This window comes from Mycolicibacter virginiensis, from assembly GCF_022374935.2.
Taxonomy (GTDB): Bacteria; Actinomycetota; Actinomycetes; order Mycobacteriales; family Mycobacteriaceae; genus Mycobacterium; species Mycobacterium virginiense.
On sequence record NZ_CP092430.2, the window covers coordinates 3531356 to 3759542 of the forward strand.

The following is a 228187-nucleotide window of genomic DNA, read 5'->3' on the forward strand; positions in this document are numbered from 1 at the left end:
GCGGTCAACGCCGCCGGCCTGTTGATCGGCGCCGGCGGAGCACTGTCACCGGTGCTCGCCGCGATCCTGCACAACGCGTCGTCGGTGGCCGTCGTCGCCAACAGCTCGCGGTTGATTCGCTACCGGCTGGGCGTCGAGGCGGCGACGCCGATGGCGTCCGTGCCGTCCGTGCCGTAATCTGTCGACGTCCCGACTGTTCCTGTCGAGCACCACCACCAGCTCCAGGGCAGTCGGGACTTAGCGTCGGTAGGCGCAACAGCCCCTTAGCAGCCGTTAACAGCCACAGCCCTCGCCGCGCCAGGAGCGGAAGCCCTGCCACACCGAAACGGCGGCCACTCCCAGACCTATCAGCGGGTCGAGCCACCAGCCGCCGGACCACCCGGTGGTGAGAGTAAGACCGACCAGCACCGCGGCGGCCTGGATCGCACACAGATAGTTCTGCACTCCCTCACCGACGGTCGCCGCCGAGCCGAGCCGCGTGCCGAGCCGTCGCTGGGCCCGGCCCAGCATCGGCATCACCAGCACGGCCGCGGCGGTGACCGCGATGCCGATGGCGCTGCCTTCGCTGCGGTGGTCGCCGACAAAGTGGCGTATCGATTCCGCGGCGATATAGGGGGCGTTGATCCAGAACGAGATCGCCACGCCGATCTGAGCGCGCCGCTCCGCCGTCTCGGACAATGTGCGGGCACCGGTGAATCGCCAGATCACCACGGCCCCGGCCAGCGCCTCGGGAATGGCACCCAGCGCCCAGCCGGTCAACGCGATCGAACCGGCGGCCAGGCCCTGCCACAGGCCCACCACACCTTCGATTCCCACCAGGACCAGGCTGACCCAGGCAAGCCGGCGAGCCCAGGTCGCTGCGCGGTGCCAACCCGCATCGCGAACGACGGGAACGCCGTGGGCATGCCCAGCGTGGTCGTGGTCGTGCTCGTGGTGCCCGATGATCGTGCCCGGGGCGTCCATCACCGGATCGGCGATGCCCGCTGCGGGGCCCACGACGCTACTGTCCACGCAAAAAATGTTACCTGGCGTTTCGGTGAGGCAGCCGTCACAGCGCCGGCGCCTCAGGCGGCGCTCAGCTGTTGGAGACCACCTTGACGACGCGGTCGTTGCCGCGGTCGGCGACGTAGACATTGCCGCGTTTGTCCACGGCGACGTCCAACGGGGCGTTGAGTCCGGTGAACGGCAGCACCACCGGGATCGCGGCACCGGCAGCCAGTTTCACGACCTTGTTGCGGTTGTGCTCGGTGACGTAGACGTCGCCGGCTTCGTCCACCGCGATGCCCCACGGGGCGACGATCCCCGCGAAGGGCAGCACCACCTGTTCGCCTGAGGCGGCCACCAGCTTGAGCACCCGGTTGTTGGCGGTGTCGGTGACGTAGACATTGCCGGCGGAGTCGACTGCCACCCCGTCTGGCTTGTTGAGGCCGACGAACGGCACCGTGGTCTGGGTGTTGGTGACGGTGTCCAGGCGCAGCACGACGTCGTTGCCGCGATCGGCGACATAGACATTGCCGCCGTCGGAGTCCACTGCCACCCCGTCGGGGTCGTCCAGGCCGGCGAACGGAAGCACCGTGTGAGTCTCGGAGTCCGCGCTGAGCTTGACCACCCGATTGTTGACATCGGAGAAGTACACGTTGCCGATGCCGTCGACCGCCACGCCCCGCGGCTGGTATTGGTCGCTGAAGGGCACCACCGTCGAGGCGGCCGAGTCCGCGGCCAGGCGCACCACCCGGCCGTGGATGCCCTCACTGCTGACGTAGACGTTGCCGTCGCCGTCCAGCGCCACCCCACCCGGTGAGAGCCGGAAGTCCAGGTCGGTGAACGGCAGCACGTCCTGCGGCGGTGCCGCCACCGGCGTCGCCGACGAGGGCTCCGACACCACGTGCCCGATGCCGGCGACGACGGTGACCGCGGCAACCGCCGCGGCCGCCACCAGCACCGGCTTGCGGGGCAGCCGCCACCGTCGAGACGGGGTGGGGATGACCGTGGCCGGAGTCTGCAGGTCGTTGCGCAGCAGGGGTGACATCGGGAACGGCGCCGGGGGCGGCCCACCCAGACCGGTGCCCAAGGCGGTACCGAATCCGATGTCGGTCGGCGCCCATCCGGCCCGGCTCACGCCGGCCGACGCTGCGCCGCCACCTCGGCCCTCGGATCGGGGCTCGGGTTCCAGGCCGCCTGGCAGGTGCAGTGCGGGCTCGCCACGCCGCAGGATCCGGGACACCTGGTGGCGTTCGGGCTCGGTCAGCGCCTGGTAGGCCGCGGCGGCGAGTTCCCCGGCGCTGCTGTAGCGCTCCTCGGGTTTGCGAGCCAGCCCGCGGGCCAGCACCGCGTCGATGGCCGCCGGAACGCGCCCCGGGCGCAGCTTGCTCGGTTGTGGAGGCTCAGCGGTGCGGCGTTCTTCGATCGCCTCGTCGAGGGTGTCGGCGGAGAACGGGCACACCCCGCTGAGCGCCTCGGCCAACACCGCGGCCAGCGAGTAGATGTCGGCGAGGTGCGTGACCTGCTCGCCGGTCAGACGCTCGGGCGCCATATAGCTCAGGGTGCCGACCGCCGGCTTGGCCCGCACGCCCGGCTCGGCGATGGCCGCGGCCACCCCGAAGTCCATCAGATAGGCCAGGTCGTCCTCGGTGAGCAGGATGTTGTCGGGTTTGACGTCGCGGTGGACGACATAGGCGTTGTGGGCTGCGTCCAGGGCCGCGGCCACCTGCCGCACGATGGCCACCGCCCGCGGCGGGCTCAGTGGGCCTCCGTCGGCCAAGGCGGTGGCCAGGTCGGTGCCGTCGATCAGGCCGGTCTCGAGGTAGAGCACCTCGTCGATCTCGCCATAGGCGCGGATCGGCACCACATGAGGCTCGGTCAACTGCCCGGCGGCTTCTGCCTCGTCCTCCAGTCGGCCGCGGAACGCCTCGTCGGCGGAGAGCGACTCGGAGATCAGCTTGAGCGCCACCGTCTCGTCGTTGCGGGTGTCCTCGGCCCGGTAGACCTCACCCACGACGCCGTGGCCGAGCAACCGCCCCAATTGATAGGGGCCGAATCGCGATCCGGTCCGCAAACCCGGCTCGGGATTGTTCACCGACGACGCTCCCTTCGACCACAGTGCCGCGCACTGCGGCGAAAGATTGGCTACCAGACTAACCGGCGCCGACGCCGCAAATGGTCACGAGATCGCGTTGACCGCCGTCTGGAGCCTGGTTTTGAAGGACGCCGGCAGTGGGATGAAGCCGTACTGGTCGAGCCGGTCCTGGCCTGGACCGATCGCAGCCTGCAGGAACGCCTTGACGGCCGTGCCGGTGGCGGCGTCGGGGTATTTCGAGCAGACCATCTGGTAGGTCGCCGACACGATCGGGTAGGCGCCGTGTTCGGCCGGCCGGTAGAGGGACGCCGTGTCCAGCACCAGGTCGTTGTCGGGGTTGGCGTCGGACACGAATTTCGCCCCGGCGATCGTCTTGCCGACCGATTCGGCGGAAATCGCCACCGGTGCCGAGCCGGCCGCGGTGACGATCTGAGCCATGGGCAGCTGTTTGCCGACCGCGAACGACCATTCGTTGTAGGTGATGGATCCGTCGGTGGCCTGCAGCACCGCCGCGGCACCGTTATTGCCGGTGGCGCCTTCACCGATGCCGCCGTTGAACATGTCGCCGCCGCCGGCGTACCAGGCTCCGTCGGAGGCAACGTCGAGGTACTTCTGGAACATGGCGGTGCTCGGTGACCGGTCGCTGCGGTACACCACATGGATGGGCAGTGCGGGCAGCGCGACGCCGGCGTTGAGCGCCTTGATCGCGGGGTTGTCCCAGCTGCCGATGCTGCCGTTGAAGATCTTCGCCAGGGTGGGGCCGTCCAGGTTGAGGCTGTTCACCCCGTTGATGTGATAGGTGACGGCGATCGGACCGAACACCAACGGCAGGTCCCAGGCCGGCGAGCCGCATCGCTCCGCGGCCCGTTCCGGCTGCGACTTGGTGGCGTCCATGGCCACCTCGGAGCCGGCCAAGTCGATCTCGTTGGCGATGAAGTCATCGACTCCGGTGGCGGAGCCGTTGGCGTTGTAGACCAGCGCCTTCCCGGGACAGGCCCGGGAATAGGCGTAGGCGAACTGCTCGATCGCGTTGGCCTGGGCGGTCGACCCGCCGGCATGCAGTTCCTGCTTGCCCCCGCAGTCCACGCCTGCCGCCGGGTCCTCGGCGGACACCAATTGATCGGAGCCGCCGCCACAGGCCGAAACCGTCAGTGCGCCAACAGCCAGCAGGGCCGGCAGCACGGTCGATCGGCCGAATTTCACAGGACGACACTGTACCGCGACCCGCCGCGAGCGGGCCTGGTACGGCCGGATGCGGTGCGACCGGGACTCCCGCGCCGCCGAGTCAGGACCGCGACGGGGTGTGCGATGACGGCGCGCCGGCCCCCGAGACCAGCAGCCGTGCACTGATCAGCGCGACCAGCATGACCGCGACACAGATCAGCCCGTCGTCTTTGAGACCCCATTTGATCGCGACCAGCGTTGCCGTTCCGGCCGTCATGAGCAGCAGACCTGCGGCGGTGCCTCGGCCCGGTGCCGCCGAAACCGGAGCGTCCCAACCGGGCAGCGGATTGTTCTCCAACGGCCGCAGCACCATGAACAACAGCGCTACGCCGGCGGCCACGATGATCAACTGCGCGACGCTGATGGCGACGAAATGCGGCTGCCCCGGGTAGCGTGCCCAGCCCAGGTGGTCGAAGACCAGGTGCACACCCAGCAGCACCGGGATATGCCACAGGTACAGCGTCATGGCCCCGGAGTTCCCGACCGCGGTCAGCCACCAGACCCGGGGCCGTTGCGCCCATCGGGTGATCGCCGGCGCAGCGCAGATCGCCAGCGCGCTCATCGCGATCGCATGTCCGGCCAGCAGCAGCGACGGCGGGCTGGTGTTGGACAACTGGTGGTCACCGGTGCCGACCATGCTCAGTTGATAAGGCCCGAACCGCACCAGCGCGACGTCGATCGCCACCATGAGCACCGCGATCGCCAGCGCCTTATGCCGCGGCACCAGGGCGCGCCGGTAGGCAACACCGAACATGGCTGGGATGAGCCAGACGGCGAGGTTGAGATAGCCGATCGGCGCCAGCGCCGGGTGCTGCAGTCGTAGAGTGTCGACCACCCCGATCACTGCGTAGACCGCGGCGACACCGGCGAAAAGCGTTCCGGCGGTGGCGATCCGGTACAGCAACGGCATCGCGGCCAGCACCAGCACGTAAGCGCCGAGGAACCACAGCAGTTGAATGCTGACGCCGGCGACCGGTTCGTAGACGTGCTGGGGCAGTAGCTGGCGCAGCACCGCCAGGGTGGCGGCCCAAAACCCCAGGTAGTAGAAGACGGGCCGGAACAAACGGATGCAGCGTTTCATCAGCCAGCCGCCCCACTGCCCGCCCGGGCGCCAGGTGGTCAGGCAAGCGGCGGCGCCGGCGAAGAAGAACAGCGGCATGACCTGGAAGGCCCAGGTCAGCCACGCCAGCGCGGGTGTGGCCGTCAGGAGGTTGTCCCAAATCAGGACACGATCGCGGATGACGCTGGTGGCCATCACGGTGTGGCCGACGACGACGCCGAGCAGCGCGGTAATGCGCATGACGTCCAGGGCGCGATCGCGTCCGGCCGGTGTGGCCGCGGCCAGCTCGGTGGGGTTGGGGAAGCCCAGCAGGGTGGTCATCGTCGGTTACCTCCCGTCCTGCTGCGCCAGGCTGCGGGCGTAGCCGGTGCCCATCCCCAGCAGTAGCAGCCCCGCGACGATGAATGCCGCGACCCGGAACATGCCGTCAAGCGTGCCCAGATCGAACAGGAACAGCTTCGCGGTGGCGGCGGTCGTGAGGGCCAGGCCGGCGGTGATCGCCCAGGTGCGGGCGCCGCGGTCGTCGAGTCGCAGCGCGTAGCGCAACAGGACCCCTGCCATCACGATCCAGCAGAGGGTGGCCGCCATGTGGCCGGCCAAGAACCCGCCTCCGGTTCCGCCGATCGCGACGCCCGCGGTCACGGTGAAGGCGGTGACGGCGTAACCGATCAGCGCCCCGCCGCCCGCGGCCAGCACCGGCGTATTCGAGGGGTTCGTGTTGGGAGCGGCGACGTATGCGCGTGCCATCACGACCACCAGCGCAATCACCAGCAGGCTGGCGATCAGCGTGGACACCGTGTCCGCGCTCGACATCGTCGCCGCGCTGATCAGGTTGTCCGGCGATGCGTAGCGCAGGTAGACGACCGCCCCTGCGAATCCGAATCCTGCTGCGACCCAACGGGCCACGCCACCAGTCCGGCCGGCGACCCCGACGACGACAGCCATAGCCAGTAGCACCGGTGCCAGCACCGAGCCGCGCAGAGCCGTGGTCACCGCAACCAGTGCGGCGACCGCGGACAGTGCCGAGAAGACCTGGACGACGACCGGCTGCAATGCCCGATGGGCTCCGACGATCGCGAGCATGACGACCGACAGTGTCGCGGCCAACACGGTGGCCGGCACGGGGCCCACCGCGGCTCCGGCCGCCACCACTGGGAGGGTTCCGGCGGCGGTCAGCAGCGCGATCGCACCCGGCCTGGTGGTGGTCGGCAGCACCACCAGCCCGCTGATGACGGCCAGCACGGCACCCACGGCGCAGGCCCCGCCGACCAGCCAGACATCGCCGCCGACGGCGACCAGCGCCAACAGCAGGGGCAGCGTGGCGGCCGCGATGCGGGCCGCGAACATCGCTGTCCAGTCCTTGCCCAGCTGCACCGGCAGCGCCGTCGCCGACAGTGCCAGCAGGAATCCGATCAGCAGCAGGTCGACGTCGCCGGTGAGGATCGGGGCCAGACCGATCAGCGGAACCAGCACCAGCACCGCGAGGTGTTCGGAGTTCCAGCGCCGCGCCAATGCCAGACCGGCGCCGCCGGCCGAGGCCGCGACCACCAGTCCGACGGCTGCCGGCACCCACTGGTAGTAAGCGGTGATCGCGATGATGTCCAGGTAGGCCGCGGCGATCCCGGTGGCTGCCAACGCAATGGCCCCGGTGCGTCCGCCCGGCCGGTTGTGCAGTCGGCATGCCACGCCGACCAGCACGGCCGAGAGCATGAAACCACCGGCCACCCGGATCTGGGGGCGCAGGATGCCGGCTTGGGCAGCCAGCACCAGCAGCAGCACCACGCCTACCAGCGTCACCGCGACTCCCGCGACGGCCAGCACTTTGCCGATCCAACCCGAGTCGCCGGCCGCGGTAACAGGTTTCGGTCCCATGGCGGTCGGCGGCGCCGGCTGCACCGGCAGAGCCGACGGCGCCATCGGCACAGTTGGGACGATCTGGGGTGCCGGAGTGTGCAGCGCCCGGTCCAGTTCGGCGAGTTCAGTCGAGACCCGGTAGAGCTGCCACGACAAGGCGTGGCATTCCGCAGTAAGCCGGTGCAGTACGGCATGTGGTTCGGTCACGCGAGCAACGATGCCGCAAGCGGGCACGAATCGGATGAGTAGGACTACTCGATTTCGCCGGTCAGCTGTCCAGCCCGTGTTCGATGGCGTAGCGGGTCAGCTCCACCCGGTTGGCGACCTGCAACTTGCGGAATGTCGCCTGGACATGGTTTTCCACGGTGCGATGGCTCAGACCGAGCCGTTCGGCAATCTGCTTGGCGGACAGGCCCTTGGCCACGTGACGCAGTACTTCGGTCTCCCGCTCGGTCAGTGCGGGGGTGGCGGGCCCGGCGTCCGGGCTGCGCTCCAGGCGCCGGTATTCGCCCAGCACCAGCCCGGCCAGTCCCGGAGTGAACACTGCGCGACCGGCTGCGGTGGCGTGCACCGCATCGGTCAACTCTTCCCGTGAAGCACTTTTGACCAGATAACCGATCGCGCCCGCTTTGACCGCCTGCAGCACGTCGTCACGTTCGTCGGAGGCCGACAGCACCAGCACCCGCGATGCCGGGGAGACCTCGAGCACCGCGGTGGTCGCGGCCACCCCGTCGCCGTCTGCCAATCGCATGTCCATCAGCACCACGTCGGGTTTCACCGCTGCGGCCCGGCGGCGCGCCGCGCTCACCCCTTCGGCGGTGGCGACCACACTGAAGCCGGAATCGGCCAAGTCGCGGGCGACGGCGTCCCGCCAGATCGGATGGTCGTCGACCACCATCACCGTCGGATGGACAGTTCCCATTCGGTTCCCTCCCCCGCCTCGGTGTGCAACACGGCGCTGCCGCCCAGTGCCGTCAGCCGGCCGACAATCGACTTCGACACCCCGACATGACCTTGGCGCACAGCCTCTTCCAGCCGCCCGGCGGCGATGCCCACCCCGTCATCGCGCACGCTGACGGTCACCGTCTCACCCAGGTCTTCACAGAGCACAAAGGCTCGGGCGTGCGCACCGGCGTGTGCCCACACATTGTCCAGGGCATTGCCGACGGCGGCGTCGAGCTCGGCGGCAGTGCGCTGTTCCAGCAGCACCGGAGTGCCGGGCAGGCTCAGCGACACCCGATCGTCCGCGCGGCGGCTAAGCAGTGCCCGAAGATCGGTGGCGCCGACGTCCGTGGTGAAGTCCGCGGAACTCACCAGCCGGCGCAGCGCGCGTTCCTGCTCGCCGGCCAGTGCAGCCAACTCGGCTGCAGCTCCGCCGATTTCGCGCCCCTTTCGGGTGACCAGCGCCAACACCTGGATGACACCGTCGTGGACGTGCCGCGACAGCCGCTCGCGTTCCTCGGTGGCGGCGGCCAGTCGGGTCGCCCGCTGCAGGTCGTCGTGGGCCCGCCGCGCCGTCTGCGCAGCCATGCCGACCGCCAGGCCAAGCGCCAGCTCGACGATCATGGTGGCGTTGCGGCCGAAGTTCAGGCTGACGTAACCCTTGACGAAAGCGCTGGCTGCGGTCACCACGGTCGCGGTCGCCATGCCGCCGGTCGAACCGAACTGCAGGGCAGCCGAGATGGTGGCGTTGCTGGCCCACAGTGTCGTCGGCCAGGTCTGGTTCTCGAGTTCCCACTGCCGGGACGCGACCATCTCGGTGGAGAGCATCAGGGCTACCACCACAACGATCTCGGCGATCACCCATCCCGGGCGACGGGCGAAGCCGCGCAGATAGCCGACCGCGCAGAGGCCACTGAAACCGATCAGCACCGCGAACAGTGCCCAGGCCAGCCCCGGCCGCCGCAGGTCGTCGTTGATCGCAAGTTGAAATCCCAGCGCGTACAGGCAACTCAGCAGCCGAAACACCTGCGCGGCCCGCCACAGCGGGGTCACCGGATTCAGATCGCGGGCGACGCTCACACGAACTGCCAGGCAGCCCGTGCGATCGCCAACTCTTCATTGGTGGGAACCACCAAGACAGTGGTGCGCGATCCGTCGGCCGAGATGACTCGGGCACCCTTGCCCGTGCGGTTGCGTTCGGGGTCCACGACGATGCCCAGCCCGTCCAGGCCGGCCAGCGAATCCTCGCGCACGCTGGGCGCGTTCTCCCCCACCCCGGCCGTAAAGGCGATGGCGTCGACGCGACCCAGCACGGCCAGGTAGGCGCCGACGTACTTGCGCAGCCGGTGAATGTAGACGTCGTAGGCCAGCCCGGCGGCCTCACCCAGCGCGCCGCCGGCTTCCCGCTGCTCCAGCAGCTCCCGAAAGTCGTTGACCCCGGACAGCCCTTTGAGCCCGGAGCGGCGGTTCAGCAGCTCGTCGAGCTCATCGACCCCCATCTGAGCGGTGCGGTTGAGGTGGAACAGCACGCCCGGGTCGATATCACCGCTGCGGGTGCCCATCACCAGGCCCTCCAGCGGGGTCAGACCCATCGAGGTCTCGACGGCCACCCCGCCTTGCACCGCCGAAGCCGAGGCACCGTTGCCCAGGTGCAGCACGATAATGTTCAGCTCGCCGGGGTCACGGCCCAGCACCGCGGCGACCTCACCAGAGACGTATTCGTGTGAGGTGCCGTGGAATCCGTAGCGGCGGATGCCGTATCGGGTCGCGACGTCGTGGTCGACGGCATAGCTGGCCGCGGCCGCCGGCAGGGAGTGGAAGAACCCGGTGTCGAACACCGCCACGTGTGGGACGTCGGGAAAGTCGGTGCGGGCCACTTCGATCCCGATCACGTTAGCCGGATTGTGCAGCGGCGCGAGCTCGGCCAGCCGTGCCACCTCGGCCACCACCGCATCGGTGATCAGTGTAGGTGCGTGGAACAGGTTGCCGCCGTGCACCACCCGATGTCCCACGGCACGGACGGCGGCCAGGTCAATGCCGGAGTCGACGAGCTGCTGGTGGATCAGCCGCAGCCCGGCGGCGTGGTCGGCCACCGGGCTGTCGGCCTCGCCGATCTGCTCGACCAGTCCGGACAGCAGCGCGGTCCCGGCCACCGGGTCGACCAGTTGGTATTTGATCGATGACGAGCCGGAGTTGAGCACCAGCACCAGACCGGACGCGGCTTTGGTCACGGGGTCACTCCCTGCGCCTGGATCGCAGTGATGGCCACGGTGTAGACGATGTCGTCGACCAGCGCACCGCGGGACAGGTCGTTGACGGGCTTGGCCAGTCCCTGCAGCACCGGACCGATCGCGATCGCACCGGCACTGCGCTGCACCGCCTTATAGGTGTTGTTGCCGGTGTTGAGGTCGGGGAACACCAGCACGGTGGCCCGCCCCGCCACCGGCGAGTCCGGCATCTTGGCCGCTGCGACTCCCGCGTCGACCGCGGCGTCGTATTGGATCGGACCGTCGGCGAGCAGATCGGGGCGACGCTCGTGCACCAATTGCGTTGCGGCGCGCACCTTGTCCACGCCGGCGCCGGAGCCGGATTCACCGGTCGAGTAGGACAGCAGCGCGACTCGGGGGTCGATGCCGAAGGCGGCCGCGGTGGCCGCCGAGGAGATGGCGATGTCGGCGAGTTGCTCGACGGTCGGGTCGGGCACCACCGCGCAGTCGCCGTAGGCCAGCACCCGGTCGGACAGGCACATCAGGAACACACTGGACACCGTGGACACCCCGGGCGCGGTGCGGATGATTTCGAACGCCGGCCGGATGGTGTGCGCGGTGGTGTGCACCGCACCCGACACCATTCCGTCGGCGCTCCCCAGGTGCACCATCATGGTGCCGAAATAGGAGATGTCGCGCATGATCTCGCGGGCACGGTCCTCGGTGACGCCCTTGTGCGCGCGCAGCCGGGCGTATTCGGCGCCGAAGGTGTCCCGCAGGTCGCTGGTCTCGGGGTCGATCACCCGCGCGGCGTCCAGGTCCACGCCCAGCTCGGCGCCGCGCTGACGCACCGCGCCTTCCACCCCGAGCAGGGTCAGGTCGACGATGCCGCGGGACAGTAGCCGCCCGGCTGCCAACAGGATCCGGTCGTCGGTCGCTTCCGGTAGCACGATGTGGCGACGGTCGGCCCGGGCTCGTTCCAGCAGTCGGTACTCGAACATCTGCGGGGTGATCACGCTCGACGCCGGCACCCGGATCCGCTCGGCCAGCTCGGCGCCGTCGATGTGCTCGGCGACCAGGGCAAGCGCGGTGTCGATCTTGCGTAAGGCACCGACGGTGATCCGCGAGCCGGTGTGCGACACCTTTTCGGCGGTGTCGTAGGTGCGGTGGCTCGTGGCGATCAGCGGCAGCGTGGGCCGCAGACCCTTCACCAATTTGTCGATGGCCGGATGCGGCAGCAGGCCCCCATTGAGGATGATTCCCGCCAGCGACGGGAAGCCCTGCGCCTCATGGGCATTCACCAAGGCCAGCAGTACGTCGGAGCGGTCCGCCGGCACGATCACGACCTGCCCCTCGGACAGTCGATCGAGAATGTTCTCGGCTGTCATTCCGCCGACCATGACGCTGAGGGCTTCGCGGCGCAGCAACTCCGGGTCGCCGCTGTAGACGGTGCCCTGAAGCGCGGTGCAGAGTTCGGCCATGGTCGGCGCCGACAGCAGCGCTACCTCCGGAACCGCGAACGCCGGAACGTCGGCGTCGGCCAGACGCACCGAGATCGCCTGGGTGACTTCGGCCAGCCGGTCCGGGTCGCAACGGTTGGCGATCACCGCAGCCGGATGGGCGTGTACTGCGGCCACTTCGGTCAGGCAGCGCTCGGTGATCTCCGCGACGGCCTGCGCGTCGCGGTTGTGACCGTTGACCGCCAGCACCAGTGGCGCCCCCAGGTTGACCGCGACGCGGGCGTTGAAACTCAACTCGCTCGGGTTGACGACGTCGGTGTAGTCGCTGCCGACCACCAGGACGGTGTCGCAGTGCCGGGCGACTTCGTGGAACCGCGCGACGATCTCGCCCAGCGCCGCCTCGCGGTCGGCGAAGACCTGTTGGTAGGTCACGCCACGGCAGGCACTGTGGTCGTCGATGGTGGCGGTGGCATGGGCGAGCAGCAGTTCGAGTTGCCCATCGGGCTCGTCCAGCGATCGTACGACCGGCCGGAAGACGCCGACCCGAGTGGACGAGGCGGCCAGAAGGTGCAGCAGACCCAGCGCGAGCACGGACTTGCCGGAGCCGCCCTCGGCGGCGGCGAGGTAGATGCTCGACGTGCCGGCGTTACCTTCTGACATCGGCTCAGGCCAAGGCGATCCGGTCGATCGCGGAGCTCAGTCGCGCCACTGTTCCCTCGATATCGGCCAACTTGTCCAGGCCGAACAGCCCAATCCGGAAGGTGCTGAACGTCGCCGGCTCGTCGCATTGCAGCGGCACTCCCGCCGCGGTCTGAAGCCCCTGGGCCAGAAACTTTCGCCCGGTGCGGATGTCGGGGTCGGTGGTGTAGCTGACCACCACGCCGGGTGCTTCGAAGCCCGGTGCGGCCACGCTGGGGAAGCCGCGTTCGGCCAGCAGCGCACGCACCTTGCGTCCCAGCGCGAACTGCTGCTCTCGCACGGCGTCGAAGCCACGGTCGCGGGTCTCGGCCATGGCATCGCGAAGGCTGCTGATCACGCCGGTCGGCATGGTCGCGTGGTAGGCGTGGCCACCGTTTTCGTAGGCCACCATGATCTCGCGCCACTTCTTCAGGTCCAGCGCGAAGCTGGTGCTCTGAGTGCGCTCCATGACCTCCAGGGCGCGGTTGGACAGGCCGACCATGGCACAGCCCGGCTCGGCGCTCCAGTCCTTCTGTGGCGCGGTCACTAGGACGTCCACCCCGAGGGTCGCCATGTCCGCCCAGACCACGCCGGAGGCGATGCAGTCCAGGACGAACAAGCCGCCGACCGTAGCCGTCGCGGTGCCGATCCGCGTCAGGTAGTCGTCGGGTAGCAGGATTCCGCTGGCGGTTTCCACATGCGGAACGCACACCACCGCCGGCCGGATCCGCGCGATCGCCTCCTCGACCTCCTCGATGGGCGCGGGAGCGAAGGGCGCCTGGTCGCCGTCGCCGGTCGGACGGGCTTTGAGCACGGTGACTCGGTCGGTGATGCGGCCGGTCGCAAGGATCTGACTCCACCGGTAGCTGAAGAACCCGTTCCGGACGACGAGCACATCAGCGTCGTTGGCGAACTGGCGTGCGACCGCTTCCATGCCACACGTTCCGTTGCCGGGCACGACGACCGCCGCGTCGGCGTGGTACACCTCGCGCAGCATCGCCGAGACGTCGTTCATGACGTCCTGGAAGCGCGCGGACATGTGGTTGATGGCCCGGTCGGTGTAGACGACGGAGTACTCCAGCAATCCGTCGGGGTCGACCTCGGGAAGAAGTCCTGGCATGAAGCCTCTCCTAGGTGGGGCGGACAGCGCCGATTGCCAATCTTAGGGCTGTCGCATTCGTGCGTTCACCGATGCGCGCGAACGGCTTCAGCCGATCTCGACATCGGATATGTTGCGGCCGCCGAGCCACAGGCCCAGCGCTTCTGCGGTGCCGCGGACAACGGTGCCGCGGCCGCGGGGCCGGCCGATCCCGTTGGTGGGTTCGACCCGATACCGAAGCAGGGTCGGCTGCAGCTTCTGCACGGTCAGGCTCACCCCCTCGGACAGGATCGCGGCCTCTTCAACCGGCGGGATCTCGCGGCTACGCCCTAGTCCGCGCAACACATCCTGGTGATGCATCGCCAAGTCGCCCAGCAGTAGCCCGGCCACCGCGCGATCGGGTACCTGCGCCCAGCGCCGGGCGTCGGCGATCAACTCGGCTCGGTCGCGACCACGTCCTTCCATGACGACCTCGGCGTTGATCTTGTGCAACCGCCACGGTGCACGCAGGTATCTGCCGATCTCGGAGGTACCGATCAGATGGGCCAGCACGTCGCGCGGCGTCCATTGGGTACACAGGGTGGTGCCGTGATCGAATTCAGCGTCCGTGAGCCCGTCGACTGTGTCGACGAACGCATGCCGCGCTGCGCGAACGATGTCGATCCGGTTTGTCATCGCCTGGGGTCAGCGCAGGAGGTGTCGGCTCATGACGACGCGCTGGATCTGGTTGGTGCCCTCATAGATCTGGGTGATCTTGGCGTCACGCATCATCCGCTCCACCGGGAAGTCCGTGGTGTAGCCCGCCCCACCGAACAACTGCACCGCATCGGTAGTGACCTCCATGGCCACATCCGAGGCAAAACACTTACTGGCCGCCGAGATGAAACCCAACCCGGTCTCACCACGCTCGGCCCGCGCCGCCGCCGAATACACCATCAAGCGAGCCGCCTCGAGCTTCATCGCCATATCGGCCAACATGAACTGCACACCCTGAAACGTGCTGATGTTCTTACCGAACTGCTTGCGATCCTTGGTGTACTCGATCGCCGCATCCAACGCACCCTGGGCAATACCGACCGCCTGCGCACCAATCGTCGGACGCGTGTGATCCAACGTCCGCAACGCCGTCTTGAACCCCGTCCCGGGCTCACCGATGATCCGATCCCCCGGAATACGGCAGTTCTCGAAATACAACTCCGTAGTCGGCGAACCCTTGATACCGAGCTTGTGCTCCTTGGGCCCGATCGAAAAACCCTCATCGTCGATGTGGACCATGAACGCCGAAATGCCGTTGGCATCCAGATCCGGATCCGTCACCGCCATCACCGTGTACCAACTCGACTTACCACCATTGGTGATCCAGCACTTGGAGCCATTGAGGATCCAGTCATCCCCATCAGCCTTGGCCCGAGTCCGCATCGCCGCAGCGTCACTGCCGGCCTCACGCTCACTCAACGCATACGAAGCCATCACCTCACCGGCAGCCAGCCCCGGCAGCACCTGTTGTTTGAGCTCCTCCGAACCCGACAAGATCAAACCCATCGTGCCCAGCTTGTTCACCGCCGGAATCAACGACGACGACGCACACACCCGCGCGACCTCTTCGATCACAATGCACGCCGCCACCGAATCAGCACCCTGACCGCCGTACTCCTCCGGGACATGCACCGCGTTGAAACCCGATGCGTTCAACGCCGCCAACGCCTCTTCGGGGAACCGGGCCTGCTCATCAACATCCTTGGCGTACGGAGCGATCTCCTTCTCCGCCAACGCCCGAATCGCCGCCCGCAACTCATCATGCTCCTCGGGCAACTTGAACAGATCAAACGAGGGATTCCCGGCCCACCCAGCCATCACAGCCTCCTAAGCTACTCGCCGGTAACTTTACCTTGAAGCATCGCGTCCTTCGCAAGCACGCTCTGGGCCAGCTGGTCTTGAAATGCTTCCATGCGGGCCCGCAGCGCGGCGTCGGATGAGCCCAGAATACGCACTGCGAGCAAACCTGCGTTGCGTGCGCCGCCGATAGAAACGGTGGCCACAGGCACGCCGGCTGGCATCTGCACGATTGACAGCAAAGAATCCATGCCGTCCAGGCGGGCCAGCGGCACCGGCACCCCGATCACCGGCAGCGGTGTGGCCGAAGCCACCATCCCGGGCAGGTGCGCGGCACCGCCCGCCCCGGCGATGATCACCTCGATACCGCGGCCGGCGGCGTCGCGGGCGTAGTCGAACATCCGCTGCGGGGTGCGGTGCGCCGAGACCACCCCGACCTCGAACGGGATCTCGAACTCAGCCAGCGCCAGGGCCGCTTCTTCCATCACCGACCAGTCGCTGTCACTGCCCATGATCACGCCGACCCGGGGCCCGGGCTTGTGCTCACTCATGCGGATCCCATCCATCGCTCCATTCCCCGTGCGACAACCAGTGTGCCGCGCTTTCAGCCCGCTCGCGCAGGTTCGCCAAGTCCTTGGTGTCCTCACCCAGGAGGTTGATGTGGCCGATCTTGCGGCCGGGTCGTTCGTCCTTGCCGTAGAGGTGGACTCGGGCATCTGGGTAGCGCGCGAACAGGTGGTGCAGCCGCTCGTCCATCGTCATCGTCGGCGTTTGCGGGGCTCCTAGGACATTGGCCATCACGGTCACCGCCGCCACCGGTGTGGTGGCGCCGAGCGGATAGTCCAGCACCGCACGTAGATGCTGTTCGAACTGGCTGGTGGCCGCACCGTCCATGGTCCAGTGCCCCGAGTTGTGCGGTCGCATTGCCAGCTCGTTGACCAGCACCCGCCCGTCCGTGGTTTCGAAAAGCTCGACCGCCAGCACCCCGACCACGCCCAGCTCATCGGCCAACCGCAGTGCCAATTGTTGTGCAGCAGAGGCGGATTCGTCCGACAGGTCCGGTGCGGGCGCGATCACCGTCACGCAGATTCCCCTCTCCTGCACGGTCTCGACCACCGGCCAGGCCGCGCCCTGGCCGAACGGTGACCGGGCCACCAGCGCCGAGAGTTCGCGGCGCATCGCGACCCGTTCTTCGGCCAGTACCGGTACGCCTGCGGCCAGATAGTCGGTGACGGCCGCCCTTGCCTGGGCCACGTCATCGACGATCGACACCCCACGCCCGTCGTAACCGCCGCGGGCCGCCTTCACCACCATCGGGCCGCCGGTCAGCGCGGCGAAGTCATCGAGGTCCTCAAGCGTCTCGATCGCGGCGAACCGCGGCACCGGCGCTCCCAGCTCCGCCAGCTTGCGGCGCATCACCAACTTGTCCTGGGCGTGCAGCAACGCCGCCGGCGGAGGGGCGACGTTGACGCCCTCGGCGATCAGCTGGTCCAGCAGCTCACCCGGGACGTGCTCGTGGTCGAAGGTGAGCACGGTGGCGCCGGCGGCCGCCCGGCGCAGGTCATCGAGGTCGGTGTGCGATCCGATCACCACGTCCGGGGTGACCTGGGCGGCCGGCTCGTCAGCCGCCGCGGCCAGCACTCGCAGCCGCTGTCCTAGCGCGATCGCGGCCTGATGAGTCATCCGCGCCAGCTGGCCGCCGCCCACCATGGTGACCAGCGGGCTGCGTCCGCCCGCGGGCGGCGTAGGGGTTGGGGGGTTCGACACGGCCAATATCGTGTCACGTCGGCACCGCGGCGATCGCAAGTACGGCGCCATGGGGCCAGCGAGGTCGTTATGCAGTCGTTAGGCGCGGATGGGGCCGAGTCCGTACACTGGCAACTTGTGTCTTTTACCGACGCCACGATCGCCCGCCTGCCGCGGGTGATCCGTCCGCTGGCCGAACGCCATCATGAGCTGATCAAGTTCGCCATCGTCGGCGCGACCACATTCCTGATCGACTCCGCGCTGTTCTACACGCTCAAGCTCACGATCCTGTCGCCCAAGCCCGTCACGGCCAAGGTCATCTCGGGGATCGTCGCGGTGATCGCCTCCTACATCCTCAACCGGGAGTGGAGCTTCAAGGACCGGGGCGGCCGGGAGCGTCACCACGAGGCGCTGCTGTTCTTCGGGGTCAGCGGCGTCGGCGTGGTGTTGTCCATGGCGCCGTTGTGGTTCTCCAGCTACGTGCTTGGGCTGCGGGCGCCCATGGTGTCACTGACCATCGAGAACCTCTCGGACTTCGTCTCGGCCTACATCATCGGCAACCTGCTGCAGATGGCGTTCCGGTTCTGGGCGTTCCGCCGCTGGGTCTTTCCCGACGAGTTCGCCCGCAGCACCGACGCCGCACTCGATGCGACGATCGAGACCGGCGCGCTCACCGAGGCGATCGAAGACGCTCTGGAGGGCGGCCCGGACACCGGCGTGGTGACGCTGTTCCGGCGTCCGGCCCGTCATCAACCGCCGGCGGACGGTCTGTCGAAAACCTCGTGATAGAGGAGCGTGTGGACCTGTTCCACTCGCGGAATGTCGTAGAACTCCAAGGGTTCCTGTGACGCCGACTCGATGATCAGCGTCCCGGTTCGCAAGATCCGGTCGATGAACCCATGCACGAACTCCACACTGTTGATCCGCGCCAAGCCGATGTCGATTCCGCTGCGGGTCAGCAACCCGTGGCGATACATCACGCGTCGGTCGGTGACCACAAAATGCGTGGTCAGCCAACTCAGGAACGGCCAGAGTGTCAGCCAGCCGAATACCACCAGCCAGATCGCCCAGATCACCCCGAAGACGACGTTCTTGGCAGTCGGATCCCAGGCCCGCGTGTTGACGAACCCAGCGGCGAACGCGGCGCAGGCGGTGACCACCAACAGCGCCAGCACCGGCAGAATCAGGCGTTTGACATGCGGGTGGCGGTGCAACACCACCTGCTCGTCCTCGGCCAGCACGTTCTCCGGGTAACCCACGGCCGGGTCCTAGCCGGCGGGCCGGAGTCGGGTGATGTCGCCGGCCGACACCGCGACGGTGCCGTCCCCGGTGTTGATCACCAGGCGGCCGGTGTCGTCGATGGCCTCGGCGACTCCCTCCACGCGTTGGCCGCCGGGTATGTCGGCGCGCACCTGGGCCCCCAGGGTGCAGCTGTGCCGCCGGTAGTCCGTCACCAGTGCGTCGTCGGCTCCGCCCGCCGCCCGCCAGGCCGCGACCCTAGTTGCGAGGTGACGAAGAACCTTGTCGGCCCAGAGGTTTCGGTCAACCACCGCAGCGCCGAGCATGGCCAGTGAGACCGCCGCCGGATCCGGGGCCTCCTCGGCGGTCATGGTCACGTTGAGCCCGAGCCCTACCACGATCACCTGCTTGGGCGCGGCCACCTCGGCCAGAATGCCCGCCAGCTTGCTTTGCTTGTCTGGCTTGTCTGGCTTGTCTGGGCCCGCGATGACGTCGTTGGGCCACTTCAGGCCGACCTGCAGGCCCGAAACTTCGGCGATCGCATCGGCGACCGCGACACCGGTGGCCAGAGTCAGCCAACCCCAACCCGAGGTCGGCACCGTGCCTGCGGCGACCCCCACCGACAGTGAGAGCTGACTGCGCGCTGGGGCACTCCAATGTCGACCGTGACGCCCGCGACCGGCGGTCTGGTGCTCGGCCAGCAGCACCGCGCCGGCGATGTCTTCTCCCGCTGCGGCGCGGGCCAGCAGATCGGCGTTGGTGGAACCGGTGGTCTCGACGACATCTACGACGCGCCACGGCCCGTTCGGCCCGGTCAGACCGTCCCGCAGAGCGGTCACATCCAGCGGCGGCCGTGGCACAAGACTCATTTCGCCAGCTTACTCACCGGCGCGGCAACCACACCGGTTGAAACGCCCGACGCGCGGGTAATCGGACTGATGGAGGAGGTGATCGACATGGCTACCAGTGGATCGTTGACGAGGCGAATTCACCGCCGCCACAGCGCACAATCGGTCGCCGTGTCGTTGGCCAGCCGATTCGTCGTCAAGAACCTGGTGCGCGCGTGGGCAATCCGGCCGGACTTGGCGTGGCCGCTCGCATCGGTCGATCGGCTGGCCGGCATGGTGCCGCACCGGCAGATAGCGCGCGTCGAGCGCTTCCGTCTGGGTTACTGTGTCGCCGAACAGATTCAGGCGGCAGGCGTCTCGACGGAGCGGGCCATCCTATATCTGCACGGCGGAGCCTTTCTAACCTGCGGACTCAATACCCATCGCTCACTGGTAACTCGACTGTCCCGAGCGGCCGACGCCAGCGTCCTCAACATCGACTACCGGATGTTGCCCGCGCACCGGATCGCGGACGCCGTCGACGACGGCCTGAGCGGGCTGCGCTGGCTGCTTCGCCGTGGCTACCACCCGGAGCAGATCGTGATTGCCGGTGACTCCGCGGGCGGATACCTCGCCTTCATGACCGCGTTGGCAGCCGCGCAATCCGATCTGATGAAACCTGCTGGAATAGCGACAGTTTCACCGTTCACCGATGCAGACCCCACCGCAAAGCTTCAGCACCGCAACGCCCGGCGTTGTGCGATGTTCCCATGCGAGGCACTGATGGCCTTCACCCGATACCTGCTCCGTGCCCGCGCCGCGTCGCCGATGGATGCCGACCTGTCGTTGCTGCCGCCGGTCGCCATCCACGCAAGCACCGACGAGCTGCTGCTGCCCGACGCCGAAGCCATGGCGCAGCGGCTGGACGCTGCCGGTGTGCGTTGCGATCTGCATTTGTGGGAGGGCCAGGTCCACGACTTCCCGCTAGCGGCCGATGTGCTGCCCGAGGGACGGCGGGCGATCCGCTACCTCGGCGACTTCGTCAAAGACATCACCGCGCCGCCTAAGCCCGGTACCGCAGCCGCCTGACTCCGCCCGGCTCGTCACTGCATTCACTTGTGTCACAGCAGTTTTAGCCGTGGACAGTTTCTGCCGCTTGTCGGACCCCGCGGCTACTATTAGCACATGCGTTCGAATGGTCGGGAAGCGGTCGTTGAGGTCTTCGACGCGCTGTCCGCTGATCTGGATCGGGCGCTGGAGCTGGACTTCGACGCCCTGACCCCGCGGGAATGTCTGGCCCTGTTACGGCGCTGCGAGAAGCTGCGGCGACGACTTCCGGCGGTAGAGCATCCGATGGTCAACGCACTCGCCGCCGCCGATCCCGCTGAACTGGGCGGCAAGGCGCGTTGGGTGCTCGCCGACGCGTTGCATCTGACCCGCGGTGAGGCCGGCCGCCGCATCGCTGAGGCTGCCGAACTCGGGGCCCGCCGCACCCTGACCGGCGAACCACTACAACCGCTGCTGCCCACGGTGGCCGCCGCCCAACAAGACGGAAAGATCGGGGCAGCGCACATCGCGGTCATCCGCTCCTTCTTCCACTACCTACCCGACGGTATTGACGCGGGAACCCTGGCCCAGGCCGAGCACCAGCTGGCCGCTTTGGCCGGACAGTGCCGCCCCGACGAACTGAGCAAACTCGCCCAACGTCTCGCCGACCACCTACACCCCGACGGCAACTACACCGAAGACGACCGGGCCAAACGCCGCGGCGTCGTACTCGGCCCCCAGGACCGTGACGGCATGACGCCGATCAAGGGCTACCTCGATCCGCAAGCGCGGGCCACCCTCGATGCGGTGCTGGCCCGCTGGGCCGCCCCCGGAACGTGCAACCCCAACGACGACAACCCCTGCACCAGCGGCACACCGACTCAAACCCAGATCGACACCGACACCCGCAGTGCGCCCCAACGCAACCACGACGCCCTGACCGCCATGAGCCGCGCCCTGCTCGCCTCCGGAAAATTAGGCCACCACAACGGATTACCCGCCACCATCATCGTCTCAACCACCCTGGCCGACCTGGAAGCCGGCACCGGCAAAGCCCACACCGGCGGCGGCACCTGGCTACCCATGCGCGACGTCATCGCCATGGCCAGCCACGCCCACCACTACCTGCGGATCTACGACGGCGCCAAAGAATTGGCGCTGTTCCACACCAAACGGCTCGCCTCGCCGGGGCAGCGAATCGTGCTCTACGCCAAGGAACGCGGGTGCAGCCACCCCAACTGCCCGGTCGCCGGCTATTACTGCGAGGTCCACCATGACGACGACTACGCGAAAACCAAGCGCACCGACGTCACCGACCTCAGCCTGCGCTGCGGCCCCCACCATGAACTCATGACCTCAGGCGGCTGGAAAACGCGCAAACGCCACGACGGCACCACCCAAACCCTGCCCCCACCCCACCTGGACCGCGGTCAGCCCCGCACCAACCACTACCACCACCCCGAGCGGCTGCTGCGGGAAAGCGACGACGATGTTCCCTAGCCGGTCCGGTCGGGCGATCCGATGGCCCACACTTTAAGATCATTTCTTATGACCAGTGTTACTGAGCACTCCGGTGAGGCCCACGTAGAGGCGCAAGCCGAGCATGTCGTCGACATCCACACCACTGCGGGCAAGCTCGCCGACCTCAAGCGTCGGACCGAGGAGACCCTGCACCCGGTCGGTGAGGCCGCGGTCGAGAAGGTGCATGCCAAGGGCAAGCTGACCGCTCGGGAACGGGTCTACGCCCTGCTTGACGAGGGCTCTTTCGTCGAGCTCGACGCGCTGGCCAAGCACCGCAGCACCAACTTCGGCCTGGCCGACAAGCGTCCGCTGGGCGACGGTGTGGTGACCGGCTACGGCACCATCGACGGCCGTGAGGTCTGCATCTTCAGCCAGGACGCCACCGTGTTCGGCGGCAGCCTCGGCGAGGTCTACGGCGAGAAGATCGTCAAGGTCCAGGAGCTGGCCATGAAGACCGGCCGGCCGCTGATCGGGATCAACGACGGCGCCGGCGCCCGCATCCAGGAGGGTGTGGTCTCGCTGGGCCTCTACAGCAAGATCTTCCACAACAACATCCTGGCCTCGGGTGTGATCCCGCAGATCTCGCTGATCATGGGCGCGGCGGCCGGCGGTCACGTCTACTCCCCCGCGCTGACCGACTTCATCGTGATGGTCGACCAGACCTCCCAGATGTTCATCACCGGCCCCGACGTGATCAAGACCGTCACCGGCGAGGAGGTCACCCAGGAGGAACTGGGTGGCGCACACACCCACATGGGCAAGTCCGGCACCGCGCACTACGTCGCCTCCGGCGAACAGGACGCGCTGGACTACGTCCGCGACCTGCTGAGCTACCTGCCCCCGAACAACTACGCCGACCCGCCGCACTTCCCGGTTCCGGCAGCCGAGGGCGCTATCGAGGACAACCTCACCGCCGAGGACCTCGAACTCGACACGCTGATCCCGGACTCGCCGAACCAGCCCTACGACATGCACGAGGTCATTACCCGGATCCTCGACGACGACGAGTTCCTGGAAGTCCAGTCGGGTTACGCGCAGAACATCATCGTCGGCTTCGGCCGGATCGAGGGCCGCACCGTCGGCATCGTGGCCAACCAGCCGACCCAGTTCGCCGGCTGCTTGGACATCAACGCCTCGGAGAAGGCCGCCCGGTTCATCCGGACCTGCGACTGCTTCAACATTCCGATCGTGCTGCTGGTCGACGTACCCGGCTTCCTGCCCGGTACCGAGCAGGAATACAACGGCATCATCCGGCGCGGCGCCAAGCTGCTCTACGCCTACGGTGAGGCCACCGTCGCCAAGATCACCGTCATCACCCGCAAGGCCTACGGCGGCGCGTACTGCGTCATGGGGTCCAAGGAGATGGGCGCTGACGTGAACGTGGCCTGGCCGACAGCCCAGATCGCGGTGATGGGCGCCTCCGGCGCAGTCGGGTTCGTCTACCGCCAGCAGCTCAACGAGGCCTCGAAGAACGGCGACGACGTCGACGCACTGCGCCTGCAACTCCAGCAGGAGTACGAGGACACGCTGGTGAACCCGTACGTCGCCGCCGAGCGCGGCTATGTCGACGCGGTGATCCCGCCGTCGCACACCCGCGGCTACATCGCGACGTCGCTGCGGCTGCTGGAACGCAAGATCGTTCAGCCGCTGCCCAAGAAGCACGGAAACATTCCGCTGTGAGCCAAGAGAGCGGAGCGAGCTTGTGAGCGAAGAGAACGAAGCGACCACGGCGGTCGAGGAGACTCCGGTGGCGGCCGAGCCGCTCATCAAGGTGTTGCGGGGCAACCCCACCGACGCCGAGATCGCGGCGCTGGTCGCGGTGCTCGGGACGGCGGGCGGCGCGGGAGCCGAAGCCGGTCCGCAGGACCGCAATCTGTGGGGTCACCCGGTGGACAAGCTGCGGCTTCCGCTGTTCAGCTGGCAGCGGATCACGTTGCTGGAACGCACCCACATGCGCCGGTGACAAACGCGTGACGCGGCTGGTCCTCGGCTCGGCCTCCTCAGGCCGACTGGCCGTCCTGCGTGGCGCCGGGATCGACCCATTGGTGGTGGTCTCCGGTGTCGACGAGGACGCCGTGATGGCCGGTCTGCCCGCTTCCGCGTCCCCGGATGCCGTGACCGGCGCCCTGGCCGCCGCTAAAGCGGAGCATGTTGCCTCCACCTTGCAGCCTCCGGTGAGCACCGATTGCATTGTGATCGGCTGCGATTCGATGCTCTACATCGACGGCAAGCTGTGCGGCAAGCCCCCGACGGTCGATGAGGCCCGCATCCGCTGGCGCGAGATGGCCGGAAGTTCCGGACAACTTCACACCGGCCACAGTCTGATCCGGTTGCGTGACAACAGGATCACCCATCAGATCACCGAAACCTCCGTAACCACAGTGCGGTTCGGCCGACCGGATGACGACGATCTGGAGGCCTATCTGGCCAGCGGCGAGCCGCTGCGGGTCGCCGGCGGATTCACCCTGGATGGCTTGGGGGGCTGGTTCGTCGACGGCGTCGACGGTGATCCCTCCAGTGTCATCGGTATCAGCCTGCCCATGCTGCGTCGGCTGCTGCGCTCAGCCGGACTCTCGGTCGCTGCGCTGTGGGCGGCCAACCCGGTCGCCTGACCCAGGTCACGCGTATCTGCTGTCAGAGGATTTCCGGCCATGGGAGTGGCACAACGGTTACCGACCGGTAGGCTCGGTTTCGTGCCAGTGCCTGCCGACCCCAGCCCCGCCCTGCAGTCCTACGCTCACCCGGAACGGTTGGTGACAGCCGACTGGCTCGCGGGAAATCTGGGCACACCCGGCCTCGTCGTGGTGGAGTCCGACGAGGATGTCTTGCTCTACGACATCGGCCACATTCCCACCGCGGTCAAGATCGACTGGGTCACCGATCTCAACGACTCCCCGGTCCGCGACTACATCACCGGCGAGCAGTTCGCCGACCTGATGAACCGCAAGGGCATCTCCCGCGACGACACCGTGGTGATCTACGGCGACAAGTCCAACTGGTGGGCCGCCTACGCACTGTGGGTGTTCACCCTGTTCGGGCACGAAGACGTGCGACTGCTCGACGGCGGGCGCGACCTGTGGGTGTCCTCGGGCCGCGAAACCACCTTGGACGTGCCGTCGAAGACCACGACCGGCTACCCCGTCGTCAAGCGCAATGACGCCCCCATCCGGGCCTACAAGGACGACGTGCTGACCAACATCGGCCAGGTGCCGCTGATCGACGTGCGCTCGCCACAGGAGTACACCGGCGAGCGCACCCACATGCCGGAATACCCGGAGGAGGGTGTGCTGCGCGGCGGCCACATCCCGACTGCGGTCTCAGTGCCGTGGAGCAAGGCGGCCGACGACGCCGGCCGGTTCCGCAAGCGCGAGGAATTGGAACGGCTCTACGACTTTCTGAAGCCCGGGGACAAGCCGATCGCCTACTGCCGCATCGGAGAACGCTCCAGCCACACCTGGTTCGTTCTGACCCACCTGCTGGGCCTCGACGACGTCCGCAACTACGACGGTTCCTGGACCGAGTGGGGCAACACCGTGCGCGTGCCCATCGTCGACGGCCCCGAGCCCGGACAGGTGCGAGGAGTCCCGGAGAACCCAGCCAGCTGATGAGCTTGCCGGAGGGATTGGCACAGGTGGTCTCCGACTTCGCCGAAGTCGAAGGCCAGGACAAGCTCAAGCTGCTGCTTGAATTCGCCGACGAACTGCCCGAGCTGCCCGATGAGCTGACCGAATCCGCCATGGAACCGGTACCCGAGTGCCAGTCGCCCTTGTTCATGCATGTCGATGCCGCCGACCCGCAGCGGGTCCGCCTGTATTTCAGCGCGCCCCCCGAGGCGCCGACGACGCGCGGCTTCGCATCGATCTGGGCCACCGGGCTCGACGGCGAACCGGCCGACGTCATCCTGGGCGTGCCGGAGGATTTCGCGTCTCGGCTCGGGTTGGCCACACTGATCAGCCCGCTGCGACTACGGGGTATGTCGGCCATGTTGACCCGCATCAAGCGGCATTTACGCGCCGCGTAAGGGGCACTGGAACAGGTTCAGCGGTCGCGCTTTACACTGCCTGAAGCTAGATTCTTAAAGACATTTCTTAAACATGCCATCAGGAGGGCCAGTGGCGAACCATGCCAGCTCGAAGATCTCCAAGGTGCTCGTCGCCAACCGCGGGGAGATCGCAGTCCGGGTGATCCGCGCCGCGCGCGACGCCGGATTGGCCAGCGTGGCCGTGTACGCCGAACCCGACGCCGACGCACCGCACGTCCGGCTCGCCGATGAGGCGTTCGCCCTGGGTGGGCAGACCTCGGCCGAGTCGTACCTGGTGTTCGAGAAGATCCTCGACGCCGCGGCCCAGTCGGGCGCCAACGCGATTCACCCCGGGTACGGCTTCCTCTCCGAGAACGCCGACTTCGCCCAGGCCGTGATCGACGCCGGGCTGATCTGGATCGGGCCGAGTCCGCAGTCGATCCGCGACCTCGGCGACAAGGTCACCGCGCGCCACATCGCTGCGCGCGCCAAGGCTCCCCTGGTGCCCGGCACCCCGGACCCGGTCAAAGACGCCGACGAGGTGGTGGCGTTCGCCAAGGAGCACGGTGTGCCGGTGGCGATCAAGGCCGCGTTCGGCGGTGGCGGTCGCGGCATGAAGGTGGCGCGCACGCTCGAAGAGATTCCCGAGCTGTTCGAGTCGGCAACCCGTGAGGCGATCGCGGCCTTCGGTCGCGGCGAGTGCTTCGTGGAGCGTTATCTGGACAAGCCGCGCCACGTCGAGGCCCAGGTCATCGCCGACCAGCACGGCAACGTCGTCGTCGCGGGCACCCGCGACTGCTCGCTGCAGCGCCGCTTCCAGAAGCTGGTCGAGGAGGCCCCGGCGCCGTTCCTGACCGACGCACAGCGCAAGGAGATCCACGAGTCCGCCAAGCGGATCTGCAAGGAGGCCGGTTACTACGGCGCCGGCACCGTGGAGTACCTGGTCGGCCAGGACGGCCTGATCAGCTTCCTGGAGGTCAACACCCGTCTGCAGGTGGAACACCCGGTCACCGAGGAGACCTCGGGCATCGACCTGGTGCGTGAGCAGTTCCGGATCGCCAACGGCGAGACGCTGGACCTCACCGAGGACCCCGAGCCGCGCGGCCACTCGATCGAGTTCCGTATTAACGGCGAGGACGCCGGCCGCGGCTTCCTGCCGGCCCCCGGCCCGGTCACCCGCTTCGACCCGCCGACCGGCCCCGGCATCCGGATGGACTCCGGCGTGGAGACCGGTTCGGTGATCGGCGGACAGTTCGACTCGATGCTGGCCAAGCTGATCGTCACCGGCGCGACGCGCACCGAGGCCCTCGAACGCGCCCGGCGCGCCCTCGACGAGTTCCACGTGGAGGGGCTGGCCACGGTCATCCCGTTCGACCGCGTGGTGGTCCGCGACCCGGCCTTCGTCGGCGACGAGAACGGCTTCACGGTCCACACCCGCTGGATCGAGACCGAGTTCGAGAACAACATCGAGCCCTTCACCGGCGGTGAGCCTCTCGACGAGGACGACGCCCAGCCGCGGCAGAAGGTGGTCGTCGAGGTCGGCGGCCGGCGCCTGGAGGTGTCGCTGCCGGGTGACCTGGCGCTGGGCGGCGGTGCGGGCGGCGGTGCCGCTGGAGCCATCCGCAAGAAGCCGAAGGCACGCAAGCGTGGCGCGCACGGCGGCGCGGCGGCCTCAGGTGACGCTGTCACCGCGCCGATGCAGGGCACCGTGGTGAAGGTGGCCGTCGAGGAGGGCCAGGAGGTCGCCGCCGGTGACCTGGTCGTCGTCCTGGAGGCCATGAAGATGGAGAACCCGGTCACCGCGCACAAGGACGGTGTCATCACCGGCCTGTCGGCCGAGGCCGGATCGGCCATCACGCAGGGCACCGTGCTCTGCGAGATCAAGTAACCGACATCGAGCGTCCGACGACGATGCAGAGCGCCAGCGATGAGGAGGAGTCGGACTCATAGAAGCTGTCGAGATCAACGCCGGCCCGTGGTATCTGCGGATACCACGGGCCGACGATCGTATAGACGACCGTGTGCCCCTGGCCGACCTCGGTGAGACCGACCCGGACTACGTCGCGAAGGCGGAATCAGGCTGGGCCGACGACTCGCGCTATCTCTGGGCAGTCTGCGAGCCGACGACGGGCGAACTGTTGGCCGAGGTGACGCTGGATCCCGCCTCGGGCGAGATCGCCCGTCGGCACCGGCCAGGTTATAGCGAAGCAGCAGTTACCGGGGCACAGGCGGTGTCCCGGTTCGCTGCGGGCGCGTTAGGTCTGACGCCGGTGATGACCGGCGTGGGTGGTGCGGCTTCGCCCGACGAAAACCCAGGTCAAGCCGCCGATCGCCAACGCTAGGACCGCGATGCCGAAGCCCAGCGTCCACCCGGCGTCGTGCTGCGCGGCGGCGCTCATGAAGCCCACCAATGCCAGTGCCGCCATCAGCAGCATGGCCAATCCCGGCAACTCACGGCGGTCCTTGAACACCAGTCCGGCCCGCGGCTGGGTCGTACGCCTCTGATCGATTCCCTCATCGGTGTCGCTGATGTCGCTCATGAGGCCCTTGTACCCTCGGCGCCGCGCCCCGAAACCCGCTGGGCTGATGGCGGCGACCTGCTTCGCCCGGCTCCGCCGCGCTTGCAGTCGCCGGGCTGATGGCGGCGACCTGCCTCACCCGGCTCCGCCGCGCTCGCAGTCGCCGGGCTACGGGGCGTCGCGCAGCGCCGCCAGCAGCGGCTCTGCGGCCTCCTTGAGGAAGGCCTCCTGCGTCTCCCCGCCGATCTGAATCAACGCGATGTCGGTGAAGCCGGCGTCTCGGTAGGCGCCGACGGCGTCGACGATTGGGTCCAGTTCCGGCCCGCAGGGAATGGCCCCGGCGACGTCGCGCGGCTGCACGTAGCGGGTGGCGGCCGCGAACGCCGCCGGTGTCGGCAGCTCAGAATTGACCGACCAGCCGCCGCCGAACCAGCGGAACTGCCGGTGGGCACGCTGTATTGCCTGATCCCGGTCCGGATCCCAGCACACCGGTAGCTGCCCAATGATTCGCCCGCCCGCCAATCCGGCCGCCTGCCGTGCGGTGTGCCAGGAGTGGACCAGATCACGGTCGGGCTGCACCGCGATCAGATGATCGGCAGCCGCGGCGAATCTGTCGACGCCCTTGGGCCCCGACATGGCCACGGCCAACGCGACCGGGATGTCCGGCAGGTCCCACAGCCGCGCCTGGTCGACTTGGAAATAGTCGCCCTCGTGGTCGACCGTCTCCCCCATCAGCAGCTCGCGGATGATCTTGATGGCTTCACCGAGCATGGCCTGCCTACGCGCCACGTTCGGCCACCCCGCTCCGGTCACGATGTGTTCGTTGAGGTTCTCCCCGCTGCCCAAGCCCAGGGTGAATCGGCCCTCGGCAAGAATCTGCACGGTGGCCGCCTGCTGGGCCACGATCGCCGGGTGATAGCGCATCGTCGGGCAGGTGACGTAGCTGTACAGACCTATCTCTTGGGTGGCGTGCGCGACCGCGCCCAGCAGCGCCCACGCGTTGGGAGCGTGGCCCTGCGACACCAGCCACGGCGAGAAATGATCGCTGCACACCGCGAAGTCGAAACCGCGTTCCTCGGCGGCAACGGCATAGCCGACCAACTCTGCGGGCCCGCTCTGCTCGGTCATCAGGGTGTAGCCGAAGCGTGTCATGCTGCCGGAATACCCAACAGCCGACCACCGAAACGGCACGGCGCCGTTTGGCGCGGACCGGGTGGCGGGTATCCGCGAGCGTGCCCACCGCAACGATCCACACCGAACCTCGCCTGCCCGCCGCATGCGGGCCGTTGTCTGCAACGGTGTGCGATCTCTTGCGTCGGCCTGCCGGCGCGGCCCCCGAGCCCATCCCCCCGATCACCGACACCGACCCGTACGGCCGTGACCTGCAACTGGCGCTCTACGTCTGTTACGAGTTGCATTACCGCGGGTTCGCCGATGTTGACCCCGGCTGGGAGTGGGACGTCACCCTGTTGGGGCTACGCACGCAACTCGAACACGCGTTCCTTGACGGTGTGCGTCGCGATGTCGGAGTGATACCGCCACACGCGATAGCCGATGCCGAAATGGATGCCGCGGCAACCGAGCCCGTGCACGGCACCGGCCCCTCGTGGTACCTGCGCGATCATGGCACCTGGGAGCAGGCCCGCGAGTACTTCGTCCACCGATCGCTGTACCACCTCAAGGAGGGCGATCCGCACGCCTGGATCATCCCGCGCCTGACCGGCCAGGCCAAGGCGTCGTTTGTCGCGGTCGAGTTCGACGAGTACGGCGCCGGGCGGGGTCCGCGGCTGCACCAGCAGCTCTTCGCCGACCTGCTCTCCGCGGCCGGGCTGGATGCCGGTTACCTCGCCTACCTCGATGTTGTCCCTGCCGAGTCGCTGGCGGTGGTGAATCTGATGTCGCTGTTCGGGTTGCACCGCCGCTGGCGGGGTGCGGCCGCCGGTCACTTCGCGGCCACCGAGATCACCTCACCTCCGGGTTCGAGCCGCCTGGTCGCGGCGCTACGGCGGATGAGTGCGCCGGAGCCGTGCGTGGCGTTCTACGCCGAGCACGTCGAGGCCGACGCGGTACACGAACAGGTGGTCCGCAACGACGTGATCGGTGACCTGTTGGACGGCAATCCGCATTTGGAGACTGATGTCGTATTCGGTATCCGAGCTCTCGGCGCCGTGGAAAATCGGCTCTCCGACGTCATGCTCTCGGCCTGGTCGGCGGGACGTTCGTCGCTGCTCACAACGTGAAAATTAAGGTTTCACTGGGATTTACCAGAAATTGTCGGGCACCTCTTTGCCAATCGAAGCGGTTCTAGGTAACGTCTGGTTCCTCCGGTTGAGTTCACAGCCGCAGTGAAACGTCACCGCGTAACGCAGCCCCGGAAGTGATTACGTTGACGTGATCCAACAGCACGATTCGTCGACTGATGGAGCCACAACATGACGATCAGCAAGGTTACTCAGAACGCATTCGCCACTCCCGCAACGGAAGCCACCCAAGTTTGGCGCAATCACACCGCCAAGTTCACAGTTCATTGGGGTCGCACCGGAGCCGTCGTTGCCGTCAATGGCGAGATCGACGCGGCGAACGCCAGCCCATTCGCGGACTACGCCAAGCGCTGCGCCGAGTGCTGCGAGTGGCTGGTGGTGGATCTCTCTGAACTGACATTCATTGGGACCAGCGGGTTTTCAGCTCTTCAGTCGATCACCGCGCAGTGTTCCAGCGCGCAGACAAAACTGAAGGTGGTCCCGAGTCCCGCGTTGTCGACCTTGCTGCGGATCTGCGATCCGCACTCGCGACTTCCGCTGGTGGACTCGCTGACGGATGCGTTGGCCGAGGTGCAGCGGTCCGGCCGGCCGCTGCGCCTGGTGCCGTGATCTAGGAATCTAGGCAGGAACCGCGTCGGCAGAGCGGTTCCAGGCCCGGTGCCCGGCGAGTGCAGCGGCGAACGCGTCGAAGAACTCGTCATTCAAGTCGTCAGCCGCGGCCGTCGTCGTCACCACACCGGAGGCGACGACGACCGCGGTGTCTTCGGCCGGTGACTCGGACACCCCGGCCTTGGGCAACAACTTGACACCGGCCCCGAACGCCCCGATCACTTTGAGGTGCTTGTAGGCCTCCGTGACGAAGTGCACCGCATACCCGTCTCCGGACAGTGCCTGCACCGCGTCTGGCCCGCACGGCACCACCACTGCGTCGTAGAGCACCGAGGCCATCGTCGTGAAGGCTCGGTCGACACTCAACCGTCCACCGGAACCCCCGGCCAGTTCACCGCCGGCGATAGGCGCCAGCACTTCGGCGATCGCGCCGCGTTCCCGCATCGCCGCGACGAACCGTTCCACGCCCACCACGTCCACCCCGTCGGCGGCCAGCACGGCGATCCTGCGGCTTTCGATGCCAGGCGCATCTACGCCGGCCGGGGTACCGGCATCACTCAACTGCGAGAGCGCCGGTGACAGCACCACCTCGTCGACGGACTGCTCCTCAGGTGCGGCCAGGCCCAGCTTCTCGGCCACCTGGCGCGCCAGATCGTGGTCAACCAGGTTCAGCTGTTCGACGGCGCGCTGCCGGATCTCGACGTGTTCGCATTTCCCCAGTTCAAACGCGTAAGCGGCGACGATGTGCTTCGCCTCGGGCTCGGTCATGCTTCGGTAGAACATCCGTGCTTGGCTGTAGTGGTTCTCGAAGCTCGCGGCACGCTGGCGGATCTTAGCGCCGTCCACCTTCTCGGTGTAGTGCCGGAACACGCCCTCGTCCGCCAAGGCTGGGCAGCCACCACCCAACGAGTTCTTGAAGTAGCTGGACTTCCCCTGCGGAATCGCGTGTTGGCTGTAGCCGTCGTGCTGGTTGTTGCGCACCTGCGCCACCGGCCGGTTGACCGGCAGCTGAGCGAAGTTCGGTCCACCGAGCCGGATCAACTGCGTGTCCAGGTAGGAGAAGTTGCGGAACTGCAGCAGCGGGTCGTTGGTGAAGTCGATTCCCGGTACGACGTTGGCCGTGTGGAATGCCACCTGCTCGGTTTCGGCGAAGAAGTTCTCCGGGTTGCGATTGAGCACCATCTTGCCGACCGGGCGCACCGGAACCTGTTCTTCGGGAATGATTTTGGTGGCGTCCAGCAAGTCGAAGTCGAACTTGAACTCGTCGGCTTCGGTGACCAGCTGGACCCCGAGTTCCCATTCCGGGAACTGACCGGCCTCGATGGCGTCCCACAGATCGCGTCGGTTGAAGTCGGGGTCCTTGCCGGCGATCTTCTGGCATTCGTCCCAGATCAGCGAATGCACGCCCAGCTTCGGCTTCCAGTGGAACTTCACGAACGTCCCCTCGCCGCTGGTGTTCACGAAGCGGAAGGTGTGCACGCCGAAGCCTTGCATCATCCGGTAGCTGCGTGGCAGAGCGCGGTCCGACATCAGCCACATGATGGCGTGCAGCGTCTCGGGCTGCAGCGAGACGAAGTCCCACAGCGTGTCGTGCGCGGACTGGGCCTGGGGAATCTCGTTGTCCGGCTCGGGTTTCACCGCATGCACGAAGTCAGGGAACTTGATGCCGTCCTGGATGAAGAACACCGGAAAGTTGTTGCCCACCAGATCGTAGTTGCCCGCCTCGGTGTAGAACTTGGTGGCGAATCCGCGTACGTCACGCACGGTGTCGGCCGAGCCGCGCGAGCCGGCCACGGTGGAGAACCGCACGAACACCGGCGTCCTGGTGCCAGGAGTGGTCAGGAAACGCGCCGCGGTGTACTGCGCGAGCGAGTCGTCGTAGGGCTCGAAGTAGCCGTAGGCTCCCGCCCCGCGGGCATGCACCACGCGTTCGGGAATCCGCTCGTGGTCGAAGTGGGTGATCTTCTCCCGGGCGTGGAAGTCCTCCAGCAGTGTCGGCCCACGCTCACCGACGGTCAGCGCGTCGTCGGTGTGGTCGACGCGCACCCCCTGCTGAGTTGTGAGGTATCCGGACTGCCGGTCGACCCGGTAATCGTCGAGTTGTCGCTGCTTGCCGTCACGGTCCTCGGTAGCCACCGCTTTTCCTCTCGTCGGTATTCGGAAAGTCCCTGGGTGGGTATCCCAGGCGGGTCATCCGCAAACGGCCAGGACCATCCGCGAACGAGAGGGGACGAGCGTGAGCGCCCAATCGGCTGTGTTGTTCGACGTCGACGGCACCCTGGTCGATTCGAACTACCTGCACGTGCACGCCTGGCGGCGTGCGTTCGCCGACCTACACCTCGAGGTGGAGTCGTGGCGGATCCATCGCGCCATCGGAATGGACGGATCCGAGTTGGTCCGCCTGCTGTCCGACGACGCACCAGATGACGTCCGCCGACGCCTGAAAGACCTGCACTCGCACTACTACCTGCAGTCATCGGGCTTGCTGTCGCCGCTACCGGGCGCCCGCAACCTGTTGGAACACATAGCCGCTCTTGATCTTCCGGTGGTGCTGGCCACCTCGGCACCCGAGGACGAGTTGGCGGTGCTGCGCAAGGTGCTCGGCTGCGACGACCTTGTCGCGGCGGTCACCTCTTCAGCCGATGTCGACGTCGCGAAGCCCAATCCGGACATCATCGGGATTGCACTGGACCGGGTCGGCGCCACGGCGGAGCATGCCGTCTTCGTGGGCGACGCGGTCTGGGATGCCCAGGCGTGCGTGCGCGCCGGGGTGGCCAGCATCGGTCTGCTCAGCGGCGGCGTCTCGCGCGCCGAATTGGAAACGGCCGGTGCGGCGGTCGTTTTCGACAACGCCGAAGAACTGCTGGAGCACCTGGATCAGACTCCGATCGCCGGCCTGGCCAACGAGCGGGGCGAGCATGGATGAGTCCACGTTCCTGAGCACCCTGACTCGGACGGTCGGCGCGCTGCATCGCGCCGGCGTGCCGTTCGCCCTGGCCGGCGGGGCGGCGGTCTATGCCCGCGGCGGTCCGCATTCCCACCACGACATCGACCTGCTGGTCGAGCCGTCCGAAGCCGAGCGGGCGGCGATAGTGCTCGCCGAGGCCGGCATGTCACGTGTGCAGCCGCCGGAAGACTGGCTGCTCAAGGTCTTCGACGGCGCGGTGCTGGTGGACCTGATCCATCACCTCGGCGAGATCCCGATCAGCGCCGACACCATCTCCAACGCCCCGCCGATCCAAGTCGGTTCGGTGATCGTCCGGGTCATCACCGCCACCGATCTGATGGTGCAGAAGCTTGCGGTGCTGGACTGTCACCGTTGCGATTTCGCCGAGCTTCTCATCGTCGCGCGAATCCTGCGTGAACAGGTGGATTGGCCGCAGGTGCGCCGGCGACTGCGGAATTCCCCTTTCGCCGAGGCCTTCTGGCACCTGCTGTGTGGGCTGTCCATCGTCGACGATGACCACACCGCGCAACCCCAGCCTCCCGCCCATCTGGTCGCCGTCGTACGCCGCAGGCTCGCCGAAGACCCGGAGATCGGCGAGCTGGGAATCGGGATCGAGATCGACGACGACTCGGTATGGCTGACCGGATCGGTCAACGGCCCGCAACGCCGGGCGACGATCGAATCGGCTGTGCGACGCATCGTCGGTGCGCGCAACGTGATCAACGAGATCGAAGTGGTGCAGCTGTTCGAACCCGCAGAGCAGGTGACCGGGTGATTCGGGTTGCGGCCGTCGGTGACATTCATCTGGGCGAAGACTCACGCGGCACTATGCACTGGCACGATATCGATGCCCGGGCCGACATGCTGGTGGTCGCCGGCGACCTCACCCGGCACGGGACCGCCGCCGAGGGCCAAGTGGTCGCCGATGAGCTCAGCGACTGCCCGGTACCGGTGGTGTGCGTGCTCGGCAACCACGACTACCACCAGAATCAGCAGCACGAGATCACCGCGGCGCTGCGCGACGCCGGGATCGCTGTGCTGGAGGGCGAGACCCACACCGTCGACGTGCAACAGCAGCGGGTCGGCGTCGCCGGCGTGAAGGGATTCGGCGGCGGCTTCGCCGGCAGATGCGCGACGGCCTTCGGCGAACCGGAGATGAAAGCGTTTGTCGGCGCCACGCAGACTGCGTCCGACCAGCTGCGTGATGGCCTGCGCGCGCTGCGCACGGACTATCGGATCGCGCTGCTGCACTACTCCCCCGTCGCCGACACGCTGTACGGCGAGCCGCCGGAGATCTATCCGTTTCTGGGCTCATGTCTGCTGGCCGAGGCTATCGACGACGCCGGAGCCGACCTGGCTGTGCACGGCCACGCCCACGCCGGAACCGAGAAGGGCCGCACCGCCGGTGGCGTGGCGGTACGCAATGTGGCCCGGCCGTTGATCCGCGCGCCTTACACCGTGTATCAGGTCAGCGGTAATCCGATAGCGGCAGCAAGTACGGCAAGCGCGGCGAACATCCACGCGACGTAGTCCCCGATGTGCCCGGAGTGCGCGGCGCGCAGCGCACTGAGCAGTGGCGCGGCGACAGCGGTGGCAACCCGATGCACCGTTGGAGTCCAGCGGAGTAGTCCGGCGGCCGCCACTGCCGCCGCAGCGAATGCGCCGGCGGCGCTCATAGCGGCCCCGGCCACCGACCAACCCGGCACAGACGCGCCGGCCACAGCGCCGGCTTCGACGAAACGTGCTGCGGCGCTCTGCGCCCCGCGCGCGACCCCGGGCAGTAGGCCGGCAGCCAGACAACCGGCCAGCAGCAACCCGATCGCCAAGTACATGCTGGCGGGCGTCCGCCGCAGCCAGGTGTCGGGTTCCTCGTCACCTCGGGTCCGGCGCCCGGAGGCCACGTCGTCGGACGGCTCGGTTCGTCCGCCCACGCCGGTGAAACAACGGACGCCGGCCCGCAGCACGGCACCGCCGGTGAGTGCCGAAACCGCTAGGAACAGTGCCGATCCCCACGCGCTGCCGACCGCCTCCTCGCACAGGGACTTGCCGAGCGCGGTGCCGAACGGCGGCAGGCCGGCCAGGGCGACGGCCGCGATGCCGAAGCAAGCCGCCAGCAGTGGCTGACCCCGGCCGCGTCCTGCCAACTCCCATTCGTCGACGCTGCGATGACGATCCAGCAGGATCCCCACGATCAGGAACAGCGCCGACTTGGCCCCGGCGTGGCCGATCAGGTAGACCGTCGCACCGGTTACCCCGTGGGAGGTCAGTGTCGCGGTGGCCAGCAGCGACAAACCCATGTGGCCGATGGTGGAGTAGGCGAGCAGCCGCTTGAGGTGGCGCTGCAGTAGGCACATCACCGCGCCGACGGCCGCGGTCAGCGCGCCCGTCACGACGAAGACCCGGCTGACCACCGGTGAGGGCAGCGCACCCGCGAATACCTCCCAATACACCCGCCACAGCCCGTAGAGGCCGAGCTCGACCATGACACCGGAGAACAACACGCACACACCGGCCGGAGCGACGGCGTGCGCGTCGGCCAGCCAGAAGTGCAACGGCACGATGGCGGCCTTCACCAGCAGCGCCGCCGACACCAGCACGAAGGCTGCCACCACCAGAGCGTCGGGCCGCCCGCCACGTAGCGCCGCCCCCAGCTGGGCCATCCCCAACTGGCCGACACGGGCGTAGAGCATGGTGATGCCGATGAGGGTCAGACACGCGCTGAGCGACTGAATGATCCCAAAGTTGAGCGCCCCCTGGATCGCCGAGCGGTCCTCGATCTTGATGCCGGTCAGTGCGTAGCCGACCGCACCCATCAGCTCGAGGAATACGAACAGGTTGAACAGGTCCGCAGCCAGCACGAAGCCGTTCATCGCCGCCAGGAAGATCAACAGCAGCACGTCGAAGCGCGTGCCCGCCTCGTCGAGGCCGCGGCGACTGTAGAGCGCCGCGCACACGGTCAGGGAGCCGACGAGCACTGCCAGTCCCGCCGAGAGGGGATCCGCGGCCAAAGCGATACCGACGGCCAGGCCGGAATGTGGGCGCCAGTCGCCGATCCAGACCACCACCGTGCGGCCCGATGCCACGGCCAACACGCAGCCGGCGGCCGCAGCGCTGGCCGCCGCGACGGCCAGCACCAACACATTGGCTACCGACCGAGTCATCCTGCCGTTCAGTGCCAGCAACAGACATGCCGTCAGGATCGGCATCGCGACCAGCAGCGGCAACAGAGCGGCGTTGGTGGCCCCCACGGTGTTTCAGCCCCGCAGTGCCGACAGCTGATCCGGATCCAGGGTGTGGTGGCGCTTGTGGACCTGGATGGCCAGCGCCAGTAGCAGTGCGGTGACGGTGGCCTGAATGACGATGTCGGTAAGTGTCATCGCCTGCACCACGGGGTCGACCACAGCAGTCGGCCCGGGAGAATCGACGAATATCGGCGGCGCCGCGCCATGCTGGTAACCGACGGTCAACAGCAGAAGGTAGGTGCCCGCCTGCGCCACCGATAGGCAGACCACCGCATGAATCAGGTTGCGGCTACGGACGATTCCGAACGACCCGGCCAATACCAGCCACCCCGCCACGCCGTAGATGTAGCTGCTCACGATCTCTCCCGTCGCGGCGCGACCGTGATCTCCTGAGCCAGGAACTGCGCCAGCAGTACGGTCATGCCGCACGCCACCGCGATACCGACCGCCGCGTTGAGCAGCGGTACGACCCCTGACGAAAGCAGCTGCCCCCGGGTGCCGGTCGGCAGCACGTTGAGCAAGAACGCTCCGCCGGTGATCAAGGCGGTGACGCCGATGGCGGCGAATGCCGCTGCGCCCAGCGCCTCGCCGACGTCGAAGACGTTGACCGGACGCAACCGATCGAGCGCCCCGAAGCTTCCGGTGACATAGAGCAGGTGCAGGCCGGCGGCCAGTAGTACGCCGCCCTGGAAACCCCCGCCCGGGGTCAGGTGCCCGTGCACCACCACATCGACGCCCACCGCCAGTGTCACCGGCAGCAGTAGATATCCGACGAACCGGGTGGCGTCCAGGGCGGTTCGGCGACCTGAGTTGTGATACTCACGCTCCTCGACGGCCGGCCGGAGCAGGGCCATCACCCCGGTCACCGAGGCGACCAGGATGGTCTCCTCGCCGAGCGTGTCCAGGGCGCGCAGGTCGAAGTTCACCGATGCCACCACATTGGCGGTGTCGTGCGAAAGCCCGGCCCGCACCGCAAGGTCCCGATACAGGTGATGTGCCTGACCGAACACCGGAAGCTCGGCGAACCCCAGCCAGAGCAGGACGCCCAGTCCGGCCGCGCCGGCAAGAAACAGCGCCGTGCGCCCGGCGCGGCTCACCGACCGATCTCCCGGTGTCGACGCTGCACTGTCCGGAGCGTCAGCATCACCATCAGGGGCACTACCACCCCACCGATCAGCAATTGGGACAACGCCACGTCTGGTGCCTGCAGCAGCACGAACAGCACCGTTAGCGCCAGGCCGAAGACCGACAGCATGATCGCCTGCCGCGCCGGGTCGCCGGTCAGGGCGACAATGGTTCCGCTGATGCCGACCGTGGCGAGCGAGACCAGGACCAGGACGGTCATGGTGGCGAATCTGCTTCCGCCACACCGGCTTCCTGGGCGGTCAGCCGGGCCGTGGCAGCCGACATCACCGGCGCCGTCAGCAACACCAGCGCAGCGATGAGCACGACCATCGCCGACGCCTCAGAGACGCCGCGTTGCACTATCAGGCCCAGCGCTGCCAGCGGGAAGCCGACAGACGTGGTCACGCCGAGCAGGTGCAGCCGATCCACCACGCCGCCGACCGCCGCGGCCGCAACCGCGCAGCAGGCCATCACTGATACGCCGCCGAGGACCAACAGCCAGGCGATCATGGCTTGCTCGCCAGCAGCCGGGTGTAGACCAGGGTTCCGGGAAATGTGATCAGCACCAACACCAGTGGCACGATCAAGGTCCAGTCCTGGTGCCATGAGACGGCCAGCACCATCAAGGTGGCCACGGCGCCGACACCGGCGAATTCCAGACCCACCAAGCGCCGCCGGGGCGCACCTCGCGACGCCATCCACACTCCCGGCGCGAACACCCCGGCCTGCAGCGCCAGCGCAGCCAGCTCGCCGGGGCTCATCGCTGCACCGCCTCCTCCAGCCTCCCCGGACGTTGCCCCACCCGGTGTACCCGCACCGAGTGCGCGGCCGCGTCGAGCACGACGGTGCCGGGGGTGGTGGCCAACGCCATGGTTGCGGCGGTACTGCGGGCGGCCGCCACCGCCGCCGGTTCCCCGGGCAACGTCACCGAGTCGACCGCCGACCGGGCACGCCGTGACGGAATCAGGAGGTAAGCCCACACCTGGACGGGTTGGGCCAGCAATTCACCGGTGACTGCCGCCCCCCAACGCAGCCATCCCAGCCGAAACCGCCACGTGCCGCCGTTGGCCCGCCGCGCCGCACGAGCAACCGCGGCACACGGCAGGGTGCACAGGGCCCCGGCAAGCAGCTCGTGGGTGGTCCGCGCAGGCAGCGTCACCACCCACACCGCTCCGGTGGCCAACCACCACAACAGCGTTTCGGCGAATGCCCCCGTGAGCCGGCTATTTGCCGCGGACACGGCGGTTGTGCTTCTTGATCGCCGTGACCAGTTCGGATTTCCGCATCGTCGAGCGTCCATGAATGTCCAGCCGGCGGGCGACGTCCAGCAGATGCTGCTTGCTGGCGTTGGCATCGACGCCCTCCGCGGACGGTCCGGAGTTGTTCGGACCGCCGCCGGCCGCGCGCTTATCCGACGGGCCGCGCTTCTTTTTGGGCTCCCAGTGGTCCCCGACCTTCTCGAAACTGTGCTTGAGCGCGGCATAGGCAACCCGGTGCGCACGTTGCTCGCTGCCGTATTCCTTGGCGGCAGCATCGTGCGCTTTGGCGAAGGTGCGTTGCGCCTTGGCGCCGGAGCGCTGCAGCGTGCTGGGCAACTCGCCGCGTTTGGCGGTGCCGCTCTTCGTCGTCTTGGGCATGAGACCTCCAATCAGCGACTGCGATCGGGGTTGGTTACCCCATGAAACGGCTGAGCAACCATTTCTGTGGCGTCCACGTTTGTCGTTCCTCAGATCGGGCAACCCGGATACTCGTGAATGCCGAACGTTTCCGTCAATTGCTCACCGCCAGTGCCCCATTCACCTCGGTGTACTTCGAGGATTCACACGACACCGAGGACGCGGCCACCAAACTCGAACTGACCTGGCGCAAGATCAGCGAAGACCTCGCTCGTCAAGGCGTCGGCAAGCAGATCATCGGCGATGTCGAACGCGCGGTCATGGACTTGCGCCCCCCGGTCGGCAAGAGTGGTCGTGCGGTGATCGCCTGTCCTGACGGCGTGCTGCTCAACGAACATCTGCAGGCTCCCACCGCCACAACGGTTCGGGTGTCGCAGCTTCCCTACCTCATCCCGGTCTTCGAGCACGGCTTTGAGTACCCGGACTACGTGTTGGCCGAGGTTGACCAAACCGGAGCCGACATCACTGTCCATACCGGTGGAACGCTGCGCATGGAAACCGTTGACGGCGGGGGCTATCCGGTCCACAAGGCCGCCGGTGCCGAAACCCCGGGATACGGCGATCCGCAGCCGCACGCGCAGGAGGCCGCCCGCAAGAATGTCCGGGCCGTCGCCGCCCGGGTAGCCGAACTCGCCGAGGGGCCCGAACTCGTGTTCGTGGTCGGCGAGGTGCAAGCTCGCTCGGCGCTGTTGGAGGCTATGCCGAAGCGGATCGCAGGCCTGACCACAGAGTTGGCGATCGGGGCCCGACACAGTGGGCATGACCCGAGCGAGGTCCAAGACGCCATCGAAGCCGAATGCCTGCGGCGCCAACTCGCCGGCATCCAGGCCGCGGTAGAACGGTTCACCGCCGAATCGGGCCGAGGATCCGGCCTGGCAGCGCAAGGACTCCCGGCGATATGCGCCGGGCTGAGCCAAGGTGCGGTGGAGACGCTGATCCTCGGCGACATCGGCGATGCCACAGTGGTCGCCGACGCGGGGCTGACCGTCACCGCAGCGAACCCGGACATGCTCTCCGACTACGGTGCCGCACCGGCACATACGCTGCGTGCCGACGAGGCACTGCCCTGGGGGGCGATCGCGATCGGTGCGGATGTCGTGACGGCTGAGGTGGCGGTGGACCCGGCCGACGGCGTTGCGGCGGTGCTGCGCTACCCGCAGCCGGCGGCACCGGCCTGAGCGGTGCCGGTCACCATCCCGTCGGGTCGCTCTGTGCCGGGGCGTCCGAGACCGCTAAGGGCTGCTGTGTCGCCAGGTCGTCCTCGCTCAGGACAGCCAGTGGGCAGTGGCAGCGCGGCGTCAGCTCCGAGCCGACCGAGCCGAACAACAGATGCCGCAATCGCCAACGGCCGCTCGATCCGACGACAACCAGCTCGGCTTGCCGGGACAACTCCTCCAGCGCGTCAACCGGATCGGCAAACTCCACTTTGGTGTTCAGCTGCGCGGGCGCACCATCCGAAGCGCTGTGGGTGGCGACTCCCACGGCGTCATCGACGATCCGTTGGACACGCCGGTGCGGTAATTCATGTTGACCGAACACGATCCATCGGGCCATCAGAGGAGACAACTGGGTTGACGCCGCGTGCACCAGGGTCAGCGGTAGCGCCCGGCGTTCGGCCTCCTGGGCTCCCCACCGCACCGCGGCCCGCGATGCCGACGACCCATCGACACCGACAACGATCCCGGCACCCGCTGTATCCGAAGCCATGATGGGCGGAGGTTAGCCATCGTGCGCTGGTATCAAACCCCTCGGTGTGGTCAGGTGTCGTCGCTTCTGGCTTCGGCGCCGGTTTCGCCGACATCGAAGGCATCATCGGGGCTGGTACGCCCCACATAGGTACCGTCTTCGCCCTTGCCGGCCCGCGACCACGCCTGGTGGGCATCGGGTTCGACGTCCGCCTCGGCCTTCGGGCCTTTTCTTCCAGCCATCACCGGCATCCTTTCGTCGTCTTCGACGGGCTCAACGCGGCCGTCGCGCGGCCAGTACGCCGGCTCCGGCCACCCCCAGCGCGGTCGCGGCCCCGGCGACCAGCCCAGCGTGCCGGGCCGCCCAGATCTGCGGGCTGTGCGCGTGCGAGGAGTCGTCGAACGCCCCGCGCGCTCCGTGATCGCTGCCCGGCCGTTCGTCGAGCGGTTCCCACAGGTTGTACGGCTTGTCGCCGTCGACGCGCTCGCCGGTCTGCTGCGAGTCGTAGCCGGTGCGGGACAAGTAGCGATCGAGCAACGGTGCCGCGAACCGCTGAGCCAGCAGGGTGGCTACGGTGCTCTCGCCCACCCAGTACTGCTTGCGTCGGGGATGATCTGCGGCCCGTAGCACCGCCTTGGCCACCAACTGCGGCTGATAGATCGGCGGCACCGGCTGCGGGTGGCGGGGAAGCCGCGACAGCACCCAGGAGAACTGCGGCGTATTGACCGCCGGCATCTGAACGAGCGTGATGTTGACCTTCGAACCGTCATGCATCAGCTCACAACGCACCGATTCGGTGAAGCCGTTGACGGCGTGCTTCGCACCGCAGTACGCCGACTGCAACGGGATCGACCGCTCCCCCAGGGCCGAACCCACCTGCACAATCGTGCCGTGCTCGCGGGGCTTCATCCGGGCCAATGCCGCCATGGTGCCGTAGACGAAGCCGAGGTAGCAGACCTCGGTCACGCGTTTGAACTCCGCGGGACCGATCTCGGTGAACGGCGCGAAGACCGATGCGAAGGCGACGTTGATCCAGGTATCGATCGGCCCGAGTTCGGCCTCGACGCGATCGGCGGCGGCCGCCACCGCGTCGGGGTCGGCGACGTCGGTAGGAATCGGCAGGGCGGTGCCTCCGGCCTCTTCGACATCACGCGCCGCGCCGCGCAGGCCTGCTTCACCGCGCGCTAGCAGGGCGACATTGGCGCCGCGTTTGCCGTACAACTGTGCAACGGCCCGGCCGATCCCGGCGCTGGCTCCGGTGACGACGACGGTCTGGGTCATGTCTGGGCTCCCTTCTACGAGACGCTCTTGCCGGCAAGACGTTCGGCGAGCCGAGAAGCCAGCGCCATGATGGTCAGCGCCGGGTTGGCGGATCCCTGCGTCGGGCAGACCGAGCCGTCGGCGATGAACAGGTTGGGTACCCCCCACACCCGGTGGTCAGCATCAACGACCGAGTTCTCCGGCGCCGTGCCCATCCGGGCGCCGCCGATCAGATGGGCGTAACGCTGGATGGTCAATACGTCCTGGGCGCCGGCCGCGTGCAGGATGTCGGTGATCACCCGCGTCGAGTAGGCCATGTTCGCCTTGTCGTTGTCACAGCGGCTGTAGTCCATTCGGGCCACCGGGATCCCGTAGCCGTCGACTTCGTCGGCCAGGGTGATCCTGTTATCCGGGAGGGGAAGCAGTTCGTTGAGCACGCCGATCGTGCTCCAGTGGTTGTAGTCGCGCATATATTCGCGCATCGCTCGGCCCCAGTGCCCGTCGGCGAGTACGTGCTCGGACCAGCCGATCGGCAGCGGTGACACGGTCTGGATGGAGAACCCGCGGGCGAATCCCCGGGCGGTGTCGGTTTCGTAGAACTGCTCGCTGGTCACCTGCGGCGGCGGGGCCTTGTACATCCGCAGCTCCTCCGGCCATCGGCCCGCGGTCTGCGCAGCGCCTTGGACCATGACGTAGCGGCCGACCTGATCGGAGTTGTTCCCCAACCCATTCGGGAACCGCGTGCTGGTCGAGTTCAACAGCAGCCGTGGGGTTTCGATCGAGTAACCCGCGACCGCCACGACCTTTGCGCGCTGCAGGTGCTCGGCACCGTTGTTGTCGTAGTAGACGACGCCACGCGCCGCTCCGGTGCCATCGAGTTCTATGCGCGAGGCCATGCAGTCCGCACGGATCTCCACACCGTGTGCCAGCGCGTCGGGCAGGTGGGTGACGTACGGGCTGGCCTTGGCGTTGACCTTGCAGCCCTGCAGGCAGTAACCGCGGTAGATACAATGCGGGCGGTTTCCGAAGGTGCCGTTGACGATTCCGACCGGACCCACCCGCATCTCGATACCCAGATTGAGGGCGCCCTCCCACAGCTTGGACGCGGCACCGGAGATCGGGTGCGGCGACCATGGATAGCGGTGCGGATACCCCCATGGCCAGTTCTGTCCCGCGACCGGCAATTCCGCCTCGAGTACTTCGTAGTGACGACGGATGTCCTCGTAGACGATCGGCCAGTCCACCCCGACCCCGTCAAGGCTGAATGTCCGCAGATCGCTGGGATGAAAGCGTGGACAGTAACCGGCGTAGTGCACCATGGAACCACCGACGCCCCGGCCGGAGTTGTTCTTGCCCAACTCGATCGGATCGTCCCCGCCGATGATGCGCTTCTGCGTCCAGTACAGCGGATGCGATCCGGCTTCGTCGGAGACCCAGTCGGTGTCGGGATGCCAGAACGGTCCCGCCTCAATGATCACGGTGCGCCAGCCAGCCCGTGCCAGACGCTGCGCCAGCACTGATCCCCCGGCACCGGCCCCGATGACCACCAGGTCGACCTCGTCATCGATTGCATACCGGCGCATCGTCCTCTCGCCGGGCAGCTCCCGCGACTGCACATCCAGCAGGAACCGCGAGTCGTTGGCGGGTGGGCCCAGCGATCCCTTGAGCAGGCCGCGCCAGAAGTCGCCCACTACGAATCCTCTTCTTGCACCAGTTCCACCGGATCCTTGTCGATGGCACCGCGGGTTTCGAACGGCTCACGCACCGCCGCCGGACCGCTCGGACCGCCCAGTCGCATGAAACCGCGCGGGTAGGCCGGGCCGCCGAAGCCGATCTCGTTCCACGCCCAGGGATGGGAGTAGAACGCCGACAGGGTCATCCGCATACACACCGACCACGCCCGGGTCTCGTTGAGCTGTGACCAGGCACCGCCCTGCAATCGGCCGCGGGAGAACTGATCGACCAGAGCCAACTGGGTGGGAATCTCGGCTTGGGCGAACGACGCCTTGCCGTACCGCTGCCCGGCGGCCTCGTCCAAGCCACGCAACACCAGACGCCAGGTGTCGCGATCGTCGGGCATATCGGCGTACTGGTAGCCGTCGAGCTGACCGTCGGCCAGTTTGGCATCGACGAATTCGGCTACCGGAACCCGCGGTTCGGCGTCTTGTGCCAGCACGATGTCACAGAATGCCCGCAGGGTGGGCTCCTCGGCCGCGGTGAAGAACCGCAGCGGCCCGGGCGGCTCCAGCCGGACGAGCACCACCTGTCTGGTGGCCTCGTCCCAGCGGTCCCTGGACGCGAGCACGTCGAAGTCCGGGTAGCGCCCGATCATCTGCGGTGTGACGCCGCGGCGTTGCCGGGGCAGCCAGGACGGATGCGGTGGTTGACGATCGGCCCGTAGGTTCGGCAGGTGGTCGGGACGGGAGGTGTCGGCCATGGCTGCCGGCCCCTCAGTGTTCGCGGCGCAGCACCGCGGCCAGCAAGCCCATCCCGCCGACCATTGCCATCAGGCCGGGCGCTGCGATCGGCGGCCCCATCGGAACGTTGTAGGACGCCATCTTCCAGCCGCCGGGCTTACGAGACACCCCGCGAGCGTGCAGGTACTCCCCCAGCAGGCCGTTGGCGGCATACACCCCCGCGGTCAACGGCAGCCAGCGCTTGGCCCAACGGCGCGAGAACACCCCGCCGATCCCGGCGACCACCACCGGCGGCGTGACGAGGACCGGGCTCCACATCCACTTGTTGCCGAAGCCGGCCTTGTAGTGCTCGAGATAGATTTCGGCGGTCGTGACAATCGCGGCGAACGCCGTCATCGCCGATAGAGATCTTTCGAAGCGGCCATGCGCGACATTGCGGAACATCCGATCGACAATGTCACCGGCTTCACCGATCCACTCCGCGTGACTGCCCAGCCGCACACCGGATTCGCCGGTTTCCAGCAACATCATCTGCGCACCCCCGTTCGTTCGCCGATGTTCCGCCGAATCCCGGCAGTACCCCTCCGCCGCCGCGGTCAAACATGGCCCGGCTCCCGTGAGGATTGTCAGGTTTCGACCGCGGTCGAATGGGGAACTGATCGGGGTACAGATGAATGGAGGACGGATGCGATTCGGTGGATTGGCCGGGACCTTTGTGCTGATCTGGCTGCTGATCGGCGTCTTTGCGGCATGGCAGCGTGACTATTTCCACGGCAGTCAAACGAGTTGCGCAAATGCCGGGACCATCGCTGTCACCACATTGGCGGGCCCATTGAACTACCTCGGGTTCAACCCGGTTGTGTCCGATTGTCATTTACCGCAACCTTCTTCACTGGGTGCGGTCGGTTTGATTGTCTGAGAAGGGATTGGTGATGATTGCCCTCGGAGTGATCCTGCTTATTCTGGCGCTCATTTTCAAGATCAATATCCTCTGGACGATTGGCGTCATTCTGCTGGTCGTCGGTGCTGCGCTGTGGATTCTGGGCGCGGTCGGTCGTCCGGTCGCGGGTCGGCGTTACTGGTATTGATGCCAACCTGCGGGAAGCGCAAACAGTCGGACCGTGCCTCGCACAGTCGGGTTTGAGGTAGCACTGCGGCCGGTCCACGTTGGATGACAGGGGCACACTCGATGACTGTCGCCGCCGGCGCAGATCGCGGCTCCTTCAGGCATATTGCGCTGTTCTACCGCTCACCGCAGGAGTATGTCGATTACCTGGTGCCCTACGTCGCCGACGCCGTGGCCGCGGGCCTCCCGACCTTGGTGGCGGTACCAGAACCAAACCTCTCGCTACTCCGCAATGCGCTGCCCGCGGGCGCAGCCGGTTCGGCCAGCCTTTCCGATATGACCCAGGTCGGGCGCAACCCCGCACACATTCTGGGCGGAGTGCTGGGGGCTTTCGCCGCCCGACACCCGTCGGGACCGGTACGGATGATCGGCGAGCCGGTCTGGAGCGGCCGGTCCGAACTGGAGTATCCGGCATGCGTGCAGCATGAGGCTCTGGTCAATGAGGCGTTTATCGGCAGGGATATCACGATGCTGTGCCCTTATGACGCAACACATCTGAACTCCGAGATGCTCGTCGACGCCGAGATCACGCACCCCAGCCTGGGCCATTGCGGGCACCCGGAGCGGACCAGTTCCGGCTTCGCTCCCGACGTCGCTTGGGAGCGCTACAACGAGCCGCTGCCGCGCAGCACTTCGGCGGCAAGCTACACCCTGCACCGACTTACCGATCTGGCCGGCGCGCGTCAGTTCTCCGCCAAGTACGCCCGCTGGTTCGGCTTCACCGCGGCCGACGTCGCCGATCTGCAGTTGATCGTCAACGAGCTGGCATCCAACAGCCTGCAGCATGGCCGGGGCCCGTGCACTCTGCTGCTGTGGGCGGCGGATGATCAATTGATCTGTCAGGTGCGCGATGCCGGCCGCTTGACCGATCGGCTGGCCGGGCGGCGGCCGCTTATCAGCGACTACGACCACGGATGCGGACTGTTCGTGGTCAACGCAACCGCGGACCTGGTACGCATGCACACCGCGGCGAGCGGAACCACGGTGCAGGCGCATCTGCGGATGAGAAAGTCGGCGTGATGAGGGCGTATCGGGCGGACCGGTCTGGCGAATTCGGCCACATCGGTTGGGAATACCGCGATCCCGGGGAGTTCCTGTTTCGTGCTGCGGCATACGTCGCGGATGGACTGAACCTCGACCAACGCGTCGGCTATGTCGGCGCGGACGATCCCGCCACAATGCGGGCGGCCTTAGCTGCGGCCGGCCTCGGAAAGGACGCCCGCGAGGTACATGTCAAGACCGTGACGGAGCACTTCCTGTTCCAAGGTGAGGTCGTCGACGCCGAGCGTATGACCGAGCGCTACGCGGCGGCTGCGGTCGCTGCGGTCGCTGACGGGTACAGCGGATTACGTATCGTCATCGATGTCACGCCGGTGGTGCGCACGCCCGCACAGCGCGACGCGCAGGCGGCTCTGGAATTCCTCGGCGACCGCCGAATCGCCACCCTGCCGGTTGCGGTGATGTGCGGCTACAACGCCGCCGAACTCGGTGACGCCGCGGCCGGCTTGTTGTGCCTGCACCCGGCGGCCGGACCTAGTTCGGTGCCGTTTCAGCTGTATGCCCAGCCCGCCGGGCGCAACGCCATCGCACTGGCCGGCACACTCGACGCCGCTAGCGAGCCGCTGTTCCTGACCACCCTGCAGCGGGTCCTGCCGCTGCTGTCGCACGACACCCTCGAGATCGACGCGCGGGAACTGGAATTCGTCGGTCACCGGCAACTCTGCCTGCTCGACCGTTACTGCGCCGCCCACGGCCGAACCGCCTTATTGCGCAGCGACCGAGCAATCGTGCACCGGCTGGTCGACCTGCTGGAGTTCGGCAACGTTCGCATCGAGGAGACGGCGTGAGGCGTGCTGATCGGTTTCTGTCAGGCCGGCGAGGCCCGCTGCCGGAGAGAGCGGTGACGGCAGCGCGGCCCCGTCGACCCTGCGGTCACATCGTGCGCGGCTCAACGTATTTCGCTGCCACCTAAGTGGCGATGCGCGCGGCAGTCCCCGGTCTGCGTCGAACGCGCTCACGATGGCCGGATAGCTGTGAGCGACGCACGACTCACCGCCCGGCGGCGTCACGGAGGGGACCGCTGCGTCGGCCATACCCTCGTGGTACGCAGCCGCGTGGCCGACCGATGTCGGCGGCCGGACGGCAGCGAGACATCATGCGGTTCACAAGCGACGCCGCGCAAGGCGAGCTTCGGAGGGCGAGGCCGGGCGACGGGCATGTCGGTGGATACCGCGGTCCAGCACCCAGGCACTGCGGCGGTCAACAGGCGCAGCCATTCGGCGCGCACAACGCTCTCCGCCTCGTCGAGCACCTCCGCGGTCAAAGTGTCGGTGGTCATCGCGCACACCTCCTTCACCGGTTAGCAGGCCGCCGCCCGGCCTCTCGCAATCAGGCGTTAATGGCCCGTTCGCCGTGACTGCTGGCGATCTTGATCCGCCGGGGCTTCGCCTTCTCGGCGACCGGAATTGTCAGCCTCAGCACGCCGTCTTGATAACTGGCCTGGATCTGGCTCGCGTCCAGATTGTCGCCAAGGAACAGCTGGCGGCTGAACACACCGCGGGGCCGTTCCGCCGACACCATCTCGCGACTTTGATCCAGCCCCGGACGTTCGGCATGCACCGTCAGCACATTGCGTTCGACATCGAGATCCAGGGAATCCTCTGCCACCCCGGGCAGGTCGAACTCGACGATGAACTGGTCACCGTCACGCCAGGCATCCATCGGCATGACCGCCGGCCGCGCCGCGGTGCCCAGCACCTGCTGGGTCCAGCGGTCGAGATCACGGAACGGGTCGGTACGCATCAACATCATCTCCACCTCCTCGGTCTGCGGCAGATCATCTATGTCTGCCGACATAGATTTTTATATAGCACTGGTGGTAGGTTCACGCAAGAGGAGCACGAGGATTTTCCGACGAGTGGAAGCGACGCGCAGTGACCGACGAGATGAATGCCCGATCCGGGCTTGGGGTATACGGCATCTCGGTGGCAGCTGAGTTGTCCGGTATCGGTCCGCAGACCTTGCGGCTCTACGAGAGCCGCGGCCTGCTGACCCCGGCGCGCACCGCAGGCGGGACACGTCGCTACAGCGATGACGATCTTGCTCGGCTGCGACGGATCACCGAGCTGGTAAGCATCGGCATCAACGTCGCAGGCATCGGGCAGATCCTCGGCCTGGAAGCGCGCAACGCCCGATTGGAGTCCGACAACTGCAGACTGGAATCCGACAACACCCGGTTGCGATCGGACAACTCCCAACTGAAAACGGACTATGCACTGCTTGCCGCCCAACGCGCCGACCCGCCCTCAACGCGGAAACGAAAGGGGTCATGATGACCAACCCTGAACGGCTCCCGGCGACCGAAGCTGTTTCGGAGGCAGATCTCGCCGAACAACGGATCCCCGCAGACGAGAGCGCCGACGACGGGCTGGATCCGGCCGCCCTGGAAAACGCCGACGCCACCGAAGCCAACCCGGCCGACCTGATCGATCAGGCCATCAGCGTTCCGCTCCCCGACGACGACTACGACGGCGACCGATAAGGCAGCCGCCGGCAGCTACTCGGCTTTGACGACCTCCGCATCGGCCCGATGGTCCGACGTGCTCCGGCGTCGATGGCTGGTGTCGCACAGTGGATAGTTGCGACTGCGCCCACAGGTACAGATGGCCACCATGAAGCGATCCGATTCGACGACCCCCTCGGGCGTCTCGATCCGCACCGGGCCGGCGACCAGGACCGGGCCGTTACGAACCGGCTGAACCACCCTCTTGTCCGGAGTCGTCATGGCTTGTCCGCCCGGATCACCACCAGTTGTTCCACGCGACAGCCGGGCGACACCCGGCCGGTGGATTCCAGCCAGTCGGCGCGCGCCGAGAGCACCGGGCCGAACGGAATGCTTCGGACAGTGGCGATCTCGGCTGACAGTCCCGAGTCCCGCAGGCTCTGCAATGAGTACGCGACGTCGGCCAGGGCGGACTGCACCAGCAGCAGGGAACCGCCGCGACGCAACAGCGCCGCGGCCGATTCGCAGAGCGGGTTCAACACGACCCGCCCGTCCACACCGCCGTTCCACGACCATTCCGGACCGCCCGCTGACGCAATGGGCCCGCCGTTACGCGGCGAGGGCACATAGGGCGGATTGGCCACCACCAGATCGAACGGGGCGCAGCGCAACGCGCCACTCCACGGTCCCTGCCGAATCGCGACGTCGACGCCGGCGGCGCGCGCGTTGTCGCGGGCACACCGCACCGCGCGCGGGCAGATGTCGAACGCGGTGACGCTGTCCGCACCCAGCTCGGCCGCCGCGATGGCAGCCACCCCGCTGCCGGTGCACAGGTCCAGAACCCTGGCCCGGCGGGCCAATCCCGTGCGTTCCATGGTCTCGATGAGAAGATGCGAATCCTCTTGCGGTACATAGACCCCGTCTAGGTACGGCGGGCGGCGACGCAGGGCGCCGGGCACCCCCATAGTGGTCATCGGGGATTACCCGCCGTTCTTGCTGCGGATGTCGCGCACCGACTGCTTGGCCGACTCGGTGAACTCGTGCATCTTCTGCTTGGCGCCCTTGGTGACGACGCTCACGCGATCCGGGTCCTTGATGATCGCTTTGGCGGTGTTCTTGGCGATCATCTTCTCGATATGCGGTGGCACCGGCGGGATGTCGGGGTCCACCACGACTTCGAGCACCACCGGACCGGGCGCGGACAACGCCTGGTCCCAGGCCTGGCCGATCGTGTCCGGGCTGTCACAGCGAATTCCGGTCAAGCCGAGAAGTTTGGCGAATTCGGCGTACGGCACGTCCGGGATCATCTGCGAGTCTTCGAACTTGGGCTCGCCGCCCATGGCCCGCTGCTCCCAGGTCACCTGGTTGAGGTCCTGGTTGTTGAATACGCAGAAGATCAGCGGCCCATCAGACAGCCGGTCCAGATAGCGCTTCACAGTGATCATCTCGGCCATCCCATTCATCTGGAAGACGCCATCGCCGACGACGGCGATCACCGGTCGGTCCGGGTGAGCGAGCTTGGCGCTGATCGCATAGGGGGTGCCGGGCCCCATGGTCGCGAGGTTCCCGGCCAGTGAGGCCGCCATGCCGCGCCGCAGCCGCAGGTGCCGCGCCCACCAATTGGCGACCGACCCCGCGTCAGTGGTGACGACCGCGTTGTCGGGCAGGCGCTTGGAGAGCTCGTGGACCACCAGCTCGGGATTGAGCGGGCTGGCCTTGTCGTGGGCCCGGTCGTCGAGTACCCGCCACCAGGTCTCCACTTCGCTTTCGATCTTGCGCCGCCAAGACCGGTCCTTCTTGCGGTTCAACAGCGGAATCAGCTCGGCCAGAGTGTCTTTGGAGTCGCCGATCAGATTGGCCTGGACCGGGTAGCGCACCCCGATCATCCGGCCGTCGTGGTTGATCTCCACCCCACGGGCTTGTCCTTCTTTGGGCAGCCACTCGGCGTAGGGGAAGCTGGTCCCGATCATGAGCAAGGTGTCGGCACCCGACATCATGGCCTCGCTGGCCGTGGAACCCAGTAGTCCGATCGGCCCGGTCACATACGGCAGTTCGTCGGGCAGCGCGGCGCGTCCCAACGATGTCTTGGCAACACCGGCGCCGAGCAGGTCGGCGGCCTCCACCACTTCATCGGCGGCGTCCGCGGCTCCTGCGCCCACCAGGATCGCCACCTTCTCGCCCTCGTTGAGGATCTCGGCGGCTTTGCGCAGCTCGCTCTGCGGCGGGATCATCCGCGGTTTGGTCCACCCGACACTGCTGAAGACGGCCCCATGCTGGCGTGGTGGCGACGGGACCGCCTCTTCCTCGGCGACGTCCTCGGGCAGGATGATGGTCGCCACGGTCCGATTGGTCAGCGCCACCTTGCAGGCCCGGTCCACCAGGTGGCGAGCCTGGACCGGCGCCATGCAGGTCTGAACGAAGTCCGAAGAGACGTCCTTGTACAGCGAGTTCGGGTCGATCTCCTGCTGGAAGGCCGCGCCCAGCGACATCCGCTTCTGCTGACCGATGATCGCGACCACCGGCTGGTGGTCAAGCTTGGCATCGTAGAGCCCGTTGAGCAGGTGGATCGCCCCCCCGCCGGATGTGGCCAGGCAACACCCGAGCTCGCCGGTGAATTTGGCGTGGCCGGTGGCCATGAACGCCGCCATCTCCTCGTGGCGCGGCTGGATGAGTTCCGGGTCCCCACCGGCCCGGTCCAAGGCGCCGACCATCGACAGAATGCCGTCACCGGGGTAGCCGAAGATCCGGTGCACCCCCCACTGTCGGAGCCTGTCGAGGATGAAGTCCGCGGTTTTCGGCATTGTCTGCTCCCTTCAACACGCACACGGTTACCCGCCACCGGCTTTGTCAAACGGCTGGGTGCACCAGCGGTGCGGTACCACCGGTCACAGCGTTGTGGGCTATCCGCAGGTCGTCGACGAATGCGTCGTAGGCCTGCGCATGCTGCTCGCTGCGGTCCCGCAGCACCGCCGAGGGATGAACCGTGGCCAGGACCCTCGGCCGGCCGTTGGACCCGGCCAGGCCAGGCAGGCACAGCAGCTCACCGCGCCCGGTGGAGATACGAAACGAGGGCCCGAGCAGCGACTGTGCAGCCGTGGCACCCAGGCAGATCACCACTTCCGGCCGCACCGAGTCGATCTCGGCGATCAACCACGGCCGGCACGCCACCACCTCGGTGCGGCCCGGCTTCTGGTGGATCCGGCGTTTGCCCTCGCGGCGGGTGAACTTGAAATGTTTGACCGCGTTGGTCACGTACGTCAGCGCCGGATCTATGCCGGCGTCACGCACCGCACGGTCCAACAACCGCCCGGCCGGGCCGACAAACGGGTGGCCCTCGAGATCCTCGTGATCGCCGGGTTGCTCACCGACCAGCATCAGTGGCGCGCCCCGGCGCCCCTCGCCGAACACGGTCTGCGTCGCATCGCGGTACAGCGTGCAACCTCGGCACTGCGCAGCCGCCTCACGCAGCGCGCCCAGCGTCCGTCGTTCCGGCAGATAGCGCTGCGCCCCTGGCTCTTTCGTCGCTACCATTACGTCGACGCCGCCAGCTCGGGCGCAATCTCGGACTCCCAGAAAGCAAAGAAGCTCTCCTGGTCTGCTCCGATCTGCTGAACGTATACCTCGTCGAAGCCGGCGTCGGCGAACTCGTGGATCCGGTCCAGATACGGCCTGGCGTCCGGCCCAGCAGGCACTGATCGTTCCACGGCCTCGGGGCTCACCAAACTCGATGCCTGCTCGAAATGCACCGGCGTGGAGAGGTTCTGGCCCAGCTCGCCGGGTAGCTGCTCAATGGGCCACGTAGCGTGCGCGGTACGCACCGCATCCTCTTTCGACGGCCCGTAACACACTTTGAACCCCGCTTGGGCGGGCTTGCCGATGCCGCCGGCGTGATGGAACTCCGACACCAGCTCTGCCGCCGGCATGCTGCACTGGTAGCCGTCGCCGATCCGGCCCGCCAGTCGCGCCGAGTGAGGACCGTATCCCGAGACATAGATGGGGGTCGGCTGCGGCGGCAGGGTATAGAGCCGGGCGTTCTCCACCGTGTAGTAGCGCCCGTGGTGGTTTACCAGTGCGCCGGTGAACAGTTCACGGATCACCGCGACCGCCTCGTCGAGCATGCCGCGCCGGATTGCTGCCGTGGGCCAGCGTCGGCCGGTGATGTGTTCGTTCAGCGCCTCTCCGGTACCGACTCCCAACGTGAAGCGGCCCCCGAGTAGCGCGGCACTGGTCGCGGCCGCTTGGGCGATGACCGCCGGATGGGTGCGCACGATGGGGCAGGTGACCGCGGTGGTGATCGGCAGTTCGCAGGCCTGCGACAGCGCACCGATGACCGACCACACAAACGGGCTGTTGCCCTGCCGATCGTTCCACGGGTGAAAGTGATCGGAGATCCACAGTGCCTCGAAGCCCGCCTGCTGTGCCCGGACCGCTTGGCGAACCAGCTCGCCCGGTTGGAACTCCTCGCAGGACAACGCATAACCCAGGGTCGTCATGAGTCATGAGATACCCGCGGTGGCGGTGGCTAATCGTGGTTAGCGGTTTGGACTGTTGGGTAGCCGACCGGTGAATCGCCGCAAGCTGAACTAGGAGACGCCATGACTGTTCCCCGGACGGTAGAAACCGGGACACGTGACCGGCGCCCGACCTCTACATCTCCGATGCGGATCGCACCGGCGACCGCGAGCTGGCCGAGTTGTTTCGGCGCGCCCAGACTGCGAGCCGCAAGGGCGCCGAGGAGGGCAAGTCGCTGCTGCGGCAACGATTGCAAGCCTGACCCGCAAGGGCGATGCTGTTCAGTTCCCGGTTGCCGGGGCACTGGCAGATGTGGTTCCCGAGATCGTGGTGGTCGCCGAGCTCGTGGTGGAAGACGTCGACGTGCCCGACGTGGTCGTGGCGGCCGAGTCCAAGTCCGGATCCGCATTCGCCGGACCAGCCGAACCCGGCCCCGCCACCACCACGACCGCTGCCCCCGCCGCAGCTGCGATCGCTGCCATCGAACCTAGCGTCTTGCCCGTTACTCCCCGCACGCCCATGATGTCCTCCTGGTCGGTCTATCGCTGACGCGTCGTCGGTGGCGCGTGCTGAGGACGTTTACCCCGGCGGCCTGGGCGTAAACATTGTGGACGAACTTCCCGCATTCAGTACCCGCCCGGCGTTCCGTTGCCCACGCACGCCATCCCGGCGTCGCTGACGGCGCGGCGGTCCACGATGTTGCGGGTGTCGACGACCACCGCTTCGCCGGCCGCGCACCGGGCCACGGCTCGCCAATCCAACTCCGCGAAGTCCGGCCACTCGGTCAGCACCACGATCGCGTCGGCGTCCTTGGCTGCGACGTACGGGTCGTCGGCGACCGCAGTCGGCAGCCTCTCCGCCGTGATCGCCGCCAGCCGCGGGTCATAGGCGGTGACCTGCGCACCGACCCGCAGCAGCTCGGCACACACCTCAATTGCCGGCGAGTCACGGATGTCGCTGGTGCCGGCTTTGAACGTCAACCCCAGCACCGCCACTTTCAACTCGGGCAGCGGCCGACCCGACTGCCGCTTCAGCAGCGAGACGATCCGGTATATCTGCGCGGCGTTGGTGCGTCGGGCCGATGCGATCTCGCGCAGCTCGACGCCCTGCGCCCGGCCGGTGCAGACCAGCGCCGCGCTGTCCTTCGGTAAGCACGAACCGCCCCAGCCTGGCCCCGGCCGCAGAAAGTGCGGGCCGATCCGCGGGTCAGCACCCATACATCGAGCGATGTCGGTGATGTCGGCTCCGACCCTGCTGGAGAGCTGGGCCAGCGAATTGACGAACGACAGCTTGACCGCCAGAAAGGAGTTGCTGGCGTACTTAGCCAGCTCCGCGCTCTCCAGGCTCATTCGCAAGATGGTGCCGCCGCACTGGCCGTCGTAGAGCCCGGCCACTCGATCGCCTGCGGCAGCCTGCTCGGCGTCCACACCGATCACCACCCGATCGGGATGCTGGAAATCCTCGACAGCGAAACCCTCACGCAGAAACTCGGGATTGGCCACGATGTGGATGCCCCGGGCGGCCAGCGTCTCGCCGATCCGGCGACAGGTACCTGCCGGGACAGTGGATTTCACCGCCACCGCAGACCCCGGCGACAGCGTGTCGGCCAGCCGGGCCACGGCGCGTTCGACGGCACACAGGTCCGCGCTGCCGTCGACGCCCGTCGGCGTCGGCACGCACACAAAGACGATCTCGCGGTCGGCCAGCATGCCGTAGTCGTCGGTGACACGCAGGGTTCCATCTTCCAGGCCGGCACGCAGCAGGTCGTCGACATCGGGCTCGTCGATCGCCGCGTAGCCCCTGCGCAGTTCGGCGACGCGGCACCGATCGGTGTCGATGCAGACCGTGTCGACGCCCTTGGCGGCCAGACACACCGCGCTGGTCAAGCCGACATAGCCTGCGCCGACGACACCGACGGTCACACCAGGGGCGCTCACGCGCACTCCGCCAACAACTCTCGAGCCGCGGCGATCACCCGTGCCACCGTGATCAGCATCAGGCCCGGGTCCGGCCGGTCGGCGTGCGGGTCGCCGCGGTCGCCGGTCCACAGGGCGATGTGCCGGCCGGTGCCGCGCGGTCCCCACTGCGCCGGCGGCGTCGGACCGAACAGCAGTACCGACGGAGTGCCGGTGGCGGTGGCGATGTGTCCGACGCCAGTGTCTCCACACACCAGCAGCCTGGCATCGCTGATCAGCGCGACCATTCCGAGCAGGTCCAGTTCACCGGCCAGCACCGATGTCGACCTCAAGCCGGCATAGGCGGCGACGATCTCGGTCAGCGATCGCTCCGCGGCGGACCCGGTGACCACCACTCGATAGCCGGCCCGCGTGAGCGCTGCCGCGACGGCGGCGAACCTGTCTGGGGGCCAGCGCCGCGCCGCCGAGGCAGCGCCGGGATGAATCACCACGACGCCATCCCGTCGCGGGTACCCCGGTGGCCGGTCGATTCCGAGTTCTTCTCCACGGCAGCTGATTCCCGCTGATTCGAGTAGCGCACACCACCGGTCCACGTCATGGACGTCATCGCGCCAGAGTGGCCCGATCACATCCGGCGTATCGCAATTACTGTGGCTGATAATCATTTTCGCCCCAGTAGACATCAGATCGGCAATGCTCTCCGGGCCACGCCCGTGCAGATTGACCGCCACGTCCGGCACCGGCCCGGCCCAGCACAGCTCCCCTAGCCTGGCGGTCGGCGCCACTTCGTCCACGCCGGTGCACCACAACGCCAACGGCTCCAATACCGCGGGAGTGGCCAGCACGATCCGAGCCGACGGATAAGCCCGCCGCAGCCCCCGCAGCGCCGGCACCCCGGTCAGCAGGTCCCCCAGCCCCAGCGCACGCAGCACCAGGACGCTGGTGTCGCCGGTCACGGCCATGATGATTCCTCGCTGGAACACACCACCATTTCCCGGATTTCGCAGCCAGGCGGCTGGCGCAGCGCGAACAACACCGCTTCGGCCACCCGGTCGGGGTCGTTGAGCTTGGCGTCCGGCGGCGGCTTGTACTGCGCGGCACGGCCGTCGAAGAACGGAGTGGTCATCCCGCCGGGGATCAGCAGAGTCACACCGACTTCACCGGCAAGCTCGGCAGCCAGCGCCCGGGTGAAGCCGACCACCCCGAATTTCGAGGCGCAGTAGGCGGTGGCGTCGCTGACCGCCTTGATCCCGAGCGTCGACGCGCAAGTGACTATGCGGGCATCCGCGGCGTCGAGATAGGGCAGCGCAGCCCGGATGACCGCGGCCGTGCCCAGCAGGTTGACATGCAACACCCTTTCCCAGTCTTTGGCCGGAACCCGATCCAGTCGCCCGCAGCTGTCGATGCCCGCGGGGGTGAACACCCCGCGCAGCGGCTGGTCGACGGTGCCGGCCAGCTCAGCCACGGCATCGTGAACCGCGGCGGTGTCGGCGAGGTCAGCCCTGCGGTAGACGACATCTACTGCCGGTTCAGCGATGTCGATCACCAGCGGTGTTCCGCCGGCACGCTGAACCGCTCGCACTGTGGCGGCGCCCAGGCCCGAGGCACCGCCGGCGATCAGAATATTGCCCACATCGTTCATCAGCGCGCTCCTTCTCCTCGCTAGCGCACGGCTGCGATCAACTTCGATGACGAGTAGCCCGGGATGGTGGGCAGCACCATCACCTGACCGCCGTTGCGCCGCACGGTGTCCGCCTCGGGCAGTTCCGCTCCGCGGTAGTCACCGCCTTTGACCCAGATGTCGGGGCGCAGTCGCTCCAGCACCGCGGTCGGCGAGGTCTCATGAAAGATCGCCACGCCGTCCACGCAGGCCAAAGCGGCCAGCACCCGGGCACGGTCCTCGGCGGCCACCACTGGGCGTCCGGCGCCCTTGAGCGCCCGCACCGAATCGTCGGAGTTGATCAACACCACCAACGCATCACCTAGATCGCGCGCTCGCCGAAGCAGCCGCACGTGTCCGGTGTGCAGCAGATCGAAGCATCCGCCGGTCGCCACCAGCGTCCCGCCGCGGTGACGGACCCGCTGGGCCAGCGCGCTCACCGCTGCCATCCCGGTCACCGCCCCGCCCGGCGTCATCAGGTCGATCCCGCCGGGGATCGGCATGGCGCTGGAGACTCCTGCCGCACCCCCGGCCACCACGAAGCGAGACGCCGCGGCCACCGCCGCGGTCGCCGCCGCCAGCGCATCGGCGCCGTCAGCCAGCGTAAGTGCGGCGGCCACCGCGAAACGGTCGCCGGCACCGCAGGTATCGCTGTGGCCACCGGTTGGGGCTGTCGAGCGGATGTGCTGTGCGACGTGCCCGGCGTCGGCGAACATCGCACCGCCGGCACCCAAGGTGATGCTGACCGCGTCGGCGTTCCACTCCCGCCGCAGTGCGTCGGCCCGCTGCCCGCCGCCACAGGACGGCGCAAAGGTCTTCGCCTCGCCGTCGTTCGGTGTGACCAGTGAGCACCGCGGGATCGGCACCGAGCCTCGCGGGTGCGGATCCCAGACCACGGGCGTACGCCCTGCCGCGGCCGTCAGCGCCGAACGCAGTTCCTCGTGGCCGGCGACTCCGTGACCGTAATCGGCGACGCAGACCGCGGCCGCCTCACCGAGCAGCTCCACGATCTCGGCCGGTAAGCGCTTGTCGGCCGCGTAGCCGTCGCCGTGATCGACGCGCACCACCGACTGTCCGCCGGCTCGGATCCGGATCTTGCTGAGCGTGCCGCCGCACAACGGCAGCCCGATCACCCGAATACCCGGGTAGTCCTCGGCGAAGATCCGCGCCAGGCTGCGGCCGGTGGCGTCGTCAGTGGTCGCGGTAACGAGAACGACGTCGGGATACTCGCGGGCAGCCAGCACCGCCGCCAGTCCGGCTCCCCCGGGCCGCTGCCAGATCCGCTCTGGATCGACCACCGGAACCGGCGCCTCCGGGGACAGCCGGCTGGCCATGCCGTCGACGTCAATGTCGAGCATCGTGTCACCCACCACCACAAGAGGTTTCATGTACGTGTCCGCTCCGCGCCGAGCAGGACCGCATCGACGGCCATGCACAGGCTGTGCAGCAGCAGCAGATGCACTTCCTGCACGGTGGCCGTCGAGTCGGCCTCTACGCCGATGCCGTCGTCGCTCATCGTCAGCAGCGGGTTGGGCGCCGGCCCGGTCAACGACCACGTCGTCACGCCGATCTCCTGCGCCGCCTTGACCGCCGCCAGCACGTTGCGGCTCGTGCCACTGGTAGACAGCGAGACCAACACGTCTCCGCGCCGCCCGTGGGCACGTACTCCTCGGGCGAACATCTCCTCGGCGCCGTAGTCGTTGACGATCGCCGTGCCGGCGGAAGTGTCGGCGTGTAATGCGATGGCCGACAGCGGCTCTCGTTCGTGATGGAAACGGCCGACAAGTTCGGCGGTCAGGTGCTGGGCTTCAGCGGCACTGCCGCCGTTGCCGCAGGCCAGCAATCGTCCACCGCCGGCCAACACCTCGGCGAGCCGTGCCCCCCACTCCGACAGCTGGACGGCCGCCGGTCGCACCCGGACGATCGCTCGCTGCAGCTCTGCCATATGCCGTGCGATCATGCCGCACCTCGACTTTCGATTTGGGCCACGGCCGCCACCACGTCGTCGGCGGCGATGCCGTCGAGACAGGGATGGCCGGCAACGGGGCAGGTTCGCGCCCGGCTGCCGCGGCAGGGCGCCGTCTGATCGCCGCACAGCACCACCGGAACGCCATAGGGACTCCACCGACCGGCCGGTACCACCGGCGCGAACAGCGAGACCACCGGCGCGCCGACCGCCGCAGCCAGGTGCGCGGGCCCGGTGTTGGGAGCCACCACCGCCCGGGCACCGGCGAACACCGCGCCGAGTTCGGCCAACGTGGTACGACCGCCCAAATCGGTTGCGGCGCCACCGGAGACCCGCGAGGTGAGTTCCCGATCGGCGGCGGTGCCGGTGACCACGACGTGATGACCGGCCCGCGCCAACGCGTACACCAGCTCTGCCGATTTGGCAGCCGAGGGCCGCCGGGCCGGTACCGCGGCTCCAGGGTGAAATGCCACGTAGTCGCCGCCGCGCAGCGCCGCTCGCAGCGGCCCGGCGGGCCCCGGCAGCGGCTTGACCCGCAGCCGCCCCTCGTCGCCGGAGGGCAGCTGCCAGCCGGCGGCTTGCGCCAGCGACAGTGCCCGAAGCGGCTCTGGCACGTCGCCGGGGTCGGGGTGACGCAGGTCCAGCAGACGGCCGGGATAGTCGGTGCAGATCGCCCCGATCCAGCCCACGCCCGCCATCCGGCCGATCAGCGCCAACGGCAACGGGGACTGGTGAAACGAGGTGAAGATCAGCAGCGCCTCGGCCCGTTCGGCTGCCAGCACGCCGATCAATTCGGACACCGCCTCGGCTGTGACCGGTCCCGCGTCGAAATCCACCCAACCGGCGCTCCATCGCACCACGCGGTCCACCCCGGGCAGCAGCTCGGCGGCCGCACTGCCGCGCGGGCCGGCCAGAAACACCACGCGGTCGTGCGCTGCGGAGACAGCCCGAACGGCGGGGCCGGTGATCAACACGTCACCGAGGCTGTCGAGCCGCGCCACCACCGCGGTGCTCATCGAATACCCTTGAGTACCAACGTCACCGCTGCGTTCAGGGACCGGGCCACGGCGGCGTTGGCATAGGCGTCGGCGATCTCGGCGCGGCGAGTGCGTCGGGTGGGCACCAATATCGCGTCGGCGTCGGCGGCCCGAGCGGCGGCCATGTCACCACCGGTGTCGCCGATCATCACGCAACGGCCCGGGTGCACATCGAGTGCGTCGGCCGCCGCCGAAACCAGCCCCGGTGCCGGTTTGCGGCACGCGCAGCCGTCGCCGTCGTCGTGCGGACAGACCTGCCAGCTGTCGAACGGCCCGAGCAGTTCTTCGACCCGGGAATTGACCGCCGCCAGCTGTTCTGGGCTGATCAGACCTTTCGCCACTCCGGATTGATTGCTGACGACCGCGAGGCGCAAGCCATGTCGACGCAGCCGCCGCACCGCTCGGCGGGCGTGCGGCAGTGGCCGCACGCGGTCCGGGTCGGCCAGATAGGGACCGTCGTGAATCAAGGTGTCGTCGCGGTCCAGCAGCACCGCCAGCGGTGGTTCGGCCAGCGCCTTGCGGAAGCGCAGTGCGCCCCGGATGCGCTGCGCCACCGCGACCGGCGGGATGAGCGCACTGGAAATCACCATCGCGGCGACCTCGCGGCGGCTCCTCGGCCCGGCGGCGATGCGGCGCAACGCGAATTCGGCGGTCAGCCCGAGCCAGCTCAGCCATCCCAAGCTCAGCAACTGACGCCTGCGGATGATCATGCCCAGCACGCCCAGCAGTCCGGCGCCGCAGATCACCAGGTGCAGCGGCAGTCGTCCGCGCCCCTCGCCGATAGCCTTGCGCCACCCGCGGCCGTGCTTACGGCGCATCAGCGCGTCGTCGCGGTTGCCGCGCTGGGCGGCCACACTGCTCATGACAGTGCTCTGCGCCGGCGTCCTGCCCGGGATCGGATGCACCGACTCACGGGAACCGAAGGCGATACGGCCACCGGCTCGGGTCAGGCGCAGCGCAAGGTCGGCATCCTCGCGATACGCACGCGGGAAACGTTCATCGAAGCCGCCACAGGCCACCAGCGCATCACGACGGTAGGCCATGTCGGCGGTGATCCACCGGGCATCGGCAAGCCGCAGCGTGCGCCGTTCGTCGTCGAGCGGCCGGCGGTCCGTCGGCTCCGGCACCACGATCTTGGCCTGTGATCCCACCACGTCCGGGCCGGCACCGGACAGGTCTGCTTCCAAACGCGCACACCAGTTCTGGCCAGCGACCACGTCGTCGTCCAGAAAGCAGATCCAGTCCGCCCGCGCGGCGCGCCAGCCGAGGTTGCGCGCGGCGGCCGGGCCGCGCCCGCCGGAGCGCAACACGGTGACCGACAGAAAACCGGTCGCCGGCCACAGCGGCGCAGGCCGGCCCGGCCGATCATCGACGATGATCACCTCACCGGCCGGCAGCCGATCGCCCTCGCCCAGCGCCTCCAGCAGTCGATTCAGTGACGGGCGTCCGATCGTCGGGATCACCAGCGCATAGGTGGGGGTCATTGGGCATGCCTCCGAATCAGGAAGGGCCCCAGGGCCAGGGCGTCGATCGGGGCGCTGCCAAAGCACTCCAGCGCGTCGCGCGGGCTGTCCACCATCGGTCGTCCAGCGGTGTTGAAGCTGGTGTTGACGACCACCGGCACCCCGGTGCGCTCGGCGAACACGCTGATCATCCGGTGCAGCAGCGGATCATCAGCGCCAACCGTCTGGATGCGGGCGGTGCCGTCGACGTGGGTGGCGGCCGGGATTCGGTCGCGCCACATGTCGGTGACGTCGTGCACGAACAGCATGTAGGGGCTCGGCAGCGGGCCGCGGGTGAAGATCTCCCCGGCACGTTCGGCAAGCACCATGGGCGCGACCGGACGGAACTGTTCGCGGCCCTTGACCCGGTTGAGCCGCTCGAGGTTGTCCGCCTGGCGCGGGTCGGCCAGCAGTGATCGGTTCCCCAGGGCGCGGGGGCCGAATTCCGAACGCCCCTGGAACCAGCCGACGACACCGTCGCCGCCCAGGATCTCGGCGACCGCAACGGCGATGTCGTCGGGGCGTTCGTAGCGGATGTCGGCTTCGGCGAGCTCGGCGGCGATCTCGTCGTCGGTGAAAGATCGGCCCAACGACGCCGACGCCATCGGCGAGATCGTCTCGCCGTGTTCGGCTGCCACGGCCAGCGCCGCACCCAAGGCAGTACCGGAATCTCCGGCGGCGGGCTGAACCCAGATCGCCGAGAAATCGCCCCGGTCGAACAGGGCGGTGTTGGCCACGCAGTTGAGCGCCACTCCCCCTGCCAGGCACAGGTTGTCAGATTTGGTGTGGCGCGCCAGCCAGGCCACCGTGTCGGCCAGCACCTCTTCGAGCACCGTCTGCACGCTGCACGCCAGGTCCGCGTGCGCCGGATTCAGCACCTGCTCACCACGGCCGCGCGGCCGCGTGAAGGCGCACCAGTCGACGCCCGACGTGCGAAACGTGCCGTCCGGGCAGGCGTATACCAGCTCGCGCAGTCGCTCGGCGTAGACCGGCTTGCCGTAGGAGGCCATCGCCATCACCTTGTATTCGTCGCCCGACCGGGTGAAACCGAGGTGTTCGGTGAGTTCCTCGTACAACAGGCCCAGCGAGTGCGGTAATGCTTGGGAAGCAAGGACATCCAGCTTCTGGTCCCGGTACTCACCGGCCAGCATCGAGGTGGCCTCGCCGCGACCGTCCACGACCAGGACGGCGCTGTCGTCGAACGGAGAGGCCAGCCCCGCCGATGCCGCGTGCGCGACGTGGTGCCGCACATGGCGCACCACGCCCGGGTCCAGGCCAGGCAGCGCGGCGGCCAGAAACAGTGGAGCTCGGCGGGCGTACAGGGTCCGCAGATACTCCCAGTCCCGGTCCTGGCCCTCGATCACATCGCTGCTGTGTTCATGCGGCGGTCCCAGCTTCGCCTCTCCTACGTCGAGCCTCGCTGAACCACCGGCTAGCGCGGGGTCGTAGGAGTAGCCCACCGCATCGAGGTCGGCGGGCCCGATGCCGCCCTGCGCCAAACACCACCGGGCGGCCTGGATCGGCAGTTCCCAGGTGGAGAACGCCACCGCCTGCTTGCCGTGTTTGCGCCGGCTGAATCGCTCCTCCTCTGCGGCCGCGACAATTCGGCCGTCGATGACAAGGGCGGCTGCGGGGTCGTGAAAGACCGCGTTGATGCCAAGGACTCGCACCCGACCTCCCCCCGACCGTGCGAACCGCTTCGATCTGGCAGTGGAGATACCCACCAAAACCGCCGCTAAACGGAAGATGGAGCGGATTCGCTAAACCGTTGCGGTGAAGTCGATCTGGCTTCGGAACCAGGCGATCGTGGCCTCAAGCCCGTCGGGGACGTTGACCTTTGGCTCCCAGTCCAGGAATTCGCGGGCACGCCGGATGTCCGGGCAGCGCCGGCGCGGGTCATCTTCGGCGGCGGCGACATACCGGATCGGCGATTGACTCCCCGACCGCTCACGGATCAGTTCGGCGACCTGCAGAACGGTGAACTCGGCCGGGCTGCCGATGTTGATCGGGCCGGTGACATCGCGCGCGGCCAGCGCGATCAGCCCGTCGATGGTGTCATCGACGTAGCACAGCGAACGGGTCTGGCGACCGGTGCCGGCGACCGTGATCGGCTCGCCCCGCAGGGCCTGACCGCAGAAGGTCGGTACCATCCGGCCATCATCGGGACGCATTCCCGGGCCGTAGCTGTTGAAGATCCGGGCCACCCCGACGTCGGCATTGCGCGCTCGGCGGTAGGCGAAAGTCAGCGCCTCGGCGAACCGCTTGGCTTCGTCGTAGACGCTACGTAACCCGATAGGATTGACGTTTCCCCAGTAACTTTCGGGCTGCGGGTGAACGAGCGGATCGCCGTAGACCTCACTGGTAGAGGCCAGTACGAACCGGGCCCGGCAGGCCTCGGCGATACCGAGTGCGACTGCGGTGCCCTGGCCGCCGGCGCGCAGTGTCGCTATCGGCAATCGCAGATAGTCCGGCGGCGAGGCGGGCGAAGCCAGATGGAACACCGCGTCCAGCGGCCCGAACCAGCCAGGGTCGGCAAACCCCTGCGCGATGTCGTGCTCCACGAAGTCCACCCCGCGAAGACGCTGTACCGCTGAAAGATTGGTCGCAGAACTGGTGGACAGGTCATCGACGCACCAGATCCGCTGGGTGCCGTCAGCGAGCAGCCGGGCACAGAGTCGGCTGCCGAGGAATCCGGCACCGCCGGTGATCAGGACCCGCCTCAGCGCTCGCATGGCAACTACACCCGGATGGGCCCGACCCCCCGATCGGGCCCATCTCGGCTCGGCGTCAGGCCTTGCTGGTCCAGATCAGCACGTCCTGCACGCCGTCGTTGTAGACCACTCCGTCCGGCGGCGGGCCGGTGACGTCGAAGTAGATCTTGCCGTTGGCGGCAGCCCCCTGGCCGATCGGCCCGGGATTGATGCCGCCGGGCGTCGGCACCGTGTTGATCACGCGGTAGGTGTCACTGTTGGCCGCCCTGGCGTTGAAGTCCGAGACGACCGGGGTCACCGTTCCGCGGTCGGCACGCGCGGTCACGTCGGCTTGATACAGCTTGCCGCGGGGCTGGTAACCCGGGATGGTGACGTTGGCCGGCCCCAGGTTGCTGACCGTGTACGACGTTGCCATCGCCCCGTCGTTGAGCTGTTCGGGCGTGCCGAACGGTTGGATCGCCGGCTCGGCCATGGCGGTGGTCGCGGAGAGAACACTCAGCGCGGCGATTCCAGCCGCGCCAGCGGCCGTCTTGGCTGCAGTCTTGGAGAGCTTCACTTCTGACTCCTTCCATCGAGTCGATATTCAGCGGCGGTCCACTTTGCTGGAACTCACCTGTCGCAACGCGTACCCGGCGCGGCCGACGGGGAAACCCCGTGGTAGTTGCGCAGCGTCTGGAAATTGTGGATAGTTACGTCGCTCGGGCGTTCAGGAGGCAGCGCCAGCCTGGATCGTCCGTGCGCTCATTCCTGCGATTCCAGGCTGCGGTTCGCCCGCCGGCCGTGGGGAATCAGCTCATACTGTTGGGTACGAGAAGGCGGGTATGCGGTGGTCGGGGATGTCAACGCGTCGTTCGCGACGCCAACGGGCGACGACGCCGAGGTCCGCAGTGATCTCGACCTGGTAGTCGGCCACGGCGAGCCGCAGCGGGTCGGCCGGTTCCATTACTGGCTTGGCGAGCAGCGCTGGGAGTGGTCGGACACGGTCGCCCGCATGCACGGCTACGAACCGGGCACGGTGACACCCAGCACCGAGTTGCTGCTGCAGCACAAACATCCCGAGGACCGTCCCCAGGTGGCCGCGGTGCTGGAGCGGGTTGTACAGGGCGAGCCATTCAGCAGTCGGCACCGGATCATCGACACCGGCGGGCAGGAGCACTGGGTGATCGTGGTCGGGGATCGCATGCTCGACGACGACGGCACCGTGACCGGCACGGCCGGCTTCTACGTCGACGTCACCGACGTGTTGCAGGCCGACGTCAGCGCTGCCGTCTCCGAGGTGGCCGAGTCACGTGCGGTAATCGAGCAGGCCAAGGGCGTCCTGATGGTCGCCTACGGCATCTCCGCCGAGCGCGCGTTCGACATCCTGGTGTGGCGCTCGCAGGAGACCAACGTCAAGGTGCGCGACCTGGCAGCCCGCTTCCTGGCTGCGTTCACCGGCAAGCTGCCGTCAGAGGTGCTCTCCGAGCTGGACCACACTCTGTTGACCGTTACCTGAGCAACGCGCGAAGACTACGCTGAATAACACCGCACACTGAGGTTGCCTGCGCAGTCGGAGTGGGTAGCCACCTGAAGGTGGTGAGCGCGATGGCAGGGAAACCCGGCCCCCTCAACGTCGTCGGCGTGGGGGCGTCCGCCGGCGGCGTGGAGGCGCTGAAGAGCTTCGCCGCAACGTTGCCAAAAACGTTGCCCTGCGCCGTTCTGGTAGTACTACACATTCCACCAGGAGCGCCCAGTGTGCTGGCCCGCATTCTGGACCGGGCCGGTCCGCTGACGGCAGAGACCGCGCCCGTGGGAACCCCGATGGAGCACGGCAAGATATATGTCGCCGCGCCGGGTTACCACCTCCTGGCCGACGACGGGCGGACGGCGCTGTCGGAAGGTCCCACCGAGAACGGGCACCGACCCGCCATCAACGCGCTGTTTCGGTCGATCGCGCTGGCCCATGGCCGGCGCGCTATCGGCGTGCTGCTGTCCGGGGTACTGGACGACGGGGTGGCGGGGTTGGCCGCCATCCGATCGCGCGGTGGAGCGACGATCGCCCAATCCCCCAGCGACGCGATGTTCCCGGCCATGCCGAACAACGCGATCAACGCCGGCGTGGTCGACCATCAGGCGCCGGCGGCGGCGATCGGCGACCTGCTGGAGAAGCTGGCCGATCGAGAGTTTGAGGAAACCGAGATGGAGCCCGATACCCGAATGGAGCTGGAAAACCGCATCGCGATGGCCCGGCCTTTCGCGACCGATTTCGACACCGAGGAACTCGGACCGCCGTCCGGCTACATCTGCCCCGACTGCAACGGTGCGTTGATCACGGTGAGCGACGGAAACTATCGCTGCCACGTAGGGCATGCCTGGACCGGCGACGCGCTGCTGCGGGCCCGCGACAGTGAGGTCGAGAGCGCGCTGTGGGTAGCGGTTCGCAGCTTGCAGGAGAAGGCCAAACTGTCGCGCCGGCTCGCCGATCAGGTCCGCCCCGGCATCCTGAGCAACCACTACGAGGTACTGGCCCGCGAGGCCGAACATGCCACCTCGGTACTCGGCCGGCGGTTGGCCGCCGTCTACGGTGCGCAGGAGGACGGCCCTGAGTAGCGCACCGAGCCAACTGACGGTGACGATGACCACCGTCGCAGATATCTGTCTGTTGACCGCTACCGGGACATTGGACAGCAGCACCTATCTCGAGCTGCGCGACAGCGTGATCAAGGCGGCGCTCGACGAACCCCCCGCCGTGCTGGTCGACGTCAGTCGGCTCGATGTCCCGGCGCCCTCGGCATGGTCGGTGTTCACCAGCGCCCGTTGGCATGTCAGCACGTGGCCCGATATCCCTATCCTGCTGATCTGTCCGCAACCGAACGTGGCCGCCCGGATCTCCAGCACCGGCGTGACCCGCTACGTCGCGGTGCACGCCGATGTCGAGTCCGCGGTGGCCTCGCTGGCGCATGGCCCGCATCCACGACGCCGAGCTCGTATCGCCCTTTCACATTCGCTGAGCAGTCTGCGCGGTTCCCGCGACTTCGTGGCGGAGTGGCTGACCAATTGGTCGCAGGATCCGCTGATCCCGACGGCGAAAGTGGTCGTCGATGTGTTGGTGGAGAACGTGCTGTGCCACACCGACAGTCCGCTGGTGCTCTTGCTGGAATGCGCCGACTCCACAATCACCATCGCGGTCCGGGACACCAATGCCAGCCCGGCGATGCTCCGCGAAGGCGTCGGCGGCGGCCCCGAGTGGTCCTCGGGCCTGGCGGTGCTCGGTGCGCTGTGTCGCGCCTGGGGAAGCAGCCCCACTCCGAGCGGCAAGACGGTGTGGGCGGTACTCGGCCAGGAGGACCGGCTTTGACCTTCGCTGACCCGGGCCTTCCCGCGAGTAGTGTTTGCGTTCGCGGGATTTCTCCGAGCGGACGGGGTGAGATGGACGGGCAGACCGAAGCGCCGGACGAGGCGTTCGAAACCCTGTTGCGATATCTGCGGGACTCCCGGGGCTTCGACTTCACCGGCTACAAACGCGCTTCGCTGATGCGCCGGGTACGCCACCGGATGAGCCAGACCGGATACGACACCTTCGAACAGTATCTCGACGTCCTGCAGGCGAGTTCCGACGAGTTCTCGGCGCTGTTCAACACCATCTTGATCAATGTGACGGCGTTCTTCCGAGACCCCGACACCTGGGAGTACATCAGCTCCGACATCATCCCGCGGATCGTGGCCGAGCGGGCCCCCGATGACCCGATCCGGGTCTGGAGCGCCGGTTGCGCCTCCGGCCAGGAGGCCTACACGCTGGCGATTCTGCTGGCCGAGGCGCTCGGCACCGACGAATTCCGGCAGCGGGTGAAGATCTACGCCACCGACGTCGACGAAGACGCCCTGAGCGAGGCCCGGGCGGCCACCTACGACGCCAAGGCCCTCGAATCGGTGCCGCCGGCGTATCTGGACCGCTACTTCGAACAGGTCAACGGACGGTATGTCTTTCACAAAGACTTGCGCCGCGGGGTGATCTTCGGCCGCAACGATCTCGTCCGGGACGCGCCGATCTCGCGGGTGGACCTGTTGGTGTGCCGCAACACCCTGATGTACATGAACGCCGAGACGCAACGCAATGTGTTGGGCCGCTTGCATTTTGCATTGTCATCGCAGGGAACCCTCTTTCTCGGCCACGCCGAGATGCTGTTGAGCCACAGCGATCGTTTCAGCCCCCTGAGCCTGAAGCATCGGATCTTCCGCAAGGCACCCGGATCGCACAGCGGCCTGGAGCGCTACGACCCGGCGGCATCGATGTATGCGCGCCACGGTGACCTTCCCGGCCTGGTGACGGTCCGGGAGATGGCATTTCGGGCGAGCCCGGTGGCGCAGATCGTGGTGACCGGCGAGGACACCGTTGCGATGATCAACCAGCAGGCCGAGACGATGTTCGGGCTGTCCGCCCGCGATATCGGGCGCCTGCTGCGTGACCTGGAAGTTTCCTATCGCCCGGTGGAGCTACGCGCCTATCTGGAACAGGCCAAGGTGGACCGGCGTTCGGCCCGGGTCCAGGACGTCAGCTGGCAGCGCCCCGGCACCGAGACCATCTGGTTCGAGATCCATATCAACCCTTTGGTGGACGCCGAGAACGGCCTGCTGGGCGTCTCGATCGTGTTCTTCGACGTGACCGCAACCCGGGCATTGGTCGACAAGGTGGTCGCGACCAACCGCCAACTCGAGGCAGCCTACGAGGAGTTGCAGTCCACCAACGAAGAGCTCGAAACCACCAATGAAGAGCTGCAGTCGACGGTTGAAGAGCTGGAAACCACGAACGAGGAATTACAGTCCACCAACGAAGAGCTCGAAACCATGAACGAGGAGTTGCAATCGACCAACGATGAGTTGCACACCATCAACGACACGCTTCGAGAACGCAGCATCGAATTGGACGACGCACGTAACTTCCTTAATTCACTGGTTAATTCGGTGCATCTGGGCATGGTGGTGGTGGACCGGGAGATGCGGGTGGTGGTGTGGAACAGGGGCTGCGAAGAACTGTGGGGCCTGCGATCTGACGAGACCGTAGGTTCGGTACTGACCGGCCTCGATATCGGGCTCCCGATGGACAACGTCCGTCCGTTGATCGGCCACGCGTTCGTCGATCCGGACAATCCGGGCGAGGCGCACGTCGAGGCCATCAACCGCCGTGGCCGCTCGACAAAAGTCCGGGTGACATGTGCCGGATTCCAGGCGCCTACGGAAGGCGGGGTGAACGGGGCGCTGCTGCTGATGGAGGTGCAGACCTGAGCGGTCAGCCGCGCAGGTCCTGACCGACCGCGGCAATCTCATGGGTGTGCGCCGCGGCGCGATGTATTTCGGCGGCGTCCAGATGAGCCTCGCCGTCGCCGTTACCGGCAAACAAAGCCGCCTGCTCGTGGGCGGCGGCGGCCTTCAGGTGCGCCGAGACCGCATCTCTGTGTCGGGCGGCGGCGTCTCGGTGCGCCCGCTCGGCTCGCTCCCGCGATTCGTCGGCGTGGCGACGGGCAACTCCCACATTGCTAGCGCTGACCTTGATCCCGGCCGCCAATTCGGCCCGACGCAGCTGCAGCTCTTGGGCCCGCAGCCGTGCCAGCTCCGCGCGCGCAGCCGCCGCCGACGGGCTCATCGATGATTCACCACCTGTTGCGCCACCTCGGCCAACGCGATATTGGAGGTCTGCGAGAGTCGCTTGAGCAGCTCGAAGGCCTGCAACGCATCGATGCCGTACCGCTCCATGAGCATGCCCTTGGCCTGACCGATGACGTCGCGGGATGCCAGCGCACTACGGAACTGTTCGTCACGGCGAACCATGTGCCAGGCCAATGCGGCGTGGGTGGCGAGGATCAAACCCAACTCCACCGAGTCGTCGTCGAAAGCGTTGGGGGTCTGGGAGTAGAAGTTCAGGGCGCCGGTGCTGCCCTCACCGGTGAACAGTTCGAAGGCCAGGATGGACCGGATCGGCGTCGTGGCCGCGACCTCCTGGCAATAGGACGGCCACCGTTCCTCGGCGCAGATGTCGTCCAGGCGAACCACGTGATGCTTCCACGCCGCAGCCAGGCACGGGCCCTCCCGGTGCTGGCGCTGAATATCATCAAGTACAGCCGGGTATCTGTCTGTCGCAGAAAGGGTTTGCACATCGCCAGCAGACGTCGTCAGCGTAACTCCGGCGTGCTCGGCGCAGGACATGTGCCCGAGCAGGTTCACCAACAACTCATCGAGCGCGCCCTCGGATTCGACGCGCGAACGCTGATTCAACGTCTGAACCAGTTCCGCTACGTCGCGCATCATGTCGTTGCGGCTCGTCACCGCCATGCCGTCGCTCCGCCCAGGTTCCCCGCTAGATGCAACCATGCTCCTCCGATCACTCAGCCGCAGCAACCACTTCGACGTCGCGGACCACAATCTGCGCCGGAACCGAAGGGCTTGCCAGGTAACGCTCAGGCGTTACACGGACGCAGGGCGCTTATCGCGAACCCGATGCCCGGGCAGTGATGCGTCCCGGCGCCGCCGCCGGAAGCAGCCGGTCGTACACCCGCAGCGTGTCGGTGGCGATCCGATCCCAGGAATACCGCGAACGGGCCCGTTCTCGCCCGGCCTTGCCGAAGCCCGACGCGGTGCGGCGATCCCGCAGGATGGCGTTGATGGCATTCGCACAGGCGCGCGGGTCCTTCGGCGGTATCAGCAGGCCCGTCAAGTCGTGGACGACCGTATCGAGCATGCCCCCGACCGCCGACGCCACCACCGGCACCCCGCACGCCATCGCCTCCAGCGGCACCATGCCGAACGGCTCGTACCAAGGCGTACATGCGACGACGTCGGCAGACCGCAGCAACGCCGGCATATCGGCGCGGGCAACGGAGCCGCAGAGCGACACCCGTTCGGCCACACCGAGATCGGCAGCCAGTTTGAGCAGCCGGCAGGCTTCCGGAACGGTATCGAGTTCGGCCCGCGGGGGTCCGCCGGCGATCACCAGCTCCGCACTGGGCACCGTGGTCAACGCCTCTATCACCGTGTCGAATCCCTTCCGGGGGACGAACCGGCCGACTGCAACGATGCGCCGCCGCCCCGAGTGTTCTGCGGTCGGACCACGCGGGGAGAACTGCTGCACATCGACACCGCATGGCACCACCGAGATTCGCAACCGGTCTCGGCCGAGGCGCATCAGCTCGAAAACCTCATCACTGCAGCCGGCGGTCACCCACGTCGCCTCTTCCGCGACACGGGTCTCGAGCCGCAGCCGTTCGGCGGGGCTGGTGTCGCGGTGCCCCTGGTGCCGCTGCTTGACCACGCCCAACGCATGAAACGTCTGAACCGTGGGCACCCGGCGGCGTTTGGCAGCCAGCTGCGCGGCGATCCCGGACATCCAGAAATGCGCGTGCGCGATGTCGGGCCGCTCGCGGTCCCACTGCGCATCCAGGTACCGACCGAAGGCGACCATGTATTGCAGCAGTTCATCTTTGGGCACCTGGCGCGGTGGCCCCACCGGCACGTGAACCACCGTGTAGCCCTGGTCGGTGCGCACCCGCTCGGGCAGGTCGGCGTTGTCGCGGCGGGTGTAGACGTCCACATCGTGGCCGCGGCGGGCCAGTGCCGCCGACAGCTCGGCGACGTGGACGTTCTGGCCGCCGGCGTCGGCTCCGCCCAGGGTGGCCAGCGGGCTGGCATGTTCGGAAATCATTGCGATCTTCACGGCAGTACTCCCCCGCTACTCCCGGCGTTGCATTGCGCCTCGATGACCTGGTCCCACCGACGCAGGAATCGGTCGAGCCCGAAGTGTTCAGTGGCGTAGTTGCGGGCCGCCTTGCCGACCACCTCGGCCAGATAGCGGTCGGCGACCAGCCCGCTGAGTGCGGTCCGCAAGGTCTCGAGGTCCGCGCTGACGACGCCCGCCTCGGGGGGCACCACCATCGGTGCCATCGTGGAGGCCACCGCCACCACCGGCATTCCCAAGAACATGGCTTCCAGCAGCGACAGGCCCAACGACGTCCAGCGCGCGGTGTGCAGATAGACCCGGCGGTGCGCCAGTTCCTTCATCAGCTGATCAGCGCGTAGATCGCCGTGGCCGACAACACCCGTGCACCGATGCACCGGATCATTGAGGTCTTCGGTACCGATCCCCCAGACGTCGACCGGAGCGGCTTGCCCCAATGCGCCCAGCAGGTCCGCACCGACGGTGCGCCACCGCCGCAGCGGTTCGTTGATCAGGGCACCGGCGGCCGCGATGTCGCCGGTGTAGAGATGGCCGGGATCGGCGATACCGTGGTCGATCACCATCGTCGGGGCCCGGCCGTTGTCCCACATCAGCTGGTTGAACGCGGTGACGTGAATCAGCGGGATGTCGTCGCGGTCCGCGATCGGGTGCAGACTCTCCACCACGAACGGCCGCGGAGTGTTGTGTTCGACGTAGACCGCGGGGATATCAATTCCGGGCCGGCGGCCCAGCAGGCGCGCGGTGAGCTCCAGCTCGTGTGGTCGCTGCACTACCACCAGGTCGATCTCTTGTTCGCGCAGTTCGGCCAGCGGCACTTCTTGCGCGCGCGGCCAGTCGCGACCGCACAAGCCGCGACCGTCGGGATCATGCGGAGCGTTGACCGGAATGAGGTAGCGGTGTTCGCCGGCGACGAAGGAATCCATCCACGAGCCGTGCACATGCCAGACGAGCAGCGAACGCTGGGTGGTCTGCGGAAATGCCATAACCGGTTGTTACCCGCGACACCGGCGTCTAAACGTGGAAAAGGTACCCGAAGCGGTTTGCTGCAAGGGCTTTGGGGGACAGGCGAAAAAGTACCGTTACCGAATCGTTGCAGTGTGCCGAAGATCGGCGTAGGTTCGTTGGCAGGTTGAGTTCACAGCCACCCGGAAAGACGCGTCAACCACGCTAGCCAGGGAGGCCCACTCCCTGCATCTCATCCGTGAAGGTGTAACTCGCATCGACGCGATCCACAGTACGAGTTTCGACTGATGGAGTAATTCAATGCCCGCTTTGAGAACCGCCGGATCGGTGTTCCCGGCCAACCGCATACCTTCCCTTCCCCCGTCCGATACTTGGGCGAGCCGCACCGCCCGTTCCGTCACCCGATGGGGTCGCTCCGGAGCAGTGATCAGCGTGGGCGGTGAACTCGACGCCTCCAACGCCGGTCAGCTGGCCGACTACGTGCAACGCTGCGCGGGCTACTGCGAGTGGTTGGTACTTGACCTCAATGATCTGGAATTCATTGGTACCGCTGGCTTTTCAGCCCTGAAGGCCATCACCGACCGATGCGCCGAAGCCATGGTCTACTGCACGACGGTGCCCGGCGTCGCGGTAGCGCGTTTGTTGCGAATCTGCGACCCGGGCAACGCTGTGCCGACGACGCCGTCGGTGGCCGACGCGCTCGCCGGCGTGCAGGGATTCCGGCACGTCCGCTAGCCCTCACGCCCCCCGGCGAGTTCGCGGGCCCGTGCTTCACTCTCCACCGCCGGCCCCGAGCCGGGTAACCGCCGTCCAGCGACTTCGGGGGTGAAGACCAGCGCGAGCGCACCGATGGCCCCGGCTACGACCAGTAGGTAGGCCGGGGCCATCGGATTGCCGGTGCTTGAGACCAGCGCTTCGGCCATCAGCGGTGTGGTGCCGCCGAACGCCGACACCGACACGTTGAAGCCGATGGCCAGCGCCCCGTAGCGCACCGGGGTGGGAAACAGGGCGGGCAGTGTCGCCGGCAACGTCGCATCGAAACACAGCAGCATCAGCCCGATCAGCAGAACGCCGGCGAATGCCGTCGGATAGTTGTGGGCGGAGCGGATCAGATCGAAGGCCGGAATCGAAAGAGCCAGCAACATAGCGCATCCCGTCCACAGCACGGGTTTGACTCCAATGCGATCGGACAACCGCGCTACCAGGACCACGGTGGCCATCAGCACCAACAGCGTCAGCACGATCACCAGAAGCCCGCCAGCGTGTGGAATCTGCGCGGTCGTCTGAAGGTACGTAGGCAGATAGCCGGTGAGCAAATAGTCGGTGACGTTGTAGGTCAAAACCAATGCGATGCACAGCAGCAGGGGCTGCCATTGTCTGGCGGTACGTCGCAGTTGCCGCATTGCGGAGTCTTCGGAGTTTTCTGCTTCATAGGCCGGCGATTCCTCGAGGCGCAACCGCAGGTAGAGGGCGGCCAGCCCCAACGGAGCGCTGAGCAACAACGGAATTCGCCACCCCCAACTGAGCATTTCCGCGTCAGTGAGCAGACTTTGCAGGACGGTGACCAGCAGGCCCGCGACGACGTAGCCGGCCTGCGAACTCAGCGGCAGAAAGCCGGCCATCATGCCGCGCTTGTTGTCCGGGGCCTGTTCACCGACGTAGACCATCGCCCCGACGTATTCACCGCCGGCGGAGAAGCCCTGCACCATGCGCGTGGCCACGAGCAAGATAGGCGCGGCGACCCCGATAGTGCTGTAGCTCGGCAGCAGCCCGGTGGCGGTGGTGCCGAGCGTCATCATCAGCAGGGTGGTGACCAGCACCCGCTTACGTCCGATCCGATCGCCGAGTGGGCCGAAGACCAATCCGCCGATCGGGCGCACCGCGAACGCCGCGGCCAGTGTGCCGAAGGCACCGATCAGACTGCTGGCGCCGGTGCCGGGATAGAACACCCGCGCGATGGTGGTGGCGAGGTAACCGTAGACGCCAAAGTCGTACCACTCCATGAAGTTGCCGATGGCGGTGCCACGGATCGAGCGCCGGACTTGGTCAGGATCGGAGACCCGGATCTGCTCGCGCCGCCAGCGTCGTCGGCGATGTCGGCGGCTGGTCAGTGCGCTATCCCACGCGGCCCTGGACCAGCTGGCGGGCGGCGAAGTCGGCCCCTTGTTGGACCATCGTTGCGTCGTCGCCGGCGTAGCTGTCGTGCGCCGCGAAGTTCATGCCGTCGGAGCACACCGCGTCCTCGACGGCGCACACCTGCAGGGTCTTCGCCTGATACAGGGGCCCGATCACGATCGTGGGTTCTTTGAGGAAGTTCATCGCCCGTTCGTTGGGCATGGCGAACAACACGACCGCGGCGACGTGATCGGCGACGTCGGGGTCCAGTGGTTTGGGCACTGTCGCCGGGTCGACCCCGTCAGGAACTTGGGCCGAGGTGACGAAACCCATCACGGCCGCGCCCTGGGAGTAACCGCCCAGCACCATCTTGGTTCTGGGACAGCTGGTCGCTCGGGAGACCACGTGAGCACCCGCGTCCCGAATGCCGTCGACGCCGGTGTCCCAGTGGTCGTTGGCCGGATAGTTGACCGCGTAGACGGCTGGGCTTGTTCCCAAGCGGGCGTTGAGCGCATTGAGGAACGCTTGGCCCGTCGGGCCGACTCCCGGCGGCTCACCGGTTCCGCGCGCGAACACCACCTCGGTGTCGGGACACGGCGCCGCCCTCGCGGCGGGAACGCCGGGGGTCAAAAGCATCGCGGTACCGACTGCGGATACCGCGATCGCCAGCGAGCCAATGGAATCGAGGCTGGTACGAGCGGACATGTCGGTGTAGGTGCCCACCGCGCCCTCGACTCAAACCGCCTGCCCGGAATTTTTTTTCGCGGCACCGCTTTGGCGAACACTCTGGACAACGGACCCCCACTTTGTTAAGACAAGTAGGTCAGATATCTGTCTTCAGACTGCAGGGCAGCCATCCGCGGATTCTCGCAATGCCGACGGGTGGATCCAAAGCCTTCGGGACCTGTGTCGATCTCTCCCCTCTCGCACACCCGGCCGACGGGCCTTGGCGCTCGGGTCTGTGCGAAAGGGGAGAACGATGTGGGACAACGCAACGCACCGGCCGCGCCGGGTCAGCGTGGTCGCAGCGGCGGCAGCGTTGCTGCCGGCATTGATCGGCCTGGGCGCATCGGCCCCGCCCGCCGGCGCCGCCGGGCCCGAATTCCTGTCTGTGCCCTCGCCGAGCATGGGCCACAACATCACCGTTGAGTTCCAGGGCGGCGGTGCGCCGGCCGTCTACCTGTTGGACGGCTTGCGGGCTCGCGACGATCGCAGCGGCTGGGACATCGAAACGCCGGCGTTCAGCGAGTACGCCGGTTCCGGGATGTCGGTGGTGGCACCGGTCGGTGGGCGTTCCAGCTTCTACACCGACTGGTATGGGTCGGCCAACGGGCAGACCTATAAATGGGAGACGTTTCTGACCAGTGAGCTGCCGAATTTCCTTGCCGGGAAAGGTGTGCGATCGACCCGAAACGCGGTGGTGGGCATCTCCATGTCCGGATCGTCGGCACTGATCTTAGCGGCCTACCATCCACAGCAATTCGCTTATGCCGCGTCGCTTTCGGCACTGTTGACCCCCTCCAGCGGCAACGGCCCCACGTTGATCGGGATGGCGATGAACGACGAGGGTGGGTTCAACCCCCAAGACATGTGGGGTCCCTCGGGCAGCGCAGGTTGGCAGCGCAACGATCCGACGGTCCAAGCCGGGCGCCTGGCGGGCAACGGCACTCGACTGTGGATCTACAGCGGCAACGGCACCCCGTCGGAGATCGGCGAGGGCAGCCTGCCCGGCCAGGTGATCGAGCAGGTTGTGATGCAGAGCAACGTCGCATTCCGCGACGCCTACGCCGGAGCGGGTGGTCACAATGCGACGTTCAACATCGACGCCGCCGGGGTACACAGCTGGGGCTATTGGAACGCCCAACTGGTGGCCATGAAGGCAGACATGCAGGGCACGCTGGGCGCCGGCGGGCGAGTCTGACTGAGGCCGCGGAGGCGCTCAATACCAGTAACGTCTGCCGCCAACCGGGCGTCCCACCGCCCCCAACAGCCAGAACACCGCTCCGACGACCAGTAGGACGATCCCGATCGCCCACAAGACGTAGACATCGAAAACCAGACCCAGGATCAGCAGCAGCAACCCGAGGCCGATCATGAGTCATACCCCAGGATCGCGTCCCGGGCCCGGTCCATCATGGAGGCAAAGGGCCCCACGAACGCGTTGGCCAGTGCGCCCTCGACTCCGGCGTGCGGCCTCGTGGGTGCGATTGCCTCGGCGAGCCTGACCGCCCTCTCCAACAGCTTCAGTTCAGATTCGCTGAGTTCCTCACGCAGCTGGGCAAATTCGTCGTGTTCTTCGTGGCCGGCGTGTTCGAGGACATCGTCGCGAAGTTCCCGAAGCTTTTCGGTGAAAAACTCCGAATCCACGTTGACGTTCTCCAGCTCGCCCAAGGCCTCCTTGGCCTTCTTCTCTTCGGCCAACCGCGCGTCGATCATCGCGCGACCGTTGTCGAGCTCGTGGGCGGCTCGCGGATGCACGATCTCCTCTTCGGCCGTCTCGTGCACGGCCAGCAGCCGGCGCAGCCGGACGAACGATTCGTCGCGCTCGCCGCCGGCGGCCAGCAGTGTCTCGTCGAACAGCGTTTTGATGCGCTGATGCTGCTCGGTGAGGAAATCGACCACGTCTGTCGGGCTGTGCAATGTCGTCTGTGCCATGGCTATGGGCTACCCCGACGATGTTGGGGCAAAACCCTGGCCGGACCCTAGGACACCACGCGTATCTGCTCCAATGACGGATCCGCGGCGTCGGGCAATGCCATCCCGGCTGCCAGCCCGGACCGCAGATATTCGATGACGGCGGCGTCGAGGCGCTCACCGGGGACCACTGCCGGCACGCCTGGCGGATACGGCGTGAGCTGCTCTGCGGCGATACGTCCGGCAGCCCGCGATGCGGCGACCATCTCGGTGGGACCAAAGAATGCATCCCGGGGCAACTGCACGGTCTCCAGTTGCAGCTCCTGCGGCGAGGGCAGACGGATGTCAGCAGGTCGTTGGAAAGATGTTGCGGCGTCGCGCCACCCGTGTAGCGCGTCCAGCAGCCGATCAGCCGTACCGGCGTCATCGGCGAAGGACATGGTGACCAGGATGCGCCGGTGGTCGGCCAATCCCACGTCGAGGCAGCGTTGTTCGCGTAGCCAATCCCTGGCCTGATAACCCGACGTCCCGGTGCCCGAGACGTCGATCAGCACCTGCAGCCGGTCCAGATCGTGGGAGGCCTGTGTACCGAGCAGCGCATGCTCGAGCACTTCGATGTCAGAGATCTCATCGATGCGCCCGCGCACGTCACCTGCCAATTCGAGTGCGCCGTCCAATAGTTCATGTCCGTGGTGAACCATCTGACGACGCCAGCCGTCCAGTGCTGCGTAGATCGGCACGCTGGGACTGGTTGTCATCAACAGATCGGCGCAGGCCGTCAGCCGCTCTCGGTCGATGAGATCGCCCTGAATGTGGTAGACCGAGCCCTGCTCGAATCCCGCTCCCATCTTGTGCACGCTGACCACGCAGACGTCTGCGCCGGCGTCCATCGCCCAGGTCGGCAGGTCTTCATGGAAGGGCAGGTGCGCGCCCCAGGCCTCATCGACGATCAGCGGCTTGCCCCGGTCATGACATATCTCGGCGATAGCAGCCAGGTCCGCGCAGGTGCCGTACGGCGACGGGCTGACCACCAGCGCGCCCGCGGCGTCGGGATTCTCCTCCCACGCACCGGCAACCCGTTCCGGCGACGGCGGATGACACAAGTGCCGCTCGGCGTCCCAGCGCGGGACGATCCAGCGCGGCCGGATGCCGGAGAAGATCAGTCCACCCACCACGGACTTGTGGCTGTCGCGGGGCAGCAGCAGTCCGCCGTCCGCGCCGCCGGCCACCGCCATCATCGCGGCGCGAACCGAAAGCGAACTGCCACAGGTGGAGAAGAATGCCGACGAAGCGCCGACGGCGTCGGCCATCAACTGCTCGGCGTCGGTCAGGAACTCCCCGCGTGCTTCCCAGTCATCCAAGCCACCGCGAGCGAGCACATCGGCGCGGAACAGATCCGCGCCCAACGCGTCGAGCACTGATTCGTCGGCGCCGCGTCCCCGGCGGTGTCCGGGCGGGCTGAACCCGTACCGGTCCTGGCGTTGGTAATCGGCGAGGGCTTCCAGCACGGGTGCTCGGCGCTGATCCATCGGCGAGCCGCCCGCCCGCTAGCGCCGAAAGGCGATGACCAGTGCCAGCAGATCGATCCCCAGCAGCGCCCAACCGGCCACCGGCACCAGGAATCCGCGCCGGCGCCCCGCCGTGAAGAAGGTAGCCAGAATGGTCACTGCGGCAATGGCCGGCGCGCCGTAATAGAGCATTCCGAAGACCACTCCGCTGGGCCCGAGGTCGGGGCACTCGGCGGTGCTGCAGGCGGCGGTGCTCATCACCGCACCCGTCGCAACCACCATCACCAGGGCGGCGCCGGCGGCGGTCAGCAGAGCGGCGGCCCAGTTGACCCAGAGTCGGGCGCGGCGGTTGTCGTTCTCGACTGGTACCGGCATCGGCTCTGCCATCACAACGTCGCCCCTCGTGCCGCGAACTCGTCCACCAGCGCATCACAGAATGCTGGGAGGTCGTCGGGTTTGCGGCTCGACAGCAGGATCGATGGCCCGCAGTCGCAGCGCACCAACTCCTCGTCGACCCAATCGCCGCCCGCATTGACGATGTCGGTACGCAAGCTGGGCCACGACGTAATCCGCCGGCCGGCAACGACTCCGGCCTCCACCAGCGTCCACGGGCCATGACAGATAACGGCGACCGGTTTGCCGATGTCGAAGAATTCCCGCACGAACGACACCGCGCGTTCATCGGTGCGCAGCTGGTCGGGGTTGGCCACCCCGCCCGGCAGGACCAGTGCGTCGAAGTCATCCGCCGAGGTATCTGTGACTTGCCGGTCCACGTCGAATTTGTCGGCACGGTCCAGATGGTTGAAGGCCTGAACCGGGCCCTCTGCGGTGGACACCAGAGTCGGACGCGCACCGGCTTCGGCGACCGCGCGCCACGGTTCGGTCAGCTCGACCTGTTCGACGCCCTCTGGCGCCACCAGAAACGCGACCCGTCGTCCTTCCAGTGATCCGGACATGACCTCTCCTTTCTGTGCTGCGGTCAGCTCCCCCCGGTAGCGACCCGCATACCCGACTGCCCGGTCGGACAAACGAAGCGGTGTAGCACTGCACGCGCGGGGGTATTCCGCCGTCATGAATTGGGGGGCCGGGTTCGGGGCGACAGCTCTCGGCTTGCTTGCCTGCGCCGGCTGCGCGGCGCCGGTCTCGCAGAGTGCGCCGCAAGCCGTCTCGGTACCGGTGCGGGTGCCGCTGCACTCCCCCGTGTGGTCGTATGCCACCGGGGCGCTGCTCGCGCTCACCGACGACGGGCGATTGGCGGCGGTCGATCACCCCGCCCGCCCCCGCGAAGCGGCCACCCGGTTGTCGGAACCACTCGGCGCCGGACGCAACGTTCAGATCAGCCGCGCCGACGATCGGACCGTGTTCGTGCCGCAGCCCGCACGCGCGCGTGTTGCAGCGGTCGAGTTGACCGGCCTGCGGCAAGTCGGCGACATCGATGCCGGTCCGGCGCCGACCATGCTGGCCGAAGATTCGGGGATGCGGGTGCTGCTCGCGTTGTCCGCCGACGGCACGACGGTAACCCCGGTCGAGGAGTACGGCCTGCGGAAGCTGCCCGGCGCCCGGGTGACCGCGGGCCCCACCGGCGCTATCGACGGCGCCAACCGCGGGCGCACCATCGAGTACCACGTCTACGGGCCGGGCGGGCTTTCGTACTACAAGGGCTCGTCGTCGCCGCCGGAGCAACGCGGTCATTACGACGCAAGAGTTCTCGTGGCCGCGGGTGACGGCGCGGCGGCAGGCCGGGTCTATCTGGCCGACGCGCGCGGCGACACCCTCTACGCCGTCGAGTCCGCGCGCGGCGGGCACGGTCTGCAGGTCGTGGGACGCTCGCCGGTCGCCTCCCCGATCCGCTACCTGGGTTCCGACGACACCCGCGTGTACGCCGGCACCGACACCGGCGTAACCGTTTTCGAGTCGGCGACTTTCACCGGCTATCCACACGCCAGCATTCCGGTGCTGGGTGTCCTTGACTACCGGGCCGGTCTACCGTCCGGGCCGGCCCGGTCCGCCCCCCTGTCCGGCATGGCGATCGGCCCCGACCGGATATACCTGACCCTTCGGGGCCAGCCGGTCTTGGTCAGCGTCACCAAACCGCCACTATGAGGATCAGCATCGACGACGATGTTGCGGTGCTCACCGAGCAGCTGCGCGCGCTTCAGGATCTGGGGCAGCGCAGCACAGTCGACGACGAACAGATCTACGACCTGAGCATCCGGTGGGGCACCGCGATGGCCGGGCGGCTGCGCCGACTGGTGTATTACCACACCCGTGGCCTGCTCGACGACGACGCTGAGCGCCGCTTTGCGGTGGTCTGCGACGAGCTACGCGATGTGGCGGACCTGGTGGAGCGATTCGATCTGGCCCGTCCCGACCTGACCGCTGAATGAGTCTGCGTCCACGCCGGGGAGCTAGCCGAGGAATTCCTTGTAGCGCAGCCGAATCGCGGTTCGTGGCTGGCGGCAGGAGGGATCACGGCAGGTCAGTGCGACGAGGTAGGCGTCGTCGTCTTCATCAAGGAACAAGAAGCCGAGGTACAGCGCCTGCCCCACCGTGAAATCGGTTCCACCGCAGGCCGCGCAATGTCCGCCGCGCACCGTGACCAGTTCCGACACCCGAGCGCTGGCGATCTCACTCAGATCGGTCAGTTCCGGGCGCGCATCGACGATTGCGGTCACGTCAGATCTCTCCGTCCATGCCGTAGAAGACGTTGTCCTCGCGCCAGCCACCGCGCCCCTTCCCGATATGGGCATAGTCGTCGACGAACTCGATCTGGTTGATCCACTTGGCCATTTTGAAACCGACCTGGGTCTCGGCCCGCAGCCGCAGGGGCGCGCCGTGCTTGATCGGCAGCGGCTGGCCGTTCATCGCATAGGCCAACAGCATCTGCGGCTTATGGGCCAGCTTGAGATCGAGTACCTCGTAGAACTGCCCCCCGCCTTCCGCGCTCGGCTCGTCGGTGCTGTTGTCCTGCATGCTCATAAAGCAGATGTAGCGGGCCTGCGGCAATGGCTGCACCAGGTCCACCAGGGTTCCCAGCGGAAGTCCGGTCCACTCGCCGATCGACGTCCAGCCCTGGACGCAGTTGTGCAGTACCCGCTGAGTCTGCGGCTCGGCCAGCGCCCGCACCCCAGCCAGATCCAGCGTCATCGGTTGCTCCACCAGCCCGCCGACCCGCAGCCGCCAATCCACGAAATTGTGCACCGCCATCACCTTGTAGTACTCGGCCGTCGGCGGTTTGCCATTGACACGGTGCTCCGTCGACAGCATGCGCACCGGGTAGTTCTGCCGCGAGTCCAAGCGACGCAGCAGGCCCTTGCGCGGCACGGCGATCAGGGCGCCAAGAACCCGGCGCACCGACGCCGGGTTGCGCTGACTCCACACCGTCGCCGCGACATGGACGGCGATGATCGCCGCGATGATGAGCAACGACAGCGCGGTCGCGAAATACAGGTTGCGAACCGACCCGAAGATCATCAACGCCGTCAGCCGGCCCCAACCCCAGAAGAAGACCATCGCCAGATGGACCACGATGAACACCACGAACGCAATCAGGCCGAGGAAGTGCAGGCTGCGGGCAGCCTGCCGGCCGCCGAACAGCCGCACATACCACGGGAAGCGTGCCTCGATCGCCGGTGATTGCGCGGCCCCGGTGAGGATCTGAAATGGTGCCAGTACGAAGATCACCGCGGCATAGGTCAGCTTCTGAATGGCGTCCAGCGGTTCGCCCGGCAGCAGCGGAGGCAGATTGAAACTGGCGTAGGTGACGATATCGTTCCAGGCCTCGGCGAAGATCGACCAGGAATAGGGCCAGTACCGGTGCCACTGACCGGTCGCGAAAAGCGATATGTAGTAAGACGTTCCGAGCAGAATCCAGCCGATGACCGCAGCGAAGTGCCAATGGCGGCCCATGCCCAGCTCACGATGGCCAGGCAGCGCGATCAAGGGGTGATAGTCCTCCTCCTCGTCCAGGGTGTCGTAGAGCTTGTTGGTGGGCATCACTTTGCGGGTGAAGCGGGCCCACTCCGTTCCGGGAGCGCTGTCCACGCGCCAGTACAGCTTTGGATGGGTGGACAAGATCTCGAAGCCGCTGCGTAGCAGCAGGGTCAGGAATAAGACGTTGAGCCAGTGGTCAATCCGCAGCCAGGCCGGATAGTTGAGCAGCATCAGTCATACCAGCCCCTGCGCTGTCCGAACGCCACATTGACCCCGAACAGCACTGTCAGATACAGCCCGAGGAAGGCCGCCGCGCAGGCCAGCGCCAGGTTTCCCGGAGCCAGATCCCATCGCCCGGTCATCGCCGACAGGCCCGGCAGGCTCACCATTCGGCTGATGGGATAGCCGATCAGGAATGTCGTGCACAGGATGCCGCCCGCCACCCACCCCGCGGCCGGCACAATATCGTCGGCGTCGATCCAGGTAGTGCCGGCGGAGACGACACAGCCGATGATCATCACGGCGCAGTACGCCGCGAAATAGCCGGGACGGTGCACTGCGGTGGCCAGCACGTAGGCGTGCAGGCTCGCCAAGCCCAGCAGCGCGGCGTCGGCGGCCAGCGTCACCGTCCGCGGCAGGTTGAAGGCGATGCCGCTCATTGGGGGTCTAACCTGCGCACTTCGATGCGACCACCGACCTCGCGACACCGCAGCGCCGGTTGACCGCCGGTGGCCGGCCCACGCAGCAGCGTCCCGTCGCACATGTCGAACCGTGAGCCGTGGCATGAACAGGTCACCACGGTTCCGTCGAGTTCCCCCTTGCTCAACAGACAGCCGCGGTGTCCGCAGCGGTCGTGGATGGCCAACACCTGCCCGGCGTAGCGAACCAGCAGCACCGGTGTGCCATCGACATCCGCCGAATGAAGTTGCCCGTCAGCCAGTTCGGTGCTGTCGAGCACCGGAGTCCAGCCGTCAGGGCCGGGGTCGAAGACGGTCTGGTTGACTCCTACACCGCGGGTATAAGCCAGGTGGCCACCGAGGTAGCCGCCAAAACTCAGCGTGATGGCGCCGCCGAGACCGAGCAGTGTCGCAGCCAACCGCCGGCCCCGAAGCCGGTTCGCCAACGACGCGCCGTACATCAGCAATGCACCCGAGTTAGCCCCGGCATGCACCAGGCCGACCCGCCGGGACGCTTCATCGGACAGCTCGGTGTCCGCCCAGTCGCTGATACCGGTGACGGCTGTCGGGGCGAACGCGGCGATGCCGACCGCAGTCAGGCGGTTGGCCGCGGCCGCACCGGCACGCGGAGCCAGCACGTCCAGCAGTAATGCCGACAAGAAGGCACCGATGACCAGATCGGTCAGCGGCGGATGCGCCGGATGCCCCAGGCTGGTTCCGCTGATGAGGTCTTTGAGCTTGCCCTGCCCGGTCAACCGGCGCACCCGAGCGGCGAGCAACTGCGCCGGCCCGTCCAAGGCACTCGAGCGCTCCAGGCCTTCAGTCAAGTGGCCGGCCAATGCCGTGGTGTTCGATTGCTTCGGCATCGGGAATCTCCGATCTCACTGCTGGGCCATCTGCTGGGCTTTCGCGTAGACCAGCTGCAGGAAATCAGCGCCCGCGAGCGCGCTGAACGTACCCGCGACCAGCCGGGTCGGCCTCGGGGCCAGTACCAGCCCGGCGGCGAACGCGGTGACCACCCACATGTCCAGACAGAAAGGACACGTCAACAGCTCCCCCAAGCTGTGACGCAACGCGCTCGAGTGCCTGGTCTCCTCCATCACCTCTGCGGGGCCGCCGGTGCCCGCGTAGTGGGCAAACGGCGCGCGCAGCGGGCTGGTCACCGCGTCCTTTGTCAAAGTTCTGGACAGTTTGTGGGTACCGAGAGTCACCGTCAGCAGGTCTGCCGTTCTCCAGCCTTGCGGCAGACGGCGACCGGTGGCCGCGGCGGCCACGGTTACCGCCGCGACCAACCCGCCGTAGACCAGCAGCACCATCACGTAGCCCCCCAGCGGACGCGGGTTGTCGCCGCGGTACGCGTCGGCTTCCCGCTTGGCCGCGTCCGCGATAGTGCTGCCGGCCCCGGTCGATTGAGCCATCACTCAGTACTTGTCACAGGTCTTGGCGATGGGCCCGACCAGGTTGACGTACTGCGCCGCCTCCGGCACCCCCTGGGCCTGCTCGAGCATCTGCTCGCGCTGCGGCGGCGGTGCGGCGAGGAAGTTCTGCAGGAACGACTGCGCCATGGGTGCCGCGTTGAATTGTGCTGCGGCGTCCGGTGATTGCGCGTTCATTGCCGCCACCACCTGGGAATAGCTGCACGTCGTGTTCACCGCGGGGTTCTGCGACCACTGGCCGGGTTGTACCGGCTGCCCCGGTTGGGCCGGCTGGCCTGGTTGGGCCGGCTGTCCGGGCTGGGCCGGCTGGCCCGGTTGAGCTGGCTGGGTCGGCTGGCCCGGTACGGCGTTTGCCAGCCCCGTGCCACTCGCCAACGCCAGCGCCATGCCGCCGGCCGCGGCAAGCCTGGCCAAAGACGTTGTGATCATTGGTTTTCTCCCCTTCAATCCGTCAATTCATGTTTGTCACATGTTCCGTCGACGACGGCACCGAACTAGGCTTGCCGTTTTCCCCCGCGCTAAACCACGGTTTGCCCGCCGGTTGTAGTGGGTATCGGACGAAGTGCTGTGATTACTCGGATCCTCACCGCGGTGACCCTGGCTGGGTGGGTGCTGCTGTGTTCGCCCGCCGGCGGCGAGGCGGGCGCCGCTGGCTGCCCCGATGTTCAGGTGGTGTTCGCTCGCGGCACCGGCGAGGCGCCGGGCGTCGGGTGGATCGGCCAGCAGTTCATCGACGCACTCCGGTGGCGCACCTGGGGTCGCAATGTGGATGTCTACCCGGTCAACTTTCCGGCGGTACCCGAATTCGGCCCGTCCGCCGCCGGTGTCACCGACGCAGTCGGCCACATCCGCGATATGGCGGCCGGGTGCCCGAGCACCCAGATGGTCCTCGGCGGATACTCGCGCGGCGCCGCGCTGATGGGGTATGTCACCGAACCGACGGCCGGGGGGCTCGGGGCCGCATTACCGCCCGAGGCGGCCGGGCACGTCGCCGCCGTGGCACTGCTGGGAAAGCCGTCGGCGGCGTTCCTGAACTCCATCGGCGCACCGACCGTGACCGTCGGGCCGGGCTACGCGGCCAAGACGATCGACCTGTGCGCGCCCGGCGATCCGGTCTGCTCGGTGGGCGGCGATGGCGCCGCCCACGGCGCGTACGCGGCAAACGGCATGACCGCGCAAGCGGCGGACTTCGCCGTCGAACACCTCAAGCCACCCGAAAGTGTTCCAGGTCAGTCTCTTTGACCGTCAACCCGTGCCCGGCGCAGCTGCGGTCGGGACGCAGCACGCCGCCCGGCTGCGGACGTAGGACGCCGTCGAAGGCCATACGCTCGATCCGCACGTGGTCGTGGAAATATTCCAGATGACGCAGATGCCACAGTGCGGTGCCGACGTGCGCGCTGATCTGCGGCGCGCAATGCAATGACAGATCCAAACCACGGGCGTCGCACAACGCTCCCACCTTGAGCACTCCGGTGATACCCAAGCAGCGGGTGACATCGGCCTGCAGACAGTCGACGGCACCAGCGTCGAGCATTCGCTGGAAATAGGGCACGTCGTAGCCGTATTCGCCGGCCGTGATGTCCATGCCCGCCGGACTACGGTTGCGCAGCAGGCGCAAGCCTTCGAGATCGTCGGAGCTGACCGGTTCCTCGAACCAGCTCACCTGATGCTCAGCGAAGCGCCCAGCCCAACCCAACGCCTGCTTACGCTGGTAGGCACCGTTGGCGTCGACGAACAACTCGGTGTTGGCGCCGATCGCTCGGCGGGCCGCCGCCACCCGCGCCGCGTCGACGGCCGGGTCGCGGCCGACCTTCATCTTGACTCGGCCGATGCCCTCTTCGACCCATCCGCCGAGCTGGCGGCACAAGCGGTTGTCGTCATAGGAGGTGAAGCCCCCGCTGCCGTAGATCGGGGTGACCTCGTGCACCGCTCCCAATGCGACGGTCAACGGTTCGGCCAGCAGCCGGGCCCGCAGGTCCCACATCGCGATATCGACGGCGGCGATCGCCTCAGCCACCACGCCGGGCCGGCCCAGGTTACGTACCGCGTGCACCATGTCAGCCCAGCGTGCCGGTGGCACCGTGGCGTCGCCACCGGTGATGACCTCGGTCAGCTCGTCGCGCACCACCGTGGCCGCCGCGGTGCCGGCGTAGGTGTAGCCGGTGCCGATATGTCCGGCAGCGTGCACCCTCACCAGGACCATCGTGGTCGAGTCCCACACTGCGGTGCCGTCGGATTCCGGGGCGTCGGTGGGAATCGAGTAGGCGGCGACCTCGAGCGAGTCGACCGGGACCGGCATGCCGCAGGGCAGGCTCATGAATCGGTGACTACCCGCGCGCGGCGGCGGGTATGCATCTGCCATGGACGAGGGACCTACGCTGCTTGAACGCTTCCCGCCTCAGGTGCTGCGCCAGTATGCGTTGATCGCCGATGGCGAACGCGGGATCGTGGTCGGACCACGCGGCGATCTCAGCTGGATGTGCCTGCCCCGCTGGGACAGTCCAGCGGTCTTCAGTTCGCTGCTCGGCGGCTCCGGGGTCTATGCCGTCACCCCGGAGCTGCGCTACGTCTGGGGCGGCCGCTACGAAGACCGATCGTTGATCTGGCGTTCCCGCTGGGTCACCACCGATGGGATCGTGGAGTGCCGCGAGGCACTGGCCTTCCCCGGGGACATGCACACCGCAGTGGTACTACGCCGCATCCGAGCACTCGATCGGCCGATGCGCGTGCAGGTCGCACTCGACGTTCGCGCGGACTTCGGTGCCACCGCCATGTCGGGTCTCTCTTGCGAAGATGGCGTCTGGACCGGACGCTCAGGGCCGCACCGATTCCGCTGGGCCGGCGGCACTGCGGCCCGCCCCGGCGCCGACGGATCGCTACGCACGGTGCTCGACGTCGCGCCGGGAAGCGACCACGACCTGGTTCTGGAGTTGTCCGATCGCGAGCTGCCGGCGCAGCCGGTAAGCGCGGCGCAGGCCTGGTCTGCTACCGAAAGTGCCTGGAAGCAAGCTGTTCCCGAGGTGACCGGCACGCTGGCCGATATCGATGCACAACTGGCCTATGCGGTATTGCGCGGCCTGACCAGTACCGGCGGTGGCATGGTCGCGGCGGCGACGATGTCGCTACCGGAGCGGGCCAAGGAAGGGCGCAACTACGACTATCGCTACTGCTGGATTCGCGATCAGTGCTACACCGGGCAGGCGATCGCCGCCGCCGGCCCGCATCCGCTGCTCGATGACGCCGTCCGGTTCGTCACCGAGCGGGTGCTGGCCGACGGGCCTGACCTGCGACCGGCCTACTGTGTCGACGCCACGACGCCACCGCCCGAACACGACCTGTCGCTGCCCGGGTACCCGGGCGCGTCGGCCAAAACCGGAAACTGGGTGGGCCAACAATTCCAACTCGACACCTTCGGTGAGGCGCTGCTGCTGCTGGCCGCCGCCGGCCGGCTTGACCGGTTGGACGGCACCCATTGGGGTGCGGTGCACACCCTGGTGGATGCGATCGAAAAGCGTTGCGCCGAGCCGGATGCCGGAATTTGGGAACTCGACAACCAGCGCTGGGCACATTCCCGGCTGATGTGCGCGGCTGGGCTGCGCCGGATCGCCGGGGTGGCGTCGCTGGCCGAAGGTGCCCAGTGGCAGCGGCTGGCCGACAAACTGGTCAGCGACACCAGCAGCGATTGCCTGCACCGCGACGGCAGATGGCAACGCGCACCCGAGGACCCCGGGATCGACGCGGCACTGTTGCTGCCCGGACTGCGCGGAGCCGTCGCGCCCGATGATGCCCGCACCCTGGCGACCCTGGCCGCCGTGCGCCGAGATCTCACCCAAGACGGTTTCGTCTACCGCTATCGGCCCGACCAGCGCGGCCTCGGCGAGGCTGAGGGGGCCTTTCTGCTGTGCAGCTTCGTCATGGCGCTGGCCGATCACCAACAGGGCAATGACCTTGCAGCGCTTCAATGGTTCGAGCGAGGCCGTACCGCGTGCGGACCGCCGGGGCTACTCGCCGAAGAATACGACGTGAGCCAACGTCAGTTGCGCGGCAACCTGCCCCAGGCTTTCGCACACGCGCTGCTGTTCGAGGCCGCGCACCAGTTGGCCGGGCCTGACACGAATTGAATTACGGCTTGAGCGTGATCTTCACCGCGCCGTCGCGCTTCTCCTGAAACATCGCGTAGGCCTCTGACGCCTGTTCCAGCGGCAGTTCGTGAGTTGCGAAGGTGTCGACGCCCAGCGGGTCGTCGTCGGTCAGCAGCGGCATCAGCGAGTCAACCCGCGGCTTGACGTTGGCCTGCCCCATCCACAGCGTGATCTGCTTATCGAACAGGGTGAACATGGGCAACGGGTCGAGTTTTCCGCCGTAGACACCGACGATCGACAGGGTGCCGCCGCGGCGCACGATGTCGATCGCGGCGTAGAGCGCGGCAAGCCGGTCGATGCCGGCCTTGCTGATCAACGGTCCAGCCACGGCGTCCGGCAGCAGCGAGCTGAGCTGCTGCACGGCCTTGGCGCCGCCCGAGCCATGTGCCTCCATGCCGACGGCATCGATCACCGCATCGGTCCCGCGACCGTCGGTGCGGTCGCGAATCACCTCGCCAAGGTCGGATACCTCACTCAGGTCGACGATCTCGATCCCGCGCCTGGCCAGCCGGCCCAGCCGCTCAGGCACCAGATCCACGCCGATAACCCGGGCCCCCTGATGTGTTGCGATCCGGGCCGCCATGTCACCGATCGGCCCAAGTCCCAGCACCGTCACCGACCCGCCCTCGGGTATCGCCGCGTAGTCGACTGCCTGCATCGCGGTCGGCAGCACATCGGACAGATAGACGAACCGTGAATCCGGTGGACCCTCAGGAACTTTGATGTGGGTGTATTGCGCCTGTGGCACCCGCAGGTATTGCGCCTGGGCGCCCGGAACCTGGCCGTAGAGCTTGGAGTATCCGAACAGCGCGGCTCCGGTGTCCTGCTCGCGCACCCGGGTGGTGTCGCACTGGGTCGGCAGGCCGTGTCGGCACATACCGCAATGGCCGCAGGCGATCTGGAATGGGATGACCACTCGGTCACCGGGTTTGAGGTTGCTGACCGCGCGACCGACCTCGGCCACGACGCCGATCGGCTCGTGCCCCAGGATGTCACCGGGGTCCATGAACGCACCGAGCACCTCGTAGAGATGCAGATCGGATCCGCAGATATTGGTGGTCGTCACTTCGATGACGGCGTCGGACGGCTTCTCGATCACCGGATCTGGGACGGTGTCAACCTGGACTTTGCGCTTGCCCTGCCATGTGACTGCCCGCATCGGGTCGCCTCCATCGTGTCGCGCGCGTGTGGCGCGAACACCGCCCGGCTACCCGCCAGCAGCCCGGTGCAAACGCGTTGACCATCCCGGGACCAAGCCGGCGGATCCCCAACGTTTCACCACCGTCCCGCGGGGTACTGATCGACAATGACCTCGTTGTGGCTCGCCGACCGGATCGCAACATCACCGGCTTCGGGCACCGCCGAAGATCTGCCCGGTGTCGCCGACGTGGTGGTGGCCGGCGCCGGTATCACCGGCCTGACGACCGCGGTGCTGCTGGCGCGCGCAGGCCGCCAAGTGCTGGTCCTGGAGGCCCGGACGGTCGGAGCCTGTGCGACCGGGAACACCACCGCCAAGATCAGCCTGTTGCAGGGCACCCAGCTGTCGACGATCGCGGCGAAGCAGGGCAAAAGCCTGGCCGCCGCGTACCTGGATGGCAACCGCGCCGGCCAAGACTGGCTGCTGTCGTTCTGTGCGGCTGCCGGGGTGCCGGTCCAGCGCGAGGACGCTTACAGTTTCGCCCAGTCCGAACGGGGGGTGGCGGCGGCGCGTGCCGAGTTCGAGGCCTGCCGCGCGCTGGGACTGCCGGCAACGTGGGAGCCGCACGCCGACGTGCCGTTCGACTACCACGGCGGCGTCCGGCTGGCCAAACAGGCGCAGTTCGACCCGATGCCGTTCCTGGACGCGCTGCGCGCGGAGTTGCTCGCCACCGGCGGGCAACTTCTGGAACACACACGGGTACAGCGGGTTTCCAGTAGCCGTCATGGACTTAGGCTGGAAGTAGACGGCCCGCACCGGCACGCCGAACTGCAGGCCACCCAACTGGTGCTGGCCACCGGAATCCCGATCTTGGACCGCGGCGGATACTTTGCCCGCGTCAAACCCAGCCGGTCATATTGCATGGCGTTCGACGTGCCCGGCGAGGTCACCAGCCCCATGATGATCTCCACCGATTCGCCGACGCGGTCACTGCGCTACGCCCCGGTCAACGGCTCGGAACTGCTCCTGGTCGGCGGGGCGGGCCACACTGTCGGCCGCGAAAAACACCCGATCGATGCGCTGGCCGAACTCGAGTCATGGACGGTCAGGCATTACCCGGGCGCCACCCGCACCCACCTGTGGTCAGCGCAGGACTACGCGCCGGTCGACGAGCTGCCCTACGTCGGTCCCATCCTTCCGGAGAACGAAACCATCTACGTGGCAACCGGGTTCAACAAATGGGGCATGACCAACGGGGCGGCCGCCGCACTGGCGCTGGCCGGCCGACTGCTTGGCGAGCGACCGAACTGGGACCGGGCATTCGCCAGCTGGAGAACCAGCGAGCTACGCGGCCTGCCGACGGCCCTGGCGGCCAATCTTGCGGTCGGTGTCAACCTGGCGAAAGGCTGGATCACGCCGACCGCCCACATCGGCCAGCAATGCCTGGGCACTGACGGCGGCGTGGTCAGCGGACCCCCGTGGCGCCTGCAGGCCCAGTGCCGGGTGGACGGCGTCGAACACCGCCTCTCCCCGGTCTGCCCGCACCTGGGTGGCATCGTGACCTGGAATGACGCCGACCGGGCCTGGGAGTGCCCGCTGCACGGGTCGCGCTTCGCCCCCGACGGGACCCTTCTGGAAGGCCCGGCCACCCGCGGCCTGGCCGCCGGCAGCTGAGGGCCGCCGACGTCGTTTACCGTGCGCCGGGGCGGGTAATCGACCGCTGGGCGGTGAATGACGGCTGCGAAACGACGAGGTGAGCGGTGTGCATCATCGACCATGACATGCGCCAGATCGTCGCGAGCGCAAAGCTGGCGTTCGTGGCCACCGTCTGCGAGGACGGTTCGCCGAACCTGTCACCGAAGGAGTCCCTGCTGGTCTACGGGGACGAACACCTGGCATTCATGCACATCGCGTCACCGACGACGGCGGCCGATCTGCGCCGCGACCCACGCATCGAGGTCAACGTGGTGGACTTCCTCAAACGGCGCGGCTACCGATTCAAGGGCACCGCGCAGTTACGACCGCCCGGCGACGAGGTCTACGAGTGGCTGCGGCAGTGGGTCGTCGACACCCACGGACCGCAGTTTCCGTGTCGCGAAGCCGTACTGATCCGAGTCGAACGAGCACTGCCGATCGCCTCACCGGCCTACATGTTCGGCGATGCCCACGAAGCCGAACTCATCCGGTTGTGGTCGCAGATCTACGGACTGCGATGAGCAAGGCTACTGCAGCTGATCGCGCAGCTTCGCCAGCGATTTCGCGAGCAAGCGCGACACGTGCATCTGCGAGATGCCGACCCGTTCGGCGATCTGGGTCTGGGTCATCGACTCGAAGAACCGCAACACCAGCACTGTGCGTTCGCGTTCCGGAAGGGCATCGAGCAAGGGCCGCAACGCCTCTCGGTCCTCGATGCGGTCCATCCGGGCGTCAACCTCACCGAGGGTGTCAGCGATCGAGCGGACGTCATCTTCGTCCGAGCTGCCGCCACCGTCGATCGACAACGTGTTGTACGAGCTGCCCGCGACCAAGCCTTCGACCACCTCGTCGCGGCTCAACTCAAGTTCGGCCGCGAGTTCGGAGGCGGTCGGCGCCCGTCCCAGGCGTTGTGACAGTTCGGCTGTGGCCACACCCAACCGAAGGTGCAGCTCTTTGAGCCGGCGGGGAACCTTGACCGACCAGCTGTTGTCGCGGAAATGGCGGCGGACCTCGCCCATGATCGTCGGAACCGCGAACGAGACGAAATCCGAGCCGGTCTCGACGTCGAAGCGTGTCACGGCGTTGACCAGACCCACCCGAGCTACTTGAACCAGGTCGTCCCGTAACTCCCCGCGCCCTTCGAACCGGCGGGCGATGTGGTCGGCCAGCGGCAGGCACCGCTCGACGATCTTGTCCTTGCGGTTGCGGAAGTCGGGCGAGTCGGCATCGTATTGGGCGAGCTCACGAAACATGTCGCCGACGTCGGCATACTCCGATCCAGACTGTGAGCCGCTGCCGGCGGCACGCGGAGTCACCGCCCGGAATCCGCCCGGCGGGTCGTCAGCGTGACACCGAATACCTCACCCGCGCCGTTGGATTCGTGCCCATCACGGAACGTCTCGACGTCGTCGACCAGCGAAGTGAGCACGTGCCAGCTGAAACTTCCCGGGGTCAGCACCCCGGCCCCGTCTCCAGCCGCCGACGCCTGGATCGTCACGTGATCGTCGTGCGGGTCGATGACGACAGTGAGCATCGCGCCGGGCGCGGCACTACGGATCAGCTGCGTGCACAGCTCGTCGATCGCCAGTCGAAGGTCAGCGACGGTGTCGACGTCAAGATCCTCGTAGGTTGCGATCGCACCGACCAACATGCGCACCACCGCCAGGCTTTCCAGCCGGGGCGTAACCCGCAGTTCGACGGCCCGTTCGCTGCACGACCGCTGAGCCCGGTCACTGTCAATGTCGGTCATGAGGCCTCCCGGCGAAATCGGACCGAGACTACTGCTGCGTGTCAATCGACTGCTCACCACCCTCGCCTGCAGGCACCCTCGCGCATTTCGCGTTCAGCCGACACCGTCAACATCGCACGCCGGCTGCCCGGAGATCAGTCATGGGAAGTCTGTACCCGATCGCCGGAGAACTCAATCATCGATTTTCGGCGCCTACATTTCGGCCCCTAGGCATAGAGCGGCCCGGCCGGAACACCGGCCGGGCCGACTTGACCCCTCGGGTTAACTCGTGGAGGCCTGCTCGCGCATCTCGGCGTGCGCCAGCCGCCACTGCTGGTTCACCCGGCCGATCCGGCGATCCTCGATCAGCAGCCAGACCGTGCCCAGGACGGCGGCGAGCACCGCGATGACCGCGACCTCGATCCCCTGGCGATCGTGACCGGTCCCGAATGCGGCGAGGCAGCCGATACCGGCCACCATGCCAACCACCAGCAAGGAATATCCCGGCCAGCCCATGACGTCGATCATGGCGCGCCCCGCGTGGGGCCGAGTCGTCCGGACATGGTCGACCGGGTCATGAAACGTATCGCCCATTGCAATTCCTCCTCCTGAACAGCAATCCGGAGCCGCTCCAGAAGTAGACCGATATGAGGTGAACCCGTCCGCGACCCAAAACTATCGTATGCCGATACGTTGACCCCAGCGCCTCCTTTACAGGATGTTCACAGTCATGCAACAGTGAAGCCAATACCGGTTGGATCATCGGCCCACGCCCATGATCGGCGCAGCGCTGATTAGCAAGACGACCAACATCAACGTCAACAGGAACCATCCGGCGCCCTGCCAGCCCCACCAGGTACCCCGCGTACGCCACACCAGGTAAGTGCGCACAAACGCACGCAATCCACCAGCGGCGAGGATCACCGGTGCGCCGACGGCAAGGACGGTCCGGTAGGGCCGTCCGCACCCGGCCGTAACCGACTGCGGATCACAGGTGCTCACCCACAACACCGCTATCACGACAAACGCCAGCGCGGCAGCGGTGACCATCCCGGCGAAGCGAGCAGCCGCTCGGACCTCCCGGTCCTCCTGGCCCAACCGATCGCCACCGGGAGCAGAGCGCGACGGTGTGCGCGGTCCCACATCTCCCACCGTCCGCGCTGATGAGCTCTGCGTCAAGGCGATTCATTCGTTTAGGTCAACGTTTGGGCGCACGGCCGCCCGGGAAGCCTTGCCGTTGTGGCGGACCTCTACACCGCGTGGGTCTGTCACAGAACACGAAGGGAGGACTTATGTCGGACGACAAGCACAGCGCTACCGAAGACGGCATCCGAGGCGCCGTGGAGGGCGTCAAGGGCAAGGCCAAGGAGGCGCTAGGGGCCGTGACCGGCAACGACGAGATGGCCCGTGAGGGCCGCGCGCAGCAGGACAAGGGCGAAGCACAGCGCGACGCCGCCAAGCACCAGGCCGAGGCGGAATCGTCTCGGGCGGGCGCTAAGGCAGCGGAGGCGCGCGAGCAGTCGCACCAGTAGCCCGAGGGGAAGGCAGGTCCGGTCCGCCGCGCGGGCCGGGCCTGTCGCCACGTCAGGGGGTTACTTCCTGGGTGCAACGGGTAGTAAAAACCTTGAAAGCCTTGAGGCGACATAGCATCCATGGGTTGGAGCCAGGCGATGGAGATCGTGTTACTGACCGACCGCGACGAATTCGCGCAGTCACTGTCGGGGTTGGGTGTCTTCGGGCATTCGATCGTCCGCAGCCCACTGACAGTCACCGCGCGGGCCGACTGCCGCGGCGCGAGGGCCGTTTTGGTGGACGGCTGTGCCGATGTGCCGGCCGCGCGGGAGAGCTGCCGCAAACTCGGAGCCTGGGAGCCGTCGGCTGCCGTGCTGGCCGTCGTCGCCGCCGACGACTTCGCGGCGGTCGGCCTCGATTGGCACGTCGACGATGTGCTGATCGCGACCGCAGGCCCCGCCGAGGCGAACGCGCGACTGCGACTGGCCTTGGCCCGCCGGCGTGAATCCACCCACAACACGCTGGAATTCGGCGCCTTGGTCATCCACCCGGACAGCTTCACCGCGTCGCTGTCGAATCGCGATCTCGACCTCACCCTCACCGAATTCAAACTGCTCAACTATCTGGTACAACATGCCGGGCAAGCATTCACCCGGGCCCGCCTGCTGCGTGAGATATGGGGCGGCGAGGGCGGCCGCCGCAAAGTCGACGTCCACGTGCAGCGTTTGCGCGCCAAGCTGGGCGCCGACCACGAATCGATAGTCGATACGGTCCGCGGTGTCGGGTATATGACGCCGGAGTTGCCTCAGTCGCAATGGGCCATCGCCAACTGAGAGAGCCAAATGCCATGACAGAACGACCCGATTTCGATTCAGCGGCCACCGACACCACCAACGACGACACGCTGCCTCCGAGTGAGGCCACCGATTCCGACGAGCTGCGCAATGACGACGGCGACGCAGCCGTCAGTCCACCGGACGACTGGCAAGCCGCTGACAGCAAGACGGCACATGAGTCGTTGGACGCCAAGCTGGCGGCCGAGCAACCCGATGTGGCCGGCTCTGATCGCGATCCCGACCAGGCTGTCGGAGCCACTGGGGGCGGTCGACACCGCGCGCAGGTGTCCGGAAGCCCTGAAGACGGCGACTCGTTCTTCGCCGTCGAGGAGTGAACTCAGTAGTAGTTTTCGCAGGCGTTGGCCAACGGGCCGACGAGCGCAACGTAATGCGCGCCATCGGGCGTGCCCTGCGCCTGGTCGACTATCTGCTGGCGCCGCTCGGGCGGGGCGGCCAGAAAATTCTGCAGCCAGGACCGCGCGGCCGGAGTCGCGTTGAACTGCTCGGCGTCTCCGGGTGACTGATCGTTCATCGCCGACACCACCTGCGAGTAGCTGCAGGTCGTGTTGACCACCGGGTCGGTGTCCGGGTCGGCGGAGGCCGCTACCTGCCCTCCGGTCAGCGCCAAGGCGGAAAACCCGACTGCGGCGGCCGTTCTCATCAGGCCAGACATCTCGCGATCTCCCTATGTTGATCCGCCACTGGATCCGTCAAAACATCAGGACCAAAACCGCCAAGTCGGCCAACAGCAGCGCCCACCCGCACGCCCAGACCACGATCCCGCGGCGGTGTGTCGCCAAAAAGAAGGCGAGGAACAGCGTCAGCGCCGCTACGCCGGCCGCTCCGTGATAGAGCACGCCGAACAGCGATCCGTTCACCTTGAGCTCCGGGCACGCCGCCCTGTTACACAGCGCGGAACCGGACACCCTGGCCAGCGCGAAAGCCATGAGCAGTGCGGCGGCCGGCGCGGTTAGCAGCGACAGCGCCCAGTTGGCCCACGTCCAATCGCGGGGCAGCGCTTCTGGCGGCGCCGCCCCTGCCGCGCGCGGTTGCGCATCGGCGAAGATCGGCCGGACCGCCGTCGCACCGTCATCGGCAATGATCATCCCCCGCCTCCGATCCCCGAAATCACCGTTGCCGGATACCCGGCCACGACGAGCACAAAACCGCAGCGCGGGAGCATTCCGGCTCCGAACTTGGCACCATGGCTGGGTGAGCGCACAAGACCGCGGAACCCCAGCGCCGCTGGCTCGGTTCTCGGCGCTGACCCGGGACTGGTTCACCGGCACCTTCACGGCGCCGACGCCGGCCCAAGAGCAGGCCTGGTCGGCGATCGCCGACGGCCACAACACCCTTGTGGTCGCCCCGACCGGGTCCGGTAAGACGCTGGCGGCGTTCCTGTGGGCGCTGGATCAACTGACCGCACGGCCCAGCCAGGGCACCCGGGTGCTCTACATCTCGCCGCTCAAAGCGCTGGCCGTCGACGTCGAGCGCAACCTGCGCACTCCGTTGGCGGGCATCGCCCGGATGGCCGCACGGCGCGAGCTGCCCGCTCCCGGCATCACCGTGGGCGTGCGCTCCGGCGACACCTCGCCGGCGCGGCGCCGCGAGCTGGTCGCCAAGCCGCCCGACATCTTGATCACCACCCCGGAGTCGCTGTTTCTGATGCTGACGTCAGCGGCACGGGAGACGTTGACCGGGGTGCGCACGGTGATCGTCGACGAGGTGCATGCAGTGGCCGGGACCAAACGGGGCGCCCACCTGGCCCTGTCCCTGGAGCGCCTCGACGCGATGCTGGAGCGTCCCGCCCAGCGAATCGGGTTGAGCGCCACGGTGCGCCCGGCCGAAGAAGTCGCCCGATTCCTGTCCGGCCAGTCCCCCACCACGATCGTGACTCCCCCGGCCGCCAAGACGTTCGAACTGACCGTTCAGGTCCCCGTCCCCGACATGGCCAATCCGGCCGAGGGCACCGTCTGGCCCGAGGTCGAAGAGCGCATCGTCGACCTGATCGAAGCCCACCGGTCCTCGATCGTCTTCGCCAACTCGCGCCGGCTCGCCGAGCGATTGACTGGTCGGCTCAACGAAATTCACGCAGAGCGTTGCCTCGACACCGCACTGGAAGCGGCCCCCCTGGCGCGAGCCCACCACGGCTCGGTATCACTGCAGACCCGAGCCGACGTCGAAGAGGACCTCAAGAGCGGGCGGCTGCGCGCGGTGGTGGCGACCTCGAGCCTGGAGCTGGGTATAGATATGGGCGCGGTCGACCTGGTCATCCAGATCGAGGCGCCGCCGTCGGTGGCCAGCGGCCTGCAGCGCGTCGGTCGAGCCGGACACCAGGTGGGCGAGATCTCTTCGGGCGTACTGATTCCCAAACACCGCACCGATCTGATCGGCTGCGCGGTCGCGGTACAGCGGATGCTCGCCGGCCAGATCGAAACCCTGACCGTACCGGCCAATCCACTAGACATCCTGGCCCAGCACACGGTGGCCGCGGCCGCGCTGGAGCCGCTGGATGCCGAAGCCTGGTTCGACACCGTGCGCCGCAGCGCTCCGTTCGCCACCCTGTCGCGCGGTATTTTCGAGGCGACGCTGGATCTGCTCTCCGGCAAATACCCCTCGACTGAATTCGCCGAACTACGGCCACGTTTGGTCTACGACCGCGACACCGGGACCCTGACCGGCCGGCCCGGCGCACAACGACTGGCCGTCACCTCCGGTGGCGCCATCCCCGACCGTGGACTGTTCGCGGTGTATCTGGCCGGCACTGACGAAACGCGGAAGCCCTCCCGGGTCGGCGAACTCGACGAGGAGATGGTCTATGAGTCGCGTCCCGGCGACATCATCTCGCTGGGCGCCACCACCTGGCGAATCACCGAGATCACCCACGACCGGGTGTTGGTTACCCCGGCACCTGGCCAGCCGGGCCGGCTGCCGTTCTGGCACGGCGACGGTGTCGGGCGGCCCGCCGAGCTGGGTGCGGCGCTCGGCGCATTCACCGGTGAGCTGGCCGGACTTGATCCTGAGTCGTTCGACAAGCGCTGCGCGGGATTGGGTTTCGACGACTATGCGATCGACAATCTGAGGCGACTGCTCGACGACCAGCGCACCGCCACCGGGACGGTGCCCACCGACACCAGGCTGGTGGTGGAGCGGTTCCGTGACGAGCTCGGTGACTGGCGGGTGGTCCTGCACTCCCCGTACGGACTACGTGTGCACGGGCCGTTGGCACTGGCGGTGGGCCGGCGACTGCATGAGCGCTACGGCATCGACGAGAAGCCGACGGCCTCCGACGACGGCATCGTGGTCCGGCTGCCCGACACCGACTCCGGTGCCGAAGCTCCCGGCGCGGAACTGTTCGTGTTCGACGCCGATGAGATCGAACCGATCGTCACCGCCGAGGTGGGCGGCTCGGCCTTGTTCGCCTCCCGGTTCCGGGAATGCGCGGCACGGGCATTGCTGTTGCCGCGGCGACACCCCGGCCGGCGCACCCCGCTATGGCAGCAACGCCAGCGAGCGGCCCAACTGCTCGACGTGGCCCGCAAATATCCGACGTTCCCGATCGTGCTGGAGACGGTGCGCGAATGCCTGCAGGACGTCTACGACGTCCCCGCGCTGACGACGCTGATGGCACAGATCGCCCAACGGCGGGTACGGGTGTCCCAGGTCGAGACCGCCACCCCGTCACCATTCGCGGCGTCGCTGTTGTTCGGCTACGTAGGGGCATTCATGTACGAGGGCGACAGCCCGCTGGCCGAGCGTCGCGCGGCGGCCCTGTCATTGGATCCCACTCTGCTGGCGCAATTGCTGGGCCGAGTCGAACTGCGTGAACTGCTCGATCCCGAGGTGATCGCCGGCCTGAGCGCACAACTGCAGCATCTGACGCCGGAGAAGGCCGCCCGCGACGCCGAAGGGGTAGCCGATCTGCTGCGGTTGCTCGGTCCGCTCACCACCGAAGAGGTCAGCGCCCGAGCCGCCGGCGCGGCGGTGAGCGGCTGGCTCGAACACCTGTTGGCCGCCCGGCGGGTGCTGACGGTGGCGTTCGGCGGGCAGCGCTGGTGGGTGGCGATCGAGGACATCGGCCGACTGCGCGACGGCCTCGGGGTGGCGGTACCGCCCGGGGTGCCGACGGGCTTCACCGATCCGGTCGCCGATCCGCTGGGTGAGCTGCTGGGCCGCTTCGCCCGCACCCGGGGGCCGTTCACCACCGGGCAGGCCGCGGACCGGTTCGGGCTGGGAGTGCGGGTGGCGGCCGACGCGCTGGGTCGACTGGCCGCCGACGGACGGGTAATGCGTGGCGAATTCGCCGACTTCCCGGACTCCCCCGGCGAACAGTGGTGCGACAGCGAGGTGCTGCGGATCCTCCGGCGCCGGTCACTGGCCGCATTGCGAGCGGCGATCGAGCCGGTGTCGCCGGCCGCCTACGGGCGCTTCCTACCGGCCTGGCAGCAGATCGGCACTCCGGTCGTCGCCACCACCGGCGTGGACGGGCTGGCCGGGGTGATCGAACAACTGGCCGGCGCGGCACTGCCCGCGTCGGCGGTCGAACCGTTGATCTTCGGGCCGCGGGTGCGCGACTATTCACCGGCCATGCTCGACGAACTGCTGGCCTCCGGGGAGGTGCTGTGGTCGGGCGCGGGCGCGCCGGCCGGCAGCGCCCCGGCCACCGACGGCTGGATCAGCTTTCACACCGCCGATACGGCGTCGCTGACCTTGTCACCCCCGACGCCGATCGAGTTCGGCGACGCCCACCGGGCGATTCTGGATGCCCTGCACGGCGGCGGTGCGTACTTCTTCCGTCAGCTGTGCGGTGACGCAAGCGAGGCGGAACGCAAAGCCGCACTCTGGGAGCTGATCTGGGCGGGCTGGGTCACCGGTGACACCTTCGCTCCGGTGCGCGCGGTGCTGGCCGGCACCCGGCGCGCCACCCCGGCACATCGCAGCAGGCGCCCACCCCGGCTCAGCCGTTACAGTGTGGCGCACGCCGCTGCCCGCGCCGCCGACCCGGCAGTGGCCGGCCGCTGGTCGGTTTTGCCCGTCCCGCAAGAGGATTCCACCGTACGGGCGCACCACACCGCCGAACTGCTGCTGCACCGCTACGGCGTGTTGACCCGCGGCGCAGTCGCCGCCGAGGCGGTGCCGGGCGGTTTCAGCACCGTCTACAAGGTGCTGACCGCGTTCGAGGAAGCCGGGCGATGCCAGCGTGGCTATTTCATCGAGTCACTGGGGGCGGCGCAGTTCGCACTGGCATCCACCGTGGACCGGCTGCGCGGCTATCTCGACGGTGTCGACCCGGCCCGGCCCGACTACCACGCGGTGGCACTGGCTGCCGCTGACCCGGCCAACCCGTACGGCGCTGCACTGAGCTGGCCGGCGCACCCGGGAACGGCCCGACCGGGCCGCAAGGCCGGCGCGCTGGTGGTTCTGGTCGACGGGGAACTGGCATGGTTCGTCGAGCGAGGCGGCCGAACGCTGCTGAACTTCGCCGGCACCGCCGAGGCACAGCGTGCCGCCGCCGGAGCGCTGGCTCAGCTGATCGCTGACCGGCGAGTGGACGGGATTCGCATCGAGCGGGTGGACGGCGTGCCGGTGTTGGAGCTACCCGATTCTCCGACACTGGGTGCGTTGATCGAGGCCGGGTTCTCCCGCACGCCACGCGGATTGCGGATGCGCTGATGCCCGAGGGAGACACCGTATTCCACACTGCGACGGTGCTGGCGACTGCATTGACGGGAAAGACCTTGACCCGCTGCGATATCCGCGTTCCACGCTACGCCGGCGTCGACCTGAGCGGGCAGCGCGTCGATGAGGTGATCAGCCGCGGCAAGCATCTGTTCATCCGCGTCGGATCGGCCAGCATCCATTCGCATCTGAATATGGAGGGCAGCTGGCGGGTGGGGCGACCTCTCGCCAGACGCAGCCCGGTCGACCACCGGGTGCGAATAATCCTGGAGGCAGGCTCCGTTCGCGCCACCGGTGTCGATCTGGGTGTGCTGGAGGTGCTGGACCGCCACCATGACGGCGACACCGTCGCGCACCTGGGGCCGGATCTGCTCGGTGCCGACTGGGATCCGGCCTTGGCCGCCGAGCGCCTGGTCGCCGATCCGCAGCGCCCGCTGGCGTCAGCATTGTTGGATCAGACTGTGATGGCCGGAATCGGCAATGTCTACTGCAATGAGTTGTGCTTCATCGTCGGCCGGCTACCGACGACACCTGTTGTGGAATTGAATGATCCGGGTCGGCTGGTGTCGCGGGCGCACGAGATGTTGTGGGCTAACCGGTTGCGATGGTCGCGCTGTACCACCGGTGACACCCGGCCGGGCCGACAGCTGTGGGTGTACGGCCGGGCCGGCCTGCCATGTCGGCGATGCGGTACCAGCGTTGATTCGGACCGCAATGGCGCGCGTATTCGGTTCTGGTGCCCGTCATGTCAGCGGTGATGTCGGGGTTCCCGGTCGCTGACAGCCGAAAGCCGGCCGGCTAGCTTGCCGGCCGGCTTTCGGCTGTCAGCACTCGAAGGGTTGGTCGATCACGGCCACCCGCCGCAGCCGACACCGGGCAGGCAACCCCCGCCGCCGCCGGGACCACCCCAGCCGGTGGGGCCGCCCGGGATCTGGCCGCCTCCGCCGCCGGGACCGCCGCCGCCGGTCGGGCCTCCGGGAATCTGACCGCCGCCGCCGCCAGGTCCGCCGCCGCCGGTCGGGCCACCGGGAATCTGACCGCCACCGCCACCGGGTCCGCCACCACCGGTCGGCCCGCCCGGCTCGCCCGGGTTCTCAGCTCCAGGCCCGCCCGGGACAGGTTCGGGCGCCATCTCCGTCGTGGTGGTCGTCGTCATGGTGGTCGTCGTCGTGGTGCTAGTCGGCCCCTCTTCCTTGGTGCCGTTGCAACCGGCTGCTACCAGCGCGACTGCACTGCCGAGCACTGCGATCGTCATCTTGCTGTGTGCCTTCATCAGAATCAGACTCCCCTCTGCTCCGGTCGTGCCTTGCTGTACCCAGGACTGTCACAGCCGAAACCCCGGCGGCCGGACTCAGTTGGCGTCGAGGTCGCGTTCGCTCACGAAACCACGGGTCCGTCCGGTGAAGGGATCGTCGAACTCCAGCCGGTGTGCCAGCAGTCGCAACGGCTGCGAGAAGTCGTCGGGGGCAACCTCGGTGACCTGCGGATACAGTGGGTCTCCGTCGATCGGCAGACCGAGTGAGGCCAGGTGGACTCGCAACTGGTGGGTGCGCCCGGTGCGCGGGGTAAGCCGGTAGCGGCCGTCGCCCACCGACTCGACCAGCGTCTCGGCGTTCGGCTCGCCGGGTTCTTCACGTGCCTGCAGGCAACCACGCTCTTTGACGATGCGACTGCGTACCAGCAGCGGGAACGCGACGGTCGGCTCGGCGGAGGACCGCGCCAGGTACTGCTTGCGCACCGCGCCGCGGGCGAACAGGGTCTGATAGGGCCCCCGCAGCTCTCGGCGGGTGGTGAACAGCAGCACCCCGGCGGTCAGTCGATCCAGCCGGTGCGCCGGACTCAACTCTGGGAGATCCAATTCGCGCCGCAGCCGTACCAGCGCGGTCTGGGCCACGTGGCTGCCGCGCGGCATGGTCGCCAGGAAGTGCGGCTTGTCGATCACCACCAGGTTCGCGTCGCGGTGCAGCACCGGCAGGTCGAACGGTACCGGCACCTCGTCGGGCAGATCGCGATAGAAGAAGACGTGCGCCCCGGCCGGCAACACAGTGGTGTCATCGACGACCACCCCGTCAGCGGTAACCACTTCGCCCGCAGCCACTTTCGCCGCAGTATCCGCACCGAACCGGCTACGCAGCTCGGCGGCGACCGGGCCGCCGTGCAAACGCAGCCGGGCCGGCCCCAGACCGTCGCGCACCGGCAGCGGGGCGGGGCGTCGCCGGGTCACGGCAGCTTAAGATCGAATGCCGACGCACTGTCGGCATCGCGGGCGTAGGCGCGGTCGCGGATGGTCAGCAGCACCGCCGCCAGCATCGCTGCGGTGAGGGTGCCGATCAGCACACCCATTTTGACGTGTTGTTGACGAACGGGATCGCCGAAGGCGAGGTCGCCGATGAATAGTGCGACGGTGAAGCCGATGCCGCCAAGCAAGGCCAGAGCGACCACGTCGACCCACTTCAGTGAGGTGTCGAGCTCGGCTCGGGTCAGTGCGGCGGTCAGCACGGCGGCGCCGGCGATGCCCACCGCTTTGCCTACAACCAGGCCGGCGGCGACGCCGATGGCAACCGGATCGCGCAGTGTGGTGGCCAATCCGTGCAGGCCGTCGAAAGTCACACCGGCAGCGAAGAACGCGAAAACCGGCACCGCCACGGCGGCTGACAGCGGGCGAATTCGGTGCTCGAGACTCTTTGCGTCCAGCCGACGCTGCGGCGACGTGTCGCGCTTGCCGCCCTGGCGGACCGGAACCGTCAGGCCGAGGAGGACACCGGCGATGGTGGCGTGCACCCCGGATTCGTGGACCAGATACCAAGTGGCCGCCGCTAATAGGAGCAGCACCGCGGCGTTGCCGAAACGGCGGGACGCCACCGCGAACAACGCCAACGGGACGAGCGCCAGCCCAAGAGCGACGAAGTTGAGGTCGTCGGTGTAGAACACCGCGATCACGGTGACCGCCAACAGGTCATCGACCACAGCCAAGGTGAGCAGGAAGGTGCGCAATGCCGAGGGCAGGTGCGAGGAGATCACGGCCAGCACGGCTAGTGCGAACGCGATGTCGGTGGCGGTAGGAATAGCCCAACCGCGTAACGCTCCGCCACCAGTGTGGGCGTTGACGGCGACGAATATCACTGCGGGCATGACCATTCCGCCGACCGCGGCGGCGACGGGAAGCGCTGCGCGACGCGGGTCACGCAGGTCGCCGGCAAGCACTTCGTACTTGAGCTCCAGGCCGACCACGAAGAAGAAGATCGCCAGCAGGCCGTCGGCCGCCCACGCCGACACCGACAGGTGCAGATGCCAGGCGCGGGGGCCGACAGTGATGTCGCCGAGCCGGTAATAGGCAGCTGCCCACGGCGAATTGGCCCAGGCGATGGCGACAGTGGCCGCGACGAGCAGCAGTGCCCCGCCCACGGTCTCCTTGCGAAGCACGTCGGCGAGCCGACTGGCTTCGGCCGACGATCCGCGGCCGAAAAGCGGGGGGCGACCAGCGGTCAAGGGAGAGCCTTTGATTTGAGTGACGGATTGTCAGAGGCATAGAGCCTCGAAGGTGAAAGGCGTTGTCGCTCAGCGGTGCGCAGGTGGGCAGCCGGCAAGCTTGCCGTGCGCATTGTTGCCCCAGGACGTGGTGTAGCCGTTGGTGCCCCGAGGGCGCAGATCCCGGTCGGCCAGCAGCAGCACTTTCCGCATGGCGGTGCGGTGCGGCTGCCTCGGCATGCCGCTCACCATACCGGGCGCGACACACATTGCGCCAGGTCAACGGGGCCGCGACCAGATCGCGCGCAGTTCAGAACGGCCCCAACGACACATCGGCCACAACCGTCGGGGGTTGTGGCCGATGTGGCTTGTTGACGCGGAGTTATCCGCTCAGCTGACACCGAGCATCGCGAAGATACCCAGATCGTCCAGGAAGGCGGTCAGCGTGGTGGCGTCGGTCACCGGGTCGGCGCCGGTCCCCAGCAGGGCGGTCAGCAGGGCTCCCAGCGTCTCGTCGCCCAACACGCCGCTGCCGTCCGGGTCGGCGAGCGTCCCGCCGACGACCATGCCGTCGACGAACTTGTCCCAGCCGGCGTCAAGCTGCTCGGGGGTGATGCCCAGCAGGCCGCCGATGGTCGCGTCTTCCATCCCGTTCTGGGTGAGCAGGCCATTGAGCGTGGTGGTGCCGTCTATCCCCATCAGGGTGTCCAGCAGCTGGGCGACGGTCATCTCCGGGCTGAAGTCAGTGAAGGGGATATTCAGCAGGCCCGCGTACGCACCGAGTCCGAGGTAGCCGAGCAGGGTGCCGAGTTCCGTATTGGCACCGTCGCCGCCGATGAAGCCGCCGAGCAAGGTGTCGATCGGAATGGAGCCCAGCGGGGCCCCGCCGAAGTCGACGTCATTGAGCAGCGCGGTGATGTCGGTGGAGAGCAGGCCCAGGGTGGCGGCGTCCAGGGTCATGCCGTCCGGGTTCAGGGCGGCGAGCAGGTCCGCGAGACTCGATGTGGTGGAGATGTTGTCACCGAAGATCCCCAGGACTTGGCCCATGTTGCCGAAGTCGACGGCGTTCAGCAGGCTCTGCAAGCTCTCGCTGAAGGTCGGGAAGCTTGCCGTCAGCGCGACTTCGTGTTGCACCGACGCGGTGAGGCCGGCGGTGATCGTCGGAGCGACAGCCGTACCGCCAAGCAGAGCAGTCCCGGCAAAGACGGTCCCGGCCGCTAACGCGCTGGCTTTGACCGCAAAGCTTCGCACCCCTATTGGCGCGTCAACAGTGGAACAAGTAGACATGAATAGGTCCCCCTTCTGGGATCGAACATTAAGTCGATGCGACTCCCACATCGCCATTAACTTATTATGGGCTCAGCCTTGTGTCAACGATTTCATCGGCGGGCTTTGCCGAACCAGCAACGCTTGCTCACAGCAAACTTCCAGTTCACCGGGATAGTCATGCTATCGAGGCAACTACCGCAAGTAGGCACTGTATGCGCCCGGCGATCTACCACCAGCAGCAAAAAGCTCAGGTGTTTCTCGGCATTTCAACCCAGCCGATTGCGCCGCGCGATCAGTCGATGGCTTTTGGGCATTAATATCATCTCATAACAGTCCATTGGTATGAAATTGAAGGCTAAAAATACTTTAGCTATTTTCGGGATTGAGCGGAATGCGCACAACGCGCTCTATTTGACACCCCAGCAAAGTCACAAGTGCGTTTATCGCGCGCAGATATCAGCAAAAAGCCACGCCCGGTCCGCAGGGCAGACCGGGCGTTGGCGGGAAAGGTCGCGGCTACGGGGCCAGCAGGCCGAAGGCTTCCAACAGGTCGGTGATCAGGGTGTCACCGGTGATCGCCAGCGTGCTGTCGTCGGGTAGGAAGCTGGCCAGGAAAGTGCCCAGGCTCTGTTCGCCCCAGGTTTCGCCGGAGGGGTCGAGCAGTGTCCCGCCGAACGGCAGGCTGCCGAGGTACTGGTCCCAGGTCTGGGCGGGATTCAGGCTGAACAGCAGTGCCAGCGTCGCGTTATCCATGGTGGTGCTGTTGGTGGAGCTGACGGGCAGGATGTGCAGGTACTCGCCCAGCGTGTAGGCGCTGCCGGCCAGAACGGTGGTCGAGCCGAGACCCGAGTACGCGTGTTGGGTGATGTCGGCGGTAGGAACGGTCAGTATCGCGCTCAACCAGTCGACCAGCGAGCTGTTGACGGTCAGATCGGGATGGCTGGTGATATTCAGCAAGGCGCCGCACGTCAGGGTGCAGTTGTCGACGTTCAGGTTCTCCAGCCCCAGCGCGTTGATCATGCTGGCGAACTGACCGAGCAGCGCACCTAGGCCCACCGCGTTGGCCAGGTCAGTCAATGAGTGCGCCCCAGCGCCGTCGCCCAATACGACATCCACCAGCTCACCGAGATCCACGTTGCCGATCGGCACGCCGTCCACCAGGAACAGGCTGCCGGTGCCCAGCAGCGAATTGACCGCGGCGTTCGCGCTGTAGAGCGGTTCGGTGAGCGAGATCCCGAAGATGTCGGCGATACCGGACAGCGTGGTGCCGTCGGGGTTGAAGGAGGCCAGCAGTGCCGACACATCCGAGCTGACACTGAGCGGCGTGCTGGTCCCGGGCACATTGCCCAGCGCGGCCAGCACCTGATTGAGGTCCCCCAGCGACATATTGTCCAGCAGGGTCTGCAAGCTCTGCGCGAATGTCGGATACGCCGTCAGCACCACCTGGTGCTGCTGCGCCGAGGAGATCGGTGGGCTGACAAGCTGCGGACCGCCCGTACCGGCACCGAGCAAGCCTGCCCCGGCGACCACGGCGGCGGCTAGCGCACCGCCCCATCCGGGCAGCTCGCGAGAGCGCCACACCCCGATCCCACCCGACATGAGCCGCCCCTTCCCCATGCCCGGATCCCCCATGTGATCCAGCTCATGGCCAGAAAGTAGCCCCGCCAGAAATGTGTGTCAAACGCATGTGAATGCTGATATCAGCCTAAAAGACTGGAAAGATTCCCTGAATCATACCCACGGTAATGAAGTCTTGTTCAGGTAAGCGGAATCGGCTCCAGTATTTCGGCCCGCGCCTCGGGCGCACTGACGCGCAGCGCATCCGCCGATGCGTCGTCGGGCTGCTCCTGGGAGAGGATCTCGGCTTCCACGCGGGCGGTGTAGTTGGCCACCTCCCGGTCGATGACGACGTCGTCCCAGCCGAGCACCGCCGCCATCACCTCGGCAACCTCACGCGCGCAGTTGACCCCACGGTGGGCGTACTCGATGGAGATCCGGGTCCGCCGGGCAAGTACGTCCTCCAGGTGCAGTGCGCCCTCTGCGGCGGCTGCGTAGGCGACTTCCACCTTCAGGTAGGTGGGTGCCTCGGCTATCGGGTCCAGTAGCTCCGGCTGCCCGTCGGCCACCGCCAGCACGTCGTGGATCAGGGAGCCGTACCGGTCCAGCAGGTGGCGCACCCGGTAGGGGTGCAGGCCCTGGTGGGCGCCCACGTGTTCGGCCTGGTTGATCAGCGCGAAGTAGCCGTCGGCGCCCAACAGCGGCACCTTCTCGGTGATCGAGGGCGCCACCCGCGTCGGGATGTACTCGGCGGCGGCGTCGATCGCGTCGGCGGCCATCACCCGGTAGGTGGTGTACTTGCCGCCGGCGATCGCCACCAGACCCGGCGCCGGAACCGCCACCGCGTGCTCACGCGACAGCTTCGAGGTGTCGTCATTCTCCCCCGCCAGCAGCGGCCGCAACCCGGCATACACACCTTCGATGTCGGCGTGAGTCAGCGGCGTGGCCAACGCGGTGTTGACGTGGGTCAGGATGTAGTCGATGTCGGCCTTGGTGGCCGCGGGGTGGGCCAGGTCCAGGTTCCAGTCGGTGTCGGTGGTGCCGATGATCCAGTGGGTGCCCCACGGGATGACGAACAGCACCGACTTCTCGGTCCGCAGGATGACCGCCGCTTCCGAAACGATCCGGTCGCGCGGAACCACGATGTGCACGCCCTTGGAGGCCCGGACATGGAACCGGCCACGCTGGCGCGAGAGCGCCTGGATCTCATCGGTCCACACCCCGGTGGCGTTGACCACGACGTGTCCCTGGACTTCGGTGACATCGCCGTTCTCGGAGTCACGGACCCGCACCCCGGTCACGCGGTCGCCTTCGCGCAGTAGCGCGACGACCTGGCTGGAGGTGCGGATGACCGCGCCGTAGTGCCCCGCCGTGCGTGCGACGGTCAGGGTGTGGCGGGCGTCGTCGACGACGGTGTCGTAGTAGCGGATGCCGCCGATCAACGCGCTGCGCTTCAGCCCCGGACACAAACGCAATGCGCCGGCGCGAGTCAGATGACGTTGCGCGGGAACCGATTTCGCCCCACCCAGCTGATCGTAGAGGAAGATCCCGCTGGCCACGTACGGCCGTTCCCACCACCGCCTGGTCAGCGGGTACAGAAACGGCAGTGGCTTGACCAGGTGTGGTGCCAGGGTGGTCAGCGACAGCTCTCGTTCGTGCAGTGCCTCGCGCACCAGCCCGAACTCCAGCTGCTCGAGGTAGCGCAGTCCACCGTGGAACATCTTCGAGCTGCGGCTCGAGGTCCCGGCGGCGAAGTCGCGCGCCTCGACCAGCGCCACCTTGAGGCCGCGGGTGGCGGCGTCGAGCGCGCAGCCGGCGCCCACCACCCCGGCGCCGATCACCACTACGTCGAACTGCTCACTGCCCAGTCGTTCCCAGGCTCGTGCTCGTTGGTCGGGTCCCAGCGTGCTCACGTGTGCCAGGCTACGTGGCCGCCCGCCCAAACACGCTGCGACGCTCTCTTGGAGTGCTGCTGCTCAGTCGAGGTCGTCGTGCGTCATCAGCCGGCGAGCCGCCTCGGTGAGCGATCCCGACAGCGACGGATAGACCGCCAGCGTCTGCGCCAGGTCGGCCACCGTGATCCGGTTCTGCACCGCCAGCGCGATCGGCAGGATCAGCTCGGAGGCGATCGGGGCCACCACTACCCCACCGATCACCGTTCCGGTGGCCGGCCGGCAGAACAGCTTGAGGAACCCGTACCGCATCCGGCTCATCTTCGCCCGAGCGTTGGTCTGCAACGGCAGCATGACGGTCCGAGCGGGCACCGTGCCGTCGTCGATCTGGGACTGCGGCACCCCCACCGCGGCGATCTCAGGGCGAGTGAACACCGCGGCCGCCACCGTGCGCAGCCGGATCGGAGCCACCGCCTCCCCCAGCGCGTGATACATCGCGATCCGGCCCTGCATGGCCGCGACCGACGCCAACGGCAGCAGCCCGGTGCAGTCGCCGGCGGCATAGATCCCGGGCACCGACGTCCGCGATACCCGGTCCACCTGCAGGTAATCGCCCGGCGCGAGCGCGACCCCGACCCGCTCCAAGCCCAGTCCGGAGGTGTTAGGCACGGAGCCGACCGTCATCAGCGCGTGGCTTCCGGCCACGGTGCGGCCGTCGGCCATGGTGACCAACACCCCGTTGGAAGGTGCGCCCGTACGGGTCACCGAGGCAGCCCGGGCATTCTTGACCAGGGTGACGCCGCGCTCGGCGAACACGGTCTCCAGCACCCGAGCCGCGTCGGGGTCCTCGTGCGGCAGCACCCGGTCGCGGCTGGCCACCACCGTCACCTTGACGCCGAGCTCGGTGTAGGCGTTGGCGAATTCGGCGCCGGTGACCCCGGAGCCCACCACTATCAGGTGCTCGGGAAGCGTGTGCAGGTCATAGAGCTGACGCCAGGTCAGAATCCGCTCGCCGTCCGGCTCCGCACCGGGCAGCGTGCGCGGGCTGGCCCCGGTGGCGATCAACACCACGTCGGCATCGAGCACACGCTGCCCACCGCCGTGCTCAGTGACTCGGACTCGGTGACGCGCCAGGCCGGATTCGGCGTCGATCAGCTCCCCGCGGCCGGCGATGACTTCGACACCGGAGTTGAGCAGCTGCGTGCGGACGTCGTCAGATTGCGCCGCGGCCAGGGACTTCACCCGCTCGTGGATCTGATTCAGCTCGATCTCGGCGTCGGTGAAATGGATGTCGAAACCCAGGTGCGGGGCACGCCGTAGCTCGGTGCGCACCCCCGACGAGGCGATGAATGTCTTGGACGGTACGCAGTCCCACAACACGCAGGCACCGCCGATGCCGTCGGAGTCGACCACCGTCACCGTTACCGCTTCGGGCCCCTTGGCTGCCGCGACCAGTGCCGCCTCATAGCCGGCCGGGCCACCGCCGACGATCACGATGCGCGTCGAGGGAGAAGTCACAGCGACTAACCTATCCGCAGCGCGGCGTTTAAGATTTCTGCCGTGCCGCTCTACGCCGCCTACGGGTCGAACATGCATCCCGAACAGATGCTGCAACGAGCGCCGCATTCCCCGATGACCGGCACCGGCTGGTTGCACGGCTGGCGGCTGACGTTCGCCGGCGAGGACATCGGCTGGGAAGGCGCCCTGGCGACCGTGGTCGAGGACCCGGACTCGAGTGTTTTCGTCGTTCTCTACGACGTGACTCCCGAGGACGAGAAGAACATGGACAGCTGGGAAGGCTCGGAATTCGGCATCCACAAGAAGATTCGTCTGCGGGTGGATCGGGTAGACGGGATCACCTCGGACCCGGCGGACAGCGAGCCGGCGCCAGTGTTGGCGTGGCTGTACGTCGTTGATGCCTGGGAGCGCGGGCTGCCCTCGGCGAGATACCTAGGCGTGGTGGCCGAGGCCGCCCAGATCGCTGGTGCCCCAGACGAGTACGTGCGCAATCTGCGGACCCGCCCGGCCCGCAACATCGGCCCCGGCAGCTAGAGCAGATCGGTCTGGTCGACGACGCCGGCCATCACCCGCACCCCGACTGCCAGCGCGCGCTCGTCGAGATCGAACGTCGGCTGGTGGAGATCCAGTTGCGGCCCGCTGCCCGGCCACACCCCGAGTCTGCCCATGGCACCGGGAACCTGCTCCAGATACCAGGAGAAGTCCTCCCCACCACCGGACTGTTGGGTCTCGGCCAGCACCTCGGGCCCGATGGCCTCGATCGCGTGGGTCAGCATCCGCGTCGACACCGCTTCGTTGACCACCGGTGGCACTCCGCGGTGGTAGTTCAGCGTGTGCTCGATGTTCAGCGGTTCCAGCAGAGACGCCACCGCCTCCTCGACGATGCTCTCCATCGCCACCCAGGTGTCCCGGCTGGCCGTGCGCACCGTACCGGCCAGGCGCCCCGCCTGCGGTATGGCGTTGGCGGCGGCGCCGGAATTCACTGCACCCCACACCAACACCGTGCTGTTTCGCGGATCGATGCGCCGAGACAGCACCCCGGGCAACCCGGTGATGAGCGTGCCCAGCCCATAGACCAGGTCAGCGGTCAGGTGCGGCCGCGAGGTGTGTCCGCCGGGACCGCTGAGGGTGATCTCGATGGTGTCGGCCGCCGAGGTGATCGGTCCCGGAATGGTGGCCACTCGGCCGACCTCCAGTCGCGGATCGCAGTGCAGCGCGAAGATCCGGCTGACCCCGCTCAACACGCCGGCGGCGATCGCGTCGATCGCGCCGCCCGGCATCAGTTCTTCAGCCGCCTGGAACACCAGCCGCACCCCGACGGGCAACTCCGGCGCGGACGCCAGGGCGAGCGCCGCACCCAACAGGATCGCGGTATGCGCGTCGTGACCGCAGGCGTGCGTCACCCCCGGTACCAGCGAGGCGTACGGCGCCCCGGTCTGTTCGGTCATCGGCAAGGCGTCGATGTCGGCCCGCAATGCGACACGAGGCCCATCCTCCGGGCCGAAGTCGCAGGTCAGTCCCGTTCCGCTCGGCAATACCTTGGGGTTGAGTCCGGCGCTGGCCAGCCGCTCGGCGATGAACTGGGTGGTCGCGAACTCCTGCCGGCTGAGCTCCGGGTGGCGGTGCAGATGCCGTCGCCACGCCACCAATTCCTCGGTATGGGCCGCCAGCCACGCCTCGACGGCGTGCGACACAGGAGTGGGAGACATTCAGGCAGTATCCCATCGTGGCGCGCTACTAAGCTCAGTGCCTGTGACGGTACCGCTGGCAACTCAGGCGGCTGCGGTTGTAGCGCGCCGCACCGGCGTGCAGACGCATGACGTGGCGGTCGTGCTCGGTTCCGGGTGGGCGCCCGCGGTGTCAGCCCTCGGCACTGCGACTGCGGCCCTGCCGATGGCCGACCTGCCCGGGTTCAGCACGCCGACCGCGGCGGGCCACACCGGTGAGCTGGTATCCATGCAGATCGGCGCGCACCGGGTGCTGGTGCTGGTCGGCCGGATCCACGCCTACGAGGGCCATCAGCTGGCCGACGTCGTCCGCCCGGTACGCACGGCCGTCGCTGCCGGAGCCAACACCGTGGTGCTGACCAACGCGGCGGGGGGCTTGCGGGCCAGCTACCACGTCGGCCAACCGGTGCTGATCAGCGACCATCTGAACATGACCGGCCGCTCCCCCCTTGAGGGCGCGCACTTCGTCGACATGGTCGATGCCTACACCCCGTCGCTGCGCGCGCTGGCTCACCAGGTCGACCCCACGCTCGCCGAGGGGGTCTATGCCGGGATGGCCGGCCCGCAGTACGAGACCCCGGCCGAAATCCGGATGCTGCGCACCCTGGGCGCCGACCTGGTGGGCATGTCGACCGTGCACGAGGCGATCGCCGCCCGGGCGGCCGGTGCCCAAGTCCTCGGCCTGTCGCTGGTGACCAACCTGGCGGCCGGGATCACCGGTGAGCCGCTCAGCCATGCCGAGGTGCTGGCCGCGGGCCGGGAGTCGGCGGCCCGGATGGGTGGGCTGCTGGCCGACGTGATCGCCCGGTTGCCGGCACCCTCAGGTCAGTAGCTCACTCCCGAGCTGTGCCGCATCCGCGGCCACATCGTTGCCCAGCTGCCTACCGGCTGCTCGCACAGGTAGATCTTCGCGGAGCTCTCCCCGTTGCGAACCCCGGTGGGGAATCGGACGGACGTCAGGTAGGTGACATGCCGCCAGTACTGGGTCAACTTCACGACCGGGAATCGCCCGACGCACAGCACCGTGTCAGCGCTGCCGGCCGGCGGACCCCATTGTGCGTAATTGCTGTCGCCGCTGACCACCGGTCGGTTGATGCCGGCCGCCGGCCCGAGGACGCGCAGCGCCGACGCTTCGCCGTAATTACTGGTGAAGATCGGCACGTCGTCGGGCAGCGAGGCCGCCGCAGCCGCGACCTCGTCGACGAACCGCGGCCATCCGTAGGTCTCCATCGGAATGGGGTTGACCTTGCGCAACGTGGTGGCGTGCGCCGGTGGCAGCACCGGCAGGCAGAACACGACCGCGCCGGCAAACAGCGCGACCAGGGCAATCGCCCAGCCGCGCGGCGGCCGGTCGGGATTCTCGGCTTCGATATAGACGGCCCCGGCGGCAAACAGCGCCGCCAGTGCCGGCCCGGCGTAATAGCAGCGGCCGCCGGTGATGACACACAACACCAGTGCGACCACCGGCACCACTAAGGCCCAGCGGTGGTCCCGACCTTCCGGCGACACCAGCCAACGGACCCCGATCAACCACAGCAGCACCAGCAGCGGGCCCGCGTACAACAACAGCAGCAGCGGTAGCTGAAACAGCGATCCCACCGGGCCGCCCATCCGCACCGACATGGCATGGGCGAACGTCAGGCTGGGCCAGCCGTGCGCGGCCTGCCAGATCAGGTTGGGGACCGCCAGTGCCACCGCCACGGCGGCGGCCAGCCACGGTCCGGTCGTGCGCAGCGCGTCGCGCCGGAACATCGCCAGACCGACCCCGATACCGACGAGCAGCAATGCGACGGTCTGCTTGGCTTCTAGCCCGATGCCGGCCACCACGCCAGCCGGCAACCAGGCCAGTACCGTTCCGATCCGCAACGCCCGCGTCACCAGCAGCAGCACCGCGATCCAGATCAGCTGGTCGACCACGGTGGTCCCGAAGAACATCGCGGCGCCCATGAACAGCGGGCTGGCCGCGACGGCGGCGGCCGTGATGATTTGGGCAACGCGCCGCCCACCGAATTCGGCGGCCAACAGGGCCGCCAGCACGATGGCGCCTAGATGCACCACGATCGCCAACAATCGAAGCCCCAGCAAGCCGCCCAAGGCCGCCACCCGGGCCAGCAGGGGTACCAGCGGCGGGTGGTCGAAGTATCCCCAGGCCGGGTGCTGGCCACAGATCACGTAGTAGAACTCGTCGGGGTGCCAGCCGTAGTTCATGGCGAAAACCCCGTGGACGACCGCGGCCACGGCAACCACGACGGCTACCGGCACGAGCGTGAGTCGATTCACCGGCGAGGCAGTCAAACGACTCGCCAGCGAGGGTGTTGAACCGGTCACCGGCACTCCAGGGTCGCTTTGGGCGCAAACCGCAGCATCATAACAAGCAATTGACACCTGTCGATTCGCCGCTTGTCACAATCAACGGGTGACCCCCGAGGACTGGATCGCCCACGACCCCGACCCGGTGACCGCGGCCGAGCTGCGCGCATGCAGTCCGGGCGAGTTGGCCACCCGGTTCGCGACACCGCTGCGGTTCGGCACGGCCGGGCTGCGTGGGCCGGTGCGGGGTGGGCCGGACGCGATGAATCTCGCCGTGGTGCTGCGCGCCAGCTGGGCGGTGGCGCACGTGCTCAGCGCACAGCGACGCACGGGTTCGACCGTGGTGGTCGGCGGCGACGCGCGTCACGGCTCGGCGCAGTTCACGGTCGCGACGGCTGAAGTGCTTGCCGCCGCAGGATTTTCGGTATTGCTTCTTCCCCAACCATGCCCGACGCCGGTGGTGGCGTTCGCGGTGCGCCACACCGGTGCCGCGGCCGGCATCCAGATCACCGCCTCACACAATCCGGCAGGAGACAACGGCTACAAGGTGTACTTCGACGGCGGCGTGCAGATCGTCTCGCCGACCGACACCGAGATCGAGGCAGCGATGGCCGACGCTCCCCCGGCCGACTCAATCGCCCGCCGCCCTGTTGCTCCGGCCGGCGATGAACTCATTGCGCGCTACATCGGGCGGGCCGCCGCCGTGCGGCGCCACGGCGGCCGGGTTCGAGTAGCGCTGACCCCGCTGCACGGCGTGGGCGGCAAGATTGCGGTCGAGGTACTGCGCGCCGCGGGGTTTCCCGACATCCACCCGGTGAAGACCCAGTTCGACCCCGACCCGGACTTTCCCACGGTGGCGTTTCCCAACCCGGAAGAACCCGGGGCCACTGACGCGCTGCTGTCGCTGGCCGCTGACGTCGGCGCCGATGTCGCGATCGCGTTGGATCCCGATGCCGACCGATGCGCGGTCGGCATCAGCGGGCGTGACGGCTGGCGGATGCTGACCGGAAACGAAACCGGTTGGCTGTTAGGCGATTACCTGCTGTCACGACTACCCGCGGGTCGGGCGGCTGGCGTGGTGGTGGCCAGCAGCGTGGTGTCGTCGCGCATGCTGGTGCGCATCGCACAGCGCTATGGCGCGCGCCATGTGCAGACGCTGACCGGGTTCAAGTGGCTGGCGCGCGCCGATAACGACCTGCCCGGCGCCACGTTGGCCTACGCCTACGAGGAGGCGATCGGCTACTGCGTCGACCCGGAGGCGGTGCGCGACAAAGACGGCATCAGCGCCGCGGTATTGGTCTGCGATCTGGTGGCGGCGTTAGCCGGTCGAGGCAGCTCAATTCCCGAAGCCCTCGACGAGTTGGCCCGGCGGCACGGTGTGCACGTCACCGACGCGGTGACGCGCCGAGTCGCCAGCCCCGCCGAGGCAGCTGCCGTGATGGCCCGGCTACGCGCCGATCCCCCGGGGTCGCTGGCCGGATTCGCCGTCACCGCAACCGATCTGCTGCACCGCAGCGGACCGGTCACCGACGCGCTGGAGTTCACCGGCGAGTTCGACGGCAGCTCGGTACGGGTGGTGGTGCGCCCCTCGGGAACCGAACCGAAGCTCAAGTGCTATCTCGAAGTCGCGCGCCCGCCCTCGGATGACCTTGCCGGGGACCGCGCCGAGGCACAGCGGGTGCGCGAGGCCGTCGCCGATGCGGTCCGCGCCTGGTAGCGCCTCACTCCCCCGTTCGTCACCAGCCGCCGCACCCGCCTCAGCAGCCACCGGCCCGACGGGGTGTGATGGTTGCCCGCCTTTGAGCGACAACGGATGCCGGGAGGGCTGAATCGGGCTGAATCCACCAACGCAAGAACATTTGTCGCTCAAAGGCGGGCAACAACCACATACCCTCCCGCCAGTTACGGGTGTGACGGTCGGGATCTCAGCGCGGCCCGAACTGGCGGTCGCCGGCATCGCCCAGGCCCGGGACGATGTAGGCGTCCTCATTCAGTCCGTCGTCAACGGCGGCGGTGAACAGCCGCACTCCCGGTGCCGCTTGCGCTAGTGCCGCAACGCCTTCCGGTGCCGCCACCACGCACAGCACGGTGATGTCGGTGGCGCCGCGATCGACCAACAGTCCCAGGGTGTGCACCAGCGAGCCGCCGGTGGCCAGCATCGGGTCGAGAACCATGACCGGTGTGGCGCTCAGGTCCGCCGGAAGCGACGCTAGATACGGCACCGGGAGATGGGTTTCCTCGTTGCGCGCCACCCCGACGAAACCCACGTCGGCTTCGGGGATGAGGGCGTGCGCCGCTTCCACCATGCCCAGTCCGGCGCGCAGCACCGGCACCAGCAGCGGTGGCCGCGCCAGCCGCGCGCCGCCGGTATCGGTCAGCGGGGTGCGCACCACGACGGCTGCGCGGGCCGCGTCACGGGTGGCCTCGTAGACCAGCATCCAGGTCAGCTCGCGCAGCGCCGACCGGAACGCCGCGTTGTCGCTGCACTCGTCGCGCAGCGCGGTCAGCCGCGCCGCGGCCAGCGGGTGGTCGACGACGCACACATTCACGCCGCCGACCCTACGGGTCATGCGCCAAGGAAGTTGAGTATCTCGAAGACCACCGCGCCCATCTCCAGCATCGGCGCAAGCGAGATCAACGGTTCGCCGTTGAACACGGCGTCGGGGCCCAGCCATTCGGCGACGTTCAACGACACCGCCAGCTCGTTCCAGGCGTCGAGCAGGTGGGAGTCCACGGCGTTGGTGAGGTGGTAACCGGTCAGCAGCGCATCGACGAACGAATCCGACAATGGGGACTGGCCGGCGAAACCCAACAGGTCGTTGACCGGGTCGACGAAGCTGTGCACGGCGGCGTACTGCAGACCCGCCAGCATCTGCAGCGGGTCCATCCGCAGTCCGAAACCGGCCACATCGGAGCCGGCGGCCAGCTGGCCGCCGGCGGTCACCGCCCAGGGCCCAACGGCATCGGTGCCATTGATGCCGACGAACGGGTCACCCGGATTGCCGTAGCCCCAGTCGATCACCAGTTTGAGCATTGGTGTCATCGCATCCCCGATGACCTTGCCGATGTCGCCGAGCTGGTAGATCGGCCACAGGATCGGCAACTGCTGGGGAATCAGATAGAAGTCGGTGTCCCCGATCCTGCCGAGGTCGATGGTGTCGGCCAGGTTGTCGAAGTCGATGTAGGAGAAATGCACGGTCGCGGTGCCGATCAGCGCGTTGACCATGGCCAGCAGGTTGGCGGGGTCCTGCGGGAAGTTCGCCAGGCCGTCGTACTCGCCGGTGTAGATGTCGGTGTCGAACCCGCTGGTCGGGGTTGACCCGATGCTCAACGGGATGCCCAGAAACGGCAGGTGCACCGGCTGGTCGCCCAGCAGCGGATACGCGGGGAAGCGGGTCAGGACGCCGCCGAGCGGGTTGTTGGGGTTGCCGATCAGCACGAAGTGCAGGTTGGCCGGGTCATAAACGCCCCCGCCGCCGCCCGGTGCGTTGGCGAGCAGGTCGATCATTAACTGGGTGGAGACCGTGGCGCTCTGCGAGTAGCCGAACACCGTGACGTTGTCGCCGTTTTCCAGTTGCGGCGTCACCGCGGCCTGCAGGATCTCGGTGCCGCGGGCTATCGATTGGGCGAACGTCAGATAGGGGTTCGGTGGGGGCAGGCACACCAGCGGGCAGAACTGGTTAGGGGTGACCAGACCGGCGAAATCGTAGGAGGGAAAAGTCGGCTGACCTGGGAACCAGGGTGTCGCAGGCTGCAGGAACAGGTCCAACACCGCGTCCATGTAGCCGCCGACCGTGGGATCGGGAATGCTGGTGGGCCCCATGATCCAGCCCTCGTTGCCCAACAGCGCAACGTCGGGCCGATCTGCCGCGCCGGGTCCCGGTGTCCCTGGCCCGCAGGTCACCGAGAGCACCGACGCCGCTACGAGCAGTGCTGCCCCCAGCGATCGCCGGTGCTGCATCGATCTAGGCGTCGAGCAGGTTGATCAAGCTGAAGCCCACCCCGACCAGGTCCAGCAGCGGCTGGGCCGAGATCAGCGGCGCGCCGTTGAAGATGGCGTCCGGGCCCAGCACGTCGAGCAGGTTCCATTCGGTGGCCAGGTTCTGCCATCCGGTGAGCAGCGCCTGGTCCAGGCCGAGGGTCAGGTTGTAGCCCGAGAGCAGCGTGTCGACGAACGAGTCCGACAGCGGGCCCTGCCCGACGAAGCCCAGCAGGTTGTTGATGGTGTTGGTCAGGCTCTGCACGCCGGCGTACTGCAGGCCGGCCAACATCTGCAGCGGGTCCATCCGCAGTCCGAACCCGAGCACACCGGTGTCCTCCGACAGCTGGCCGGTCGCGGTGACCGCCCAGGCGCCGGCTGCGCCGATCGGGTCGACACCGTTCACGGTGATTCCGGCGTCGGGGGCACCCGGGTTGCCGTAGGACCAGTCGATGAACGTCTTCAAGATGGGCGCCACCGCGTCTGCGGCGAACTTGCCGATGTCACCAAGACCGTAGAGGGGCCCGAGGATCGGCAGCTGCTCGGGCAGCATGAAGTAGTTGGTGTTGCCGATCGTGCCCAGTTCGATGGCGTTGGCGAGGTTGTCGTTGAAGTACGAGTTGTGCACCGCCGGGATCCCCATGATCGCGTTGATCACGGCCAGCAGGTTGGTGGGGTCCTGCGGGAAGACGGCCCAGCCGTCGTATTCGGTGGCATAGACGTCGGTCGCGAACGGCACGGTCGGGGTCGAGTCGATGCCCACCGGGATGTTCAGGAACGGGATGTGCTGCATGGTCCCGTCGAACCCGTCCGGGAAGTGCAGCCGAGACAGCATGCCGCCGATCGGGCTGTTGGGGGCACCGATCAGCACGAAGTGCAGGTTGTCCGGGTCGTAGTCGCCGCCCGGCGCGTTGGCGAGCAGGCTGTGCATCGCCAGGGTGGCGATGACCGAGCTCTGCGAGTAGCCGAACACCGTGACTTCGTCACCGGCCTCGAGCTGTGGGCGGATCGCCGCTTCGAGGTTGGCCACGCCTTCAGCCAACGAGTCCCCGAAGTTCAGCTGCGGGACAGGCAACGGCTGGCAAACGATCGGGCAGAACTGTTCGGGGGTAGTCAGGCCGTTCAGCGCGTAGCCCGCGTACGTCGCCTGCCCGGCGAACCACGGTGTGACGGGCTGCAGGTAGAAGTCCCGCACCAGGTCCATGTAGATGCCGACCGTCGGGTCGGCCTGACCGGTGCCGCTCATGATCCAGGCCTGGCCGGCCAGCAGCGCGACGTCGGCGATCATCTTCTCGAACCGCGAGGCCAGTGCCGGACTCAGCAGCGGCGACACGCCGAGGAGGACGGCGCACAGCGCGGCCAACAAAATCGCCCCCAGGGGATGCACTCGCTTAACCGTCATCGCAGACCTCCCGGGTCAGTTCGAATATGTCATCGGCGATCAATTACCCCCACCTGACAAGATCACATTAATCTATTAGGTGGTTTTCAGCGTTGACCCTCATGGAGAAAACGCGTGTTGTCAAATCGATGACATTCGACCTGGCTTTTGCTCCAGGCGGGCCGGTCTAAGCGCCGAAGAAGTTAAAAAGACTGAAGCCCAGACCGACCAGATCCAGCAGCCCGTCGCCGGGCACCGCTGCCCCGCTCAGCAGGGCGTCCGGGCCCAGCACATCGCCCACGTTCAGTGCGGCGGCCAACTCGCTCCACCCGTTGATCAGGAACTGGTCGATGGAGTTGATCAGGTCGTAGCCGGTGATGGTCTGCAGGAAGTCGGTGATGCCGGTGATGGTGCTGATGTCAGTGGCACTGAGGGCACCGCCACTGGCCGCGGCCGCGACGTCGGCCCACGGACCGACGAGGCTCTGGATCAGCGCGTTCTGGACCCCGGCCAGCATCTGCAGCGGATCCATCCGCTCGAACAGGCCCATCACGCTGGATCCGTCGTACAGCTCGCCGGTCGGCGTCATCGCCCAAGGCCCGCCCGCCACCCCGAACGCCTGCTGGTAGGCGCTGCCGCTGATGAAGTCACCGGCCGGGATCCGGTACAGCCCGTTGACGGCCGGGTCACCGGCGTTGCCGTAGCCCCAGTTGATGATCAGCCTGGCCCACGGCGAGAAGAAGTCGCCGAAGAACTGTCCCGCAGTCCCCCCGTTGAACATGAACTGCAGGATCGGCAGGTTCTGCGGAATCATGTAGAAGTTCGCGTCGCCGATCGTGCCGACGTTGATGGCACTGGCCAGCTGCTCTGCGGTGTAGTCGGGGTAGTACGGGTGCACGGTCAGGATGCCGATGAGGGCGTTGATCACGGCCAGGATGTTGGTCGGGTCCTGCGGGAAGTTGGCCCAGCCGTCGTACTCACCGGTGTAGATGTCCGACGCGATGTGCTCAGTCGGGGTGGCGTCCAGGCTCAGCGGAATGTTGACGAACGGCAGGTGCTGGTCGCCCGGGAACTGGAAGCGATCAAGGATCCCGCCGATCGGATTGTTCGGGTCGCCGATCAGAACGACGTGCATGTTGTCCAGCTGATCGAGGGTCGGGTAGCCCGCGGTCCCGGCGTTGGCGATCAGATTGTTCATCTCGATGGTCGCGATGGCGGCGCTCTGCGAGTAACCGAACACCGTCACGTTGTCGCCGGCCAGTAGCTGCGACAGGATCGATTGGTTCAGCAAGCCCACCCCGGCGTTCAGCGAGGCGCCGAAGTTCATCGCCGGTTGGCCCGGTATGCAGACGAACGGGCAGAACTGCTCTGGCGTGACCAGGCCCTGGAAGTCGTAGCCGGGGAATGTCGGCTGGCCTGCGAAGAGCGGCGATGACGGCTGCAGGTATCCCGCGAGGATCTGGTCCAGGTAGGGCCCGACGCTGGGATCGGGCACGCCGGTGCCGCTCATGATCCAGCCCGCATCGGCCAACAGCCGCAGCCGGATCGCCAGCTGGTCCACGCTGTAGGCCACCGCCGAGGACAACGCCGATGTCAGGGCCAATACCGCGGCGCACAGCACCGCCAGCAGCATCGCGCCCGCCAGGCGCAACCGACCAGTCGTCATCGCGACCTCCCCCGGCCCCGGTTTTCCACCAGCAGCGACGCTAGCCACCCGGCGACCGCCGCCAACCCGATCACCGCAAAATTCAGGATTCTTTAATTCGCGATGCGAAGCGCCCCGCCGCCAATCAGGGTGCTAATGCCGGCGCAATCCCGCCTTCGGGCGGCGCGGGCTGCATCGTTATTCTGTGCGCCATGGCAGCTGACCTTGTACCGATCCGCCTCACGGTGACCGATGGTGACCGCTACACCCTGTGGGCTCCGAGCTGGCGCGACTCCGGTGACGAGTGGCAGGCGTTTCTGGGCAGGGATGAAGACCTCTACGGTTTCGCCACCGCGGCCGACTTGGTCGCGTTCGTACGGGTCAACGCCAACAACGACCTGGTTGACCACCCGGCCTGGACGCGGCTTGTCCAGGCCAACGCCCATAAGCTGGACCCGGGCCGCAACCGGCAGTATGACCTGATCGCAGTCGAAGAACTGCTGACCGAGAAGCCGACCAAGCAGTCCGTCCAGTCACTGGCCAATGCCCTGGAGATCGTCTCGGCGATCGGCTCGGTGTGCGACCTGACAGCGGTGACGAAGTTCTTCAACGGCAACCCCAACCTGGGCTGGCTGGCCGGCGGCGTCGACAACTTCACCGGCCGGGCCGGCCGCAAGCGCTGGGAGCTGATCGCCGAGATCATCGGCCGCAACTGGGGCGGTGTGCTGACCGCGATCGAAGAGATCATCACCACGCCCGACGTCGACGCCGCCGCGGCATCGCAGGCGGCCGATGAGCTGGCCGCAGAAGCCCCGGCCGAGCCGGAGCCGGCCGACGAAGACGTCGAGGACACCGAGGCTGCCGGCGAAGAGAACGGTGACGACGAGCCGGCCGCCGCGACCACCGAGCGGGCCTCGGGCGATCGGGTGGTGCTTGGCGGCGACGCGAACTTCTGGACCAAGGTGGGCATCGACCCGATTCGGATCATCACCGACAACGGGACGTTCTTCACGCTGCGCTGTTACCTCGGCGACCAGCCGGTGTTCCTGGGCCGCAACGGCCGGATCAGCGTGTTCGGTTCCGAGCGCGCCCTGGCTCGCTACCTGGCCGACGAGCATGACCACGACCTGTCGGATCTGAGCACCTACGACGACATCCGGACCGCGGCCACCGACGGTTCGCTGTCGATCGACATCACCGATGACAACGTCTACGTGCTCTCCGGAATGACCGACGACCTCACCGACGGGCCGGACGCGGTGGATCGTGAGCAGCTCGACCTGGCCGTCGAGTTCCTGCAGGACGTGGGCACCTATGCCGAGGACGGCGTCGTCGCCGACACCCTCGCGCCGGACCGTCCGCTGGGCCGGATGGTCAGCTACGTCCTCGACCGCGAATCGGTCAACGAGCCGCAGCGCCCGTACGCGCCCGCCGTCAAGGAATGGGAGCAGCTCGAACAGTTCGTGCAGTCGCGGCTGCGGCGCGAATAACGCTGCGCCGTCCGGTCGCGTCAGCCCGGGCGGAACCCGCACGCAGGAAGACATGTCACTACTGCGGAATTCACTTCGAATTACGGCAATCAATTACTCCAATTCATTGCCGAGCGGTCATATTCACGACTAACATCTGGCCCGATAACACTCGGGCCGAGCCGTGCGGTTTGCGGGGGCCTTCCAATTCGAAAGGACTACACATGCGCAAGGCGACACAGCGGGCCGCAGCAGTATCCGCAGCAGTTTTGGGAGTCGCGCTGATCGGCACGGGTTGCAACGGCACCGCCAAGGAGAAGACCAGCGAGGCGCTGAGCTCAGCCAGCTCGGTTGCATCCTCAGCCAGCTCGGTGATCTCGTCGGCGGTCAACTCTCCGTCGGAGGAGAGCGCCGCCAGCTCCACCGTGATCACCGGCGCCGACGGCAAGGAATACACCGTCGCCGGGCCGATTCTGGCCAAGCTCGACTCCCTGGACGCGACCGCCAAGCAGGACCTGGGCGAGCCCACCGGTGCCGAGCAGAAGAACCCCGACGGCGGCATCTACCAGCAGTTCGACGGCGGCGTGATCGTTCACACCACCCGTTCGTACGTGGTGTGGGGCAAGATCCGCGACAAGTGGAACGAGCTGGGCGGTTCGCAGGGCAAGCTCGGCTACCCGACCAGCGACGAGACCACCAACGCTGACGGGTCCAAGCAGACCACCTTCGAGCACGGCATCGTCACGTGGAAAGAGGGCGACGCCGAAGCCACCGTCACCGAGCACTGATACCTGAATCGAAGGCCGGGCAATCGCCACCGCGATTGTCCGGCCTTCGTCAGTTTCGCCGGCGAATCAGTCGATCAATGCCGCATATTGCGGCTTGATCACTTCTTCGATGATCTGCACCCGCTGATCGAACGGGATGAACGCCGACTTCATCGCGTTCACCGTGAACCGCTGCAGATCGGCCCAGCCGTACCCAAAAGTCTCGGCCAGCACCAGCATCTCCTTGCTCATGGTGGTGTCGCTCATCAGCCGGTTGTCGGTATTGACCGTCACCCGCAGCCGAGCGCGGGCCAGCAGATCGAACGGGTGCTCGGCGATGCTGTCGACCGCCCCGGTCTGCACATTGGAGCTCGGGCACAGCTCCAGCGGGACCCGCTTGTCGCGCAGGATCGCCGCCAGCCGACCCAGCCGCACCGTCCCGGCTGGATCTTCCGGGTCGACGGTGATGTCGTCGGTGATGCGCACCCCGTGCCCGAGCCGGTCGGCCCCGCAGAATGCGATCGCCTCGTGAATAGAGGGCAGCCCAAATGCCTCGCCGGCGTGAATGGTGAAGCGCGCGTTGTGGTCACGCATGTACTCGAACGCGTCCAGATGCCGGCTCGGCGGATAGCCGGCTTCGGCGCCGGCGATATCGAAACCGACCACACCCTTGTCGCGGAACCGGATGGCCAGCTCGGCGATCTCGCGGGACAGCGCCGCGTGGCGCATGGCGGTGACCAGGCAGCGCACCGTGATCTCCCGGCCAGCTGCCGCGGCATCGCGCTCGCCGTCGGCGAAACCGGCCAGCACCGCGTCGGTCACCTCGTCGAACGACAACCCGCCCTCGATGTGCAGTTCGGGCGCGAATCGCACCTCGGCGTAGACGACGGTGTCGGCGGCCAGATCCTCGACGCATTCGCGAGCGACCCGATACAGCGCGTCGGGGGTCTGCATCACGGCCACGGTGTGGCTGAACGGTTCGAGATAACGCTCCAGCGAGCCGCTGTGGGAGCGCGTTCGGAACCAGGTCGCCAGTTCCTCGGGATCGGTCTCCGGCAGGTCGTCGTAGCCGACCTGGCCGGCGATGTCGACGACGGTGGCCGGGCGCAGGCCGCCGTCCAGGTGATCGTGCAGCAGCGCCTTGGGGACCCGCCCCACGGTCTCCAGGCTCACCGGTGTGCTCATGGCTTCATCATGGGGTCGCCTCGATGATCAACGGACGCGGCAGCGGCGGTGTGTCGCCGACGCAGTAGCCGCCGCCGAGCTCGGCCAGCGCGGGGGCGATCCGCTCGGGGGTATCGGTGTACAGCGTGAACAGGGTGTCGCCGGGCGCCACCGGGTCGCCCGGCCGGCGGTGAATCCGCACCCCCGCGCCGTGCTGCACCCGCTCCCCCGGCCGGGACCGGCCGGCGCCGAGACGCCATGCCGCCAGGGCCACCGCCATCGCGTCGATGTCACCCATCAGGCCGCCGCGCTGCGCAGTCACGGTCTCGGTGCACGCTCCCACCGGCAAGGGCATCCCCAGATCCCCGCCCTGGGCGGCGACCATCGCGCTGAATCGGTCCATCGCGGTACCGTCACGCAGGGTCTGCGCCGGGTCGACACCGTCGATTCCGGCCAGGGTCAGCATCTCTTCGGCCAGCCGCACCGTCAGCGCCACCACATCGGCCGGGCCGCCGCCGGCCAGCACCTCGAGGGCTTCGGCCACCTCGATGGCGTTACCGACCGCGCACCCCAGCGGCGTGCTCATGTCGGTGAGTAGGGCTCGGGTGGCGACCCCGTGCGCCGCGCCCAGTCCGACCATCATCTGGGCCAGTTCCCCGGCCTGCTCAGCGGAGCGCATGAACGCACCCGACCCGACCTTGACGTCCAAGACCAGGGCCGCGGTGCCCTCGGCGAGCTTCTTGCTCATCACCGAGCTGGCGATCAGCGGCAGCGATTCGACGGTGGCGGTGACGTCACGCAGCGCGTAGAGCTTGGCGTCGGCCGGTGCCAGAGCGCCGGCGGCGAAGACCGCTGCGCCGACGCGGGCCAATTGCTCGCGCAGCCGTGCCGTGGACAGCGCCACCTCGAAGCCCGGTATCGACTCCAGCTTGTCCAAGGTGCCGCCGGTGTGACCCAGGCCGCGCCCCGAGGCGCTCGGTACCGCAGCTCCGCAGGCGGCAACGACGGCGACCAGCGGCAGGGTGATCTTGTCGCCGACGCCGCCGGTGGAGTGCTTGTCCACCGTTTTCAGGGGCTTTCCGTCGCGGCTTAAGTCGGTGAAGACCATCCGCTCCCCCGAGGCGATCATCGCCGAGGTCCAGCGCACGGTTTCGGCCGCGTCCATCCCGCGCAGGTAGATGGCCATCAGCAGCGCCGACATCTGCTCTTCGGCGACCAGTCCGGCGGTGTAGCCGTCGATCAGCCAGTCGATCCCGGCGTCGGGCAGCCGGTGGCCGTCACGCTTGGTTGCGATCAGCGTCGGGGCGTCGAAAGAGGCGAGCAGCGTCATGGCAGCGCGGTTCTCGGCAAGGAGTCGGGCCCGAAAGCGTCCGGCAGCAGCTCGGCCAACGGCCGCGCACCTGCCGGGTGGTCGATGAGCAGCTCGGAACCGCCGTGTTCGAGCAGGACCTGACGGCAGCGGCCGCACGGCATCAGCAGGTTTCCGTCGGAGTTGCTGCACGACAGCGCCACCAGTCGTCCGCCGCCGGCGGCGTAGAGTCCGCAGACCACCGCGCACTCAGCGCACAGGCCCAGCCCATATGAGACATTTTCCACATTGCAGCCGGTGACGACCCGGCCGTCGTCGGTCAGTCCCGCCGCTCCGACGCGCAGCCCGGAGTACGGCGCGTAGGCATTAGCTGAAACGTTGATTGCATTGCGCCGCAACATATCCCAGTCAATTTCGCGGGACATTCAATAGGTCTCCGCTTCACCTGCGCGCACCACATCACCTCGCCCATCCGTCGGCAACGATCGAATTTCAGCGTAGTCGCAGGCCCTGGCTACTCGTCAGTAACTCCTTCGTGGTCGTTTCGGACCTGTTGTTGGGTTTAGAGTCCTTGCCGAGGTTTATTGATAGCGATGGCGTTGCGGAGCGACCGTACGCACGGTATAGCCGGGCGCAGCGGGCCGCTGCAGAAAATTTGGAGGCGCTGATGACGGCGACATCCGCCGATGCGACTGCGGTGCCGGGGCCGCGGTCGGATGCGACGCGATTCCGGCGGCAGAGTCTGTACAAAGGCGACCCGGGAATGTGGGCGTTCGCGCTGCACCGGATCACCGGTGCGACGATCTTCTTCTTCTTGTTTGTCCACGTGCTCGACACGGCCCTGGTGCGGGTGAGCCCGGAGGCCTACACCGAGGTGATCGCCACCTACAAGACCCCGCTGGTCGGCCTGATGGAGCTGGGCCTGGTGGCCGCGGTGCTGTTCCACGGTCTCAACGGGGTCCGGCTGATCCTGATCGACTTCTGGTGGCAGGGCACCCGATACCACCGCCAGATGCTGGTGGCCGTCGGCGTCATCTGGCTGGTGGTAATGGTCCCGGTCGTGGTTCGGATCGGCATGCACATGGTGGAGCGGTTCCTATGAGCACAACTGACGTACAAGGCAGCCGGGGCCCGATAGCCCCGGTTCGCGGCCTGGACCGCGACCGCCCCGCCAGCCTCGGCGACCCCCGTGCGCCGCAACGGCACAGCGGGATGCCCAACTTCGAGAAGTACACCTGGCTGTTCATGCGGTTCTCCGGCGCCGTGCTGATCTTCCTGGTGCTCGGGCACCTGTTCGTGATGCTGATGTGGCAGGAAGGCGTCTACCGCATCGACTTCAACTACGTGGCGGAGCGCTGGCACCATCCGTACTGGCAGGTCTGGGACCTGTGCCTGCTGTGGCTGGCCGAACTGCACGGCGGCAACGGCCTGCGCACGATCATCGGTGACTACACCCGCAGCGCCCGCAGCCGGTTCTGGCTGATGACGCTGCTGGCGGTGTCGATCATCTTCACGCTGGTGCTGGGCAGCTACGTGCTGCTGAGCTTCGACGCGAACATTTCTTGACGGCAGATTCGGTAGCGAACGGGTGATATCGCGGTGATTCAAGAACATCGATACGACGTGGTGATCGTCGGTGCCGGCGGCGCCGGGATGCGCGCGGCCGTCGAGGCGGCCCCGCGGGCCCGCACCGCGGTGCTGACCAAGCTCTACCCCACGCGCAGCCACACCGGCGCGGCCCAGGGCGGCATGTGCGCCGCACTGGCCAACGTCGAGGACGACAACTGGGAGTGGCACGCCTTCGACACCGTCAAGGGCGGCGACTACCTGGCCGACCAGGACGCGGTGGAGATCATGGCCAAGGAGGCCATCGACGCGGTGCTGGACCTGGAGAACATGGGCATGCCGTTCTCCCGGACCCCGGAAGGCCGCATCGACCAGCGCCGGTTCGGCGGGCACACCCGCGATCACGGCAAGGCCCCGGTGCGTCGCGCGTGCTACGCCGCCGACCGGACCGGCCACATGATCCTGCAGACGCTCTACCAAAACTGCGTCAAGCACGGCGTGGAGTTCTTCAACGAGTTCTACGCGCTGGACCTGGTGCTCACCGAGACGCCGTCGGGCCCGGTGGCGACCGGCATCGTTGCCTACGAGTTGGCGACCGGTGACATCCACGTCTTCCACGCCAAGGCCATCGTGTTCGCCACCGGCGGCTCGGGCCGGATGTACAAGACCACCTCGAACGCGCACACCCTGACCGGCGACGGCCTGGGCATCGTGTTCCGCAAGGGTCTGCCGCTCGAAGACATGGAGTTCCACCAGTTCCACCCGACCGGTCTGGCCGGCCTGGGCATCCTGATCTCCGAGGCCGTGCGCGGCGAGGGTGGCCGGTTGCTCAACGCCGACGGTGAGCGGTTCATGGAGCGCTACGCCCCGACGATCGTCGACCTGGCCCCGCGCGACATCGTGGCCCGCTCGATGGTGCTCGAGGTGCTCGAGGGCCGCGGCGCCGGACCGAACAAGGACTACGTCTACATCGACGTGCGCCACCTGGGCGAAGAGGTGCTCGAGGAGAAGCTGCCCGACATCACCGAGTTCGCCCGCACCTACCTGGGCGTGGACCCGGTCAAGGAACTGGTGCCGGTCTACCCGACCTGCCACTACGTGATGGGCGGCATTCCGACCACGAACACCGGGCAGGTGCTGCGCGACAACACCAACACCGTGCCGGGCCTCTACGCCGCCGGCGAATGCGCCTGCGTGTCGGTGCACGGCGCCAACCGGCTCGGCACCAACTCGCTGCTGGACATCAACGTGTTCGGCCGCCGTGCGGGCATCGCCGCCGCCGAGTACGCCAACGCGCACGACTTCGTCGATATGCCGGAGAACCCTGCCGACATGGTGACCGGCTGGGTGGCCGACATCCTCTCCGAACACGGCAACGAGCGGGTGGCCGACATCCGTGGCGCGCTGCAGCAGTCGATGGACAACAACGCCGCGGTGTTCCGCACCGAGAAGACCCTCAAGCAGGCGCTGAGCGACATCCACGCGCTCAAGGAGCGCTACGCCCGGATCACCGTGCACGACAAGGGCAAGCGCTTCAACTCCGACCTGTTGGAGGCGATCGAGCTGGGCTTCCTGCTGGAGCTCGCCGAGGTCACCGTGCTGGGTGCGTTGAACCGCCAGGAGTCGCGCGGCGGGCACGCCCGCGAGGACTACCCCAACCGGGACGACGTCAACTACATGCGCCACACCATGGCCTACAAGCAGGGCTCCGAACTGATCGCCGACATCCGGCTGGACTACAAGCCGGTGGTGCAGACCCGCTACGAACCGAAGGAACGGAAGTACTGATGTCCTCCTCAGCTGACTCCGGTTGCTGCTCGTCCGAGGGCGGTTGCTGCTCCCCCGGGTCGTCGAGCGCTGCACCGGCGGCGTTGGTCGACTCTGCGCCCGCCGGTGACCCGCCGCTGCCCCCGGTTCCCGAGGGCGCGCAGATGGTCACGCTCAAGATCGCCCGCTACAACCCGGAGAACCCGGACGCCTACGCCGCCACCGGCGGCTGGCAGAGCTTCCGGGTTCCGGCACTGCCGACTGACCGGTTGCTCAATCTGCTGATCTACGTGAAGAGCTACCTGGACGGCACGCTGACCTTCCGCCGGTCCTGCGCGCACGGCGTGTGTGGTTCCGACGGGGTGCGGGTCAACGGCAACAACAAGCTGGCCTGCAAGCTGCTGATGCGCGACATCCTGCCCAAGAAGCCGGGCAAGGAACTGACGCTGACCATCGAACCGCTGCGCGGGCTGCCGGTGGAAAAAGACCTCGTGGTCAACATGGAACCGTTCATGGATGCCTACAAGGCGGTCAAGCCGTACCTGATCACCTCGGGCAACCACCCCACCCGCGAGCACATCCAGAGCCAGACCGACCGTGCGCGCTACGACGACACCACCAAGTGCATCCTGTGCGCCATCTGCACCACGAGTTGCCCGGTGTACTGGAGCGAGGGTGCCTACTTCGGGCCGGCCGCGATCGTCAACGCGCACCGGTTCATCTTCGACAGCCGCGATGAGGCCGCCGCCGAGCGCCTGGACATCCTCAACGAGGTCGACGGGGTGTGGCGCTGCCGCACCACGTTCAACTGCACGGATGCCTGCCCTCGCGGCATCGAGATCACCAAGGCGATCCAGGAGGTCAAGCGGGCGCTGATGTTCGCTCGCTGACCCTCCGCGACCAGACGCGAAAGCCCCCTATTCCGCCGCGAAATGGGGGCTTTGGCGTCTGCTCGCCAGCTAGATCCGACGGCGTGATAGGACACAGGGATGCACTGGTACACCGGCAACACCGTCTACGACACCGTCCTGACCGCAGCGTTCGCCTTCGCGGCGTTCGTGATCGTCGGCGGCTTCTTCGGCCAGAGCTCCTACGGCCGGTTCTCGACGACCAAGCTCGGCTTGAACCTGAACCCCAAGTTCGGCTGGTGGCTGATGGAGATCCCGGCGACCGTGGTGTTCCTGGTCGCCTACCTCAGCGGGCCGGCCCGCTTCGAGCCGACGTCGCTGGTGCTGGCCGGGATCTGGGCGCTGCACTACGCCAACCGCGGCTGGTTCTTCCCGCTGGCGATCCGCCAGGTGCCCGGCAAGCGCAGCACCTTCAACATCTCGGTGGTGGTGATGGGCATGCTCGTCACCTCCATGCACGGCTACCTCAACGGTGCGCTGTTCAGCCACGACTACTTTCACACCTACGGCACCGGCTGGCTGACCGACCCGCGGTTCCTGGTGGGCCTGGCGGTCTACCTGTGCGGGTTCGCGCTGCTGGTCAACTCCGAGTCGATCGTGCGCAACCTGCGCGACAAGAACAACCCCGGCGGCGCGGAGTACCGGATTCCGTTCGGCGGCGGCTTCCGCTTCGTCACCAGCCCGGCCTACCTGGGCGAGATGATGGCGTGGGCCGGTTTCGCGATCTTGACCTGGGCGCTGCCCGGCGTCGCCATCCTGCTGATCACCGCCGGCAACCTGATCCCCCGGGCGCTGGGCACCCACAAGTGGTACCAGGAGAAGTTCGTCGACTACCCGACCGACCGCAAGGCGCTGGTCCCCTTCCTGATCTGAGGGCCGCGTCTGCTCGTCACACTTTCCCGGGCTGTCCCGTCTAAGGGGTATGACTACCAAACCTCGCATCGACCCACTGCCGCCGAAACGCACCAACATGCTGGTGCGTGCCATGTACCGCTACGCCAAGCGACGCTTCGGTGAAGTTCCTGAACCCTTCGCCGTCGCCGCGCATCATCCGCGACTGCTGGTGGCCAACGCGGTGCACGAGGGCCTGCTGCAGTCCGCGTCGCGCAAGCTGCCGGCCGGCCCGCGGGATCTGGCGGTGTTCTGGACCGCCCGCACCGTCGGTTGCTCGTGGTGCGTGGACTTCGGGTCCATGCTGCAACGCCTGGAAGGCATCGACACCGACCGGCTGAAGCACATCGATGACTACGCGACCTCCCCGCTCTACAGCGACGACGAGCGGGCCGCGATCGCCTACGCCGACGCGATGACCACCGATCCGCATTCGGTCACCGATGAACAGGTCGCCGATCTGCAACACCGCTTCGGCGATGCCGGCGTGATCGAGCTGACCTACCAGATCGGCGTGGAGAACATGCGATCCCGGATGTACTCGGCGCTGGGCATCACCGAGCAGGGCTTCAACTCCGGAGACGCCTGCCGGGTGCCGTGGGCCACCGAGGATCAACGAGGCTGACTCGCCGGGGTGATCTCGATGTAGGCGATCGGGAGGCCCGCTGCCGCACTGCCCTTGTCCAGACCGCGCTCGAAGATCCGCATCACCGGACTCCAGTTGGCGGCGATCGCACGTTCGGCGAGCGCATGGTCGGACTCGGGCAGAATCCGGGCGATCGCGGCCACCGGTTGTCCTTCGGGTTTGCCGCGCAGGCTGCTGGGGACCACGACGACGTTCGGGTTGTTGCGGATTCGCTTGACCTTGCCGGTGGACGCGTCGGTGCGGACGTAGAGCTTTCCGGCATCGACGCCGTGATTGATCGGGCTCGGCATCGCCTCGCCCGACCGTTTGAACGTGACCAGCAGGATCTGGCGGTACTTGTCGAAGCCGGTGAAGTCCGTTCCGGTGGGGTCGGCGATGTCAAAGGCATCGCGGTGGCGCATCTTGTCCATGGCGCGAAACATCAACGCGCCCATTTTCTTTGAGATGCTATTGGCCACGTTCTTCCTCCGATCGGTTGGCGGGGCGCAGCGGGGATCCGGTGAACTTGTCCGGGTTGGCGATATCCCAGATCGCCACTACTCGCCCGTCGCGCACCGTCATCGCGGTGACGCGCGGCATCAGCTCGGGGAACCCGTCCGCGCCGGGCGCCCCTGGGGTGTAGGCGCCGAGTTCGCCGTTGACCAGGGCCAGCTGGTTCGCGGTGATCAGGGTCGGGCCGTAGCGGCGGGCCAGGCCGAGCAGGAACCGCGCCACCTTCTTATGCCCGCGAATGACCCGCGGGGCGGTCGGCGCCCGGCGGTTCGCGTCGCCGGTGAACGTCACGTCAGGGTGCAGCAGCGCCACCACGGCCGCCAGATCGCCGGACGCCATCGCGGCCATCAGTGAGCCGACCGCCTCCTCGTGGCGCGGATCGGGCCGCGGCGGCGGATCAGCGGTGACGGCCTTGCGGGCACGCGATGCCAGCTGGCGGGCTGCGGCTTCGGTGGTGTTGAGCACCCCGGCCACCTCGCCGAACGGCACCGCGAACCCGTCGTGCAGCACAAACGCCACTCGCTGATCGGGAGTCAGCCGCTCCAGCACCACCATGGCGGCGAACCGGGCGTCTTCACCGGCCACCACCGACGACAACGGATCGGCGTCGTCGTCGATGGTGGTCACCACCGGTTCGGGCAGCCACTCGCCGACATAGGACTCACGACGCCGCGCCGCCGAACGCAGCCGGTCCAGGCCGAGGCGACTCACCACCGTGGTCAGCCACGCCCGCGGGTCGACGATGTGGTCACGTTCGGCGGCGTCGAACCGCAGCCAGGCGTCCTGCACGATGTCCTCGGCATCGGCGAACATGCCGGTGAGCCGGTAGGCCACCGCCAACAGGTGAGGCCGCAGCGCCTCGAAATCCTCCACCGATGCGGTCATCGCCACCAGCCTAGGCCTGCCTCGACTAAGGGCGTTGCGACACAATGCAGGAGTGTCCAAGCCGCGCATCGACCCCGTCCGCTGGCAGCCACCGGGATCACGGCCGTTGCCCCCGCCGGATTCCACCCCGACACTGACCCTCATCGATATACCCGGTACCGCGCCCGAGGACGTAGTCGCCGCGGCCGACGGCAGCATCTGGACCGGGGTCGAGGACGGCCGCATCATCGCCGTCGACTCGGCAGGCGGCGCACCACGGGTGGTGACCGACACCGGCGGGCGCCCGCTGGGCCTGGCCTTCACCCGCGATCACCGACTGCTGATCTGTGACAGCCACCGCGGCCTGCTGCGTTATGACCCGCAGACCCAGCAGCTGGAGACCCTGGTCAGCGAGGTGGGTGGCCGGCCGCTGACGTTCTGCTCCAATGCCGTCGAATCAGCCGATGGCACAATCTATTTCACCGAGTCCACCAGCCGGTTCCGCTACGAGCATTACAAGGGCTCGGTGATCGAGGCACGCGGCAGCGGGTCACTAATGCAGCGGAGTCCCGACGGCACGGTGAGCGTGCTGGCGACGGGGTTGCACTTCGCCAACGGTGTGACGCTGACTGCCGACGAATCGGCCGTGGTGTTCGCCGAGAGCACCGGCCGGCGACTGTCCAAGTACTGGCTGACCGGCCCGCACCGCGGTTCGATCACGCCGCTGGTGCAGGAGCTGCCCGGTCATCCCGACAACATCTCGACCGGGCCCGACGGACGGATCTGGGTCGCGATGGTCTCCGATCGCAACGCCCTGTCGGACTGGCTGAGCCCTCGTGCGCCGGTCCTGCGTCGGCTGTTGTGGCGACTGCTGCCCTATCGCTGGCTGCCCGACCCGAAGTCAGTGGTGTGGGTGGTCGGCTTCGACGCCGACGACGGGCGGGTGCTGGCCCAGTACCGCACCGAACACCCCGACTTCGGGCTGGCCACCGGAGTGGTGGAGGCCGACGGCCGGCTGTGGATGGGCCGGATCGCCGGGCCGGGCCTGGCGTATTTCCGGCTGTAGCCTCCCGCTGTAACTTCCGTCCCACCAGCCACAGCGTGGCTCCCCATATTTGCCCTGCCCTTGCCCTACCCTGCACACACGATGACTTCTCTGCGCTCGGTGTCAGCCCTGGTGGCGGCGGGTTTTCTCGCCACGGCTCCCCTGGTCGCCCCTGCCGCCGGGGCGGATCCCACCCCCGGCCTGAACGCGGGAACGGTCGGCTGCCCGTATCAGGTCAACACCCCGCCCGCGGTAGACGCCTCCGAAGTGCCCCAAGCCGGCGCGCCCCCGCTGCCACTGCCCGTGCCGGCCACCCCGGTCGGCGGCGAGGCCCTGTCCGGCTGCGGGATCGTGGCCGCACCCGACACCCCGCCAGTGCCCAGCGAGGTCTCCGCCGAATCCTGGCTGGTGGCAGACCTGGACAGCGGCGCGGTAATCGCGGCCCGCGATCCGCACGGCCGGCACCGGCCCGCCAGTGTGATCAAGGTGCTGACCGCGATGGCGGCACTGAACGAGCTGGACCCCAACATGGTGGTTCTCGGCACCCAGGAAGACGCCAACGCCGAAGGCACCCGCGTCGGCGTCGGCCCCGGCGGCCGCTTCACCGTCGACCAATTGCTGCACGGCCTGCTGATGGGATCGGGCAACGACGCCGCGCACGCCCTGGCCATGCAACTCGGCGGCTGGGATGTGGCGCTGCACAAGATCAATACCCTGGCCGCGCGGCTCGGCGGCCGCGACACCCGTGCCGCCACCCCGTCCGGGCTGGACGGGCCCGGCATGAGCACCTCGGCCTACGACATCGGACTGTTCTACCGCTACGCCTGGAACAACCCGGCGTTCACCAACATCGTCGCGACCCGCACCTTCGACTTCCCGGGCTACGGCGACACACCCGGCTACCAGCTGGAGAACGACAACCAGCTGCTCTACAACTACCCAGGCGCGCTGGGCGGCAAGACCGGCTACACCGATGACGCCGGGCAGACGTTCGTCGGGGCCGCGACCCGGGACGGACGCCGGCTGGTGGCAGTACTGCTGCGCGGCACCCGGCAGCCGATCCCGCCCTGGCAGCAGGCCGCGCAGCTGCTCGACTACGGCTTCTCCGTCCCGGCCGGCACCCGAGTCGGGACGCTGATCGAGCCCGACCCGTCGCTGGTGGCGGCCCGAGGCCCGGCCGACGCCCCGAACCCGCAGGCCATGCTGTTGCCGCCGTCCGACGACACGGTGCCGGTACGCGTCGGGGTGGCCATCTTCGGAACGATCGTCGTATTCGGACTCATCATGGGCGCCCGGGCGGTGAACCGCCGCCCCGGAAGGGGCTCGGCATGGTGATCAAGTCCCTGCGCGCCTTCGGCTGGCTCACCGGGCTGCTGCTGATCGCGCTGGGGATCAGCCGGATGGCGTTCTCGCTGGACTCCATTCCGGACGGCCAGGCCGTCAACGCGACGGTGGACAGTGAGGCCCGCGCAGCCGGCGCCCTGCTGATCGGCTTCGGAGTCGGCTACCTCGAAGCCTTTCGACGCTCCCCGATCCCGGCCGGAGCCGTACGCCTGCTGGCCGCCACCATGGCGTTGCTCGGAGTCTCCCGGCTGATGTCCATGGCCGACGTCGGCATGCCGCATCCGGCCTTCACCGCGGCGTGCGCCGTCGAATTCGTCGCGGCCGGGCTGACCTATTGGTACGCGACCCTGGCCGAGCACCCCTTACGGCGTTGACCGATCACGCTCCGGAGTGCAGCACGATTCCGCGAATGTTCTTGCCGTCCCGCAGATCCTGATACCCCTGGTTCACGTCCTCGAGCCGGTAGCGAGCAGTCACCAACTCGTCCAGGTTGAGTTGTCCGGCGTCATAGAGCCGCAGCAGCCGCACGATGTCGTACTGCGGGTTGGCCGAGCCGAACAGTGATCCCTTGATGGTCTTCTCCATCAGCGTCAGCATCATGCCCGAGACGTGGACCGTCAGCTTCTCCGGGCTGGCAAGCCCGACCACGATCACGGTCCCACCCTTGCCCACGACGTCGAACGCCGCCGAGATCACTTCCTCCTCGACGGTGCCGACAGTAACGATCGCCTGGTCCGCACCCTGCCCCCAGGACAGTTCGTGGACCTTCTCGGCGGCCTCGCTCGCCGATGAGAATGCATGGCTGGCACCGAATTTCAGCGCAGTCTCCCGCTTGAACTCCACCGGGTCGACCACGATCACATACTTGGCGCCCGAGTGCAGTGCGCCCTGCACGGCGTTGATGCCGATACCGCCGACCCCATAGATGACCGCGATGTCCCCGGGCCGGACGTTGCCGGCGTAGGTGGCCGCACCCCAGCCGGTGGGGACCCCGCAGCCGACCAGCACCGCGGTCTCCAGCGGCAGCCAGTCATCGATCTTGACCACCGAATGTTCAGAGATCACGGCACGCTCGGAGAACGTGCCCAGCATGCACATGGCGCCGAATTCCTTGCCGGCGCCCCGGAATCGGAACGTTCCGTCCGGCATGCAGCCGTCCAGGATGGTAGCGCCCATGTCGCACAGGCTTTGGCGGCCAGTGGCACAGTAGCGGCATTTCCCGCAGCTGGGGATGAACGAGCACACCACGTGATCACCGGGGGCTACCTTCGTCACCCCGGGACCGACATCCTCGATGATCCCCGCGCCCTCATGTCCGCCGACGATCGGATACCGCGGTGGCAGATCACCGTCGGTCAGGTGCAGATCCGAATGGCACAGTCCAGCAGCGACATACCGGATCAATACCTCCCCGGGGCCGGGGCCGTCGAGATCGAGTTCCATGATCTCGAACGGCTTGCCCGGCTCCAGCAATACCGCCGCAGTGGTTTTCACAGCGCCATACCGCCGAGTGCCTGCGCCAGCGTGTCGTTGAGCTCTGACAGCTGCGCCCACAGGGTGTTGGTCAGCTCGGTGTCGTCAGTGGCGTTGAGCAGCCCCACCGACAAGTCATCGCGCGCGTTGAGGAAGGCGGCGGTGATGCTGGTGGCCGGGTCGAACAGTGCGTCGTTGATGACGGTGCCGAAAGCGTTGAAGCTGGACAGCAGGTTCGACGAGTCCGACCAGTACTCGCCAGTCTGCATCGCCGCCAACGTCTGCTCGGTGAGGTGCTGCAGTTGCAGCCCGGCCAGCACGCTCGGCAACTCGATGTCCTTGATGGCCAGCGGCAGGTTGTTGATCAGCGCGTTGAAGGCGCCTTCGGGGTGGGCCAGCACGTTGTTGAACACGTTGCCCCAGTTGGGCCCGAGGTCGGTCGACACCATCCGGTCGAAGACCGACGGCACATCGCCCTGGCCGCCGAACAGCTGGTCGAAGGTGTCCGAGCCGATCGCGGCCTTGATCTGGCCGATCTGCAGGTTGTCCCAGAGCCAGTTGATATTCGACGACTGGTGGAAGGAGTAGCCGTACTCCAGCAGTCGCTCCTGGGCGAGGGTGGCGTACTCCTCGGGGGTGACCGTCGGCATGTCCGCCGGCAGGTAGTCCTTGACGTCGGAGATCGGCACCACGGTGGTCTCGATATTGGGGTTGGTGATCGTCCCGCTGACGTCCTGCCAGCGCAGGATAACGCCGCCGTTGGTCAGGTCGCCGATGTTCACCCAGTTCGCGTAACCGGGGTTCTGGTTGCTGAGGATGTAGTAGGTGTAGCCGTCGTTGCCCTGGAATATCTGGGTGTTGTTCAGGCTGCCGGTCGCGCTGGCAAACGGAACGTATTGTCCCCATTCGTTGGTGACCTGCAGACCGTGGTAGCCGGCCTCGAGCTCGGGCACCTTGAGCACCAGTGCCTGACCGGGCTCCAGCGCGAAGTTGCCCAGGCTGGTGACCTGGCCCGGCAAGGTCAGCCCGGGGACGTTGGCGGAGGTGTCGCCGAGCTTGCTGAACTCGTTCGGGTCGTTCAGCAGCGGGTACTGGATCTGGTGGTAGTAGGTGTCTGACATATTCGCCAGTGGCAGCACCTTGCCGGTGATGCCCAGGATCGTGGCGATCTGGTCGTCGTTGAGCCACGGAACACTCTGGTCCGCACCGTCTTTGACGATGTGGACGTCGTTGTGGATCTGGCCCCAGTCACCGACGGTGTCGCGCACCAGCAGCGAGGTCGCCCCGGCACTGCTGAACCAGTTGGCGCCGTTGCCCGGGTCGGTGGGGCTGACGATGATGGTGTAGCTGCCGTCGGCGTTGGGGGTCGCATTGGCGAAGCTGAAGCTCTCCATCGGGGCGAAGTTCGAGTTCACCACGCTGCCCGAGTAGGTGGCCAGCCCGCCGCCGATGGAACCGTCACCGGGGTGCACCGTGATGGTGTAGCTGGCGTTCGGGTCCAGCGGCATCAGACCGTACTGGTTGTCCGGGTTGCCGTAGATCAGGTACGACTGCGGGTCGGCGGCCGAGGCGTTCCACATGAACGGGGCGGCAAGATAGCCGGCGCCGTTGAGGACGGGCAGTTCGCCCAGGCCGGGGAATTTGAGCATGCCGGTGTTGTACTGGGCGAGCAGCAGTGCCAGGGTGGTCGACGACATGTTCTGCACGTACTGCGGCAGCATGGAATCCGACGCCCCGTGATTGATGAAGTCGAACAGCGGATCGTTGGCGTCGAAGTCGGCGATGCTGGCCTGCGCCTGCTCCAGGGCCGCCACGGCGCCCTGCAGGGCGGCGGCCTCGGCGGCCGCGTGCGGCGCCGTCAGCGCCATGGCCAGCCCGCCGGCGGCCATGCTGCCGGCCACGCTGGCGACGCGAACCAGCCGACGAGAGAGCCGACGGCGCTCCTCCCGGTTGGCAGTGGTGAAGGTTGGACGGTTGGTGACTGCGACGTGGGCCATGAGATTCTCCAGAAAGTGATGAAAGGTATTTGCTGAGTTGTTGTTTGGGGTCTGTGATGTGGCGATAGGACTACCTCGCTACCGATGCCCGCACGGCAGGCCTGTCGGCGCTGAAGCGCAGCGCACTGTCTTCAACCGGCCCCGCACGTAGCCGTTCGACGTCTTTTTCGTAGGCCATGTCGGCCGTCCACGGCCCGGTTGTGCCGGCGCGCGGGAACTGTGCGACGCCGCGCTGCACGTAGCCCGACCCCAGATCGAGCAGTGGCACCCGCGGCATGCCCGGATCGTCGAGAACCGGCTCGACGCGCTGGTGTCCGTGGGCGTCCATGTAGTCGAGCAACCGGCAGAAGTGTTCGCAGACCAAGTCGACTTTGAGGGTCCAGGAGATGTTGGTGTAGCCGAAGGCGAACACCAGATTCGGCACCCCGGACAGCATCATCGACTTGTAGACCGTGGTGTCCGCGGGATTCACCGGTGCACCGTCGATGCGCAGCGCGATCTTGCCGAAGGCCGACATGGTGAGCCCGGTGGCGGTCACGACGAGGTCGGCGGCCAGCTCCCGGCCCGAGGCCAGCCGGATGCCGGTCGGGGTGAACTTCTCGATCACATCGGTGACCACGCTGGCCTGCCCGGATGAGATCGCCTTGAACAGGTCACCGTCGGGCACCATGCACAGCCGCTGGTCCCACGGGTCGTAGCGCGGGGTGAAGTGGGTGTCGACGTCGAAGTTCTTCGGCAGTTGGCGACGCACATTGGCGATGAGCAGCCGGCGCATCAGCTCCGGCGCGCGCTTGCAGGCCTTGAAGATTCCGCGGTTGAGCACGATGTTCTTGCGGCGGATGATCGGGTTGGCGCGCTGCGGGCCCAGCACCTTGTTCAAGATGTTGGCAATGGGGTCCTCGGCCGGGGTCGAGAACACGTAGCTCGGCGAGCGCTGCAGCATGGTGATGTGACCGGCCTTGGGAGCCATCGCGGGGATCAGCGTGACCGCCGTTGCGCCACTGCCGATCACGACCACCCGCTTGCCGGTGTAGTCCAGATCCTGTGGCCAGTGCTGCGGGTGGATGACCTGGCCGCCGAACTCCTCGACCCCGGCGAACTCCGGCGTGAAGCCCGCGTCGTAGTCGTAGTAGCCGGTGCCCAGGAACAGGAATCGTGCGGTGAACCGCGCCGTGGCGCGGCTGCCGGTGTGCTCGGCGGTGACGCTCCAGCGGCCGAGTTCCCGGGAGAAGTCCGCGGTCAGCACCCGGTAGCCGAACCGGATGTGTTCGGTCAGCTCGTTGTCGGCGACCACCTGACGCAGGTAGTCCATGATGATCGGCCCGTCGGCGATCGCCTTGCGGTGCGTCCAGGGCGCGAAACCGAAGCCGAAGGTGGCCATGTCGGAGTCGGAACGAATCCCGGGATACCGGAACAGATCCCACGTGCCACCGATGGAGTCCCGGCCATCGAGGACTGCGAACGACGTACCCGGCCGGCGGGCCTTGAGGTGATAGGCCGCGCCGATCCCGGAGATGCCGGCGCCGACGATGAGGACATCGAAGTCCGTGGTCTGCGTCTGGCTGGGGGCCGTGATTGTCACGCAAATCTCCTCTGAGCACCGGGTGTGGCGTGGTTCACGTTAAAGTCGCGACGAGCGGGTGCGGTATGTCTGTTCGCTCAGATCTTTTGCAGATATGTGTGCGATGGCACACTCATCGGATGGATGTCCTGCCGCCGCCCTCCGACGTCGTCGCGCTGATGGGCGACGTGGCCGAACTGATGCTGACCGAGATCGATGAGCTGGTCGCGGAGATGGACGCGGCCGAGATCGAGCTGAGCCCGTTTCTGGGTGCCGATGCGGCGCTGACCGCGGAGATGTCGGCGAGTAACCGCGCCAACCTGGCCCGGGTGATGACCATGTTCGCCCGCCGCGACGACCGGCCGGTCCCCTTCAACGTCCCACCCGAGGCCCTGGACGTCGCCCGGACCATCGCGCGGCGCGGGATCGGCCTCGACGTGCTATTCCAGTCCTACCGCCGCGGACAGAATGTCGGCTGGCAACGCTACATGGCGCATGCGGCCCGGATGGTCCCGCCGGGCCCGCTGCTGTTGCAGCTGCTGGAGGTCTCCTCACAACGCATGTTCGAGTACGTCGATCACGTGGTCAGCCAGGTGATCGCCGAGGCGCAGCGGGAACGCGAGGAGGTGCTCGGCGGTGCGCTGGCACGCCGCGCCGAGACCATCCGGCTGATCCTCGACGACGCCCCGATCGACAGTCGGCGGGCCAGCGAACAGCTGGGCTACGAGTTGGGCCGGCACCACACCGCGCTGGTGCTGTGGGCTCCCCCGCTCGGCGAGATCCAGGGCGCGTTGGAATCGGCCGCCGGGGTGCTGGCGCAGGCCGCCGGTGCGCGGCGCCCCCTGACGCTCCCTGCCGGAACGTCCACGTTGTGGGCGTGGCTGGGCAGTGAGGCCGCCCCGGCCCTGGATGCCCTGCGGGAGGCGACCAATCGCATCCACCCCACTATCCGCGTCGCGGTGGGTCCCGCCCGGCGCGGTATCGGCGGCTTCCGCCGCACCCACACCGCGGCCTTGGCCGTCCAGCGGGTGCTGGCCGCGCACCCGGCCGGGGCCCGGATCGGGCTCTACGATGAGCTGGAGGTCACCGAACTGGCCACCCAGAACCTGGACCGCGCAGCCGAATTCGTGGCCACCACATTGGGGCCGTTGGCTGCCGACAATTCCAGCGCGGAGCGGCTGCGCGAGACCTTGCGGGTGTTCCTCGACGAGGCCGAGAACGCGCCGCGCGCCGCGGCCCGCCTCCATGCTCATCGGAACACGGTGCTGCAGCGAGTGGCGCGCGCCACCGAGCTGCTGGGTCACCCGCCCAGCGCGCGACGGTTGGCGGTCGAGCTCGCGCTCGAACTCGCCCACCAGATCGGCCCCCGGGTTCTCACCCGAGCCTGATCGGCTGGATTCATATCCCCTACGGTGAGCCAGATGGGCCGATTCGCCGAACTGCGCCGCTCCTCGCCGCTGGCGCTGCTGGTGGGCGTGGCCGCCGCCAGTGTCGGCGTCATCTACGGCTACGACCTGTCCAACATCGCCGGCGCGCTGTTGTTCATCGAGCGCGACTTCGGGCTGACCGAGTCCCAGCAGGAGATGATCGCCACCGCGACGGTGATCGGCGAGATCGTCGGCGCCATGGCCGGCGGGTGGCTGGCCAACGCGATCGGCCGGAAACGCTCGATGGTGTCGGTGGCGCTGGGCTACGCGGTATTCGCGGTGCTGGGAGCGGCGGCGACGTCGGTGTCGACGCTGACCGTGGCGCGGCTGCTGCTGGGCATCACCATCGGCGTATCGGTAGTGGTGGTTCCGGTGTTCGTGGCCGAGTCGGCGCCGGCTCACGCCCGGGGCGCACTGCTGGTCACCTACGGGGTGGCCACGGTGATCGGGATCATCGCCGGCTATCTGTTCGCCTACCTGCTGGCCGGCACCGGCAATTGGCGGGCGATGCTGGGTCTGGCCGCGGTCCCGGCGGTGCTGGTTGCCCTACTGCTGGCACGCGTCCCCGACACCGCGCGCTGGTATCTGCTCAAGGGCCGCGTCGACGACGCGGAACGCACCCTGCGGCGGATCGAACCCGGCGCCGACGCGCAGCGCGAGCTGGCCGAGATCGGCCGCACGCTGACCGAGGAGCAGGCCGGCGGCGTCGGCGTGCTGCGCGAGATGCTGCGGCCGCCCTACCTGCGGGCGACGCTGTTCGTGGTGACACTGGGCTTCTTCATCCAGATCACCGGGATCAACGCGATCGTCTACTACAGCCCCCGACTGTTCGAGAAGATGGGCTTCGAAGGCGATTTCGCGTTGCTGGTCCTGCCGGCGCTGGTGCAGGTCGCCGCCCTGGCCGCGATGGTCGTCTCACTGCTGATCATCGACCGTGTCGGCCGGCGGCCGATCCTGCTGTCGGGGATCGCCGCGATGGTCGCCGCCAACCTGCTGCTGGTCGCGGTGTTCGCCGCCGGCGAGACGTTCGGTGACGCGCTGGCGGCGGTCAAGTTCGGTGGGGTGCTGCTGTTCACCGTCGGCTACACCTTCGGGTTCGGCTCCCTGGTGTGGGTGTACGCCGGCGAGAGCCTGCCGGCCAGGATGAGAGCAATGGGGTCCTCGGCGATGCTGACCTCCGACCTGGTGGCCAATGCGATCGTCGCCGCGGTCTTCCTGACGATGCTCACCTCGTTGGGCGGCGCCGGGACGTTCGCGGTGTTCGGCGTGCTGGCGATGCTGAGCCTGGGCTTCGTGTACCGCTACGCCCCGGAGACCAAGGGCCGCCAACTGGAAGACATCCGGCACTTCTGGGAGAACGGCGGACGCTGGCCCGCCGACGAAGGCCGGGACACCGGAGCGCTGGTTGCTGACAGCGAGGCCTCGGCATGACCGTCATCGCCGCGGGCGCCGTCGTGCTCGACGGCCAGGTGCACCGGCCCGGCTGGGTGTCGGTGGCCCAGGGGCGCATTGCCGATTGCGGGGCCGGGCCACCTCCGACTCGGCCAGACACCGATTTTGGTGACTGCGTGCTGGTGCCCGGCTTCGTCGATATGCACTCCCACGGCGGCGCCGGCGTCTCCTACGCCGACGATCCGGACCGCGCGGCGGCGCTGCACGCCTCGCACGGCACCACCGGCGGCCTGGCCAGCTTGGTGACCGCGTCACCGGAAACCCTGCTGGCGCAGGTGCACACACTGGCTGCCGCGACCCGGCGGGGTGTGGTGGACGGCATCCACCTGGAGGGGCCGTGGCTGAGCCGGCTGCACTGCGGCGCACACGACAGCGGACAACTGCGCGCCCCCGCGGACGCCGAGGTCGACGCGCTGCTGGTCGCCGGCGCCGGCACAATCCGGATGGTGACGCTGGCACCCGAGCTGCCCGGCTCCATCGCAACCATCCGGCGCTTGGTGGATGCGGGAATCGTTGTGGCCGTCGGACATACCGACGCGAGCTACGAACTGACGCAGCAGGCCGTCGACGCCGGAGCGAGGGTCGGCACGCACCTGTTCAACGCGATGCGGGCACTGCATCATCGCGAGCCGGGACCGGTTCCGGCGCTGCTGTCCGATCCACGGGTGACCGTCGAGCTGATCGCCGACGGCGTGCATCTGCACCCGGGGGTGATCCGGCACGTGGTGGCCGCCGCCGGCCCGGACCGGGTCGCACTGGTCACCGATGCGATGGCCGCCGCCGGAGTCGGCGACGGTGCGTTCCGTCTCGGCGGGCTCGACGTCGATGTCGCCGACGGAGTGGCCCGCCTGCGCGGTACGGCGACGATCGCCGGCAGCACCGCCACCATGGACCGGCTGTTCGCGACCGCGGTGCGCCTGCTCGGGGCAGACGATGCGGCCCTGGTCGATGCCGTGCGCATGACCTCGTCCACGCCGGCGCGCATCCTCGGGCTGCACCGGGGCGGCGTTCTGGCCGTCGGGCGTGACGCCGACCTGGTTGTGCTGGATCGGGATTGGCGGGTCTCGCGAGTAATGCGGCGCGGCGCCTGGCTCGGATAGGCTGCAAAGATGAGCGAACCGACCGTCACCCACGACAACGGGCAGTACAAGATCACCGTCGACGGCGAGCAGGCCGGGTTCGCCGACTACCTCGAACGCGGCGATCAGCGGGTCTTCCACCACACCGTGATCGACAAGGCGTTCGGCGGGCGTGGCCTGGCCAGCACGCTGATCGGTGCAGCCCTGGCCGACACCCGCGCGGCGGGTAAACGCGTCGTACCGACCTGCTCGTTCGTCGAGGCCTACATCACCAAACACCCGGAGTTCGCCGACCTCGTCGACCCGGCCGGCGACTGATCGTGACGCGGATTCCCGTCAACAAGCAGTCCGCGTCGGTCTACCGGTCCTACCTGGACGCCGCAGCCGAGGTGCGAGCACGCGCCGAAGAAGCCGGATTGTCGCGGACCGTCCTGGAGCTGGTGAATCTGCGGGTGTCGCAGATCAATGGGTGCGCGTTCTGCCTGAACCTGCACAGCAAGGCCCTACTGGAGACCGGTGACACCGTGCAGCGGATCGCGGTGCTGCCGGCCTGGCGAGACACCCAGCTGTTCTCCGACACCGAGCGGGCCGCCCTGGAGATCGCCGAAGCGGTCACCTGGATCTCCGACACCCACCTGGATGACGACGAGTACACGTTGCTGCGCGAGCACCTCACCGACGATCAGGTTTCGCTGTTGATCTGGTCGGCGATCACGATCAACGCGTTCAACCGCGTGTCGATCATGAGCCGCTACCCGGTGCGCGCCGAGAAGTAAGAAACCGCCTACCCCGCCGGGGTGAAGCGCGGCCCAGCTTGGCCACATAGTTCAAATTTGTATTACTTGGTTGGTGTAGCTATGGTGGTGACATACAGCCGCTTAGTAGCTACAGCGGCCCCGATAGTCGCCCGTTAGTCAAAAGACGTACGACTTTCCCCTGGAGACGAGGTGCGCAGTGCCCGACCACAAGTTGTCCGACCACAAGTTGTCCGACCGACAGGCGCAGGCCTGGGGCGCCTATATCGCGAGCAGCATCGAACTCGAGACCCGGCTCGACGAGCTGCTGCGCGAGCGGACCGGCCTGACGCTGATCGACTATCACCTGCTGATGCTGCTCGCCGCGGCACCCGAACAGCGCATGCGCATGAGCGAACTCGCCGACCGGATGGTCTTCTCCCGCAGCCGGATCACCTACCAGATCGATTCGATGACCAAACGTGGGCTGACCGTACGGGAATCGGCCCCCGACGACCGGCGGGGCTACCGCGCCGTGCTCACCGCCACCGGCCTGAAGACCCTCCAGCAGGCGATGCCTCAGCACGCCCATTCGGTTCGCGAGCTGTTCCTCGATGACTTGGACGCCGAGGAATTGGCTTGCGTCGAACGCATCTTCAGCCGGCTACGCAACCGGCTCAGCGACGAACGAAAGGCGCGCGCATGACATTCACCCCCGCCGAGCTGGCCTACCTACGCGACGAACCGATCGGCCGATTGGCCACCCTCGGCCCCGGCGGCGACCCGCAGATCAGGCCGGTCGGTGTCCACCTCGGTCCGGACGAGACCACGATCGACATCGTCGGCCATGCACTCTCGCAAACCCAGAAGTGGCGCAACGTGCTCCGGGAACCCCAGGTGGCCTTCATCGTCGACACCGTGATCTCGGTACAACCGCCGCAAGCCCGTGGCATCGAGATCCGCGGCATCGGTACCGCGCTGCTCGGCGCGGGAAGCACCGAAGGCGGGCTGTCCGGCGACATCATCCGGATCACCCCGCGGCGGATCGTGGCCTGGGGCCTCGACTCGCCGGGCACCACCGCCCGCGATGTGACCGACAACGAAAGGAACACACCATGACACACAAGATCGACTGGGATGACGCCTACCGGCAAGAGCTGACACCTGCGTGGAACATCGGTGCGCCGCAACCGGAATACGCGGCCTTGATCGCGCGGCCGGGCACGGTGCGCGACGACGTGCTCGACGCCGGCTGCGGCCACTCCGAACTGTCCCTGGCACTGGCCGCACGCGGTCACACGGTGGTCGGCATCGACCTGTCCCCCACCGCGGTCGCGGCCGCCACCGCTGCCGCCGCCGAGCGCGGCCTGAGCACCGCCACTTTCGCCGCGGCCGACATCACCGCATTGACCGGGTACGACGGCCGGTTCTCCACCATCTTCGACAGCGGGCTGCTCCACGCCCTGCCCGACGAGCTGCGGGAGAACTATCTGCGGGCCATGCATCGCTCGGCGGCTCCGGGAGCGAGGTTCTACATTCTGGCCTTCGGCGTCGGCGCCTTCGCCGACCATGAGGGTCCGACACCCACCCAGTTCACCGAAGAGCAGCTACGCGAAGAGGTTTCGGCGTGCTGGGTCGTCGATGAGGTTCGCCCTGCTCCACTGTTCGCCACGTTCGGTCAGATGCCCGGTTTCCTGCTGACCGCGCACCGCCCGGAGTGATCTGAGCCTGGCGGGAGCCGCTCACCCACGGGATTGCACCCGCCAACGGTCCGGGTCCGCTTCCAGGGCAGCGCGATCCCAGTTGCCGCGCACCGCCGCCGCTTCATAGGTGTCTTGCAGGAACTCCAGCAGGACCCGGTCCGGGTCGGGCGCTTGCCGCACCGCCTCGTAGGGCAGCACGAACTCGCCCATCTGCTTGCTGTAGAACGCGTCGGCGGGGCGGACCGGATGATCGGCGAAGCCATCGGGTTCGGGGTAGGCGTACGCATAGAAGCCACCTTCGGCGCCGCCGCCCGGCCAGAACCCGCAGCTGCTGAGTTCGTGTGAGTAGCCTTCCACCATCACCCAGTCGCCGCAGTTGGGTGCGCCCCCGGGGTGCGTCGGGGCGCTTCGGCCCGAGAACCGGGTACAGGCAAGATCCATTGCCCCCCAAAAGAAATGCACGGGGCTGACTTTGCCGATGAACCGGGATCGGAATCGTCCCAGCACTCGGTGCGCCTGCACCAGTTGCCGCCAGAACAGGTGGGCGGCCTGCGGGTCATAGGAGGCGTGCTCGACGTCGTCGGCGAACGGTACGGCGGGCTCGACCTCGTTGGGGTGCGACTGAATATGCGTCTGGAGGCCCAATTCGGCCAGCATGGACATGACCGTGGTGTAGAACTCCGCCACCGACTGCTCCCGCAGCGGAGTGGCCCGGGTGGCACCGGAGCTGCTTCGGATCACCAACCGGTGGTCGATGAAGTCGAATTCGATGTCGAAAACATCGCTGCCGTAGGGGATCGCCGAGGTGGTCAACCCTCGCGCGGTGACATACATCGTCACCTGCCACCAGTGGTTCACCAAGGGCGCGTGCGCCAGGCGGATCTTGCCGATGATCTGGGTCCACATGTGCAGGGTGTCCCGAGTCGGACCCCAGTCCTCGACGCGAAGACTCGGCCAGGTGGATTCGCGCGTCATGGTCCCCTACTACCCGTTTCGGGGGCTGGTCACACCGTCAGTCGGTGCGCAGGTTGTCCGCCGACGTCGCGGCCCATGCGGTGGCGAACAGGATGAGCCGGGCGGTGACGTAGGCGAATACCAGCAGGCCCAGGACCGGTCCGAACACCGCCCCGGCCGGGCCGTTGATCACCGACTGCAGATACACCGAGCCGGCCTGCTTGAACAGTTCGTAGCCGACCGCGGCGATGGCACCGGCCTCCATCGCGCTGCTGAAGCTCACCGACTCCCGGGGCAGCCGGGCGATCATCCAGGTGAACAGCAGCCACGACACCCCGGCCGCCATGATCAGCGACGCGACCCGCAACAGCCCACCCAGCAGGGTGAAATCAGGAACGCCCAGCCAGCGCAGGACACTTCGCATCAGCTTTGGGTCGGACAGGGCAGTCAGGGCGATGGTGGCCAGCATGGCCCCGAACGCCCACACCATCGCCAGCAGATCCGACAGCTTGGAAGAGACGAAACTTTGTTTGTCCGAGCGGGTTTCCCACATCTCCGACAGCGCCTCGCGCAGGTTGGCCATCCAGGTCAGCCCCACCCAGGCGGCGGTCGCCAGGCCGATCACCCCGACGGAGGCCCGTGAGGAGATCGCGCTGTCCATCAGCGTCACGAGCTCATTGCCGAACTCGCCGGGGATCGAATGCTTGATCCGGCGTTCGATCTCGTCGAGCACCTCGGGCCGACGCGACAACAGGAAACCACCCACGGAGAAGCCGACCATCGCCAGCGGGAACAGCGCGAAGATGGTGTAGTAGCTCATCCCCGCGGCGAAGAAGTTGCCCTGACCGTCGTCGTAGCGTTCCTGGGCACGCATGACGTGATCGAACCAGCCGTACCTGGTGCGCAGGCGGTCGATGACGCCCGGCTTGGTCGGGTCGGACTGGTCGGTCACGGCTTTACTCATGGCCGTGCTGGAAGGAGTCCCACCCGGTCGTACACGCGCGCCAGTGTGGCGGCGGCCGCCGCGCGCGCCCGGCTCGCGCCGGCGGCCAGCACCGCCTCCAGCTCAGCCTGGTCGGCGAGCAGCTCATCCACCCGGGCCTTGATCGGGGTGACGAACTCGGCGACGGCCTCCGCGGTCTCCTTCTTCAGGTCTCCGTAGCCGCGTCCGGCATAGCCGTTGACCAGGGACTCGACATCCGAACCGGTGACCGCGGCCTGAATGGTCAGCAGATTCGAGATGCCGGGCTTGGTCTCCGGGTCGTAGCGGATCTCGCGCTCGGAGTCGGTGACCGCCGAGCGGATCTTCTTGGCGCTTTTCGCCGGTTCGTCGAGCAGGCTGATCAAGCCGGCATCGGTGGCCGCCGACTTGCTCATCTTGGCGCTGGGGTCCTGCAGGTCATAGATCTTGGCGGTGGCCTTCGGGATCATCGGCTCGGGGACGACGAAGGTCTCCGGGAAGCGTGCGTTGACGCGCTGGGCGACGTCACGCGCCAGCTCCAGGTGCTGGCGCTGGTCTTCCCCGACCGGGACCACCTCGGTGTCGTAGAGCAGCACGTCGGCAGCCATCAGCACCGGATAGGTGAACAGACCTACGGTGGTGGAATCGGCCCCCTGCTTCTGCGACTTGTCTTTGAACTGCGTCATCCGCGACGCCTGCCCAAAACCGGTGAAACAGCCGAGCACCCAGGCGAGTTCGGCATGGGCCGGAACGTGACTCTGCACGAAGACGGTGCTGCGGGCCGGGTCGATGCCCAGCGCGAGGTACTGGGCGGCTGTCACCAGCGTGCGGCGGCGCAGCGTCTCCGGGTCCTGCGGCACGGTGATGGCGTGCAGGTCCACGACGCAGAAGAACGCCTCGTGATCGTCCTGCAGGCTGGTCCACTGCGCGACCGCGCCGAGGGCGTTTCCGAGGTGAAGCGAGTCGGAGGTCGGCTGGGCGCCGGAGAATACGACGGGACGGGATCCGGGAGTGCTCATGATTGTCCGATCCTGTCACGCCGGAGTCCGGATGACCGCACCTGGTAACAGAGCACTTGCTCTGTTACGGTGACGGCCATGCCCCGCCCGCGCGTGTACGACCCCGAGCAGGTGCTCGACGCCGTCGAGACGCTTGCCGCACGGTCCGGCCCCTCCGCGGTGACCATTCGCGCCATCGGGGAGGCCACCGGCGCCTCCAACGGTGCGGTCTACCACGGGTTCGGCTCGCGGGCCGGGCTGGTCGCCGCCGCGTGGCTGCGGGCCACCCGGCGCTTCCTGGCGGTGCAGGGCGAGCTGGTGGACGCGGTCTGCGACCCACTCGAGGCCGTGGTTGCCGCCGCCGACGCGCCAGTGGTGTTCGCGCAGCGTCATCCCGACGCCTGCAAGCTGCTGTTCGCGATCCAGCGCGACGAACTGCCCGACGACGACCTGTCTCCGGAACTGGCCGAGCAGCTCCGCGGCGCCGACGCCATGCTGATCGGCTTGCTCATCCGGCTCGCGGACGCCCTGTGGCAGCGCCACGACGCCGCCGCCGTCGACACCATCACCACCTGCGTCGTCGATCTACCCACCGCTATCGTGCTCAGCCGAAACCGGTTGGGCAGCACCATCGCCCGTGCCCACCTACACGCGGCGGTCCGCGCCGTGTTGTCGGTCGGGCCACCCCTGGCGGTTCAGCGAGGCTCGACGGAGGAGAGCCGAAGCTGGGACCGCCGCATGAATCAGAAAGGATCCACCCCATGAACCTGACCTATGACGACACGATCGCCGTGCTGGACCTCGGCGACGACGAGAACCGGTTCTCCCCCGACTTCCTCGACGAGATCAACGGGGTGCTCGACGACGTGCTGGCCGCCAACGCCGAGGGGAAGGCACACGGCCTGGTCACCACCGCGGGCGGCAAGTTCTACACCAACGGCCTGGACCTCGACTGGCTGATGGCCAACGGCGACCGCACCGACTGGTACGTCGGCCGGGTGCACGCCCTGCTCGCGCGGGTGCTGACCCTGCCGATTCCCACCGCAGCGGCCGTGGTCGGACACGCGTTCGGGGCCGGCGCGATGCTGGCGCTGGCCCACGACTTCCGGGTGATGCGCGCCGACCGCGGTTTCTTCTGCCTGCCCGAGGTCGACATCCGGATTCCGTTCACGCCGGGGATGGCGGCGCTGATCCAGGCCAAGCTCACCCCGCAGGCTCAGGTGGCGTCGATGACCACCGGCCGCCGGTTCGGCGGCGTGGACGCCGCGACCTTCGGCATCGTGGACAGCACCGCCGCCGAGGGCGCGGTCACCCCGGCCGCGACCGAGTTTCTGCGGCCGCTGGCCGGCAAGGATTCGGGCACCCTGGGCGCGATCAAGGACACCATGTTCGGGCCGGCGGTGGCGGCGCTCGGCGGGTAATCCCCATGAGTCCCAGCCGTCAACGGAGGGCAGGCGCATGATGGTTGCCCGCCTCTGAGCGACAATCAGGCGGTGCACCCACACGCACGCACCGGCGCGAACCGGACTCGTTGCGAACCGCACTCGTCTTGTCGCTCCAAGCCGGGCAACTACGGTATGCCGTCCCCCACGTGGCGGGTGTGACCGATGAGAGCTAGAGCCGACCGATGCCCAGGCGTGCTACGCCCCTGGGCGGCCGACGACGGACTGCTGGTGCGGCTACGCCTGATCGGGGGCCGGCTACCGGCCGCCTCACTGGCCCGGCTGCTGCAGGTCAGCGCCGAGTTCGCCGACGGCTCGGTGTACCTGACCAAGCGGGCCAACCTGCAGTTGCGCGGGTTGGCCGATAACGCTGGCGCGCTGGCCCCCGACGCGGTGGCCGCCCTGGAATCAACCGGGCTGTTGCCGTCGCGCAGCCATGAGCTGGTCCGCAACATCCTGGTCTCGCCGCAGACCGGCTATGCCGGCGGACGGGCGGACCTGCGCCCGGTGGCGACCGGGCTGGATGCGCTGCTGTGCGCCGATCCGCGACTCGCCAGGCTGTCCGGCCGCTTCCTGTTCGTGCTCGACGACGGCCGCGGCGACCTGATCGATCGGCAGAGCGACGCGGGCCTGGTGGCGCTCAGTGACGCCGAAGCCCAGCTGCGAATCGGTGACGACTGGGGTGCCGTGATCGGTCTCGATGGCGCCGCTGCCCGGCTCGCCGAGCTGGCGGCTGCATTCCAGGAAGCACGCGGCGAGCAGCCGGACGCGCCGTGGCACGTCCGCGAACTCGGTCGGCCTCTGCAACGTGCCCTCGCCGCCGACCCGCGCGTCCCGGCCCCGTCGGGTCCGTTACCGTTTGGCAGCGTGCCCGGCGGCACCCACGTGCACGTCCCCGACGGCGTGCTCACGCCGGACCACGGGCGATCGCTGATGGAGCACACCGAGCTCGTGGTGACGCCGTGGCAGGGTGTCTTCATCCCCCAAGCCCAGGAGGCGAACCCGTGAGCAGGCCCACGCGCCCGTCTCGGCATTACGACTACATTGCCGACGGTCCGGCCATCTACGTCGAATCGTTCGCGACCATCCGCCGCGAGTCCGACCTGTCGCACATCCCGGCGACCGCCGAGCGGCTCGCGGTGCGCATGATCCATGGTGCCGGGCAGACCGACGTCGCCAAGGACTTGCTGATTCACCCGGACGCGGTGCCGGCCGGGCGGGCCGCACTCGACGGCGGCGCGCCGATCCTCTGCGATGCCCGGATGGTGGCGGTCGGCGTCACCGCCGGGCGGCTGCCCGCCGGAAACGAGGTGCGTTGCTACCTGCGCGATGAGCGGGTGCCAGAGCTGGCGAAGGAATGGGGTACCACCCGTTCGGCGGCGGCCGTCTCGTTGTGGGAACCCGAGCTGGCCGGTGCCGTCGTAGCGATCGGCAACGCGCCGACCGCGTTGTTCCACCTGCTGGAGACGATCATCGACGGCGGGCCGCGCCCCGCGGTGATCGTCGGCTGCCCGGTGGGGTTCATCGGCGCCGCGGAGTCCAAGGAGGCGTTGGCCGCACTGCACCGCGACCACGGCATCGACATCCCGTTCGTGACCGTGCGCGGTCGGCGCGGCGGGTCGGCGATCACCTCGTCGGCATTGAACGCACTCGCCTCGGATACCGAATGAAAGACAGAGCATGACCGGCCGTTTTTATGGCGTGGGCCTGGGCCCCGGTGACCCCGAGCTGATCACCCGCAAGGCGGCCCGGATCATCGCCGACGCCGACGTGGTGGCCTACCACGCCGGGGTCAACAAGGCGTCGTATGCGCGCACCATCGCCGCCGACCTGATCCGGCCCGGTGTTCTCGAGGAAGAGTTGCGCTATCCGGTCACCACCGGTGTCACCGATCATCCCGGCGGCTACGCCGGAGCGCTCGCCGACTTCTACGAGGCCTCGGCATCGAGGCTGGCCGCCCACCTGGATGCGGGTCGCACGGTGGCGCTGCTGACCGAGGGCGATCCGCTGTTCTACGGCTCGTTCATGTACATGCACGACCGGCTTTCGGCGCGCTTCGACACCGAGATCATTCCCGGCGTGCCGGCGTTCAGCGCCGCCACCGCAGCGCTCGGGATGCCGCTGGTGCGCCAGACCGACGTGCTGACCGTGCTGCCGGGCACCCTGGGCGAGCATGAGCTGGCGATGCGGCTGGCCGACACCGACGGCGCCATCATCATGAAGCTGGGCCGCACCTTCCCGGCCGTACGCCGGGCCCTGGCCGCCGCGGGCCGGTTGGAGCACGCGTACTACGTCGAGCGGGCCAGTCACCCGCAGCAGCGTTGGCTGCCCGTCGCCGACGTGGATGAAGCGAGCGTTCCCTACCTGTCGCTGATCGTGGTGGACGGGGACTCCCGCAACGGGCAGCGTTCTCGGACGCCGCGCGACCAGACCACTGCGATCGTTGAGCGGGTGCCTGCCGCCGCTGAACTGCTGGTGATCGGGCTGGGCCCGGGACCCGAGGGCTGGTTGACCAGCGAGGCCACCGAGGCGTTGGCCACCGTCGATCACGTGGTGGGCTACGGCCCGTACGTCGCGCGGGTTCCGCAACGCGAGGGCTTGCAGCGACACACCTCGGGGAACACCGTCGAGCTGGACCGGGCCCGTTTTGCGCTGGATCTGGCCGCCCGGGGCGAGAAGGTGGCGGTGGTTTCCGGCGGAGATGCCGGGGTGTTCGGGATGGCATCCGCAGTGTTCGAGGCGGCCTCCGATGTTCAGTATCAACATGTTTCGGTGCGGGTGCTGCCCGGGGTCTCTGCGGTGCAGGCGGTGGCTGCGGCGGCCGGGGCCCCGATCGGGGCCGACTTCGCGGTGCTGAGCCTGTCGGATCGGCTCAAGCCGTGGACGGTGATCGAGTCGCGGCTGCGGGCGATCGCCGAAGCCGATCTGGTGCTGGCGATCTACAACCCGGCGTCGCGCGCGCGGCCCGACCAGATCGCGATCGCGCGCAAAGTGCTGCTGGAACACCGGGATGCGCACACGGTGGTGGTCATCGGACGCGATATCGGACGGGAGTCCGAGGAGCTCACTGTGACCACCTTGGGCGAGCTGGACACCGACACCATCGATATGAAATGTCTTGTCCTGGTGGGGGCCTCGTCGACGCGGGTGACGGCGACTGGACGGGTTTGGACGCCGCGATGGGTGCGTTAGCGGTCCAGTTCGTCGGGGCCGGCCCGGGCGCGGCAGATCTGCTGACGGTGCGGGCCGCCCGGCTGCTGGCCGCCGCCGATGTGGTGCTCTACCCGGGCAGCTACCTGGACCCGCAGGTGCTCGCGCACTGCTCGCAGGCCGCCGACCTCGTCGACACCGCCAATCTGGATCTGGATGCGATCACCGACCGGCTGGTCACCGCGCATCGGGCGGGTCGCGCGGTGGTGCGGCTGGTCTCCGGGGATCCGTCGCTGTACAGCGCGGTCTTCGAGCAGACTCGCCGTCTCGATGCCGCCGGGGTGCCGTGGAAGGTGACCCCCGGAGTGCCGGCCTATGCGGCGGCCGCGGCGGTGCTCGGCCGTGAGCTCACGGTGCCACTGGTGACGCAGTCGGTGGTGCTGACCCGTACGCAGGCCGCCTCCACCGCAATGCCGCAACGCGAAGCGCTCTCCGCATTCGCCGCGACCGGGGCCACGTTGGTGCTGCACCTGGCGATCACCCGCATCCGGGCGCTGATGGCCGAGCTGGCGCCCGAGTACGGCGCGGACTGCCCGGTCGCGGTGGTCTATCGCGCGTCCCAGCCCGAGGAACTGGTGCTGCGCGGGACCATCACCGACATCGCCGACGCGGTCGAGGCGGCGGGCTTGCGGTCGGCCGCGGTCATCCTGGTCGGCCGCGCGGTAGCCGATCGGCCTGATCCGTGCGCCGGCGAGAGCCATCTCTATGACCCGGCACGAGACCGCTCAGGACCGGGTTAACGCCCACTGGGTGACCGCCCGGCCCGGCGTCCAGCCGGTGAGGGACCCCAGCGGCGCTGCGTGCTCCACCTGGATGCGGGTCAGCTCGCCGCCGTGTTCGCGGTAGGCCGCCGCCAACAGCGCCTCGGTCTCCAGCGTGACGCCGTGGGCCACCACCCGGCCCCCCGGCGCCAGCGCGGCCAGGCAGGCCGCCAGCACCCCATCGCGGCTCAGACCGCCGCCGATGAACACCGCATCCGGGGCGGGCAGGTCCGCCAACGCGTGCGGGGCCGCGCCACGAACGACCTGCAACGCGGGCACACCGAGGTTGCGGGCATTGTCCGAGATACGTTGCGCCCTAGCGTCGTTCGCCTCGATTGCGATGGCACGGCAGGCCGGATGCGAGCGCATCCATTCGATGCCCACCGAGCCGGCACCGGCACCGACGTCCCACAGCAACTGCCCGGGAGCCGGGGCCAGTCGCGCCAGCGCGGCGGCCCGCAGGTCACGTTTGGTGAGCTGCCCGTCGTGGTCGTAGGCGTCATCGGGCAGGCCGGCCGCCCAGCCGTACGCCGGCGGGCCGGCCAATTCCAGCCCGACGATATTGAGCCGCGGGGCCGAACCGGCAAAGCTGGCGGCGGTGGTCTCCACTCGCGATTCGGCGGCTCCCCCGAGATCGCCGAGCACCACCATCCGGCTGGCTCCGTAGCCACGCTCGGTCAGCAGGGCGGCCAGCTGCCCCGGGGTGCTCTCATCGGACGACAGCACCAGCACCCGCCGCCCCGGCGCCAACTCCCGCAGCACCGCATTCACGTCGGCGGACCTGATCACCGCCGCGGACTCCGCGGACCAGCCCAACCGGGCCCGGGCCAGCGTGACCGACGAAACCGCCGGAATCACCGTGACCCGCTGCGCTCCGAACAACTCGATGAGCGTGCTGCCCACACCGGACAACAGCGGATCACCCGAGGCCAGCGCCACCACGCGCTGCCCGTCCAGCGCGTCGAGCAGCGCGGGCAGCCCGGCGCGCAGCGGCGACGGCCAGGTGTGGCGCTGTTGACCGTCGACCGCGGGCAGCAGGTCCAGGTGACGCGGCCCGCCGATCACGACGTCGGCCGCCAGCACCGTCTGCCTCGCCGGCTCGCCCAGCCCGGCCCAGCCGTCGGCACCGATGCCCACTACGGCGATGCGTTCGGCGGGGCGGGGCTGGGCTGGCACAGCGGCGATCGTAGCTAGGTCAATCGCTGCGTGAGGAATTCCACCACCCGCTTGCGCGCCTCGTAGGCGGGGTGGCCGTCGACCTCGCGGACCTGGTCGGTGAGCACCGAGTGCGCCATCCGGGACAGACCGTGCGCGTTGCCCGACGAGGAATCGATCTCGATGACCTCGAAGGCGTCCCCGAGCCGTGCCTTGAGCGTCGCGAAGCGGTCACCGGGGGCCATCTTGTCCTCGCTGAACCGCAGGCCCAGAGCGCACAGGCCGTCGGTGGCGGCCCGGTCGGCGACGACACCGAGCTCGACCTCGGAGAGACCCGGGTCGCGGCGCTGCTTGAGCGTGAGCGGGATCGGGACCGACGGCTGGCTCAGCACCGGCGCCAGCACCGCATCGTCGACGGCCGCGGCCAGCGCGAAACCGCCGGTGAAGCACTGACCGATCACCCCGACGCCCTTGCCGGGCGTCTTCTCGTTGAGGTCGCGGGCCAGCGCCCGCAGGAACTGGGTGACCGGGCGCTGCTTGTCGGTGGCGAACGCGGCGAACTCGCGGGTCACGCAGGCCCGAGCGATCGTGGTCGCGGCGTAGCCCGGCGTGATCGCCTTACCCGGCTCGCCGAACAACGAAGGAATCGCCACGGTGAACCCGTTGTCCACCAGGTGATTTCCCAGCGCCAGCACTCCGGGGTGTATCCCCGGGATCTCCGGGATCAGCACCACACCAGGACCCTCGCCCTTGCGGTACACGTCGTGGGTGAACTCGCCACCGGTGAACGGTTCGGCGACCCATCCGGTCAAGTCTGCTTCAGGTGCACTCACTGGTCGTGTGCCCTTTCTCTCGGTCGGCGTCTGCGGCCCCGAGTGTTAGGGTATCGGCGCGAAGCGCCAGGGAAGTCGGTGTGACTCCGACGCAGGCCCGCTACGGTGTTCCGCGGCGCATTTCGGTGCGCCACGGTCAGTCCGAATACCGGCTTCGCGTCGCCAACACACAGGTGTTGGCCACACGAGCGGAGCCTCAATGCAACAGCTGTACCCCTTTCCCGCTGTCCTCGGCGGCGACCCGGATGCCCCGGGCGGCCTCGACGACATGGCGCTGGCGCTTGTCCTGAGCGCGATCTCCCCCGGTATCGGCGGGGTGCTGATCCGCGGCGAGAAGGGCACCGCCAAGTCGACGCTGGTTCGCGCGCTTGCCCAGGTGCTGCCGCCCATCGACGTGGTGGCCGGTGACCGGTTCTCTTCCGATCCCGCTGAGGCGAACCCGCTCTCCCCCGACGGCCCGTTCCCCAGCGACGCGGCCACCGAGACCCGCCCGGTGCGGCTGGTGGAGCTGCCGGTGGGCGCCACCGAGGACCGGGTGGTGGGTTCCATCCACCTGGAGCGCGCGCTGAGCGCCGGCACGGTCGACTTCGAACCCGGGCTGTTGGCGCGCGCCAATCGCGGCATCCTCTACGTCGACGAGGTCAACCTGCTGGCCGACCACCTGGTGGACCTGCTGCTGGACGCCGCGGCAATGGGGCGGCTGACGGTCGAGCGCGACGCGGTCTCGGTCACCCACGCCGCCCGGTTCGTGATCGTCGGGACGATGAATCCCGAGGAGGGCGAGCTGCGCCCCCAACTGCTTGACCGGTTCGGTCTGACCGTCGAGGTGTCTGCCCCGCGCGATCCGGTGCTGCGGGCCGAGGCGGTGCGGCGGCGGCTGGCGTTCGACGCCGACCCGGATGGCTTCGCCGCGACGTATGCCGCGGCCGAAGATCGGCTGCGCGCCCGGATCCATCAAGCCCAGGAACTGCTGCCGCAGGTGGCACTGACCGACGCTGCGCTGGTCAAGATCGGCGAGATCTGCGCGGCGTTCGACGTCGATGGCCTGCGCGGCGACATCGTCTGTGCCCGCACCGCGGTAGCTCACGCGGCCTGGCAGGGGCGCGACGCGGTCAATATCGAGGACTTGCGGGTGGCCGCCCGGTTGGCCCTGCCGCATCGGCGGCGACGCAAGCCGTTCGACGCACCGGGTCTCGATGAGGCCGAACTCGACGAACTGCTGCCACCCGAGGAGCCCGAGCCCGACCCGGACGGTCCGGGACCCGACGGGCCCGAGCCCGATGGTCCGCCGGAAGGTGGTTCGCCGCCGCCGGAACAACAGCGCGGGCCCGCACCGACCGGGCACCCTGGGCCGGGCTCCACCTCGACCGTGGGCGCCGACTCCCCGTACCGCGCCAAGCTTTTCGCGGTCGACGGCGTGGGCGAAGGACGCGCCGGCCGGCGCAGCCGGGCCCGCACCAGCTCCGGACGCCGGGTGGGCGCCACCGCATCCGGCAACGCCGGCGGATTGCACCTGTTCGAGACGCTGCGCGCCGCTGCGCCGCATCAGGGCGCCCGGGGCCGTGCTGAAGGTCGGATGATCCTGCAGGCGACCGATCTTCGACGCGCCGTCCGGGAAGGCCAGGAGGCCAACCTGGTGTTGTTCGTGGTCGACACGTCCGGGTCGATGGCCGCCATCGAGCGGATGCGCCATGTCAAGACCGCGATCTTGTCCTTGCTGCTCGACGCCTACCGTCGCCGGGACCGGGTGGCGGTGGTGACGTTTCGGGACACCAAGGCGGAGTTGGTGTTGCCCGCGACCGGATCGGTAGAGATCGCCGCCGTGCGGCTCGACGAGTTGCCTGCCGGTGGCCGCACCCCGCTGGCCGAGGGCCTGCTGGAGGCCGCGGAGGTGATCCGCCGGGAGCGGCTGCGCGAGCCGGCCTGCCGCCCGCTGCTGGTGGTGCTGACCGATGGGCGGGCCACCGCCGGAGCCGAACCGGTGGAGCGCTCCCTTCTGGCCGCCGACCAGCTTGCCGGACAAGGATATTCGGCCGTCGTGGTCGATTGCGAGAACGGCCGGATGCGACTCGGCTTGGCCCGGATGCTGGCCGAGCACTTGCGGGCCGAATACGTGCCGCTGCCGCAGGTCAGCGCCGAGGCATTGACCGACGTCGTCCGCGATGCCACCGGAAGAGGAGCCGCCTGATGCCCCAGGGACAACCATTGACGGTGCCCGACGACAACCTGACCACCCGCCAGCGCCGCAACCGGCCGCTGCTGATGGTGCACACCGGCGACGGCAAGGGGAAGTCCACTGCCGCATTCGGATTGGCGCTGCGCGGTTGGAATCAGGGCTTCAATATCGGGGTCTTCCAGTTCGTGAAGTCCGCGAAGTGGCGGGTCGGCGAACAGACCGTGCTCGAGCGGTTGGGCGAGCTGCACGCCGAGACCGGTGAGGGCGGCCCGGTGCAGTGGCACAAGATGGGCTCGGGCTGGTCGTGGAGCCGCAAGGCCGGCGGCGTGGAGGATCACGCCGGCGCCGCCGCGGAGGGCTGGGCCCAGATCAAGGAACGCCTGGCGGCACAGACCCACGACCTGTACATCCTCGACGAGTTCACCTACCCGATGGGTTGGGGCTGGGTGGACGTCGAGGACGTGGTGGAGACCTTGGCCAACCGTCCGGGCCACCAGCACGTCGTGATCACCGGCCGGCGCGCCGATCCGCGGTTGATCGAGGTCGCCGACCTGGTCACCGAGATGACCAACATCAAGCACCCGATGGACGCCGGCCAGAAGGGCCAGCGCGGCATCGAATGGTGAGCGTGGTGGGCGTTCCCCTACCCCGGCTGGTCATCGCCGCACCCGCATCCGGGCACGGCAAGACCACGGTGGCGGTCGGAGTAATGGCCGCGCTGGCCGCCCGCGGCGTGCAGGTCAGCGGACACAAGGTCGGCCCGGACTACATCGATCCCGGCTATCACGCGCTGGCCACCGGCCGGCCGGCCCGCAACCTGGATCCGTATCTGGTCGGCCCCGACCGGATCGTGCCGTTGCTGCTACACGGCGCCGCGGGCGCGGACGTCGCCGTGATCGAAGGCGTGATGGGGCTTTTCGACGGGCGCCTGGGCACCGACGGTGAGGCCTCCACCGCGCACGTCGCGGCGTTGACGGCAACGCCGGTAGTACTGGTCGTCGACGTCTCGCATGCCTCCCGGACACATGCCGCGGTCGTAGCGGGCCTGGCCGGTTTCGATCCGGCGGTGCGCATCGCCGGGGTGGTGCTCAACAAGGCCGGCAGCGCGCGGCACGCCGATGAAGTCGTTGCCGCGTTGCGCCCCAGCGGTATTCCGGTGCTCGGGGTGTTGCCCCGCGACGCGGGCGTGCAGACGCCGTCGCGGCATCTCGGGCTGGTGCCGGCGGCCGAGCGCGACGAATCGGCCGCCATGACCGCTCGACTTGCCGAGCTGATGGAGCAGCACGTGGACGTGGACACGCTACTGGCGGTGGCCCGCCAGGCTCCGGAATTGACCGGCAACGCCTGGGAGCCGGCCGCCGAGGTCCGTGCCGCCTCGGGGCGCCGGCCGGTGGTGGCGGTCGCCGCCGGACGCGCCTTCACCTTCGGCTACACCGAGACCTTCGAGCTGCTGCGCGCCGCCGGTTGCGAGGTGGTCAGCTTCGACCCCCTCACCGACAGATGTCTGCCGACCGGCACCGCCGGGATCTATCTGGGCGGCGGGTTTCCGGAGGTCTACGCAGAACCGTTGGGCGCCAACACCGCCCTGCTGGGTGCGCTGCGGGCGGCGATCGCGGCGGGCGTGCCGACCGTCGCGGAGTGCGGCGGGCTGGCGTATCTGTGCCGTCGGGTGGGTGATGACGCCGGGGTCGGCGCGCTGCCGGGTGATGCGGCGATGACCCCGCGCCTGACGTTGGGCTATCGGGAAGCCACGGCGGCGGCCGACAACCTGCTGGCGCGGGCGGGAGATCGGGCCAACGGACACGAATTCCACCGCACCCAGGTCGTTTTCGATCACGCTGTGAGCGCGGCCTGGCAGCTTCCCGACGGCCCGGACGGTTTTGGCTCGACGAGCCTGCATGCGTCCTACCTGCACACCCATTGGGCCGGACATCCCGGGTTGGCGCAGCGGTTCGCGAACGCGGTACACGGTTTCAGCGGCCCGGATCTGCACCATCACGGCGATGTCGAGGCCGCACCCGGGCTGCTCGATTTCGCGGTCAACGTCTACGCCGGGCCACGACCGGACTGGCTCGAGCGCGCCCTGCATGCCTCCCTCGACGACGCCGTGGCCTACCCCGAGGCGTCGGCGGCCCGCGCCGCGTTGGCCGCCCGGCACGGTCGCACCGCTACGGAGGTACTGCCCACAGCGGGCGCGTCGGAGGCCTTCGACCTGGTGGCTCGCATGCGGCCGTGGCGCTCCCCGGTGGTGGTGCATCCGCAGTACACCGGCCCGCATGCCGCATTGACCGCCGCGGGCCACAGCGTCGGTACAGTGCTGTGCACGGCCGACGACGGCTTCGCGCTGCACCCGGATGCGGTGCCCGAGGACGCCGACCTCGTCGTCGTCGGTAATCCGACCAATCCCACCGGGGTGTTGCATCCGGCGCAGACGCTGCGTCAGTTGTTGCGTCCGGGCCGGGTGGTGCTGATCGACGAGGCGTTCCTCGATGCCATTCCCGGTGAGCCGGAAACCCTGTCCGGAGAGCGTCATTCGGGGCTGTTGGTGAGCCGCAGCCTGACCAAGCACTGGTCGATACCCGGGGTACGCGCGGGATACCTGCTCGGCGATCCCGCGCTGCTCGCCGAGGCCGCACGACTGCAGATCCCCTGGTCAGTGTCCGCATCGGCGTTGGCCGCCATGCTGGCCTGCTCGGATGAGCGAGCGTTGTGCGAAAGTGAGCTGCGGGCTCGGCAATTGACGTCGTGGCGGGCGCACCTGGATGAGGGGCTCGCCGCGCGCGAGGTGCGGTTCGTCGCGGGCTTGGCCCCGTTCGTTCTTGCCCAGGTCGGCCGTGGGGTGCATACGGCGTTGCGCGAGCGCGGAATTGCCGTGCGACGCGCCGATACTTTTCCCGGCCTGGATGACAGCTGGGTGCGGATAGCGGTACGGCCCCCGGACCTGACCGACCAGCTGCTGGCCGCACTCGACCGGATTCGGCGGTGATTGCTTCCCGGACACTCGGGCTGGCGCTCGGCTACGCCGCCGACCGCGCCTGGGGCGATCCACGGCGGCTGCATCCGGTCGCCGGATTCGGGACGTGCGCGCTGGCGTTGGAGCGGCGGCTTTACCGCGATGATCGGGCAAGCGGGGTCGCCCACATCTTGGTCTTGGTCGGGAGCGTCATCGGGCTGGCCTACGCGGGTGAGCGTTCAGCCCGCAATCCGTTGGCCCGCACGGCACTGACTGCGGCCGTCACCTGGGCGGTGCTCGGCGGCCGGTCACTGGAACGCGAAGCCGAGACCGTGCACGCCTTCCTGGCCGCCGGCGACCTGGAGTCCGCCCGGACCCGGGTGCGCAACCTGGTCGGTCGTGATACGACCGCGTTGGGTCCAGACGAGGTCGCGCGTGCCGTCGTCGAATCCGTGGCGGAGAACACCTCCGACGCGGTGGTGGCATCGCTGGTGTGGGGTGCGGTGGCGGGCATTCCGGGCCTGGTCGCACACCGCGCCGCCAACACACTGGATGCCATGATCGGGCACCGCAACGCCCGCTACGACCGGTTCGGCTGGGCGGCAGCACGATTGGATGACCTGCTGGGATTGCCGGCTTCCCGGTTGAGCGGTGTCCTGGCAGCTGCCCTGGGCCCTGATCCCGCCGGAGCGCTGCGGGCATGGCACCGCGACGCCCGACAGCACCCCAGCCCCAACGCCGGGGTGGTCGAGGCCGCCTTCGCCGGGGCGCTGGGGCTGCAACTCGGCGGGGTCAACACCTACTACGGAAATCGGCGCGAGGATCGCGCCCGGATGGGCTACGGTCGGGCGCCTGCGCCATCCGACATTCCGCGGACGACGCGGCTGGCCCGGCGGGTGGGCGTGGGCGCCCTGCTCACCGCGGTGGCGTGGTGTCTGACCCGAGGCTGATGAGGAGGTAGCGGTGGCGACCCTCGACGGTGTTGAGTTCTCAACCGATGCTGCGCGCGTCGATCGAGATTGGCTCTGGAACGAGCTGGTCGAGCACACCTACTGGGCGAAGTACCGCACCCGCGCCATGTTCGACCGTCAGCTGGACAGCGCGTGGCGCATGGTGGGCGCCTACCGGGCCGACGACGGCGCGATGATCGGTTTCTGCCGCGCCGTGTCCGACGGTGCGGCCTTCGCCTACCTCGCGGACGTCTATGTCGCGCGCGATCAACGGGGCCGCGAGATCGGCAAAGGCCTGCTGCGGAAGATGATCGACGAAGGCCCCGGTCGGGATTTCCGGTGGACGTTGCACACCGCTGACGCACACGGCTTGTACGAGCAATTCGGCTTCGCTGTGCCTGACGCGACGTATATGGAGCGGCCGTCGCGGCTGGCGCATATCCGGGACTGAGGCCGTCAGGCGTGCGTCAGGTCCGCTGCGTGGATCTTCTCACTCTGCTGGATATCGCTGGCATTCGTCGATTTCAGCCGCCAGATGCTGACCAACCCGTCGGGGCCGGTGAGCTCGCCGGCAGCGAGCGCTTCACCGATCAGGTTTCGCACGCGTGGCTCGTCGGCGGCTTCCGCGGCGAACAGCACCCGCAATACCAGTTCGTCGCCGACAACACGGTGGGCGACGTGGTGCGGCGCTAGGGGGCACGGCGGCGGGTGATCCCAACTGCCGCACAGCGCTTGGGCGATGGCTCCGCCGGGCGCGTTCGGACTACCGCCGGGCTCCATCACCACGACCGCGTCGTGGGCGTACGCATGGCGAACCATGGGTCGCGATGCTACGGGATTTATCCACAGTTTCGGGTTGATCCACAGGGTGGCCTTTCCCGGGCTGTCTTCCGGTGTTGTTGTCGGGGGTGGTTTTTAGCGTCGGGGTATGGCAACGGTGTTGGGTGCGGTGGCGGCGCGGGAGCAGGTCTGCGCTGCACTCGATGCCATTGACGCCGCCCAGGCGGTGTTGCGGGCGACCCCGACGGATCTGGTGGGCAACGACTTTCGCATCGATATCGCCGACCGCTTGGAGACCCAAGAACGCATCAATCGCGGATTGATGTATCGGATCTTCGGCGAACTCGCCGACCCGCCCGATGGCTGCGGTTCGATCGCCGCAGCAGAGCGTGTCAAGTTTTCTGTGTAAGTCGTCTGCCTGAATAGTTCGGTTGTGGTGCTTACAGATACGGATCGATGCGATCTGGGTAGACCAGCGTGAGCTGTTCGAGGGCCTTCTTCCAGTTGGTGACCACCTGTCCTTCCACGAGCCGTCCGGGGGCTGTTCGGCAACGTTTCTGGCCGCGTTCCTTGGCCCGATCAGCGGCCCGTTTGTCCTCGATGTTGCAGATCGCCAACCAGAGCAACTTCACCACGGCGGCGTCGTTGGGGAACTGGCCGCGAGTCTTGATGACTTTGCGCATCTGGTAGTTCAGCGACTCGATCGAGTTCGTCGTGTAGATCACCCGCCGCAGCTCAGGTGGGAATGCCAGGAACGGAATGAACTGCTCCCAGGCCCGATCGAAGACCCTGGTCACCGTCGGGTTCTTGGAGCCCAATTCCGATGCCCCGAAGGCATCAAGCTCGGCGCGGGCAGCGTCGGCGTCGACCGCGGTGTACACGGGTTTGAGGGCGTTGGCTACGGCCTTGCGGTCGCTGTAGGACACGAATCGCAGCGCGTTGCGGATTAAGTGCACCACACACGTCTGCACGGTGGCCTGTGACCAGGTGGCCGCGATCGCCTCGGGGAACCCGGTCAACCCGTCGCAGCACACGATCAGCACGTCCTTGATCCCGCGGTTAGCCAGGTCAGCACACACCGACGCCCAGAACGCCGCTCCTTCGTTGTTCTGGACCCAGATGCCCAGAACATGCTTGATCCCGGCCATATCGACGCCTACGGCGATGTGAGCGGCCTTGTTGCGGGTATGGCCGCCGTCTTTGACCTTCACGATCATCGCGTCGAGGTAGATCACCGGGTACAGCGACTCCAGCGGCCGGCGCTGCCAGCTCAAAACCTCATCGGAGATCTCGTCGACGATCTTGGAGATCGTCTCATGGGAGACCTCGGTGCCGATCGTGGAGGCCAGGTGAAATTGGATGTCTCGCAATGTCATTCCACCGGCATACAGGGAGATGATCATGTCATCGAGGCCCCCGATGCGGCGTTGGCCCTTGGGCACCAGCCGCGGGGTGAACGAACCGTCCCGGTCCCGAGGCACATCCAAAGGCACCGGGCCCGCCTCAGTTAGCACCGTCTTGGGTGACGCGCCGTTACGGGCATTGGGCAGCTCCCGGCCGACCGGATCACCCTTCTCATAGCCCAGGTGATCAGTCAGCTCGGCCGCCAGCCCCCGCTCCAAGGCGAGCTTGATCAAGCCGGGCAACAAGCCGCCCTCACCGGTCAGCGCAACCTGTCCGGTATCGATCTGAGCCAGCAGCTCATCCACCGTGCCCGAGGCCCGAAGCGCCTCGGCCATCTCCACCGTGGAGCCAACCTCAACCAACTGCGAGTCCACATCCCTGTCTGTCGTCACGTCCTGAGATCCTTCCGCTTCCCGGACCTACACAGACCATCTGACACCCCCCCGCAGCACGGACCGCCCTATGGAAACGGCTGCGGATCACCCCCCGCGAGATCACCCGCCGCTGCCGCCTGGCCGCCCGCATCCGACCCCGACGCTCCCTGACCGGAGCCGTTTTGCCTCCTGAACTCCCGGCCCTAGCCAGCGCAGTGGCCGCCGGCTCTATTGGGGAAGACCACATCCGCGCGATCTGCCAAGCCGTCGACGTCCTACCCACCTCAGTAGCCCCACCCCAGATCAGTGCGGCTGAGGCCGCCCTGGTCTCCCACGCCACCGCAGTCGACGCCGGGGTGCTCACCAAAATCGGGCAACGCATCGCCGATCACCTCAACCCCGACGGCCTATTCAGCGACCACGACCGCGCACGCCGCCGCAGCCTGACACTGGGCCGCCAAGGCCCCGACGGCATGTCCAAACTCACCGGACTCCTCGACCCCCAAACCCGCGCCTACTTCGAAGCCATCGCCGCCGCGGTACGCCCCGGACGCCACCAGCCCGATCCCAGCGACCCCGCCGCCGGTGATGACCGCACCGCCGCGCAGCGCTGCCACGACGCCCTGCGCCTAGCCCTATCCACCGCCATCGGCTCGGGCAAACTCGGCACCCACCGCGGCCACCCCGTCACCGTCATCGTCACCACCACCCTCGCCGAACTCAACCAAGCCGCCCACGCCGCCGCCGACCCCACCATCGCCATGCCACCGCCGGCACTGACCGGCGGCGGATCCCGACTACCGATGCGCGACCTGATCACCATGGCCGCCCAAGCGATTCACTACCTGGCCGTCTTCGACGACCACACCAAACGCCCGCTCTACCTCGGCCGACAAAAACGCATCGCCACCGCCGATCAACGCCTCATCTGCCACGCCCGCGACCGCGGCTGCACCCGACCAAACTGCCTGGAACCGGGCTACCACTGCGAAGTGCACCACTCCCAACCCTGGGCACACGGCGGCCACACCAACGCCGACGAACTGTTCTTCGCCTGCGGCTGCGACCACACCGACACCACCGACGGCCACCAACAAACCATCCCCACCACCACCGGACGCCTCGCCTGGACCGACGGAACCGGACCACCCCAAATCAACCACGCCCACCACCCCGACGAACTCCTCAAAGGCGACCCAGACCCACCCGGCGACGAAGCCGCCTAGCAGGCGTCAGGCGTCGGTTCTGATCAGCTCCACCACCGGGATGACCCGCTGGGTGCGTTCGCGGTAGGTGGCGAAGCCCGGGTAGCGCTCGGCCTGGATCCCGTAGAGCCGATCATGTTCGGCACCGGTGATCTCGGTGGCGGTGACCGCAAAGGTGTCGGTGCCGAGTTCGACAGTCGCCGAGGGGTTCGCTCGCAGGTTGTAGTACCAGCTCGGATGGTTGTCCTTGCCCTCGTTGGAGGCGAAAACGATGATCCGGTCGCCCTCGGGGAGGTACATCATCGGGCTGGTGCGCTGCTGTCCGGATTTGGCCCCAGTGGTAGTCAGTAACAGGACCGGGGCCCCTTCGAACCGTCCGCCCAATTTCCCACCGCTGCTACGGAACTCCGCGATATTACGGGCGTTGAACTCCAGGGTGCGCTGTGCGTCCACGGGCGGCCATCTCCTTAGTCGATGCCGACGAAGTGCTCGATCACCGGTGGTGAGTCGTAGAAGCCGTGCAGCAATGCGCGCCACTGCTCGAATTCCGGCGACTTCCGAAATCCCTCGGTGTGCGCCTCAATGTTCTCCCACTGCACCAATAACAAGTAGAGGTTCGGCGATTCGACCGACCGGGACATCGAAATCCCCAGGAATCCGGGCTGGGCGGCGATCAACGGCCGCGCCTTGGCGAACGCTGCTTCGAAGTCGGCTTCGCTGCCGGGCCGGATGGGCAGTACTCCATGTTCCACAATCACGCCTGTCAGTGTGCCCGACGATGTGTGGCCTGAATTACCGCCTAAAGACTCTTGTCTGTTACCGAATGACACAGATACGTTACCTGCAACTGACAGACACAGATATCTGGAGGAGGTGACGGGATGAGCGCTCTCGCAGCGGCAGTCGTCTTTGCCTGGTTGGGCATGGTGTTGGCGATCTCATTCCTCGAAGCACCCCTGAAGTTCCGCGCGCCGGGAATCACCATCCCACTGGGCTTGGGTATCGGCAGATTGGTGTTCCGGGCGCTCAACGCGGTGGAGATCGTGCTGGCGACGGTGGTGGTGTTAGCGGTGGCCACCAGCGCCCCGGGACGGATCTCGCTGGTCGGGGTCTGCGCTGCGGTGGCAGTGCTGAGCGTGCAGATACTTGTGGTCCGGCCCCGGCTGCGCCGCCGCTCGGATGCGGTGCTGGCGGCACAGACCGCCCCGCCCGGCGGGATCATCGAGCGCTCCCGCGCCCACTACGCCTACGCGGGACTGGAAGTGGTCAAGGTCGGTGCACTGCTGACCGCAGGTGCCGCTCTGCAGCTCGCCTCATTCGCCGGTTAGCACCCAGGCCAACGCGCGCTCGACCTCGTTCACCGTGGTCACGCCCGCCGGCCGGGCCGGGCGGCGCACGACGACCACCGGCAGGCCGAGTTCCTCGGCGGCCAGCATCTTGGGCCAGGTGTATTCCCCACCGGAGTCTTTCGTGACGATGATGTCGGCGCGATGCTCGCGCAACAGCGCGAGTTCTCCGGGCAGCGCGTAGGGTCCGCGATCCCTGATCACCGACCAGCTGGGCGGCAGGCTGATCGACGGCGGCTCGACCACGCGCGCCAGCACCGCAGCGTCGGCCAGCGCCGGCAGGTAGGACGCCAACTGCTGACGCCCGATGGTCAGCACCGGCCGCCGCCCCAACCGGGCCGCGATCTGTGCGGCCTGCTCGTGTGAGTCGGCCCAATGCCACGCCTGCCCGGCCCGCTGCGACCAGCCGGGCCGCTCCAGCCGCAGCAGCGGCCGGCCGGCCGCGGCACAGGCGGCGGCCGCATTGGCCGCCATCGTCGTCGCGAACGGATGGGTGGCGTCCACGACCACGTCGTAGTCGGACAATGCCGTTCGCAAACCGTCGATTCCGCCGAATCCGCCGATCCGCACCGCCCCGACCGGCAACCGTGGATCGGCCACGCGGCCGGCCAGCGACGTCGTGACTTCGATTCCCGCAGCGACCAGCCGATCGGCAAGGGCGCGGGCTTCGGCGGTGCCGCCGAGCAGCAGCACGCGCGTCACGGTGCCCCCGGTGGCAGAAACGGCAACTCAGACGGGGGCCCGCCGCCCGCCAGCTCCAGCAGGGCGTCGACGTCCAGGTGCTCTTCGATCAGATCCCCGAGCAGGTCGAGCCGACGCTCCCGGGCGGCCGGAAACGACACCTGCGACGGCGCCAGCCCGAGGGTGTCGGCCAGGAACGCCGCACGCAACGCGTCGACCTCCAAGCACCCGTGCCGCATGGTGCCGAAAACCTGGCCGGCGCGGACACCGCCGGGAAACGCATCGGCGACGTCTCCGCGGCTGATCCGGCCATGGTGGATCTCGTAGCCGCCATCGGACAGCCGCAGTATTTTCTCTGCCGCGAAACATGTTTCGACATCCAATAGGCCCAGCCCGGGCACCTCGCCGGGCGCTCCCTCGATTCCCTCGGGATCGCGGATCAACTGGCCCAGCATCTGGAATCCCCCGCAGATCCCTAGTACGGGCTTGCCGGCGGCGGCGTGGGAGGCGATCGCAGCATCGATCCCGCGTGAACGCAGCCAGGCCAGGTCGCTGATGGTTGCCCGGGTTCCGGGCAGCACCACCAGATCCGCGTCGGACACCCCACGCGGGTCGGCGGCGAACACCACGTCCAGATCGGGTTCCAAGCCGAGGGCGTCCAGGTCGGTGAAGTTGCTGATCCGCGGGAACCGAATTACCGCGACCCGGCGTGCCCCGGTGCGCCCCGAGCGCCGGCCGTCCAGATCCAGCGCGTCCTCGGAGTCCAGCCACAGCTCCGGATGCCACGGCAGGGTGCCGAACACCCGACGACCGGTGAGGCGCTCCAGGTCGGCCAGCCCGGGCTCCAGCAACCGCAGCTGCCCGCGGAACTTGTTCACGATGAACCCCGCCACCAATGCCTGGTCCTCTTCCGACAGCAGCGCGACGGTGCCGAAGAACGCCGCGAACACCCCGCCGCGGTCGACGTCACCGACGACCACCACCGGCAGGCCGGCGTGGCGCGCCAGGCCCATGTTCACGTAATCGCCGGCGCGCAAATTGATCTCGGTCGGGCTGCCGGCCCCCTCGGCGACGATCACGTCATAGCGCCCGGCGAGATCGTCGTAAGCACGGTGCGCGGCCGCAGCCAACTCCGCGCGGCCGTGCATCCAGTTCGACGACGACAGCGCCCCCCACGGCCGGCCCATGAGCACCACATGACTCTGCTGGTCACTGCCGGGCTTGAGCAGAACCGGATTCATCGCCGGCTCCGGGTCAACGCGCGCAGCGCAGGCCTGAATCCATTGCGCCCGACCGATTTCAGTCGTCACGCCGCCGGCACCGACGCACACCATGGAGTTGTTCGACATGTTCTGCGCCTTGTACGGCGCCACCCGCACACCGCGGCGCGCCAGCGCCCGGCACACACCGGTGGCCACCACCGTCTTGCCGGCGTCGCTGGTGGTTCCGGCGATCAGGATGCCCGCCATCAGGTTCGCCGCACCAGGAACACATCCATCACCCAACCCGCCTCGGCACGGGCCGCATCGCGGGCGGCCGTGATCTCCTCGACGACGTCACAAACCCGTCCGGTGACCAGCCGCTCCCCCGACGCACCGAGGTTGGCGCCCCACCAGATCGTCCAATCGGCCACCGCAGAAAGATCGAGCCGGTCCGGGTTGAGCATCGCCACGATGTTGTCCTGACCCGCGGCGACCGCCTCCGCCAGCCGCCGGCCGGTGGTGATGTGCACCGGACTGCCCACTTCATGCAGCACGATCCGATGCCGGGCTGCCAGCAGTTGCGGGGCGCTTATCCCAGGCAGCACGTCGTAATCCAGCTCGACCCCAAGGGCTTTCACCCGCTCGACGATGCGGATTGTCGAGTCGTACAGTGCCGGGTCGCCCCAGACCAGGAAGGCGGCGGTGCCGCCGCGGGACCGCAGCACGTCGGCGTAGCGCTGCGCCCGGGCCGCGTGCCAGTCCGCCACGGCGTGGGCATAGCCGGGCTCGGTCAGCCCCGGGGAGCGGTCGCGGGCCGGGTCGGCAACCGCGACGATAGGGATCGAGGGGGCGTAGGTGTCGACGATGGTGCGCCGCAATGCCAAAAGACCGTCGTCGGAGGACTTCTCGGATGCCACTACGTAGTCGGCTGACCGCAGTGCGCTGGCGACCTCGGCGGTGACGTGCGCAGGTCCCATGCCGATTCCGAGAATCCAGACTTTCACCGATCCTCCAGGTCGCCTTCTACGTCCAGGTAAGCCTGCCGCAACGCCGCCATGGTCTCGGGGTCGGGGTGCTCCCACAGGCCGCGGTCGGCGGCCTCGGTCAACCGTTCCACAATGCCGTGGAGCGCCCACGGGTTGGACTTGTCGAGGAACTCGCGGGTCTGCGGGTCCAAGACATACTCGGCCGCGAGCTTTTCGTACATCCAGTCGTGCACCACGCCGGCGGTGGCGTCGAACCCGAACAGGTAGTCGACGGTGGCGGCCAATTCGAATGCACCCTTGTAACCGTGGCGGCGCATCGCGGAGATCCAGCGCGGATTGACCACCCGCGCGCGGAACACCCGGGCGGTCTCTTCGGCCAGCGTGCGGGTGCGGATGGCGTCCGGCGAGGTTGAGTCGCCCACATAGGCTTTCGGGTCGGCGCCAGTCAGCGCCCGCACGGTCGCGATCATGCCGCCGTGATAGACGAAGTAGTCATCGGAGTCGGCGATGTCATGCTCGCGGGTGTCGATGTTCTTGGCGGCCACCTTGATCCGGCGGTAGTTGGTGCGCATGTCGTCGGCCGCCGGCGCGCCACCGAGCCCGCGACCGTAGGCGAACCCACCCCAGGTGGTGTAGACCTCCGCCAGGTCCTTGTCGTCACGCCACGTCCCGGATTCGATGACCTGCAGGATTCCCGCCCCGTACGACCCGGGCGCCGAACCGAAGATCCGGGTGGTGGCGCGGCGCAGATCGCCGTGTTCGATCAAGTCGGCGCGAGCATGCGCCGCCACGAAGTTCGTGTCGTCGGGCTCGTCGAGGGTGGCGACCATCTGCACGGCATCGTCGAGCATCGACACCACGTGCGGGAAGGCGTCCCGGAAGAACCCCGAGATGCGCACCGTCACGTCGATTCTGGGCCGGCCGAGCTCCTCGGGTGAGATGACCGCCAGCCCGGACACCCGCCGCGACGCCTCGTCCCACTCGGGTCGCACGCCGAGCAGGGCCAGCACTTCGGCAATGTCGTCGCCGGAGGTGCGCATCGCCGAGGTGCCCCACACCGACAGCCCGACCGATTCCGGGTAGCCGCCGGTGTCATCGAGGTAGCGCCGCACCAACGAGTCGGCCATCGCCTGCCCGGTCTGCCACGCCAGCCGGGACGGCACCGCGCGGGGGTCGACGGTGTAGAAGTTGCGTCCGGTGGGCAACACGTTGACCAGGCCACGCAACGGCGACCCCGACGGCCCCGGCCGTACGAACCCGCCGGACAGCGCGTGCAGCACCGCGTCCAACTCGGCCGACGTGCCGGCCAGCCGCGGAACCACCTCGGTGGCAGCGAATCTCAACACCCGACATACCTCGGGGTCAGGATGCAGCGTGTCAGCCAGGCCGGTCTCCCAACCGCCAGCCTCCATGGCTTCGACCAACGCGCGAGCGCGGCCCTCGATCTCGTCGACGACCGTCGCAGCGGCGTCTTCCTTGAGCCCCAGCGCGGCCCGCAGGCCCGGTACCGCATGGTCTACCCCGCCCCACACCTGCGGAGCCCGCAGGATCGCCAGCACCAGGTTCACCCGCTCCGGTCCGGTCGGAGCGCCGCCAAGCACGTGCAGGCCGTCCCGGATCTGGGCGTCCTTGATCTCACAGAGCCAGCCGTCGACATGCAGCAGGAAGTCGTCGAACTCCTCATCCTCGGGCCGCTCCTCCAGGCCCAGGTCGCGGTGCATCTCCGCGGCCCGCATCAGATTCCAGATCTCACCGCGGATCGCCGGCAGCTTGGCCGGGTCCATGGACGCGATGTTGCCGTACTCGTCGAGCAGTTGCTCGAGGCGCGCGATGTCGCCGTAGGACTCCGCGCGTGCCATCGGCGGGATCAGGTGGTCGACGATCGTGGCGTGCGCCCGCCGCTTGGCCTGGGCGCCCTCGCCGGGGTCGTTCACCAGGAACGGATAGATCAACGGCAGGTCGGCGATCATCGCGTCGGTGGCGCACGCGGAAGACAACGCCGCGGTCTTACCGGGCAGCCATTCCATCGATCCGTGCTTGCCCAGGTGTATCACCGCGTGCGCGCCGAAACCATGTGCCAGCCAACGGTATGCGGCCAGGTAGTGGTGGCTGGGCGGCAATTCCGGGTCGTGGTAGATCGCCACCGGATTCTCCCCGAAGCCTCGGGGCGGCTGGATCATCAGCACGACATTGCCGGATTGCAGTGCGGCCAAAACGATCTCGCCGGCGTCGTTGACGAACAACTTGCCCGGCGCCGGACCCCACGCCGTCGTCATCGCATTGCGCAGGTCGTCGGGCAACTCGGCGGTCCACTGCGCATACTGCTGCGCGGTGACCCGCACCTGGGCGCCGGCCAGCTGCGCAGCGGACAGCCAGTCCTCGTCCTGACCACCGGCCTCGATCAGGGTGTGGATGAGGCGATCCCCTGCCTGCGTCTCGTCAGCGACGTCGAGCACGCCGAAGCCGTCTCCGACGTCGTAGCCCTCCGCCGCCAGCCGCTGAAGCAACCGCACCGCCGACACCGGGGTGTCCAGACCAACGGCGTTGCCCACCCGGGAGTGCTTGGTGGGATAGGCCGACAGCACCAGCGCCAGCTTCTTCTGCGCGTTCGGGATACGGCGCAGCACCGCGTGATTCACCGCGACCCCGGCCACCCGGGCGCACCGCTCGGGATCGGCAGCGTAGTGCGGCAGCCCGTCGTCGTCGATCTCCTTGAAGGAAAACGGGACGGTGATGATCCGGCCGTCGAATTCCGGGATGGCGATCTGGGTGGCCGAATCCAACGGGGTCACGCCGTCGTCGTTGGCCTCCCAGTCCGCGCGCGAGGACGCCAGGCACAGTCCCTGGAACACCGGGATGTCCAGCGCCGCGATCTGTTCGATGTCCCACGCGCCGTCGTCGTCACCGGCACTGACCCCGGCGGTGGCGTTCATCGCCCCACCGGCGGCCAGCATGCAGACCACCAGCGCATCGAGCTGACCCAGCGCGGCGAAGAGCTCGTTGGGGGCGTTGCGCAGCGAGGCGGCGAAGATCGGCACCCCGACCGCCCTGCCGGTGGCATCGATGGCATCGGCCAAAGCGTGGGCGAATCCGGCGTTGCCGCTGACCTCGTGGGCGCGGTAGTACAGCACCCCGATCCGTACCGGGTTCGCAGCCTCGACGCCTTCCCGCTGGGCGAACCCCCATTCCGGGATCACCGCCGGCTCCTCGAAACCCTCACCGGTGAGCAGCACCGTGTCGCACAGGAACGCGTGCAGCTGGGCGAGGTTGGCCGGCCCGCCCTCGGCGAGGTAGGCGTGCGCCTGGGCGGCCAGGCCGATCGGGACCGTGGAGCACTCCATCAGCTCGGCGTTGGGCGAGCGCTCCCCGCCGAGCACCACCAGCGGCAGGCCGGTCGCGCGCAGCAGCTTCAGTTCCTCGGCGATCTCGGCCGATGACCCCAGGATGCGCAGCACCACGACATCGGCGCCGTTGACCAGCGGTTCGATGTCGTGGCGTGCGGGGTTCCCGAGCCGGTATGCCGCGCCGCTGGCCCGCGCGGACAGCAGGTCGGTGTCAGAGGTGGAGAGCAGGGCGATACGCCGCATAATCGGTTCCTCCCGGGGGTTCGCGCCCCGCATAGTCGGATGCCCCGCGGCCAGTATCTGGCTAACACAGTGGCGGAACCGCGCCGGAATTTGAGTACCGGACTTCCTGACGCCACGAGACGGCGGCCAGCCTAACGCAGCGCGGCATGCAACAATGTCGCCGGTAAGGCGATGACGAATGAGGAAGCCGGTGCGAATCCGGCGCGGTCCCGCCACTGTCATCGGGGAGCGACCCTCATCAGCCACGGCCCGCCACTTGTGGGGTTGGAAGGCGAGGCGAGCAGTGATCCGAGAGCCAGGAGACTCACGTCAACGCGTCCTGCGTACCGGGGCGGTGTACCCCGAGGAAGCTGACTCACGCTCATGTCCCGTGCGTTGCGGGTAGTTGCTGCGCTCCTGGTAGCGCTGGCCACCGCGCTGTCGTTGGCCGGCTGCTCCGGCGAACCCGCTTCCCGCACACTGCAAGCGCGTTCCGGCTGCATCACCGGCTTCGATCCGGCCGCCGACTACTTCCCGGACAAGTCGACGCTGACCGAGGCCACCAACTTCGCCATCACCTACCACGGCAGCTACCAGGTTCTTACGGTCAAGCGGCCCTACCTCGGCGGCAAGCCGATGTCGTGGGTGTTGGTGCGCTGCGGTGCGCCCGCGCCGACGCTGACCGGGGAGCTGGCGAACGCCCAGCGGATCACCGTGCCGGTGCAGAGCCTCTACTCGGGTTCGACGACGCATCTGGCGATGATCACCGAACTCGGCCAAGCGGGCGTGGTCACCGGAGTGGCGAGCCCGGCAGCCGTCGCCGACCCCCAGATCCGTGCGCGCATCGACACCGGTGAGATCGTCGGCTACGCGCCCGGCGGGCAGATCAATATCGAGCGCGTGATCGGTGCGGGCCCCGACCTGCTGGTCACCGAGGGCATCGACGACCCCGGCTATCCGAAGCTGCGCGAAGCCGGTACCCCGGTGCTGGCCGACGCCGAATGGCTGGAACCGACCCCGCTGGGCCGCGCCGAGTGGATCAAGGTGTTCGCCGCGCTGACCGGGACCGAACGCCAAGCCGCGCAGGCCTACCGGTCCATCCGCGACCGTTACCGTGCCTTGGCGGCTCAAGCCGCCGCGACCAAGCCCGTCGAGGTCTTGGTCGGCACCATGTACTCGGGCAGCTGGTCGATGCCCACCGGCGAGAGCTACTCGGGACGTCTGGTCGCCGACGCCGGCGGCACCTATCCCTGGCTGTCGGAGACCGGCGCCGAGAACCGGCAACTGAACTTCGAGTCGGTGTACGCCCGTGCCGGTACAGCGCCGGTCTGGCTGATCACCGACGACTGGCACACCCTGGGCGATGCGGTGGCCCGTGACAGCCGCTATGGCGAGCTGACCGCGCTGCGGACCGGCCACGTCTGGTCGGCGACCAAGGCAATGACATCCCTTGGCGGCAACCTCTATTGGGAACGCGGCACGGCCCGACCGGATCTGCTACTCGGCGACTTGGTCGCGATCCTGCATCCCGAGCTCGCCACCGACCACGCGTTCGAGTTCTACCGGCGGGTGCCGCGATGAAGCCGCGTATCGCCCTGGTGCTGACCGCGCTGAGCGCCGCGGTGGTCCTGCTGGCCGTGCTCGGGCTGGTGCTCGGACCGGTGCGGGTGCCGGTGCTCGACACCGTGCAGGTGCTGTTCGGCGCCGAACCCTCCGACCCGCGCTGGCAGGTGATCGTGTGGAACATGCGGTTGCCGCGGGTGCTGACCGCGCTGGCCGCCGGGTCCGCGCTGGGCGTCGCCGGCCTGCAGCTGCAAACCCTGTTCCGCAACACCCTCGCCGATCCCTACATTCTGGGCGTGAGCTCCGGGGCGAGCCTGGGCGTCGCGGTGGTGGTGCTGCTCGGCGGGGCGGCCGGCGGCGGTTTCACCACCGCGGTGGCCGGTGCCAGCCGCGCCGCGGAAGTGATCGCAGCGGCGCTGGGTGCGGCGGCCATGCTGACGCTGGTTCTGGTGCTGTCGCGATGGACCCGCTCGGCGGCGACGCTGCTGCTGATCGGTGTGATGATCGGCGCGGCCAGCACCGCGCTGGTGAGCTTGGCGCTGGTCTACTCCGATCCGCAGCGGGTGCAGCAGTACCTGTTGTGGGGCCTGGGCAGCTTCGCCGGAACCGGTTGGGCCGATTTGGAGTTGCTGCTGCCGCTGGTGGCCGTCGGGCTGTTGACCGCGGCGATGACGATCCGGCCGCTCAACGCCCTGCTGCTCGGCGAGAGTTACGCGGCGACCATGGGCATCAACGTGCACCGGGCCCGGATCGTCACGGTCGTCTCTGCGTCACTGCTGGCCGGCGTGACGACCGCGTTCTGCGGCCCGATCGCATTCCTCGGGCTGGTGGTGCCGCACGTGGCCCGCATCGTGGTGGGTACCTCCGATCACCGGGTGGTGGTCCCGGCGGTGGTCTTGCTGGGCGCGGTCGCCGCGCTGGGCTGCGGCGTTGTCAGTCAGGTGCCCGGCAGCGATCTGGTCATCCCGATCAACGCGGTCACCGCGCTGGTGGGGGCACCGGTGGTGATCGCCGTGCTGCTGCGGGCCCGGCGAGGATCGGGGTTGCCGTCATGACGCCACCGGCCGTCGAGCTGGCCGGCCTGGCCATCGGCTACCGCAGCCGGCGCCGGTCGACGACAGTGGCGACCGGACTGGCCGCTCAGGCTCGCCGCGGCGAACTGACCGTGCTGATCGGGCCCAACGGAGCCGGCAAGTCCACCCTGATCCGCACCCTGGCGGGTTTGCAGCCCGCGCTCGGTGGACGTGTCCTGTTGGACGGCGCCGACCTGACCGCTCTCCCCCGCGACGAGCTGGCCCGCCGAGTCGCGGTGGTGCTGACCGAACGCGTCGACCCGGGCTTGTTGTCGGCGCGCGAACTCGTCGGATTGGGCCGCATCCCCCACCTGGGGCTGGGTGCCCGCCTGCGCCCGGTCGACGAGGAGATCATCGACTGGGCGCTGGCGGCGACCGGCGCACAGCATCTGGCGTCGCGACCGGCTGCCGAACTGTCCGACGGCGAAAGCCAGCGGGTTCTGACCGCGCGGGCACTGGCCCAGCAGCCGGGCCTGCTGATCCTCGACGAGCCGACCGCGTTTCTGGACGTGTCGTCGCGAGCCGCACTGTTCGGCCTGCTGCGTGAGCTCGCCCGCGACCAGCAGTTGGCGGTGGTGCTGAGCACCCACGATCTGGAATTGGCGCTGCGGGTGGCAGATCGGGTGTGGCTGATGGATCCGGCGGGCACCCTGATGGACACCGTGGGCGAAGAGCTGATGTTGTCCGGGCGCATCGGGGACATGTTCGGCAACGACACCCTGCGTTTCGACCCGGCCAGCGGCATGTTCGAGCTCAGTACCCGCGCCGACAGCGATGGCGCGGCACGCACCGCACGCGTCGACGCTGAAGAGCCGTTGCACTCCGCACTGACGCGGGTGCTGTCGCGGGAGGGCTGGAGTATCGGCGATTCTGCCGAAATCGTGCTCACAGCAACCGATCCCGGTGCCATCACGCTGCGTACCGCCGGCGACAACCACGTCGTTGCGCTGCGCGACCTGCCGCAGCGACTGCGTACCCTGCCCGCGACCCCGCATCGCTGCGCGCCCCAGACTCGGACGTTCGCGGCACTGGCCGAGTTATCCACTGTGAGCTCCTATTTCGCGGTCTCGACCGGGACCGCTGACGACACCGGCTGGCGTCCGGTGACGCAGCTCTACACCGACACCGACCTGCTGGCCGGCGCGGTTGCCGGCGTGCAGGATCGCATCGGGGCGTCGGATCTACGCGTGGCGGTATCCACCTTCTACCTCGGATATGCGGCGCGGCTGTGGTCGATCGGACTCGGCGGGCTCGCCGAGCACGGGTTGCTGATCGATCTGGACCCCGATCAACTCTGGTACTCCGACTGCGGCGGCAGCGTCCGGCTTCACCTGCCGAATCCGGTGGCCTGGCAGACACCGTCAGCCAATGCGGATCTGGAGCCGATGCTGGCCGAGATGGTCCTGACCGAACACCTGACGCCGTTGGCCGCCGCGGTGCGTCGGCTCGGTCCGATCTCGCAGCGACTGCTGGACGGCAATGCCGCCTCCGCAGCTCTGGGCGCCGCCCGCGCCCTGTGCTGGCATCACGGTGGAAGTCTCGCGGACGAACCGAGCTGGGAACTCGCACGAAACATCTGCGAAGGCGAATATCTCAACGGCACAGTGTGTTTCGACGCCTCCAGCACGGATTATCGCCGGACCAGCTGCTGCCTGTTCTATCGCACGCCGGGCGGCGGCCTGTGCGGCGACTGCGCACTGACCCACAAACCTTGTCTGGACCGATGAAAGAAGGATTCCCATGACCGAGAACACCGGCACCGTCGTCGCCGATCCTCCCATCGTCGACACCGAAGACCGCGGTCGCGAACAACGCTGGCCGCTGCCGACCGATCAGCAGAGCCTGCTGGATCTGCTGCACCTGTGCTTCGACGAGTACTGGAACGAGATCTGGTTCGGCATCATCATGGAAGGCGCGGCCTGGGAGGTGGCCGCCCCCAACGCGCCGCGCAAGATCGGCATGCTCGACGGCTACGCCACCATCGACTTCGGCCGCTGGCACTTTCACCTCTGCATCGGCAAGCATCGGGCCAGCGGCTCGGAGCTGGGCCGCATCCGGCGCTGTAGCCGGGCCGAGCTGTACCGCCGAATCGGCAAGGACGGCAACCCGCAGTCGTGGGGTGTGCGCCTGTTCAACGGGCGCGACGAGCAGATGATGACCGTGATGCTGCCGAACCCATTCCTGACCAACGACCAGCAGATGCGCGACGAGCCCGAGTGGGGCCAGCTGGAGTTGTGGGACAAGCTGCGCGACAAGTACCTGGGTCTGGGGCCCGACCCGTTGGACCGCGGCGGAAACCGGATCCGCTGCGGCGGTTAGCGAGACTCGACGAAGGAGAGCCGAAGCTGGACCGCCGCAACAAACCCGGCGGTTAGCGAGACTCGACGAAGGAGAGCCGAAGCTGGACCGCCCCAACAAACCCGGCGGTTAGCCCCGCGGTTAGGCAGGAGACGTTGATTCTGCGTCCAGGGCTGTGCGCGGAGGCTGGGAACAGCCCTGGACGCAGTTTCAACGCGCCCGGTCCGGCTAGTCCGGTTCGGCCGGCCAGGTGTTGGGCATCATCGGGCTGATCGCCCCACCGCCGAACCCGTCGTCGGCCAGGGCGGTCAGTCCGCTCGGCCGTGCGCTGGCCACCCGGTGAGTGCCACCGGTGAAGCCCTGCGAGCCGGTACCTCTACTCGAGGCGAGTGCCCCGGCAAATTCCGGCATCGGGTCCGGCTCCAAGTCCATGTACTCGTAGCCGCGACCGCGCATCCCAGCCTTGGCCCGGCGCCGACGTCGCTGCGGCGCAGCCTCTTCCGCCGCGGCGGCCTCGGGAACATCTGCACTGTCCGGTTTCGGCGCCGCCTTCTTCCGCGTGCTGGTGCCCGATCCCCGGCGAGCCCCCATGTCGAGGCCCCCCACCATGTACATGTAGGCCGGCATCGTGACCGACGGGGGCCCCGCCGGGGTCGGCGGCGGTGCGCCGGGCGGCGGCGGGGCAGCCGCGGCCGGTGCGCTCGCAGGGGCGGGCGCGGGAGCCGGAGCAGGAGCCGGAGCGGGAGCCGGTGCCGGCGGCGAAGCCATCGCCAGCCCGGGCGGCGGCGGGGCAGGCGGCGGCACCGCTGCTGCCACCGCATGATGCGCCAGAGCCCCGATGCCCAGACCGCCGATCACCCCGGCGGGCGCCAGCACGGTCGTGGCGGCGAGCGCCGGCAACAGCGCCGGCAGCAGCGCCGTCTGGGTGATCAGGTAGTTGAGCGCCTGGATGGTGTTGCCGATCGTCGAGGTGACGATCTCGACCATCGCCAACGGCACGACCAGGCCAAGGCCCTGGGGATTGAACAGCGCGGTGTACATGATCGCGATCAGGTCGTCGATGATGACGATGCTGGTGAACGCGAAGTAGGAGCCCGGGTCCAGCGGCACCGAGAAGATGTAGGCCAGGTTTCCCGGGTTGAAGAAGCTCAGCGGGTTGCCCGTCCAGCCCAGCCACGACCCGGGGACGCCCCACGGCGGCAGCAACGACGAACCGTTCTGCAGACTGGCGAAGAATTCGGCGAGCGGGTCCGCGAGACCGGTGAAGCCGATCTTGTTGAAGAACTCCTGCAGCTCGGCATACAGCGGGTACTGACCGCTGTCGGGATAAGGCGGATGCGGGACCAGGCTCTCGAGCCATTTGGCGAAGTCCAGAAACCACTGCGGTGGCTCCGGCGCGGTGTCGGCCGCGCTGCCGGGCGTCTTGAGCACGGCCGGCGCCGGTTCGATCTGAGCTGTCGCCGCGGTCGCTACCGCCGCGCCGGCCACCGCCTGGTAGGTGGTCATCACGGCTGCCGCCTGCGCCCACATCCGCGCATAGTCGGCCTCGTTCAACGCGATCGGAATCGTGTTGACACCAAAGAAGTTTGTACCCACCAGCACCGCGTGGGTGACGTGGTTGGCGACCAACTCGGCCATGGTCGGCATCGCCGCCAACGCAGCGGTGTAGGCCGCCGCCGCGGTCTGCTGCTGCGCGGCCGTCACCGTCGCATCGCCACCGGCGCGCAGTAGCCAGGCCAGATACGGGGCATTAGCGGCCACGAACTCCTCAGCGGACGGGCCCTGCCACGCCCCGGCTTGCACTGCACCCAGCACCGCCGTCAATTCGTCGGCGACCGCGTGGTATTCAGTGCTCAGCGCGCTCCACGCGGCGGCCGATGACAATAGCGGACCAGCCCCCGGGCCGGCCGACAGTGACGTTGAATGGACTTCTGGCGGTGAGGCCATCCAGATGGGTGCGGTCATCGCACACCGCCGGATGCCACCCGAAAAGGGCGCAACATAAGGGTTTTTCAGCTCTCTCGGGGTACACCGCCCCGGGTCGCAGGATGCGACGATGTGAGTGTCCTGACTCTCGGATCAACGCTCGCCTCGCCTTCCAGCTCCATCAGAGCCGTGGCAGTTGAGGGTCGCTCCCCGATCACAGTGGCGGGACCGTGCCGGATTCACACCGGCTTCCTGCACCATCGTTGCCGTACCCGGGCATTATCGCACGCTGCGGCGCGCGACGCCCGGAAAGCGCGACTACACGCTGGCCCGGCCTGAGCCGCGCACCGCAGCGGCGACCGCATCGGCCAGCGCGTCGACGTCGGTGGGAGCCAACTCGGCGATGGTGATCCGCAGGCCCGCAGTGCCCCGGATCCGGAACCGCGCCCCCGGCGCCGCAGCCCAGCCTGCGGCGAACAACGCCGTCATCGCCACCGCCTCGTCGGGCACCGGGATCCATACGTTGAGCCCGGACCGGCCGTGCGCGATCACGCCCCGGTCGGCCAGCGCCGCGCACAGCCCGAGGCGGGCCGCGCGGTAGGCGGCTTCGGCCTCGGCCACCCGCCGCGTCGCCGCGTCGTCGCGCCACAGGTCTACCGCCAGGTTCTGCAGCAGGTGGCTGACCCAGCCCGGCCCGAGCCGCTGGCGACCCTGCACCCGTTCGACGGTGCGCTGGTCACCGGCCAGCACCGCCAGCCGCAGGTCCGGGCCATACGCCTTCGCCGCCGACCGAACGAACGCCCAGTGCCGGGTCACGCCCGCCAGCGGATGCAGCGGCACCCCGGCGATCGCCGCACCGTGGTCGTCTTCGACGACCAGCACATCGGCTGCGTCCAGCAGAGCCCGCAGGGCATCGGCTCGTTCGGCGGAAACCGCGGCGCCGGTGGGATTTTGGGCGCGACTGGTCACCACCACAGCACGCACCCCCCGTTGCAGCGCGCGGTCCAGGTCGGCAGGCAGCGGGCCGTCGTCATCGACTCCGACCGGCTCCGGTGTCAGCCCCAGCGCGCCGAGCAGATCGAGCAGGTTGGGCCACCCCGGATCTTCGACGGCCACCCGGTCACCGGGACGCAGGTGGGCGCTGAGCACCCGCTCGATTCCGTCCAGGGCCCCGGAGGTGACCGCGAGGTGGTCGGCCGGTACACCGTCGGCGGCCAGCTCGGCCGCGGCATGCTCGGCCAGTGCCGACGCGATCGGCGGATGCCCGTAGAGCACCACCGGCCCGGGGTGCGCCGGCACAGCGGCGATAGCGGGCAGCAGCGCCGGGTTGGGGTTTCCGGTGGACAGATCCCGCACGTCCGGCGGCACGGCCAGCCCGCGCAGCGAGCGCGGTGTGGTCGCCGGCCGATCTCGCACCCGGGTGCCACGGCGACCGGAGCTTTCGACCGCGCCGCGGTCGCGCAGCAGCCGGTAGGCGGCGGCGACGGTGTTCGGGTTCACCCCGAGTTGCTGGGCCAGCCCGCGTATCGGCGGCAGCGCGGCCCCGGGTGCCAACGCGCCGCGCGCGATGCCTTCCTCGACGCTCGCCGCGATGGCCTCGGCTCCCCCGCCGGTAATGCTGTATTGTACTGGCACATCTCCAATATTGCACTAGTACATTAATGGAGGCAACCCCGTGTCCTACGCACCGACACCCCAGACCACCCCCACCCGGTATCGGGAACGGGCTCGCTACGACCGCGACACCGTGCACCGCATCCTGGACGAGGCGCTGATCTGCCACCTGGGATACACCCGCGACGGCCATCCGGTGGTGCTGCCGACCACGCACGCCCGGGTCGACGAGACGCTGTATCTGCACGGCTCCACCGGCAGCGGCCCGGTGCTGGCCGCCGGCCCGGGCGGTCTGCCGGTCTGCGTCACCGCCACCCTGGTCGACGGGCTGGTGCTGGCCCGCTCGGCGCTGCATCATTCGATGGCCTACCGCTCGGTGGTCGTCATCGGCGCCGCCCGCCTGGTCGACGACGAGGCCGAGAAGCGGCTCGGGCTGGACGCACTGCTCGATCACGTCGCACCCGGCCGGGCCGCCGACGCCCGGCCGCCCAACCGCCGGGAACTGGCGGCCACTGCGGTGCTGGCGCTCGACCTGGTGAAGGTGTCCGCCTCGGTGCGCGACGGCGGCCCCAACGACGAACCCGAGGACGTCACTCTGCCGCACTGGGCGGGAGTGGTCCCGCTGCGGATGGTCGCCGGACGCCCGGAACCGGCCGCCGACCTCGACCCGGCCATCGCGCTGCCGTCTTACCTGGAGTCTTACCGCAGACCGCGCTGATACTCCGGCATCCAGGTGCCCGGCGTCATCGGAGTGGTGGCACCGCCGCCGAAGGCGTCGGCCGCCAGGGCGGTGAGTCCACTCGGCAGCACGGCATCCGAGGCGTCGTCTAAGTCCATGTATTCGTACCCGCGGCCGAGCATGTCGGCCTTTGCGCGCCGCCGCCGGCGGGACTTGACCTTCTCCTCGGCGACCACGGCGTCCACCGGCGCCGCGGCGGCCTCGGGCTCCGCGGCCTTGCGTCGGCGAGCACTGGTGCCCGCGGCCCGACGGGCCTGCTGGCTCGCGCCGGCGACCAGATACATCGCGGCCAGACTGTCCCCCGGGGACAGCGGTGGTGCGGGCGGCGGAGGGGGCGCCGGCGGCGCTGCGGGCGGCGGCGGTGCAAGAGCGGGCGCCGGAGCGAGGGCCGGGGCCGGAGCGGGAACCGGCGGCGTCGGAGCGACCGTCAGGCCGGCGAACGGCGGGGGCATGACCGGAACCACCGGAACCGGAACCGCATGCAGCGCAGCCAGGCCGGACAACCCCGCCAATCCGGCCAACGGCGCCGCGGCCAGTGGCGCCAATGCGGCGGTCAGCATCGGCAGCACAACCGGAATCAGCACCAGAGCCTGCTCCAGCAGCGTCTTGAGCAGGGCGATCACGTCGGTGATGATGGTGCCGATCGCCTGTACGGCGGTGAACATCAGCGTCGCGGCGATGGTGGCCGGATTACCGGAGGCGAAGGCCGCGGCCAGATCCGCGGCGATGAACGCGAACGTCTGCGACAGATAGGCCGCGAACGAGCCGAAGTCCATCGGGTAGCCGAGCGCGAACGCGATGTTGAACGGGTGCAGAAAGCTCAGCGGATTGCCGGTGATGCTCAGCCAGGGGTCGAACCCGCCGAACATCGACTGGAGGAACGGGTTGCTCGCCAGCTCATCGATCATCGGCTGCAGCACCTTGTTGTAGAAATCGGTGTAGCCGCTGTTCTGCAGCCATTCCATGATCTCGTTCTGTCGATCCGGCGGAAGCTGCGGCTGGCTGGCGTCCGCGGACTGGGCTTTGGCGATCTGTGGCGCCGCCGACGTCTGCGGGCTCGACGCCACCGCGGTGCCCGCTACGGCCTGATAGGTAGCCATCACGGTGGCGGCCTGCAACCACATCCGGCCGTAGTCGGCCTCATTGAGCGTGATCGGGATGGTGTTGACACCGAAGAAGTTGGTGGCCACCAGCACCGCGTGGGTGGCGTGATTGGCCGCAAGTTCACCCAGCGTCGGCATCGCGGCCAGTGCGGTGCTGTAGGCGGTGGCCGCGGCCTGCTGGGCGGTGGCGGTCAGGGCGCTGGCGACCCCGGCCTGGATCAGCCACGCCAGATACGGCAGATTCGCCGCCACATACGCTTCGGCGCTGGGACCCTGCCACGCCCCGGCCTGCACTGCCCCCAGCAGTGCCGTCAACTCGTCGGCGACCGCACTGTATTCGGCGCTCAGCGTGTTCCATGCGGCAGCCGACGCCAACAGCGGACCAGCCCCGGGGCCCGCCGACAGCAATGTCGAGTGGACTTCGGGTGGAGACGCGATCCAGATCGGCGCGGTCACGGTCGTCAGCTCTCTCGGGTTACCCGCCCCGAATCGGAGGTTGCGACGACGTGAGTGTCTGGCTCTCGGGTGAGGTCACTCCCCCGATGACAGTGGCGGGACCGCTCCGGATTAACACCGGATTCCTACATCGTCATCGCCTTACCGGCGAATTGTCGCACGTTGAGCGTCGCCGGCACCCCCGAGTGGGAAATCCACGACGACTCCGTCGGCGTGTCCGTCGGGAGATCCCCACTCGGCGGGGCCGAGGCGGCAGGGAGCCGCCCGACCTCAGTCCTTGGCGTCGATCGCGGCGTTCAGCGTCGCACTGGGCCGCATGACCGCCGAGGTCAGGTCGTGGTCGGGCGCGTAGTAGCCGCCGATGTCCACCGGCTTGCCCTGCACCGCGGCCAGCTCGTTGACGATCACGTCCTCGTTCTTGCCCAGCGTGTTCGCCAGCGCCGCGAAGTGCTTGGCCAGCTCGGCGTCCTCGGTCTGCGCGGCAAGCTCGTCCGCCCAGTGCTTGGCCAGGTAGTACTGGCTGCCGCGGTTGTCGAGTTCACCGGTCTTGCGCGACGGGCTCTGGTTGGCGTCCAGCAGCTTGCCGATCGCCGAGTCCAGCGTCTCGCCCAGGATCTTGGCGTGGACATTGCCGGTCTTGGCGCCCAGGTCGTCGAAGCTGGCGCCCAGCGCCAGGAACTCACCGAGCGAGTCCCAGCGCAGGTGGTTCTCCTCCACCAGCTGCTTGACGTGCTTGGGGGCCGAACCGCCCGCACCCGTCTCGTACATGCCGCCCCCGGCCATCAGCGGCACGATCGACAGCATCTTGGCGCTGGTGCCCAGCTCCAGAATCGGGAACAGGTCGGTGAGGTAATCGCGCAGGATGTTGCCGGTGGCGGCGATGGTGTCCTGTCCGCGAATCAGCCGCTCGAGGGTGTACCGCATCGCCCACACCTGCGGCATGATCTGGATCTCCAGGCCGTCAGTGTCATGGTCCTTCAGGTAGGCCTTGACCTTCTTGCGCAGCTCCGCCTCGTGCGGACGCTCGGTGTCCAGCCAGAACACCACGGTCATGCCCGACGCCCGTGCCCGCTGGACGGCCAGCTTCACCCAGTCCTGGATGGCGGCGTCGGTCACCGTGCACAGCCGCCAGATGTCGCCGGCCTCCACCTTCTGGGTCAGCAGCACCTCGCCGGTGGCCAGGTCCACGATGTCGGCGACGCCGGCCTCGGGAACCTCGAACGTCTTGTCGTGGCTGCCGTACTCCTCGGCCTTCTGCGCCATCAGCCCGACGTTGGGGACGGTGCCCATGGTGGCCGGGTCGAACTGGCCGTGGGTCTTGCAGAAGTTGATCAGCTCCTGGTAGATCCGGGCAAACGTCGATTCGGGGTTGACGGCCTTGGTGTCCTTCTGCCGCCCGTCGGCGCCGTACATCTTGCCGCCGGCCCGGATCATCGCCGGCATCGAGGCGTCCACGATCACATCCGACGGTGAGTGGAAGTTGGTGATGCCGTTGGCCGAATCGACCATCGCCAGCTCGGGACGGTGCTCGTGGCAGGCATGCATGTCCTCGATGACCTCCTCACGCTGGGAGGCCGGCAGGGTCTCGATCTTGTTGTACAGGTCGACCAGACCGTTGTTGACGTTGACGCCCAAGTCGTCGAAGAGCTTCTGATGCTTGGCGAATGCGTCCTTGTAGAACACCTTGATGGCGTGGCCGAAAACGATCGGGTGGCTGACCTTCATCATGGTCGCCTTGACGTGCAGGGAGAACATCACGCCGGTCTTGCGGGCGTCCTCCATCTGCTCCTCGTAGAACTCGCGCAGCGCCTTGACGCTCATGAACATCGAGTCGATGACCGTGCCGTCGAGCAGCGACACCTTCTCCTTGAGCACGATCGTCTTGCCGCCGTTGGTCGTCAGCTGCATCTTGACGTCGCGGTCGCGGTCCAGAGTCATCGACTTCTCACCGTGGTAGAAGTCGCCGTGGCGCATCGTCGCTACGTGGGTACGCGAGGCCTGTGACCACTCGCCCATGCTGTGCGGGTGCTTGCGCGCGTACTCCTTGACCGCCTTGGGCGCACGACGGTCCGAGTTGCCTTCCCGCAGTACCGGGTTCACCGCACTGCCCAGGCACTTCGCGTAGCGGTCGTGAATGTCGCGCTCAGAGTCGGTCTTGGGGTCCTCGGGGTAGTCGGGCAGCTTGTAGCCCTTGCCCTGCAGTTCCTTGATGGCGGAGACCAGCTGCGGCACCGAGGCACTGATGTTGGGCAGCTTGATGATCGTGGTGTCGGGCAGCTGGGTCAGCCGGCCGAGTTCGGCCAGGTTGTCCGGCACCCGCTGGTCTTCGGTCAGACAGTCGGGGAATGCGGCCAGGATGCGGGCCGCAAGCGAGATGTCACTGGCTTGGACGTCGATTCCCGCGGGCCCGGTGAAGGCCTGCACGATCGGCAGGAACGAGTACGTCGCCAGCAGCGGCGCCTCGTCGGTCAGCGTGTAGATGATGGTCGGCTGGTCGGCGCACATGGCTGTTCTCCCGGCGTCAGGGGCTTAGGTGTTCGATTGTCCCGCGTTGTACACGGCGGCATCAGTATCGCGTACCGCTCCGCAGGCGTTCACGGCCGGTGAGCAGGTGGCGACACCTCTATGAGATGCGATAGGCTGCGTGGCGGTCATGAGTGCCAGCGCGAAGCCCCGGCTTGCTGGCCGGCAACCCTCCAACCGCGGTGGGGTGCCCCGGGTGATGACCGGGTTGAGTAGCCACTATCGGCTACGCGGCAAGCGCGGGTCCGCCACAACGGGCCCCCCGAGTAGACAGGGGAACCTGATGCGTGCCTCCTTGCGCCCGCTCACCCGTTGCTGTTGTCGCTGAACCCACGCCTGATCCGCACGTCACCCAGCGACAACACATCCGAGGAAACCATTCAGCAATGACCGACGACACCAACATCGACCCCAGTTCGCACTGGTCGTTCGAGACCAAACAGGTCCACGCCGGGCAGGTTCCCGACGCGGCCACCAATGCCCGCGCACTGCCGATCTACCAGACCACCTCCTACACGTTCGACAACACCGATCACGCGGCCAAGCTGTTCGGTCTGGAGGTTCCGGGCAACATCTACACCCGGATCATGAACCCGACCAATGACGTCGTCGAGCAGCGCATCGCCGCGCTCGAAGGCGGGGTCGCGGCGCTGCTGGTGGCCTCCGGGTCCGCTGCGGCGACCTTCGCGATCCTCAATCTCGCCGGTGCCGGCGACCACATCGTTTCCAGCCCGCGGCTCTACGGCGGCACCTACAACCTGTTCCACTACTCGCTGACCAAGCTGGGCATCGAGACCACCTTCGTCGAGGACCCCGACGACCTGGAGTCCTGGCGGGCGGCGGTGCGGCCCAACACCAAGGCCTTCTTCGCCGAAACCATCTCCAACCCGAAGATCGACGTACTCGACATCCCGGGTGTGTCGGGCGTTGCCCACGACAACGGCGTTCCCCTGATCGTCGACAACACCGTGGCGACGCCCTACCTGATCCAGCCGCTGGCCCACGGTGCCGACATCGTGGTGCACTCGGCCACCAAGTACTTGGGCGGGCACGGCGCGGCGATCGCGGGTGTCATCGTCGACGGTGGAACCTTCGACTGGACCCAGGGCCGCCACCCCGGTTTCACCACACCCGACCCGAGCTACCACGGGGCGGTCTTCGCCGACCTGGGAGCGCCCGCGTTCGCACTCAAGGCCCGCGTGCAGCTGCTGCGCGACCTGGGTTCCGCGATCTCGCCGTTCAACGCCTTCCTGATCGCCCAGGGCCTGGAGACGTTGAGCCTGCGGGTGGAGCGGCACGTCGCCAACGCCCAGCGGGTCGCGGAGTTCCTGGAGGCCCGCGATGACGTGCTGAGCGTCAATTACGCCGGCCTGGCCAGCTCGCCGTGGCACGCACGGGCGCAGCAGCTGGCACCGAAGGGTGTCGGCGGCGTGCTCTCGTTCGAGCTCGCCGGCGGTATTGAGGCCGGCAAGGCGTTCGTCGACGCACTGAAGCTGCACAGCCACGTCGCCAACATCGGTGACGTGCGTTCGCTGGTGATCCACCCGGCGTCGACGACGCACGGCCAGCTCAGCGCCGAAGAGCAGCTGGCCAGCGGTGTGACCCCGGGCCTGGTTCGCCTGGCGGTCGGCATCGAGGGCATCGACGACATCCTGGCGGACCTGGAACTCGGCTTCGCCGCGGCCTCGACACAGCTCGGCGACTCGTCGGCGCTGGCGGCCCGTTGAGGCGGTCCCCGGTGACGATCTCCGACGTGTCCAGGCAGCTACTGCCCGCCGAGGGAGAGACCGGCGTGGTCGCCATCGGGTCGCTGACGCTGCAGAGCGGCGCGGTGCTCGATGACGTCCACATCGCCGTGCAGCGCTGGGGCGAGTTGTCGCCCCAGCGCGACAACGTCGTCATGGTGCTGCATGCACTGACCGGGGATTCCCACGTCACCGGGCCCGCCGGTCCCGGCCATCCCACCCCGGGCTGGTGGGACGGAGTGATCGGCCCCGGCGCTCCGATCGACACCGACCGCTGGTGTGCGGTGGCCACCAACGTGCTGGGCGGCTGCCGCGGGTCGACCGGCCCGAGCTCCCTGGCCCGCGACGGGAAGCCTTGGGGCTCAAAGTTTCCCGCAATCACGATCCGCGACCAGGTCGAAGCCGACATCGCCGCGCTGGCCGCGCTGGGTATCACCGAGGTGGCCGCCGTGTTGGGCGGTTCGATGGGTGGCGCCCGCGGACTGGAATGGATGGTGAGCCACCCGGATCAGGTGGGCGCAGGCTTACTGCTGGCAGTCGGCGCTCGGGCCACTGCCGACCAGATCGGCACGCAGAGCACTCAGATCGCGGCCATCCAAGCCGACCCGGATTGGCAGGGCGGCGACTACCACGGCACCGGCCGCAGCCCCGACGCCGGACTGGCGATCGCCCGGCGCATCGCGCACCTGACCTACCGCGGTGAGGCCGAGCTGGACCTGCGATTCGCCAATAGAGCGCAGGCCGAAGAAGACCCAGGGGACCCGCGCTACGCGGTGCAGAGCTACCTGGAACATCAGGGCGACAAGCTGGTGTCACGGTTCGACGCGGGCAGCTACGTGATCTTGAGCGACTCACTGTCCAGCTATGACGTGGGCGCCGGACGCGGCGGGGTGGCCGCAGCGTTGCGCGGCTGCCCGGTTCCCGCGGTGGTCGCCGGGATCGCCTCGGACCGGTTGTACCCGCTGCGGTTGCAGGCCGAGCTGGCCGAACTGCTGCCGGGCTGCGACGGACTGCAGGTGCTCGACTCCGAATGCGGACACGACGGCTTCCTGCTGGACACCGCCCGAGTCGGCGAGCTGATCCGCCAGACCTTGGACTTGGCGAGCGCGGCCCGGGAACGCCGACGGTGAGCCCGTCCGAGCAGGGCCGTCGCGACCGCTCACTGTCGTTCGGGTCGCAGGCCGCCGCCTACGAGCGGGGCCGTCCGTCCTACCCTCCGGAGGCGATCGACTGGCTGCTGCCGCCGGGCGCCCGCGACGTCCTGGACCTGGGCGCCGGCACCGGCAAGCTCACCGCCCGGCTGGTGGAGCGCGGCCTGGACGTGGTGGCGGTGGACCCGATCGCCGAGATGCTCGAGGTGCTGGCCAGCGCCCTACCGGGCACCCCGGCGCTGCTGGGGTCCGCCGAGCAGATCCCGCTGCCCGACAACAGCGTCGACGCGGTGCTGGTGGCCCAGGCCTGGCATTGGTTCGACCCCGCTCGGGCCATCCCCGAGCTGGTCAGGGTGCTCCGGCCCGGCGGCCGGCTGGGGCTGGTGTGGAACACCCGCGACGAACGACTGGGCTGGGTCAAGGAACTCGGTGCGATCATCGGCCGCGAGGACGCCCGCGACGTGGTCGATGCCGGGGTGAGTCTGCCCGCGCCGTTCGGCGACATCGAAAGCCACCAGGTGGAGTGGACCAACTACCTGACGCCGCAGGCCCTGATCGATCTGGTCGCTTCCCGCAGCTACTGCATCACCTCACCGGACGCGGTGCGCACCAAGACACTGGACCAGGTTCGCAACCTGCTGGCCACCCACCCTGCATTGGTCGGGTCCACCGGACTGGCACTGCCCTACATCACGGTGTGCACCCGGGCAACGCTCGCGGATTCCTAGCGCAAGCAGGTGTTTACGCCGACCGACAGCGGGTATGCCGCCTCGGTCGGCCGGAACCAGGGGGCCCTACGGTTGGCATCTGACATGGCCCCGGCCGTCCGAAGGGCCACACCACATGACTCACCGACTGACTCCACATTTCGCTGACGTCCAAGCCCATTACGACCTGTCCGATGACTTCTTCCGGCTCTTCTTGGATCCGACCCAGACCTACAGCTGTGCCTACTTCCGGCGCTACGACTTGACGCTGGAGGAAGCCCAACTCGCCAAGATCGATCTTTCGCTCGGCAAACTCGGGCTGCGCCCGGGCATGACGCTGCTCGACGTGGGCTGCGGCTGGGGGGCCACCATGCAGCGGGCGATCGAACGGTACGACGTCAATGTGGTCGGCCTGACGCTGAGCAAGCACCAGGCCGTCCACGTGCAATCGATGTTCGCCGCGATGGACTCCCCGCGCAGCCGACGAGTGCTGTTGGCCGGTTGGGAGGAGTTCGACGAACCGGTCGATCGGATCGTGTCGATCGGGGCGTTCGAGCACTTCGGTTACGACCGCTACGACGACTTCTTCGCGATGGCCTACCGTGCGCTGCCTAGCGACGGGGTGATGATGCTGCACACCATCTGCGGCTTGTCCCCGCAACAAATGGTCGAGTACGGCATGCCGCTGACCGCCGACCTGGCCGCCTTTCAGATCTTCCTGATGACCGAGATCTTCCCCGGCGGCGAGCTGCCGTCGGTGGCGCTGGTCAAAGAGCACGCCGTCAAGGCGGGATTCACGGTGAATCGCATCCAGTCGCTGCAGCAGCACTACGCCATGACCCTCGACCACTGGGCGCAGGCGCTGGAAGCGCACGAGTGTGAGGCCATCGCGCTTCAGTCCGAAGAGGTCTACCAGCGCTACATGCGTTACCTGACCGGCTGTGCCGAGGAGTTCCGGGAGGGCCGCTTCGACGTCAACCAGTTCACCCTGGCCAAGTAGCCGCCGCCAAAGCCCTTCACCCGACCGCGATTCCCGCTAGGCGCTGAACAAGTCGGCGAAGTCGTTGGCGATCGACTGGAACGCGCTCATCACGCTCATCAGCTCGAACCCGATGGCGGTGGGGATCAGCCCAGCGTCGGCTGCGATCGGCATTCCGATGGCGTTCGTCAGGGTGGTCAGCAAGTCGTCGCCGTTGCCGAATGCGTTGAAGAACATGCTGATGTCGTAGGCGGGCATGGTGGTCAGCAGGGCGTTGATGATGTCCGCGGTCGGCAGCAGCACCGAATACAGTGTGGCGGCCGCGCCGGAGAAGGTGTTGACGACGTCGAGCAGACTGGGCAGCGCGAAGTCCATCCCCGAACCGAGCGCATCGGCCGGGCTCCCGAGCGACAGGTGCCCGAGGTCGTAGATGAAGTCGTTGAAGCCATGCTGCGCGCCCTGCCACAGCGAGCTCAGCAGCGTCATGACGTCGATGTCCGGGAGCACGCCGTAGGTGGTGAGCACATTCGCCGGGCCCTGGTCCCAGCCGCCATGGGTCAACTCGCCGTCGACGTAGGTGTCGACGTTGCCGTACCCCAGGTCGACCAGGATCCGGGTGACGGGTTCCAGCAGGTCATAGAGCGGTTCGCCCAACACCGGGATGCCGAGCAACGGCTGCAGCAGGGGCAGGATCTCCGTCGGGATCATGTAGTAGTCGGTGTTGAGGGCGGCCGAGGCGCCGTCGGGCAGTGTCAGGGGTCCGTCGTAGTTGGTGGAGCCCAGCAACAGCTGTGCGCTGTCGATGGAGTCCGGCCGGCTGTAGCCGGGGCCGTGCACCAGCGCGATTCCCAGTACCGCGTTGAGCACCGACAGGAAGTTCAGCGGATAGCGCGGGAAGTCGGCGAAGCCGTCGTATTCGGCGATGTAGATATCGGTCGCGTACGGGGTGTCGGGCGTGGCCCCGTAGAAGTCGATTCCCATCGACGGGATGTACAGCGGAACTTCCGGGATGGCGAAGCGGGACAGCAGGCCGCCGTTGGGGAACATCTCATTGGCGATCAAGACGAACGACAGCTGGTCGGGGTCGGGGGCATTGCCGGAGGCCAGCAGCTGGTTCATCTCGATCGAGGAGAGGACAGCGCTCTGCGATACGCCGTAGACCACCAGGTTGTCGCCGGCCGCGATGTGATCGCGGATGGTCGAGTCGAGCATCCGCACACCCTGGTCGACCGAGGTGTCCAGCGGCAGGCTCTTGACGCCGGTGCCCGGGTACAGGCCTTCGGGGGTGAAGACGCCCTGCATGGTGTAGCCGTCGTACCCGAGGTGCGAGAGGTATTGATCGGCCCAGTGAAAGTCCCACGCCCCGGGGATCGGGGTGCCGCTGCCGCCCATGACTAGCGCGACGTTGTCGAGCAGCGCCACGTCGGCGACCACTGTGCGCGCCCCAGCGATCGAGGACGCCAAGGCCGGCGTCATGACCGGTGAGGCGACCACCGCGGCGGCGGTGGTCGCGGCCACTGCCGCGATGCCCAGAGGGTGGAACGTGGGGCTTACCTTCATGGCGACCTCCGACAGCGAGCGTGGACTGCTTATTACTTGCAGCACACTAACGCTCACATGATCAATGCCTGAAGTATTTCTTAATAACCCAAACTTTCTACTGTAGAAACTTCCGCCGAACAGGGCTTTTCTCCCGCCCAATGACCATAAGCTGATTTATGTTGCCAGCCATCCGGATACCAGGAGGAAACGCCAAGGTTCGACCGGACGGCCCCAGACAGTGCCGCCGGTCGCGCCACCGGGCGTCAGGCCGGCTTCACCTGGACGTCGACGGTGGTGGCACCGGCTTCGGCGACGATGATCAAGACCGACGACCCCGCCCCCGACACCACGTGCCCGCCGATGACATCCACCTGGTAGCCGTTCGGGTACTGCAGGGCCGGCACCACGATCCGAGTCTGCGCGTCGGCGGCGAAACTGCCCGAACCGTCAGCCATCGCAGTGGAGTAGTTGAAGTGGAAGATGCCAGAACCATCCGAGCTGAACGACCAGGCGTTGGGCACTCCGGCGATCGTCTGCGGGTACGGCTCAGCCAGGGCTGCGAGCTTGGCGGCGTCGACGTTGTCGCCGACCGGCGGCAGATTGGTGTCGAAGACCAGCGCCTGGCCCTCCGGTGAGCTGCTGGCGACGTCACCGCCGGTATAGGCCCACTCCAGCCAGCCGTACCGGAAGGGATTGGTGTGCTGCAGCGTGTTTGCGATGACACCGGCGTTGGCGGTGGCACCGAACTCGGTCATCAGTGCCGGAATGTTGTGCGAGTCGGCATACGTCGCGGCGTTGTTCAACAGGATGTCGAAATTCAGCCCGCAGCCGAAATCGATTTCGAAGACCGAATTCGCCAGGCAGTAGTTGTGGAACGCGAAGATCCCGTGCGGATCGTCCACGGCGCCCAGCGACGTCGGTACTGCCGTGTTGAACAGGAAGGTCGGTTCGAAGATCACCGGGGTATTCGGGTCGACCGAGCGAATCGCCGCGGCCATCTGGTTGTAGAACGGCGTCAGGGTCTGGGCATCGAAGTGCGAACTGCCCAGGAAGCTCGACAACCACGGCGAGCCCGGCCATGGCTCGTTGATGATTCCGTAGCCGGCCACTGCGTCGTCGTCCCTGAAGTAGTCGGCTACGTATTGCCACGACCGCGCGTAGTGGTTGGCCAGACCGATGCCGTCTTCGGCTTTGGCGTTGGACCAGAAGGCATCCCAGGCGTGTAGCTGCGCGGGATTGAACAGGTAGGTGCCGATCTGGCCCACGTCGGGGTTGGGCAGCCCGCCGGTCAGCACCGCCCACTCCGGCGCGCCATCGCCACCGAATCCCTCGCTGTAGAAGTCCTGATGGAAGTCGAGGATGCTGTAGATGCCGTGGTCGGACAGGGTTTGGACGGTCTGCTTGATCGCGGCGAGGTAGCCGGGATCGAAGACACCGGGCTGCGGCTCCACACCGGCCCAGAGCACGCCTACCCGGACGGCGTTGAAGCCGTTGGCGGCCAGGAACGCGGCGTCATCGTCACCGAACCCGTCGGCGCCCGGAGTGTACGGCGCGATCTTGTAGACCTGGTTGAGCCCGTGCAGGATCACCACCCTGCCGTCACTGTCGGTGATCCAGGCGCCGGTGGTGGACAAACCGGTGTAGGGGCCGCTGTCCGGGACGCCGGCCAGCGTGCCGAAATTCCCGACCGCACCGTGGATGCCGAACATGCCGGCCGCTCCACCGGCACCGCCCAGCGCCGGCAGGCTTCCGGCACCGCCATAGACCCCGTTGCCGGCGTCCCCACCGGCACCGCCGACGCCGATCAACCAGCCGCCGGCACCGCCGTCGCCGCCATTGCCGCCGAGACCGCCCTCACCCCCGTCTCCACCGGCGCCGCCATTTCCGAACATGCCAGCCGCTCCCCCGGCCCCGCCGCCACCGCCGGCGGTGTTGTCCCAGCCGGCACCGCCATCGCCGAACAGCCAGCCCCCGTCACCGCCGTCGGGATGCGCCTCGGTTCCTGCCGTGCCGTCGGCGATCATCGCGCCCCAACCCAGTGCCCCGCTGAACTCGTTGAGCCCGTCCAGGATTGGAGTGGGTCCGGCGCTGTGGATCCAGCTTTCGATGCCGGTGTGCAGCGGCGTGTAGATCAGCTGCTGCATCCACCCCGTCGCATCGGCTGCGCCCACGCTCGGCGTTCCGGCGATCCCGGTCAGGATGTCGTTCCAGTGTGCCGGGTCGAAGAACGCCTCCCAGGCCGCCGGGCTCGACAGCGCGGACCAGTCCACGGTGTGTGTTGCCGCGTCCACGAACGGGGCCATCGCCTGCTCGAGCAGGTCGTCGAACATCTCGGCGCTCGCCGGGGCCGGCACTGCCACGCCGAACACCAAGGCCGAGCCGACCACGACGCCCAGCCCGACCACCCGACGATCCAACTTTCCACTACGCCGTCGAGCCATCTGGCGTGGACCTCTTTCGCGTCCCATGAAGCTGAGCATTGAATGTGCTCATCATGAACGATTCCAACAACCTAGCGGGCCGATTCCCGATTTCGCCCCGAAGCCCAGAAATTGGCGACGTGGGCCCGGGCGAGACAGCGCCGTAGGCAAACCGTGACCCGGCCGACTCGCCGGTGTTACCGCTTTGATGCAGGATTTCAACAAGAACGTTCGGACAGATCCCGAGCTCCGCTCGGCGCCGAACCAAGATGAGGGGGATGCATGCGAGGCTTCATGAGCAAGGCTGGCGCGGGGGCGGGCTTAGCAGGCCTGATCGCCACCACAGGGTTGGCGGCACCGGCGCAGGCGAGCCCGGTCGACACCTCGTTCCTGTCCGATCTGGCCGGGGCCGGCATCCCGGTCGCCGATCCCGCCGCAACGGCTGCCCTCGGCCAATCCGTGTGCCCGATGCTGACCGAGCCCGCCGGCACCGCCGCATCTGTGGCGGCCCCGGTCGCCGGCCTGGGCGGCGGACCCAGCATGTCGCCCCAGATGGCGCAGCTGTTCACCGAGATCGCCGTGCAGATCTACTGCCCGCAGATGCTGTCTCAACTGGCCAGCGGCCAGGTGCCGGATCTGCCGCAGATCCCCGGGATGTCGGTCGGCATCCCCGGCTTGTCGGGTGGAATCCCAGCCATTCCAGCAATTCCCGGGCTCTAGGAGCACGTCGCGGCGCCGGGCTTGAGGTAGCTGACCAGGCTGACGTCGAGGACTTCGTCGATGAAGTAGTACTCGCAGCCGCGCAAGTACTTCAGGTAGCGCTGGTACACCTCGTCGGACTGAATCTCGATGGCCGTTTCCTTGTTGGCCTCCAACGCATCGGCCCAGATCTGCAGGGTCTTGATGTAGTGCGGTCGCAGCGAAAGCGCTTCGGGAACAGTGAAACCAGCCTTCTGGCCGTGCTGCACCATCATGTCGGTGGTGGGCAGTCGCCCGCCGGGGAAGATCTCGGTGAGGATGAACTTGATGAAGCGGGCGGTCTCGAACGTCAGCTTCTTGCCGCGCGCATTCAGATCGTAGGGGTGATAGCTGACGCTGCTCTGGATCGTCATTCGCCCGTCCGTGGGCATGATGTCGAAACACCGTGCGAAGAAGTCGTCGTAGCGCTCGTGCCCGAAATGCTCGAACGCCTCAATCGAAACGATCCGGTCGACCGGCTGGTCGAACTCTTCCCACCCGTGCAGCAGTATTCGGCGCTCGCGATCGGTGTCGACGGTGTCCAGTAGCCGTTGCGCGTAGGCATGCTGATTCTTCGACAGGGTGAGCCCGATGACGTTGACGTCGTAGCACTCGAGCGCCCGTTTCATCGTCGAGCCCCAGCCGCAGCCGATATCGAGCAGCGTCATTCCGGGCTGCAGGTCGAGCTTGTCGAGATTGAGGTCGATCTTGGCGATCTGGGCCTGTGCCAGCGACAGCTCCGGCGGCTCGAAATAGGCACAACTGTAGGTGCGGGTCGGATCCTGGAACAGCGCGAAGAAGTCATCGGACAGGTCGTAGTGAGCTTGGACCTCGGCGAAATGCGGCCGTAAGGTCTTGGCGGCCGGAATATCAGTCATCGCCAGACCTACTTCTGCAACGTGTACTGGTTGACGTCGATGTAGCCGGTGCGAAATCCGTTGGCGCACCCGGTCAGGTAATGCATGTAGCGGTCATAGACCTCTTGGCCCTGGATCTCGATGGCCTTGCCTTTGTTGCCTTCCAGCGCTGCCGCCCAGCAGTCGAGGGTTCTGGCGTAATGGGGCTGCAGCGAATGCCTTCGGGTTAGCGTGAAACCCGCTCGGGCTGAATGCTCTTCAACCATCTCGATGGTGGGTAGCCGCCCGCCGGGGAAGATCTCGGTGGCGATGAACTTGATGAACCGGGCCATCGCGAAGGTCAGCGGCATGCCACGGTCGGCCATCTGCGGCAGCGTCAACCCGGAGATGGTGTGTAGCAGCATCACTCCATCGGGCGGCAGAACGGCGTGGGCCATGGTGAAGAAGTCCTCGTAGCGCTCATGGCCGAAGTGCTCGAAGGCGCCGATGGACACGATCCGATCGACCGGTTCGCTGAAGTTCTCCCAACCCTCCAGTAGCACCCGCTTGGTGCGCGGGCTGTCCATGCCGGCGAACATGGCCTCGACGTGGACGGCCTGGTTCTTGCTCAAAGTCAGGCCGATGACGTTGACATCATGGGCTTCGACGGCGCGCCGCATGGTGGCTCCCCAGCCGCAGCCGATGTCGAGCAGCGTCATGCCGGGCTGCAGGCCCAGTTTGCCCAGCGCCAGGTCGATCTTGGCGAGCTGAGCTTGTTCGAGCGTCATGTCGTCGCGTTCGAAGTAGGCGCAGCTGTAGGTCTGGGTCGGATCGAGGAAGAGCCGGAAGAAGTCATCAGACAGGTCATAGTGCGCCTGCACGTCTTTGAAATGCGGTGTCAGGTTTTTCGGCATGGCAATGTGCTCTCGGCTGGGGCCGAAAGCGGCTCCCTTCTAGTACTTTCCAAACGCAAGCGCCACGTTGTGGCCGCCGAATCCGAAGGAGTTGCTGATCGCGTAGTGGTAGTCGCCGGTCCGTGCGTCGCCGGCGACGACGTCCAGATCGATCGCCGGGTCGAGGCGGTGCAAGTTCAGCGTCGGCGGGACTATCCCGTCCCGCAGCGCCAGCACCGTCAGAATCGACTCCACCGCACCGACCGCCCCGACCGAATGCCCCAGAGCGGATTTCGGTGCATACACCGCGGCACGGTGTGCGCCCAGGGCGTTGTTGATCGCCTGGGCCTCGGCCAGATCGCCGATCCGGGTTCCAGTGGCGTGTGCGTTGATGTGGTCGATGTCGGTGGGAGTCAGGCCCGCAAGATCGATCGCTCGGGTCATCGCGTAGCCCGCGCGCTCGCCCTGCGGATCGGGCGCCACGATGTGGTGGCCGTCCGAGGTGATTCCGGCGCCCATCAGACGACCGAGAATGGTTGCGCCCCGCGCCTTTGCGTGCTCAAGGGTTTCGATGACCATCAACGCGCCGGCCTCACCGAATACAAACCCGCTGCGGTCGGCATCGAATGGCCGGCACGCGCCGGCCGGGTCGTCGTTGTGAGTGGACAGAACGATACGCATCGCTGCGAATCCCGCGATGGGGACCGCTTCGATCTTGGTCTCGACTCCGCCGCAGATTGCGATGTCAGCCTCGTCGTAGACGATGTTGCGCCAGGCTTGCGCGATACCCTCGGCGCCGGAAGCACAAGCCGAGATCGGAGTGAAGACACCTGCTTTGGCGCCACGTTCCAGCCCCACGGCAGCGGCCGCGGCGTTGGGCATGTATTTCTGTACGCCCAGCGGCGAAACCGCCTTCATGCCGCGTTCCACCATGCCTTGGTATCCCCAGACCAGTTCCTCCGGGGAGCCGAGCCCGGTGCCGATCGACACCAGCAATCGGCGTGGATCCACCTCTGGCGAACCGGCATTCGTCCAGACCCGACGGCCCAGGATGACCGCCATTTTCTGCAGGTAGGACAGCCGATGCAGTTCCTTGCGGTTCAACTCGTGGTCAAAGTCCTCGAGCAGATGCCCGCCGATCCGCACCGGGAGATCGAACCGCTCGACGAACGGGTCCTCGAGCTTACGAATGCCACTCTGTCCGTCCAGCAGTTTCTTCCAGGTGTCCTCGGCGTCCGCCGCCAGCGCCGTCGTCATCGCGACACCGGTGACCACGACCTCGGGAAGGCCACTCCCGGTGGAGAGCCGAGTCATTCGGGCCATGTCCGCGCCTCGCTTCCAGGACGCTATTTGGTCAGGATGAACTGCCCGACGTTGCTGATTCCTCTGCGGAAGAGGTCTGCGCAGCCGGTCAGATAGCGCAGGTAGCGCTCATACACTTCCTCGGACTGGATGGCGATGGCGCGTTCGCGGTTGCGCCGCAGATTGTCCGCCCACATGTCCAGGGTCCGGATGTAGTGCTCCGGCATCAAAAAGGCGTCCTGGATATGGAATCCGGCGCCTTGCGAGTATTCGTAGATGTCGTCGCGACCCGCCATCTCCCCACCGGGAAAGATCTCCTTGCCAAGGAACCGAACGAAACGCAGATCGCTCATCGTCACCTTGATGCCATGCTCCCGCCAGTAGGTCTGCGGGTAGGTGAATATGCTGTGGAACAACATTCGACCGTCGTCGGGCAGAATGTCGTAGGCGCGTTCGAAGAACGCGGCGTAGCGAGCCTTCTTGAACGCGTCGAACGCCTCGATGGTGAAGATCCGATCAACCTTCTCGTCGAACTCTTCCCACCCCTGCAGGCGTGCCTCCGCACGACGCTGGGTATCGATCCTCGCCAGACTGGCGGCGCTGCGCGCGCAGTGGTTGCGGCTGAGCGTGATTCCGATGACGTTGACGTCGAACTCCGTCAGCGCCCGGACCAGCCCCGCTCCCCACCCGCAGCCGACGTCCAACACCGTCATTCCCGGCTCGAGGTTGAGCTTTCGCAATGCCAAGTCATACTTCGCGTTCTGCGCCTCCTCCAACGTCATGTCGTCGCGCTCGAAGTACGCACAGGTGTAGGCCATCGTCGGATCGAGGAACAGCCCGAAGAAGTCATCGGAGATGTCATATGCCGCTTGAGACTCTTCGTAGTACGGCTTGAGGTCAGTCATCTGTGTCACCATGTCCTCCGAATCGCTTACGCCACTGGCTTTTCCATCGTGAACTGGCAGACGTCGGTATAACCGTCACGGAACAGCTCCCGGCAACCCGTCAGGTACTTCAAGAATGTTTCGTAGGTCTGCTCGCCTTTGAGCTCGACCGCCTGGTCTTTGTGCGCTTCAAGTGCCTTGGCCCAGGTATCCAGCGTGCGTACATAGTTCGACCCGATCAACTGATGGCGAGTGATCGAGAAGCCGCAGCGGGTCGCGTGCTCGTCGACGATGGAGATCTGCGGCAAGCGGCCGCCGGGATAGATCTCGGTCAAGATGAAGTGGATGAAGCGCAGCAGCGACATCGTCTTCTTCAGTCCCCGCTGCTCGCCCTCTTCGGCGGTAGGCACGACGATGGAATGCAGCAGCATCACGCCGTCGTCGGGCAGCACGCGGTGGCACATGGTGAAGAAGTCGTCGTAGCGCTCGTAGGTTCCGACGCCATCGGCGAAGTGCTCAAAGGCGCCGAGCGACACGATGCGATCCACCGGTTCGTCGAATTCCTCCCAGCCCTGTAGTCGCACCTGCTTGCTGCGCGGGCTGTCCATCTCGGCGAATTTCTGTTCGCAATGAACCACTTGATTCTCACTCAGCGTCAGCCCGATGACGTTGACGTCGTACTTCTCGACAGCTCGCCGCATGGTGGAGCCCCAACCAGACCCGATATCGAGCAGCGTCATCCCGGGCTGCAGTCCCAACTTGCCCAATGCCAAGTCCACCTTGGCCATCTGAGCCTGTTCGAGCGTCATATCCTCGCGTGCGAAGTATGCGCAGCTGTAGGTCATCGTCGGATCCAGCCACAACCGGAAGAACTCGTTGGATCGGTCGTAATGCGACCGGATGTGATCGACATCTGGAATCAGCTCAACGTCGCTCATCTGTTCCTCCGCTGCACAAAGCGACTTCAAGGGCGTCCGTCATCTCGACGACGCGGCAACTCACGCCGTGTTCCCGGGGGATCGAACGATTCCCGAGCTGCGCTTTACACGACCAGTTGTCTTCAAAAGGGCTGTTTGTGCGATGAACTCATTGCGGGCACAGCCCCCTCCCCGACGCAGCCGACCCACACCGGCCGACCGAAAACGGGTTCCCCCAGAACAGGGCCATCAAACACGCCAGCCGATCCGATTGGCCGACGGGCGAATCCGCGCCGTCGCACCGGCCGAAATATTGTCGGGCCGGTCAAAAACGATTAGCTGGTCCCCAGCGGGTCGATCGTGGCGGCCACATAGAGCATCACTGTCGCCGCGGTCGTCATCGTCGCGAAGTCCAGCCCCCGCTCGCGCAGAACGAGCAGCCCGGCCCGGTCCTCGGACAGCACCAGGCGCAGCGCGGCCGCCACCCCGGTTCCGATCCCGATCAGCAGCGCGCCGCGCCGCCAGAAGTTCGCCCCGGCCAGCACGAATGCCGCCGTGAAGATCAGCCCGACCAGCAGGATCGGCCACTGCGCGGCGATCACCCGGCGGACATCGGCGAGGTTCACAGCGTGCTCTCGACTCTTTCCACGACGTTGGTCAGCAGGAAGGCCCGGGTCAGCGGACCCACCCCGCCGGGGTTGGGCGACACGTGGCCGGCCACCTCCCACACGTCGGGATGCACGTCGCCGACCAGTCCGGCATCGGTACGCGACACCCCGACGTCGACGATGGCCGTACCCGGACGCACCATGTCGGCGGTGAGCATGTGTGGCACGCCGACCGCGGCAACGATGATGTCGGCTTGGCGGGTCAGCTCAGCCAGATCGCGGGTCCCGGTGTGACACAACGTGACAGTGGCGTTCTCCGACCGGCGGGTCAGCAGCAGTCCCAGCGGGCGCCCGACCGTCACGCCACGTCCGATCACCACGACATGGGCGCCCGCAATCGGCACCTCATAGCGGCGCAGCAGGTGGACGATGCCGCGCGGGGTGCAGGGCAGCGCCGCCGGGGTGCCCAGCACCAACCGGCCCAGGTTGGTCGGATGTAGCCCGTCGGCGTCTTTGGCCGGGTCGACCCGCTCGAGGGCGGCGTTCTCGTCCAGATGTTTGGGCAGCGGCAGTTGCACGATGTAGCCGGTGCACTCATCGTTGGCGTTCAGCTCGTCGATGGTGTCGTTGAGCTGCGCCGGACTGCAGTCCGCGGGCAGGTCCCGGCGGATCGAGGTGATACCGACCTTGGCGCAGTCGGCGTGCTTGCCACGCACGTAGGCATGCGACCCGGGGTCGTCCCCGACCAGAATGGTGCCCAGCCCAGGTGTGCGGCCGGCGGCGGACAACGCTGCCACCCGTGCCTGAAGGTCGACGAAGATCTCGTCGCGCGTGGCCTTGCCGTCCAACGTAATCGCACCCACGCGGACAGTCTGGCATGCCACCCGCAGTTCCAACGATGACGATCCGTCATTAAGCTCCCGCTATGCCTGTGCCCGACGTCTTCAGCCCCGCCAAACTCGGCCCGATCACGTTGCGTAACCGGATCATCAAGGCCGCGACGTTCGAGAACCGCACGCCTGGCGCACTGGCCTCCGACGACCTCATCGAGTATCACCGGCTGCCGGCCGCCGGCGGGGTGGGCATGACCACCGTGGCCTACTGCGCGGTTTCCGAGGGCGGGCGCACCTCCAACGACGGCCTGTGGATGCGCCCGGAGGCGGTCGCCGGGCTGCGCCGGCTCACGGATGCGGTGCACGCCGAGGGAGCCCTGGTCAGCGCTCAGATCGGTCACGCCGGCCCGGTCGCCGACGCGCGCTCCAACAAGGCCCGTGCCCTGGCCCCGGTGCGATTCTTCAACCCGATCGGCATGCGGTTCGCCAAGAAGGCCACCCGCGATGACATCGACCAGGTCATCGCCCAGCACGCCAACGCCGCGCGCTACGCCGTGGATGCCGGGTTCGACGCCGTGGAGATCCATCTCGGCCACAACTACCTGGCGAGTTCATTTCTTTCTCCGCTGATCAACCGCCGCTCCGATGAGTTCGGCGGGTCGCTGGCCAACCGGGCCAAGGTGGCCCGCGGCATCGTGGCGGCCGTGCATAAGGCGGTGGGCGGACAGATCGCGGTGACGGCCAAACTGAACATGGCCGACGGGGTCCGCGGCGGTATCAACCTGGACGAGTCGCTGACCACCGCGAAATGGCTGCAGGACGACGGCGGCCTGGACGCGTTGGAGCTCACGGCCGGCAGCTCGCTGGTCAACCCGATGTACCTCTTCCGCGGGCACGCCCCGGTGAAGGAATTCGCGAGCGTCTTCCCCCCGCCGTTGAGCTGGGGCATGCGGATGACCGGCAACAGATTCCTGCGCGAGTACCCCTACACCGACGCCTACCTGTTGGACAACGCCCGCCTGTTCCGCGCCGAGTTATCGATGCCGCTGATCCTTTTGGGCGGCGTCACCAACCGCGCGACGATGGATCAGGCGATGGCGGAGGGATTCGAGTTCGTCGCAATGGCCCGGGCGTTGCTGGCCGAGCCGGACCTGGTCAATCGGATCGCTGAGGAGTCAACGACACTGTCGGAGTGCACGCACTGCAACCAGTGCATGCCGACGATCTACCGGCGCACGCACTGCGTCGTTACGGGCGCACCGGACGCAACTCGCTAGAGTTGACTCGATGAGTCACCCAGCCCCGCCGGTGCTGACCGTCCGTCACGACGGGTCGCAAGGCACGTTCTCCGCAGGCCACGACGTGGTCATCGGACGCGACCTGCGGGCCGACGTCCGCATCCCGCATCCCCTGGTCTCGCGGGCGCATCTGCTACTGCGCTTCGAGCAGGGCCGGTGGCTGGGGATCGACAACGGCTCCCTGAACGGCATTTACGTCAACGGCCAGCGGGTGCCGGTCGTCGACATCCGCGACGGACAGGCCGTCAACCTCGGCAACCCGGACGGACCGCGGGTCTCCTTTGAGGTGGGACGGCACCAGGGCCAGGCGGGCCGGCCGCCGCAGACCGTTTCGATCCAGGTTCCGCAGCCCGGCCAGCCAGGAATAGCACGACCGGCCCGGCCGCCACAGCCGTCGGGTTGGCCGGCACCACCGGAACCCGCACCGTATGCAGATCCGCGGTCGGCTGGGCACCCCGGCGTGCAGCAGCCCTACCGGACACCGTCCGGACCGGCGCCGTATCCCCCGCCGCCCGCTCCGCACCGGCCGCCGGCGTATCAGTCCGTGCCCCCCGGCCCGGCTCCCGACGCGGCACTGCGCCCCGGCTATCAACCTCCCGCCCAACCGCCCGCGCAGCCGGTGGCGCCCGCCGAAGTGTTCCCCCCGCACCAGCCCGCCACCCGGATGGCGCCGGTGTCGGCGACGCCGCCCGAAGTCGGCAACATCGCCACCCGCATGATCGACATCCTGCGGCCGGCCTCCAGCTCCGCACCGGATGCACCCGTCGGGGCTCTGACCATCGGTCGGGCCACCGACAACGACGTCGTGATCTCCGACGTGCTGGCCTCCCGCCACCACGCCATGCTGATCCCCACGCCACTGGGCACCGAGATCCGCGACAGCCGAAGCATCAACGGCACGTTCGTCAACGGCGTTCGAATCGGTTCGGCGATTCTGTCCGAAGGCGACCTGGTCACGATCGGCAACGTCGACCTGGAATTCACCGGCGGCACGCTGCTGCGCCGCACCGAAGCCGCGACGAGGACCGGGGGGCTTGAAGTTCGCGACGTCTGCTTCGACGTCGAGGGCGGCAAGCGGCTGCTCAACAACATCTCGCTGACAGCTCGTCCGGGCACCCTGACCGCGATCATCGGCGGCTCGGGCGCCGGCAAGACGACGCTGTCGCGACTGATCGCCGGTTACACCAAACCGACCGCCGGCTCGGTCACCTTCGAGGGCCACAACATCCACACTGAGTACGCCTCGTTGCGCAGCCGGATCGGGATGGTGCCCCAGGACGACGTGGTGCACCGGCAACTGACCGTCAACCAGGCCCTGGGATACGCCGCCGAACTGCGGCTGCCCCCGGACAGCAGCAAAGCCGACCGAGATAAGGCCGTCGCGCAGGTACTCGAGGAACTCGAGTTGACCAAGCACGCCGACACCCGAGTGGACAAGCTCTCCGGTGGCCAGCGCAAGCGCGCCTCGGTCGCCCTGGAGCTGCTGACCGGGCCGTCGCTGTTGTTGCTCGACGAGCCGACCTCGGGACTGGACCCGGCCTTGGACCGCCAGGTGATGCTGATGCTGCGCGGACTGGCCGATGCCGGCCGCGTGGTCATGGTGGTCACCCACTCGGTGTCCTACCTCGACGTGTGCGACCAGATTCTGCTGATCGCCCCGGGAGGCAAGACCGCTTACAGCGGACCGCCCAAAGACGTCTTCTCGGCGATGGGCGCTGACAACTACGCCGACATCTTCGCCAACGTGGGGGCCGACCCGGACGAAGCCAACCGGCGATTCCTGGAGCGCGACGGCGGCCCGAAGGGCCCCGCCGCCGCGGTCCCGTCGACCCCGCCGGCCGACTTGGGCAGCCCGCCGCCGGAAAGCCTGCGCAAACAGCTGTCGACGATCGCCCGCCGCCAAGTGCGGTTGATCGTCTCCGACCGCGGCTATTCGGTCTTCCTGGCGGTGCTTCCCTTCATTGTGGGTGCGCTGTCATTGACGGTGAAGGGCAGCGGTGGGCTCGGGATGCCGGGGCCCGATGCGCCGACCGAGCCGCAATACATCATGGTGCTGCTCATCATCGGCGCGGTCTTTATGGGAACCGCGCTGACCATTCGAGATCTGATCGGCGAACGCCCGATCTTCAAACGAGAACAGGCCGTGGGCCTGTCGACCGTGGCCTATCTGCTGGCCAAGGTCACGGTGTTCTGCGCGTTCGCCACCGCGCAGGGGGCGATCGCCACCTTCATCGTGATTCTGGGCAAGGGCGGGCCGACGCAGGGCGCCGTGATGTTCGGCAGTGCGAATTTCGACCTGTTCCTCGCCGTAGCCGGGACCTGTGTGGCCTCCGCGGTGCTGGGGTTGGCGCTGTCGTCGTTCGCGCAGTCCAACGAGCAGATCATGCCGATGCTGGTGGTCTCGATCATGTCGCAGCTGGTGCTGGCCGGCGGCATGATCCCGGTGACCGGGCGCGCCGGACTGGCGGAGGCCGCCTGGGTGACTCCGGGCCGGTGGGGATATGCCGCAGGCGCGTCGGCGATCGACTTCAACAAGCTGGTCAACGTGCCGCAGATTCCCAAAGACCACCTGTGGGACCACACCAAGGGCATCTGGCTGTTCGACATGGGGATGCTGGCGTTGCTGTCGGTGTTCTACACCGTGCTGGTGTGGTGGAAGATCCGGCTCAAGCGCTGAGCTCCCCGTTTCGCCCCCGCACACTCAACGCCGTCAACGCACATTGAATGCCGGTGAGTAGCCTCGGACCTGCAGTGCCTGGCGCACCCGCCACACGACCGCCGGTGCACGGTCGCGAGCTACCACCCGAATGACGATCCAGCCCATCCGGGCCAGCGTCTCAAGCCGAATGATGTCCTTGCGCCACTGCAGACTGTCGACCTGGTGATGCTCGCCGTCGTACTCGGCGGCAACCATGACGTCCGGCCACCCCATATCCAGGTAATAGGTGGCGTCGGCGGTCGGGACCGGGATCTGGGTCTGATCCGGGGGTAGCCCGGCATCGGTCAGCAGCAAACGCAGGTAAGTCTCGCGGGGCGACTCCGCACCTGGGTCAACCAGACTCAACACCTGCTCCAACTGCCGCAATCCGCGCACGCGGGGATGACGGAGGGCCAGCGCCGCGACGACGTCAACGTCAAGGTGGGTCGCTCGGGCCAGCGCGTCGAGCTGCGCTACGGCCGGCCGCAGCGGTTGGTGGCGGCCGATATCGAAGGCGGTGCGGTCGGGGGTGGTGACGAGCATCCCGTTGTCTTGGCCGGCCAGCATCTGCAGCTCGTCGTCAAGCAGGGTCTCCCGACGGGTGATCACCCCGACTGGCGCTCGCGGGTTGGCGTGCACCAGCTCGACCGGCACGTCGTCGTCAACCCACCTGGCTCCATGCAGTGCCGCAGCCGCCGGACCGGCGACGACGCCTCGCCGTCCTGACCATAACCACGCCGCGATGGTGCGCTGGTCGAGTCGCAACGAGACCTGTCCGGGCACGTAGACGTCGGGGTATGCGGCCCGGTAGTGGGTCCGCAGCCCATGCCGATTCAGTCTTCCGGCTGCCAGTGCCTCACTGCCGATAAACGGCTGCCCCTCCACGATCGATGAGCATCGCCGGGTCGGGCTACTGACACCATTCAGCTATCCACAGGTGCCTTGAGTGTGCGCCGAAGGCGTTGAGTGTGCGGTGACGTCGGGCGGGGCGCCAGGCTACGAGCCGGACTGCGGCTCAGCGCTCATCGGATTCGCTGTCCAGGCGCAGCCCGTGGGCGGCCGCATAGGTCAACGCCTGGGCGATGTCGATCCGCGTACCGGTCAGCGATGCCGTGGTCCACAACGTCGGGTCGACTCGCGCGCCACGCAGGTCGGCCTCGTCCAGCCGTGTGCCGATGGTCCGGGCGCCACTCAGGTCGGCGCCGCGCAGCACCGCTTTGCGCAGGTCCGCCTCCACCAGGTTGGCCTCTCGCAGCCGGCAACCGCTCAGGTCCACCGCCCTCAGGTCAGCGCCGCCGAGCCCGGCCAGGGTGAAGTCCACTTCGTCGAACACCAGCGGCCGCATCCGGCACTGCACGAACTGGGAGCCGAGCATGCTGCACTGGACGAACTCGGAATGCCACAGCGACGCTCGCTCGAAGCGACAGTTGCGGAACGCCGATCCGCGATGCACCGACTCACCGAGGTCGGCACCGGTGAAGTCGCATTCGTCGAACACCACCCGCTCGGTGCGCAACCGCGACAGGTCCGCGTCACGAAAGTCGTGGCCGGTGAACTCACGCCCGGTCCACTCTTGTGTGTCGCTCAAGCCTGCGGCGCCAGGGTGGACAGCGCGTATTCGCTGATCGCGATGAGCGCATCGCGGGCCGACCGGGGGTCGCGCGCGTCGACGGCGATCACCGGGATGTGTTCGGCCAGCGCTAGCGCCTTGCGGACCGCGGCGACCGGATAGCGCGGCGCGCCGTCGAACTCGTTGACCGCGATCAGGAACGGCAGATTGCGGTGTTCGAAGAAATCCACCGCGGCGAAGCTGTCCTGCAACCGGCGGCAGTCGACCAGGATGATCGCACCGATCGCACCGCGCACCAGGTCGTCCCACATGAACCAGAACCGGCGCTGGCCCGGGGTACCGAACAGGTAGAGCACCAAGTCCTCGGCCAGCGTGATGCGGCCGAAGTCCATCGCCACCGTGGTGGTCCGCTTGTCGGGGGTGGCCTCCAGGCCGTCGACACCGGCCGAAGCATCAGTGACCAGCGCCTCGGTGCGCAACGGCATGATCTCCGAGACCGTACCGACGAACGTGGTCTTGCCGACCCCGAATCCGCCGGCGATGACGATCTTCGTCGACGCCGAGTCTCGCGGAGCTGGCCTGTCCCAGGACCTGTCCGAGGGCCTATCCGAGCGCTCGTAGGCCACGAAGGGTCCTTCCTATCAGGTCTCGGCGTTCGTCCCGGGTGGATGCCTCGGTCAGTGTGGCACGTACTCGAAGGTATCCCGAGGTGACCAGATCACCCACCAGCACCCGCGCGACGCCCAGCGGCAGGTTCAGCCGGGCAGAGATCTCGGCGACCGACGGCGCGCCCTGACACAGTTCGACGATCCGCCCGCGCGGATCGCTGACCGGCCACTGGTTGGGCTGGGCTGCCCGCAGGGTCTGCACCGGGGCCTCCAGGGGCAACGGCACGTCGGTGTGGGTCCGACCGGCGGTCAGCGTGTACGGGCGGACCAAGTTGGCCTCAGTTTCCAGGTTCTCCAGAGCCTCTGGGACCACCGGGACCTGCGGCGCCTGCGGGCGCGACCAACGCTCGGGCATGTCCATCACCATTCACCGGCACCTCACGAGTGGCCGCCCCGCGACGGCGCCGATCGGCGCGCCGATGAGACCACCGCTCCGACTCGTTCCACCAGAACCGCCATCTCGTACCCGATCTGGCCGATATCGCCGGACGTGCTCGCCAACGTCGCCAGGTGCGAGCCGTCTCCGACCCGCATCAGCAGCAGGTAGCCGTGCTCCATCTCCACCACCGACTGCAGTACCCGGCCGCCTTCGAACAACTGCGACGCCCCGGTCGCCAAGCTGGCCAATCCGGACGCCACCGCCGCCAGCTGGTCGGCCCGCTCGGTGGGCAGGTGCTCGCTGGCCGCCACCGTCAGACCGTCGACCGACACCAGCACCGCATGCGACACCCCGGGCACCTCCCGGGCGAAATTGGAGACCAGCCAGTCCAACGAGCTCTCGGGGGTACGGCGCTGCGCGGTGGGATCGGTTGGGAAAGTCATTACTGGTTCTGTCCCTGGTCGGTGTCGAGGCTATTTTCTGGGCCCTTGTCTGGGCCTTGTTCCAAGCCGCCTTCTAGGCCGTTTTCCCGGGCGTGCGATCGCGCGGCGTGCACTCCACCGAAGTGACTGCTGATCGAACTGCGGATCGCCGCGGGATCCCGTTCCAGTGGCTCGTGGGCGGGCTGGGGCGGTACGCCGTTGGATGTTACCGGCTGTTCTGCGTCAGCCGGATCGTGCGCTACGGCATGGGGGTCTTCCCCGGCCGGCGTCGCTGCCGCAGCTGAGCCGGGCACCAGCCGGGCGCCGGGCTCGCGGACCGGCAGGCCGTGTTCGGTATGGGCGACCACCGGCACGTTTTCCGCTTCCGCGGCTACCGACCAACCGCGGTCCCAGACCGACTGCCAGTCCAGATCGGCGCGCAGGCTGGGCTCGTTGGGGTCGATGCCCACCGACTCCGAGAGCATCCGCTGATAGATCGAGTCGGACTCGGTCGCGGGCTCGGACTCGGGCTCGGGCTCGGGTTGAGGCTCCGGTGCAGCGGCGCCGACCCGGGCACGCGCCGCGAAATACCCCGACGTATCAGCGGGCGCAAACCTCTCGGCCGCCGGTTCGGGTGCCCGGTGCGGGTCCGGGGCCGGCGCTTCCGGCTGCCCGGCGCCCTGCTCCTCGGCTTCCCACCACGGTTGCGGCAGCTCGCGGCGTACTCGCTCGGGGGTGGTCGGTGGCTGCGCCGGTTGCGACGGTTGTTCGGAGGGCACGCCAGTGATGCCGCTGGATCCCGGGGTGCGTCGCGGCAGCAGTGAGACGACGGGACCGGGCTCGGCAGGCTCGGCGTCCTCGTAGGGCGCATACGTCTGGTAAGGCTCGGGCTGGTATTCGTATGGTTCGGGTTCGGGTTCATACCGCTGCGGTGCGGGCGGCGGCTGCTCGGCGGGTGCGAAGTAGGGCTGGGCGGGCGGCGCGAGTGCCGGCGACGACTCCTCGAAGGGCCGCACGGTCAGCAGGTGCGGCGGCAGATACACCTCGGCGGTGATACCACGAGATCCCTGAGAGGCCGGGAACAGCCGGACCTCGATCTCGTGGCGAGCGGCCAGTCGAGAGATCACGAACAGACCCATATGGCGGGCGTTCTCCGGACTGAACTCGCCACCGGCCGCCAGCCGCATGTTGGCCATCCGCAGGTCGGCGTCGGTCATCCCCAATCCGACGTCGACGACCTCGACCACTACCCCGCCGTCGTTCTCGAAACCGGCGACCACTCGCACCGGCTCCGTCGGCGCCGAATAGCGCAGCGCGTTGTCGATCAGTTCCGCGAGCAGGTGTATGCAGTCCGCGGCGGCGGCGCCGATCACGGTGGTGTCGGGCACCAGCACGGTCTGCACCCGGTCGTAGCCCTCCACCTCCGAGGCGGCCGCGCTGATCAGGGTCGCCAGCGGAACCGGACGTCCCCGCTCATGCGGCACCCGCGCACCGGCCAGCACCAGCAGGTTCGCGCCGTTGCGCCGCATCCGGGCGGCCAGGTGATCCAGCCGGAACAGGCTCTCGAGTCGGTCCGGGTCGTCCTCATTGCGCTCCAGCCGGTCGATGAGCGCCAACTGCTGGTCGACCAGCGACCGGTTGCGCCGCGACATCGTCTCGAACATCTCGTTGACCAGGCGCCGAAGCCGTGCCTCATCACCGGCGAGCAGCAGCGCCTGGGCGTGCAGCTCGTCGACGGCGTGGGCGACCTGCCCGACCTCCTCGGTGGTGTACACCGGCAGCGGGTCGGGGTCGCGGTCCGAACCGGGCGAACCGGCACGCAATCGGGCGATCTCCTGCTCGAGGTCGACGTGGGCGACCTGCAGTGCGCTGTCGCGCAGGGTCCGCAGTGGGCGCACCAACGAGCGCGCCACCAGCCACACCGCCAGCAGGGTGGCGGTGATCGCGGCCAGCACCAGCACGATGTCGCGAACGGCGGCGGCGCGCCGGTCCGCGGCTCGGTCTTCCACCGCCGCCGTGACGGCCCCGGTGTTCTCGCTGATGAGCTGGGCGGCGATCTGGTCGGTGGTACGGATGGAGTCGCGCAGCACCGGGTTGTTGGGCAGCACCTGCTCCGGGTCAGACATGATCGACATCCGGGTCACCAGCTGCTGTTGCAACGATTTGGCGTCCGGGGAGTCCACCCCAAGCACCTCGCTCATCCCGAACAGCGTCGACGGCTCGGTACCGGCCAAGGTCATCATCGAGCTGCGCAGCTCCGGATCGGGAAGCTCGCCACCCCGATTCACCAGCAGTTCCTGCATCATCATCTGGCCCCGCGCGCCGACGGCACGGCTCAAGCCCTCGGTCTGCGCCCGGATCCGCTCGCTGTCCACCCGCACCGACCCGTTGATGGCGTCCTCGGCGGTCAGCAGGATCGGCGCGTAGCCGGTGACCTCGTCGCGCAGGCCGACACCGGTGGTCGAGACCGAACTCAGCAACCCCTGGCCGCGTTCGATCAGCGACTCCACCCCGGACCGCACATCGTTCGCCACATCGGTGTGCGACAGCCGAGACTGCAGCTCGTACTTGCGATTCTCGAAGTTCTTCCGGGCACCTTCGGCATCGCCGTCCGAGGAAGCGGCCACCAGCGCGTCGCCCAACGCCGACATGTAATTGGTGATCGCCGGAATCATCTCGGCGCGGTCGGCGACCAGCCGAAGCCGGTTGGCCTCGGTGAGCGCATTGGAGATACGCAGCCCGCCGAACAGCCCGGCCAGCGCCAGCGGCAGTAACGCGATCGCCAGCACCTTCCACCGCACCGGCCAGTTGCGCACCGACCATCGCGACGGACGTTTGACCGCTGCGGACTCCGGCTTGTGGCCGTCCTCGGCTGGTTCGGCTGACTCCTCAAAGACCTGGCCCACCTCTTCCGGGTGGTCAAAGAGCGTCACCGGTCGGCGGCCGATTCGCCGACCGCTCGGCTGAAATTCACCGTCTGCGCCTCATTCATCGGACTCTCCGGGACATCGCACCCGCACAGCGGATCGCGGTGTGTTTCACGGCATAGCAATTCGACGAGTATGCCAGTCGACCGAAGGCCTGACCAGAATTTTTACTGAACAGAACACTTTCCGAGACCTTCGCGTGTCTTGGCGTACTTCGGTCGAGCAAACAGACCGACGCGCCATGTTCGACTCCCTGGAGACGGATCCAGCGCTCTTGGGCATCCCGCTGGGGTACCCCTAGACACACGGCGACGCGGGCTGACTTCACATCAGCCAGACAGTCAAATAAACAGTGCAGGCACTAGCCCCTGCCAACCGGGAGCTGGTGCCTGCGGGAAGAAAAGGACGCACTATAACGACAGGCGGTAGCCCGTCAGCACAAATGCTCCTGCGCAGCTGTTATGAAAATCCGATAATTATCCTGAGCGGGCGGGATAGTAGTTGCGACCATCTGGTCTGGCGTCAATCCCAGCTGCAGCTGATTACACACGTCGCGACCGCCCGCGATTGCCACATCCGGACGCACGATGAGCCCCGGCGCCACCGGATGCCCAGCGAAACTCGTAGCCGACCAACTATTTTCGCGCAACGCGTCAACGAAGGTCTGCTCATCGGCGTGAGCTGGGGGCGCGGTCAAAACTCCCACCGAGAGTCCCATCGCGACAATGGGAGCAACTACCCCCGCCTTACCAAAAAGCATTTCGATTCCCTATTCTTTTTGTGGTTGGTACGGATAGGGGTGCGAGATTACCGCGCCCGGACAAGGTTCGCGATTCGTCCGAGAATTCATCCCGGAGCGAAAGCCTAAGCTCAGTTACCAACGGCCATTGCTTGGTTTTGTTGACATTCGCGGGCCCCAGCCCGGCATTCCGCACACGGACTTCTCTGCCGACTTCGCCGAGCATCGCCTGCCTGATACGCGGCGACCGGAGACCGGTCGCTTTTTAGCCTGCCGCCATACGAGGATGCTGTTGTGTTCAAAGTGATGTTCTATTCGCCCCGCATCCCGCCCAACACCGGCAATGCGATTCGAATGGTGGCGGCAACCGGCGCGGAGCTTCACCTGGTGGAACCCATGGGCTTCGACCTGTCCGAGCCCAAGCTGCGGCGGGCCGGCTTGGACTATCACGACCTGGCCTGGGTGCGCGTGCACTCGTCGCTGCCGGCGGCCTGGGAGGCGCTGGGCGAGGCCCGGGTGTTCGCGTTCACCGCCAGCGCCCACACCCCCTTCACCGACGTGAGCTATGAGCCCGGCGACGTGCTGATGTTCGGCCCCGAGCCCACCGGCCTGGACGAGGCGACGCTGGCCGACCCGCACATCACCGCGAGAGTGCGTATCCCGATGCTGGCCGGGCGGCGCTCACTGAACCTGTCCAATGCCGCCGCCGTCGCGGTCTACGAGGCGTGGCGCCAGCACGGGTTCGCCGACGGGGTGTAGCCCCTTCAGCCCCCGCCAGGGAGCGGAACCTTTCCTCCAGCGGCCCAGGCCAACCGGTCCGCGAGCCGAAGCACTTGTCACCACTCGGCGGGACCATGTACGGTCCTGCATATACCCCTACCCCCTAGGGGTATATGACGAGGAGGATCTCATGAGGACACCGACGGCCGTGGATTGGCACTTGCGAGGCGAGTGGTTTGACGTGTGCAGCTGCAAGCTGCCCTGCCCGTGCAGCTTCGCCCAGGAGCCCACCCACGGAGACTGTCTGTTCACCCTGGTTTGGCAGATTCACGAGGGGCACTACGGCGACATCGAACTCGCCGACCTGGGCGTGATCGCCCTCGGTGAGTTCGAGGGCAACATGTGGATCGACGATCCCAGCGCCACGATGAAATTGATGTTCTACATCGACGCCAAGGCAGACACCGACCAGCGCTATGCCCTCGAGCGCATCTTTACCGGGAAAGAAGGCGGTTGGCCGGGCGAATTCGGCAGCCTGATCGGCACATTGGACAGGATCGAGTACGCACCGATCACCTTCGAGGCCGCCGACGATCTGGCGTACTGGCGCGCGGAGATACCGGGCAAGGTCGACCTACGCGTCGAGGCACTCACAGGCCCGACGTCGGATCCGGGCCGGCGGGTCACCACCGCCAACGCCCCGGGCGCAGAGGTCGGCCCGGGCCAGGTCGCGACGTGGGGCGTGGTCAAACGCGACCAGGCACGGGGATTCGACTTCTCTCACGAATACCGCGGCGGCTCAAGCAAACACTTCCCGTTCGACTGGCAACCGCACACGGATGACCCCGGCGCCCAGCAAACCAATTCCGGCGCTGAGAGCCATTCAGGCTGCCAGTGCAACGCCTAAGCCCACTGTCAGATCGACTGTAGAAGAAGCGATCCCACCACCACCGAAAGGAACACACGATGGCAACCTTCCGCAAACTCCGTACCAAGTTCGGCGAGCACAAGCGCCGAGTCGCCGGCACCCTGGCCTTCGCCGGCCTCGCAGTGGCAGTCTTCGTCGCCGGAGCCTGGGCGGGATCCTCCGGGGCACTCACGTTGGGCACGACTCCGGCCGTGGCGTCCCACGCAATGCATTCGCCCGCGCCCCACGGCCATGATTCCGATGACTCGCCGATGCCCGCCCGCGAAATGGGACCGAACATGAAGAAGCACGGCGAAATGCCCCCCGGCGAAATGGGACCGGACAAGAAGCCCATGAAGCCGGGCATGCCCATGCACAAATCGGACAAAAAGTGCTGCGACAAAGCGTGATTCGCGACCGGACAGGGAGTCTCCATGCTTGACACCATCGATGGCCTGCCGGCGCATCCGCTGCTCGCACACCTGGTAGCGGTCTTGGTGCCCACGACTGCCCTGCTGGCCGTGGTTGTCGTGCTCTGGCCCGCCGCACGCCGCCGTGTCAGTGGCGCCGCGTCGTTCGTGGCGGTGGGCACGCTGGTGGCGATCCCGCTGACCACAGCGGCCGGCAGTTGGCTCCAACAACGGGTGATGGGAGGTGAGATCCTCCATCGTCACGCCGCATTGGGCGCTCAGCTCGTCCTGTGGTCCGCGCTGCTTGCCATCGCCATGATCATCTGGTGGGCGCTGCATACCCCGCTGTTTGCCGACGAGGTGGGAGCGCTGCCACCGGCGATCCGTCGCATCGGCATGACCGCTACCGGGGCAGGCACCCTGATATTCGCGGCTGTGTCGACCTGGCTGGTCATCCGCATCGGCCACACCGGCGCCCAGTCGCTGTGGGGCGGAATGGACTGCTGACCATAGCCGCTGAGTTCACCTGGCCCGGACCATGGTCCGCTGACCGGTCCGGGCCAAGTGGATTCACGCCGCGCTTGCGATCACCAAGTGTCGAAGTGCGCGACCTGCTCGGCCGGCAGCCGCTTGGCCGGCTTGAAGTCGGTGCCCTTGGTGTAGGCGATCGGAAACAGCCCGCCCTGGCTGTACTCGTCATACGGGATGCCGAGCACCTCGGCGGCCTGCTGCTCACCGTCGCCCAGCAGGTGCAGTGTCGTCCAGCAGGAACCCAGCCCGCGGTTGCGCAACGCCAGACAGTAACTCCACGCAGCCGGGAACAGTGACGCCCAAAAGGATGCGCCGAACCCCAGCGACGCCGTCTCGGGCTTGCCTTCCAGGCACGGGATCATCAGCACCGGGACGTCCTGCAGGTTCTCGGCGAGGTATCGGGCTGAGCCGCTGACGAACTCCATCCGCTCACTGCGCACGTCGCCCTCGCCGTAGTCCGGCCGCATCCGGTTCAGATATGGCATGGCGTTCGCGCGGTAGATATCGGCGAGCGCCTGCTTCTTGACCGGGTCGGTGACGAACATCCATTGCCAGCCCTGAGCATTGGAACCGGTGGGTGCCTGCAGGGCGATCTCAAGACACTCCATCAGCACCTCGCGGGGAACCGGCTTGTCGAGATCGAGGCGTTTGCGGACCGATCGCGTGGTGGTCAGGACTTCGTCGGCGGACAAGTTGAGGTTCATGGGTGGAGGTTACCGCCGGGCTTGCTGCGGCGGTCCAGCTTCGGCTCTCCGGCGTCGAACCTCGCTGACCGCCGGGCTTGCTGCGGCGGTCCAGCTTCGGCTCTCCTGCGTCGAACCTCGCTGACCGCCGGGCACTACCGGAAATCCCGAGAGCGCGAACTCACAGTCAACTCAACGGGCCCCAGCCGATCGGCCAGCACGGTGACCGCCCCACTGGCGTTCTGCACCCGCCCGCGGATCAGTAGCGCCGCCGCGGTCTGCGCCAACCGTCGATGCCGCTTCCACACCCCCGGCGTACACAGCACGTTGACCATCCCGGTCTCGTCTTCGAGGTTGACGAACGTGACCCCGCGCGCGGTCGACGGCCGCTGCCGATGGGTCACCGCTCCGGCCACCAGCACCCGGGTGCCGTCGGGAACCGCGGTCAACCGCGCCGCCGGAACCACCCCGAGCGCATCGAGATCGGCACGCAGGAACTGGGTCGGGAAGCTGTCGCAGGACACTCCGGTGGCCCATACGTCGGCAGCCGACAACTCGATCTCACTCATCCCGGGTAACACCGGAGTATGCGTCGCAACTCCTACCCCGGGCAGCCGGTCCGGCCGCTGCCCCGCCGCAGCCCCGGCCGTCCACAGCGCCTCCCGGCGTGACACCCCGAAACCGGAGAACGCGCCGGCGGTTGCCAACGCCTCAGTCTGAGGAACTGAAAGATGCACCCGCGCAGTCAGATCCAGCATCGAAGCAAATGGACCATGGGCCTCACGGTCGGCCACCAGCCGCTCGGCGAGGTCGGTACCGATGCCACGGACAGCCCCCAGTCCGAGCCGGACCTGCGTGCCGGCTTCGGCCAGCGTGGCGTGCGCCAGACTGGCGTTGACGTCCGGGCGGTGCACCACGACCCCGTGCCGGCGGGCGTCGGCGACCAGCGACTGCGGCGAATAGAAGCCCATCGGCTGGGCCCGGAGCAGCGCGGCGCAGAACGCCGCCGGGTAGTGCAGCTTGAACCAGGCCGAGTAAAACACCAGCGACGCGAAGCTCATCGCGTGACTCTCCGGAAATCCGTAGTTGGCAAAGGCTTCCAGCTTTTCGTAGATCCTCATCGCCACCTCGCCGGTGATGCCGTGGCACTCGGCCATGCCGGAGTAGAACCGGTCGCGCAACCGGCGCATTCGCTCCGGTGACCGTTTGGAGCCCATCGCGCGGCGCAACTGGTCGGCTTCGCCCGCGGTGAATCCGGCGCAGTCCACCGCCAGCGTCATCAGCTGCTCCTGAAACAGCGGAACCCCATAGGTTTTCTCCAGCGCCCGCGCCATGCACGGATGCTCGTAGGTCACCGGGTCGATACCGTTGCGGCGGCGGATATAGGGATGCACCGATCCGCCCTGGATCGGCCCGGGGCGGATCAGCGCCACCTCCACCACCAAGTCGTAGAACTCCCGTGGGCGCAGCCGCGGCAGGGTGGCCATCTGCGCGCGCGATTCCACCTGGAACACCCCGACCGTGTCGGCGCGCGCGAGCATCTCGTACACCGCCGGCTCGGACAGATCGATCGCGGCCAGATCCACCTCGACGCCGCAATGCTGCGCCACCAGGTCGATCGCGTAATGCAATGCCGACAGCATCCCCAGCCCCAGCAGGTCGAACTTCACCAAACCTATTGCTGCGCAGTCGTCTTTGTCCCACTGCAGCACGCTTCGTCCGGGCATCCGGGCCCATTCCACCGGGCACACGTCGGCGATCGGGCGGTCACAGATCACCATGCCGCCGGAGTGGATGCCCAGATGCCGTGGCAGGTCGGCGACCTGATCGGCCAGCTCGATCACCTGTTCGGGGATGCCGTGAAGATCGGAGTCGTCCTCCCGGCCGGGCCGGCCCCATCGGCTCAGCTGTTTGCTCCAGGCGTCCTGTTGCCCCGGCGAATAGCCCAGCGCGCGGGCCATGTCCCGCACGGCACTGCGCCCCCGGTAGGTGATGACGTTGGCCACCTGGGCGGCGTGGTCTCGGCCGTACTTGTCGTAGACGTACTGGATCACCTTTTCGCGCTCATCGGACTCGATGTCGATGTCGATGTCGGGCGGGCCATCGCGGGCCGGCGACAGAAAGCGCTCGAACAGCAATCCGTTGGCCACCGGATCCACCGCGGTGATACCGAGGGCATAGCAGACCGCGGAGTTGGCCGCCGATCCCCTGCCCTGGCACAAGATGTCGCTGCGCCGGCAGAACTGGGTGATGTCGTGCACCACCAGGAAATATCCGGGAAAGCCCAGTTGGGCGATGACTTCCAGCTCGCGTTCGATCTGGGCGTAGGCGGCGGGCATGCGGTCGGGCGGGCCGTAGCGCCCGACCGCGCCGGCCAGGGTCAGCTGTCGCAGCCAGCTGTCCTCGGTGTGACCGTCCGGGACGGCAAACGGCGGCAGCCGCGGGGCGATCAGCGCCAACGGAAAAGCACACCGCTCACCGAGTTCGGCCGCCGCCGGCACCGCCGCCGGATGCGCCGCGAACAACCGGGCCATCTCTGCGCCCGAGCGCAGATGCGAGCCGCCCAGCGGAGCCAGCCGGCCGGCGGCGGCATCCAGTGACTGGCGGGCCCGCACCGCACCCAGCGCCATCGCCAGCCGGCCCCGATCCGGCCGGGCGAAATGCGCGCCGGTGGTGGCCACCAGCCCCACCCCGAACCGGGGCGCCAGGCCGGCCAGCGCGGCATTGCGTTCGTCGTCGTATGGATCGGAGTGCCGGGTCAGCTCCACGCTGACCCGCGCGGCCCCGAACCGATCCACCAGATCGGCCAGCGCGGCGGCGGCCGCATCCGGACCACCGGTGGCCAGCGCCTGGCGAACATGACCCTTACGGCAGCCGGTCAGGATGTGCCAGTGCCCGCCCGCCGCCTCGGTCAGCGCATCCAGATCGAAATGCGGCCTGCCCTTCTCGCCGGCCAGGTGCGCGGCGGCGATCTGCCGCGACAACCGCCGATAACCCTCCGGGCCGCGGGCCAGCACCAGCAGGTGCGGACCGGGCGGGTCCGGGTCATCGGTGCGCGCCACCCGCCCCAGCGACAACTCGGCGCCGAACACGGTGCCTATCTGAAGGCCCGCAGCGTCCAGCTCGGCGGCCGCCTCGGCGAACCGCACCACCCCATATAAGCCGTCGTGATCGGTCAGCGCGATCGCCCGCAGGCCCAGCCGGGCAGCCTCGACGACCAGCTCCTGCGGGTTGCTGGCCCCGTCCAGAAAGCTGTACGCCGAGTGCGCGTGCAGTTCGGCGTAGGGCACTGTCCGCCCTGCCGGCCGAAGTGGCTCGACCTGCGGGAACGACGGGCCGTGATCCGTCGACACACCGGCCGCGATATCGGTGTGACGAGGCTTACCATCTAGAACACGTTCCATTTCCGCCCAGCTCGGCGGCCCGCTACCCCAGCCCACACCCTCCAAGATATCGAACATATGTACGAAACACCCTGGGAAGGGTGTGAAAAAGAACTTTGATGCACTAATCTGTGTCAGTTCCGGCACGATGCGAAAGGGCCACTGCTTTCATGTTCGGCGCTCTCAGACGCGCGTGGTTACCCCTGCTCATCATCGTCGTCGTCGCGGTAGGGGGGTTCACCGTGCAGCGAGTCCGCGGCTACTTCGGAGCCGACGACAGCGGCAATGGGACCGTCCCGTTCGAGGACACCAAGCCGTTCCACCCCAAGGTCGTGGTCTACGACATCTTCAGCCCGGACGGCACCTACGCCGATATCAACTACCTGGACCTCGATGCCACCCCGCAACGGATCGACGGCGCCAGCCTGCCGTGGTCGCTGACCCTGTCGACCACCAACCCGGCGGTGAGCCCCAACATCGTCGCCCAAGGTGACGGCGCCACCATCGGCTGCCGCGTCACCATCGACGGCGTCATCAAAGAAGAAAGAATCGCCACCGGCCCCGTGAGCGCCCAGACCTTCTGCATTGTGAAATCCGCATGAGCAAGCACACCAGCGACGACACCCCGACCGACACCCTGCCGGCCACGCAGCCGCCGCCCAAGCGCGGCGGTATCCCGGCGTGGATCCGCCGGCTCGCGGTGCCCATCATCTTGGCCTGGCTGGCGATCACCGTCCTGGTGAACGTCGTCGTACCGCAGCTCGACGAGGTCGGGAAGATGCGCGCGGTGTCGATGGCCCCACGCGACGCTCCGTCGATGATCGCGATGATGCGCATCGGCAAGGTGTTCGACGAGTTCAAATCGGACAGCTCGGCGATGGTGGTCCTCGAAGGCGACCAGCCGCTCGGCGACGACGCGCACAAGTATTACGACCAACTGGTCGCCAAGATGGAGGCCGACCACACCCACGTCGAGCACATCCAGGACTTCTGGAGCGACCCGCTGACCGCGGCGGGATCGCAAAGCCCGGACGGCAAGGCCGCCTACGTTCAGGTGTATCTGGCCGGCAACATGGGCGAGACCCTGGCCAACGAATCGGTCGAGGCCGTCCAGCAGATCATCGCCGACACCCCGGCACCTGAGGGGGTGCACGCCTACGTCACCGGTGGGGCCGCCCTCAACGCCGATCAGCACATCGCCGGCGACAAAAGCCTGAAGATCATCACCGCGCTGACCTTCGTGGTGATCATCACGATGCTGCTGTCCATCTACCGCTCCGTCGGCACGGTGCTGTTGGTGCTGGGCATGGTGGTCTTCGAGCTGAGCGCTGCCCGCGGCGTGGTGGCCGTGTTGGCCTACTACAACATCATCGGCCTGTCGACGTTCGCGGTGAACCTGCTGGTGACACTCGCGATCGCCGCCTCGACGGACTACGCCATCTTCCTGCTGGGCCGCTATCAAGAGGCCCGAGCGCTCGGCGAGGACAAAGAGTCGGCCTTCCACACCATGTATCACGGCACCGCGCACGTGATCCTGGGCTCGGGTCTGACCATCGCCGGCGCGACCTTCTGTCTGCACTTCACCCGACTGCCCTACTTCCAGTCGTTGGGCGTTCCGCTGGCGATCGGCATGTTGGTCATCGTGCTGGCCGCCCTCACCTTCGGCTCGGCGGTCGTGGCGGTGGCCAGCCGCTTCGGCATGCTGGAGCCCAAGCGGGCGATGCGAATCCGCACCTGGCGGCGGATCGGCGCGATGATCGTGCGCTGGCCGGGACCGGTGCTGGTGGCCACCACGGCGGTCTGCCTGATCGGCCTGCTCACGCTGCCCGGGTACAAGACCAACTACAACGACCGGCAGTACCTGCCGGACTACGTGCCGGCCAACATCGGCTACGCCGCCGCCGACCGGCACTTCTCCCAGGCCCGGATGAGTCCGGAACTGCTGATGATCGAGACCGACCACGACCTGCGCAATCCGGCCGACTTCCTGGTGATCAACCGGATCGCCAAGCGGGTGTTCGAGGTGCCGGGTATCGGACGGGTGCAGACCATCACCCGGCCGCTGGGCACGCCGATCGAACACACCACGATCCCGTTCGCGATCAGCATGCAGGGCACCACCCAGCAGCTGAACATGAAGTACCAGCTCGACAGCATGAAGAACATGCTCAAGATGGGCGACGACATGGCGGTCTCTGTCCAGAGCATGAAGGACATGCTCGAGGTCACCCGCGCCATGTCCGAGACGACCCACAGCATGGACCTCAAGATGCACCACATGCTCGACGACATCCAGCGGATGCGCGACTCGATCGCGGACTTCGACGACATGTGGCGTCCGATGCGCAGCTACTTCTACTGGGAGCCGCACTGCTTCGACATCCCGATCTGCTGGTCGATCCGGTCGATCTTCGACGTGATGGACGGCCTCGACCAGATGACCGAGGACTTCGAGAAGGTGCTGCCCGACATCGACAACCTCGACCGGCTGATCCCCCGGATGCTCGAGATCATGCCGCCGATGATCGAGACGATGGAAAACATGCGGACCACCCAGCTGAAGATGCAGTCCACCATGGAGGGCCTGCAGCTTCAGATGGAGAAGATGATGGAAGGCCAGAACGCCATGGGCAAGGCGTTCGACGAGTCCAAGAACGACGACTCGTTCTACCTGCCGCCCGAGGCGTTCGACAACCCCGACTTCAAGCGCGGCATGAAGATGTTCCTGTCCCCCGACGGGCACGCGGTGCGGTTCATCATCAGCCATGAGGGCGACCCGATGTCCCCGGAGGGCGTCAGCCACATCGCGCCGATCAAGCACGCCGTGCACGAGGCGCTCAAGGGCACTCCGCTGGAGGGCTCCAAGGTCTATCTCGGCGGCACCGCGGCCATGTTCAAGGACATGAAGGACGGGTCGGCCTACGACCTGATCATCGCCGGCATCGCCTCGCTGTGCCTGATCTTCATCATCATGCTGCTGATCACCCGGGCCGTGGTGGCCTCGGCGGTGATCGTCGGCACGGTGCTGCTCTCGCTGGGCACGAGTTTCGGTATCTCGGTGCTGATCTGGCAGCACATCATCGGCTTGGACCTGCACTGGATGGTGCTGGCGATGTCGGTGATCATCCTGTTGGCGGTCGGCTCGGACTACAACCTGCTGCTGGTCTCCCGGATGAAGGAAGAGCTGCACGGCGGACTCAAGACCGGCATCATCCGCGCCATGGGCGGCAGTGGCTCCGTAGTCACCTCGGCGGGCCTGGTGTTCGCGTTCACCATGATGTCGATGCTGGTCTCCGACCTGCGCGTGATCGGCCAGGTGGGCTCCACCATCGGCCTGGGTCTGCTCATCGACACCCTGGTGATCCGCTCGTTCATGACGCCGTCGATCGCCGCGCTGCTGGGCCGCTGGTTCTGGTGGCCGCAGCGGGTGCCGTTGCGCCCGAGCCCGGTGGCGCAGCAGGCGGTGGCCCGGGCGAGTGAACCGGTGTCAGCCGGCTGACGCTGGCCGTTATGACGCCGGGCGGACGACGACCACCGGTGTGTGGGCTGACTGCACCACTGCCTGGCTGACCGAGCCGAGCAGCATGCCGGTGAAGCCGCCGCGGCCGTGGCTGCCCACCACCACCAGCTGAGCCTCCTGGGATTGGTCGACGAGTTGGTCGGCCGGTCGGTCATCGACCACCACGCGGCGCACCGTGACGTCGGGGTAGCGCTCCCGCCAGCCCGCCAGTCGTTCGGCCAGGGCCAGTTCGCCCTCAGATGCCATCGCCGCGGTGTCGACGCCGGGGAAGTCCATCAGTCCGGTGTCGTGCCAGGCATACACCGCGATCAGTTCCACCCCACGCAACGAGGCCTCTTCGAATGCCAGCGCGGTTGCGGCCTCCGACACCGGGGATCCGTCGATACCGACAACCACCGGTGCGGTGTCGGGACGCAGATGGTCTTCGTGGATGACCACGACCGGGCAGTGCGCGTGCCGCACCAGCGACGAGCTGACCGAGCCGAGCAACAGCCGGCGCATCCGCCCGTGCCCGCGCGACCCGACCACCAGGCGGGCGGCTTCGTGACTCATGTCCACCAGCATCGGCACCGTGGAGCCCACGACGGTCTCGGCGGTGACCTGCGTCGCCCCGGCCGCCTCGGCGATCTCGACGGCCTCACGCAGGTAGCGTTCGCCCTGGTCACGCTGCCACTCGGTGTAGCCGGGCGGCATCGGTGTCTCGGGGAACGTCATCACCACCGGGGAAGCCAGTACGTGGACCAGGACGAGCGGCAGGTTGTGCAGCGCGGCGTCACGCGCCGCCCAGTCGACTGCCGCTACCGACGACGGCGATCCGTCGACACCGACCAGGATTCCGGGAGTGGACGACATCGGGGCTCTCCTTGTGTTCGGGGAACTCTCTAGACCCCTACCACGCTAATCGGAACCGGGCTGTGGCACCGTGGTGGAC

The 228187-nt window shown here is 67.7% G+C and carries 224 protein-coding genes, 4 pseudogenes and 5 riboswitches (1 of these 233 only partly in view); of the genes and pseudogenes, 96 read left to right on the forward strand and 132 right to left on the reverse strand.

Features of this window, described 5'->3' with window-relative positions; all coding sequences use genetic code 11:
* On the forward strand, positions 1-177 hold the 3' end of the coding sequence (gene ctpC, locus MJO54_RS17150; protein ID WP_240175224.1) for a manganese-exporting P-type ATPase CtpC. The gene continues 2040 nt to the left of window position 1, outside the view; only the last 177 of its 2217 coding nucleotides appear in the window; the start codon falls outside the window, past its left edge; it ends in the stop codon at positions 175-177.
* A 96-nt stretch (positions 178-273) separates the two neighbouring features.
* Here ctpC and MJO54_RS17155 read toward each other — a convergent pair whose 3' ends face one another.
* The 14 genes from MJO54_RS17155 to MJO54_RS17220 all read right to left on the reverse strand — a co-directional run bounded on the left by MJO54_RS17155 (position 274) and on the right by MJO54_RS17220 (position 17251).
* Positions 274-1011, reverse strand: coding sequence for a cation efflux transmembrane domain-containing protein (locus MJO54_RS17155; RefSeq protein WP_233428581.1), 738 nt, complete (start codon positions 1009-1011; stop codon positions 274-276).
* Between the two features lie 64 nt (positions 1012-1075).
* Positions 1076-3076, reverse strand: coding sequence for a serine/threonine-protein kinase PknD (locus MJO54_RS17160; protein ID WP_064888791.1), 2001 nt, complete (start codon positions 3074-3076; stop codon positions 1076-1078).
* 84 nt (positions 3077-3160) lie between these two features.
* Positions 3161-4279 (reverse strand): phosphate ABC transporter substrate-binding protein PstS, encoded by a 1119-nt coding sequence (gene pstS, locus MJO54_RS17165; protein ID WP_240175225.1) that lies wholly within the window; start codon positions 4277-4279, stop codon positions 3161-3163.
* An 82-nt stretch (positions 4280-4361) separates the two neighbouring features.
* Positions 4362-5681 carry an acyltransferase family protein gene (locus MJO54_RS17170; protein WP_240175226.1) on the reverse strand — a complete coding sequence of 440 codons (1320 nt, stop codon included), beginning with the start codon at positions 5679-5681 and terminating at the stop codon, positions 4362-4364.
* A gap of 6 nt (positions 5682-5687) precedes the next feature.
* Positions 5688-7421 carry a DUF2339 domain-containing protein gene (locus tag MJO54_RS17175; protein ID WP_240175227.1) on the reverse strand — a complete coding sequence of 578 codons (1734 nt, stop codon included), beginning with the start codon at positions 7419-7421 and terminating at the stop codon, positions 5688-5690.
* 61 nt (positions 7422-7482) lie between these two features.
* Positions 7483-8136: a response regulator gene (locus tag MJO54_RS17180; RefSeq protein WP_046286710.1), complete on the reverse strand. Its 654-nt coding sequence runs from the start codon at positions 8134-8136 to the stop codon at positions 7483-7485.
* Positions 8112-9236 carry a MacS family sensor histidine kinase gene (gene macS / locus MJO54_RS17185; RefSeq protein WP_065152378.1) on the reverse strand — a complete coding sequence of 375 codons (1125 nt, stop codon included), beginning with the start codon at positions 9234-9236 and terminating at the stop codon, positions 8112-8114. The genes MJO54_RS17180 and macS overlap by 25 nt, the downstream gene beginning before the upstream one ends.
* The gene (locus MJO54_RS17190) at positions 9233-10387 is read right to left on the reverse strand and encodes an acetate kinase (RefSeq protein WP_046286708.1); all 1155 of its coding nucleotides are present in this window, start codon (positions 10385-10387) and stop codon (positions 9233-9235) included. Before MJO54_RS17190 ends, macS begins: the two co-directional genes overlap by 4 nt.
* Positions 10384-12483 (reverse strand): phosphate acetyltransferase, encoded by a 2100-nt coding sequence (pta, locus tag MJO54_RS17195; RefSeq protein WP_240175228.1) that lies wholly within the window; start codon positions 12481-12483, stop codon positions 10384-10386. The genes MJO54_RS17190 and pta overlap by 4 nt, the downstream gene beginning before the upstream one ends.
* Positions 12484-12487: 4 nt before the next feature.
* Complete coding sequence (locus MJO54_RS17200) at positions 12488-13621, reverse strand: aminotransferase class V-fold PLP-dependent enzyme (protein WP_046286706.1); 1134 nt, start codon at positions 13619-13621, stop codon at positions 12488-12490.
* 87 nt (positions 13622-13708) lie between these two features.
* The gene (locus MJO54_RS17205) at positions 13709-14275 is read right to left on the reverse strand and encodes a maleylpyruvate isomerase family mycothiol-dependent enzyme (RefSeq protein WP_240175229.1); all 567 of its coding nucleotides are present in this window, start codon (positions 14273-14275) and stop codon (positions 13709-13711) included.
* A 9-nt stretch (positions 14276-14284) separates the two neighbouring features.
* Positions 14285-15454, reverse strand: coding sequence for an acyl-CoA dehydrogenase (locus MJO54_RS17210; protein ID WP_240175230.1), 1170 nt, complete (start codon positions 15452-15454; stop codon positions 14285-14287).
* A 14-nt stretch (positions 15455-15468) separates the two neighbouring features.
* Positions 15469-15984, reverse strand: coding sequence for a 5-(carboxyamino)imidazole ribonucleotide mutase (purE, locus tag MJO54_RS17215; RefSeq protein WP_046286902.1), 516 nt, complete (start codon positions 15982-15984; stop codon positions 15469-15471).
* Complete coding sequence (locus MJO54_RS17220; RefSeq protein WP_434085411.1) at positions 15977-17251, reverse strand: 5-(carboxyamino)imidazole ribonucleotide synthase; 1275 nt, start codon at positions 17249-17251, stop codon at positions 15977-15979. The genes purE and MJO54_RS17220 overlap by 8 nt, the downstream gene beginning before the upstream one ends.
* 66 nt (positions 17252-17317) lie before the next feature.
* Here MJO54_RS17220 and MJO54_RS17225 point away from each other — a divergent pair, with 66 nt between their 5' ends.
* The gene (locus tag MJO54_RS17225) at positions 17318-17965 is read left to right on the forward strand and encodes a GtrA family protein (protein WP_046286904.1); all 648 of its coding nucleotides are present in this window, start codon (positions 17318-17320) and stop codon (positions 17963-17965) included.
* Here MJO54_RS17225 and MJO54_RS17230 read toward each other — a convergent pair.
* Together MJO54_RS17230 and MJO54_RS17235 are read right to left on the reverse strand one after the other, a co-directional pair.
* Positions 17929-18438, reverse strand: coding sequence for a PH domain-containing protein (locus tag MJO54_RS17230; protein WP_064890756.1), 510 nt, complete (start codon positions 18436-18438; stop codon positions 17929-17931). The two genes, MJO54_RS17225 and MJO54_RS17230, sit on opposite strands and share 37 nt — an antisense overlap.
* Positions 18439-18447: 9 nt before the next feature.
* On the reverse strand, positions 18448-19287 hold the full coding sequence (locus tag MJO54_RS17235) for a biotin--[acetyl-CoA-carboxylase] ligase (RefSeq protein ID WP_240175231.1): 840 nt from the start codon (positions 19285-19287) through the stop codon (positions 18448-18450).
* 87 nt (positions 19288-19374) lie between these two features.
* On the opposite strand from MJO54_RS17235, the gene MJO54_RS17240 reads away from it, so the two are divergent.
* The 9 genes from MJO54_RS17240 (at position 19375) to MJO54_RS17280 (ending at position 28176) form a co-directional block, all read left to right on the forward strand.
* Entirely contained in the window at positions 19375-20334 is a 960-nt protein-coding gene (locus MJO54_RS17240; protein WP_240175232.1) for an alpha/beta hydrolase, read from the forward strand.
* Positions 20335-20430: 96 nt separating this feature from the next.
* Positions 20431-21792 (forward strand): HNH endonuclease signature motif containing protein, encoded by a 1362-nt coding sequence (locus MJO54_RS17245; RefSeq protein ID WP_240175233.1) that lies wholly within the window; start codon positions 20431-20433, stop codon positions 21790-21792.
* A 48-nt stretch (positions 21793-21840) separates the two neighbouring features.
* Positions 21841-23493, forward strand: coding sequence for an acyl-CoA carboxylase subunit beta (locus tag MJO54_RS17250; RefSeq protein ID WP_240175234.1), 1653 nt, complete (start codon positions 21841-21843; stop codon positions 23491-23493).
* 22 nt (positions 23494-23515) lie between these two features.
* On the forward strand, positions 23516-23776 hold the full coding sequence (locus MJO54_RS17255) for an acyl-CoA carboxylase subunit epsilon (RefSeq protein ID WP_046286698.1): 261 nt from the start codon (positions 23516-23518) through the stop codon (positions 23774-23776).
* 7 nt (positions 23777-23783) lie between these two features.
* Entirely contained in the window at positions 23784-24425 is a 642-nt protein-coding gene (locus tag MJO54_RS17260) for a Maf family protein (RefSeq protein WP_046286699.1), read from the forward strand.
* 81 nt (positions 24426-24506) lie between these two features.
* On the forward strand, positions 24507-25418 hold the full coding sequence (locus tag MJO54_RS17265; RefSeq protein ID WP_174549784.1) for a sulfurtransferase: 912 nt from the start codon (positions 24507-24509) through the stop codon (positions 25416-25418).
* Complete coding sequence (locus tag MJO54_RS17270; RefSeq protein WP_046286701.1) at positions 25418-25834, forward strand: SufE family protein; 417 nt, start codon at positions 25418-25420, stop codon at positions 25832-25834. Before MJO54_RS17265 ends, MJO54_RS17270 begins: the two co-directional genes overlap by 1 nt.
* A 91-nt stretch (positions 25835-25925) precedes the next feature.
* On the forward strand, positions 25926-27722 hold the full coding sequence (locus tag MJO54_RS17275; protein WP_046286702.1) for an acetyl/propionyl/methylcrotonyl-CoA carboxylase subunit alpha: 1797 nt from the start codon (positions 25926-25928) through the stop codon (positions 27720-27722).
* 58 nt (positions 27723-27780) lie between these two features.
* Entirely contained in the window at positions 27781-28176 is a 396-nt protein-coding gene (locus MJO54_RS17280) for a hypothetical protein (protein ID WP_082108455.1), read from the forward strand.
* On the opposite strand, the gene MJO54_RS17285 is transcribed toward MJO54_RS17280, so the two are convergent.
* Positions 28090-28374, reverse strand: a complete 285-nt coding sequence (locus tag MJO54_RS17285) for a hypothetical protein (protein ID WP_046286703.1) — start codon at positions 28372-28374, stop codon at positions 28090-28092. The genes MJO54_RS17280 and MJO54_RS17285 overlap by 87 nt on opposite strands.
* A gap of 147 nt (positions 28375-28521) precedes the next feature.
* Positions 28522-29505: a TIGR03557 family F420-dependent LLM class oxidoreductase gene (locus MJO54_RS17290; RefSeq protein WP_065153283.1), complete on the reverse strand. Its 984-nt coding sequence runs from the start codon at positions 29503-29505 to the stop codon at positions 28522-28524.
* A gap of 80 nt (positions 29506-29585) precedes the next feature.
* On the opposite strand from MJO54_RS17290, the gene MJO54_RS17295 reads away from it, so the two are divergent.
* A complete protein-coding gene (locus MJO54_RS17295; RefSeq protein ID WP_046282960.1) occupies positions 29586-30593 on the forward strand; it encodes an iron-containing redox enzyme family protein in 1008 nt (335 codons plus the stop codon).
* A 192-nt stretch (positions 30594-30785) separates the two neighbouring features.
* Positions 30786-31223, forward strand: a complete 438-nt coding sequence (locus MJO54_RS17300) for an STAS domain-containing protein (protein WP_046282959.1) — start codon at positions 30786-30788, stop codon at positions 31221-31223.
* A gap of 9 nt (positions 31224-31232) precedes the next feature.
* On the opposite strand, the gene MJO54_RS17305 is transcribed toward MJO54_RS17300, so the two are convergent.
* Positions 31233-33359 carry a catalase gene (locus MJO54_RS17305; protein ID WP_046282958.1) on the reverse strand — a complete coding sequence of 709 codons (2127 nt, stop codon included), beginning with the start codon at positions 33357-33359 and terminating at the stop codon, positions 31233-31235.
* Between the two features lie 100 nt (positions 33360-33459).
* Here MJO54_RS17305 and MJO54_RS17310 point away from each other — a divergent pair, with 100 nt between their 5' ends.
* The 3 genes from MJO54_RS17310 to MJO54_RS17320 are packed head-to-tail and all read left to right on the forward strand — an operon-like array spanning position 33460 to position 35700.
* Complete coding sequence (locus MJO54_RS17310) at positions 33460-34149, forward strand: HAD family hydrolase (RefSeq protein WP_240175235.1); 690 nt, start codon at positions 33460-33462, stop codon at positions 34147-34149.
* Positions 34142-34945, forward strand: coding sequence for a nucleotidyltransferase (locus MJO54_RS17315; RefSeq protein WP_105295083.1), 804 nt, complete (start codon positions 34142-34144; stop codon positions 34943-34945). Before MJO54_RS17310 ends, MJO54_RS17315 begins: the two co-directional genes overlap by 8 nt.
* Positions 34942-35700: a metallophosphoesterase family protein gene (locus tag MJO54_RS17320; protein WP_046282955.1), complete on the forward strand. Its 759-nt coding sequence runs from the start codon at positions 34942-34944 to the stop codon at positions 35698-35700. Before MJO54_RS17315 ends, MJO54_RS17320 begins: the two co-directional genes overlap by 4 nt.
* Here the strand turns inward: MJO54_RS17320 and MJO54_RS17325 are convergent.
* Genes MJO54_RS17325 through MJO54_RS17360 form a run of 8 tightly spaced genes read right to left on the reverse strand, consistent with a single transcriptional unit; the run spans position 35634 to position 40174 of the window.
* On the reverse strand, positions 35634-37418 hold the full coding sequence (locus MJO54_RS17325; RefSeq protein ID WP_240175236.1) for a complex I subunit 5 family protein: 1785 nt from the start codon (positions 37416-37418) through the stop codon (positions 35634-35636). The two genes, MJO54_RS17320 and MJO54_RS17325, sit on opposite strands and share 67 nt — an antisense overlap.
* 6 nt (positions 37419-37424) lie before the next feature.
* Positions 37425-37769 (reverse strand): sodium:proton antiporter, encoded by a 345-nt coding sequence (locus tag MJO54_RS17330; protein WP_046282954.1) that lies wholly within the window; start codon positions 37767-37769, stop codon positions 37425-37427.
* A complete protein-coding gene (locus MJO54_RS17335; protein ID WP_064890784.1) occupies positions 37766-38509 on the reverse strand; it encodes an MnhB domain-containing protein in 744 nt (247 codons plus the stop codon). Before MJO54_RS17335 ends, MJO54_RS17330 begins: the two co-directional genes overlap by 4 nt.
* On the reverse strand, positions 38506-38757 hold the full coding sequence (locus tag MJO54_RS17340) for a Na(+)/H(+) antiporter subunit B (RefSeq protein WP_046282952.1): 252 nt from the start codon (positions 38755-38757) through the stop codon (positions 38506-38508). Before MJO54_RS17340 ends, MJO54_RS17335 begins: the two co-directional genes overlap by 4 nt.
* Positions 38754-39047, reverse strand: a complete 294-nt coding sequence (locus tag MJO54_RS17345; RefSeq protein ID WP_064890785.1) for a monovalent cation/H(+) antiporter subunit G — start codon at positions 39045-39047, stop codon at positions 38754-38756. Before MJO54_RS17345 ends, MJO54_RS17340 begins: the two co-directional genes overlap by 4 nt.
* Positions 39044-39298 (reverse strand): MrpF/PhaF family protein, encoded by a 255-nt coding sequence (locus tag MJO54_RS17350; protein ID WP_046282950.1) that lies wholly within the window; start codon positions 39296-39298, stop codon positions 39044-39046. The genes MJO54_RS17345 and MJO54_RS17350 overlap by 4 nt, the downstream gene beginning before the upstream one ends.
* Positions 39295-39777 carry a Na+/H+ antiporter subunit E gene (locus tag MJO54_RS17355; RefSeq protein ID WP_064890787.1) on the reverse strand — a complete coding sequence of 161 codons (483 nt, stop codon included), beginning with the start codon at positions 39775-39777 and terminating at the stop codon, positions 39295-39297. Before MJO54_RS17355 ends, MJO54_RS17350 begins: the two co-directional genes overlap by 4 nt.
* A complete protein-coding gene (locus MJO54_RS17360) occupies positions 39761-40174 on the reverse strand; it encodes a ChaB family protein (protein WP_046282948.1) in 414 nt (137 codons plus the stop codon). The genes MJO54_RS17355 and MJO54_RS17360 overlap by 17 nt, the downstream gene beginning before the upstream one ends.
* 113 nt (positions 40175-40287) lie before the next feature.
* On the opposite strand from MJO54_RS17360, the gene MJO54_RS17365 reads away from it, so the two are divergent.
* Positions 40288-41391 (forward strand): Rv2629 family ribosome hibernation factor, encoded by a 1104-nt coding sequence (locus MJO54_RS17365; protein WP_046282947.1) that lies wholly within the window; start codon positions 40288-40290, stop codon positions 41389-41391.
* 10 nt (positions 41392-41401) lie between these two features.
* Here the strand turns inward: MJO54_RS17365 and MJO54_RS17370 are convergent, their stop codons facing one another.
* Genes MJO54_RS17370 through MJO54_RS17395 form a run of 6 tightly spaced genes read right to left on the reverse strand, consistent with a single transcriptional unit; the run spans position 41402 to position 46020 of the window.
* On the reverse strand, positions 41402-41920 hold the full coding sequence (locus MJO54_RS17370) for a universal stress protein (protein WP_064890791.1): 519 nt from the start codon (positions 41918-41920) through the stop codon (positions 41402-41404).
* A gap of 50 nt (positions 41921-41970) precedes the next feature.
* Positions 41971-42141 carry a hypothetical protein gene (locus MJO54_RS17375; protein WP_165604585.1) on the reverse strand — a complete coding sequence of 57 codons (171 nt, stop codon included), beginning with the start codon at positions 42139-42141 and terminating at the stop codon, positions 41971-41973.
* A gap of 31 nt (positions 42142-42172) precedes the next feature.
* Positions 42173-43180, reverse strand: coding sequence for an SDR family oxidoreductase (locus MJO54_RS17380; RefSeq protein ID WP_046282945.1), 1008 nt, complete (start codon positions 43178-43180; stop codon positions 42173-42175).
* A gap of 14 nt (positions 43181-43194) precedes the next feature.
* Positions 43195-44850 carry a GMC family oxidoreductase gene (locus MJO54_RS17385; RefSeq protein WP_240175237.1) on the reverse strand — a complete coding sequence of 552 codons (1656 nt, stop codon included), beginning with the start codon at positions 44848-44850 and terminating at the stop codon, positions 43195-43197.
* Positions 44850-45596 carry a gluconate 2-dehydrogenase subunit 3 family protein gene (locus tag MJO54_RS17390; protein ID WP_240175238.1) on the reverse strand — a complete coding sequence of 249 codons (747 nt, stop codon included), beginning with the start codon at positions 45594-45596 and terminating at the stop codon, positions 44850-44852. Before MJO54_RS17390 ends, MJO54_RS17385 begins: the two co-directional genes overlap by 1 nt.
* Before the next feature lie 13 nt (positions 45597-45609).
* On the reverse strand, positions 45610-46020 hold the full coding sequence (locus tag MJO54_RS17395; protein WP_396877472.1) for a hypothetical protein: 411 nt from the start codon (positions 46018-46020) through the stop codon (positions 45610-45612).
* A gap of 241 nt (positions 46021-46261) precedes the next feature.
* Between MJO54_RS17395 and MJO54_RS17400 the strand changes: the two genes are divergently transcribed.
* The 5 genes from MJO54_RS17400 to MJO54_RS17420 all read left to right on the forward strand — a co-directional run bounded on the left by MJO54_RS17400 (position 46262) and on the right by MJO54_RS17420 (position 49065).
* The gene (locus MJO54_RS17400; RefSeq protein ID WP_082108060.1) at positions 46262-46495 is read left to right on the forward strand and encodes a hypothetical protein; all 234 of its coding nucleotides are present in this window, start codon (positions 46262-46264) and stop codon (positions 46493-46495) included.
* 13 nt (positions 46496-46508) lie between these two features.
* On the forward strand, positions 46509-46664 hold the full coding sequence (locus tag MJO54_RS17405) for a DUF6131 family protein (protein ID WP_164517843.1): 156 nt from the start codon (positions 46509-46511) through the stop codon (positions 46662-46664).
* Between the two features lie 101 nt (positions 46665-46765).
* Positions 46766-47722 (forward strand): anti-sigma factor RsbA family regulatory protein, encoded by a 957-nt coding sequence (locus MJO54_RS17410; RefSeq protein WP_064890795.1) that lies wholly within the window; start codon positions 46766-46768, stop codon positions 47720-47722.
* Positions 47722-48549, forward strand: a complete 828-nt coding sequence (locus MJO54_RS17415) for an MEDS domain-containing protein (RefSeq protein WP_240175239.1) — start codon at positions 47722-47724, stop codon at positions 48547-48549. The genes MJO54_RS17410 and MJO54_RS17415 overlap by 1 nt, the downstream gene beginning before the upstream one ends.
* Positions 48550-48918: 369 nt before the next feature.
* Positions 48919-49065 carry a hypothetical protein gene (locus MJO54_RS17420; RefSeq protein WP_165604586.1) on the forward strand — a complete coding sequence of 49 codons (147 nt, stop codon included), beginning with the start codon at positions 48919-48921 and terminating at the stop codon, positions 49063-49065.
* A gap of 25 nt (positions 49066-49090) precedes the next feature.
* Here MJO54_RS17420 and MJO54_RS17425 read toward each other — a convergent pair whose 3' ends face one another.
* Positions 49091-49513, reverse strand: coding sequence for an Hsp20/alpha crystallin family protein (locus tag MJO54_RS17425; protein ID WP_046282970.1), 423 nt, complete (start codon positions 49511-49513; stop codon positions 49091-49093).
* Between the two features lie 134 nt (positions 49514-49647).
* On the opposite strand from MJO54_RS17425, the gene MJO54_RS17430 reads away from it, so the two are divergent.
* The gene (locus tag MJO54_RS17430; RefSeq protein WP_064890901.1) at positions 49648-50034 is read left to right on the forward strand and encodes a MerR family transcriptional regulator; all 387 of its coding nucleotides are present in this window, start codon (positions 49648-49650) and stop codon (positions 50032-50034) included.
* Complete coding sequence (locus MJO54_RS17435) at positions 50034-50243, forward strand: Rv3202a family protein (RefSeq protein ID WP_046282939.1); 210 nt, start codon at positions 50034-50036, stop codon at positions 50241-50243. The genes MJO54_RS17430 and MJO54_RS17435 overlap by 1 nt, the downstream gene beginning before the upstream one ends.
* 15 nt (positions 50244-50258) lie before the next feature.
* On the opposite strand, the gene MJO54_RS17440 is transcribed toward MJO54_RS17435, so the two are convergent.
* The 5 genes from MJO54_RS17440 to MJO54_RS17460 are packed head-to-tail and all read right to left on the reverse strand — an operon-like array spanning position 50259 to position 54697.
* The gene (locus tag MJO54_RS17440; RefSeq protein ID WP_064890801.1) at positions 50259-50486 is read right to left on the reverse strand and encodes a CDGSH iron-sulfur domain-containing protein; all 228 of its coding nucleotides are present in this window, start codon (positions 50484-50486) and stop codon (positions 50259-50261) included.
* The gene (locus MJO54_RS17445) at positions 50483-51178 is read right to left on the reverse strand and encodes a HemK2/MTQ2 family protein methyltransferase (RefSeq protein WP_082957462.1); all 696 of its coding nucleotides are present in this window, start codon (positions 51176-51178) and stop codon (positions 50483-50485) included. The genes MJO54_RS17440 and MJO54_RS17445 overlap by 4 nt, the downstream gene beginning before the upstream one ends.
* Positions 51179-51184: 6 nt before the next feature.
* Positions 51185-53005 (reverse strand): thiamine pyrophosphate-requiring protein, encoded by a 1821-nt coding sequence (locus tag MJO54_RS17450; protein ID WP_064890805.1) that lies wholly within the window; start codon positions 53003-53005, stop codon positions 51185-51187.
* Between the two features lie 46 nt (positions 53006-53051).
* A complete protein-coding gene (locus MJO54_RS17455; RefSeq protein WP_064890807.1) occupies positions 53052-53735 on the reverse strand; it encodes a UdgX family uracil-DNA binding protein in 684 nt (227 codons plus the stop codon).
* Positions 53735-54697, reverse strand: a complete 963-nt coding sequence (locus MJO54_RS17460; RefSeq protein ID WP_240175240.1) for a TIGR03557 family F420-dependent LLM class oxidoreductase — start codon at positions 54695-54697, stop codon at positions 53735-53737. Before MJO54_RS17460 ends, MJO54_RS17455 begins: the two co-directional genes overlap by 1 nt.
* Positions 54698-55028: 331 nt before the next feature.
* Between MJO54_RS17460 and MJO54_RS17465 the strand changes: the two genes are divergently transcribed.
* Positions 55029-55265, forward strand: a complete 237-nt coding sequence (locus MJO54_RS17465; RefSeq protein ID WP_240175241.1) for a hypothetical protein — start codon at positions 55029-55031, stop codon at positions 55263-55265.
* 77 nt (positions 55266-55342) lie between these two features.
* Here the strand turns inward: MJO54_RS17465 and MJO54_RS17470 are convergent, their stop codons facing one another.
* From MJO54_RS17470 to MJO54_RS17515, 10 genes are all read right to left on the reverse strand, one after another.
* Positions 55343-56653, reverse strand: coding sequence for a UDP-glucose dehydrogenase family protein (locus MJO54_RS17470; protein WP_240175242.1), 1311 nt, complete (start codon positions 56651-56653; stop codon positions 55343-55345).
* The gene (locus tag MJO54_RS17475) at positions 56650-57594 is read right to left on the reverse strand and encodes a glycosyltransferase family 9 protein (RefSeq protein ID WP_240175243.1); all 945 of its coding nucleotides are present in this window, start codon (positions 57592-57594) and stop codon (positions 56650-56652) included. Before MJO54_RS17475 ends, MJO54_RS17470 begins: the two co-directional genes overlap by 4 nt.
* On the reverse strand, positions 57585-58274 hold the full coding sequence (locus MJO54_RS17480; RefSeq protein WP_046282931.1) for an SDR family oxidoreductase: 690 nt from the start codon (positions 58272-58274) through the stop codon (positions 57585-57587). Before MJO54_RS17480 ends, MJO54_RS17475 begins: the two co-directional genes overlap by 10 nt.
* A gap of 20 nt (positions 58275-58294) precedes the next feature.
* A complete protein-coding gene (locus tag MJO54_RS17485; protein ID WP_046282930.1) occupies positions 58295-59680 on the reverse strand; it encodes a PfkB family carbohydrate kinase in 1386 nt (461 codons plus the stop codon).
* Positions 59677-60252, reverse strand: coding sequence for a D-sedoheptulose-7-phosphate isomerase (locus MJO54_RS17490; protein WP_240175244.1), 576 nt, complete (start codon positions 60250-60252; stop codon positions 59677-59679). The genes MJO54_RS17485 and MJO54_RS17490 overlap by 4 nt, the downstream gene beginning before the upstream one ends.
* Positions 60249-61274, reverse strand: coding sequence for a glycosyltransferase family 9 protein (locus tag MJO54_RS17495; protein ID WP_240175245.1), 1026 nt, complete (start codon positions 61272-61274; stop codon positions 60249-60251). The genes MJO54_RS17490 and MJO54_RS17495 overlap by 4 nt, the downstream gene beginning before the upstream one ends.
* Positions 61271-62779 (reverse strand): HAD-IIIA family hydrolase, encoded by a 1509-nt coding sequence (locus tag MJO54_RS17500; protein WP_240175246.1) that lies wholly within the window; start codon positions 62777-62779, stop codon positions 61271-61273. The genes MJO54_RS17495 and MJO54_RS17500 overlap by 4 nt, the downstream gene beginning before the upstream one ends.
* The gene (locus MJO54_RS17505; protein ID WP_046282926.1) at positions 62776-64467 is read right to left on the reverse strand and encodes a carbamoyltransferase family protein; all 1692 of its coding nucleotides are present in this window, start codon (positions 64465-64467) and stop codon (positions 62776-62778) included. Before MJO54_RS17505 ends, MJO54_RS17500 begins: the two co-directional genes overlap by 4 nt.
* A 90-nt stretch (positions 64468-64557) precedes the next feature.
* Positions 64558-65529: an NAD-dependent epimerase/dehydratase family protein gene (locus MJO54_RS17510; RefSeq protein ID WP_240175247.1), complete on the reverse strand. Its 972-nt coding sequence runs from the start codon at positions 65527-65529 to the stop codon at positions 64558-64560.
* A 55-nt stretch (positions 65530-65584) separates the two neighbouring features.
* Positions 65585-66064: an MPT63 family protein gene (locus MJO54_RS17515; RefSeq protein ID WP_105295097.1), complete on the reverse strand. Its 480-nt coding sequence runs from the start codon at positions 66062-66064 to the stop codon at positions 65585-65587.
* 270 nt (positions 66065-66334) lie between these two features.
* On the opposite strand from MJO54_RS17515, the gene MJO54_RS17520 reads away from it, so the two are divergent.
* From MJO54_RS17520 to MJO54_RS17535, 4 genes are all read left to right on the forward strand, one after another.
* Positions 66335-67003 (forward strand): PAS and ANTAR domain-containing protein, encoded by a 669-nt coding sequence (locus MJO54_RS17520; protein ID WP_105295098.1) that lies wholly within the window; start codon positions 66335-66337, stop codon positions 67001-67003.
* A gap of 89 nt (positions 67004-67092) precedes the next feature.
* Positions 67093-68097 (forward strand): chemotaxis protein CheB, encoded by a 1005-nt coding sequence (locus tag MJO54_RS17525; protein WP_105295122.1) that lies wholly within the window; start codon positions 67093-67095, stop codon positions 68095-68097.
* 25 nt (positions 68098-68122) lie between these two features.
* Positions 68123-68845 (forward strand): STAS domain-containing protein, encoded by a 723-nt coding sequence (locus MJO54_RS17530; protein WP_064890828.1) that lies wholly within the window; start codon positions 68123-68125, stop codon positions 68843-68845.
* A 71-nt stretch (positions 68846-68916) separates the two neighbouring features.
* The gene (locus MJO54_RS17535) at positions 68917-70770 is read left to right on the forward strand and encodes a CheR family methyltransferase (RefSeq protein WP_105295099.1); all 1854 of its coding nucleotides are present in this window, start codon (positions 68917-68919) and stop codon (positions 70768-70770) included.
* A gap of 4 nt (positions 70771-70774) precedes the next feature.
* Here MJO54_RS17535 and MJO54_RS17540 read toward each other — a convergent pair whose 3' ends face one another.
* The 4 genes from MJO54_RS17540 to MJO54_RS17555 all read right to left on the reverse strand — a co-directional run bounded on the left by MJO54_RS17540 (position 70775) and on the right by MJO54_RS17555 (position 74196).
* Positions 70775-71128, reverse strand: a complete 354-nt coding sequence (locus MJO54_RS17540) for a hypothetical protein (RefSeq protein ID WP_105295100.1) — start codon at positions 71126-71128, stop codon at positions 70775-70777.
* Positions 71125-71814: a GAF and ANTAR domain-containing protein gene (locus tag MJO54_RS17545; RefSeq protein ID WP_105295101.1), complete on the reverse strand. Its 690-nt coding sequence runs from the start codon at positions 71812-71814 to the stop codon at positions 71125-71127. The genes MJO54_RS17540 and MJO54_RS17545 overlap by 4 nt, the downstream gene beginning before the upstream one ends.
* 151 nt (positions 71815-71965) lie before the next feature.
* On the reverse strand, positions 71966-73192 hold the full coding sequence (locus MJO54_RS17550) for a glycosyltransferase (protein ID WP_240175248.1): 1227 nt from the start codon (positions 73190-73192) through the stop codon (positions 71966-71968).
* Positions 73189-74196, reverse strand: a complete 1008-nt coding sequence (locus MJO54_RS17555) for a glycosyltransferase (RefSeq protein WP_105295103.1) — start codon at positions 74194-74196, stop codon at positions 73189-73191. Before MJO54_RS17555 ends, MJO54_RS17550 begins: the two co-directional genes overlap by 4 nt.
* Positions 74197-74476: 280 nt before the next feature.
* Between MJO54_RS17555 and MJO54_RS17560 the strand changes: the two genes are divergently transcribed.
* Positions 74477-74911 (forward strand): STAS domain-containing protein, encoded by a 435-nt coding sequence (locus MJO54_RS17560; protein WP_205843431.1) that lies wholly within the window; start codon positions 74477-74479, stop codon positions 74909-74911.
* Here MJO54_RS17560 and MJO54_RS17565 read toward each other — a convergent pair.
* Together MJO54_RS17565 and MJO54_RS17570 are read right to left on the reverse strand one after the other, a co-directional pair.
* Positions 74908-76206 carry an MFS transporter gene (locus tag MJO54_RS17565; RefSeq protein WP_259602901.1) on the reverse strand — a complete coding sequence of 433 codons (1299 nt, stop codon included), beginning with the start codon at positions 76204-76206 and terminating at the stop codon, positions 74908-74910. The genes MJO54_RS17560 and MJO54_RS17565 overlap by 4 nt on opposite strands.
* An 85-nt stretch (positions 76207-76291) precedes the next feature.
* Positions 76292-76996 (reverse strand): cutinase family protein, encoded by a 705-nt coding sequence (locus MJO54_RS17570; RefSeq protein WP_105295123.1) that lies wholly within the window; start codon positions 76994-76996, stop codon positions 76292-76294.
* A 274-nt stretch (positions 76997-77270) separates the two neighbouring features.
* Between MJO54_RS17570 and MJO54_RS17575 the strand changes: the two genes are divergently transcribed.
* Positions 77271-78212: an esterase family protein gene (locus tag MJO54_RS17575; protein WP_105295106.1), complete on the forward strand. Its 942-nt coding sequence runs from the start codon at positions 77271-77273 to the stop codon at positions 78210-78212.
* An 18-nt stretch (positions 78213-78230) separates the two neighbouring features.
* On the opposite strand, the gene MJO54_RS17580 is transcribed toward MJO54_RS17575, so the two are convergent.
* Genes MJO54_RS17580 through MJO54_RS17600 form a run of 5 tightly spaced genes read right to left on the reverse strand, consistent with a single transcriptional unit; the run spans position 78231 to position 81389 of the window.
* Positions 78231-78386 (reverse strand): hypothetical protein, encoded by a 156-nt coding sequence (locus MJO54_RS17580; RefSeq protein ID WP_165604587.1) that lies wholly within the window; start codon positions 78384-78386, stop codon positions 78231-78233.
* The gene (locus MJO54_RS17585; RefSeq protein ID WP_046282913.1) at positions 78383-78946 is read right to left on the reverse strand and encodes a hemerythrin domain-containing protein; all 564 of its coding nucleotides are present in this window, start codon (positions 78944-78946) and stop codon (positions 78383-78385) included. The genes MJO54_RS17580 and MJO54_RS17585 overlap by 4 nt, the downstream gene beginning before the upstream one ends.
* Before the next feature lie 47 nt (positions 78947-78993).
* A complete protein-coding gene (locus MJO54_RS17590; protein ID WP_105295107.1) occupies positions 78994-80454 on the reverse strand; it encodes an aminotransferase class I/II-fold pyridoxal phosphate-dependent enzyme in 1461 nt (486 codons plus the stop codon).
* Positions 80455-80472: 18 nt separating this feature from the next.
* Positions 80473-80808: a hypothetical protein gene (locus tag MJO54_RS17595; protein ID WP_234821529.1), complete on the reverse strand. Its 336-nt coding sequence runs from the start codon at positions 80806-80808 to the stop codon at positions 80473-80475.
* 11 nt (positions 80809-80819) lie between these two features.
* On the reverse strand, positions 80820-81389 hold the full coding sequence (locus MJO54_RS17600) for a type 1 glutamine amidotransferase domain-containing protein (RefSeq protein WP_105295109.1): 570 nt from the start codon (positions 81387-81389) through the stop codon (positions 80820-80822).
* 115 nt (positions 81390-81504) lie between these two features.
* On the opposite strand from MJO54_RS17600, the gene MJO54_RS17605 reads away from it, so the two are divergent.
* Positions 81505-82536 (forward strand): hypothetical protein, encoded by a 1032-nt coding sequence (locus tag MJO54_RS17605; protein WP_046282909.1) that lies wholly within the window; start codon positions 81505-81507, stop codon positions 82534-82536.
* Positions 82533-82820, forward strand: coding sequence for a hypothetical protein (locus MJO54_RS17610; protein ID WP_046282908.1), 288 nt, complete (start codon positions 82533-82535; stop codon positions 82818-82820). The genes MJO54_RS17605 and MJO54_RS17610 overlap by 4 nt, the downstream gene beginning before the upstream one ends.
* A 21-nt stretch (positions 82821-82841) precedes the next feature.
* Here MJO54_RS17610 and MJO54_RS17615 read toward each other — a convergent pair whose 3' ends face one another.
* The 6 genes and pseudogenes from MJO54_RS17615 to MJO54_RS23775 all read right to left on the reverse strand — a co-directional run.
* Positions 82842-83108 (reverse strand): hypothetical protein, encoded by a 267-nt coding sequence (locus tag MJO54_RS17615; protein WP_046282907.1) that lies wholly within the window; start codon positions 83106-83108, stop codon positions 82842-82844.
* A gap of 1 nt (position 83109) precedes the next feature.
* On the reverse strand, positions 83110-84600 hold the full coding sequence (locus MJO54_RS17620; protein WP_105295110.1) for a molybdopterin-dependent oxidoreductase: 1491 nt from the start codon (positions 84598-84600) through the stop codon (positions 83110-83112).
* Positions 84597-85025, reverse strand: a complete 429-nt coding sequence (locus tag MJO54_RS17625; RefSeq protein WP_105295111.1) for an oxidoreductase — start codon at positions 85023-85025, stop codon at positions 84597-84599. Before MJO54_RS17625 ends, MJO54_RS17620 begins: the two co-directional genes overlap by 4 nt.
* Positions 85022-85909 (reverse strand): Rieske (2Fe-2S) protein, encoded by an 888-nt coding sequence (locus tag MJO54_RS17630; protein WP_105295112.1) that lies wholly within the window; start codon positions 85907-85909, stop codon positions 85022-85024. Before MJO54_RS17630 ends, MJO54_RS17625 begins: the two co-directional genes overlap by 4 nt.
* A 15-nt stretch (positions 85910-85924) precedes the next feature.
* On the reverse strand, positions 85925-86461 hold the full coding sequence (locus MJO54_RS17635) for a DUF1360 domain-containing protein (protein WP_064890909.1): 537 nt from the start codon (positions 86459-86461) through the stop codon (positions 85925-85927).
* 3 nt (positions 86462-86464) lie between these two features.
* A pseudogene (locus MJO54_RS23775) lies at positions 86465-86695 on the reverse strand (hemophore-related protein); the annotation flags it as partial.
* Positions 86696-87070: 375 nt separating this feature from the next.
* Here MJO54_RS23775 and MJO54_RS17645 point away from each other — a divergent pair.
* Positions 87071-87721: a cutinase family protein gene (locus MJO54_RS17645; protein WP_434006628.1), complete on the forward strand. Its 651-nt coding sequence runs from the start codon at positions 87071-87073 to the stop codon at positions 87719-87721.
* Here the strand turns inward: MJO54_RS17645 and MJO54_RS17650 are convergent.
* Complete coding sequence (locus MJO54_RS17650; RefSeq protein ID WP_234821531.1) at positions 87684-88796, reverse strand: enolase C-terminal domain-like protein; 1113 nt, start codon at positions 88794-88796, stop codon at positions 87684-87686. The two genes, MJO54_RS17645 and MJO54_RS17650, sit on opposite strands and share 38 nt — an antisense overlap.
* Before the next feature lie 43 nt (positions 88797-88839).
* Here MJO54_RS17650 and MJO54_RS17655 point away from each other — a divergent pair, with 43 nt between their 5' ends.
* Positions 88840-90600, forward strand: coding sequence for a glycoside hydrolase family 15 protein (locus tag MJO54_RS17655; protein WP_105295115.1), 1761 nt, complete (start codon positions 88840-88842; stop codon positions 90598-90600).
* 1 nt (position 90601) lies between these two features.
* On the opposite strand, the gene MJO54_RS17660 is transcribed toward MJO54_RS17655, so the two are convergent.
* Positions 90602-91780, reverse strand: coding sequence for an alcohol dehydrogenase catalytic domain-containing protein (locus MJO54_RS17660; RefSeq protein WP_240175249.1), 1179 nt, complete (start codon positions 91778-91780; stop codon positions 90602-90604).
* A 147-nt stretch (positions 91781-91927) separates the two neighbouring features.
* Here MJO54_RS17660 and MJO54_RS17665 point away from each other — a divergent pair, with 147 nt between their 5' ends.
* Together MJO54_RS17665 and MJO54_RS17670 are read left to right on the forward strand one after the other, a co-directional pair.
* Positions 91928-93433, forward strand: coding sequence for an FAD-dependent oxidoreductase (locus MJO54_RS17665; protein ID WP_105295116.1), 1506 nt, complete (start codon positions 91928-91930; stop codon positions 93431-93433).
* 86 nt (positions 93434-93519) lie between these two features.
* On the forward strand, positions 93520-93975 hold the full coding sequence (locus MJO54_RS17670) for a pyridoxamine 5'-phosphate oxidase family protein (RefSeq protein ID WP_082108054.1): 456 nt from the start codon (positions 93520-93522) through the stop codon (positions 93973-93975).
* Between the two features lie 6 nt (positions 93976-93981).
* On the opposite strand, the gene MJO54_RS17675 is transcribed toward MJO54_RS17670, so the two are convergent.
* From MJO54_RS17675 to MJO54_RS17690, 4 genes are all read right to left on the reverse strand, one after another.
* Positions 93982-94770 carry an RNA polymerase sigma factor SigF gene (locus tag MJO54_RS17675; protein ID WP_046282898.1) on the reverse strand — a complete coding sequence of 263 codons (789 nt, stop codon included), beginning with the start codon at positions 94768-94770 and terminating at the stop codon, positions 93982-93984.
* Positions 94767-95204, reverse strand: a complete 438-nt coding sequence (locus tag MJO54_RS17680; RefSeq protein WP_046282897.1) for an ATP-binding protein — start codon at positions 95202-95204, stop codon at positions 94767-94769. Before MJO54_RS17680 ends, MJO54_RS17675 begins: the two co-directional genes overlap by 4 nt.
* Positions 95205-95465: 261 nt before the next feature.
* Positions 95466-95777, reverse strand: a complete 312-nt coding sequence (gene usfY / locus MJO54_RS17685) for a protein UsfY (RefSeq protein ID WP_046282896.1) — start codon at positions 95775-95777, stop codon at positions 95466-95468.
* 165 nt (positions 95778-95942) lie between these two features.
* Positions 95943-96326 (reverse strand): hypothetical protein, encoded by a 384-nt coding sequence (locus MJO54_RS17690; protein WP_046282895.1) that lies wholly within the window; start codon positions 96324-96326, stop codon positions 95943-95945.
* 149 nt (positions 96327-96475) lie between these two features.
* On the opposite strand from MJO54_RS17690, the gene mbp1 reads away from it, so the two are divergent.
* The 3 genes from mbp1 (at position 96476) to MJO54_RS17705 (ending at position 97866) form a co-directional block, all read left to right on the forward strand.
* Positions 96476-96715, forward strand: coding sequence for a microaggregate-binding protein 1 (mbp1, locus tag MJO54_RS17695; protein ID WP_046282894.1), 240 nt, complete (start codon positions 96476-96478; stop codon positions 96713-96715).
* A 138-nt stretch (positions 96716-96853) separates the two neighbouring features.
* Positions 96854-97528 (forward strand): winged helix-turn-helix domain-containing protein, encoded by a 675-nt coding sequence (locus tag MJO54_RS17700; RefSeq protein ID WP_046282893.1) that lies wholly within the window; start codon positions 96854-96856, stop codon positions 97526-97528.
* A 14-nt stretch (positions 97529-97542) separates the two neighbouring features.
* Positions 97543-97866, forward strand: coding sequence for a hypothetical protein (locus tag MJO54_RS17705; RefSeq protein WP_046282892.1), 324 nt, complete (start codon positions 97543-97545; stop codon positions 97864-97866).
* Positions 97867-97868: 2 nt separating this feature from the next.
* On the opposite strand, the gene MJO54_RS17710 is transcribed toward MJO54_RS17705, so the two are convergent.
* Both MJO54_RS17710 and MJO54_RS17715 read right to left on the reverse strand, forming a co-directional pair.
* Positions 97869-98204 carry a hemophore-related protein gene (locus tag MJO54_RS17710; RefSeq protein WP_046282891.1) on the reverse strand — a complete coding sequence of 112 codons (336 nt, stop codon included), beginning with the start codon at positions 98202-98204 and terminating at the stop codon, positions 97869-97871.
* A 37-nt stretch (positions 98205-98241) separates the two neighbouring features.
* Entirely contained in the window at positions 98242-98637 is a 396-nt protein-coding gene (locus tag MJO54_RS17715; protein WP_082957467.1) for a hypothetical protein, read from the reverse strand.
* Between the two features lie 106 nt (positions 98638-98743).
* Here MJO54_RS17715 and MJO54_RS17720 point away from each other — a divergent pair, with 106 nt between their 5' ends.
* Complete coding sequence (locus MJO54_RS17720; RefSeq protein ID WP_234821532.1) at positions 98744-103204, forward strand: ATP-dependent helicase; 4461 nt, start codon at positions 98744-98746, stop codon at positions 103202-103204.
* Entirely contained in the window at positions 103204-103968 is a 765-nt protein-coding gene (gene nei2, locus MJO54_RS17725) for an endonuclease VIII Nei2 (RefSeq protein WP_105295118.1), read from the forward strand. Before MJO54_RS17720 ends, nei2 begins: the two co-directional genes overlap by 1 nt.
* 89 nt (positions 103969-104057) lie before the next feature.
* Here the strand turns inward: nei2 and MJO54_RS17730 are convergent, their stop codons facing one another.
* The 8 genes from MJO54_RS17730 to MJO54_RS17765 all read right to left on the reverse strand — a co-directional run bounded on the left by MJO54_RS17730 (position 104058) and on the right by MJO54_RS17765 (position 112914).
* Entirely contained in the window at positions 104058-104483 is a 426-nt protein-coding gene (locus MJO54_RS17730) for a hypothetical protein (protein WP_046286940.1), read from the reverse strand.
* Between the two features lie 78 nt (positions 104484-104561).
* Positions 104562-105434 (reverse strand): pseudouridine synthase, encoded by an 873-nt coding sequence (locus MJO54_RS17735; RefSeq protein WP_065153290.1) that lies wholly within the window; start codon positions 105432-105434, stop codon positions 104562-104564.
* Positions 105431-106699: a Na+/H+ antiporter NhaA gene (gene nhaA, locus MJO54_RS17740; RefSeq protein ID WP_234821458.1), complete on the reverse strand. Its 1269-nt coding sequence runs from the start codon at positions 106697-106699 to the stop codon at positions 105431-105433. Before nhaA ends, MJO54_RS17735 begins: the two co-directional genes overlap by 4 nt.
* A gap of 69 nt (positions 106700-106768) precedes the next feature.
* Positions 106769-106918, reverse strand: coding sequence for a hypothetical protein (locus MJO54_RS17745; RefSeq protein ID WP_204368941.1), 150 nt, complete (start codon positions 106916-106918; stop codon positions 106769-106771).
* A 150-nt stretch (positions 106919-107068) separates the two neighbouring features.
* Positions 107069-107929 carry a hypothetical protein gene (locus tag MJO54_RS17750; RefSeq protein ID WP_105294488.1) on the reverse strand — a complete coding sequence of 287 codons (861 nt, stop codon included), beginning with the start codon at positions 107927-107929 and terminating at the stop codon, positions 107069-107071.
* A gap of 534 nt (positions 107930-108463) precedes the next feature.
* A complete protein-coding gene (locus tag MJO54_RS17755) occupies positions 108464-109546 on the reverse strand; it encodes a hypothetical protein (RefSeq protein WP_064890874.1) in 1083 nt (360 codons plus the stop codon).
* A gap of 158 nt (positions 109547-109704) precedes the next feature.
* The gene (locus MJO54_RS17760) at positions 109705-111417 is read right to left on the reverse strand and encodes a glycerol-3-phosphate dehydrogenase/oxidase (protein WP_064890875.1); all 1713 of its coding nucleotides are present in this window, start codon (positions 111415-111417) and stop codon (positions 109705-109707) included.
* A 63-nt stretch (positions 111418-111480) separates the two neighbouring features.
* On the reverse strand, positions 111481-112914 hold the full coding sequence (locus MJO54_RS17765) for an NAD(P)H-quinone dehydrogenase (protein ID WP_082108433.1): 1434 nt from the start codon (positions 112912-112914) through the stop codon (positions 111481-111483).
* A 42-nt stretch (positions 112915-112956) separates the two neighbouring features.
* On the opposite strand from MJO54_RS17765, the gene MJO54_RS17770 reads away from it, so the two are divergent.
* Positions 112957-113448, forward strand: a complete 492-nt coding sequence (locus MJO54_RS17770) for a gamma-glutamylcyclotransferase family protein (protein WP_046286473.1) — start codon at positions 112957-112959, stop codon at positions 113446-113448.
* Here MJO54_RS17770 and MJO54_RS17775 read toward each other — a convergent pair.
* Positions 113445-114623: a M20 family metallopeptidase gene (locus MJO54_RS17775; RefSeq protein WP_046286472.1), complete on the reverse strand. Its 1179-nt coding sequence runs from the start codon at positions 114621-114623 to the stop codon at positions 113445-113447. The two genes, MJO54_RS17770 and MJO54_RS17775, sit on opposite strands and share 4 nt — an antisense overlap.
* Before the next feature lie 37 nt (positions 114624-114660).
* On the opposite strand from MJO54_RS17775, the gene MJO54_RS17780 reads away from it, so the two are divergent.
* Positions 114661-115473 (forward strand): purine-nucleoside phosphorylase, encoded by an 813-nt coding sequence (locus MJO54_RS17780; RefSeq protein ID WP_165797849.1) that lies wholly within the window; start codon positions 114661-114663, stop codon positions 115471-115473.
* Here MJO54_RS17780 and MJO54_RS17785 read toward each other — a convergent pair.
* Complete coding sequence (locus tag MJO54_RS17785; RefSeq protein ID WP_240175250.1) at positions 115467-116903, reverse strand: ArnT family glycosyltransferase; 1437 nt, start codon at positions 116901-116903, stop codon at positions 115467-115469. The genes MJO54_RS17780 and MJO54_RS17785 overlap by 7 nt on opposite strands.
* Positions 116904-117057: 154 nt before the next feature.
* Between MJO54_RS17785 and MJO54_RS17790 the strand changes: the two genes are divergently transcribed.
* A complete protein-coding gene (locus MJO54_RS17790; RefSeq protein ID WP_240175251.1) occupies positions 117058-118668 on the forward strand; it encodes a phospho-sugar mutase in 1611 nt (536 codons plus the stop codon).
* A 208-nt stretch (positions 118669-118876) separates the two neighbouring features.
* Here MJO54_RS17790 and upp read toward each other — a convergent pair whose 3' ends face one another.
* The 4 genes from upp to MJO54_RS17810 all read right to left on the reverse strand — a co-directional run bounded on the left by upp (position 118877) and on the right by MJO54_RS17810 (position 123977).
* Positions 118877-119500 (reverse strand): uracil phosphoribosyltransferase, encoded by a 624-nt coding sequence (gene upp, locus MJO54_RS17795; RefSeq protein WP_046286542.1) that lies wholly within the window; start codon positions 119498-119500, stop codon positions 118877-118879.
* Between the two features lie 17 nt (positions 119501-119517).
* Positions 119518-120912: a PE-PPE domain-containing protein gene (locus MJO54_RS17800; RefSeq protein WP_046286541.1), complete on the reverse strand. Its 1395-nt coding sequence runs from the start codon at positions 120910-120912 to the stop codon at positions 119518-119520.
* Between the two features lie 4 nt (positions 120913-120916).
* Positions 120917-122332: a PE-PPE domain-containing protein gene (locus tag MJO54_RS17805; protein ID WP_240175252.1), complete on the reverse strand. Its 1416-nt coding sequence runs from the start codon at positions 122330-122332 to the stop codon at positions 120917-120919.
* 166 nt (positions 122333-122498) lie between these two features.
* Positions 122499-123977 (reverse strand): PE-PPE domain-containing protein, encoded by a 1479-nt coding sequence (locus MJO54_RS17810; RefSeq protein ID WP_046286540.1) that lies wholly within the window; start codon positions 123975-123977, stop codon positions 122499-122501.
* A 191-nt stretch (positions 123978-124168) separates the two neighbouring features.
* Between MJO54_RS17810 and satS the strand changes: the two genes are divergently transcribed.
* Positions 124169-125446, forward strand: coding sequence for a protein export chaperone SatS (satS, locus tag MJO54_RS17815; RefSeq protein WP_046286539.1), 1278 nt, complete (start codon positions 124169-124171; stop codon positions 125444-125446).
* A gap of 203 nt (positions 125447-125649) precedes the next feature.
* A complete protein-coding gene (locus tag MJO54_RS17820; protein WP_046286538.1) occupies positions 125650-126213 on the forward strand; it encodes an LGFP repeat-containing protein in 564 nt (187 codons plus the stop codon).
* 66 nt (positions 126214-126279) lie between these two features.
* Here the strand turns inward: MJO54_RS17820 and MJO54_RS17825 are convergent, their stop codons facing one another.
* Genes MJO54_RS17825 through MJO54_RS17835 form a run of 3 tightly spaced genes read right to left on the reverse strand, consistent with a single transcriptional unit; the run spans position 126280 to position 129090 of the window.
* Positions 126280-127377, reverse strand: a complete 1098-nt coding sequence (locus tag MJO54_RS17825; protein WP_105294483.1) for an adenosine deaminase — start codon at positions 127375-127377, stop codon at positions 126280-126282.
* Positions 127378-127384: 7 nt separating this feature from the next.
* Positions 127385-128686: a thymidine phosphorylase gene (locus tag MJO54_RS17830; protein WP_046286143.1), complete on the reverse strand. Its 1302-nt coding sequence runs from the start codon at positions 128684-128686 to the stop codon at positions 127385-127387.
* Positions 128683-129090 (reverse strand): cytidine deaminase, encoded by a 408-nt coding sequence (locus MJO54_RS17835; RefSeq protein ID WP_046286142.1) that lies wholly within the window; start codon positions 129088-129090, stop codon positions 128683-128685. The genes MJO54_RS17830 and MJO54_RS17835 overlap by 4 nt, the downstream gene beginning before the upstream one ends.
* A 239-nt stretch (positions 129091-129329) precedes the next feature.
* On the opposite strand from MJO54_RS17835, the gene sdhC reads away from it, so the two are divergent.
* The 6 genes and pseudogenes from sdhC to MJO54_RS17865 all read left to right on the forward strand — a co-directional run.
* Positions 129330-129767: a succinate dehydrogenase, cytochrome b556 subunit gene (sdhC, locus tag MJO54_RS17840; RefSeq protein ID WP_165604536.1), complete on the forward strand. Its 438-nt coding sequence runs from the start codon at positions 129330-129332 to the stop codon at positions 129765-129767.
* Positions 129764-130231, forward strand: coding sequence for a succinate dehydrogenase hydrophobic membrane anchor subunit (locus MJO54_RS17845; protein WP_046286141.1), 468 nt, complete (start codon positions 129764-129766; stop codon positions 130229-130231). Before sdhC ends, MJO54_RS17845 begins: the two co-directional genes overlap by 4 nt.
* A 33-nt stretch (positions 130232-130264) precedes the next feature.
* Entirely contained in the window at positions 130265-132019 is a 1755-nt protein-coding gene (gene sdhA / locus MJO54_RS17850) for a succinate dehydrogenase flavoprotein subunit (protein ID WP_046286140.1), read from the forward strand.
* Positions 132019-132888, forward strand: coding sequence for a succinate dehydrogenase iron-sulfur subunit (locus tag MJO54_RS17855; protein WP_233428609.1), 870 nt, complete (start codon positions 132019-132021; stop codon positions 132886-132888). The genes sdhA and MJO54_RS17855 overlap by 1 nt, the downstream gene beginning before the upstream one ends.
* Positions 132889-132987: 99 nt before the next feature.
* The gene (locus MJO54_RS17860; protein ID WP_046286139.1) at positions 132988-133779 is read left to right on the forward strand and encodes a phosphatidylethanolamine N-methyltransferase family domain-containing protein; all 792 of its coding nucleotides are present in this window, start codon (positions 132988-132990) and stop codon (positions 133777-133779) included.
* Between the two features lie 10 nt (positions 133780-133789).
* Positions 133790-134422: pseudogene (locus MJO54_RS17865) on the forward strand (carboxymuconolactone decarboxylase family protein); the annotation flags it as partial.
* Here the strand turns inward: MJO54_RS17865 and MJO54_RS17870 are convergent.
* On the reverse strand, positions 134410-134877 hold the full coding sequence (locus MJO54_RS17870; RefSeq protein ID WP_434085412.1) for a PPOX class F420-dependent oxidoreductase: 468 nt from the start codon (positions 134875-134877) through the stop codon (positions 134410-134412). The pseudogene MJO54_RS17865 and the gene MJO54_RS17870 overlap by 13 nt on opposite strands.
* Positions 134878-134890: 13 nt before the next feature.
* A complete protein-coding gene (locus tag MJO54_RS17875; RefSeq protein ID WP_064890920.1) occupies positions 134891-135820 on the reverse strand; it encodes a sigma-70 family RNA polymerase sigma factor in 930 nt (309 codons plus the stop codon).
* Positions 135821-135872: 52 nt separating this feature from the next.
* Between MJO54_RS17875 and MJO54_RS17880 the strand changes: the two genes are divergently transcribed.
* From MJO54_RS17880 to MJO54_RS17890, 3 genes are all read left to right on the forward strand, one after another.
* Complete coding sequence (locus MJO54_RS17880) at positions 135873-136865, forward strand: SMP-30/gluconolactonase/LRE family protein (protein ID WP_105294481.1); 993 nt, start codon at positions 135873-135875, stop codon at positions 136863-136865.
* A gap of 81 nt (positions 136866-136946) precedes the next feature.
* Positions 136947-138179 carry a D-alanyl-D-alanine carboxypeptidase family protein gene (locus MJO54_RS17885; protein ID WP_024441939.1) on the forward strand — a complete coding sequence of 411 codons (1233 nt, stop codon included), beginning with the start codon at positions 136947-136949 and terminating at the stop codon, positions 138177-138179.
* Entirely contained in the window at positions 138173-138562 is a 390-nt protein-coding gene (locus MJO54_RS17890) for a DUF4345 domain-containing protein (RefSeq protein ID WP_065152467.1), read from the forward strand. The genes MJO54_RS17885 and MJO54_RS17890 overlap by 7 nt, the downstream gene beginning before the upstream one ends.
* A 4-nt stretch (positions 138563-138566) precedes the next feature.
* Here the strand turns inward: MJO54_RS17890 and MJO54_RS17895 are convergent, their stop codons facing one another.
* From MJO54_RS17895 to MJO54_RS17905, 3 genes are all read right to left on the reverse strand, one after another.
* Positions 138567-139682: an NDMA-dependent alcohol dehydrogenase gene (locus MJO54_RS17895; RefSeq protein WP_046286134.1), complete on the reverse strand. Its 1116-nt coding sequence runs from the start codon at positions 139680-139682 to the stop codon at positions 138567-138569.
* Complete coding sequence (locus MJO54_RS17900) at positions 139679-141658, reverse strand: hypothetical protein (RefSeq protein ID WP_240175254.1); 1980 nt, start codon at positions 141656-141658, stop codon at positions 139679-139681. Before MJO54_RS17900 ends, MJO54_RS17895 begins: the two co-directional genes overlap by 4 nt.
* Positions 141659-141728: 70 nt before the next feature.
* Entirely contained in the window at positions 141729-143240 is a 1512-nt protein-coding gene (locus MJO54_RS17905) for a flavin-containing monooxygenase (protein ID WP_240175255.1), read from the reverse strand.
* 119 nt (positions 143241-143359) lie between these two features.
* Between MJO54_RS17905 and MJO54_RS17910 the strand changes: the two genes are divergently transcribed.
* The 8 genes from MJO54_RS17910 (at position 143360) to MJO54_RS17945 (ending at position 149632) form a co-directional block, all read left to right on the forward strand.
* Positions 143360-144607 carry a PucR family transcriptional regulator gene (locus MJO54_RS17910; protein WP_065152470.1) on the forward strand — a complete coding sequence of 416 codons (1248 nt, stop codon included), beginning with the start codon at positions 143360-143362 and terminating at the stop codon, positions 144605-144607.
* Positions 144608-144658: 51 nt separating this feature from the next.
* Positions 144659-146077, forward strand: coding sequence for a sugar porter family MFS transporter (locus MJO54_RS17915; protein WP_434085449.1), 1419 nt, complete (start codon positions 144659-144661; stop codon positions 146075-146077).
* Positions 146074-147198: an N-acetylglucosamine-6-phosphate deacetylase gene (nagA, locus tag MJO54_RS17920; protein WP_240175257.1), complete on the forward strand. Its 1125-nt coding sequence runs from the start codon at positions 146074-146076 to the stop codon at positions 147196-147198. The genes MJO54_RS17915 and nagA overlap by 4 nt, the downstream gene beginning before the upstream one ends.
* A gap of 9 nt (positions 147199-147207) precedes the next feature.
* The gene (locus MJO54_RS17925; protein WP_046283469.1) at positions 147208-147495 is read left to right on the forward strand and encodes a GNAT family N-acetyltransferase; all 288 of its coding nucleotides are present in this window, start codon (positions 147208-147210) and stop codon (positions 147493-147495) included.
* Positions 147496-147497: 2 nt separating this feature from the next.
* Positions 147498-147953 (forward strand): carboxymuconolactone decarboxylase family protein, encoded by a 456-nt coding sequence (locus tag MJO54_RS17930; protein ID WP_082108124.1) that lies wholly within the window; start codon positions 147498-147500, stop codon positions 147951-147953.
* Between the two features lie 178 nt (positions 147954-148131).
* Positions 148132-148617 carry a MarR family winged helix-turn-helix transcriptional regulator gene (locus MJO54_RS17935; RefSeq protein ID WP_240175258.1) on the forward strand — a complete coding sequence of 162 codons (486 nt, stop codon included), beginning with the start codon at positions 148132-148134 and terminating at the stop codon, positions 148615-148617.
* Positions 148614-149030, forward strand: coding sequence for a PPOX class F420-dependent oxidoreductase (locus tag MJO54_RS17940; RefSeq protein ID WP_240175259.1), 417 nt, complete (start codon positions 148614-148616; stop codon positions 149028-149030). The genes MJO54_RS17935 and MJO54_RS17940 overlap by 4 nt, the downstream gene beginning before the upstream one ends.
* Positions 149027-149632: a class I SAM-dependent methyltransferase gene (locus tag MJO54_RS17945; RefSeq protein ID WP_240175260.1), complete on the forward strand. Its 606-nt coding sequence runs from the start codon at positions 149027-149029 to the stop codon at positions 149630-149632. The genes MJO54_RS17940 and MJO54_RS17945 overlap by 4 nt, the downstream gene beginning before the upstream one ends.
* Positions 149633-149653: 21 nt before the next feature.
* Here MJO54_RS17945 and MJO54_RS17950 read toward each other — a convergent pair whose 3' ends face one another.
* Genes MJO54_RS17950 through trpS form a run of 3 tightly spaced genes read right to left on the reverse strand, consistent with a single transcriptional unit; the run spans position 149654 to position 152548 of the window.
* Complete coding sequence (locus tag MJO54_RS17950; RefSeq protein WP_046283474.1) at positions 149654-150589, reverse strand: DUF5996 family protein; 936 nt, start codon at positions 150587-150589, stop codon at positions 149654-149656.
* Between the two features lie 37 nt (positions 150590-150626).
* Positions 150627-151532, reverse strand: a complete 906-nt coding sequence (gene yhjD, locus MJO54_RS17955) for an inner membrane protein YhjD (protein WP_105295308.1) — start codon at positions 151530-151532, stop codon at positions 150627-150629.
* On the reverse strand, positions 151529-152548 hold the full coding sequence (trpS, locus tag MJO54_RS17960) for a tryptophan--tRNA ligase (RefSeq protein ID WP_105295307.1): 1020 nt from the start codon (positions 152546-152548) through the stop codon (positions 151529-151531). The genes yhjD and trpS overlap by 4 nt, the downstream gene beginning before the upstream one ends.
* A gap of 78 nt (positions 152549-152626) precedes the next feature.
* Here trpS and MJO54_RS17965 point away from each other — a divergent pair, with 78 nt between their 5' ends.
* The 6 genes from MJO54_RS17965 (at position 152627) to cobM (ending at position 157919) form a co-directional block, all read left to right on the forward strand.
* Positions 152627-153292, forward strand: a complete 666-nt coding sequence (locus tag MJO54_RS17965; RefSeq protein WP_065152471.1) for a TetR/AcrR family transcriptional regulator — start codon at positions 152627-152629, stop codon at positions 153290-153292.
* Positions 153289-153948 carry an enoyl-CoA hydratase-related protein gene (locus MJO54_RS17970; RefSeq protein WP_065152472.1) on the forward strand — a complete coding sequence of 220 codons (660 nt, stop codon included), beginning with the start codon at positions 153289-153291 and terminating at the stop codon, positions 153946-153948. The genes MJO54_RS17965 and MJO54_RS17970 overlap by 4 nt, the downstream gene beginning before the upstream one ends.
* A 216-nt stretch (positions 153949-154164) precedes the next feature.
* Positions 154165-154977 (forward strand): ferredoxin-like domain-containing protein, encoded by an 813-nt coding sequence (locus MJO54_RS17975; RefSeq protein ID WP_240175261.1) that lies wholly within the window; start codon positions 154165-154167, stop codon positions 154975-154977.
* Positions 154974-155639, forward strand: coding sequence for a precorrin-8X methylmutase (locus tag MJO54_RS17980; RefSeq protein WP_240175262.1), 666 nt, complete (start codon positions 154974-154976; stop codon positions 155637-155639). The genes MJO54_RS17975 and MJO54_RS17980 overlap by 4 nt, the downstream gene beginning before the upstream one ends.
* Positions 155640-155649: 10 nt before the next feature.
* Positions 155650-157161, forward strand: a complete 1512-nt coding sequence (locus tag MJO54_RS17985; protein ID WP_240175263.1) for a precorrin-2 C(20)-methyltransferase — start codon at positions 155650-155652, stop codon at positions 157159-157161.
* Complete coding sequence (gene cobM, locus MJO54_RS17990) at positions 157149-157919, forward strand: precorrin-4 C(11)-methyltransferase (protein WP_240175264.1); 771 nt, start codon at positions 157149-157151, stop codon at positions 157917-157919. Before MJO54_RS17985 ends, cobM begins: the two co-directional genes overlap by 13 nt.
* On the opposite strand, the gene cbiE is transcribed toward cobM, so the two are convergent.
* Both cbiE and MJO54_RS18000 read right to left on the reverse strand, forming a co-directional pair.
* Positions 157905-159116: a precorrin-6y C5,15-methyltransferase (decarboxylating) subunit CbiE gene (gene cbiE / locus MJO54_RS17995; protein ID WP_240175265.1), complete on the reverse strand. Its 1212-nt coding sequence runs from the start codon at positions 159114-159116 to the stop codon at positions 157905-157907. The two genes, cobM and cbiE, sit on opposite strands and share 15 nt — an antisense overlap.
* Before the next feature lie 14 nt (positions 159117-159130).
* Positions 159131-159928 carry a dienelactone hydrolase family protein gene (locus MJO54_RS18000; protein WP_105295305.1) on the reverse strand — a complete coding sequence of 266 codons (798 nt, stop codon included), beginning with the start codon at positions 159926-159928 and terminating at the stop codon, positions 159131-159133.
* A gap of 23 nt (positions 159929-159951) precedes the next feature.
* Positions 159952-160099: riboswitch (cobalamin riboswitch) on the forward strand.
* Positions 160100-160127: 28 nt separating this feature from the next.
* On the opposite strand from MJO54_RS18000, the gene MJO54_RS18005 reads away from it, so the two are divergent.
* Genes MJO54_RS18005 through MJO54_RS18025 form a run of 5 tightly spaced genes read left to right on the forward strand, consistent with a single transcriptional unit; the run spans position 160128 to position 166458 of the window.
* A complete protein-coding gene (locus MJO54_RS18005; RefSeq protein WP_240175266.1) occupies positions 160128-162116 on the forward strand; it encodes a magnesium chelatase subunit D family protein in 1989 nt (662 codons plus the stop codon).
* On the forward strand, positions 162116-162730 hold the full coding sequence (gene cobO / locus MJO54_RS18010; protein WP_046283485.1) for a cob(I)yrinic acid a,c-diamide adenosyltransferase: 615 nt from the start codon (positions 162116-162118) through the stop codon (positions 162728-162730). Before MJO54_RS18005 ends, cobO begins: the two co-directional genes overlap by 1 nt.
* A gap of 2 nt (positions 162731-162732) precedes the next feature.
* On the forward strand, positions 162733-165090 hold the full coding sequence (gene cobBC / locus MJO54_RS18015; RefSeq protein ID WP_240175267.1) for a bifunctional hydrogenobyrinic acid a,c-diamide synthase/histidinol phosphate aminotransferase CobBC: 2358 nt from the start codon (positions 162733-162735) through the stop codon (positions 165088-165090).
* Positions 165090-166007, forward strand: a complete 918-nt coding sequence (locus MJO54_RS18020; protein WP_434085450.1) for a cobalamin biosynthesis protein — start codon at positions 165090-165092, stop codon at positions 166005-166007. The genes cobBC and MJO54_RS18020 overlap by 1 nt, the downstream gene beginning before the upstream one ends.
* A gap of 13 nt (positions 166008-166020) precedes the next feature.
* The gene (locus tag MJO54_RS18025; RefSeq protein ID WP_240175269.1) at positions 166021-166458 is read left to right on the forward strand and encodes a GNAT family N-acetyltransferase; all 438 of its coding nucleotides are present in this window, start codon (positions 166021-166023) and stop codon (positions 166456-166458) included.
* 5 nt (positions 166459-166463) lie between these two features.
* Here MJO54_RS18025 and MJO54_RS18030 read toward each other — a convergent pair whose 3' ends face one another.
* Positions 166464-166826, reverse strand: coding sequence for a hypothetical protein (locus MJO54_RS18030; RefSeq protein ID WP_065152480.1), 363 nt, complete (start codon positions 166824-166826; stop codon positions 166464-166466).
* 109 nt (positions 166827-166935) lie between these two features.
* Here MJO54_RS18030 and MJO54_RS18035 point away from each other — a divergent pair.
* Positions 166936-167172 (forward strand): annotated as a pseudogene (locus MJO54_RS18035) (HNH nuclease); the annotation flags it as partial.
* 55 nt (positions 167173-167227) lie between these two features.
* On the opposite strand, the gene MJO54_RS18040 reads toward MJO54_RS18035, so the two are convergent.
* Positions 167228-168526 carry an IS256 family transposase gene (locus MJO54_RS18040; RefSeq protein WP_396876353.1) on the reverse strand — a complete coding sequence of 433 codons (1299 nt, stop codon included), beginning with the start codon at positions 168524-168526 and terminating at the stop codon, positions 167228-167230.
* Positions 168527-168633: 107 nt separating this feature from the next.
* Between MJO54_RS18040 and MJO54_RS18045 the strand changes: the two are divergent.
* A pseudogene (locus tag MJO54_RS18045) lies at positions 168634-169791 on the forward strand (HNH endonuclease signature motif containing protein); the annotation flags it as partial.
* Between the two features lie 6 nt (positions 169792-169797).
* Here the strand turns inward: MJO54_RS18045 and MJO54_RS18050 are convergent.
* Together MJO54_RS18050 and MJO54_RS18055 are read right to left on the reverse strand one after the other, a co-directional pair.
* Positions 169798-170223 (reverse strand): nitroreductase family deazaflavin-dependent oxidoreductase, encoded by a 426-nt coding sequence (locus MJO54_RS18050; protein WP_240175270.1) that lies wholly within the window; start codon positions 170221-170223, stop codon positions 169798-169800.
* Between the two features lie 14 nt (positions 170224-170237).
* A complete protein-coding gene (locus tag MJO54_RS18055; protein ID WP_046283492.1) occupies positions 170238-170528 on the reverse strand; it encodes an antibiotic biosynthesis monooxygenase family protein in 291 nt (96 codons plus the stop codon).
* A gap of 123 nt (positions 170529-170651) precedes the next feature.
* On the opposite strand from MJO54_RS18055, the gene MJO54_RS18060 reads away from it, so the two are divergent.
* Positions 170652-171098: a hypothetical protein gene (locus MJO54_RS18060; RefSeq protein WP_240175271.1), complete on the forward strand. Its 447-nt coding sequence runs from the start codon at positions 170652-170654 to the stop codon at positions 171096-171098.
* On the opposite strand, the gene MJO54_RS18065 is transcribed toward MJO54_RS18060, so the two are convergent.
* From MJO54_RS18065 to cobN, 4 genes are read right to left on the reverse strand one after another with little or no spacing between them, the layout of a single operon-like run.
* A complete protein-coding gene (locus MJO54_RS18065) occupies positions 171084-171818 on the reverse strand; it encodes a cobalt-precorrin-6A reductase (RefSeq protein ID WP_064889062.1) in 735 nt (244 codons plus the stop codon). The genes MJO54_RS18060 and MJO54_RS18065 overlap by 15 nt on opposite strands.
* Positions 171815-173266 carry a cobyric acid synthase gene (locus MJO54_RS18070; RefSeq protein WP_064889061.1) on the reverse strand — a complete coding sequence of 484 codons (1452 nt, stop codon included), beginning with the start codon at positions 173264-173266 and terminating at the stop codon, positions 171815-171817. The genes MJO54_RS18065 and MJO54_RS18070 overlap by 4 nt, the downstream gene beginning before the upstream one ends.
* Complete coding sequence (gene cobF, locus MJO54_RS18075; RefSeq protein ID WP_064889060.1) at positions 173266-174003, reverse strand: precorrin-6A synthase (deacetylating); 738 nt, start codon at positions 174001-174003, stop codon at positions 173266-173268. The genes MJO54_RS18070 and cobF overlap by 1 nt, the downstream gene beginning before the upstream one ends.
* Positions 174000-177572 (reverse strand): cobaltochelatase subunit CobN, encoded by a 3573-nt coding sequence (gene cobN / locus MJO54_RS18080; RefSeq protein WP_064889059.1) that lies wholly within the window; start codon positions 177570-177572, stop codon positions 174000-174002. Before cobN ends, cobF begins: the two co-directional genes overlap by 4 nt.
* A 138-nt stretch (positions 177573-177710) precedes the next feature.
* Positions 177711-177897: riboswitch (cobalamin riboswitch) on the forward strand.
* Positions 177898-177935: 38 nt separating this feature from the next.
* Between cobN and MJO54_RS18085 the strand changes: the two genes are divergently transcribed.
* The 4 genes from MJO54_RS18085 to MJO54_RS18100 are packed head-to-tail and all read left to right on the forward strand — an operon-like array spanning position 177936 to position 182506.
* Complete coding sequence (locus MJO54_RS18085; protein ID WP_064889618.1) at positions 177936-179132, forward strand: ABC transporter substrate-binding protein; 1197 nt, start codon at positions 177936-177938, stop codon at positions 179130-179132.
* Positions 179129-180169 carry a FecCD family ABC transporter permease gene (locus MJO54_RS18090; protein ID WP_046283500.1) on the forward strand — a complete coding sequence of 347 codons (1041 nt, stop codon included), beginning with the start codon at positions 179129-179131 and terminating at the stop codon, positions 180167-180169. The genes MJO54_RS18085 and MJO54_RS18090 overlap by 4 nt, the downstream gene beginning before the upstream one ends.
* The gene (locus MJO54_RS18095; RefSeq protein WP_240175272.1) at positions 180166-181914 is read left to right on the forward strand and encodes an ATP-binding cassette domain-containing protein; all 1749 of its coding nucleotides are present in this window, start codon (positions 180166-180168) and stop codon (positions 181912-181914) included. The genes MJO54_RS18090 and MJO54_RS18095 overlap by 4 nt, the downstream gene beginning before the upstream one ends.
* A gap of 13 nt (positions 181915-181927) precedes the next feature.
* On the forward strand, positions 181928-182506 hold the full coding sequence (locus tag MJO54_RS18100) for a DUF7676 family protein (RefSeq protein ID WP_046283502.1): 579 nt from the start codon (positions 181928-181930) through the stop codon (positions 182504-182506).
* Between the two features lie 207 nt (positions 182507-182713).
* On the opposite strand, the gene MJO54_RS18105 is transcribed toward MJO54_RS18100, so the two are convergent.
* Together MJO54_RS18105 and MJO54_RS18110 are read right to left on the reverse strand one after the other, a co-directional pair.
* Positions 182714-184450 (reverse strand): PPE family protein, encoded by a 1737-nt coding sequence (locus MJO54_RS18105; protein ID WP_064889612.1) that lies wholly within the window; start codon positions 184448-184450, stop codon positions 182714-182716.
* A 75-nt stretch (positions 184451-184525) separates the two neighbouring features.
* A riboswitch (cobalamin riboswitch) is annotated at positions 184526-184708 on the reverse strand.
* A gap of 21 nt (positions 184709-184729) precedes the next feature.
* Complete coding sequence (locus MJO54_RS18110; protein WP_046283504.1) at positions 184730-186046, reverse strand: aminotransferase class I/II-fold pyridoxal phosphate-dependent enzyme; 1317 nt, start codon at positions 186044-186046, stop codon at positions 184730-184732.
* Between the two features lie 40 nt (positions 186047-186086).
* On the opposite strand from MJO54_RS18110, the gene MJO54_RS18115 reads away from it, so the two are divergent.
* Entirely contained in the window at positions 186087-186743 is a 657-nt protein-coding gene (locus MJO54_RS18115) for a pyridoxamine 5'-phosphate oxidase family protein (RefSeq protein ID WP_207543256.1), read from the forward strand.
* On the opposite strand, the gene MJO54_RS18120 is transcribed toward MJO54_RS18115, so the two are convergent.
* Together MJO54_RS18120 and MJO54_RS18125 are read right to left on the reverse strand one after the other, a co-directional pair.
* Entirely contained in the window at positions 186725-188323 is a 1599-nt protein-coding gene (locus tag MJO54_RS18120; RefSeq protein WP_240175273.1) for a PPE family protein, read from the reverse strand. The genes MJO54_RS18115 and MJO54_RS18120 overlap by 19 nt on opposite strands.
* Before the next feature lie 32 nt (positions 188324-188355).
* A riboswitch (cobalamin riboswitch) is annotated at positions 188356-188510 on the reverse strand.
* Between the two features lie 83 nt (positions 188511-188593).
* A complete protein-coding gene (locus MJO54_RS18125) occupies positions 188594-190828 on the reverse strand; it encodes an NADP-dependent isocitrate dehydrogenase (RefSeq protein ID WP_046283456.1) in 2235 nt (744 codons plus the stop codon).
* 144 nt (positions 190829-190972) lie between these two features.
* Positions 190973-191092: riboswitch (SAM riboswitch) on the forward strand.
* 140 nt (positions 191093-191232) lie between these two features.
* On the opposite strand from MJO54_RS18125, the gene MJO54_RS18130 reads away from it, so the two are divergent.
* From MJO54_RS18130 to MJO54_RS18145, 4 genes are all read left to right on the forward strand, one after another.
* Positions 191233-192573, forward strand: coding sequence for a bifunctional o-acetylhomoserine/o-acetylserine sulfhydrylase (locus tag MJO54_RS18130; protein ID WP_046283455.1), 1341 nt, complete (start codon positions 191233-191235; stop codon positions 192571-192573).
* 11 nt (positions 192574-192584) lie between these two features.
* On the forward strand, positions 192585-193721 hold the full coding sequence (gene metX, locus MJO54_RS18135) for a homoserine O-acetyltransferase MetX (protein WP_240175274.1): 1137 nt from the start codon (positions 192585-192587) through the stop codon (positions 193719-193721).
* The gene (locus MJO54_RS18140) at positions 193718-194470 is read left to right on the forward strand and encodes a class I SAM-dependent methyltransferase (protein ID WP_240175275.1); all 753 of its coding nucleotides are present in this window, start codon (positions 193718-193720) and stop codon (positions 194468-194470) included. Before metX ends, MJO54_RS18140 begins: the two co-directional genes overlap by 4 nt.
* Positions 194471-194585: 115 nt before the next feature.
* Positions 194586-195449, forward strand: coding sequence for a cyclopropane mycolic acid synthase family methyltransferase (locus MJO54_RS18145; protein WP_046283452.1), 864 nt, complete (start codon positions 194586-194588; stop codon positions 195447-195449).
* A gap of 36 nt (positions 195450-195485) precedes the next feature.
* Here the strand turns inward: MJO54_RS18145 and MJO54_RS18150 are convergent, their stop codons facing one another.
* Complete coding sequence (locus MJO54_RS18150) at positions 195486-196988, reverse strand: PE-PPE domain-containing protein (RefSeq protein WP_240175276.1); 1503 nt, start codon at positions 196986-196988, stop codon at positions 195486-195488.
* Between the two features lie 245 nt (positions 196989-197233).
* Complete coding sequence (locus MJO54_RS18155) at positions 197234-199411, reverse strand: cellulase family glycosylhydrolase (RefSeq protein WP_240175277.1); 2178 nt, start codon at positions 199409-199411, stop codon at positions 197234-197236.
* Between the two features lie 273 nt (positions 199412-199684).
* Between MJO54_RS18155 and MJO54_RS18160 the strand changes: the two genes are divergently transcribed.
* Positions 199685-200110: a DUF732 domain-containing protein gene (locus MJO54_RS18160; protein ID WP_082108121.1), complete on the forward strand. Its 426-nt coding sequence runs from the start codon at positions 199685-199687 to the stop codon at positions 200108-200110.
* On the opposite strand, the gene MJO54_RS18165 is transcribed toward MJO54_RS18160, so the two are convergent.
* From MJO54_RS18165 to MJO54_RS18195, 7 genes are all read right to left on the reverse strand, one after another.
* Positions 200107-201006 (reverse strand): cyclopropane mycolic acid synthase family methyltransferase, encoded by a 900-nt coding sequence (locus MJO54_RS18165; protein WP_046283449.1) that lies wholly within the window; start codon positions 201004-201006, stop codon positions 200107-200109. The two genes, MJO54_RS18160 and MJO54_RS18165, sit on opposite strands and share 4 nt — an antisense overlap.
* 8 nt (positions 201007-201014) lie before the next feature.
* Positions 201015-201878, reverse strand: a complete 864-nt coding sequence (locus tag MJO54_RS18170) for a cyclopropane mycolic acid synthase family methyltransferase (RefSeq protein ID WP_240175278.1) — start codon at positions 201876-201878, stop codon at positions 201015-201017.
* A 39-nt stretch (positions 201879-201917) separates the two neighbouring features.
* The gene (kasB, locus tag MJO54_RS18175) at positions 201918-203171 is read right to left on the reverse strand and encodes a 3-oxoacyl-ACP synthase KasB (RefSeq protein WP_240175995.1); all 1254 of its coding nucleotides are present in this window, start codon (positions 203169-203171) and stop codon (positions 201918-201920) included.
* Positions 203172-203203: 32 nt separating this feature from the next.
* Entirely contained in the window at positions 203204-204064 is an 861-nt protein-coding gene (locus MJO54_RS18180; protein WP_046283463.1) for a cyclopropane mycolic acid synthase family methyltransferase, read from the reverse strand.
* A 26-nt stretch (positions 204065-204090) separates the two neighbouring features.
* Positions 204091-204981 (reverse strand): cyclopropane mycolic acid synthase family methyltransferase, encoded by an 891-nt coding sequence (locus MJO54_RS18185; protein ID WP_046283446.1) that lies wholly within the window; start codon positions 204979-204981, stop codon positions 204091-204093.
* A gap of 314 nt (positions 204982-205295) precedes the next feature.
* Complete coding sequence (locus tag MJO54_RS18190) at positions 205296-205586, reverse strand: DUF3017 domain-containing protein (RefSeq protein ID WP_046283445.1); 291 nt, start codon at positions 205584-205586, stop codon at positions 205296-205298.
* Positions 205583-206431, reverse strand: coding sequence for a bifunctional methylenetetrahydrofolate dehydrogenase/methenyltetrahydrofolate cyclohydrolase (locus MJO54_RS18195; protein WP_064888994.1), 849 nt, complete (start codon positions 206429-206431; stop codon positions 205583-205585). The genes MJO54_RS18190 and MJO54_RS18195 overlap by 4 nt, the downstream gene beginning before the upstream one ends.
* A gap of 62 nt (positions 206432-206493) precedes the next feature.
* Between MJO54_RS18195 and MJO54_RS18200 the strand changes: the two genes are divergently transcribed.
* A complete protein-coding gene (locus MJO54_RS18200; protein WP_240175279.1) occupies positions 206494-207678 on the forward strand; it encodes an NADH:flavin oxidoreductase in 1185 nt (394 codons plus the stop codon).
* Positions 207679-207688: 10 nt separating this feature from the next.
* Complete coding sequence (locus tag MJO54_RS18205) at positions 207689-210376, forward strand: ATP-binding cassette domain-containing protein (RefSeq protein WP_064888996.1); 2688 nt, start codon at positions 207689-207691, stop codon at positions 210374-210376.
* Positions 210377-210409: 33 nt separating this feature from the next.
* Here MJO54_RS18205 and MJO54_RS18210 read toward each other — a convergent pair whose 3' ends face one another.
* The 7 genes from MJO54_RS18210 to MJO54_RS23780 all read right to left on the reverse strand — a co-directional run bounded on the left by MJO54_RS18210 (position 210410) and on the right by MJO54_RS23780 (position 217123).
* Positions 210410-211285: a hypothetical protein gene (locus MJO54_RS18210; protein ID WP_396876772.1), complete on the reverse strand. Its 876-nt coding sequence runs from the start codon at positions 211283-211285 to the stop codon at positions 210410-210412.
* A gap of 127 nt (positions 211286-211412) precedes the next feature.
* Positions 211413-211985, reverse strand: coding sequence for a pentapeptide repeat-containing protein (locus tag MJO54_RS18215; RefSeq protein ID WP_065152937.1), 573 nt, complete (start codon positions 211983-211985; stop codon positions 211413-211415).
* A complete protein-coding gene (locus MJO54_RS18220; RefSeq protein ID WP_046283462.1) occupies positions 211982-212515 on the reverse strand; it encodes a GTP-binding protein in 534 nt (177 codons plus the stop codon). Before MJO54_RS18220 ends, MJO54_RS18215 begins: the two co-directional genes overlap by 4 nt.
* A 55-nt stretch (positions 212516-212570) precedes the next feature.
* On the reverse strand, positions 212571-212996 hold the full coding sequence (locus tag MJO54_RS18225; RefSeq protein ID WP_396876774.1) for a DUF742 domain-containing protein: 426 nt from the start codon (positions 212994-212996) through the stop codon (positions 212571-212573).
* Positions 212997-213013: 17 nt separating this feature from the next.
* Positions 213014-213457 (reverse strand): roadblock/LC7 domain-containing protein, encoded by a 444-nt coding sequence (locus tag MJO54_RS18230; RefSeq protein ID WP_046283439.1) that lies wholly within the window; start codon positions 213455-213457, stop codon positions 213014-213016.
* Positions 213457-216369, reverse strand: a complete 2913-nt coding sequence (locus MJO54_RS18235) for an ATP-binding protein (RefSeq protein ID WP_065152938.1) — start codon at positions 216367-216369, stop codon at positions 213457-213459. Before MJO54_RS18235 ends, MJO54_RS18230 begins: the two co-directional genes overlap by 1 nt.
* A gap of 427 nt (positions 216370-216796) precedes the next feature.
* Positions 216797-217123: a DUF732 domain-containing protein gene (locus MJO54_RS23780; protein ID WP_065152939.1), complete on the reverse strand. Its 327-nt coding sequence runs from the start codon at positions 217121-217123 to the stop codon at positions 216797-216799.
* A gap of 285 nt (positions 217124-217408) precedes the next feature.
* On the opposite strand from MJO54_RS23780, the gene MJO54_RS18240 reads away from it, so the two are divergent.
* The 4 genes from MJO54_RS18240 (at position 217409) to MJO54_RS18255 (ending at position 219646) form a co-directional block, all read left to right on the forward strand.
* Positions 217409-217861 (forward strand): tRNA (cytidine(34)-2'-O)-methyltransferase, encoded by a 453-nt coding sequence (locus MJO54_RS18240; RefSeq protein WP_396876777.1) that lies wholly within the window; start codon positions 217409-217411, stop codon positions 217859-217861.
* A 151-nt stretch (positions 217862-218012) separates the two neighbouring features.
* The gene (locus MJO54_RS18245) at positions 218013-218729 is read left to right on the forward strand and encodes a DUF1326 domain-containing protein (protein WP_065152940.1); all 717 of its coding nucleotides are present in this window, start codon (positions 218013-218015) and stop codon (positions 218727-218729) included.
* A 59-nt stretch (positions 218730-218788) separates the two neighbouring features.
* Positions 218789-219139 (forward strand): hypothetical protein, encoded by a 351-nt coding sequence (locus MJO54_RS18250; RefSeq protein ID WP_064888999.1) that lies wholly within the window; start codon positions 218789-218791, stop codon positions 219137-219139.
* A gap of 24 nt (positions 219140-219163) precedes the next feature.
* On the forward strand, positions 219164-219646 hold the full coding sequence (locus MJO54_RS18255) for a hypothetical protein (protein ID WP_065152941.1): 483 nt from the start codon (positions 219164-219166) through the stop codon (positions 219644-219646).
* 80 nt (positions 219647-219726) lie between these two features.
* Here the strand turns inward: MJO54_RS18255 and MJO54_RS18260 are convergent, their stop codons facing one another.
* Entirely contained in the window at positions 219727-220374 is a 648-nt protein-coding gene (locus tag MJO54_RS18260) for a nitroreductase family protein (protein WP_064889001.1), read from the reverse strand.
* Positions 220375-220508: 134 nt separating this feature from the next.
* Positions 220509-223793, reverse strand: coding sequence for an error-prone DNA polymerase (locus MJO54_RS18265; RefSeq protein ID WP_240175996.1), 3285 nt, complete (start codon positions 223791-223793; stop codon positions 220509-220511).
* A gap of 113 nt (positions 223794-223906) precedes the next feature.
* Here MJO54_RS18265 and MJO54_RS18270 point away from each other — a divergent pair, with 113 nt between their 5' ends.
* Together MJO54_RS18270 and MJO54_RS18275 are read left to right on the forward strand one after the other, a co-directional pair.
* The gene (locus tag MJO54_RS18270) at positions 223907-224338 is read left to right on the forward strand and encodes an MmpS family transport accessory protein (RefSeq protein ID WP_046283431.1); all 432 of its coding nucleotides are present in this window, start codon (positions 223907-223909) and stop codon (positions 224336-224338) included.
* Complete coding sequence (locus tag MJO54_RS18275; RefSeq protein WP_046283430.1) at positions 224335-227235, forward strand: MMPL/RND family transporter; 2901 nt, start codon at positions 224335-224337, stop codon at positions 227233-227235. The genes MJO54_RS18270 and MJO54_RS18275 overlap by 4 nt, the downstream gene beginning before the upstream one ends.
* A gap of 9 nt (positions 227236-227244) precedes the next feature.
* Here MJO54_RS18275 and MJO54_RS18280 read toward each other — a convergent pair whose 3' ends face one another.
* Positions 227245-228108 carry a universal stress protein gene (locus MJO54_RS18280; protein ID WP_046283429.1) on the reverse strand — a complete coding sequence of 288 codons (864 nt, stop codon included), beginning with the start codon at positions 228106-228108 and terminating at the stop codon, positions 227245-227247.
* Between the last annotated feature and the right edge of the window lie 79 nt (positions 228109-228187).

Coding starts and splice junctions, on each gene's coding strand:
- MJO54_RS17440 (WP_064890801.1), bottom strand. CDS start 50,486: ATGACGACTCCGGACAAGAGGGTGGTTCAGCCGGTTCGTAACGGCCCG.
- MJO54_RS17370 (WP_064890791.1), bottom strand. CDS start 41,920: ATGGCTTCGGATACAGCGGGTGCCGGGATCGTTGTCGGTGTCGATGGG.
- MJO54_RS17700 (WP_046282893.1), top strand. CDS start 96,854: ATGGAGATCGTGTTACTGACCGACCGCGACGAATTCGCGCAGTCACTG.
- MJO54_RS18170 (WP_240175278.1), bottom strand. CDS start 201,878: ATGCCGAAAAACCTGACACCGCATTTCAAAGACGTGCAGGCGCACTAT.
- MJO54_RS18275 (WP_046283430.1), top strand. CDS start 224,335: ATGAGCAAGCACACCAGCGACGACACCCCGACCGACACCCTGCCGGCC.
- MJO54_RS18240 (WP_396876777.1), top strand. CDS start 217,409: ATGTTCTATTCGCCCCGCATCCCGCCCAACACCGGCAATGCGATTCGA.
- pta (WP_240175228.1), bottom strand. CDS start 12,483: ATGTCAGAAGGTAACGCCGGCACGTCGAGCATCTACCTCGCCGCCGCC.
- MJO54_RS18185 (WP_046283446.1), bottom strand. CDS start 204,981: ATGAGCGACGTTGAGCTGATTCCAGATGTCGATCACATCCGGTCGCAT.
- MJO54_RS17245 (WP_240175233.1), top strand. CDS start 20,431: ATGCGTTCGAATGGTCGGGAAGCGGTCGTTGAGGTCTTCGACGCGCTG.
- MJO54_RS17870 (WP_434085412.1), bottom strand. CDS start 134,877: ATGGGCGCGTTGATGTTTCGCGCCATGGACAAGATGCGCCACCGCGAT.
- MJO54_RS18200 (WP_240175279.1), top strand. CDS start 206,494: ATGCCTGTGCCCGACGTCTTCAGCCCCGCCAAACTCGGCCCGATCACG.
- MJO54_RS17375 (WP_165604585.1), bottom strand. CDS start 42,141: ATGGCTGGAAGAAAAGGCCCGAAGGCCGAGGCGGACGTCGAACCCGAT.
- MJO54_RS17965 (WP_065152471.1), top strand. CDS start 152,627: ATGCCCCGCCCGCGCGTGTACGACCCCGAGCAGGTGCTCGACGCCGTC.
- MJO54_RS17825 (WP_105294483.1), bottom strand. CDS start 127,377: ATGAGCACACCGGTGAGCCTGGAGACCGTGGGGCGGGTCCCCAAGGCG.
- MJO54_RS17480 (WP_046282931.1), bottom strand. CDS start 58,274: ATGAACGATGTGGGCAATATTCTGATCGCCGGCGGTGCCTCGGGCCTG.
- MJO54_RS17855 (WP_233428609.1), top strand. CDS start 132,019: ATGTCCTCCTCAGCTGACTCCGGTTGCTGCTCGTCCGAGGGCGGTTGC.
- MJO54_RS17475 (WP_240175243.1), bottom strand. CDS start 57,594: ATGGCCGTGACCGGCGACACCAGCGTCCTGGTGCTGCGTGCGCTGGGG.
- MJO54_RS17525 (WP_105295122.1), top strand. CDS start 67,093: ATGGCAGGGAAACCCGGCCCCCTCAACGTCGTCGGCGTGGGGGCGTCC.
- cobM (WP_240175264.1), top strand. CDS start 157,149: ATGGGTGCGTTAGCGGTCCAGTTCGTCGGGGCCGGCCCGGGCGCGGCA.
- MJO54_RS17635 (WP_064890909.1), bottom strand. CDS start 86,461: ATGGCTCAATCGACCGGGGCCGGCAGCACTATCGCGGACGCGGCCAAG.
- MJO54_RS17170 (WP_240175226.1), bottom strand. CDS start 5,681: ATGACCACCCTGCTGGGCTTCCCCAACCCCACCGAGCTGGCCGCGGCC.
- cobN (WP_064889059.1), bottom strand. CDS start 177,572: ATGCGGCGTATCGCCCTGCTCTCCACCTCTGACACCGACCTGCTGTCC.
- MJO54_RS18085 (WP_064889618.1), top strand. CDS start 177,936: ATGTCCCGTGCGTTGCGGGTAGTTGCTGCGCTCCTGGTAGCGCTGGCC.
- MJO54_RS18105 (WP_064889612.1), bottom strand. CDS start 184,450: ATGACCGCACCCATCTGGATGGCCTCACCGCCAGAAGTCCATTCAACG.
- MJO54_RS18130 (WP_046283455.1), top strand. CDS start 191,233: ATGACCGACGACACCAACATCGACCCCAGTTCGCACTGGTCGTTCGAG.
- MJO54_RS17235 (WP_240175231.1), bottom strand. CDS start 19,287: ATGAGTCTTGTGCCACGGCCGCCGCTGGATGTGACCGCTCTGCGGGAC.
- MJO54_RS17560 (WP_205843431.1), top strand. CDS start 74,477: ATGCCCGCTTTGAGAACCGCCGGATCGGTGTTCCCGGCCAACCGCATA.
- MJO54_RS17605 (WP_046282909.1), top strand. CDS start 81,505: ATGAATTGGGGGGCCGGGTTCGGGGCGACAGCTCTCGGCTTGCTTGCC.
- MJO54_RS17495 (WP_240175245.1), bottom strand. CDS start 61,274: ATGAGCACCGCGGTGGTGGCGCGGCTCGACAGCCTCGGTGACGTGTTG.
- MJO54_RS17455 (WP_064890807.1), bottom strand. CDS start 53,735: ATGGTAGCGACGAAAGAGCCAGGGGCGCAGCGCTATCTGCCGGAACGA.
- MJO54_RS17600 (WP_105295109.1), bottom strand. CDS start 81,389: ATGTCCGGATCACTGGAAGGACGACGGGTCGCGTTTCTGGTGGCGCCA.
- MJO54_RS17775 (WP_046286472.1), bottom strand. CDS start 114,623: ATGTCTCCCACTCCTGTGTCGCACGCCGTCGAGGCGTGGCTGGCGGCC.
- MJO54_RS17945 (WP_240175260.1), top strand. CDS start 149,027: ATGACACACAAGATCGACTGGGATGACGCCTACCGGCAAGAGCTGACA.
- MJO54_RS17535 (WP_105295099.1), top strand. CDS start 68,917: ATGGACGGGCAGACCGAAGCGCCGGACGAGGCGTTCGAAACCCTGTTG.
- MJO54_RS18155 (WP_240175277.1), bottom strand. CDS start 199,411: ATGGCTCGACGGCGTAGTGGAAAGTTGGATCGTCGGGTGGTCGGGCTG.
- MJO54_RS17910 (WP_065152470.1), top strand. CDS start 143,360: ATGGATGTCCTGCCGCCGCCCTCCGACGTCGTCGCGCTGATGGGCGAC.
- MJO54_RS17655 (WP_105295115.1), top strand. CDS start 88,840: ATGGACGAGGGACCTACGCTGCTTGAACGCTTCCCGCCTCAGGTGCTG.
- MJO54_RS17585 (WP_046282913.1), bottom strand. CDS start 78,946: ATGGCACAGACGACATTGCACAGCCCGACAGACGTGGTCGATTTCCTC.
- MJO54_RS18230 (WP_046283439.1), bottom strand. CDS start 213,457: ATGACTTTCCCAACCGATCCCACCGCGCAGCGCCGTACCCCCGAGAGC.
- nagA (WP_240175257.1), top strand. CDS start 146,074: ATGACCGTCATCGCCGCGGGCGCCGTCGTGCTCGACGGCCAGGTGCAC.
- MJO54_RS18005 (WP_240175266.1), top strand. CDS start 160,128: ATGCAACAGCTGTACCCCTTTCCCGCTGTCCTCGGCGGCGACCCGGAT.
- MJO54_RS18205 (WP_064888996.1), top strand. CDS start 207,689: ATGAGTCACCCAGCCCCGCCGGTGCTGACCGTCCGTCACGACGGGTCG.
- MJO54_RS17460 (WP_240175240.1), bottom strand. CDS start 54,697: ATGACGACCCTGGGTTATGCGTTGTCCTGCGAGGAGTTCCAACCGGGC.
- MJO54_RS23780 (WP_065152939.1), bottom strand. CDS start 217,123: ATGCTTTTTGGTAAGGCGGGGGTAGTTGCTCCCATTGTCGCGATGGGA.
- MJO54_RS17570 (WP_105295123.1), bottom strand. CDS start 76,996: ATGTCCGCTCGTACCAGCCTCGATTCCATTGGCTCGCTGGCGATCGCG.
- MJO54_RS17830 (WP_046286143.1), bottom strand. CDS start 128,686: ATGACGCTGCTCGCCTCTTTCGACGCCCCGACGCTGATCGCAACCAAG.
- MJO54_RS17575 (WP_105295106.1), top strand. CDS start 77,271: ATGTGGGACAACGCAACGCACCGGCCGCGCCGGGTCAGCGTGGTCGCA.
- MJO54_RS17410 (WP_064890795.1), top strand. CDS start 46,766: ATGACTGTCGCCGCCGGCGCAGATCGCGGCTCCTTCAGGCATATTGCG.
- MJO54_RS17925 (WP_046283469.1), top strand. CDS start 147,208: ATGAGCGAACCGACCGTCACCCACGACAACGGGCAGTACAAGATCACC.
- MJO54_RS17845 (WP_046286141.1), top strand. CDS start 129,764: ATGAGCACAACTGACGTACAAGGCAGCCGGGGCCCGATAGCCCCGGTT.
- MJO54_RS17420 (WP_165604586.1), top strand. CDS start 48,919: ATGTCGGTGGATACCGCGGTCCAGCACCCAGGCACTGCGGCGGTCAAC.
- MJO54_RS17545 (WP_105295101.1), bottom strand. CDS start 71,814: ATGGCGGTGACGAGCCGCAACGACATGATGCGCGACGTAGCGGAACTG.
- MJO54_RS17595 (WP_234821529.1), bottom strand. CDS start 80,808: ATGCCGGTACCAGTCGAGAACGACAACCGCCGCGCCCGACTCTGGGTC.
- MJO54_RS17415 (WP_240175239.1), top strand. CDS start 47,722: ATGAGGGCGTATCGGGCGGACCGGTCTGGCGAATTCGGCCACATCGGT.
- MJO54_RS17900 (WP_240175254.1), bottom strand. CDS start 141,658: ATGGCCCACGTCGCAGTCACCAACCGTCCAACCTTCACCACTGCCAAC.
- MJO54_RS17350 (WP_046282950.1), bottom strand. CDS start 39,298: ATGAGCCCCGGCGAGCTGGCTGCGCTGGCGCTGCAGGCCGGGGTGTTC.
- MJO54_RS17800 (WP_046286541.1), bottom strand. CDS start 120,912: ATGCAGCACCGGCGATCGCTGGGGGCAGCACTGCTCGTAGCGGCGTCG.
- MJO54_RS17530 (WP_064890828.1), top strand. CDS start 68,123: ATGACCACCGTCGCAGATATCTGTCTGTTGACCGCTACCGGGACATTG.
- usfY (WP_046282896.1), bottom strand. CDS start 95,777: ATGGGCGATACGTTTCATGACCCGGTCGACCATGTCCGGACGACTCGG.
- MJO54_RS18090 (WP_046283500.1), top strand. CDS start 179,129: ATGAAGCCGCGTATCGCCCTGGTGCTGACCGCGCTGAGCGCCGCGGTG.
- MJO54_RS17710 (WP_046282891.1), bottom strand. CDS start 98,204: ATGTCTGGCCTGATGAGAACGGCCGCCGCAGTCGGGTTTTCCGCCTTG.
- MJO54_RS17885 (WP_024441939.1), top strand. CDS start 136,947: ATGACTTCTCTGCGCTCGGTGTCAGCCCTGGTGGCGGCGGGTTTTCTC.
- MJO54_RS17380 (WP_046282945.1), bottom strand. CDS start 43,180: ATGACCCAGACCGTCGTCGTCACCGGAGCCAGCGCCGGGATCGGCCGG.
- MJO54_RS18165 (WP_046283449.1), bottom strand. CDS start 201,006: ATGACTGATATTCCGGCCGCCAAGACCTTACGGCCGCATTTCGCCGAG.
- MJO54_RS17400 (WP_082108060.1), top strand. CDS start 46,262: ATGCGATTCGGTGGATTGGCCGGGACCTTTGTGCTGATCTGGCTGCTG.
- satS (WP_046286539.1), top strand. CDS start 124,169: ATGGCAGCTGACCTTGTACCGATCCGCCTCACGGTGACCGATGGTGAC.
- MJO54_RS18100 (WP_046283502.1), top strand. CDS start 181,928: ATGACCGAGAACACCGGCACCGTCGTCGCCGATCCTCCCATCGTCGAC.
- MJO54_RS17820 (WP_046286538.1), top strand. CDS start 125,650: ATGCGCAAGGCGACACAGCGGGCCGCAGCAGTATCCGCAGCAGTTTTG.
- MJO54_RS17345 (WP_064890785.1), bottom strand. CDS start 39,047: ATGATCGCCTGGCTGTTGGTCCTCGGCGGCGTATCAGTGATGGCCTGC.
- MJO54_RS17860 (WP_046286139.1), top strand. CDS start 132,988: ATGCACTGGTACACCGGCAACACCGTCTACGACACCGTCCTGACCGCA.
- MJO54_RS17890 (WP_065152467.1), top strand. CDS start 138,173: ATGGTGATCAAGTCCCTGCGCGCCTTCGGCTGGCTCACCGGGCTGCTG.
- trpS (WP_105295307.1), bottom strand. CDS start 152,548: ATGAGCACTCCCGGATCCCGTCCCGTCGTATTCTCCGGCGCCCAGCCG.
- nei2 (WP_105295118.1), top strand. CDS start 103,204: ATGCCCGAGGGAGACACCGTATTCCACACTGCGACGGTGCTGGCGACT.
- MJO54_RS17205 (WP_240175229.1), bottom strand. CDS start 14,275: ATGACAAACCGGATCGACATCGTTCGCGCAGCGCGGCATGCGTTCGTC.
- MJO54_RS17715 (WP_082957467.1), bottom strand. CDS start 98,637: ATGATCATTGCCGATGACGGTGCGACGGCGGTCCGGCCGATCTTCGCC.
- MJO54_RS17630 (WP_105295112.1), bottom strand. CDS start 85,909: ATGCCGAAGCAATCGAACACCACGGCATTGGCCGGCCACTTGACTGAA.
- MJO54_RS17435 (WP_046282939.1), top strand. CDS start 50,034: ATGACCAACCCTGAACGGCTCCCGGCGACCGAAGCTGTTTCGGAGGCA.
- MJO54_RS18180 (WP_046283463.1), bottom strand. CDS start 204,064: ATGACTGACCTCAAGCCGTACTACGAAGAGTCTCAAGCGGCATATGAC.
- MJO54_RS17210 (WP_240175230.1), bottom strand. CDS start 15,454: ATGGCTGGGTGGGCCGGGAATCCCTCGTTTGATCTGTTCAAGTTGCCC.
- MJO54_RS17940 (WP_240175259.1), top strand. CDS start 148,614: ATGACATTCACCCCCGCCGAGCTGGCCTACCTACGCGACGAACCGATC.
- MJO54_RS18270 (WP_046283431.1), top strand. CDS start 223,907: ATGTTCGGCGCTCTCAGACGCGCGTGGTTACCCCTGCTCATCATCGTC.
- MJO54_RS17665 (WP_105295116.1), top strand. CDS start 91,928: ATGACCTCGTTGTGGCTCGCCGACCGGATCGCAACATCACCGGCTTCG.
- MJO54_RS17810 (WP_046286540.1), bottom strand. CDS start 123,977: ATGACGACTGGTCGGTTGCGCCTGGCGGGCGCGATGCTGCTGGCGGTG.
- kasB (WP_240175995.1), bottom strand. CDS start 203,171: ATGACTCGGCTCTCCACCGGGAGTGGCCTTCCCGAGGTCGTGGTCACC.
- MJO54_RS17405 (WP_164517843.1), top strand. CDS start 46,509: ATGATTGCCCTCGGAGTGATCCTGCTTATTCTGGCGCTCATTTTCAAG.
- MJO54_RS17300 (WP_046282959.1), top strand. CDS start 30,786: ATGACGATCAGCAAGGTTACTCAGAACGCATTCGCCACTCCCGCAACG.
- MJO54_RS18040 (WP_396876353.1), bottom strand. CDS start 168,526: ATGGCCGAGGCGCTTCGGGCCTCGGGCACGGTGGATGAGCTGCTGGCT.
- MJO54_RS17805 (WP_240175252.1), bottom strand. CDS start 122,332: ATGACGGTTAAGCGAGTGCATCCCCTGGGGGCGATTTTGTTGGCCGCG.
- yhjD (WP_105295308.1), bottom strand. CDS start 151,532: ATGAGTAAAGCCGTGACCGACCAGTCCGACCCGACCAAGCCGGGCGTC.
- MJO54_RS17660 (WP_240175249.1), bottom strand. CDS start 91,780: ATGCGGGCAGTCACATGGCAGGGCAAGCGCAAAGTCCAGGTTGACACC.
- MJO54_RS17950 (WP_046283474.1), bottom strand. CDS start 150,589: ATGACGCGCGAATCCACCTGGCCGAGTCTTCGCGTCGAGGACTGGGGT.
- MJO54_RS17220 (WP_434085411.1), bottom strand. CDS start 17,251: ATGGCGCCGTACTTGCGATCGCCGCGGTGCCGACGTGACACGATATTG.
- MJO54_RS18225 (WP_396876774.1), bottom strand. CDS start 212,996: ATGGACATGCCCGAGCGTTGGTCGCGCCCGCAGGCGCCGCAGGTCCCG.
- MJO54_RS17755 (WP_064890874.1), bottom strand. CDS start 109,546: ATGTCGGGTGGGATCGGGGTGTGGCGCTCTCGCGAGCTGCCCGGATGG.
- MJO54_RS17705 (WP_046282892.1), top strand. CDS start 97,543: ATGACAGAACGACCCGATTTCGATTCAGCGGCCACCGACACCACCAAC.
- MJO54_RS17580 (WP_165604587.1), bottom strand. CDS start 78,386: ATGATCGGCCTCGGGTTGCTGCTGCTGATCCTGGGTCTGGTTTTCGAT.
- MJO54_RS18250 (WP_064888999.1), top strand. CDS start 218,789: ATGGCAACCTTCCGCAAACTCCGTACCAAGTTCGGCGAGCACAAGCGC.
- MJO54_RS17745 (WP_204368941.1), bottom strand. CDS start 106,918: ATGCCGAGGCAGCCGCACCGCACCGCCATGCGGAAAGTGCTGCTGCTG.
- MJO54_RS18260 (WP_064889001.1), bottom strand. CDS start 220,374: ATGAACCTCAACTTGTCCGCCGACGAAGTCCTGACCACCACGCGATCG.
- MJO54_RS18280 (WP_046283429.1), bottom strand. CDS start 228,108: ATGTCGTCCACTCCCGGAATCCTGGTCGGTGTCGACGGATCGCCGTCG.
- MJO54_RS17485 (WP_046282930.1), bottom strand. CDS start 59,680: ATGAAACCTCTTGTGGTGGTGGGTGACACGATGCTCGACATTGACGTC.
- MJO54_RS17985 (WP_240175263.1), top strand. CDS start 155,650: ATGACCGGCCGTTTTTATGGCGTGGGCCTGGGCCCCGGTGACCCCGAG.
- MJO54_RS17290 (WP_065153283.1), bottom strand. CDS start 29,505: ATGACACGCTTCGGCTACACCCTGATGACCGAGCAGAGCGGGCCCGCA.
- MJO54_RS17490 (WP_240175244.1), bottom strand. CDS start 60,252: ATGATCGCACGGCATATGGCAGAGCTGCAGCGAGCGATCGTCCGGGTG.
- MJO54_RS17395 (WP_396877472.1), bottom strand. CDS start 46,020: ATGTTCCGCAATGTCGCGCATGGCCGCTTCGAAAGATCTCTATCGGCG.
- MJO54_RS17730 (WP_046286940.1), bottom strand. CDS start 104,483: ATGAAGGCACACAGCAAGATGACGATCGCAGTGCTCGGCAGTGCAGTC.
- MJO54_RS17200 (WP_046286706.1), bottom strand. CDS start 13,621: ATGCCAGGACTTCTTCCCGAGGTCGACCCCGACGGATTGCTGGAGTAC.
- MJO54_RS17625 (WP_105295111.1), bottom strand. CDS start 85,025: ATGAGCGGCATCGCCTTCAACCTGCCGCGGACGGTGACGCTGGCCGCC.
- MJO54_RS18255 (WP_065152941.1), top strand. CDS start 219,164: ATGCTTGACACCATCGATGGCCTGCCGGCGCATCCGCTGCTCGCACAC.
- purE (WP_046286902.1), bottom strand. CDS start 15,984: ATGAGTGAGCACAAGCCCGGGCCCCGGGTCGGCGTGATCATGGGCAGT.
- MJO54_RS18245 (WP_065152940.1), top strand. CDS start 218,013: ATGAGGACACCGACGGCCGTGGATTGGCACTTGCGAGGCGAGTGGTTT.
- MJO54_RS17250 (WP_240175234.1), top strand. CDS start 21,841: ATGACCAGTGTTACTGAGCACTCCGGTGAGGCCCACGTAGAGGCGCAA.
- MJO54_RS17875 (WP_064890920.1), bottom strand. CDS start 135,820: ATGACCGCATCGGTGGAGGATTTCGAGGCGCTGCGGCCTCACCTGTTG.
- MJO54_RS17650 (WP_234821531.1), bottom strand. CDS start 88,796: ATGAGCCTGCCCTGCGGCATGCCGGTCCCGGTCGACTCGCTCGAGGTC.
- MJO54_RS18030 (WP_065152480.1), bottom strand. CDS start 166,826: ATGGTTCGCCATGCGTACGCCCACGACGCGGTCGTGGTGATGGAGCCC.
- MJO54_RS18070 (WP_064889061.1), bottom strand. CDS start 173,266: ATGGCGGGCATCCTGATCGCCGGAACCACCAGCGACGCCGGCAAGACG.
- MJO54_RS17590 (WP_105295107.1), bottom strand. CDS start 80,454: ATGGATCAGCGCCGAGCACCCGTGCTGGAAGCCCTCGCCGATTACCAA.
- MJO54_RS17835 (WP_046286142.1), bottom strand. CDS start 129,090: ATGTCCCGCGAAATTGACTGGGATATGTTGCGGCGCAATGCAATCAAC.
- MJO54_RS17315 (WP_105295083.1), top strand. CDS start 34,142: ATGGATGAGTCCACGTTCCTGAGCACCCTGACTCGGACGGTCGGCGCG.
- MJO54_RS18095 (WP_240175272.1), top strand. CDS start 180,166: ATGACGCCACCGGCCGTCGAGCTGGCCGGCCTGGCCATCGGCTACCGC.
- MJO54_RS17340 (WP_046282952.1), bottom strand. CDS start 38,757: ATGACCGTCCTGGTCCTGGTCTCGCTCGCCACGGTCGGCATCAGCGGA.
- MJO54_RS18150 (WP_240175276.1), bottom strand. CDS start 196,988: ATGAAGGTAAGCCCCACGTTCCACCCTCTGGGCATCGCGGCAGTGGCC.
- MJO54_RS17425 (WP_046282970.1), bottom strand. CDS start 49,513: ATGATGTTGATGCGTACCGACCCGTTCCGTGATCTCGACCGCTGGACC.
- MJO54_RS17180 (WP_046286710.1), bottom strand. CDS start 8,136: ATGGGAACTGTCCATCCGACGGTGATGGTGGTCGACGACCATCCGATC.
- MJO54_RS17240 (WP_240175232.1), top strand. CDS start 19,375: ATGGCTACCAGTGGATCGTTGACGAGGCGAATTCACCGCCGCCACAGC.
- MJO54_RS17555 (WP_105295103.1), bottom strand. CDS start 74,196: ATGGCATTTCCGCAGACCACCCAGCGTTCGCTGCTCGTCTGGCATGTG.
- MJO54_RS18125 (WP_046283456.1), bottom strand. CDS start 190,828: ATGTGCGCCGACCAGCCGACCATCATCTACACGCTGACCGACGAGGCG.
- MJO54_RS17270 (WP_046286701.1), top strand. CDS start 25,418: ATGAGCTTGCCGGAGGGATTGGCACAGGTGGTCTCCGACTTCGCCGAA.
- MJO54_RS17680 (WP_046282897.1), bottom strand. CDS start 95,204: ATGACCGACATTGACAGTGACCGGGCTCAGCGGTCGTGCAGCGAACGG.
- MJO54_RS17445 (WP_082957462.1), bottom strand. CDS start 51,178: ATGACCACTATGGGGGTGCCCGGCGCCCTGCGTCGCCGCCCGCCGTAC.
- MJO54_RS17450 (WP_064890805.1), bottom strand. CDS start 53,005: ATGCCGAAAACCGCGGACTTCATCCTCGACAGGCTCCGACAGTGGGGG.
- cobO (WP_046283485.1), top strand. CDS start 162,116: ATGCCCCAGGGACAACCATTGACGGTGCCCGACGACAACCTGACCACC.
- MJO54_RS18160 (WP_082108121.1), top strand. CDS start 199,685: ATGAGCAAGGCTGGCGCGGGGGCGGGCTTAGCAGGCCTGATCGCCACC.
- MJO54_RS17970 (WP_065152472.1), top strand. CDS start 153,289: ATGAACCTGACCTATGACGACACGATCGCCGTGCTGGACCTCGGCGAC.
- MJO54_RS17610 (WP_046282908.1), top strand. CDS start 82,533: ATGAGGATCAGCATCGACGACGATGTTGCGGTGCTCACCGAGCAGCTG.
- MJO54_RS17285 (WP_046286703.1), bottom strand. CDS start 28,374: ATGAGCGACATCAGCGACACCGATGAGGGAATCGATCAGAGGCGTACG.
- MJO54_RS17540 (WP_105295100.1), bottom strand. CDS start 71,128: ATGAGCCCGTCGGCGGCGGCTGCGCGCGCGGAGCTGGCACGGCTGCGG.
- MJO54_RS18060 (WP_240175271.1), top strand. CDS start 170,652: ATGAGCGCTCTCGCAGCGGCAGTCGTCTTTGCCTGGTTGGGCATGGTG.
- MJO54_RS17360 (WP_046282948.1), bottom strand. CDS start 40,174: ATGCCCAAGACGACGAAGAGCGGCACCGCCAAACGCGGCGAGTTGCCC.
- MJO54_RS17500 (WP_240175246.1), bottom strand. CDS start 62,779: ATGACCCCCACCTATGCGCTGGTGATCCCGACGATCGGACGCCCGTCA.
- mbp1 (WP_046282894.1), top strand. CDS start 96,476: ATGTCGGACGACAAGCACAGCGCTACCGAAGACGGCATCCGAGGCGCC.
- MJO54_RS17510 (WP_240175247.1), bottom strand. CDS start 65,529: ATGCGAGCGCTGAGGCGGGTCCTGATCACCGGCGGTGCCGGATTCCTC.
- MJO54_RS18145 (WP_046283452.1), top strand. CDS start 194,586: ATGACTCACCGACTGACTCCACATTTCGCTGACGTCCAAGCCCATTAC.
- MJO54_RS17430 (WP_064890901.1), top strand. CDS start 49,648: ATGAATGCCCGATCCGGGCTTGGGGTATACGGCATCTCGGTGGCAGCT.
- MJO54_RS17390 (WP_240175238.1), bottom strand. CDS start 45,596: ATGGCCGACACCTCCCGTCCCGACCACCTGCCGAACCTACGGGCCGAT.